The organism is Micromonospora sp. SD12, from assembly GCF_052068495.1.
Taxonomy (GTDB): Bacteria; Actinomycetota; Actinomycetes; order Mycobacteriales; family Micromonosporaceae; genus Micromonospora; species Micromonospora echinofusca.
Genome location: NZ_JBQHDF010000003.1, coordinates 453,741 through 649,160, shown reverse-complemented (window position 1 = coordinate 649,160; position 195,420 = coordinate 453,741). Strand labels below are relative to the sequence as shown.

Sequence of the window (195,420 nt, the reverse complement as noted above, 5' to 3'; positions counted from 1 at the left end):
ACGGGCTTGGTCTGGGTGGGGGCGGCGTAGGCGGTGGTGACGGGGCCGGCGATGGCGCCGCCGGTGAAGGCGAGCCCGGCGGCGGTCAGGGCGGTCTTACGCAGCATGTCGGTACGCATGGTGATAGCACCTTTCGATCGGGGGTGCGCGGACGCGCGGGGGAGCGGCGTGCCGCGAGGGGGAAGTCAGAACGGATCGCTCCGGCGGCGGGGGGCCTGCTCGGGCGTCCGGGATGTCTCAACGACCCGCGTCGGCCAGCCATTCCGCCGGCCGGTCGGGCCACCCGTGGCGCGGGGGGAGCGCCGTGGGTATGCCATGTTCAACGACCCGCGCGGGCCCACGATTCCGCCACCCGGGTGGCGCCGACCACGGGACGCAACCGGACATCAGGTGACGTCTGGAGATCGGTCGGACGCTAGAACCGGACAAATGGGTCCGCGCCTCGCAGGGTGCCGCAGTCGGTCGTCGGGTGAGCATGGTGCGGCGAGCGCCCTGTCGAGCTGATGTCGTAAACGACTCACCAGTCCTGCCTGCCCGAGCCGAGGCGCGCCGGGCCCACCGGTGGCCCCGATGGAGGCCCTCATCCCCGGCCCGCCGAAGTCGCTGGCGCAGCGGCCGGCGACCCCCCGCTTGGTCCGCCGCTACGTTCCGGCCAGGGCCGCCACAACGGGGCGTCGTTGCGCCCGCCGTTCCGTGCGCTGGGTCCGCCGCTCCCTTCGCTGGGCCGCCGTTCCGTTCGCTGGGTCGCCGAGCGGCTCGACGACCGATTCCGGCCGGCACGAACCGACCGGCGCTCGTACCCCCCGACTGCCGCGCACGGGCTCTGCCACGTCCGCGGCCCGCCGCTCCGCCCGCCCGCCACGCCCCCCGCTGGCCGCCCGATTCGGGACGGACGGGGCATCCCTGAATCGTCTACGACATCAGCTCGACAGGGCGCGACGAGGTGCGGGCGTAAGGCGCGCGGGGCGGGACGTCAGGCGGGCGGGGCGGGCGCGGAAGCCTCCTCAGGGCCGGGCTGGCGGGGGACTGCTGCGGGTGCCGGTGGTTCCGGCTGGGTGGGGATCGCCGCCTGTGGGGCGGCGGAAGCCGGTGGCTCCGTGGGCCACGGGATCTCCGGCGAGCGGTGGAAGGCCACGCCGGCGGCGGCCCAGCGCGGGCCGTGCCCGGCCAGCCGGCCGCGGAAGCCGGCCCAGTCGTGCGTCGCGCGGGGCGACCAGCCCAACTCGGCGATCGCGGGCAGGCGCGGGAAGAGCATGAACTCGACCTCCGCCCGCGAGGTGACCGACTCGGTCCACAGCGGCGCCTCCACGCCGAGCACCGCGTCGGCCGGTACGCCGGCCACGTGGGTGCCGGGATCCCAGTCGTACGCCCGCCGCACGTCGATGAGGCCCGCCCAGTCGTGCCCGATCGGGGTGTCCGGGGCGTACTTCATGTCGAGGTAGGCGTGGTTGGCGGGGGAGAGCACGAGCCGGGCGCCCCGGCGGACCGCGTCCGCGGTGACCCGGTCCTCGCCATCGGTGCCCCACCACTGGAGCACCCGCCCCCCGCTGTGCGCGGCGGGCGCGATCTGGTGCCAGCCCACCACGGTCCTGCCGGTTGCGGCGACGATGCGCTGGGCCCGCTCGACGAAGGCCGCGTACGCCTCGGGGCGCACCTTGAACGCCTCGTCGCCCCCGATGTGCAGCCACGGCCCGGGGGTGAGCGCGGCGATTTCGCCGAGCACGTCGGCGACGAACTCGTACGTCCGCTCGCTCGTGGGGTCGACGTAGCTGAAACCGACCTCGGTGCCGGTGTAGGGCGGTGGTGCGACGCCCTCCGGGGCCAGCTCGCCGTACGCGGTCAGCGCCGCGTGGGTGTGTCCCGGCAGGTCGATCTCCGGCACCACGGTGACGTGCCGCTCGGCGGCGTAGGCCACGATCCGCCGGTAGTCGTCGCGGCTGTAGTGCCCGCCCGGGCCGCCGCCCACCTCGCCCGCCCCGCCGACCTCGGCCAGCCGGGGCCAGGAGTCGACGGCGATCCGCCAGCCCTGGTCGTCGGTGAGGTGCAGGTGCAGGTGGTTGAGCTTGTAGCGGGCCAGGTGGTCGATCACCCGCAGCACGTCCGGTACGCCGAAGAAGTGCCGGGCCACGTCGAGCATCGCCCCCCGGTACGGGAACCGGGGCCGGTCGGTGATCGAACCCCCGGGCAGCACCCAGCGCTCGGCGGCCGGCGTCGGGCTCTCGACGGCGGCGGGCAGGAGTTGCCGCAGGGTCTGTACGCCGAAGAAGAGCCCGGCCCCGGTGGCGGCCTCGACGCGTACCCCGTCGGACGTCACGTCGAGCCGGTAGCCCTCCGGGCCGAGGTCGGCGGAGTCGACGAGCGCCAGCACGATGTCGCCGCCCGTCCCCGCCCGGGTGTCGTCGCCCACCGGGAGCGGATAGCCGGTGGCCGGCCGGAGCAGGTCGGCGAGCTGCCCGGCGGCGGCGCGGGCGTCGTCGTCGGGGCTCACCCGGATCACCGTGTCGGGGGTGAGCACGAAGTCGGCGCCCGCGACCGGCGCGACCCGCTCCGGGGCGGGCACGACGTCGCCCAGCCGTACGCGGGCGGCCGGAGCGGCCCCGCCGGCGGTTGTGGCCGGCGCGACGGGCAGGTCGCCGGGCGGCGGGGCGAGCGCGTCCTCGGCGGACCGGGTGGCCGTCCGGGCCAGCTCGGCCGCGGCCGGTTCGCGGACCGGCAGGTCAGGGTGCCCGGCCGGCCGCTCGCCCGCCGCAACGCTGGACGGGTCGAGCGGTTCCGGGGCGGTGGGAACGGGTGGCACGGCGGCGGCTCCCAGGGGTGTATTTGCGGCGGTTATGGCAAAGGTGAGGTTCACCGAAAGGGCTGCGGCCAAGACTACGAGGCGAAGCGGGAAATGCGTGATCGTGCGCGTGGAAGCGTTCCCAAAAACCGGTACGAACGCGGATAGTCGTGATGGCTGTGCCGATTGTCACCGAACGGTCCCGGGCCACCCGAAGTTCGCCTAGCCTTCGCCCCACCGGCCGGCTTGGCACCGGGATTGCCGGTGGTCCATCCCGGGGTAATGGGAGCAACTGAACCTTCGTTAAGTGTCGGACCGGCGTGCGTGGGAGGGCTCTGGTGGCAACGCAGGAGACGGTGGAACACAAGTACGTCTACGCCTTCGCCGAGGGCAACAAGGACCTCAAGGAACTGCTCGGCGGCAAGGGGGCCAACCTGGCCGAGATGACCAATCTCGGCCTGCCGGTCCCGCCGGGCTTCACGATCACCACGGAGGCCTGCAAGGCGTACCTCGCCACCGGGGAGGAGCCCGACGGCCTGGCCGACCAGATCGCCGCGCACCTCGCGTCGCTGGAGCGGGCGATGGGCAAGCGCCTCGGTGACCCGGAGGACCCGCTGCTGGTCTCCGTGCGCTCCGGCGCCAAGTTCTCCATGCCCGGCATGATGGAGACCGTCCTCAACGTCGGGCTCAACGACCGCAGCGTCCAGGGGCTCGCCCGGCAGGCCGGCGGCTCGGGCGGGCAGTCCACCCCCGGCGGCGCGGACCGGTTCGCCTGGGACTCCTACCGTCGCCTGATCCAGATGTTCGGCAAGACGGTGTGCGAGGTTCCGGGCGAGGAGTTCGAGCACGCGCTCGACGACGCCAAGCGGGCCAAGGGCACCCGCAACGACCTCGACCTCGACGCCGACGACCTGCGGGGGCTGGTCGACGCGTACAAGAAGATCTTCTTCAAGCACACCGGCCGGGAGTTCCCGCAGGAGCCGCGCGAGCAGCTCGACCTGGCCATCCGCGCGGTCTTCGAGTCGTGGAACGCCGAGCGCGCGGTGCTCTACCGCCGCCAGGAGCGCATCCCGGCCGACCTGGGCACGGCGGTCAACGTGGTGGCGATGGTCTTCGGCAACCTCGGCCCGGACTCCGGCACCGGTGTCGCGTTCACCCGCGACCCCGCCAGCGGCGCCCAGGGCATCTACGGCGACTACCTGGCCAACGCCCAGGGTGAGGACGTCGTCGCGGGCATCCGCAACACCGTGCCGTTGCAGGAGCTGGAGCTGCTGGACAAGAAGTCCTACGACGAACTGCTCGGCATCATGGCCCGGCTGGAGGGCCACTACCGCGACCTCTGCGACATCGAGTTCACCATCGAGCGCGGCAAGCTCTGGATGCTCCAGACGCGCGTCGGCAAGCGCACCGCCGCCGCGGCGTTCGTTATCGCCGGGCAGCTCGTCGACGAGGGCCTGATCGACCTCGACGAGGCGTTGCACCGCGTCAACGGCGCGCAGCTCGCCCAGCTGATGTTCCCGCGGTTCCGCCTCGACCACGAGTTCCAGCCGGTGGCGAAGGGGATCGGGGCGTCGCCGGGCGCGGCCTCGGGCAAGGTGGTCTTCACCTCCGCCCGCGCGGTCGAACTGGCCGCCGAGGGGGAGTCGGTGATCCTGGTCCGGCGCGAGACCAACCCGGACGACCTGAACGGCATGATCGCGGCCCAGGGCATCCTCACCTCGCGCGGCGGCAAGACCAGCCACGCCGCCGTGGTGGCGCGCGGCATGGGCAAGACCTGCGTCTCCGGCGCCGACGAGATCGAAGTGGACGTGCCGCAGCGCCGGTTCGTCGTCGGCGGGCAGACGGTCGTCGAGGGCGACGTCGTCTCCATCGACGGCACCACCGGCAAGGTCTACCTCGGCGAGGTGCCGGTCATGCCGTCGGAGGTGGTGCAGTACTTCGAGGGCAGCCTCGACCCGGAGCACGTCGACAACGCGCTGGTCCGGGCCGTACACCGGATCATGTCGCACGCCGACGCCAGGCGGCGGCTGGCCGTCCGCACGAACGCCGACACCGGCGCGGACGCCGCCCGGGCCCGGCGCTTCGGCGCGGAGGGCATCGGGCTGTGCCGCACCGAGCACATGTTCCTCGGCGACCGGCGCGAGCTGGTCGAGCGGCTGATCCTGGCCCGCGACAACGCCGAGCGGGAGGCCTCGCTGGCCGCGCTGCTGCCGTTGCAGCGCGCCGACTTCGAGGAGATCTTCCGGGAGATGGACGGGATGCCCGTCACCGTCCGGCTGATCGATCCGCCGCTGCACGAGTTCCTGCCCCCGCTGGAGCAGCTCGCGGTCAACGTGGCGGTCGCCCAGGAGCGCGGCGAGGACGTCGCCAAGGAGGAGGCGCTGCTCGCCGCCGTGCGGCGGATGCACGAGGAGAACCCGATGCTGGGTCTGCGCGGCGTCCGCCTCGGCCTGGTCATCCCCGGCCTGTTCGCCATGCAGGTCCGCGCCATCGCGGAGGCCGCGGTCACCGTCACGCGCGGCGGCGCGGTGGCCAAGCCGGAGATCATGGTCCCCCTGGTCGGCGCGGTGCAGGAGCTGGAGACGGTACGCGCCGAGGCCGAGAAGATCATTTCCGACGTGGTCGGGGACAGCGGCGTCGAGGTGCTGATCGGCACGATGATCGAGGTGCCCCGGGCGGCGCTGACCGCCGGCCAGATCGCCGAGGCGGCACAGTTCTTCTCCTTCGGCACCAACGACCTGACCCAGATGGGCTGGGGCTTCTCCCGCGACGACGTCGAGGGCGCCTTCTTCTGGCGCTACCTGGAGCTGGGCATCTTCGGCATCTCGCCGTTCGAGTCGATCGACCGCGACGGCGTGGGCCGGCTGGTGCGCATCGCCGCGGAGGAGGGCCGGGCCGCCCGTCCGGAGCTGAAGCTCGGCGTCTGCGGCGAGCACGGCGGTGACCCGGAGTCGGTGCACTTCTTCCACGAGGTCGGCCTGGACTACGTGTCCTGCTCGCCCTTCCGGGTGCCCGTCGCCCGGCTGGAGGCCGGCCGCGCGGCCGTGGAGACGGACGGCTCCGACAGCCGCTGACGCGGCGGAGGCGACAGGCCGGCGGCGGACCCGGGGGAGCGGGTCCGCCGCCGCTGCCGTGCGGGCGGCCCGTGCCGGCACGACCGCACCGTGGGTCGGGGGCCGGTCGCGACCGGCCCCCGGAGGGTTGCTCAGACCGGCGGGCGACGCCAGGCGTGCGGGCTGACGCGCCGGGGAAGCCTGCCGCCCGAGGTGCGGGCCGCCAGCGCGGCGTGCGCCTCGCGTACCGGCGCCGCACCCACCCGGCGGCTGGTGTCCAGCACCGAGCCGGTGCGCCGGGCCACCGCCCGCGCGTCGGCGTGCAGCTCCTCCAGGTCGGCGCTGGCGTCGGCCACCAGCGTCAGCAGGGCGTTACGCCCGGCGGGGTAGGTGACGACGGCGCCGGCGGAGGTGCGTACCACCGATTCCCGGAACTCGCCGTGCCGCACCGTGTCGGCCACCCGGTGGCCGAGGCCGAAGCTGGCCGCCGCGAGCGCCGCCAGGTGGGTGGCGTCCGTCGCCGGCAGGTCGCTGGAGATCAGCAGGCCGTCGGTGCCGGCCAGCACCGTGCCCGCCACCTCGGGGCGGCGCAGGCGCAGCCCCGACAGTTCCGTTCCCATCATCGTGTCCGCGTCCACGGGTTTCTCCCCCACCGTCGGGCCCTCAGTCTGGTCACGTTCCGCGCTGGGAACGCTACCGGCGGCCATGCCGGATCGCGATCCCGTAACCGTCGGCGATCGGTCGACAACTCTCGACTGTTCGGAGGTTGCGCAGCCGTCGCCCGCGCGCCGGCGGCGAGCCGTACGCGGCGCGCGGGCGTAACCTGATCGGCATGAGCAGCGCCTGGGAGAGCCTGACCGTCGACGCCCGGGACCCCGCCCGGCTCGCCCGCTGGTGGGCCGAGGCGCTGGGCTACCAGGTGGTCACCGAGCAGCCGGACGAGGTGGAGATCCGCCGATCCGCCGACCGGTTGCCGGGCATCGTCTTCGTGCCGGTCGCCGACGACAAGACCACCAAGAACCGGTTGCACATCGACCTGCGCCCCGACGACCTGGAGGCCGAGGTCGAGCGGCTGGTCGACATGGGTGCCCGGCACGTCGACGTGGGCCAGGGCGAGGTGGACTGGACCGTGCTGGCCGATCCGGAGGGCAACGAGTTCTGCGTGCTGCGGCAGCGTGCGTCCTGAGCGTGGCGGGCCGGACGATCCGGACGTCGCCCGTCGGGTCGACGAGCCGCCGAAGGACACCGGGTACGGGCGGTCGGCGTACGAGCGGGACCGTGCCCGGGTGCTGCACTCGGCGGCCTTCCGGCGGCTCGCCGCGAAGACCCAGGTGCACACGGCCGGCACCGACGACTTCCTGCGTACCCGGCTGACCCACTCGCTGGAGGTCGCGCAGATCGCCCGCGAGATGGGGGCGCGGCTGGGCTGCGACCCGGACGTGGTGGACACCGCCGGGCTCGCCCACGACCTCGGCCACCCGCCGTTCGGGCACAACGGCGAGGACGCGCTCGACGAGCTGGCGGCCGGGTGCGGCGGCTTCGAGGGCAACGCGCAGACGCTGCGGGTGCTGACCCGGCTGGAGGCCAAGGTCCTCGCCCCGGACGGCAGCTCCGCCGGCCTCAACCTGACCCGCGCCTCGCTCGACGCGGTCAGCAAGTACCCGTGGCCGCGCCGGCCCGGCGTACGCAAGTTCGGCGTGTACGACGACGACCTCCCGCTCTTCGCCTGGCTGCGGGCCGGCGGGCCGGGTGACGACCGGCGCTGCCTGGAGGCGCAGGTGATGGACTGGGCCGACGACGTCGCGTACTCGGTGCACGACGTCGAGGACGGCATCCACGGCGGGTACGTGGCGCTGCGCCCGCTGCTGCACGACCCGCAGGAACGGGCCGCGCTCTGCGCCGACGTCGCCGCCACCTACTCCGGCGAGTCCCCGGCCGACCTCGGCGACGTGCTGCTGGAACTGCTCGACGACCCGGTGCTCGCCCCGCTGGCCGGCTACGACGGCAGCCACCGGGCGCAGGCGGCGCTGAAGGCGACCACCAGCGTGCTGACCGGCCGCTTCGTCTCGGCCGCGGTGGCGGCCACGCAGGAGCGCTACGGTCCCGGCCCGCACCGCCGCTACGCCGCCGACCTGGTGGTGCCCCGGCGCGTCCGGGCGCGGTGCGCCCTGCTCAAGGGCATCGCCCTGCGGTACGTGATGCGCCGCCCCGGCTCGGGCGAGCGCTACCGGCGGCAGCGGGAGGTCCTGGCCGAGCTGGTGCACGCCCTGGTCGCCCGGGCGCCGGACGGGCTGGATCCGGTCTTCGCCCCGCTCTGGTCGGCGGCGCCGGACGACGCGGCCCGGCAGCGGGTGGTGATCGATCAGGTCGCCTCGTTGACCGACCCGGCGGCCGTCGCCTGGCACGCGCGGTTGGTGCGCGGCGCGGGGGCCGATCGCCCGCCGAGCGGATGACGGGGATGGGCGGGGGAGCAAACTTAGGCTAACCTAACCGGCATGACGGAGCGCCCCATCAAGGTCACGACCGCCCGGGTGCTGCGCACCGGGCGGCCCACCCCCCATCTGGTCCGGCTGGTGCTCGGGGGTGAGGAGCTGGCCGGCCTGCCGGTGGGCGAGTTCACCGACCACTACATCAAGATCGTCTTCCCGGTGCCGGGGGTGGAGTACCCGAGCCCGATGGAGCTGAACGCGATCCGTCGTGACCTGCCCCGGGAGCAGTGGCCCCGGCTGCGCGCGTACACAGTGCGGGTCTGGGACGCGGCGAGCGGCGAAATGACCGTCGACATCGTGCACCACGGCGACGTCGGGGTGGGCGGGCCCTGGGCTGCCGCGCTGCGCCCCGGCGACCCGGTGCACTTCGTCGGCCCCGGTGGGGCGTACGCCCCCAGCCCGGACGCCGACTGGCACCTGCTGGTGGGCGACGAGAGCGCCCTGCCGGCGATCGCCGCCGCCCTGGAGCGGCTGCCCGTAGGCGCCCCGGCCGCCGTCTTCGTCGAGGTCGCCGACCGGGCCGACGAGCAGCCGCTGGCCAGCCCCGGCGCCGTACGCCTGACCTGGCTGCACCGGGGCGACCGCCCGGTCGGGGAGGCCCTGGTCGCGGCCGTGCGCGCCCTGGAGTTCCCGCCCGGCGACGTGCACGCCTTCGTGCACGGCGAGGCCACCTTCGTCAAGGAGCTGCGCCGCCTGCTGCGCGTCGAGCGCGGTGTCTCCCGCGAGCGGCTCTCCATCTCCGGCTACTGGCGTCGGGGCCTGGACGACGAGGGCTGGCGTGCCAGCAAGTCCGACTGGAACCGTCAGGTGGAGGCCGAGGAGTCCGCCGCCGTACCGGCCTGAGCGACGCCGGAACCCTGCCCCGGCGCCGTCCCGGTCGCCCGGCAGCGGGGTGTTTCGCCCGATGTCGCCCGGTTGCCACCCCCTGCCCCGCACGATGGGCAGGGGGTGGCGCATGAGCGGGCAGGTACGGGACCCGGCGCGGGCCGTGGGCCGGATCGACCGGACGGTGCTGGCGCTCAGCGTCGGCGGCGTACTGGCCGTGGTGGCATGGGGTGTGCTGGCCCGGACCTCCCTGGCCGAGTTCGGCACGTCGGGCCTGGCCTGGGTGATCGACACCTTCGGCTGGTTCTTCGTGGTCGCCGCCGACGCCTTCCTGGTGCTCGCGGTGGTCATCGCGGCGACGAGGTTCGGGCGCGTCCGGCTCGGCGCCGACGACGACGAGCCGGAGTTCAACACACTGGCCTGGGTGGCCATGATGTTCAGCGCCGGGATGGGGATCGGCCTGGTCTTCTTCGCCGTCGCCGAACCCATCCAGCACTACGCGGCGCCCCCGCCGGCGACCGGTGTCGCACCGCAGACCGGCGCGGCCGGCGCCACGGCGATGCAGTACACCCTCTTCCACTGGACGCTGCACCCCTGGGGGATCTACGCGGTCGTGGCGCTCGCGCTGGCGTACTCGACCTTCCGCAAGGGCCGGGAGAACCGCATCTCGGCGGCCTTCCAACCCCTGCTCGGGCAGCGTGCCGACGGTGCGGCCGGCCGGGCGATCGACCTGCTGGCCGTGTTCGCCACCGTGTTCGGCTCGGCGACCAGCCTCGGCCTCGGCGCGCTCCAGGTCGCCGCCGGACTCGACCTGGTGGCGGGGATTCCGGACACGACCACGGTGGAGCTGGTGGTGATCGGCGCGCTCACCCTGGCCTTCGTGATCTCCGCCTTCTCGGGACTGCACCGGGGCATCAAGTGGCTCTCCACCACCAACGTGCTGCTGGCGGTGCTGCTGATGCTCTTCGTCTTCGTGGTCGGGCCGACCATCTACACGCTGGAGGTGCTGCCGGCCTCGGTGGGCGACTACCTGAGCAACCTGGTCTTCATGTCCACCCGCACCGGCGCCTTCTCCGACCCGTCGTGGCTCGGCTCCTGGACGATCTTCTACTGGGCGTGGTGGATCTCCTGGGCGCCCTTCGTGGGCACCTTCATCGCCCGGATCTCCCGGGGCCGCACCGTCCGCCAGTTCCTCGTCGGCGTGCTGCTGGTGCCGAGCGGGGCCAGCGCGCTCTGGTTCGCGGTGCTCGGCGGCAGCGGGCTGCGCGCGCAGGCCACCGGCGCCCGGGACCTGGTGGCCGACGTCGGGGCGGGCACCGAGCAGGCGCTGTTCGGCCTGCTGGACGCGCTGCCGCTGGCGACGCTGACCAGCGTGCTGGCCATGGTGCTGATCGCGCTCTACTTCGTCACCAGCGCCGATTCGGCGTCGCTGGTGCTCGGCTCGCTGACCTCCCGGGGCGCCCTGCGCCCGCACCGCGTGCTGGTGGTGCTCTGGGGGGTGCTGATCGGCGCGGTCGCCGCCGTACTGCTGCTGGTGGGCGGGCTGGACGCGCTGCAACAGGCGACCATCCTCGTGGCCCTGCCGTTCGTCGTGGTGATGCTCGGCCTGGCCGTCGCGCTGGTCCGGGACATGGCCCGGGACCCGGCGGTGCACCCGCCGCCGCGGGTCCGTCGCTCCGGCCTGGCCGCGGCCGTGCGGGCCGCCCGGTCGTACGACGAGGAGGACCCGCCGCCGGTGCGCCGCTACCTGCGTCGCCCCCGCTGATCCGGGCCGGAAGGGCGGGACCGGTCCGGACGCGGGCGCGACCGCCGAGGTGGCGGCGGTCGTCGCCACACGCGGCGTCCCCCGGCGGCGCGGCGTCGGTGCGGCAGGGCAGGATGTACGCCGAGGGGGTGGCGGACATGGCTGGGCGGATCCGGGACGAGGACATCGCGCTGGTCCGGGAGCGCAGCTCGATCGCCGACGTCATCTCCGAGACGGTGACGCTGAAGTCGGCCGGCGCCGGCAACCTCAAGGGGTTGTGCCCGTTCCACGACGAGAAGAGCCCGTCGTTCAACGTCTCGCCCGCCCGCAACGTCTGGTACTGCTTCGGCTGCGGCGCCGGCGGCGACGCGATCAAGTTCCTGATGGACGCCGAGCACCTCAGCTTCGTCGAGTCGGTCGAGCGGCTCGCCGACCGCGCCGGCATCCAGCTGCGTTACGTCGAGAACGACTCCGCCGCACCGCGTCCGCGCCCGCAGCAGGGGCAGCGGCAGCGCCTCGTCGCCGCGCACGCCGCCGCCGTCGAGTTCTACCGCGCGCAGCTCACCACCGCCGGCGCGCGCCCGGCCCGCGAGTTCCTGGCGCGGCGCGGCTTCGACCGGGCCGCCGCCGAGCGCTACGGCTGCGGCTTCGCGCCCGACGCCTGGGACCTGCTCACCAAGCACCTGCGTCAGCAGGGCTTCACCCACGACGAGCTGGTCACCGGCGGGCTGTCCCGGCCGTCGCGCTCCGGCACGCTGATCGACCGGTTCCGCCGCCGCCTGATGTGGCCGATCCGCGACCTGGCCGGCGACGTCATCGGCTTCGGGGCGCGCAAGCTCTTCGACGACGACGACGGCCCGAAGTACCTGAACACCCCCGAGACCCCGATCTACAAGAAGTCGCACGTCCTCTACGGCATCGACCAGGCCAAGCGGGAGATCGCCAAGCAGGGCAAGGTGGTCGTGGTCGAGGGCTACACCGACGTGATGGCCTGCCACCTGGCCGGGGTCCCGACGGCCGTGGCGACCTGCGGCACGGCGTTCGGCGGGGACCACATCGGGGTGCTGCGCCGGCTGCTGATGGACACCGACGACGTGGCCGGCGAGATCATCTTCACCTTCGACGGGGACGCCGCCGGCCAGAAGGCGGCCCTGCGCGCGTTCGAGGACGACCAGCGCTTCGTCGGGCGTACGTTCATCGCGGTCAGCCCCGACAACATGGACCCGTGCGACCTGCGCCTGGCCAAGGGCGACCTGGCCGTCCGCGACCTGGTCGCCCGCCGCGAGCCGCTGGTCGACTTCGCGCTGCGGCACGTGATCAACCGCTTCGACCTCGACACCGTCGACGGCCGGGTGGAGGCGATGCGCCGGGCCGCCCCGCTGGTCGCCAAGCTCAAGGACCGGGAGAAGCGTCCGGAGTACGTGCGCAAGCTCGCCGGCGACCTCGGCATGGAGATCGAGCCGGTGCAGCGGGCCGTGCTCGCCGCCGCCTCGGCCGCGCCGGGCCGGGACGCCCCGCCCGCGCCCCGGCCCGCCCCGGCGGAGCCGGTCGTCGACAACCCGCAGTCGATGGTCGAGCGGGAGGCGCTGAAGCTCGCCCTCCAGGAGCCGGTGCTGGCCGGGCCGATGTTCGACGCGGTCGAGGCGTCGGAGTACCGGCACCCCGTGCACGTGGCGGTGCGGGCCGCCGTCGCGGCCGTCGGCGGCGCCGCCGCGGCGACCGGCGGCGCGGTCTGGATCGAGTCGGTCCGCGACGCGTGCGAGGACCTGGCCGCCCGCGCGCTCGTCGGCGAGCTGGCCGTGGAGCCCCTGCGCATCGACGGCGAGCCCGACCCGCGCTACGTCTCGATCACCATGGCCCGGGTGCAGTGGGGCTCCGTCACGAGCCGGATCAGGGACCTCAAGTCCCGGATCCAGCGGATCAACCCGGTCAACAACAAGGACGAGTACTTCGCCGCCTTCGGCGAGCTGCTGTCGCTGGAGCAGCACGCCCGGGCGTTGCGCGAGCAGGCCGCGGGAGGACTGTAGATGGGACTGTTCCGCCGCAAGCCGAAGCTGCCCCCGGCCGACCGTCCGCCGCTGGCCGCCGACGAGCGGGTGCTCGCCTGGGCCGCCGCCGGCAACGGTGAGGGCGACGGGGTGGTGGTCGCCAGCAACCAGGGGCTCTGGCTGCCCGGCCGGGCGCACCGGCTGGGCTGGCACGACGTCCTCAAGGCGGTCTGGTCCGGCCGGGAACTCACGGTGACGCCGGCCGAGCGGCTCGCCGAGCACGACGGCTACCTGGTCGTGGCCGACTGCCCGGCCGAGCGCTACCTGCTGCTCGACCCGGGTGAGCTGCCGCACCAGGTACGGGAGCGGGTCACCCGGTCGGTGGCGTACACGCGGCACCACCCGGTGCCCGGCGGCGCCGCCCGGGTCGCGGCGCGCCGGGTGCCGGGGGTGGACGGCCTCACCTGGACGGTCCGCCTCGACCCCGGCACCCCGACGGACGCCCCCGAGGTGCTCGCCGAGCTCGACCGCCTCGTGGCCGACGCCCGCGCCGCCACCGCGCCGGCGGACGTCTGAGCGGCGCGGTCACCCCCGCTGGTAGAACCGGGCCGCCCCGGGGTGCAGCGGGATCGGGTCGGTGCCCGAGGCGCTCTGCTGGGTGAAGTTGCCGGCCTCCGGGTGCACCTTGACCAGGTCGGCCTGGTAGGCGAAGAGCAGCCGGGTCAGGTCGTACGCCAGTTGGTCGGGCATGTCGGCGCTGACCAGGATCACGTTCGCCACCGTGACCGTCGGCGTGGCGCTCCTCGTCCGGTAGACCTCCTTCGGCAGCTCCGCCGTCGTGTAGACCGACCCGTGGCGTGCGGTGAGCGGCTCCATCAGGTCGGCGATCGGCAGCAGCGCGTACTTGCCGGGCGCGCTGGCCAGCAGGTCGGCGATGCCCGGCGTGGGCAGGCCGCCGGAGAAGAACATCGCGTCGAGCGTGCCGGCCCGCATCCGCTTCACGGTCTCCGGCAGGGAGAGCGTGGCCCGGACGACGTCCCGGTCCGGATCGAGACCGGCGGCCGTCAGCAGCCGCCCGGCGATGATGTCCGTGCCGGACTTCGGCGAGCCGGTGGAGACCCGCTTCCCACGCAGCCCCGACAGCTTGGTGATCTTCGCGTTGGCGCGCACGATCACGTGGGTGTAGTTGCTGTAGACCCGGGCCAGCGCCCGGACCTGCTGCGGCTGGCCCTCGAAGGCCCCGCGCCCGGCCACGGCGTCCGCTGCCGTGTCGGCGAGGCTGAAGGCGAGCTCCATGTCGCCGCTGGCGAGCCGGTTGATGTTCTCCACCGACGCGCCGGTCGGCTCGGCCCGCGCCTCGTAGCCGGGCAGGTGGCGGCTGATCACGTCCGCGTAGCCGCCGCCGAGCTGGTAGTAGACGCCGGTGGTGTTGCCGGTGGCGAGGAAGATCCGGCCGCCGTGCCAGGGCTGCGGCCCCGCCTCGGCCGCGCCGCAACCGGCGGCGAGTACGGCCGTCAGCAGGGCCGCCAGCAGCCGGAACGAGCGTCCGATCACGCCCGGACCGCCGGCTCCAGGGCCTCCGCCACCCGCTGGACCAGCATGGCGGTCTCGTAGCCGATCTGACCGAGGTCGCAGCCGGGCGCGGCGAGCACCCCGACGAGCGCGCGCTCGCCGACCGCCATCACCAGCATCACCCCGCCGTCCATGTCGACGATCTGCTGGCGTACCCGGCCGGCCGACATCAGCCGGGCGGCGCCGACGGTCAGGCTGGCCAGGCCGCTGATCACGGCGGAGAGCTGGTCTACCTGGTCGGGCGCGAGGTGGGGCGAGGCCGCCAGCCGCAGCCCGTCGCCGGAGACCGCGAGGGCGTGCGACACGTCCGGCACCTGTTCGGCGAAGTTGGCCAGGAGCCAGTCCAGGCCGGCGCTCTCGGATGGGGTCATGGGTTTCTCCTGGGGGGTGTCGTCTGGGTACGTCGGGTCGCGGCGGCGACTCCCTCCGCGAGCGAGGACAGCCGGGACCGTACGACCTCGGGGTCGAGCAGGTCACCCGCCGGCCGCGCCGGCGGGGCCTCGTGCAGCGGGGCCGGAAGCTGCCCGCCCCGGGTACGGCGGGGCAGCCCGGCCCCGGTGAGCGGGGGCGACGCGGGCGGGGCCGACGCGGGACGGGGCGTGGTCGTCGCGCCACCCGGCCCGTCCGGGCGCGCACCCAGCACCGGGAGCGTGATCGTCGGCGCGTGGTGGACGCTGGCCAGGTCGGGCACGACGGCCGGACCGCCCGTACCGGTCCGTGGCCGGAACCAGGCGGTCTGCGCGGGCACGACCGGCGCTGGCGCGGGCGTACGCACCTCCCGGACGGGCGGCACCTGCGCGCGCACCTCCTGGGCGACCGGCGTACGGGCCTCGGGGGCGGAGCGCGGGGCGACGTCCTCGATCCGGGTCAGCGCCGACTCCGGGATGTCCACCTGCGCGACGGTGCCCGCGCCGCTGTTGTGCAGCTGCACCCGTACCCCGTGTCGGGCCGCCAGGTGGGCCACCACGTGCAGGCCCATGCTGCCGGCGGAGGCGCTGGACAGCATCGCGGGGGAGAGCAGGCGCTCGTTGATCGCGGCGAGCCGGCTGTCGCTGATGCCGATGCCCTGGTCGTGTACGCGTAGCGTGAGGCCGTCGATCGTGCGCCGGCCGTCGACGTGCACCGGGGAGTTCGGCGGGGAGTAGACGGTGGCGTTCTCCAGCAGCTCGGCGAGGAGGTGGACCAGGTTGCCCACGGCGGCGCCGTGCACCGCGGCGGTCGGCACGTCGACCTCCACCCGGGGGTAGTCCTCGATCTCGGAGGCCGCCGCCCGGACCACGTCGGCGAGCAGGTGCGCGCCGTCGTGCGTACGGCCGGGCTCCCCGCCCGCGAGGACCAGGAGGTTCTCCCCGTTGCGCCGCATGCGGGCGGCGAGGTGGTCCAGCGCGAAGAGCCGGGCCAACGCGTCCGGGTCGGTCTCCTCGCGTTCGAACTCGTCGAGCAGCCGCAGCTGTCGGGTGATCAGGGTACGGATGCGCCGGGCCAGGGCCTCGGCCATCCGGGTCACGTCCATCCGCACCTCGGCCTGTTCGCCGGCCAGGCGCAGGGCGGCCCGGTTCACCGTGTCGAAGGCCTGCGCGACCTGGGCGATCTCGTCGCGGCCCTGCCCGATGCCGGCGGTCAGCCGGGTGGCCGCGCCGTCGGTCGGCGCGCCGTCGCCGGCCGCGATGGCGGTGATCCGTTCGGGCAGTTCCCGGTTCGCCATGGTGAGCGCCGCGACCCGCAGCCGGCGCAGCCGGCGGCTGGTGCGGACGGCCAGCAGCACGGCCGCGGTCAACGACGCCAGCGCGACGGCGGTGGTCGCGCCGCCGGTGATCAGGGCCCGTAGCTGGGCTTCCCGGGCCAGCCCGGCGGCGTTGCGGTCGAGTTCCTCGGAGAGTTCCCGGCCGAGCAGGTTGTAGCGCCGGATGGCGCCGCTCTGGGCCACGTACCAGGCGTCGCCGTCGGTCTTCAGCCCGGCGGGCTCGGCCTCCACGTTGAGCGCGCTGTCGCGCATCCGGCGGGCGGTGGAGACGTCGGTGCCGGCGACCAGCCGGGTGTACGCGTCCGCCGCCGGCCGGCTGGCGATCCGGGAGAACTCGGCCTGCCGCTGCTCCTGCGCGCCCCGCAACTGGCCGAGGCGGACCAGTTCGCCGTCCACCAGCGCCCCCCGCACGAAGACGGTACGCAGCAGGTCGCGTTCCACGGCAGCGAGGTGCTCCTGGGCGGCGACGGCGGCGACCTCGCGCGCCCCGTTGGCCAACTCCCGGTCGCGCAGCTGGGCCGGCAGCGCGTCGGCGACGGCGAGCAGCGACTCGACCAGCGATAGGTAGGTCGGGTCGGCGGTGGTGCCGCCCAGGGCGGACCCGCGGGCCGTTTCGAGCTGGCCGAGCTGCGCGTCGGCGCCGTCGAGCACCTGGCGCAGGTCGGGGGCGGCACGGCGGGCGTCCCGGCTGGAGCCGCGGTACCGCTCGACGGACGCGTCGACCCGCCGGCGCTGCGCGTCGACGAGAGGGCGTCCGCTGCTGCCGCCCCGCTGGCGCAGGGCCGCCGTCTCGCCGAGTTCCCGTTCCAGCTCGTGCACCAGGCGCACGGTGGCCGTCGCGGTGCCGGCGAGCACCCGGGCGCGGTCCGCGTCGTCGGTGGCGGCCATGGCGATGGCGGTCTGGGTGGACCCCAGCACGACCAGACCGATCGTGGCCACCAGGATGGGCGCGAGCAGCTGGGTGCGTACCGACCACAGGCGGTCGGTGTGGTCGACGGGCCGGTGGTGCCGGCGCACCCGGCCGGGGGTGGGGAGCGACACTCGTGCCCTCCGGGGTGGGGGGTCGGGGGTGCCGGGCCCGGGCGCGAGGCCCGGACCCGGCACGGGGATCAGCGTGCGCCGAGGTCCTGCAACGCCTTGTCCGCGCCGCGGTGCAGCGGTACGGGGGCGGTCTTGCGGGCGTTGTCGAGGCTGATGCCCTTGGCGGCCGGGTTCGCCTGCGCCAGGGCGTCCTTCTTGTCGAACACCGTCCGGGTGATCGCGCAGGCCACGTTCGCGTTGAGGTCCTTGCGGACCAGCAGCACGTTCGGCACCACGATGGTCGGGGTGTCCGCGGCGGTCTTGTAGATGTCCGCGCCGATGGTCCCGGTCTGGTACGCCGGGTTGAGCTCGGCCATCTTGGGCAGCAGCGGGGTGATGTCGATGAACTTCACCTTGTCCCCGGCGGTGGTGAACAGGTCGGTCAGGCCGCCCGTGGGCACCCCGCCCGACCAGAAGAGCCCGTCGACGCTGCCGTCCTTGACCCCCTCGACGCTCTTGGTGAGGTCGAGCCGCTGCGCCTGGACGTCCTTGGCGGGGTCGAGGCCGGCGGCCTCCAGCAGCCGGTTGGCGATGACCTCGGTGCCGGACTTGGGCGAGCCGGTGGAGATCTTCTTGCCCTTCATGTCGGCGACCGAGTTGATCCCCGAGTCGGCCCGGACGACGACCTGCGTGTAGTTGTCGTAGATCCGGGCGAGCGCCTCGACCGGCTGCGGGGACGTGAAGCTGCCCTTGCCCTGCACCGCGTTGACCGCCGTGTCGAACAGCGAGAAGGCGACGTCGTACTGGCCGGCGACGAGCTGCTCGACGTTCTGCACCGAGGCGCCGGTCTCGGCGGCGGTGCCGGTCAGCTTGCCCTCGGTCGCCCCGGAGAGCTGACTGGCCAGCGCGTTGCCGACCACGTAGTAGACGCCCGTGGCGTTGCCGGTGGCGATGCCGACGCGGGTGCTGTCGGTGACCTTGCAGGTGACCTCGCTGGCGGCGTCGTCCTTGGTCGCGCCGTCCTGACGGCCTCCGCAACCGGCGGTGCCCGCCGCGACGAGGGCCAGCGCGCCAACCCCCGCGGCGAGCCGCACGTTGATCCGTCTCACTGTTTTTCCTCCCCATGGTTCACCGTTGGTACTGCTGACGGCCCGCCGTTCCGGCCGGCGGATCCGCGTCTGACGAGCACACCCGCCACCATGACGGCCGCCAGTACGGCGCCGATCGCGACGGGCACGGGTTCGAGCCAGAGCAGCGTCAGCCCGGCGAGCGCGCCGAGGATCCGCTCCGGCGTGCCGGCGGGGCCGACGCCGGGCAGCCAGCCGCCTGCCGCCACCGCCAGCACGGCGACGCTGAGGGCGGCGACCGTCGCGGCGACGGCGATCCGCTGCGCGCCCCCGATGCCGAGCAGCCCGAGGCCGGTCGGGGTGACCACGAAGGCGAGCGGGATGAGGTAGGCCGGCAGGGCGTACCGCAGGGTCTGCCACATGGTGGGCACCAGCCGGCCGCCGGTCACCGCGGCGGCGGCGACCGCGGCGAGTGCAGTCGGCGGGGACGCCTCGGACAGGACCGCGAAGTAGAAGACGAACATGGCGGCGGCGGGAGCGGTGACGCCCAGGTCCAGCAGGGCCGGGCCGATGATCACCCAGCCGATCACGAACGACGCGGTGACCGGCACGGCCAGCCCGAGCAGGGTGAGGGCGACGGCGGCGAACAGTGCGGTGAGCGCCAGCACCACGGCCGGCTCGGAGCTGACGGCCCGGGCGTTGTCGATGAGCAGCGCCGCCGCCTGGGGGCCGAGGCCGGTCTTGGTGGTGGTGGCGGTGATGATGCCCGCGGCGGCGCAGACCGCGCTCACCGCGAGCACCCCGCGCACCCCGGCGCTCAGCGCGGCGAGCAGGCGGGCCGGGGTGAGCCGGTGCCGACGGTCGAGGAAGGACAGCACGGCGGCCAGGATGGTGGCCAGCACCACGGCCTTCGTGGCGGAGAAGCCGACGGCGAGCAGCCCGACGATCGCGAAGAGCGAGAGGAAGTGGTAGCCGAAGCGGGCCAGCAGCCGGCCGGCGGAGGTCGTCTCGATCACCACCGGTCGCACGCCCGAACGCCGGGCGTCGATCTCGACCGAGAGGAGGATGCCGAGGTAGTAGAGCACGGTGGGGACGGTGGCCCAGCCGAGCACCTGGAGGTAGGACACGCCCAGGTACTCGGCGATGATGAAGGCCGCCGCGCCGAGGGTGGGCGGGGAGAGGATCGCCCCGACGCCGGCCGCGGCGAGCATGCCGCCCGCCCGCTCCGGCGGGTAGCCGGCCCGCCGCAGGACGGGCCAGGTGACCGCGCCGATGCTGACGGTGGTCGCCGCGCCGGAACCCGAGACGGTGCCGAGCAGGAAGCCGGAGGCGACGGCGGTGCGCCCGGCGGCCGTCCGCGAGCGCCGGAAGGCGGCGGCGGAGAGCTCCACGAAGAACCGGCCGGCCCCCGAGAGGTCCAGCACCGCGCCGTAGATGGTGAACAGCACGATGTACGTCGCCGCGACGTCGAGCGGGGTGCCGTAGAAGCCGCTGTCGGAGTTGTAGAGGCCGTCGACGATCTGCCCGAAGTCGAGGCCCGCGTGGGCCACCTGCCACGACTGGGGCAGCAGCCCGCCGTAGTAGCCGTAGGCGAGGAAGACCACGCAGACGGCCGGCAGGATCCAGCCGGTGGTGCGCCGGCACGCCTCCAGCAGCAGGAGCAGCACGACGGTGCCCATCGCCACGTCCAGACCGACCAGCAGGCCCTGCCGGTCGAGGAAGGCGTCGTACCCGCCGCCGCCGGAGCCCAGGCCGACGGGCAGCACCGGGTAGAGGCAGGCGACCAGCGCCGCGCCGGCCAGGACCCAGTCCGGCAGGGTGGGACCCCGGCGCTTGGGGCGCTCCGCCGGGGCCGCGTCGTCCGGGCCGGTCGCGCCGGTGCGGCGCAGCCGCCGGGGCAGGCGCAGATCCGCGGGGTACGCCAGGAAGACCATCGGCAGGACGCCGGCCAGGAAGATGATCAGATAGAACTTGCTCCCCTGCGGCAGCGGATTGAACACCTGCCAGAGGGCGAGCAGCGCGATCGCCAATGTCGTTCCGGTGACCAGTACGCCGATCGGTCCGGAGAGTTCCCGCCCGGGCTTTTCGTCCTCGAACTGCGCGGCGAGTTCCCGTGGATCGGGCGCCGGGCCGTGGGGGTCGATCCGATCGCCCGCCTCGGGCGGCAACGGGACCGGACCGTCGTCCGGGGTGGACCCGGTGCCCATGGTGGACGGCTGCGGGGCGGACTCGCCGGATGAACGCACTGGTGGCACGAGGGGGCACGATACGCGAATTACATACCGGGCGGAACATTGCTGATCGTGATTGCGGTCAGTAATAAATTCGGACCTCGATCACACAGAGAGACCACATTCGAGTACGGATTTGCGGCAGGCCGTACGCCATATTTAGTAACAATGCGGCAAGCCGGCGGCGGGTTTGTATCCGATCCGTCCACTCTGGTCCGGTAGCCGCACGTACCGGTCCCCACCTCGCCCCGCCGTCGCCGCACGTTTGGTGGCCGTACGGATCGATGACGCAGGGTAGTTTTCGTCGCTCTCCGTTGCCGGATGGGCCCTGACCAGGGCGCCTGTACCCCTACCGCCACGGCCCCACCCTTACCCCTACCGCCCGGCGACGGACCCGCCCGGAACCGGTGGGGTGCCGCAGCCGTCCGGTGGGAGGTGTCGGAGCCGGAGGTTATGGTCGGGCGATGACGACGGCTCCACCACTCATCCAGGCGCGGGCGCTGGTGAAGCGGTTCGGCGACTTCACCGCCGTCGACGGCATCGACGTCGAGGTGCGGGCCGGCGAGGCGTTCGGCTTTCTCGGGCCCAATGGCGCCGGCAAGTCCTCGACCATGCGGATGATCGGGTGCACGTCGCCACCCAGCGGCGGCGAGCTGCGCATCCTCGGCATGGATCCGGTGCGCGACGGGCCGGCGATCCGGGCCCGCCTCGGTGTCTGCCCCCAGCTCGACAACCTCGATCCCGAGCTGACCGTCCAGGAGAACCTCACCACCTACGCGCGCTACTTCGGCATCTCCCGCCGGGTGGCCCGGGCGCGGGCCGCCGAGCTGCTCGACTTCGTCCAGCTCACCGAGCGGGCCGACAGCAAGGTCGAGCCCCTCTCCGGCGGCATGAAGCGGCGGCTGACCATCGCCCGCGCGCTGGTCAACGAGCCCGAGATCGTCCTGCTCGACGAGCCGACGACGGGCCTCGACCCGCAGGCCCGGCACCTGGTCTGGGAGCGGCTGTTCCGGCTCAAGCAGCAGGGCGTCACGCTCGTCCTCACCACGCACTACATGGACGAGGCGGAGCAGCTCTGCGACCGGCTGGTCGTCATGGACGGCGGGCGGATCGTCGCCGAGGGCTCGCCCCGGGCGCTGATCGACCGGCACTCCACCCGGGAGGTGGTCGAGCTGCGGTTCGCCGCCGAGTCCCAGGAGGCGTTCGCCGGCAAGCTCGACGGGCTGGGCGAGCGTGTCGAGGTGCTGCCCGACCGGATCCTGCTCTACGTACCCGACGGAGACGCGGCTGTCGCCGAGGTCGGCGAGCGGGGGCTGCACCCGGCCAACGTACTGGTCCGGCGCAGCAGCCTGGAGGACGTCTTCCTCCACCTCACCGGCCGCACCCTGGTCGACTGACAGAGCCTTGGGCGGGTGCGGCGGCGCTGGCCGTTACGTAGCATCGGCGGGCCGGCGGCACGTCGCCCGCCCGGCGACGCACACGGGGGTGTCATGTCGAGGTTGGAGTTCCAGTCGCGCCGCCAGGCCGGGCTCGCCGCGCTCTACCTGGGCGTGTTCGCGACCATCTGGTTCAGCGTGCCGGCCGCCCAACAGCCGCTGCGCGCCCTGCTGGTGGTCGCGAGCGGGGCGGCGCTGGTCACGGCGGTGGTCGGGGCCGTCGTCGTGGCCCGCAGCCGGGCAACCGCCGTCGACGTCGCCCGCGACCGCGCCGCCGACCGTCGTTACCTGCTGATCGTCCTCGCCGAGTTCGCCGCCGCCGGGCTGGGTGCCGTCCTGCTCGCTCTCGTCGGGTGGTCGGAGTTCATCCCGGTGCTGGTCTGCGCCGTGGTGGGGCTGCACTTCTTCCCCCTCGTGCCGGTGCTGCGCGACCCGGTGCTGCGGCTGCTCGGCGCGGCGATGTGCGTCGTCGCGCTGGCCGGGCTGGTCACCGCGCTCGCCACGGCGGTGTCGGCGGGGCTCGTGGTGGGCACGGGCGCTGGCCTGCTGCTGCTCGCCTACGCGGTGCTGGTGCTGCTGCGCGCGGCCCGGCAGCCCTGACGGGGCGACGGAGTCGCCGGCCTGTCGTACCCGCGAGGCTGTCGTACCCGCGAGGTAGGAAGACCGTGGTGGACGCGGAGCGAGACGGGGTGGTCGCGTGAGCGTGGCGCAGTCGGCGCGGGAACGGGCGCGCCCGAGGTTGCCGCGGGTGCCGGCGCTGGCGGTGCTGGCGCACCATCTCGTCGGCTACCGGCGCACCTGGCGAGCGGGTCTGTTCTCGTCGTTCCTGCTACCGGTGCTGACCGTCCTCGGCTTCGGCGTCGGCGTCGGCGCCTACGTCGACCAGGGCATCGACGGGGTGAGCTACCTCGACTGGATCGTGCCCGGCCTGATCGCGTCGACGGCGTTGCAGACGGCCGTCAGCGAGTCGACGTGGCCCGTGTTCGGCAACTTCCAGTGGGTCAAGACCTACTTCGCGCAGGGCGCGGCGCCGCTGCGGGTGGGCGACATCCTCGGCGGGCACCTGGCCTTCGTGGTGTTCCGGGTGGTCACCACCGTCGCGGCGTTCCTGCTGGTGACGGCCCTGCTCGGGGCGCTGCGCTCGCCGTGGGCGCTCGTCGCGCTGCCGGTGACGGCGCTGCTCGGGCTGGCGGTCGCCGCGCCTACCTTCGCGTACGCGTCGGTGGTCTCCGTCGACAGTTGGCTCGCGATGCTGCTCCGCTTCGCGGTGATCCCGATGACGCTCTTCGCCGGCGTGTTCTTCCCTGTCGAGTCGCTGCCCCTGGCGCTGCGCTGGCTGGCGTACGCGACTCCCCTCTGGCACGGCGTCGACCTGTGCCGGGCGGCGGCGCTCGGCGTCGCCCCGCAGTGGTCGGTCGTCGGCCACCTGCTCTACCTCGCGGCCTGGGCGGTCGGCGGCTGGCTGCTGGCCCGGCACGCGTTCCGTCGCAGGCTGGTCGTCTAGGAGGGTGGCAGTGGTCGGTCTCGTCCTGCCCAGGCTGGTCGCCGTCTCCGCCGCGTCCCGCCGCTCGGTCTCCGTGGCCGAGCGCAACGTCGCGGCCCTGAAGGCCGTCTACTGGCTGCTGCTCGTCTCCGGGTTCGTGGAGCCGCTGCTCTACCTGCTCTCCATCGGTGTCGGGGTCGGCAGGCTGGTCGGCGACCTCACCCTGCCGGGCGGCGAGGTCGTCACCTACGCGGCGTTCGTCGCGCCGGCCATGCTCGCGTCGTCGGCCATGTCCGGCGCGCTGTCGGAGACGACCTTCAACTTCTTCGGCAAGATGAAGCAGATGAAGCTGTACGACGGGGTGATCGCCACCCCGGTGCAGCCGTTCGAGATCGCGCTGGGGGAGCTGCTCTGGGCGATGCTGCGCGGCAGCGCGTACTCGGCCGCCTTCCTGGTGGTGATGGTGGTGATGGACCTGACCACCGCCGCTCGGGCACTGGTCGCCTTCCCGGCGGCCGTGCTGGTCGGCTTCGCGTTCGGCGCGCTGGGCATGGCGATCACCACCTTCATGCGTAGCTGGCACGACTTCGACCTGATGTCGGCGGCCCAGTTCACCCTCTTCCTCTTCTCCGGCACGTTCGTCCCCGCCGAGTCCTACCCGGCCGCGCTGCGCTGGGCGGTCGAGGTGACGCCGCTCTACCGCGCGGTGCACCTGATCCGCGGCGTCTCGGTGGGCGCGGCCGGCTGGGAGTGGGTGCTCGACGTGCTCTACCTGCTCGTGGCGATGGTCCTCGGGCTGCTGATCGCCTCGCGGCGGATGGGCAGGTTGCTCTACGGCTAGGGGTTAACGGCGGCGGCTGCCTGGGCATGTCGAGGGGACTGACGCCGAGCACGAGGAGGGGCGATGGCCTCCGACGAGTCTTCCGCCCGCGGGCGCGACCGCGACGATCCCGGGGCGGTGGCCGCCGGCCGGATGGCCGACCGCCGGACGGGCCACCCCGACCGGGGGTCCGACGCGCGTACCGAGCGACACCGCCCGGGGCGCGGCCCGGTGGGGCCCGACGAGGGTCCCGACAGCCCGACCGAGCTGCCGGGCGCCGGGTGGAAGGCCGCGCTGCGCCGCACCGCACGGGAGTTCCAGGACGACAGCCTGACCGACTGGGCGGCGGCCCTGACGTACTACGGCGTGCTCTCCATCTTCCCCGGCCTGCTGGTGCTGGTGTCGATCCTCGGCCTGCTGGGTCCGGGCGCGACGCAGGGCGTCAAGGACACCGTCAACCAGGCGGTTCCGCAGGGCGAGATCCGGCAGATCGTCGAGGGGGCGATCGACCAGGCGCAGCAGAGCGGCGGTTTCGCCGGTTTCGCCGCGATCCTGGGTCTGCTGGCCGCCTTCTGGTCGGCGTCGGGTTACGTCGCCGCGTTCATGCGCGCCTCCAACACCATCTACGACGTGCCGGAGGGGCGCCCGATCTGGAAGACCCTGCCGATCCGCGTCGGGGTGACCGCGGTGATCGGCGTGATGCTGCTGGCCAGCGCCGTGATCGTGGTCTTCACCGGCGGCCTCGCCGAGCAGGTGGGGGAGGCGATCGGGCTGGGCTCGACGGCGGTGACCATGTGGAACATCGCCAAGTGGCCGGTGCTGCTGCTCCTGGTGAGCCTGATGTTCGCGATCCTCTACTGGGCGTCGCCGAACGCGCGACACGGTGGCTTCCGCTGGGTCAGCCCCGGTGGCGTACTGGCCGTGGTGATCTGGCTGGTGATCTCGGGCCTGTTCGCGCTCTACGTCAGCAACTTCGGCTCGTACAACAAGACGTACGGGGCGCTCGCCGGTGTGATCATCTTCCTGATCTGGCTGTGGCTGAGCAACATCGCGATCCTCCTCGGCGCGGAGTTCGACGCCGAGCTGGAGCGCAGCCGCGCCATCGAGGCGGGCCACTCCCCGGACAAGGAGCCGTACGTCGAGCTGCGCGACGACCGCAAGCTCAAGAAGAAGCGCAACGCGGCCAACCGCAGCTGACGCTCCGCCCGCAACCGCAACCGTCTCCCGCCGCCCCGCCACCAGTCCGGTGCCGGGGCGGCGGCACGTCCCGCGCCACTGGCACGGCGTGCTGGCCCACCCACCGCCCCACCCGCCCACCCGCCCGCCTCCTGTCGTGGGCGTGCCGCCCACCCGCCGCCTCCTCCGAGGTGATCCCCGGGTGATCAGGACGCGGTGGGCCTTACCCGCCGGCTTTTAGGTACATGGCGTCCTGATCACCGTCGGTAGGGGCCGCTTTTCTTGATCCACCCGAAGCTTTTGCTCGTATGGACAAAAGTTTGCGTCAGATCGGCCGAAGCTCTGGACACGTGACACGGAACACTCCTACTGTGTCGGGCACGACACCTCGGCAGTACGTCGATGTGCACGAGCCCGCGAAGAGGTGAGTCCGGTGCGGACGGTCGACCCCCTGCACGTACGGCTGCTGCGCCTGCTCCGTGACGAGGGTGCGGTGTCCCGGGCCGAGCTGGGCGACCGGCTCCAGATGCCCCGTCCCCGGTTGCTGGCGGAGCTGGAACGGCTCGTCGGCCTCGGCTACGTGGCCGAGGCGGGGCTGGCAGCCTCCCGGGGCGGCCGCCGCTCCACCCTCGTCGAGCTGAGCCCGCGCCTGCGCTTCGCCGCCGTCGACCTCGGCGCCAGCTCCATCGACGTCGAGGTGGTCAACGGTCGGCTGGAGCCGGTCGCCGCGTACGCCGAGGCGGCCGACATCCGCACCGGCCCGAAGGTGATCCTCCAGCGGGTCAACGAGCTGCTGCACAAGGCCCGGGTGGACGGCGCCTACGAGCGGCTCGACGCCGTCGGCATCGGCGTGCCCGGCCCGGTCAGCTTCCGTGACGGCGTGCCGGTCTCCCCGCCGATCATGCCGGGGTGGGACCGGTTCCCGGTGCGCGAGCTGCTCACCCGTGAGCACGGCTGCCCGGCGGTGGTCGACAACGACGTCAACATCATGGCGATCGGGGAGCGGCACGGCGGGGTCGCGCACTCCGTGGACGACTTCCTCTTCGTGAAGATCGGCACCGGAATAGGGTGCGGGATCTACCTCAGCGGCGAGGTCTACCGGGGCACCGACGGCTGCGCCGGCGACATCGGCCACATCCAGGTCGACGCGCACGGCCCGATGTGCTCCTGCGGCAACGTCGGCTGCCTCGAAGCGCTGTTCAGCGGGGCCGCGCTCGCCAAGGACGCGACCGCCGCCGCGCGCAGCGGGGCCTCGCCCGCGCTGGCCGAACGGCTGGCCGCACGCGGCGCGGTGACCGCCCTGGACGTCGCCGGGGGCGCGGTCGAGGGGGACGTGACCTGCATCCAGCTGATCCGCGACGGGGGTCGGCGGGTCGGTGGGGTCCTGGCCGGGCTGGTCAGCTTCACCAACCCGTCGATGATCGTGATCGGCGGCGGGCTCGCCCAGCTCGGGCACATCCTCCTCGCCGAGATCCGCAGCGTGGTCTACCGCCGGTCCCTGCCGCTGGCCACCGGCAACCTGCCCGTCGTCCTGTCCGAACTCGGCCCACGGGCCGGCGTGGCCGGCGCGGCCGTGCTCGCCAGCGACGTCGCCTTCGGGGAGGCGTCGTGAGCGTGAGGAGTGAGCCGGGCCTGCGAGCCCCGCAGTCGCGAACAGGGAAGGCGTCGTGAGCGTGAGGAGTGAGCCGGGCCTGCGAGCCCCGCAGTCGCGAACAGGGGAGGCGTCGTGAGCGAGCGCGAGGAGGAGACCGTGGCCCGAACCGAGGAGACGCCCGCCGCCGGGTCGGCGCCGCTGGCCCCCGCCGGCGCCCCGCTGGTCGAGGCGCCCGCCGGCACCGTCGCGGGCGAGGTGGTGCTGCGCCTCACCGACGTGGTCAAGACCTTCCCGGGCGTACGGGCCCTGGACGGGGTGCAGCTGGAGGTGCGCGCGGGCGAGGTGCACTGCCTGCTCGGGCAGAACGGCGCCGGCAAGTCCACCCTGATCAAGGTGCTGGCCGGGGTGCACCGGCCCGACTCGGGGCTCGTCGAGTGGCGGGGCAGCCCGGTCACCTTCGCCAACCCGCAGGCCGCCATGCGCGCCGGCATCGCCACGATCTACCAGGAACTCGACCTGGTCGAGGACCTCTCGGTGGCGGAGAACGCCTTCCTCGGCCACGAGCCGCGTCGGCTCGGCTTCGTCCGGCGGGGCGCCATGGCCGGGCGTACGCGGCAGATCCTCGGTCGGCTCGGCCACGCCGAGATCCCGCCCGGGCGGATGGTGCGCGCGCTGCCCGCCGCCGGCAAGCAGATCGTCAGCATGGCCCGCGCGCTCTCCCACGAGGCCCGGCTGATCATCATGGACGAGCCGAGCGCCGTGCTGGCCCACGACGAGGTGGGCAACCTGTTCCGGATCATCCGGGAGCTGACCGCGCAGGGCATCGCCGTCATCTACATCTCGCACCGGCTGGAGGAGATCCGCGAGATCGGCGACCGGGTCACCGTACTCAAGGACGGCCGGACCACCGCGGCGAACCTGCCGGCCCGCGACACCCCGACCCGCGACCTGGTCAGCCGGATGACGGGCCGCACCATCGAGTACGTCTTCCCGGACCGCCCGACCGGCGCGGCCGACGGCGCGCAGCTGCTCACGGTCGAGGGGCTGACCCGGGCCGGCGAGTTCGCCGACGTCTCGCTCGACGTCCGGGCCGGCGAGATCGTCGGGATCGCCGGGCTGGTCGGCTCGGGCCGTTCCGAGCTGCTGGAGACCATCTACGGCGCGCGCCGCGCCGAGGCCGGCTCGGTGCGGATGGCCGGCCGGGCACTGCGCCCCGGCAGCGTCGGTGCGGCGGTGCGCTCCGGCATGGGGATGGCCCCCGAGGAACGCAAGAGCCAGGCGCTGCTGCTGGGCGAGCCGATCTACCGCAACGTGACCCTGGCGACCTTCGCCCGCTACGCCCGCGCCGGGTTCACCGACGCGGGGCGGGAACGGGCGGAGGCGGACCGGATCGCCGAGAGCCTGGAGCTGCGCCCCCGCGACGTACGCCGGCCGGTGCGCACCCTCTCGGGCGGCAACCAGCAGAAGGTGGTGGTCGGCCGCTGGCTGCTCGGCGACACCCGGCTGCTGCTGCTCGACGAGCCGACCCGGGGCGTCGACGTCGGCGCGCGGGCGGAGCTCTACCAGGTGATCCGGGGGCTGGCCGCGCGCGGCGTCGGGGTGCTGCTGGTCTCCAGCGAGGTCCCCGAGGTGCTCGGCCTGGCCGACCGGGTGCTGGTGATGCGGGAGGGGCGGGTCGTCCACGAGGCCCCGGCCCGCGAACTCGATGAGAACACCGTGCTCGACCTCGTCATGGCGGGGTCCCTGATGGAAGGCGCGCCGGCATGACCGAGGGTCCTACTCCCACCGTGGCGCCGCAGCCCGCGGCGCACCTGCCGGCGCAGTCGCCGCCGGTGCATCCCGCGCAGACCGGGGCGGCCGTCGACAAGGTGGCGGCACCAGGCCGGATCTCCTGGTGGCGGGGCGACGGCGGCGAGGGCGCCCGCCGCAACCTCGGCCTGATCGGGGTGCTGGTCGTTCTCGTCGTGATCGGCGCCCTCACCCGCTCCGACCTGTACTCGAATCCGGACTGGGTGTGGGACAACGTCCTGAGCATCCTCAAGCTGGCGGCCGTGGTCGGCGTGGTCACCGTGGGCATGACCTTCGTGATCATTGGCGGGGGCATCGACCTCTCCGTCGGCGCGATCGTCGCGCTGGCCGGCGTCTGGTGCACCACGGTGGCCACCCAGAGCTACGGCGCCGGCGGCATGATCTTCAGCGCGCTCACCGTCGGGCTGGCGGTCGGCCTGGTCAACGGGCTGCTCATCTCGTACGGCCGGCTGGTGCCGTTCATCGCCACGCTCGCCATGCTGGTGGCCGCCCGGGGCCTGGCGGCCGAGATCTCCGACAAGCAGACCCAGGTGTCGGAGAACGGCTTCATCAACGGGCTCGCCAGCAACAGCCTGCTCGGCATCCCGCTGCTGGTCTACATCCTCGCCGCCGTGGTGGCCGCCGGCTGGGTGCTGCTCAACCGCACCACCTTCGGCCGGCGTACGGTCGCCGTCGGCGGCAACCCGGAGGCCGCCCGGCTCGCCGGCATCAACGTCCGGCGGCACACGGTGCTGCTCTACGCGCTCTCCGGCCTCTGCTGCGGGATCGCCGCCATCATGCTCACCGCCCAGGCCAACTCGGCGCAGGCGGCGATGGCGAACCTCTACGAGTTGGACGCGATCGCCGCCGCGATCATCGGCGGCACGCTGCTCAGCGGCGGGCGGGGCACCATCATCGGCTCCCTGCTCGGGGTGGTCATCTTCGCCACCATCACCAACCTCTTCGCCATCAACGGCCTCTCCACCGAGGCCCAGAACATGGTCAAGGGCGGCATCATCGTCGCCGCCGTCCTGGTCCAGCAGGTCCAGTTCCGCAGCCTCACCCAGTTCCTGGGCCGCAACCGGCTCACCACCACCTGACCCGTGCCGCAGCACACCGGGCCGCACCGACCCGCTCCGCACCCGACCCGCATCCGCACTCCCGCGACATCCGGGCCACCCGAACGACGGTGGCCGGGCCCCGTACGCCCTCTTCCGTCCCGCACCGCCAGTTTCCTCCACCACCGTCAACCCAGGAGGTCGTCATGACCCAGCACAGTCGCGACATGTCACGCCGCCGACTGCTCTTCGGCGGGGCCGCCGTCGGCGCCGGCGTGCTGCTCGCCGGCTGCACCAGCAACGAGACCAAGCCGACCGAGGCGCAGACCAAGGCGGCGGCCGCGCCGGGCGGCAACAACGAGCCCGGCAAGCGGGTCGTCATCGGCTTCTCCGCGCCGGCTGCGGACCACGGCTGGATCGCCGCCATCACCAACAACGCCAAGGCACAGGCCGGGACGTACTCCGACGTGGAGTTCAAGTCGGTCGAGGCCGGCGCGGACGCGGCGGCCCAGCGGGCGGCGCTGTCCACGCTGATCTCGCAGAAGCCGGACGTGATCGTGCTGCTGCCGCACGACGGTAAGGAGCTCAACGCGTTCGGCCTGGAGGCGATGAAGGCCGGCGTGCCGGTGGTCAACCTGGACCGGGCGTTCCCCGACGCGCGGGCCTACCGGCTGCAGATCAAGGGCGACAACTACGGCATGGGGGTGGCCGCCGCCACCTACATGATCGAGCAGTTCAAGGCCAAGGGCATCAGCAACCCCGTGATCGGCGAGATCGCCGGCATGGACGAGCTGGAGCTGACCCAGGAGCGGTCGAAGGGCTTCGTCGACACCCTGACGGCGAGCGGCTTCAAGGTCGCCAACCGCCGGGCCGCCCGGTTCACGGCCGACTCCGGGCAGCAGGAGGCGGCGCAGCTGCTCCAGGCGCTGCCGAAGATCGACGCGCTCTGGAACCACGACGACGACCAGGGCATCGGCGTGCTGGCGGCGGTCAACCAGAGCGGCCGCAAGGAGTTCTTCATGGTCGGTGGCGCCGGCTCGAAGAAGGCGATGGAGGACATCCAGGCCGACAACACGGTGCTCAAGGCGACCGTGACCTACAGCCCCTCGATGGCCTCCTCGGCCATCTCCCTGGCCCGCCTGATCGGCCAGGGCAGGGGCATGTCCGACCTGGTGGAACTCCAGGTGCCCAAGGAGATCATCCTCGCCTCGGAGACGATCACCAAGGAGAACGCGGGCGACTACCTCAAGCTCGGGTTCTGATACACGGGGGGAGACCCACCTTGTCCACGACAGACAGAGAACTGCGGGTCGGCATGGTCGGCTACGCGTTCATGGGCGCCGCGCACTCGCAGGCGTGGCGCACCGTGAACCGGGTGTTCGACCTGCCGGCGCGGGCCCGGATGGCGCTGATCTGCGGCCGGGACACCGCGAAGGTGGCCGACGCCGCCGGCCGGCTCGGCTGGGACGCGCACACCACCGACTGGCGCGAGCTGGTCGCCTCCGACGACATCGACGTGGTCGACGTCTGCACGCCGGGGGACAGCCACGCCGAGATCGCCCTCGCCGCGCTGGCCGCCGGCAAGCACGTGCTGTGCGAGAAGCCGCTGGCCAACACGATCTCCGAGGCCCGGGCGATGGCCGCCGCGGCGGTCACCGCGCAGGCCGCCGGGGTGCGGTCGATGTGTGGCTTCAACTACCGGCGGGTGCCGGCGGTCGCGATGATGCGCCAGCTCGTCGCCGACGGGCGGCTCGGGGTGATCCGGCACGTCCGGGCGACGTACCTGCAGGACTGGATCGTGGACCCGCAGTTCCCCCTGGTCTGGCGGTTGCAGCGGGACCGGGCCGGCTCCGGTGCGCTCGGCGACATCGGCGCGCACATCATCGACCTGACCCAGTACGTCACCGGCCGGCGGATCACCGGGGTCAGCGCGATTACCGAGACGTTCGTCAAGGAGCGGCCGCTACCGGCCGGGTCGAGCGGGCTGGCGGCGATGGTGGACGGGGCGGCGGTGGACGGGCTGACGGCGGCCGACGCGAACGGCGCCGACGGCCACCGCCCGGCCACCGGGATGGTCACCGTCGACGACGCGGCGGTCTTCGTGGCCCGGCTCGACGGCGGCGTGCTGGCCACGTACGAGGCGAGCCGCTTCGCCACGGGACGCAAGAACGCCCTCCGGGTGGAGATCAACGGCTCGCTGGGCACGGTGGCCTTCGACCTGGAACGCCTCAACGAGCTGGAGTTCTACGACGCGACGCGACCCGCCGCCGAGCAGGGCTTCAGCCGCATCCTGGTGACCGAGGGGGAGCACCCGTACATGTCCGCGTGGTGGCCGCCCGGGCACATCATCGGCTACGAGCACTCCTTCACCCACCAGGCGCGGGACTTCATCGAGGCGGTCGCCACCGGCGTCGACCCGGCCCCCTCCTTCGTGGACGGGTTGCAGGTCCAGCTCGTGCTGGACGCGGTGACCCGGTCGGCGGAGCTGGGCTCCTCGTGGACGGAGGTGGAGCCGGCCCTGGCCACGGTGGCCGCCTGAGCCGACTCCGGTGCCGACCGGCGAGGGACCGGCCGCGGTTGCGCCCCGCGGCCGGGACGAGGTCGGAGCCGGAGGGCGTGCGGCCGGGCCGGCGTGGCCCGGTGCCGCACGAGCAGAACGGTCGTCCGGTGCGGCCGGACCGGGATTCCCCGGTCGCACCGGAGGACCGTCACCACCCGGCGACGCCGCCGGGCCGTGTCACCCCACGACGTCCGGTCGGTGCGCGCCGTCGTCCCGGCCGGCGGACGCGGGGGAGGCAGGGACGGGACGCCGACCGGCCCTGCCTGCCAGCCCCGTCCGTCCGCGCCCGCACCGGGAGCCGGGCCGGGGTCGTCGCCGCCGACGTCGACACCGGACCGGCGGGCTCCACCCGGGGCGGCCGGCGGACGGGGCCCATCCGCATAGATGCGTATCTTTCTGAACAAACTTCTGATATCTATGTAACTCAATGCACGGCTGGTTCCTCCTGATCGGGAAGGAGCACCATGCGTACGGGTGTCTGGCTGGTGGGAGCGCGCGGCTCGGTCGCGACCACCAGCATCGTGGGGGCGCTCGCCCTGCGGTCCGGGCTCACCGGCCCGACCGGCTGCGTCACCGAGCTGCCCGACCTGCGTGGGCCCGCCCTGCCGGCCTTCACCGACCTGGTCTTCGGCGGGCACGACGTCGTCACCACCCCGCTGGCGAAGCGGGCCGAGGCCCTGGCCGCCGCCGGCGTGCTGCCCGGCCGGCTGGTCGCCGCCCTGCCCGACGAGCTGGCCGCCGTCGAACGCGCGCTGCGCCCGGCCCCCGCAGGCGGTACCCAGGCGGACCGGGCCGCCGCGACCGTACGCGACCTGACCGACTTCCGCCGCCGGCACCGGCTCGACCGGGTCGTGGTGGTCAACGTCTCGGCCACCGAACCGGCCGCCCTGCCGCACCCGGGCCACGCCGACCCGGACGCGCTGGCCGCCGCGCTCGCCGGTGGCGACGAGGTGCTGCCACCCAGCTCCCTCTACGCGTACGCGGCGGTGCGCGCCGGCTGCCCGTACGTCGACTTCACCCCGTCCACCGGGCTGCGGCTGCCGGCCCTGACGGCGCTCGCCGCCGAGTGCGGCCTCCCGTACGCCGGGCACGACGGCAAGACGGGGGAGACCCTGGTCAAGTCCGTGCTCGCGCCGATGTTCGCGATGCGGCACCTCGCGGTGCGCTCCTGGTCCGGGGTCAACCTGCTCGGCGGCGGCGACGGCGCCACCCTCGCCGACCCGGCGGCCAACGCGGCCAAGGTGGAGAGCAAGCAGCGGGTGCTCGGCGAGACCCTCGGCCACCTGCCTCAGGGCGGCACCCGGATCGAGTACGTCGAGGCGCTGGGCGACTTCAAGACCGCGTGGGACCTGGTCACCTTCGCCGGCTTCCTCGGCACCGGGATGCGGATGGAGTTCACCTGGCACGGCTGCGACTCCGCGCTGGCCGCGCCCCTCGTGCTCGATCTGGCCCGGCTCACCGCCGCCGCGCACGCCGCCGGCCACGCCGGCCCGCTGGTGGACCTCGCCTTCTTCTTCAAGGACCCGCTCGGCGCGCCCACGCACTCGCTGGCCGAGCAGTGGACCCGGCTGTGCGACTTCGCCCGCCGGCTGCACGCGGGGGACACCGATGCCACGCCTCGCTGACCTCGCCGAACTCGTCCGGGCACCGGCCGCGCTGTCGGTACCCGGGGACGTCGTCGCCGGCGCGGCGGCCGCCGGCACGCTCGGCCGGCGTACGCCCGCGCTGGCCGCCGCGTCCGTCCTGCTCTACTGGGCGGGGATGGCGGCCAACGACTGGGCCGACCGCCGACTCGACGCCGTCGAACGCCCCGAGCGGCCCATCCCCAGCGGCCGGGTGGCCCCCGCAGCCGCGCTCGGCCTCGCCGCCGGGCTCACCGCCGCCGGGGTCGCGCTCGCCACCGCCGCCGGGGGCAGGCGCGCCGCGGCGGTCGCCGTCCCGCTCGCCGCCACCGTCTGGGGGTACGACCTGGCGGCGAAGTCGACCCCCGCCGGCCCGGCCGTGATGGCCGCCTGCCGGGGGCTGGACGTGCTGCTGGGTGCCACCGGCGGACGGGTGCTGCGGGCGGTGCCGGCGGCGCTCACCGTGGCCGCGCACACCGTCACCGTCACCGCGCTCTCCCGCCGCGAGGTAACCGGCGCCGACGCCGCGCTGCCGCTGCGTACCCTCGCCGGCACCGCCCTGGTCGCCGCGAGCGCCGCCGTGCCGCGCGCCGTCCCGCCGGTGCGGGACCGCCGTCCCGGCGCAGGCACCGAACCGCCCGGCCGCGCCCTCCAGCGGGGCCCGGCCGCCGCGCTGTCCGCCCTGCTGGCCGGCTGGTACGCGGCCCGCTACGGCGCGGCCCAAGTTGCGGTGGCGGCCGACCCCACCGCCGGCCGGGTACGGGCGGCGGTGGGCGCCGGGATCACCGGACTGCCCGCGTTGCAGGGCGCGCTGACCGCCCGCGCCGGGGCGGGGCTGCTCGGGGCGGCGGTGGCGGTGGCCGCGCCGCTGGGCGGCCGGCTCGCCCGGAAGGTCTCGCCGACGTGACCGCCCCGACCCGTTCCGCGCCGACTCCCCGCAGCCCGGCGCCGGCCGGCGCGGCCGGCGGGCTCCGCTTCGGCTACGGGACCAACGGGTTCGCGAACCACCGGCTGGCCGACGCGCTCGCCGTCGTCGCCGACCTGGGCTACCGGGGCGTGGCGCTCACCCTGGACCACGACCACCTCGACCCGTTCGCGCCCGCGCTGGCCCGGCGGGTGTCGGCCGTCGCCCGTCGGCTCTCGGCGCTCGACCTCGCCGTGGTCGTCGAGACCGGCGCCCGCTACCTGCTCGACCCGTGGCACAAGCACGCCCCGACGCTGCTGCACGACGACCCGGCGCGGCGGATCGAGTTCCTGCGCCGGGCCGTACGGATCGGCGCCGACCTGGGCGCGGAGGCCGTCTCCCTCTGGGCCGGCGTCCGGCCGGAGAACGTCGAGCCGGCGACCGCCTGGGACCGGCTGGTCGCCGGCTGCGCGACGGTGGTGGACGCCGCCGAGGCGGCCGGTACGACCCTCGGCTTCGAGCCGGAGCCGGGCATGCTGGTCGAGGACATCGCCGGCTGGCGCCGGCTGCGCGGCGCGCTCGGCGACCCGGCCCGCTTCGGCATCACCCTCGACATCGGGCACTGCCGCTGCCTGGAGCCGCTACCGGTCCCCGAGTGCGTACGCGAGGTGGGCGCGCACCTGGTCAACGTGCAGATCGACGACATGCGCCGGGGCGTGCACGAGCACCTGGAGTTCGGCGCCGGCGAGATCGACTTCCCGCCGGTGCTGCGTGCCCTCGGCGACGTCGGCTACCGGGGCCTGGTCGCCGTGGAACTGCCCCGGCACTCGCACGCCGCCCCCGCCGTCGCGGCCCGCTCGCTCGACTTCCTGCGCGCCGCCGCGAGGGAAGCGGCGCGACCGCAACCGGATGCGGCCGTGAGGGAGGCGGCGCGACGGCGGCGGTGACCGGTCCACGGCGGAGGCACGAGAGAGGAGACGGTATGACACCGGATGCACTGCGGGCCGCGCTGCGGGGCGTACCCGATCCCGACTGGCTCGACGCGGCGCTGCGACGGGTGGCGGCCGAACCGGCGGCGATCGACCGGTTCTTCCCGGCCGCCGGGCGACGCTGCGGCCGGACGCCGCTGCCCGACGCGCCCGGCTGGAGCGCCGACGAGGCGGCCCGGGCCCTGCTGCTGGCCGCGCTGCCCGACGAGCACGCCGCGTACGCGCGGACCCGCTACCTGCACGGCGACGCCGCCGAGAAGCGGGCGGTGCTGAAGGCCCTGCCGCTGCTGCCGGTCGGCGCGGCGGGCGTGCCGCTGCTGCACGACGCGATCCGCACCAACGACACCCGGCTGCTGACCGCCGCCCTCGGCCCGTACGCCCGGCACCTCGACCCGGCCGCCTGGCGGCAGGCGGTGCTCAAGTGCGTCTTCACCGGCGTGCCGCTGGCGGTGGTGCACGACCTCGACGCCCGCGCGGACGGCGAACTCGCGGCGATGCTCGGGGCGCTGGACGCCGAGCGGCGGGCCGCCGGGCGCGGCCTGCCGGCGGACGCGACCGACCTGCTCACCCGGCTGCGCGCGAACCAGGAGGCGTGATGCGCATCTTCGACCCGCACGTCCACATGACCTCGCGGACGACCGACGACTACGAGCGGATGGCCGCCGCCGGCGTACGGGCGGTGGTGGAGCCGGCGTTCTGGCTCGGGCAGCCCCGCACCAGCCCCGCCTCCTTCGCCGACTACTTCGACTCGCTGATCGGCTGGGAGCCGTTCCGGGCCGGGCAGTTCGGGGTGCGCCACCACGCCACCGTTGCGCTGAACCCGAAGGAGGCCAACGACCCGCGCTGTCGCCCGGTGCTCGACCTGCTGCCGCGCTACCTGGAGAAGGACGCCGTGGTGGCGGTCGGCGAGATCGGCTACGACTCGATGACCCCGCAGGAGGACGAGGCGTTCGCCGCCCAGCTCGCCCTGGCCGTGGCGCACGACCTGCCGGCCCTGGTGCACACCCCGCACCGGGACAAGGCGCGTGGCGTCGAGCGCAGCCTCGCGGTGGTGGCCGAATCGGGGATCGAGCCGGGCCGGGTGGTGCTCGACCACCTCAACGAGGTGACGGTGGGCCTGGTCCGCGACACCGGCTGCTGGCTGGGCTTCTCCATCTATCCCGACACCAAGATGTCGCCGCCGCGCATGGTGGAGCTGCTGCGGGCGTACGGGACGGAGCGGATGCTGGTCAACTCGGCGGCCGACTGGGGGCGCTCCGACCCGCTGCTGACCCGGGCCACCGGGGAGGCGATGCTGCTGGCCGGTTTCACCGACGACGACGTGGACCGGGTGCTGTGGCGCAACCCGGTCGAGTTCTACGGCCAGTCGGGGCGGCTCGACCTGACGGACCTGGACGCCGCCGTCGACGCCGGCACGGGCACGGGCACGTGGGCCGGCAACTCGATCCTGCGCGGCGGCAGCTGATGCGGCTGCGGCACCCCGGCGGCGGCACCGTCCACCTCGGCTACTGCACCAACGTGCACCCCGCCGAGGACCTCGCCGGCATCCTGCGCCAGTTGGACACCCACGCCGTGCCCGTACGCGAGGCGCTCGGCGCCGACCTGCTCGGCCTCGGGCTGTGGCTGGCCGCCCCGGTCGCCGCCGAGTTGGCCGCCGACCCGGCCGCCCGTCGCCGGCTGCGCGCCGAGCTGACCGTCCGGGGGCTGGAGGTGGTCACCCTCAACGGCTTCCCGTACGCGGCCTTCCAGGCACCCGTCGTCAAGGGCGACGTCTACCACCCGGACTGGACCACCCCCGCGCGGCTCGCGTACACCCTGGACCTGGCCCGGGTGCTCGCCGACCTGCTGCCCGACGACGCGGCCCGGGGCTCGGTCTCCACCCTGCCGCTGGCCTGGCGGCAACCCTGGGACGCCGCCCGCGCGGACGCCGCCCGTCGACGGCTCGACGAGCTGGCGGCCGGTCTGGCGGCCGTCGAGCGGGAGACCGGCCGGCCGGTGCGGGTGGGCTTCGAGCCGGAGCCCGGCTGCGTGGTGGAGAGCACCGGCCAGGCCGTCGCGGCCCTGTCCGGGCTCGACACCGAGCGGCTCGGCGTCTGCCTGGACCTCGCCCACCTCGCCTGCGCGTGGGAGGAGCCCGCCGACGCGCTGCGCCGGCTGCGTACGGCTGGCCTGCCGGTGGTGAAGGTGCAGGTGTCGGCCGCCATCGAGGCGCCCGCCGGGGCGACGGCGGAGCTGCACCGCTGGGTGGAGCCGCGCTTCCTGCACCAGACCCGCGCCGCCGGCTGCGCGGGCGCGGCGGACCCGGCCCACCCGGCCCACGCCGCCGACGACCTGGACGCCGCCCTGGCCGCGCGGCTGCCCGGGCCGTGGCGGGTGCACTACCACGTGCCGCTGCACGCTCCGCCCGAGCCGCCGCTCGGCTCCACCCTGCCGGTGCTGCGCGCCGCGCTGGCCGCGCTCTACGCCGGGCCCGCGCCGGGCTGCGACCACCTCGACGTCGAGACGTACACCTGGGGGGTGCTGCCGGCCGCGCGGCGCCCGCGCACCGCCGCGGAGCTGGCCGTCGGCATCGCCGCGGAGCTGGCCTTCGCCCGCGCGGAGCTGGTCGCCCTCGGTCTCGCGCCGGCGGGCCGCGCGGTCCCGGCGACGGCGGAGGTACGGCGATGAGCGAGCGTCAGCGAGCGAGTCATCGACACTGGGCTGGGGTGGCTCATGGCGGCGCCGAGCGGAGCGAGGTGACGACATGAGCCGGCGGCTGGTGGTGCTGGACGTGGTGGGGCTGACCCCTCGGCTGCTGGCGCACATGCCCCGGTTGCGCGCGGTCGCCGACGCCGGCTTCCGCGCCGAACTGGGCACGGTGCTGCCCGCGCTGACCTGCCCGGTGCAGTCGACGTTCCTCACCGGGGCGCTCCCGGCCGGGCACGGCGTCGTCGGCAACGGGTGGTACTTCCGCGACCTCGGCGAGGTGCTGCTCTGGCGGCAGCACCACGCCCTGGTCGGCGGCGAGAAGCTGTGGCAGGCGGCCCGCCGGGTCGAGCCGGGCTTCACGGTCGCCAACGTCTGCTGGTGGTACGCGATGGGCGCCGACGTGGACTGGACGGTCACCCCCCGCCCCGTCTACCGCGCCGACGGGCGCAAGGAGCCGGACTGCTACACCGACCCGCCGGAGCTGCACGACGCCCTCACCGACCGGCTGGGCACCTTCCCGCTGTTCAGCTACTGGGGGCCGGGCGCCGGGCTGGCGTCGTCGGCGTGGATCTGCCGGGCCGCCGAGCTGATCCTCGCCGACCACGCGCCGGACCTGACCCTGGTCTACGTCCCGCACCTCGACTACGACCTGCAACGCTTCGGCCCCTCGTCGCCCCGGGCCGCCGCCGCGGCGGCCGAGCTGGACGGCGTGCTCGGGCCGCTGCTGGACGCCGCCCGCGCCCGCGACGCCACCGTGGTGGTGCTCTCCGAGTACGGCATCACCGACGTGTCCCGCCCGGTCGACGTCAACCGGGCGCTGCGCGCCGAGGGGCTGCTGCGGGTGCACACCCAGGCCGGCATGGAGTACCTCGACCCGTGGACCTCGCGGGCCTTCGCGGTGGCCGACCACCAGGTGGCGCACGTCTACGTCCGCGACCCGGCCGACGTGCCGGCGGTGGCGTCGCTCTGCGCCGCGCTGCCGGGGGTGGGCGAGGTGCTCGACGCCGGCGGCCGGGCCGCGTACGGGCTGGACCACCCGCGCGCCGGGGAACTGGTCCTCGTCGCCGAGCCGGACGCCTGGTTCACCTACTACTACTGGCTCGACGACGCCCGCGCGCCCGACTTCGCCCGGCTGGTGGAGATTCATCGCAAGCCGGGTTACGACCCCGCCGAACTCTTCTTCGACCCGGCCGCACCGTTGGCGGCGAAGCGGCGGGCCGCCGTGGCGCTGGCCCGCAGGAAGCTCGGGATGCGCTACCTGATGAGCGTGGTGGGGCTGGACGCCGGCGCCCGCGCCGTGCGGGGGTCGCACGGGCGGCTGCCCGCCGACCCGGCCGACGGGCCGGTGCTGCTCTGCTCCGATGCGTCCGCCGCCCGGGACCGGGTCGCCGCGACCGAGGTCAAGGCGCTGCTGCTGGAGCTGGCGGGGCTGGCGTCCCCGCCGGCCCCCGGCGCGGTCCCGCCGCCGCGCCGTGTCGCGCCCCCGCCGGCCACCCCGGTGGCGGGTCGGCGGCCCGGGGAGGGGCCGTGACCGCCGACGCCGCGACCGACACGAGCGGGCTGCGGGCGCGCTTCGACGCCGCGCTCGCCGCGTTCCTCGACCGGCAGGGCCGGGACTGGCCGGACGGCGCGCCCCGGGGCGTCTTCACCGCGCTGCACCGGTTCGTGCTGGCCGGCGGCAAGCGGCTGCGCCCGCTCTTCTGCTACTGGGGCTGGCGGGGCGCGCACGGCGTCGACGGCGCCCCGATCGTGGCGGCCGCCGCCGCGCTGGAGCTGTTCCACGCGTTCGCGCTGATCCACGACGACATCCTCGACGGCAGCGACCGCCGCCGGGGCGGGCCGTCGGTGCACCGGCTCTTCGCCGACCTGCACGCCCGCTCGTCCTGGCGCGGCGACCCCGAGGCGTACGGGCGCAACACCGCGCTGCTCTGCGGCGACCTCTGCGCCGCCTGGTCCGACCAGATGTTCCACGAGTGCGGCCTGGACGTGGGCCGGGTGCACCGGGGGTACGCGGTCTTCGCGCTGATGCGTACCGAGGTGATCGCGGGGGAGTACCTGGACCTGGTCTCGGGGGTGGGCGACGGGTCGGTGGCGAGCGCGCTGACCGTGGTCCGGATGAAGGCGGCCCGCTACACGGTCACCAGGCCGTTGCAGATCGGCGCGACGCTGGCCGGGGCCGGGCCGGAGCGGGTCGCCGCGCTGGCCGGGTTCGGCGACCCGTTGGGCGACGCGTTCCAGCTGCGCGACGACGTACTGGGGGTCTTCGGCGACCCGACGGTCACCGGCAAGTCGGTCCTGGACGACCTGCGGGAGGGCAAGCCGACGGTGATGATGGCGCTGGCCCGTGGTGCCGCGGACCGGGCGCAGGCCGCGCGGCTGCGGGAGCTGTTCGGCAACCCGGAGCTGGACGGCGACGGCGCCGCCGAGCTGCGGAAGATCATCGAAGCCACCGGGGCCCGTGAGCGGATCGAGGGGATGATCCGGGTACGCGCCGAGGCCGCGCTCGCGGCGCTGGCGTCCGCCCCGGTGACCGCCGAGGCCCGCGCCGCCCTGGCCGGGCTCGCCGCCCAGGCCGTCGACCGGCCCTGCTGAGTCGCCGCGCGCCGACGACTTTCCGTGAGATCGACGAAAGTTAGTGCCGAATCGGCGGAAGGTATGGACACATCGATGCGCGCCGCTTAATGTCGGGCCATCACGAATGTGTTTCGTCGAGGTGAACCGGCGGCGCGGGAACCCATCGACTGGTGACCTCCGATCGATGGGGTCCGCCCCCATCCCTCGCAGGTCACGGCCGGCCGGGCACGGCACCCGGCGGGCCGAGCGCATCCCCCGCTACGGCATCCGGCGCGACGGCGCGCGCCCGCCCTGGCAGTCACTCGTCAGGAAGGGACGGCACACCCATGTCCACCCAGGACGCCCCCATCCACCGGCTCCGCCGACGGCTCAGCGCCGCCTCGGCGCTGCTGCTGGCCGCCACCGCGGGCACGGTCGCCCTCGGCGCCGGCCCGGCCACGCTGGGCGGCCCCACCCCGGCCGAGGCCCACCCCGTCGTCGGCACCGACTTCCAGCAGGTCACGCTCGCCAAGGGCGTCGCCGAGGTCGGCGAGCCCATGACGATCGCGGTGCTGCCGGACCGGTCGGTCCTGCACACCGCCCGCAACGGCACGGTCCGGCGTACGGACTCCGCCGGCACCACCTCCGTGATCGGCACGGTGCCCGTCTACACCCACGACGAGGAGGGGTTGCAGGGCATCGGGGCCGACCCCAACTTCGCCACCAACCGGCACATCTACCTCTACTACGCCCCGCCGCTGGCCACCCCCGCCGGGGACGCGCCCGCGACCGGCAGCGACTTCTCGGCCTGGCAGGGCGTCAACCGGCTCTCCCGGTTCACCCTCAACGCCGACTTCACGATGAACACCGGCAGCAAGGTCGACATCCTCGACGTGCCCGCCGACCGGGGCATGTGCTGCCACGTCGGCGGCGACATCGACTTCGACGCCGCCGGCAACCTCTACCTCTCCACCGGCGACGACACCAACCCGTTCGACTCGGCCGGGTACGCGCCCATCGACGAGCGCACCAACCGCAACCCCGCGTACGACGCGCAGCGCAGCGCGGCCAACACCAACGACCTGCGCGGCAAGATCCTGCGGATCAAGGTGAACGCCAACGGCACGTACTCGATCCCGGCCGGCAACATGTTCGTCGACTCGGACGCGCGGACCCGACCCGAGATCTACGCGATGGGCTTCCGCAACCCGTTCCGGATGAGCGTCGACCGGGCCACCGGCATCGTCTACGTCGGCGACTACGGCCCGGACGCCGGCACCACCAGCGCCCGGGGCCCCAGCGGCCAGGTGGAGTTCAACCGGATCACCGGGCCCGGCAACTACGGCTGGCCGTACTGCACGGGCACCAACACGGCCACCGAGACGTACGCCGAGTGGGACTTCGCCGCCGGGACCGCCGGGGCGAAGTACAACTGCTCCGGCGGGCCGACCAACAACTCGTTCCGCAACACGGGCCTGCCCACCCTGCCCGGCGCGAAGCCGGCCTGGATCCGGTACGCCGGCGACGCCGGCACCCCGCCGGAGTTCGGCGGTGGCTCCGAGTCGCCGATGGGCGGCCCGGTCTACCGCTACGACGCCGCGCTCAACTCCACCACCAAGTTCCCGCAGTCCTTCGACGGGCAGTTCTTCGCCGGCGAACTCGGCCGGGGCTGGGTGAAGCCGATCCACCTCAACGCCGACGGCTCCCCGGGTGGCATCGACACGTTCCCGTGGAACGGCAAGCAGGTCATGGACATGGCGTTCGGGCCCGAGGGCGCGCTCTACGTCCTCGACTACGGCACCGGGTACTTCAACGGCGACGCCAACTCGGCGCTCTACCGCTACGACTACATCGCCGGCGGCAACCGGGCGCCGACCGCCGTCGCCGCGGCCGACAAGACCTCCGGCGCGGCCCCGCTGACCGTGAACTTCTCCTCGGCCGGGTCCAGCGACCCGGAGGGCGGGGCGCTCACGTACTCCTGGGCGTTCGGCGACGGCACCAGCTCGACGGCGGCCAACCCCAGCAAGACGTACACCGCCAACGGCACCTACCAGGTCACGCTGACCGTACGCGACCCCCAGGGCGCCACCGGCACGGCGAACGTGCAGATCGGCGTCGGCAACACCGCCCCCACGGTCACCATCAACAGCCCGGCCAACGGCAAGCTGTTCAGCTACGGCGACACCGTGCCGTTCAGCATCACCGTGACCGACCCCGAGGACGCCGCCATCGACTGCTCCAAGGTCAAGATGACGTACGTGCTGGGCCACGACAACCACGGCCACCAGATCACCTCGAAGAACGGCTGCTCGGGCTCGATCACCATCCCCGTGGACGGTGAGCACGACGACGCGGCGAACATCTTCGCCGTCTTCGACGCCGAGTACACCGACGCCGGCGGGCTGACCACGCACAAGCAGCACACCCTCCAGCCGCGCAAGCGCCAGGCGGAGCACTTCAAGACCTCCTCCGGCGTCGGGACCTTCGACAAGGCCACCGCCGAGGGCGGCAGGACCGTCGGCGACATCCACAACGGCGACTGGATCGCGTTCGAGCCGTACCGGATCGACAACGCGACCTCGTTCAGCGCCCGGGTCTCCTCGGCCGGCGCCGGCGGCACCCTCCAGGTGCGGGTCGGCTCGCCCACCGGCACCGTGCTCGGCTCCGCCACCGTCCCGGTCACCGGCGCCTGGGACACGTTCACCACCGTCAGCGGCAGCATCTCCGGTGCGCCGGCCAGCACCGGGACCCTCTACCTCACGTTCGCCGGCGCGGGCACCGGCGCGCTCTACGACGTGGACACGTTCGCCTTCACCACCGGCGCGGCGGGGGTCCGCACCGGCCCGGTCGTCGGGCTCGGCGGCAAGTGCCTGGACGTCCGCAACGCGGCCACGGCCGACGGCACCCAGATCCAGATCTACGGCTGCAACGGCACCGCCGCGCAGACGTGGACGGTGACGCCGAACTCGACGGTGAAGGCGCTGGGCAAGTGCCTGGACATCTCCGGCGGCGGGTCCGCCGACGGCACGAAGATCCAGCTGTACGGCTGCAACGGCACCGGCGCGCAGAACTGGTCGGCCCAGGCGGACGGGACGCTGAAGAACCCGCAGACCGGCAAGTGCCTGGACGTCTCCGGCAACAACCCGGCCGACGGGCAGGCCGTGCACCTGTGGACCTGCCACACCGGCGCCAACCAGAAGTGGACCCTGCCCTGACCTGAGGCGGGGAGGGGCCGCCGTGCCCCTCCCCGCTTCGGCGGGCCCTCGACAGCCCCGGCAATTGGAGAGCGACATGCGCAGACTCCTCCGACCCATCCTCGGCGCGGCCACCGCCGTCCTCGCCGTCCTCGCCTGCACCACCCCGGCCACCCCCGCCAGCGCCGCCGACGCCCCGTACGACGTGCTGGTCTTCTCCAAGACGGCCGGCTTCCGGCACGACTCCATCGCGGTCGGCACGCAGGCGATCCGCGACCTCGGCGCGGCCAACAACTTCACCGTCACCGCCACCGAGGACGCCGCCCAGTTCACGACCGCCAACCTGTCCCGCTTCGAGGCGGTGGTCTTCCTCAACACCACGGGCGACGTGCTCGACGCCACCCAGCAGAGCGCCTTCGAGTCGTACATCGGCGCCGGCGGTGGGTACGTCGGCGTGCACGCCGCCGCCGACACGGAGTACGGCTGGTCCTTCTACGGCAACCTGGTCGGGGCGTACTTCGCCTCGCACCCGCACATCCAACAGGCGAACGTCAAGGCGGAGAACCGGGCGCACGCGGCGACCGCGCACCTGCCGCAGACCTGGACCCGCACCGACGAGTGGTACAACTACCAGACCAACGCCCGCTCCACGGCCCGGGTGCTGGCCACCCTCGACGAGTCCTCCTACTCGGGCGGCTCGATGGGCGCCGACCACCCGCACTCCTGGTGCAAGACCTACAGCGGGGGCCGGTCCTTCTACACCGGCGGCGGGCACACCCAGGCGTCGTACGCCGAGCCGGCCTTCCGCGCCCACCTGCTCGGCGGCATCCGGTACGCGGCCGGCCGGGCCAAGGCCGACTGCCGGCCCGAGAGCGGGTACACGCCGCTCTACAACGGCTCCACCACCGGCTGGTCGCAGGCCGGGCCGGGCAGCTTCAGCAACGCCGACGCCACCCTCACCTCGGTCGGCGGGATGGGGCTGTACTGGTACAGCGCGAAGCAGTTCACCAACTACTCGCTGAAGCTGGACTGGCGCCTCGCCGGCGACGACAACTCCGGCGTCTTCATCGGCTTCCCGGCCTCCAGCGACCCCTGGTCGGCGGTGAACAACGGCTACGAGATCCAGATCGACGCCACCGACGCGGCCGACCGCACCACCGGCGCGGTCTACACCTTCAAGTCCGCCGACATCGCCGCCCGGGACGCGGCGCTCAACCCGCCGGGGGAGTGGAACACCTACGAGCTGCTCGTCGAGGGCGAACGCCTCCAGGTCTTCCTCAACGGGGTGAAGATCAACGACTTCACCAACACCGACCCGGTCCGCTCGCTCGCCGGCCACATCGGGCTCCAAAACCACGGCACCGGCGACGACGCGTCGTTCCGCAACATCCGGATCAAGGAACTCGGCGTCAACCCGCCGGGCGGGAACACCACCGTCCAGGCGGAGGCGTTCAGCTCGGCCGGCGGGGTCGCCCCGTTCGCCAAGGCCGGCGCCAACGGCGGCCAGACCCTCGGCCACATCGACCCGGGCGACTGGGCCGCGTACGCCGGGCTCGACCTGACCGGGGTGACGTCGCTGCGGGCACGGGTCGTCTCCGGCGGTCCGGGCGGCACCCTCCAGGTGCGTACCGGGTCCACGACCGGCACCGTGCTCGGCTCGGTCGCCGTGCCGAACACGGGCAGTTGGACAACCTTCGCCGACGTCACGACCGCCCTGTCCGGGGTGCCGTCCGGCACCCGGGACCTCTACCTGACCTTCACCGGCTCGGGCACGGGGCTCTTCGACGTGGACGACTTCACCCTGGTCAGGTCCGGCGGCAGCGGCGGCGTCGGGCCGATCCGGGGCCTGGGCGGCAAGTGCCTGGACGTGCGCAACGGCGCCACGGCCGACGGCACCCAGATCCAGATCCAGACCTGCAACGGCTCCGCCGCGCAGACGTGGACGGTGACGCCGAACTCGACGGTGAAGGCGCTGGGCAAGTGCCTGGACGTCTCGGGCGGCGCCTCGGCGGACGGGACGAAGATCCAGTTGTGGACGTGCAACGGTACGGGCGCGCAGAACTGGTCGGCCCAGGCGGACGGGACGCTGAAGAACCCGCAGTCGGGCAAGTGCCTGGACGTCTCGGGCAACAACCCGGCCGACGGGCAGGCCGTGCACCTGTGGACCTGCCACACCGGCGCCAACCAGAAGTGGACCCTGCCCTGATCCGCTGACCCTCCCGCCCCTCCCCGCGATCCCGCGGTCCGGCCCGGCACGGTGTGCGTACCGGGGACGGAGAGCCGCAGGACCGCGGGGAGGGGCGGGGGCTTTCGTGGGGGGCCCGGCGGTCCTAGAGTGGGGGCGGCGACCGTCGCGGTTGCCGGTGACCGGCGGGAGGCGCAACCCGCCCGGGTCCAGGTGCGCAGGCACCCACCGGCGATCCGCAGCGGCCCGTCGCGTACGGCCCGGCCGGTCACCCTCGCCCCGGTCCCGCACCCACGGAATCCCCCATCACCACAGGGGAGAAGCACCATGGCGCGACCCATCACGCTCTTCACCGGCCAGTGGGCCGACCTTCCGTTCGACGAGGTCTGCCGGCTCGCCGCCGAGTGGGGCTACGACGGGCTGGAGATCGCCTGCTGGGGCGACCACTTCGAGGTCGACAAGGCGCTCGCGGACGACTCGTACGTCGAGCGGAAGCGGGAGACCCTCGCGAAGCACAACCTGAAGGTCTTCGCGATCTCCAACCACCTGGTCGGCCAGGCCGTCTGCGACCACCCGATCGACGAGCGGCACCAGGGCATCCTGCCCGCCCGGATCTGGGGCGACGGCGAACCCGAGGGCGTACGCCGCCGCGCCGCCGAGGAGATCAAGGACACCGCGCGGGCGGCCGCGAAGCTGGGGGTGGACACCGTCGTCGGCTTCACCGGGTCGTCGATCTGGCACACGCTGGCGATGTTCCCGCCGGTGCCGCCGTCGATGATCGAGCGCGGCTACCAGGACTTCGCCGACCGGTGGAACCCGATCCTCGACGTCTTCGACGAGGTGGGCGTGCGCTTCGCCCACGAGGTGCACCCGAGCGAGATCGCGTACGACTACTGGACGACGAAGCGGGCGCTGGAGGCGGTCGGACACCGGCCCGCGTTCGGGCTGAACTGGGACCCGTCGCACTTCGTCTGGCAGGAACTGGACCCGGTGAACTTCATCTTCGACTTCGCCGACCGGATCTACCACGTCGACTGCAAGGACGCGAAGGTGCGTACGGGCGACGGGCGGCGGGGCCGGCTCGCCTCGCACCTGCCGTGGGCGGACATGCGGCGCGGCTGGGACTTCGTCTCCACCGGCCACGGCGACGTGCCCTGGGAGGACTGCTTCCGGGCGTTGAACGCGATCGGCTACGCCGGCCCGATCTCGATCGAGTGGGAGGACGCCGGGATGGACCGCCTCGTCGGTGCCCCGGAGGCGTTGCAGTTCGTCCGCCGGCTCGCCTTCGACGCCCCGGCCGCTGCCTTCGACGCCGCGTTCAGCAGCAAGGACTGACCGCTCCGGGCCTACCCGGGCGGGCCGACGTCGAGGGTCCCGCACCCGGGCGGGCTTCCGTCAGCGGGCGCGCACGGGGGCGGCCGGCGGCAGCGGGCAACACCCGAGCGGGCCGGTCGCCCGAAGGCGTCCGGCCCGCTCGAAGGTGCGATCAGAGGGTGCTGCCGTTGGTGCCCGAGCTGGACGGCTTGCTACGGGGCGTGGTGGTGGCCGAGGTCGACCCGGGGGTCGCGCTCGTGCTCGACGACCCGGAGGCGCTCTTCGCGCCGACCGTGGCCGGCGTGCCGGCGAACGCGTCGTCGGCGGCGGTCAGCTCCTGCTTCTGGCCGTTGCTGCTCAGCTTCTCGCCCAGCTTCGACTGGCCGAGCTTGTCCTTGCCCTCACTGTAGAGGCGGGTCGCCTGGGCCTGCGCGACACCGGCCGCCTCCTGGACGGTCGGGTGGTCGAGCACCTTGCGGCCCCGGATCACCAGCTCCTCGTACTTCTCCCGACCGGCACGGGCGCCCAGGACGAATCCCGCAGCCAGCCCGCCAAGGAACATCATCTTTCCGCGCATGGCGGCTCCTTCCGTACCTGACGCGCCGTCGTCCGGCGGGCTACCCCACCGGAGGCGACCAAATCGCGCCTGCCTTCTCTGTCCGCAGCTAACTACCCATCCTGCTCTCCGCTCATACCTCCTTGTGCCGGGATGACGATTTGTCTCGGTTTATTATCGTCTGGCCCGGGGGATGGTTCCGGGGGTAACCCCCTGGACCAACACCCCCCGGAATCCTGTACTCTTGTCCCCGTCGCACGGCGCAGCGAGATCGGTGCCGGAAGACGCAACGGTCCCCCGTAGCTCAATTGGCAGAGCAGCCGGCTGTTAACCGGCAGGTTTTTGGTTCGAGTCCAAACGGGGGAGCTTCCACACCTGACGCCCGTCGGCCACGCCGGCGGGCGTTCGCCGTTCCCGCCCCCGTGACCCGTTCCCGCCCCCGTGGCCCCGTTTCCGTCACCCCGGGCCCGCTCGCCCGGCAGGATGGTCGATGTCGACTTAGACTCCCGCTGCGTCGATTGATGCGTCGATTCATGGGGTGGGTAGGGATGCCCGGAAGAGGTGGCCACGGCAGGATCACGCTCGTCGCCGTGGTGGTCGTGCTGGCGTGGCTGGTCGTCGGGGCGGTCGCCGGTCCGTACGCCGGCAGGCTCAGCGAGGTCGCCACCAACGACAACGTCTCCTTCCTGCCCGCCGAGGCCGAGGCCACCCGGGCACAGGAGCTGTCCGCCCGGTTCGTCGAGCGACCGACCACCCCCGCCCTCGTGGTCTACGAACGTGCCGACGGCCTCACCGACGCCGACGCGCAGCGGGTGGCCGCCGACGCCGCCCGGTTCGCCCGGGTGCCCGGCGTCGTCGGCCCGCTGCCGCCGCCGATCCCCAGCGAGGACGGGCAGGCGCTCCAGGTGGTCGTACCCATCGACGACGCCGACGGCGAGCGGATCGGCACGGTCGTCGAGGAACTGCGCGCGATCGCCGGCGACGACCGCGACGGGCTCGGCGTGGACGTGGCCGGCCCCGCCGGCCTGCTCGCCGACCTGATCGAGGTCTTCTCCGCCATCGACGGCACCCTGCTGATCGTCACCCTCTGCGTGGTGCTGGTCATCCTGCTCGTCGTCTACCGCAGCCCCGTTCTGTGGATCTTCCCGCTGCTCTCCGCCGGGATGTCCTTCGCGCTGGCGGCGGTCTTCGTCCACCTGCTCGCCGACGCCGACGTGATCAAGCTCAACGGGCAGGCGCAGGGCATCCTCACCGTGCTCGTCTTCGGTGCCGGCACCGACTACGCGCTGCTGCTGGTCGCCCGCTACCGGGAGGAACTGCACCGGCACGAGCGCCCCTGGGACGCGATGCGGGCGGCCTGGCGAGGCGCCGTGCCGGCCATCGTCGCCTCCGGCGGCACGGTCATCGTGAGCCTGCTCTGCCTGCTGCTGTCCAGCCTGAACTCCAACCGGGCGCTCGGCCCCGTCGCGGCCATCGGCATCGGCGCCACCCTGCTGGTCATGCTGACCTTCCTGCCCGCCCTGCTGGTGCTGGGCAGGCGGTGGGCGTTCTGGCCGCGCCGCCCCCCGTACGACCGGGCCGACCCCCGGACCGAGCACGGCATCTGGAGCCGGATCGCCGGCTTCGTCGCCCGGCGGGCGCGACCCGTCTGGCTGCTCACCACCCTCGCCATGGCCGCGCTCGCGCTCGGCCTGACGCAGCTCGGCGCGACCACGCTCGGCCAGTCCGACCTCTTCACCGGGCGCACCGACTCGGTCGCCGGGCAGGAGGTGATCGCCCGGCACTACCCGGCCGGCACCGGCAGCCCCGCCACCATCTTCACCACCCGCGACACCGCCCGGGAGGTCGCCCGGGTGGCCCGGGGCGTGCCGGGGATCGCCGCCGTACGACCCGTCACCGCCGACCGGACCGGCCCGCCCGACCCGAACGCGCCACCCGCCGTCGTCGACGACACCGTGCAGTTGGAGGCGACGCTCGCCGACCCGCCCGACAGCGACGGCGCCGAGCGGGCCGTCCGCGCGCTGCGGGCGGCGGTGCACGGCGTACCCGGCTCCGACGCCGTCGTCGGCGGCTTCACCGCGATCAACGTGGACACCTCCGCCGCCTCGACGCGGGACCGCAACGTGATCATTCCCGTCGTGCTGGTGGTGATCGCGATCATCCTGGCCCTGCTGCTGCGGGCGCTCCTGGCGCCGCTCCTGCTGATCGCCACCGTCCTGCTGAGCTTCGCCGCCACGCTCGGCCTCTGCGCGCTGGTCTTCCGGTACGTCCTCGACTTTCCCGGCGTGGACGCCTCGTTCCCCCTCTTCGCCTTCGTCTTCCTGGTCGCCCTCGGCATCGACTACAACATCTTCCTGATGAGCCGCGTCCGCGAGGAGTCCGTCCGGCGGGGCACCCGGGCCGGCGTGCTCGCCGGGCTCGCCGTCACCGGCGGCGTGATCACCTCCGCGGGCATCGTGCTCGCCGCGACCTTCTCCGCGCTGGCCGTACTGCCGCTGGTGGTGCTGGTCGAGCTGGGCGTCGCGGTCGCGGTCGGGGTGCTGCTCGACACCATCGTCGTCCGCTCGCTGCTGGTGCCCGCGCTGGCGTACGACATCGGGCCGAAGATCTGGTGGCCGGGCCGGCTGTCCCGGACGAACGGAGAGCGGGAGGCGCGACATGCTCGCTGAGACCGACGTGATCGTGGTCGGCGGCGGCCTGGCCGGGCTCGCCGCGGCCCGGCGGCTGCACCGCGCCGGCGTGCCGTGGCGGCTGCTGGAGGCCGGCGACCGGCTCGGCGGCCGGGTCGCCACCGACGCGGTCGACGGCTACCTGCTCGACCGCGGCTTCCAGGTGCTCAACACGGCCTACCCCCGGCTCGGCGCCCTGCTCGACGTCGACCGGCTGCGCCTGGGCCTCTTCACCTCCGGCGTGCTGGTGCGCAAGGGCGACCGGCTGACCCGCCTCGTGAACCCGCTGCGCGAACCGACCGGCGCCCCCGGCACCGCGCTGGCCGGCGTGGGCTCGCTGCTCGACCGGCTGCGCTTCGCCGCGCTCGCCACGGGCTGCGCCACCCTGCCGAAGGGGCGGCTGCTCGCCGCCCCGGAGACCACCACCGAGACGGCGCTGCGCCGCGCCGGCCTCTCCGACGCGATCGTCGAGGAACTGCTGCGGCCGTTCCTCTCCGGCGTCCTCGTCGACCGGGAGCTGGAGACGTCCAGCCACGTGCTGGCGATGGTGCTGCGCTCCTTCGCCCGGGGCCGCATCGGCCTGCCGGCCGAGGGGATGGCCGCGCTGCCCCGCGCCGTCGCCGACCCGCTCCCGGCGGAACTGATCGACCTGGACACCCCGGTCGCCGAGGTGGCGCCCGGGCGGGTCCGCACCCAGGCCGGCGACATCCGCTGCCGCGCCGTCGTGGTCGCCGTGGACCCGCCGGCGGCGGCCACGCTGCTGCCGGACCTGCCGACCGTACGCATGCACAGCTACACGACCTACTACCACGGCACGCAGGAGCCACCGCTGGACGAGCCGATCCTGCTCGTCGACGGCGACCGGCGGGAGATCGTCGCCAACACGGTGGTCGTCAGCCGGGCCGCGCCCACGTACGCGCCCGCCGGGTGGCACCTGGTCGCCACGTCGGTCGTCGGTCCGTCGGCCCCGCCCGAGGCGACCGTACGGGTGGAACTCACCCGCCTCTACGGCCGCTCCACGGCGGACTGGACCCACCTCGGCACGGTGTCCATCCCCGACGCGCTGCCCGCCGCGCCGCCGCCGCAGGGCCGGCTGCGCAAGCCGGTGGCGCTGGGGGAGGGCCTGTTCGTGGCCGGGGACCACCGCGACAGCCCCTCCATCCAGGGCGCCCTGACCAGCGGCTGGCGCGCCGCCGGGGCCGTCCTGTCGGAGCTGCGTACCGGCTGAACGGTGGGTCACGACCCGTTGAAGATCACTTATGCTCCTCGCCATGCCCGCACCCCTTCCGCCGCCCGACCTCGACGCCGCGGCGGCGTACCCCCAGGTCGGTCAGGTGCGCGCCGCCCTCGCGGCGCGCGACTGGCCGGCCCTGAGCGCGCTCGTCGACGGGCAGGACCCGCACGGCCGGACCCTCCTCGTCGGCGAGGCCGGCGAGGCCGAGGACATCGAGGGATTCCTCCGGGACGTGCTGGCGCAGCGGCCCGACGACGCGCTCGCCGGCGCCCTGCTCGGGTCGCACCTGATCCGCGCCGGCTGGCGGATCCGCTCGTCCCACCGGGCCCAGCACGTCAGCCGGGAGCAGTTCGCCCAGTTCCACGCCCACCTGCGGCGCGCCGAGCAGGTGCTGATCGACGTCACCGCCCGGCACCCGGACGACGCGGCGGCGTGGACGCAGCGGATCACCAACGCGCGGGGACTGGAGCTCGGCCAGGCCGAGGCCCGCCGCCGCTACGACCAGCTCGCCAAGCACCACCCCCACCACCTGCCGGCCCAGGCGTCGCTGCTGCAACAGTTCTGTCCCAAGTGGAGCGGAACCTGGGAGCGGGCGCACGGCTTCGCCCGGGCGTGCGCCGACGCCGCCCCGCCCGGCGCCCCGAACGCGGTGCTGGTGGTCGAGGCCCACCTGGAGGAGGCGCTCGACCACGACAACCTCGGCAAGGCGAGCGCCCACCTGCGCGGCGCGCACGTGCGGCACGAGATCCACCAGGCGGCGCAGCGGTCGGTCTGGCACCCCGGGTTCCGCAACGGCTGGGGCTGGGTCTGGGTGCGCAGCGTCTTCGCGATGGCCTTCTGCCTCCTGGAGGAGTACCCGGCGGCGGCGCAGCAGTTCGCGGCCCTGGGGCCGCTCGGCGACGAGGCGATGTTCGGCTACATCGACGGCGACCCCGCCAAGCAGTTCCAGAAGTTCCGCGACAAGGCGTACGCGAAGGGCGGGCAGTCGTGATCCAGGAACTGGACGTGGACGGGGTGCCCACGCTGCTCGCCCCCACCGGCGGGCCGATGCGCGCCGGGCTGACCTTCCGGGTCGGCACCGCCGACGAGACGCTCGCCCGCAGCGGCATCACCCACCTGCTGGAACACCTCGCCCTGGCCCCCCTCGGGCTGGCCGACTACCACGTCAACGGTGCCACCGCGCCGGTGTTCACCACGTTCCACATGCAGGGCTCCGCACAGGACATCGCCACCTTCCTCACCTCGGTCTGCGCCAACCTGACCGAGCTGCCGACCGGCCGGCTGGAGGTGGAGAAGGAGATCCTGCGTACCGAGCACAGCAGCCGGGGCACGGCCGCCGTCGACGACATCCCGCTGTGGCGCCACGGCGCCCGCGACTTCGGCATCACCAGCTACCCCGAATGGGGGCTGGGCGCGCTCACCGCCGACGACCTGCGACAGTGGGCGGCCCGCTGGTTCACCCGGGAGAACGCGGTGCTCTGGATCGCCGGGAAGTCCGTGCCCGCCGGGCTGCGGCTGGCACTGCCGTCGGGCGTACGGCAGCCGGTGCCGGCGGCGTCGTCCGCGTTGCCGCACACCCCCGCGTACTTCGTCGGCGGCTCGCGGGCCGTGGTGCTGGACGCCGTCGTGCGGCGCCGGACCGCCGCGAGCGTCTTCGCCGGGGTGCTGGAGCGCGAGCTCTACCGGGCGCTGCGCCAGGACGGCGGCCTCTCCTACCAGACCACGGCGGGCTACGAGCCGCGCGGCGACGGCCACGCGACGCTGCGGGCGCTGGCCGACTCGCTGCCGGAGAAGCAGGACGCCGTGCTCGGCGGCTTCGTCGACACGCTCGCCAAGCTGCGCGTCGGCCGGATCGAGCAGGCCGACCTCGACGCCGTCGTGGCGAAGCGGGAGGACTTCCTCGGCACCGCCGAGGTGGACGCGGCACGGCTGCCGTCGTACGCCTTCAACGTGCTCACCGGCGAGCGCAACCTCACGGTCGACGAGCACCGCGCCGAGCTGAAGGCCGTCGACGTCGACGACGTGCACGAGGTGGCCCGCGAGGCGCTGGCCGGCGCACTCCTGATGGTGCCCGAGGGGCACCGGGCCGACTGGGCCGGCTTCGCCGCGGCGCCCACCCGCTCGGCCGACACGGTCCCCGGCACCCCCTACCAGGAGAAGGAGGGCGACGGCGAACTGCACGTCGGCGTCGACGGGGTGAGCTGGCTCGGCCACGGCGGCCCGCTCACCGTCCGGTACGCCGAGTGCGCCCTCATGCTCGCCTGGCCCGACGGTGCCCGGCAGCTCATCGGCGACGACGCCATCTCGATGCGGATCGAACCGACCATGTTCGACCTGCACCCCGGCGCGATCCGGGTGATCGACTCCCAGGTGCCGGCCGAACGGCAGGTGGCGATGCCGGCCCGCGACCCGGACCGCATCCCGCAGCCACGGGCCGCCGCCAGCGCCGAGCGGCGGGAGCCGGCGAAGCGCTCCTGGTGGGAGATCCCGCTGATGGTCGTCAGTGGCCTCGCCGCGCTGGCGATCGGCGGCGCGAACGCCCTGCTGACCCTCGGCATGTTCATCACCGAGACCGCCGAGAGCGACGAGGGCTGGCTGTGGGGCGTCATCACCGTGGGATGGCTGCTCACTGTTATCCTCGCGTTGCCCATCGTGCTGCTGCGCCGGCGACGCCGATGAGCGACGGCGTCGTTTCGTACTGGCCGGTGATCCACCGGGCGGGATAGGATCCGGCGCGGTAACGGGGCGGTAGCTCAGCCGGTTAGAGCAGGGGACTCATAATCCCTCGGTCGCGGGTTCGAGTCCCGCCCGCCCCACTCACTCTGCTGACCTGCGGTTTGCAGCCGCACCGCGATCTCACGCGCCCTATGGGTGAGAGACCGAGCCCTACCTGCGGGGCTGCTGCTTGCGTTGAACGCGGCGTTCCGCACCGTGGCGAGCAGGGTCTTGGCCAAGCCATCACCACAACCGATCGCGGCGCGATTGCCCTGTCGAGACGAAGCCGCTCCGGGAGCCGTCCCGGTCGCCGCTGCAGAAGGTATCCAGCTCCTCGCACTCGGCGGCCTGCACGGCGCAACGGAGATGAGGAGTTGGCCGAGTGGGACACCGGGTTCCGGGCATGGCTGCGGGGCATAGTTCAAGCACATGCGTGAGCTGTCCGGCGCGTACAGTCGAGTGGGTTGAGACGGACAGTGGCGTCTGGATGGGCGATGACCAACTCTGCTGCTGACGACCGGACGTTCGGCGCACTCCTGCGACGGCGGCGCGTTGACGCCGGCTTGTCCCTGGCCGACCTGGCTGCCCGTACCGGCTACAGCAAGAGCTACCTGAGCAAGGTGGAGTTAGGTACGAAGTCCCCACACTCGGTCCTGGCCCGGCGTTGCGACGCAGCCGTCGACGCGGGTGGAGAGCTGAGCCGGCTTGCTGACCAGCAGACGGTCCCTGACGACGATGGTGCCGGAACGTCGGGCGACCGTGACTGGCTTATCCGGCTCAACGCCGACGGCTCCCATCAGGTGCACGCACTTGGCACCGCGCTCGCGCCGCTCGACACGGAGGGATTAATCAGCACCTCCCTGCAGCGCTGGGGCGGCTCGGGCCGCCCTGCGGAGCAGCTCTCCGCCTACACTGCGGTCTTTGCCACCCTCCGTGAGCTCGCCCGGGCCGCCGATCCGCCGGACGTACTTCCAATGTTGATCAGCGGTGCCGGAACCCTGCGCGCCCTGAGTCGGCACTCGCCGTGCCGGGACAGCCAGCAAAGCCTGCGACTCGCGGCTCGCTTCGCCGAACTGGCGGGCTGGATGATGCAGGAGTCGGGTGACGACGAGGCTGCCCGGTGGTGGACCGAGTCGGCCACCACGATGGCGCAAGAAGCCGGTGACCGTGATCTTTCGGCATACACGGCTGTGCGGCTGGCCGAGCTGGCACTCTACCGAGGGGACGCGGCGTCAACCGTCGGGCTCGCCGATCGTGCGGCGCGCGAGGCGCCCAGCCGCCGCGTCCGCGGTCTCGCGATCCAGCGCAAGGCCCAGGGATACGCGTTGGCGGGCGACTACGGGGCATGCCGCTCTGCCCTCGACCTCGCCGCAGACACGTTACGGGACGACGACGGCGTCTCCGATCTGGGGAGCACCACCACGGTGGACCCGATGGCGCTCGCCACCGGCTGGTGTCTCTATGACCTGGGTCGGCCAGGCGAGGCTGCACCCGTCCTCCATTTGGAACTCGGCCGGCTCCCGGTAGCCGCCCACCGTTCCCGAGCCCGGCACGGCGCACGGCTGGCTCTGTCCTACTCAGCCGTCAAGGAGGTCGAGCAGGCCTGTGTGGTCGCCGAGCAGACGCTCACCGAGCTTGGCTTTGGGGGATCGGCCACGGTACGCAGTGATCTCGTGTTGCTCAACCGGGCCTTGGTCCGCTGGTCCGGGTTTGCCCCGGTGGCACGGGTGCGGGCCGCAATCGTGGAGGCTCAGGCGCGGAGAGGCTGACGGTTCCAAGCAGATCCGGCGTCCTTACGCAAGTGGCGGAAAGGTTTGCGCTGAGTCACTGATCCATGATGGTGTGTACGAACGGGCATGCCCGGCTCCCTCGTGTGGAAGCACGTCGGACCTCATCTCCATCCACACCGCAAATTGTGTCCCGTTGACCACCCGACTGGGCGAGGGAAACTCATTGCGATCCCACGCTTACCGCGTTCATGATGGATCAGTTCGTCGCGCTCAAGATTGAATTTCCCGCCGATCGTCATCGGGCAATGGGGCATGCGACTCATCGCACCTGCGCTCGTTTCTGTGGAAGGCTGCCGATGGCAGACGTATTCATCAATTACCGTACGGATGATGCCGGCTATGCCGCCGGGCTGGTCTACGAGCGGCTTCAGGCCGAGTTCGGTGCGGAGAACGTATTTCGCGACTGCCGGTCCATGCACGGCGGTGCCGACTTCCCTGACGAATTGTGGTCCGCCCTGCGCGGTAGCGCCGTCCTGCTCGTAATCATCGGCCCAGACTGGCTGACCCTGAAGGACGCGTCCGGCCGTCGGCGTATCGACAATCCAGACGACTTCGTACGTCGGGAGATCGAGGAAGCCTTCAGTCGATCGATCCGGGTGATGCCGGTGCTGCTTGACGGGGTGAAGCCGCTGGTGGGAAGTGATCTTCCGACCGATCTGGCCGCTCTGGCGGTCCGGCAGGTCGTCACGCTTCGCAGGCGCCACGACGGTGCCGACCTAGACCACCTGGTCAAGGAGCTGCAGCTGCTTGTCTCCAGGCGGCAGCCGGGCAAGCCGAAAGGCAACGACACGCCATCGAGGGGCGGCGTGCGGATCAAGGGGAATGCCAAGGTCATCGGTCCCGTGATCGGCGGCGATGTCAACGGCAACGTCGAAGGGCCGCAGGCCGGGTTTGGTGACGCCCGATGACCACACCCGAAGCGGGCGATCGGCCGGAACAGCCGAACGCCGCCCCTGCTGAGGAGGCCGACGCTCCGGCCAGGAAGATCAACGATGCCGGTGGTGAGCTGCGAGCCAACGCGGCGACCCCACGTCGGGCAGCCGAGACCAACGAGAACCTGAGAGCGGCGCGGGCGGTTTTCCGTCAAGACGGTGTCTCCGTCAGCGATGACGCTCGCATCGAGGGCACGGTAATTGGCGGCAACCAGAACATCTACCAGCAGTATGTCTCCGACGGCACCCGTTCGGTGGTCACCCTCGAGGTCAGCCGGCGTCTCGTCGAATTCGCCCGGGACGGGTATGCGGTGGGCGATGCCTATTCGAAGCTCGTCTCAGCCGCCCGATCGCGCAGGCTCGTCATCATCCAGGCGCCCCGTGGCCGGGGTAAATTCGCAGCCGCGATGCGACTGTGCGCGGAGGCGGGGATCCTTCAGTTCGTCGCCTACAGGCCGACGGTGCTGATCGAGGAGATCGCCCGGACCGTAAAGGCCGATACCGCGCACCTGATCGAGGGGATGACGCCGGCGGTGGCGCAAGCTCTCACCGCTGCCTCGCTCACCGACGTCGAGAGTAGGCTGGCCGCTCGCTCCCGGGTGGTTATCACGGTCAGCGACGAGATCACCTTCCTGGACCCGGGGGTGCACCAGTTCGTGGTGACGCTTGGCCCGCCGCCCGCGCATCGGGAGGTGCTCCGGGCCCGGCTGACCTACCTGGTCGGCGCCTCCCGCTGCGCGCAGGCACTCGACCGTCCCGACGTGATGAAACTCTTCGTCGAGGAGATCACCGGGGAGAGTTCGTGTGACCAGGTCGCTGCTTTTGCCTGGCACCTGTACGAATGTTGGGGCGAGGGCGGGCCGGACGTCGAAGCTGTGCGCGCCCGCACTCGGCACTCGAAGGAGCACGAGGTCGAGGGGTGGTTCCTCAGCTTACCGACTACTTCGCTCAAGGCTTTGGCGATCTCGCTGGCCCTGCTCGACGGTCTTCCCTACCAGACCGTGGCGGCCACCGCCGAGTCGTTGGCGAAGCTGCTGGAGCTGCCCTCAGCGACCACCACGACGAGACCCGACAAGTTCGCGGAGAGCCGGACCGCCCGGATTAACGCGATCCGTGCCGAGTTGACCTGGGAGGACGTGCCGAGTCGACTGGGTGCGGTACCGGCTCAGGTGATCCGATTCCTGAACAGTGCCTATCCGCCCATCGTGCTGCGGCTGGTGTCCGACGAGTACGACGACGTCCGCGACAACTTGCTGGAGTGGCTGCGCAACCTCGCCGGACATCCGGATGACGCGGTCCGGATTCGGGCTGCGGCGGGTGTAGGCGTGCTGGCCGACCGCTCCTTCGAGCGCATCCTACGCACGGTCATCCAGCCGTGGGCACGCAGCCGGTCGGAGCGCCGCCGAGAACTTGCGGCGTACGCGCTGCAGGATCCGGGTAACCGGCCGCATTTGCAGCGCCAGGTGCTTGCGTTGGTCGATGAGTGGGCAGCGCCGAGCGCGTCGTGGCAACTGCAGGCTGCGGCGGCCCGGGTCTACGGCGCCGCGCTGGGAGGCGACTTCCCCGACCGAGCGCTCGACCAGCTCAACCGCCTGGCAGTCACCGGAAGTGCCGAGGTGGGACTGGCGATCTCCTACAGCCTCGCCGAGCTCGTCGACGCCGATCACGGCAAGGCCGGTCGGGTTCTCGACCTTGTGGTCCGTTGGATGGGCAACGGCGTCGGCCCACGCACCCCCACCGGTGAGCTGGCATTCCTCACCCTAGCCACCGACCTGGTCCACCCAAGGGAAGGGCCGCTGTTGCTGGCCCTCTCCGCTACCGATCACCGGATCCAAAACGCGCTGGCGTCGGCGTGGTTCCATACCCTCAACGGTCGGCTCTTCGCGCAGGACGCCCGGGCGATCGCCGGCATCTGGGCCGGCATCGCGGAGGGCGAGGTATCGGTCCGGCTGACCATGGTCAGGCTCTTCGCAATTGCGGCGGCCGGCAGTACCCGCACCGCCAAGATCGTGGGCGTCACCGCCCGGTCGTGGCTGACGCGATCCGGCGCGACGTACGCACCACGCACCGCCACCGCGGTCCTCAGCGCCCTCGGGCAGCTGCCAGGTGGCGACCGCCCCGAACTTTCGTTCAACCTGTGAGGACTACCATGCCGCACTCCATAGTCCTGAGGGAGACCCCGGTCGCACGCTTTCACCTGTGGAAGCCGGTCCGGTCCTTTAGCGTGACTGTTGTCTACACCACCGTCGACGGCACTGTGGAGTGCCCTGGTCGACCGTTGTCGCGCTGGGAACTGCTCTCGGGCCGCTACCGGTCGATGTACGAAATTGATTCGGCTCACCAGACCGTCACCATCAACGAACACCTGCCGTCCCGCGACGACTCCTTCTTCTTTCTGGTGAACGCTGTGGTTGGCTGGCGGGTCATCGACGCTGCCAAGATTATTTCTGAGCGGGCCGACGGGAGGGTGGAGCCGTCGGTCGTGCGTCACGTCATGGCCCGGATGAGGGAAATCAGCCGACGCTACGACATCGACAACTTTGCCCCGGTGGAGGCCGGGTGCAATCAACTCACCGCAGGGCGACCGCTGGAGTTGCCGCACCTGGGCGTGGTGATCGAGAGCATCAGTGCGCACGTGACCCACGACGATGCGACCCGGCGGTTCCTCCAGCAGCACAAGGAGATCGACCGAAAGCTATCGCTTGGGAAGCGCGGCCATGCGCTCAACATTCAGGAACTGCACAATGAGCAGGAGCTGGAGCGCGAGCGACACACTGCGGTCGCCGCGATGGTGCAGGGCGAATTCGGACTGATCACCACGTTCCTGCGGCACCACCCAGACCAGTCGCTGACCGTGCTGCAGATGATGCGCGACCGGCAGTCCGAGTTGGAGCAGAGACAGCAGGCCCGGTTCGCCAACGACGCCTCGTTCGTCGACAAGATGATCGAGGCCGGCTTCTTCCAGGACATTGACGTCGAGCCCTTGCGGAACGCGGCCGTGAAGAACCTGCTGGCCTCGATGACCGGAAGCGACCCGTCCCACGGCGCCGGGTCGGGCGGCGCGGTGCCGCCCGCGACGACCTGGTACTCGTACGCCCTACCTGAGCAGGAGGCGCCAGGACCGGCTACTCAGCTGTCCCAAGCGCCGGAATCGACGACCGTCCGAGAGGAGCATGCGGTGCCCGGGGAGAGCGCCGACTCCACTGGTGTGATCGGATGGCAAGAGTTCAGGCCGTCGCGCGGCGCCGGTGAAGTGGACCACTGAGTTGAAAATCGGTGATGGTGTCGGCCAGGGGCGTCAGGCAGGCAGCGTACGCGGAGCCGCTGGACGCGTGATCTCCTGGTTCCGCCAGGCGTACGAGCCTCAGGCGGCGACGCTGCCCCTTCAGTCCGACGTCCCGTCCGGGACGGGAATCCCGGTTGACGCCCCGATTAGCGCCGATCCCCCGTGCGGGATACCACCGGCTCATCGGCCGCACCCGGTACCGCCGGTTGTGCCCACGTCGCAGAGCCCGTCCAACGCTTACCCGCCACGGTTCGGCAAGGGATCGCCGGCGGCTGCTCGGCAGTGGCGCCTGCCAGCCGGCTCTGCCGCGCCATCCGGCCTGGCGGCGGACCAGGCATTGGTCGGCGACCTGCGTGTGCGGGGCGCCTCCGTGGTGGGTGCCGGCCACCGGTGCGAGCATCCGGCACTACCCCGGCAGGATGCCTACCGTGTTGCCCAGGACCGCGACGGCCGGCACCTAATCATCGCGGTGGCCGATGGGATGGCCGACAGTTCCCGTGCCGAGCTCGGCGCTCAAGCCGCCACCGGCCAGGCCGTCGCGCTGATCCGCAGACATCTTGACTCCGGGCGGCGCCCGGACGAAATCCTCGCCACCGGTCTTTACGAACGCATCGCCAGCGCCATGATCCAGTCGGCCGAGGAACGCGGGCTGACCGCCGACGACGTGCGCACGACGTTGACCGTCGCGGTCGTCGATGCCCGTCCTCATCCAGGCCGAAGCCGCTCGCTCTGGACGTGTCGGCTCGGCGACACGGAGGTCTGGTATCGCACCAGCGACGAATGGGTGACCATGATTGGAGCGCCGAAGTCCGCTTTCGACGGTAATGCCCTGCACGAATTCTTGCCGCACTACCCGGACGCCGTGGTGCAGAGGACCTTCGCCATCCGACCAGGCGCGGTATTCGCAGTGATGACCGACGGGGTGAGTGACGCGTTGGCCGAGGTCGAAGGGTTCGCGCAATGGCTGCACGCCCGGTGGGCCGAGCCGCCGCCGCTGGCATCCTTCGCGCTCGACGTCGACTTCGACGCGCCGGGACAGCAGGATGACCGGACCAGCGTGGTGGTCTGGACCGGGCGGGGCGCTGATCGGTCGTGACCGTCACCCGTTTCCCCGCGATCGTCGAGATCGGTCGGCTTGGCCGGCTTCCGGACACGCCGCTGGCCACCGGAGGCCAGTGCGAAGGTGTCTGGGTGGTGCCGGCGGCACCGTCCCTGCTGTTCAAGAGGTATACGTCCGAGGTGCGCCGGCAGTTGGACAGCGTGGCGCTCGACCGACTGGTCGCCGAACCGGCCGCGATGGGCCGGGATCAGCGCCACCTGGTCGAGTCGTCCACCGCCTGGCCAAGCAGCCGGGTGACCGACGGCGGTACCACCGTGGGCGTACTACTGCCGCGTGCGCCGGACGCCTTTTCCGTCGCTTGGCGTTCCCCGACGGACGTCGAAAGCCCGGCGCGCCGGACCACGCTGGAGATCGACCTGCTGGCCAAACCAAACAAATTCCTCACCCAGCGCACCATCCCGGCTCAGTCGGCCGCCGCGCGGGCGACGATGTGTACGGCTCTTGCGCAGATCGCCGCGCTCTTCGAGGAACGCGGGCTGGTCTACGCCGACTGGTCCTATGCGAACGCCATCTGGCAGCCGGTCACCCACGGGGTGTTCCTGCTGGACGTCGACGGATGCTCGTTCGGGCCGCGGGACTACGTCATCACTCCGAACTTTGACGATCCGAGGACGCCACCCGGCACCAAGGTGGACAACTACACAGACCGATATCGGGCGGCGCTGCTGATCGCGCGGTGCCTCACCACGGTGCGCGACGTCGAGCCGCTGATCGCCGCGCTGTCGGCGATGTCCGGGGAGGCGCCTGCCACGCTGCTTCGCATCCTGGTCGCGGGCCGCCGCGAAGCCCGTCCTTCGCTCACCGAACTCGCTGCGGCCTTCACCGGAATCACATCGTCACCGTCATTGGCGAAGCCGGGGGACCCGACCGGCGTCGTGGATTGGGTCGAGTGGAAGCCACCGGCGAAGCGTGCGAAGCCCGTCCCTCAACAGGCTCAGCCCGCACGCGCAAACACGTCCACCTCGCAGCCGGCGACTCCGAAGCCCGTCACTCCGAACGGTTCGGCACCCAGACAGCCAGACGACACGGCCGGCACTGCGGCGTCCGGGTGTGGGGTGCTTCTTTTTCTGATCGCCGCTGTGGCGCTCGGCATCTTCGCCCTCATGCTATGGCTCATCTGACCTCAAGCGATGTGAAGGATAAGGCCCAAATCGTGAGTGATACCGCCTCAAAGAAGAAATGCCTTCCGGTCTATCTCGTGGTGGACACGTCCGGCTCAATGGAGAAGCACACCGACCTGCTCAACAAGACTGTGCAGCGCTTAGCCACCAACGTGGCCGACAGCCCTCGGGTCGCCGAGTTCGCGCACATCTCGATCATCACGTTCAACACCGGGCCGCACGTCGTCCTCGAGATGACGAGCCTCGATGACATGACCCGCCTGCCGCGGCTCGCCTGCACCGGTGTGACCAATTACGGTGCGATGTTCGCGCTGGTCCGCCAGCGCATCGAAAAGGACGTCGACAAGCTGATCGCGGCCGGGCGGAGTGTGTTGCGGCCTGCGGCGTTCATTCTCACGGACGGCGCGCCCAGCGACAAGGACTGGGCCACCCAGTTCGCCGCGCTCACCGATCTCGGCTGGAAGCGCCGGCCGCACACCATCTCGTTCGGCTTCGGCGATGCGGTGGAAGCGGTGCTCGCCCGCATCGGCACCAAGGGCGCCTTCAACGCCGCAGTCGAAGACACAGCCGCGATCACTAACATGCTCAACACCCTGCTGCACACGCTGGTCCAGTCGACGCAGGCGGAGGCGCTACGGATTCCGACGACGGTACCCGGCTATCGCAGCATCCCCATCGAGTACATGGAGGAGTGAGCCCCCGCGATCATCACCACCTTGGAGGAGAGGACCGCTCTCGCGTCGGTGGCGGGCGCTCGGGTTCCGTGGCCTTGCGCGACGATCGCGCCCACCAGCAGCAGCGCGAGCGACAGCGGTGCCAGCAGGAAGCGAGAGATCGCCAGACCGGCCACACCGGCTAGTACTCCAACAGCGCTGCCAGGTCAGGACGAGGCCCGGGATCAGGACGATGGTCACCAGCGTGCCGGCAGCCGGGGCAGGAGCGAACGTGACCGCCCAGCCCAACCCGCTCGGCCCGCCCGCGGTTCGGTGCAGCGTCGTCATTCGCCGGAGGGCGGTCTGCTGCGGGCGGCCTTCGGGCGGCCCGCGTTCCCAGTCGGCGATTCCGTCAGCGTCGACGCCCGCCGGCTCAACGCGTCGACCCGCTCGACGAGTCCGCGTACGGCGTCCTCGTCGTCCGCGTCCACGGCCGCGACGCGGTCGAGCAGCGCCGCGTAGTCCGACGTCAGCGCCAGGTATTTCCTGCCGAACGCCTCCTCGGCGCCGCTGACGTAGGCCTGGCGTTGCGCCCGGGCGTACCGCTGGTCGAGGTCGATGATCTGCTGGGCCAGCACGGCCGCGGCGGCGCCGAGCGCGCCGCGGGCGTCGGCGTTCTCGTCGCGGCGGCGGCGACGGGCGTCCGCGAGTCGGCCCGCGCGGCGGCCACCGACGTAGAGCACCGTCGCCCCGGCGACGACGGCCACGATCGCGGCGCCGGCGAGCAGGAAGCGGGGCAGCGACGGGCTGATCGTCCGCGCGCCGTCGGGGACGGTGCCGGCCTTCACCAGCAGGTCGTAGTTGACGGTGACGACCTTCAGCGCCTCCAGGGGGCGGTCGACGAAGGTGTCGACACCCCGGCTGATGGTCATCTCCGCCACGAAGGCCCGGCCGAAGTTCCCGTCGTCGCGCCCCGGCAGCAGCGCGCAGCCGTAGGTGTCGTACTCGTCGGAGTCGCGGCTCATCACCAGCACGACGGTCCCGTCGGCGGCGCGCTCGACCTGGCGGCAGCCCTGCCTGAGGTCGGCGCCCGGCTCCAGCATCAGCACGACCAGCCGGCGGTTGCCGATGATCCGTTCGGCCGCCGCGCGGTCCAGCTCGACGCCCGGTGCGACGTACACGGACGAGGCGCGCACGTGCCGGGCGACCGGACCGTCCAGCACCCCGCCGGTCCACAACGCCCAGCCGGCCAGCACCAGGCAGGCCAGGACTGCGATGCCGAAGGGCGTGCCGAACAGGTCACCGAGCCGACGTCGTACGGACGGGTTCATGACAGCCTGCCCCGGAGGTAGAGGTCCGGGCGGTAGCTGGTGATCCCCAGCGTCCGGGCGGCGTCGTCCAACTCCTCGGACGCCTCGTTGAGCAACGTACGCGCGTGGCGGTCCGGCAGCTCCTCGTCCAGCGCGGCGCGGGCCGCCTGGAGCTTGACGACGCCCCGGGTCAGCGCCGGGTTGCTATGCGCGTCGGTGAGCAGGGACATCTCGACGGCGAGCGCGGTGAGACCCGCCAACCGCGCGGGGGTGCCGCCCCGCCCCGGGTCGCCCCGCCGGACGCCGGCCCCGTCCGGCCGGCGCAGCGACCGGACCGAGAGGATCAGGAACGCCGCCACGCAGCCCGCGAAGATCCACGGCAGGGCCGGCAGCGCCACCCGCAGCGGATCGATCGGCCGGTACGGCAGCGGACGGTCGAACAGCCCCGAGTAGCGCAGGTCGGTGACCCGGTTCAGCCAGGCCGTCAGCACGTTGCCCTGCGGGTAGTCGTAGCGGCTCAGCCGGCCGGCGAACTGGCCGTAGAAACTCGCCCCGGCCAGCTCCGCGAAGTCGTCCGCCGCCGGCCCGTGGTATTCGATCCAGAGCCCGTACATCACGACGACCGGCGTGCCCGGGAACAGCTCGGCCAGCGCCGGCCCGTACCGGGGCACCGGCTCGCCGAACGGCTGCGCGGGCAGCGCCACGTACCGGGCGCCGTCCGGAAAGGCGTTGCGCGCGGCTTTGTCGGGGACACCGGTCAGCGTGGCCCCGGCCCCGAGGTGCAGGCCGGTGGCCCGCAGGTCGGCGGCGACGGCGGCCAGCTCCCGCTCGGTCGGGTCACGCCACCGCAGCTCGTCGTGCTCGGGCGGGTCGGGCGCGTCCCGCAGCGCGGCGATCAGCCCCACCAGCAGGTTCGTCACGTCGGCGGTGGCGAACTGCGCCCGCCAGTCGGGCAGCGTGTCGGCCACGGCCTGGTAGATGCCGCCGCTGACCTCGGTGCCGATCACCCGGATGGTCGCGTTCTCCACGTCCCGCACCCGGTCACGCTCGTCCTTGTCGAGCCCGGGCGGCGCGACCAGGATCCGGACGGGGCGGTCGCCGGCGGCCTCGCGGACCCGCTGCTCGTTCCAGCGTGCCGTCGAGCCGGGCAGCCGCACCACCGGCTCGGCGGCCACCAGCGCGGTCATCTCGTCCACGGAGGGCACGCTCGCGTCGCTCAGCTCACCCGCCGAGCCCTCGTCGATCTTCGCCGTGGCGGCCGGCGACCGGCCGTAGCTGACGTCGACGCTCTGCCGCTGGGCGAGCAGGAAGACCACCAGGACGACCACGGCGACGCCGAGCAGCGACCACCGCAGCAGCTCGTACTGGTAGTGCCTGCGGGGTGTCACTGGTGCGTGCGCCACAGCCGGTCGGCCTCCCTCGCGTGTTGCGCCGCCGCGCGGGCGGCGGAAGCCCCGCCGCGCCCGGCGGCCATCGACTCGGCGCGGGTCAGCAGCCGCTCGGCCTGCGGCACCCGGGTCGCCGCCGCGTCCCGGCTGACGGCCGCGCTGTCGATGGCCGCGCGCGCGGTGGACCAGGCCGTCCGGCGCTCCCGCTCCCGTGCCCGCCACCTCGGCAGCAGGGCCGTCGCGAAGCCCGCGCCCACCAGCAGGAGGCCGCCGACCAACCAGACGAGGAGGGTGTGGGACATGCGCTCCAACCATCGGACGAGGGGTACGGGGTGCGCGCGAGCTGTCGGGGCCGGCAGGGGTACGACCGAGTCTGGCTGATCGAGTCGAACCGGCGCGAACCGGCCCCGGCGGTCGAGGCGCGGCAGACGACCTGCGTCGTATGGTTTGCGCATGACGCACCCCGTCTGGGCGGATGGCCGGGTCTACGAGGCGTACGTGGGCCGGTGGAGCCGTCCCGTCGCGGGGGAGTTCCTGCGGTGGCTGGCCGTGCCACCGGGCCGCCGCTGGCTGGACGTGGGCTGCGGCACGGGCGCGCTCACCTCGACCGTGCTGGCGGTGGCCGACCCGGCGTACGTCTCGGGCGTCGACAGCTCGGCGGGCTTCGTCGCGTACGCCCGCGCGGCCGTCCGCGACGAACGGGCGGCCTTCCAGGTCGGCGACGCCCGGGCGTTGCCGCTGCCCGACCGCTGCGTCGACGTCGTGGTGAGCGGACTCGCGGTCAACTTCGTGCCCGAGCCGGCGCGCGCCGTCGCCGAGTTCGCCCGGGTCGTCCGGCCCGGCGGGGTGGCCGCCGCCTACGTGTGGGACTACGCCGGCGGCATGGAGTTGATGCGCCACTTCTGGGACGCCGCCGCCCTGCTCGACCCGGCCGTGGCCGAGCGGGACGAGGGACGCCGGTTCGCCGTGTGCGACCCGGATTCCCTGCGCGGGCTGTGGACCGACGCGGGCCTGACGGCGGTGGCGCTCCGGCCCGTCGACGTGCCCACGGTGTTCGCGGACGTCGACGACTACTGGACGCCGTTCCTGGGCGGGCAGGGCCCCGCCCCCACGTACGTCGCCTCCCTGACGGCGCCGGACCGCGCCCGCCTGCGCGACCTGCTGTCGGCCCGCCTGCCCGTGGCGCCGGACGGCTCGGTCCGGCTCACCGCCCGGGCCTGGGCGGTCCGGGGCACGGCGCCGGCCTGAACACCCGCAGGTGCGCGTAGCCCTCGCGGGCCGGAGCGCGCAACCGGATGATGCCGTCCGGCTGTCCGCTTCGAGACCCAGCGGTACTCGCCGCCGACGGCGTCGGTCAACCTGATCCGTGACGCCGGGTGTCGTGCCCGTCGTGGAGATCGGAGGACCGATGAAGGCCCGTTTCCGATGGCGGTCGACCCGCATGACGCTGTTCGCGGCCCTGGTCGCCGCGCTGGTCGCCGCACTGCTGCCCGCCTCGCCGGCGCTCGCGCTGCCCTCCGGTAGCGGCTGGTCGGCCTCGTGGAGCTACTACCATCCCACCGCCTACCAGTACGCCGGGACGCTGCCCGGTGTCCGGCTGACCGGTTATGCCACCGACAACTCAGGCACCAGCACCACGGTCGGTACGATCGAGGACACCGCCGACGACGGCCGCTGCGCCAGGGTGATGCTCTACGCCAACGGCGTCGGCTACGTCGCCGACCGGACCACCTGCGGCAGCGGCAGCTACCTGACCTACTCCACCGGCAGCTACAGCCAGGGGCTGCTGGTGATCGTCTATCGGATGGTGGCGGGCACCACCACCCACGACAAGGGCTTCGCGATGTTCGTTCCCGGTTCGTCCGCCGATCCGGAGATGCGCACCGTGGGCACCGGCGCCAGTTGGTCGTACTACACGTCGACGGCGTTCCAGTACACCGTCACCCGTCCCGGCGTGCGGCTGATCGGCTACGGCGTCCACCAGTACACGGACCAGCGCTCCTCGCTGAACACGGTGGAGAAGACCGCCGCCACGGTCGGCTGCGCCACGGCCAAGGTCACCGGCGGTGTGTCCACCAGCGGCGGCACCTGCGTCAACGGCGGCAGCACGTCCTTCTCCCGCTCCGACCTGACCAACAACCTGGAGGCGTCCGCCTGCTACCAGCCGGTCCCCGGCACCCGGCGCTGCCTCGCGGTGAGCATCCCCGAGCCCTGGTGACCCGACCGGCACCCGGTGGACGCACCCGGCCACCGACCCGGCAGTCCAGCCGTCCCCGGAGCGACCCGGGGACGGCTGCTGCTGTGACCCTGACGCGACGACGACGCCGACGCCCTGATCGCCGAGTACCGCGACGCGGGTCCGTCAGCGGCGGCGCTTCGGCAGGTCGAACTGGTCGGCGGCCCGGCAGTCGCGTGGACCGCCGACCGCGCCCGGCCCGGCCCGGTCGAGCGCCGCGCGTGCCCGGACCCGGCCCAGGTTCCAGGCGTACCAGGGGTCCGGCTCGTCGAGGTCCTTGGCGATCCAGCTCAGCGTGCAGCGGCGCACCGGATCGGGCAGGCCCGCCAGGGCCGGCGTCGCGTCCGCCGAGAGCGCCCGCAGGTACCAGGCGTCGATCTTCCCCGTCTGCTCGTACCGGGCGATGTTGCGGCGGGCGGCGTAGTCCTCCGGGTTGAGCACGGCCAGGCCCAGCAGCATCACCACGGCGAGCGCCACGGTGGTGCCGGGGATCCAGGCCCCGCGCCACCTCAGCCCAGCCACCAGGATCATCAGGAACACCGTGCCGAGCAGCAGCTCGAACGCCATCACGAAGAGCCGCTCGCCGGTGAAGCTGTAGACCTTCTGGTACGTGTACATCCGCGACAGCGCCGACACCACGATGACGAAGCTGAGGGCGCTGAGCAGGCCCAGCAGGACCCGCAGCAGGTGGCGCTCGACGGCCCGGTCCCGTCGCGCCCAGCGGGCCACCCCGCCGAGCACCGCCAGCGTCAGCAGGGTGACGACGACGAGCTGCCAGAACCCGCTGCGCGCGTACTCGGCGTAGCTGAGGCCGGCGGTGCGCAGGACGTGCCGCTGCCCGCCGAACAGGACGGTGAACTGCACCGCCACGAAGCCGCCGAAGAGCAGCGTCAGGGCGCTGATGACGGGAGCCCACTCCACGACGCCGAAGCGGCGCGTGCCGGGCCGGTCCACCGTCGACAGGTCGGGCGGCGCGGCCAACGTGTAGACGGCGGCGACGGCGCAGAGCCCACCCACGGCGGCGAGGAAGACCCAGCGGAACGCCGTGCCGACGTTGACCTCCGGGATCAGCTCGCCGAGCATCACGGAGAAGGCGCCGTCGGCCGAGGACAGCAGCGCGCCGAACACGATCAGGGCGACGATGGTGGCCGCGGCCGATCCGACGACACGGCGGACCAGGCCGGGATTCGCCGGGGCGTGCAGGTGACCACGCACCCACGGCAGCCCCCGGAACGCCGCGAACGGCGCCGCCACCAGGCTGAACAGGATCGAGCGGACGAGCCGGCCGCCGACGATCGCGAGGGTCGCGCACGCGAGGGCGCCGAGCACGCAGAACGTCACCAGCCACCACGCGTTACGGAAGGCCAGGACCGACAGCAGCGCCAGGGACGCCGCCGCCCAGCCGGCGCGGATCCGCCGGTCGGCGCGCGGCAGTTCCGCGCCCGTCCGCCGGACCGCGAGGACCACCGCGACGGTCAGGGCGAGCCAGCCGAGGAACCAGCCGATGCCGGTGCGGGTGAGCGGTACGAAGAACGCCAGCCCCAGCGCTCCGGCCAGGATCGCGGCCGGTACCGCCCGGTCCCGGGCCGGCGCCGGCCCCGGCCAGCGCGTGTCGAGGAACGACGGCGGGCGCGGGACCGGCTGGTAGCCGCGGTACGGCGCGGGCGCGCCGGACGGCACCCCGATCCGGTACGGCGCCGGCAGCGGCGCGGCGGCGGGCTGCTGGGCGATGGTCACGGGCGTACCGGCGGCGGATGCGCCGCTGCCCGCCCACGTGCCTGCCGGTGCTCCGGCGGCGGGCGCCGTCTCGGTGGTGGGCGCGGTCCCGGTGGGCGCCCCGGTGGTGGGCGCAGTCCCGGGTGAGGGCGCGGCCTGGTCGGCAGGCGCTGTCTCGGCGGGCGCTGCTCCGGTGGCGGGTGCCCTGGTGGTCGGCGCCGTCCCGGCGGCGGGCCCGTTCCCGGTCTGTCCGGCGGGGGCGGCGGCCGATGCCGCGTCGATGGTGGCTGACGGCGGGCTGACGGCGTCGGATGGCGGCTCGGTAGCCGGTGCCACGGCGTCCGCCGCCCTCACGGAGGCGGTCTGCGTGGGGATGCTCGCTCCCGGCTGGGCGGGGACTGTGGGGGCCGGCGCGGCCGACGCCTCGGCCGACCTGGCGGCGGGGACGGACGGTGCCGGGGCCGGCGGGTCCGCGGCGGCCGGCATCAGCGGGATGAACACGGCGTACCCGCGCGTCCCGGGCGGGATGCTGACGGGGATCGCCCAGGCGGGCGCGCCCTCCGCCCCGGGCCACACCATCGGAGGCGGCGCGCCCTCGGTGGGCGGCATGACGAGCAGGTACGGCGTCGCGTTCCCGGGATCGTCGCTGGTGTCGCCGTGCGTGTCGCCGGTTCCCGGAGGGCCCGGCACCGGTGGTGGCTGGGTCAAGAACCCCTCCTCGATCGAACGGTCGGCACACTGTACGGCCGACTCCGGCCCGCCGCCGCCCCGTACGCGCCCGACGCGAGCAACTCGCGTCCGTGCCTGGGCGCGGCTGAGGATCCTCCCCACAGACCATCGCCCGCCTGAAGCCCGGCGCGGCCGGACCAGTGGTGATCAGGACGCCACGGACCCTGAAACCGCCGGGTGACGTCCCTAGCGTCCTGATCACGAGCGGGAAAGCGGGGGAGAGGGTGGGGGGCGTAGACGAGCGCAGCGGCGCAGGCCCGGGTGACCGGATCGGGCGGGCGGCACGCCCGATCGATCCTCGGTAACGTGCTCGGCCATGGCCAGTGGCGTACCTCCCGGCAAGTGGTGGGAAGCCCTTCCACCACAGAAGGTCAGCCACCTGCCCGGCATCGACGCCGAGCTGCTACACGTGGGACTCGATCCGGCACCGGTCGCGGCTCCGGTCGTCGTTCGGTACCGCGTACCGGCCCGCGGCGGCTTCACCGACCTGCTCGCCGCCGTCCTGGACGAACTGGACCGGGCAGCGCTCACGCTGTTTCCCCGTTGGCTGCCCGGCGCCGAACGGCTCGACGGTTCCGGCACGCTGGGCGCCGCGGCGGTTCGGTCCCTGGCCTCGCGGGCCGCTGCACGCTCCGAGCACTTCGGCCCGTTCCTGGCCGACCTCGCCGAGCGCGCGCTGCGCGGGGAGAACCGGCAGCACCGGCCGCGCTTCCCGGCAGAGGTACGGGCTGCCGGCCTGGCCCGCGTCATCGCCTCCGCGTACGACCGTGACGGGTGCGTCCTGCTGGTCGGCCTGACCGACGAACTGACGACGGACACCGAACGCGCGTTGGTCGCCGCCGCCGAATGGCTGGTGCGGCACGGCCGCCTCACCGTCTGGCTGGCCGGGCGGGAACTGCGGACGGTCGACCGGGTCCGGTCGGTCCGGGTTGCACTGCCGTCGAGCCTGGCCGAGTTGGCGGTGCAGACGGGTCGGGTTCCCGACACCGTCCGCGAGCCTTTGCCGGCGCTGACGTTCCCGCCACTGTCCGGGGTGCCGCGCGGCGACAGCACTGCTGAGCAGGCCCTGGAGCTGGCGCTGGCACCGCACGAGTGGGCCCGGGGCCGGCGCTGGAACCACACGTACGACTGGCACCTGCTCGGCGAGACCTACCGCCTGGATCTCCTCTGGCCGGCCGAGGGACTTGCGGTCGAGGTGGACGGCCCGGAACATCGGGAACGAATCAGATTCGCCAACGACCGGCGACGTGACGTGCGGTTGCAACTCCTCGGGCTGGACGTGCTCCGGTTCACCAACGAGCAGGTGCTGTCCGACGTCCAGGCCGTGGTCGGCATGATCCGGCAACTGCTGACCCGTCGTCGCCGGACCGGCGCGCACCCCCACACAGAAGAGGCACCATGACGAGCACGGCGGACCTTCCCCAGCTGACGCCCAACCAGATCAACGCGCTCGTGGTGCTCATGGTCGAGGCCCGCGAACTGACCAACACCGAGCTGAAGGAGCTGGCCGGGTTCAGCCTCACCCGTGCCGACAACGCCAAGCTCGTCACGCTCGGCCTGGTCCAGACCGACCGGTCGCACCGACCCTTCTCCCACGAGCTGACCGACGAGGGGTGGCGGGTGGTGCGGCAGTTGCACGCCGGCGCCCCGCCCGCGCGCAGCGGCTCGGCCACCCGTTCGCTGTTCACCCTGCTGGCCGGCCTGCACCGCTCGCTCAGCCGGTTGGGGCTGAGCCACGCCGACTTCTTCACGCAGCAGTCGGTCGCCCCGGACCCGGCGGCCGGCTCGACGCCACCCGGCGCCGCGTCGGCACCGGTGGCCGCGGAGCCGGAGGCCGTGGAGGCCCTGATCCGCGCCGCCTATCGCGAACTCGCCCGGGAGCCGGGAGCCTGGGTGGGGCTCGCCGACCTGCGCGAGCACCTCGGTGGGCAGGACCGCGCGACCGTCGACGCGACGTTGCGCGCCATGGTCCACCGGGACGGCGTCCGGATCATCCCGGTCGCCAACACCAAGTCGTTGACCCCCCGGGACCGGGCCGCCGCGGTGCGCATCGGGGACGAGGAGAACCACACCCTGGCGATCGGCCCGGCATGATCGCTGAGGACGTACGGGCCGCGCTCGAGGCGGTCAGTCTCAACCCGGCGGTCACCCCCGACGACGTGTGGCGACCCAGCCCGCACGACGTGCCGGAGCTGCACGAGAAGGTGGTGGCGGAGATCCTGCGCGGGGTCGGCAGGGCCCGCACCGACGACACCACAGTGCCCCTCGGGGTGGCCATGCAGGGGCGCGCCGGTGCCGGCAAGACGCACCTGCTCGGAGCGGTGCGGGATCGGATCCAGCGCGAGGGCGGCTACTTCTTCCTGGTCGACATGGTCAGCGGGAAGACGTTCTGGGAGAGCGTGGCGCTGGCCCTGGTCGAAGGCATGGGGCGGGACGCGTTCGGCTGGGGCACCCAGCTGCGTACGTTCCTGCGTCGGCTCACCGCTCAGCTCGGCATCCCGGCGGAGGTACGCGACGCGGTCGCCGGCACGCAGCCGGTCACCCGGGAGCACCTGGACACCTTCGTGCGAGCCCTGCGGACGCGCCACCGCGAGATCGGCCGGGACTGCCAGGACACCGCCCGGGCGCTGGTCCTGCACGGCGCGCTCGACTTCGAGGCACAGGACGTCGGCTACGCCCACCTGATCTCCGAGCCGGGTGACCCGGCCGGCCGTACGACGTGGGGGCTGACCCCGGCGATCCGTACCCCGCAGCAGATCGTCCAGGATGTCTCGCGGCTGATGGCGCTGACGCTGGACCCCACGGTGATAGCCGTCGACCAGCTCGACACGCTCTTCGCCCAGACCAGCACCGCGATGTTCGACCAGTACGCCGGGCTGGAGGACGCCCAGGCGAAGGTCGTCGGGCCCATCGCCGACGGTCTGCTGAAGCTACGTGACGTCACCCGCCGGACGCTGATCGTGGTGTCGTGCCTGCCGGACACCTGGGAACTGCTGACCAGGAGCGCGCCCACCCCGGTCGGCGACCGGTTCCGGCAGGCGACCCTGCCCGACCGGATTCCCACCCCCGAGATCGGTCGGGCCATCGTCGCGAAGCGGTTCACCGCGGCATTCGCCGGGCCGCGTTTCGCACCGCCGCATCCGACCTGGCCGATCAGGCCCGAGGCGTTCGCTGACGCCCCGGCGTTGACGCCCCGGGCGCTGCTGCGCCGCGTTGACCGGCACGTCGCCTGGTGCCGGGACCGGGACGAGGTGACCGAACTCGACCGCCTCATCGAGGTGGGCGACCACGTCGCGGGCGTGCCCGAACCGTCAGGCGGAGGCACCACGGTCGGCCCGAGGGCGGCAGGCGAGACAGTCGCCGGCGACGATGCGTGCCTGCGGCGGCTCGACGACCGGTTCGCCGAGCTGGTGGCGGGGGCCGACGTGACGGCCGCGCTCGATCCGCGGACCGAGGACGCACAGATGCCGACGCTCCTCGCGGCCGGCCTGGCGGCCTGGATCGCCGAGCAGGCTCCAACCGGTGCCAGTTACAAGTACGACCCGCCGCCCGGCCGCAAGCCGGCGCTGCACGGGCGGCTGATCGAGGTGCTGGACGAGGCCACCGAGAACGAGGCGCACTGGTGTCTTCGCGGGATCTCGCATCCGAACGCGATCGCGGTGACCGCCAGGGTGAAGGCGGCCTGCACCATGGCGGGCCTCGACCGTGCGTTGCCGCAACGGCGGCTGGTGCTGCTGCGCAACGGCCCGTGGCCGACCGGCAAGCGTACGGCGGAGGTGTTGGCGGCCTTCGACGCGGCCGGCGGCATCCGCTGCGGCGTCGAAGAGGGGGACCTACGGGTTTTCGCCGCACTTCGTGAACTGAGCGGCGAACCGGCCTCCGTTCTGCGGGAGTGGCTGGTGGCGCGCCGCCCGGCCAGCTCCACGCAGCTGTTCGCAACGATCCTTGGCGAATCCGCCGGAGCGACCCGTGCGGAGACCGGGCCGGCCGCCCGCTCAGGCGGGCCGGCCGCCGGGGTGGGCGGCGAGGACGACGCGCGGGTCGACGGCGGAAGGGCCTCGGCCGACGGAACCTCGATCCTGTTGGGGCGGACCACCGACGGGGCGCGGCCCTTCGCGGTGGACCTGGAGTCGCTACGCCGGCACACAGTGATCTTCGCCGGCTCCGGCTCCGGCAAGACCGTGCTGATCCGGCGACTGGTCGAGGAATGCGCGCGGGAGGGCGTGTCCGCGATCGTGCTCGATCCCAACAACGACCTCGCCCGCCTGGGCGATCCCTGGCCGCAACCGCCAGCCGGATGGGGCCCCGGCGACGCCGAGCGGGCCCGCGACCACCTCGACCACACCGAGGTGGTGATCTGGACGCCCCGGGTCAACGCCGGTCGACCGCTCACCTTCCAGCCGTTGCCGGACTTCACTCCTGTCCGCGACTCACCGGACGAGTTCGACCAGGCGATCCGCTCGACGGTGGAGGCACTCGCCCCGCGCGCCGGGGTGGACCGGCCGACGAAGGTGGCCCAGCAGGGCAAGGCCGTGCTGACCGAGGCCCTCCAGGCGTACGCGAGGAGCGGAATGGTGGGCCTGCCCGGCTTCACCGACTTCCTCGCCGAGTTGCCCGACGGGGTGAGCCGGTTGAGCCGGGCGGAGAAGCTGGCCCAGGACCTGGCCGAGACCCTGAAGGCCGCCATGGTCACCGACCCGTTGTTCGGCGGCGTCGGCGCCCCGGCCGATCCGGGCCTGCTGCTGACTCCCTCGCCGGGCCGTCGGGCCCGCATCTCCGTGATCAGCTTTGTCGGGCTCACGTCGGACCAGGAACGGCAGGGCTTCGTCAACCAGCTCCAGATGGCCCTGTTCGCCTGGATCAAGCGGCACCCGGCGGGCGAGCGGCCCCTGGGTGGGCTCTTCGTGATGGACGAGGCGCAGACCCTGGCCCCGTCGACCGGGCAGACGGCCTGCACCGCCAGCACGATCGCCCTCGCCTCCCAGGCCCGCAAGTACGGGCTCGGGCTGGTCTTCGCCACCCAGGCGCCGAAGGGACTGCACAACCAGATCTCCGGCAACGCCACCACGCAGTTCTTCGGGCTGCTCAATGCTCCCGCGCAGATCGACGCGGCCCGTCAGTTGGCGGAGGCCAAGGGTGGCCGGCTGCCCGACATCGGCCTCATGCAGAGCGGCCAGTTCTACGTGGCCGGAGAGGGATTCGCGTTCGTCAAGGTGGACACGCCGATGTGCCTGTCCCACCACCCCAAGGCGCCGCTCAGCCCGGAGGAGGTCGTCGCCAGGGCCGCCTCGGCACACTTACGCCCGGAACGCAGTCATTTGCCGGACGCGACGGCCGTCCGATGACGGACAGGACGTAAGCCTCCTGTCCGACGCACTGTTGTAGCAGGTGAGAGGCGTGAGGATGGCGGGCCACATCCCATCCCTCGGGCCCGGCGGGGACAGCATCGTCCCGGCCGACACCGCCATCACCGAGCCCGGCCCCGCGACGGCCCCGGCGTAGTGCAGCGCCGGCCGCCCACGCACCGCGAGGCCGCGCTCCCGGCAGCCACCGTCCCGGGCGCCCCGGGCGGATGCCGCCTCACCGACACCGACACCGACGTCCCCGTTCCGGCAGCCACCTCAGCCGCGCGGCAGTCCCGAGACGAGCGCGGCCGGCGAGCCGTACCCAGGTGCCGCCCGGGCCCACGCCGTCGCGTGCCCGGCGGCTGAAGCGTCGCCCGACGCCATCCTCCCCAGCCGGAGCCGGCCGTGGTCACGAGCGGTCAGGTCCGGGGGGGGCCTAGCACGAGAGGAGCCGGCATGGCCGCTCCCACCGCCACCGCATCCCTGAACGCCACCACCTACTCGCCCGGCGACCAGATGATCCTGACGGTCACCTACGGCGACGCCGACACCAAGCCGGTGACCGTCACGATCGTGGTCACCGACGCGCAGGGCAACAGCAGCGCGCCGGTCAAGGTCACCGCCGTCATCGATCCGCTCACCCTCGCCGTCACCGACGACTCGGGCCGCACCTGGACCAGGGCGTCGGACAACGGTTCGGTCGCCGTCTACCGGGCGGTGGCGTGATGCCCCGGGTCACGGTCACGGTGCGCGACAACGGCGGCCGTACCGCCACCGCCAGCGCCGACTACACGATCGCGCCGCCGGTGCTGGGCGGCTACTACCTCTCCGGCGGCGCCGATCCGACGGCCGACATGGCCGGGGGGAACTTCCGCTCGCTGACCCAGTACCGCAGCTTCGCCGACGGCTACACCTTCCCCGGCTACCAACGGCCGTGGCTGATCACCCTCGGCCGGGCCGGGGTGCGGATGAACATGGTGCTGGAGCTGAAGCACTACGGCGCGCCCAACGCCGGGCCGCAAACCTTCACCGTGGACGGCGTCAGCTACACCGTCCCGGCGCCCGCGATGACCATCCAGCAGCGCCCCGGCACGACCTGGCCCCGGGCGTACGGCTACAGCCAGGTCCTGGCCGGGCACTGCGACGGTCTGTTCGCCCGCGCCCTGTCCCAGTACCGGACCCTGGGCTTCGGGGTGAACATCCAGCTCGCCTCCGAGTTGGACACCGACCACGAGTTCGGCACCACCGAGTCCGGCGTCACCTACCCGTGGGCGCAGTCGGATGCCCGCGCGGTGCAGGCGATGACGTACATCGTGAACTGGTTCAAGGCCCGCCAACTGCCCGCCGGCACGACGTTCTCGGTCGGGGTGGGCGGCTTCGACCGGGCGTGCTTCCAGCGCATCCACCCGGAGGCGCTGATGGCCAAGCTCGACTTCCTCCAGTGGAACGCGTACGCCACCAGCCCCACCCACACGGCGCTGGCCCGGTTCCGCCGGGCGAAGGACTGGGCGGTGGCCGATCTCGGCCCCGTCGCCCTCTCCCGACCGGTGATCATCGCCGAGTGGGGCGTACGCGTGGCGGAGGTGCCGGACCAGGCGGCCTGGATCGCCACCGTGCCGGCCGCCGTCGCCCAGCTCAACGCGGAGCGGGGCCCCCGGATCGCGCGGACCAACTACTTCAACTCCGGTTGGGGCACCCTGTCGCCGAAGTCGACGGGGCTGGCCGCGCTGCGGGCGGCGTACGCCACCCGCCCGTACGTCTGAACGGTCGGCCGGAGACCGGCGAGCCGGGCAGGCAGGCGGAACGACGTCGATCATGAAATCCATCGATGGTGGTATAAGATCCGCCGGATCGCGCGCAGGCACGCTCGTGCGCCACCCGGTGCGATGTCCGCCGAGTCCCGCTGCGCCAGGACAGCCATGGAGATCATGTGAAGTTCACTCGTCTCGCCCCTGCGGTGGCCGCTCTCGCGCTCGTGGTCGGCGCCGTGGTCGCCCCGGTGAGCGCCGCGCAGGCGCATCCGACAGCGGACACGGTCAACGTCTATCCGCCGATCCAGGGCGCGTCCACCTGGGACCGGTTCGGCCTCTCCGGGCCTACCTCACACCACATCGTCTTCGGCCACTGGGGATACCCCAACGACTGGGCCGTCGACATCTACCGCAGCCCGGGCGCCACGATCGTCTCGCCGTTCGGCACCAAGACCGCCTCGGGGCACCCGGTCGCCGTCAAGGTGGTCACCGTCCAGGCCGGCTGCGCGACCCGCAATCTCGCCGACGGCGGCTACCGCATCGGGCTCGAGGCCCGGGACACCACGACCGGGCAGATCCTCGGCCGGGCGGACGTGATGCACGTGAACAACAAGCCCGGTGGCATCGTCGTCGGCGCCTCGGTCGGTCCGTGGACCAAGCTCGGCGAGACGGGCCGCTTCCGCTGGTCCAGCTGCTACCAGGTCAACGGTGACAGCGGGGTGCACATCCACCTCGAAGTGATCAACCAGCACCGCTACTCGTGCTACGTGCACCGCGGTGCGAACACCGCCCTGACCGACCTGACCGTGGTGGGCAAGGTCGGCGTGCACTACACGGGGCAGCGGCAGCGCTGCTGACCCGTCGATCGACGGCGGACGGGTGCCCCGGCTCCGGTCGGAAACCGGGGACACCCGCCCGCGCCGAGGCGCCCACGCGCCGCTGAACCCCGGCGCCCCGCGCGCCGCTTGACCCCGGCGTCCGCGCGTCGGCTGCCCGGGCGCCCGCGCGCCGCCGACCGCGCGCCGCTTCACGCCGGCGTCAGTAGGCCAGCTCCACCGGCCGGCCGAGTACCCGCGCGCCGTTGTTGGCGAGCCAGCCCTCCGCCGCCGCCGCGTGCTGACTGAACGTGTGGATGTCGCGGAACCGGCGCTGCAACGGCGACGAGTCCCGGGCCGCCCCGCCGCCGGCCGCCCGGTAGCAGGTGTCGACCGCGGCGGCGGCCCGTTCCGTCACCCAGGGCAGCGCGGCGGAGATCCTCGGGTGCAGCGCGGGGATCGCCGCCGGGTCGGTGGCGCAGGCCGCCCACAGGTCGTCGGCCAGGTCGCGCAGCAGCGCCCGGGCCGCCCGTACGTCGAGGTCGGCGCGGCCGAGTTGGAGGCGGAAGGCGGGCGAGTCGGCGAGCGACTGCCGCGCGTAGAGCCGCTGCCGGCCGCCTTCGAGCAGCGCGACCATGTCGTCCAGCGCGCCCTGCGCGATACCGACGGCGACCGCGCCGAGGTGCAGGACGAAGTGGACCAGCGGCGCCACGAAGCCCGGCCCCGGTACGCAGGGCACCCCGGTGAACAGGTCGAAGCTCTCCTCCACGGGGCAGAACGCGTCCGCCACCTCGACGTCGTGGCTGCCGGTGCCGCGCAGGCCCAGCACGTGCCAGGTGTCGTGGACGGTGACGCGGGAGGCCGGGAAGAGCATGGAGCGCACCGCCGGCGGTGCCCCCGCCGGCCCGGGCAGCGGCGCGCCGCCCTCGGTGAGCACGCAGTTGCCGAAGATCCAGTCGGCGTGCCGGGCGCCGCTGGCGAACGCCCACCGGCCGGTGACCCGGAAGCCGCCGTCGACCTGCTCGGCGTGGCCCTGCGGGGCGAACCCGCCCCCGACCACCACGTCCGGCCCGTCGGCGTAGGCCTTGTCGAACCGGTCGCGGGACAGCATCGCCAGCAGGTGCGGCGTCTCGGCGCCGATCATCACGGTCCACCCGGTGGAGCCGTCGGCCCGGGCCAGCGCCTCCAGCACCCGCAACCCGGTGCGCAGGTCCGCGTCGTACCCGCCGTGGCTGCGGGGGACGAACATCCGGAAGCAGCCGGCGGCCCGCAGCGAGTCGAGCAGGTCGGCCGGGAGCCCACGGGCGGCCTCGATCTCGCCGGCCCGGCGCGACACCTCCGGCAGCAGCGCCTCCACCGCCCCGATCAGCCGGTCCCGGTGCTGGTCCTCCATGCGTCCTCCTCGACTCGTCGCCCGGCCTCCACTCTGGACCTGCTGACGACCCGGGGGCCAGGACCGCCGCTATCGGATCCCCGCCACTTCGCGCGGCGGCACCGCCGGAAGGGGCGGATCGGCGCGCGGGCCCGGCCGGCTCCCTATGCTCGAAGCATGGAACTGCGGATCTTCACCGAACCCCAGCAGGGCGCCACGTACGACGACCTGCTCGCCGTGGCCCGGTGCGCGGAGGAGACCGGCTACGGCGCCTTCTTCCGTTCCGACCACTACCTGAAGATGGGCGCGGTGAGCGGCGACCCCGGCCCGACGGACGCGTGGACGACCCTCGCCGGCCTGGCGCGGGACACCCGGCGGATCCGGCTGGGCACGCTGATGACCGCCGCCACGTTCCGGCTGCCGGGCCCGCTGGCCATCACCGTCGCCCAGGTCGACCAGATGAGCGGCGGCCGGGTGGAGCTGGGCATCGGCACCGGCTGGTACGCCGAGGAGCACACCGCGTACGGCATCCCGTTCCCGTCGCTGGGGGAGCGCTTCGACCGGTTGGCGGAGCAGCTCGCTGTCGTCACGGGGCTCTGGGCGACGCCGCCCGGCGAGACCTTCGACTTCGCCGGAAAGTACTACCCGGTCAGCGACTCGCCGGCGCTGCCGAAGCCGGTGCAGGATCCGCGCCCGCCGATCCTGCTCGGCGGCATGGGCCCGAAGCGTACGCCGCGCCTGGCCGCCCGGTACGCCGACGAGTTCAACCTGCCGTTCGCGTCGGTGGCGGACTCCGTCGCCCAGTTCGACCGGGTCCGGGCCGCCTGCGCGGAGGTCGGCCGGGACGCGGGCGAGCTGTGCTGGTCCAACGCCCTCGTGCTCTGCTGCGGGCGCGACGACGCCGAGGTGGCCCGGCGGGCCGCCGCGATCGGCCGGGAACCGGACGAACTGCGCGAGAACGGCCTCGCGGGGACCCCCGCCGAGGTCGTCGACAAGATCGGCCGGTACGCCGAGATCGGCAGTGAGCGGCTCTACCTCCAGGTGCTCGACCTGGCCGACCTCGACCACCTGGAGCTGGTCGCGGCCGAGGTGAAGCCCCAGCTCTGAGCCGGTGGCACGGTCCGCGCAGCTCCGAGCCGGCGGAAGGGGCTGCCCGGTGGCGCCCGCCCGTCAGGCGCCGCCCGCCGTCAGGCGCCTCCCGGCCGGGGCGCCGGCCCCGGGTGCGGTACCGGGCGCGGTGTGGGCGGAGGCGCCGGGACCGGCCGGGGGCCGGGCGTGGTGCCCGTCGGGTACGCCCCGGCCGGCGGGCCGACCGGAGACACCGGGCCGACGGGACCGCTCTGCGCCAGGCTCTCCGGGCCGTCGGGGCCGGTCTGCGCGCGGCGGCGGGCAACGTCTTCTCGGGCGGCGGGATCGCGGTACGTGTTCATCGTCGCGGCGTTCCCCGATCGCGGCGGGGTAACCGTGCCCGATCGACCGGTTCCGCCCCGCCGGTGCCCGCCGGATGATGCGTGCCGAAGACCGTGGTGTCGAACGGGGGTACGACGTGGAACTGCACCGCACCCGGGGGGCGCTGGTGCTGCCCCTGGTCTGTGTGCTCAGCGGCGGGGTGCTGCTGGCGCTGCCGGGGGAGCACGCGCTGCTGCGCCGGCTGGTCGCCGGTGGCGCCGTACTGCTGGGCGGGAGCGTACTGGCCGGCCTGCTGCGTCCGTTCCGGTTCGTCATCGGCGTCGACGGCCTGACCGTCCGCCGTCCGGGGCTGCGCCGCACGATCGCGTGGACGGAGGTCGAGGCGCTGGCGCTGGCCCGCCCGTCCGCCCGGGAGGGGCTGCCGGCCACGCCGAGACTGCTGCTGGTGCCCGTACCGGGCACGCTGGCCGGGCTCCCGGCCGACGCACGCCATCCGGTCGACGGCCGGGCCGCGGTGGAGCTGCTGGACCTGGCCCGGGTCCGGGAGGAGCCCGCCGAGGTGGCGGCGGCGCTCACCCGGCACGCCGGGGACCGCTTCGTCGACGCGCTCGGCGGCGCGCCGACCGACGAGCGGCCCGCCGAGCGCCGCCGCGTCCCGTGACCGCCGCCGATTCCGTGCCGCGGCGCAACTGGGCGGGCAACGTCCGCTACGCCGCCCGCCGCCACCACGCGCCCGCCTCCCTGGACGAGCTGCGCCGGCTGGTGGCGGGCAGCGAACGCCTCCGTGTCGTGGGCACGGGGCACTCGTTCAACCGCCTCGGCGACACCACCGGCGACCTCGTCTCGCTGGCCGGGCTGCCCGGGACCGTCGCGCTCGACCCGGACCGCCGGGCCGTCACGGTGCCGGCCGCCATGCGGTACGGGGACCTCGCGTCCTGGCTGCACGCGCGCGGGTACGCGCTGGCCAACCTGGCCTCGCTGCCGCACATCTCGGTAGCCGGCGCGATCGCCACCGGCACCCACGGATCGGGCGAGACGATCGGCAACCTGGCCAGCGCGGTCGCCGGGCTGGAACTGGTCACCGCCGGCGGCGACCTGCTGACCGTGGACCGGGCGGCCGACGGGGACACCTTCGCCGGGATGGTCGTCTCGCTGGGCGCGCTGGGCGTCGTCACCCGGGTCACCCTGGACGTGGTGCCGACCTTCGACATCCGCCAGTACGTCCGCCTCGGCCTGCCCCGCGCGGCGTTGGACGCGGCGCTCGCCTCGGCGTACAGCGTCAGCGTCTTCACCGACTGGCGCTCGTCGCGGCTGCGGGAGGTGTGGGTCAAGCAGCGCGCGGACGCGGACCCCCTCCCGGCGGACTGGCTCGACACGACGCCGGCCGACGGGCAACGGCACCCGGTGCCCGGCATGCCGGCGCGCAACTGCACGCCGCAGCTCGGCGAGCCGGGCCCGTGGCACGAACGCCTGCCGCACTTCCGGCTCGGGTTCACCCCCAGCAGCGGGGAGGAGTTGCAGTCGGAGTACCACGTGCCGCGGGCCTCGGCGGCGGCGGCGTTGGCCGCGCTGGACCCGGTGGCGCACCTGATCGCGCCGGTGCTCCAGGTCTGCGAGCTGCGGACGGTGGCCGGCGACGGGCTGTGGCTCAGCCCGAACCACGGGCGGGACAGCCTCGCCATCCACTTCACCTGGACCGCCGACGCGGCGGCGGTGCTGCCGGTGGCGGCGGCGGTGGAGGAGCGGCTCGCGCCGTTCGCGCCGCGCCCGCACTGGGGGAAGGTCTTCGGCCTCGCCCCGGCGGCGGTCGCCGCGGCCTGGCCCCGGTACGCCGACTTCCTCGACCTGGCGCGCCGGCTCGACCCGGCCGGCACGTTCCGCACGGACCTGCTCGACCACTACCTTCCCCGCGACTAGCGGCCGGGCCGGCTGCCCTGCATCTGCTCCCGGAGGCTGCCGCGCTGCACCGCCCGGCTGATGTCGCTCGGCGAGACGATCCCGACGAGCCGGCCGTCGGAGACCACCAGCGCCCGCCCGTCGGCGCACTCGCTGAGCCGGGGGAGCAGCTCGTTGAGCGGCTCGTCCGGCCGGGCGAGCACCAGCTCGTCGGCGCGGCAGGCGACCTCGGCCAGCGTGGTGGCGGCCCGGCGCTCCGCCGGGATGCCGCGTACCCGGTCGAGGGTGACCAGGCCGACGGGGTGGTCGTCCTCGGTCAGCGGCAGCGCCGTGTGCCGGTACGCGAAGAGGTAGTGGTCGACGAAGTCGCCCACCGTCATCTGCCCCGACGCGGTCTGCGGCTGCGGCGTCATCACGTCGGCCACCCGGACGCCCTCCAGCGCGCTGCCCATCCGGGCCTGCCGCTCCTCCATGCCTGCGGCGCCGATGAGGAACCAGCCGATCAGGGCGAGCCAGAGCCCGCCGAAGCCGACGCCGGCCAGGAACTGCCACAGCCCCAGGCCGATCAGCACCGCGCCGAGCACCCAGCCGGCCCGGGCGGCGACCACCGACGCCTTCGTCCGGTCGCCGGTCGCCTTCCAGACCGCCGCGCGCAGCAGCCGCCCGCCGTCGAGCGGGGCGGCCGGCAGCGCGTTGAAGACCGCCAGCAGCACGTTGATGCCGGCCAGCCAGGCCAGCGAGCCCAGCAGCAGCCCTTCCACCCCGGCCACGGCGAGCACCACCGCGATCGCGCCGAAGAAGAGCCCGATCAGCAGGCTCACCAGTGGGCCGACGCCGGCGATGCGCAGCTCAGCGCCCGGGTCGCGCGCCTCGCCGCGCAGCTCGGCCACCCCGCCGAAGAGCCAGAGGGTGATCCCGCCGACCTCCAGCCCGTTGCGCTTCGCGACGATCGCGTGCGAGATCTCGTGGGCGAGCAGGCCGAGGAAGAAGACCACCGCCGCCGCGAGCCCCGCCAGGACGTACGCGGCGACGGGCCGGTCCGGGTAGGCCCGGGGGAACTGGCTGCCGGCCAGCCCCCAGGCGATCAGCACGAAGATGACCAGGACGCTCCAGTTGACCCCGACCGGTACGCCCGCTATCCGGCCGAGCCGGAAACTCGCCCTCATGTTCGGGTACTACCCGCGACGGTCACGTGCATGCCAGGTCAGAAGGTCGTGCTGACCGATGCCGGTGGATACCGTCCTCTACTCGTGCGATTTGTGCGATGACTTCCGATACCGCTGCGCCACTGCGGCGAAGGCGGCCTTGGGTTCCCATTCCATGTCGGGGTAGGTCTGTCCCCGGCACCCTTCGAGGAGCTTGACGATGCCCAGGCTGGCCCGGTCCAGGTCGTCCCTGGGGTCGCCGTCCGGGCGGTGCGGGTAGCCAGGCAGGGCGAACAGGAACACGAACGCGCTGTCCACGCCCTCGGTCTCGAAGATCTCCAGCAGTTCGCTCAGATATGCGGCCTGGCCGGCCTCGTCACGCTCGTACGTGCCGTTGAGCCGCACGGGAGCCCTGGTCTCCGGGTCGTACTCGACCACTTCCAGCACCCGCCCGCCGCGGTCTCCCGCGCCTCGGTAGGCCGCGGTGCCGAACCCGGTGATGGCGAGCGGCTTCGGGCCTCGGGCCAGGGTGCGCACCGCGTCCCGGAACCGGTCGGCGACCTCGGCGGAGCGGATCAGCTCGAACGTCACGATGTCGAAGGGAGCCCAGTCGACCTGCTCGAACTGGATGGAGGCGTAGGTGAGTCCGCCCTGGAAGCGCTCGCGGACCGTGGCTGCGGCCTCGCGGAGGAATGCGTTGATGCGCACGCCGAGCTCGCGTATCGCTCCGGCCCGCCGCTCGGGTTGGCTCATCAGCTGCTCGACCCGCTCCTCGGGGCTCTCTCCGGACAGGAACCCGCGGTTCATCACGCTCAGCTCGACCCCTGCGACGAACACGACTGTGGCCCCCCGCTGCCGGAGCCGTTCCGCCCGCTCGGCGCAGTCGCGGAAGAGCGTCAGGATCTGCTCCGGGTCCAGCTCCAGCGGATAGGGCGAGAACCAGACCTCCAGGCCGAGTTCGGCGGCGGCACCGGCGGCCAGTTCCAGTCGATCCGGGTCGCCGCCGATGATCTGGACCGCGTTGCAGTGCAGGTCGTCGCGGATGATGGCGAGCTCGCGCCGGACCACCGCAAGGTCGAGGTGCTCGCGGGACAGTTGGCCGTGCACGACGAACCCGGTGTCGTAGGTCATCCCTCTTGCTCGCATGGTCACGTCCTCCCTGTTGGTCCCGGTCGGGTCGAGACTGGCAGGAAAAGTGCGTGCACGCAAGTTTGCGTGTACGCAACTTTGGCTCCCGCAGCCCTGCGTGGGACGCTGACGCCGTGACGAGACCACCAGGGCTGCGGGAGCGGAAGAAGCAGGCCACGCGCGAGGCGCTACGCGAGGCGGCCCTGCGCCTGGCCGAGGAGCGCGGACCGGACCAGGTGCGGGTCGAGGACATCGCCGAAGCGGCCGGGGTCTCGCCGCGCACCTACAACAACTACTTCGCCAGCCGGGAGCAGGCGATCGTCTCTGCCGTTACCGCGGACCGGGAGGCGCGCATCGCGGCGGCGGTCGCGGCCCGGCCCGCAGGAGTGCGCCTGGCTAACGCCGTCACCCAGGCAGTGGTCGAGCAGTACACGAACACCGGCGAGCGCGAACACAAGGCGCTGCTGCTGATCACCACCCAGACCGCGCTGCGCGACGCGTTCCTCGACACCACCGCCGGCATCGAGCGCCCTCTCACGGCGGTGATCGCCGAACGCCTGGACCACGCCGAAGCGCACACGGCCCGCGTCCTCGCGGCAAGCGTGGCCGCGGCGGTTCGCATCGCGCTGGAAGGCTGGCTCCGGCCGGCCGGGAACACGGACGCCGCCGAGAGTCTCGCCGCCGGAGGACTGGTCGTGCCCTCCGGCTCACTGGCCGACCAGCTCCGCGCGGCGCTGGCCCCGCTCGCGCCCGCGTTCGACGCCGCCGAGCGGCACACCCAGCCGTGAAGCCGACCCCACCGGTGCGCACGACGGTCAGGGTGGCGGTGAGCCGGGTGGTCGTCGCCATGCCGACAGGTGCCCCGACTCGGGCGTAGGCCTCCCGTCGGGGATAGTGGCGGGGTGGCGAGGCTGACCGTGGAGACCGACGACCCGTACCTCTGGCTGGAAGATCTTGATGGTGCGGACGCCGCGCGGTGGGTGCGGGACCGCAACGCGGAGACCGTGGCGGCCCTGACCGGCGGAGAGGGGTTCGCGGCCCTGCGGGCAGAGCTCCGGCAGGTGCTCGACGCGGACGACCGGATCCCCTATCCCGGTTGGCGCGGGGACCGCCTCTACTACAACTTCTGGACCGACGCGGCGCACCCGCGCGGCATCTGGCGGCGGACGACGCTCGAGCAGTACCGCCGGGCGGAGCCGGAGTGGGACGTGCTGCTCGACCTGGACGCGCTGGCCGCCGAGGAGGGCGAGAACTGGGTCTGGAGCGGGGCGACGGTGCTGCGGCCGGGCTACGGGCGCTGCCTGGTCAGCCTCTCCCGGGGCGGGGGCGACGCGGTCGTGGTGCGCGAGTTCGACCTCGACCGCCGCGTCTTCGTCGAGGACGGCTTCACGCTGCCCGAGGCGAAGAGCGACGTGGGCTGGATCGACGCCGACCACGTCTACGTCGCCACCGACTTCGGGCCCGGCTCGCTGACCTCCTCGGGCTATCCCCGGGTGGTCAAGCGGTGGCGGCGGGGCACGCCGCTGGCCGAGGCCGAGATCGTCCACGAGGGGCACGCCGACGACGTCGCCGTCTGGGCCTCGCACGACCCGACGCCCGGCTTCGAGCGCGACTTCGTGGGCCGCCGGCTGGACTTCTTCCGCTCCGAGCGACACCTGCTGACCGGGACGGGCGAGCGGATCCCGATCGCCGTGCCGGAGGACGCCGAGTGGGACGTGCACCGGGAGTGGCTGCTCGTCCGGCCGCGCTCGCCGTGGGCGGTCGGCGGGGTGACCCACCCCGCGGGCACCCTGCTGGCGACCCGGTTCGACGCGTTCCTCGCCGGCGGGCGGGAGATGACGGTGCTCTTCCGTCCCGACGACCGTACGGCGCTCAGCGGCCACTGCTGGACCCGTGGCCGGCTGATCCTGGCCACCCTCGTCGACGTGCGGAGCCGGCTGGAGGTGCTGACGCCCGACGGGGACGGCTGGCGGCGGGAGCCCCTGCACGGGGTGCCGGAGTTCGACCACAGCGAGGTCGTGGACACCGACCCGGACAACGACGACGCCTACCTGCTCGCCTCGGAGGGGTTCCTCCAGCCGGCCACGCTGCGGCTCGGGCGGGTCGGCGGCGCGGTCGAGACGCTCAGGCGGGCCCCGGCGACCTTCGACGCGGACGGCCTGGCGGTACGGCAGTTCTTCGCCGCCTCGGCCGACGGCACGCGGGTCCCGTACTTCGTGGTGGGGGACCCGGACGCGCCCGCCGCTCCGACGCTGCTCACCGGCTACGGCGGGTTCGAGATCCCCCTGACCCCGCACTACAGCGGGGTCGTCGGGCGGGGCTGGCTGGCCCGGGGCGGCACCTACGTGGTGGCGAACATCCGGGGCGGCGGGGAGTACGGCCCCGGGTGGCACCGGGCCGCGCTGCGGGAGAACCGGCCCCGGGCGTACGAGGACTTCGCGGCGGTGGCGGCCGACCTGGTGACCCGGGGCATCACCACGCCGGAACTGCTCGGCGTCGAGGGCGGCAGCAACGGCGGCCTCCTGATGGGGGTGATGCTGACTCGACAGCCGACGCTGTTCGGGGCGGTCGTCGCGCACGTGCCGGTGCTGGACATGCGGCGCTACCACCGGATGCTGGCGGGCGCGTCGTGGATGGCCGAGTACGGCGACCCGGACGTGCCGGCCGACTGGGAGTTCCTGCGCCGGTACTCCCCGTACCACAACGTCGACGGCGACCGGGCGTACCCGCCGGTCCTGCTCGTCACCTCGACCCGGGACGACCGGGTGCACCCGGGGCACGCCCGCAAGATGGCGGCCCGGCTGCGCGAGTACGGGCACGACGTGTCCTACTACGAGAACGTCGAGGGCGGGCACGGCGCGGCGGCGAACAGCGAGCAGCGCGCCTTCGTCTGGGCGCTGACGCTGGAGTTCCTGTGGCGCAAGCTGGCCGGACGGCCACACCAGCCCCTGCCGCGGCAGGTCGCACCGGCTGACGCGTTGTCCGGTCCGTGACGCTGAGGCTTCCGGTCGGCCCTCCACCCTGCGCGACTACGCCGCGAACCCCTCGGCCTCCGGCCGCGTCCGCAGTGATGTTGACGGCTCCCCGATGGACGTATACCTATGTAGTTATCGTCGTCAATCTCTTGGTCGCCGCCACGAGCCGATGGCCGGGAGACGCAGAGGAGTCCATGTGAACCGACGTACCTTCCGCCGCGCCGTCCTGTCCCTCGGCATCGCGACCACCACCCTGGTCGCGGCGGTCGCCACCCCGGCGTACGCCCGACCCGATGACCGCGCACCGGCACCGGCGGTCGCCGCCGGCCCGGTCTTCGCCATCACCGACGCCGTGGCGCGTCAGGTGGCGGTCACCGATCGGGCGGAGCTGACCCGGTTGGGCGTCGCCGCCGCGAGTGGCCCGGTCGACCTGCTCGCCGCCGGCGTCGACGCCCGGCTCGCCGGCGACCTGCGCGCCGCCAACCAGCGGTTGCTGGTCGCCAAGGGCCTGCCGGGCGGCACGGGTTCGCTGCTGCGGTTGCGGCTGGCCCACCCGGACATGCGCGCGGCACTGGCCCGAGGCGAGGCGCCGCTGGTGGCCGCCACCCCGACCGACGACTCGGCGCCGAGCGTGAGGGCGTACGACCGCTCCGGCGCCACGGTGGTGCTGGACGCCGCACGGGTGCCGCAGCGGCCGGTGCTCGTGGTCGACGTGGACACCGAGCGGGCGCTCACGGCGGGACTGGCGCTGATGCGTCAGGAGTTGGGCGCGCGGGGCATCGACCGGGCGGCTCCGGCGCGACCCGCGACCCGCACCTCCGGGGTGGGCGCCTCGGCCGGCTACTGGGCCACCAAGGTCAACGCCGTCCGGCTGAGCGACGACGAGGAGCCCTGGATCAAGGGGGACGCCGAGATCTACAACCTCGTGGCCGGGTTCGGGCTGGACGGCAAGGTCAAGGTCGACCTGGTGCAGATGCCGTACCTGGACCACGACGGCACCACCTACCACCCGAACCAGCTGCTGGTGCACTTCTCGTCGTACAAGTACAACCTGGCCGACGTGGTCATGATGGAGGACGACGGGGACACCAACTACTCGTCCCTGGTCAAGGCGATCGCGGGCGCCCTGCTGGTGATCGTGGACGGTGGCGCGTACACCCCGCTGGTCAACGCGATCCTGGACGCCATCCCCACCTCCTGGTACACCGACGACCCGGACTTCGTGGACGCCTGGTACACCCTGAGCACCAACAGCAGCGGCCGGAAGCACGGCGCTGGCGCCAACGGCTGGATGGACGTCGCCCCGTACTGGGTCGAGCAGTTCTGACCGGACGTCCGTGACGGGCAGCGGAAGGCCTGTGCGGGTGCACCGATCGGAACACCCACACAGGGCGGGACCCGCCGGCCGGTCAGACGCCCGGGGGCGTGGGGCCCGGGAAGTTGCGCTGCGGGCAGGTGTAGGGGCGGGCGGGGTCGTACCGGTGCAGGGCGACCGCCGTTCCGCCCGGCGGGGTGGTCGCCACCGGCGCGGCGTCCGCGACCATCAGCAGGCCGTGGACGCCGCTGTGGTTCGCGCGGTAGAGCGTGCAGCCCTGGGCGGTGCGCACCACCCCGGACGTGGCGTGCTGATGCCGGGTGCGCAGCCGGGTCGTGCTGTCGTACGGGCTGCTCTCCAGCAGGAAGAACAGCGTGTCGGGGGCGGTGTCGACCCAGAACGCCTCGCCGGCCTTGAGGTGGATGTCCGAGACACTGACCACCTGGGTGCTGCCCAGCGCGGCGAAGGCCAGATCCGGATCGGACGGACCGGTCACCCCGTCGTTGGCCGGGTAGGGCAACGTCGTCGTCGTGTGGGATTGCCGCCACTGCGTGTGGGCGATGGCGGGTCCGTAGCTCGTGCTGGTGCGGGCCTCGTACGACGCCAGGGGCGACAGGTGCGAGTTGACGGCGACGAATTCCGACCGGTTGAAGCCGTAGCCGTAACTGGAGGCGAGCCATCCACCCCACTGGTCGAAGAGGCTGATGTTGTAGTTCGAGGTCGAGTGGACGGCCGCTGCCGCCCAGGCGGGCCGGTCGGCGGTGACGAGATGGTCGGCGCCGGTGGTGGACTGGAGCACGACGCCGTCGTCGAGGACGACCGCGGCGACGGCCGCCTGCGGCATCAGCGTGATCATGGCCGTGGCGGCGGCTGCGGTCACGCCGAGGCGTCTGAGAAAGCGGGACGGGTGACGCACGGTGCCTCCTGGGTGACGGGCGCCCCAGTCTGGCCCGTCGGCGCAAGGCCGTCCCGTGTCCGTCCTCGGGTCCGCGCTTGTTCAGGCCGTCGGGGGCGGGGCGGGCAGCTCGTCGACCACGACGACCTCGGTGCCGGGGCGTACCTCGGCCAGCAGCTCCCGCTGCCCGCTCTTCGTGAGCCGGATGCAGCCGTTGGTGGTCTTCTTTCCCAGCTCGCCGTCGTGGTACCAGCTGTGGATGCCGATGTGCGCCCCGCGCAGGCCCGCCGGCACCGAGTCCGGGTCGTCGGGCACGGAGCCGAGGGCGAAGATGTCGACGCCCCCGTACACGCTCTGCGGCGGCGGCGTGCGGCCCAGGATGAAGGTCCGGCCCAGCGGCGTCTCCTGGCCGCGCTGGCCGAGGCTGACCTCCCAGCTGCGCACGGCCCGGCCGGCGCGGTACCAGGTGAGGCGGTGCGGCTCGCGCTCGATCACGATCTGGTCGCGCAGCGCCACGGTGGTGTGGCCGCCGGGCGGCAGCCAGGCGAGCGTGCGGTTGGCCGAGGGGAGCAGCACCGCCACCCAGCCGGCCCGCCGCTGGGCGATCGGCATGGTCAGTTCGACGCCGCTGATGGTGGGGTCGAGGAAGGCCAGCGGCCGGCCGCCGGGGGCGGTGTAGGCGGCGATGCGGCGGGTCGGGTGCAGGCCCTCGGTCAGGGGCGTGGTGGCCAGGGTGTCCGGGTCGGCCGGGAAGCCGGTGGGCGCGGGGCCGTAGTCGACCACCGGCAGATCGTCCGGCGCGGGCGCGGCGACGGGCACCCGCTCGGGCGTCGGCGCCGCGCCGGTCGGGGCCGCGCGGGTCGGGGACACGGATGGCCCGGCTACCGGCGGCGCGGTGGGCGCGGCCCCGGGGGTCAGCGCCCAGCCCGTGGCCCCGGCCGCCAGCAGGAGCAGGGGTACGCCGACGGCGGCCAGCGCCCGGACGTGTCGCCGGTTCATTCGGTCAAAACGCACAAACAAACTGTAAAGGATGCAGAACGGTGAAACCCCGTCCCGGCCGGAATGTCGGCCGGGACGGGGTCGTGACGGGCGGGACGCTCAGCTCAGCCGGGCGCCCGCGTGGATGGCGATCGCGTCGTGGGCCGGCACGTTCGCGGCGAACCAGCCGCCGCCGTCCACGGTGATCACCGGCCCGCTGCACGTGCCGTTGCTGAAGGTGCCGTGGATGACGTCGCAGTAGCGGCCGGCCGGCAGCCCGCTCTGGTACGACCGACCGTTCACCGCGTAGTCCTCGTCGTTGATCGTGACGAAGCCCTTGCCGGTCCGGCCGAAGGCGATGTGGTTGTTGCCGTTGTCGTACCAGTTGACGACGCCGGATCCCTCGGTGGCGTTGCGGAAGCCGACCATGTTGGCGATGACCGGCCAGCGGTGCTCGCACTCCCAGCCGGAGTAGCAGGTGGCGTTGAGGGTCCGCCCGGAGCTGTCCGAGGGCGGGCCCTGGTCGCGCTGGCTGTAGGTGTAGCTCGACATCACCGTCGGGGAGCCGTACGGCCAGGCGAGCATGAACGCGTTGGCCAGCGCGTAGATGCCCCGGTCGCGGTAGGTCAGCACCCCGCCGACGTCGCGCTGGGTGTCGTGGTTGTCCACGAAGACGGCCGCCGAGGCGCTGGGCAGGTGCCCCCAGCCCTCGCCGAAGTTGCGCAGGTAGGCCAGCTTCTCGGAGCGGAAGACCCGGGCCAGGTCCTTGCCGTAGCGGAACTCGTGCACGTCGCCGTTGCCGGTGTACTCGCCCGGCTGGATCGGCTCACCGGCGCCGTGGATCACCTCCTGCACCATGTACGCCGAGCGTGACAGCTTGCCCTTGATGGCGGCGATGTCGGCGGCCGGCATGTGCTTGCTGGCGTCCATCCGGAAACCGTCGACGCCGAGCGAGAGCAGGTCGTTGAGGTAGCCGGCGATCTTCGTACGGACGTAGTCCGACTCGGTCTTCAGGTCGGCGAGGTTGACCAGCTCGCAGTTCTGCACCTCCCACCGGTCGTTGTAGTTGGCGATGTCGTCGCCGCCGTTGCGACCGCAGTGGTGGAAGTCCTGCGTCTGGTAGATCCCGGGGTAGTCGTAGTGCCCGTACGACGAGCCGGCCCAGCCGGTGCCGCCGTTGTCCTGCCCCGACATGTGGTTGACGACCGCGTCGACGACCACCTTCACGCCGGCCGCGTGGCACGTGTCGACCATGGACTTGAACTGGGCGCGGGTGCCCTTGCGGGACTCGATGCGGTAGCTGACGGGCTGGTAGGCCAGCCACCACTGCGAGCCCCGGACGTGCTCCTGGGGCGGCGAGACCTGCACCCACCCGTAGCCCTTCGGGCCGAGGGTGGTGCGGCACTCGTTCGCCACCGAGGACCAGTTCCACTCGAAGAGGTTGGCGATGACCTTCTTGCCGCCTGCCGGGGCCGCTGCGGCCGGGGGCGCCGTCGCGGCGGTGGGGACGATCAGGCCGGCGATCACGCCGAGGGCGACGATCGCCGACAACCGTCGACGTCTCTGCATGGGAGGACTCCTGACGGGGGTGTGGGGGGACGGGCGGTGGCGAGGCCGGGGAAGGGCCCGGCCGTGCCGGGATCTTGCAGTGGAGCTTGAAAATTTCCGAAAGGTTACAAGCGCATTGCAAGCGCTGTCAATGCATGGGCATGTGTGGATGTTTTCGGGGCGGCCCGGTCCGTCGTCCTGATCCTGCGGGCGTTCCCATTCGCGTGACGGTCAGCCGTGCCCGCGCTCGTGTCGCCATGGCCCGGGTCTGCGGCGGCCGCCGACTACGATCAGCGGGTGCGGAGGACAGGCGTCGTGAGGCGGGTGAATGACGGCGCGTCGGACCTGGTGCTCGAGGTCGGTGGTGGCGTCCGACCCGAGCTTGCGGTCCATGTCGCTGGAGGCGGTCGCATTCTGCTACGGCAGAGCGACCAGGTGGTTCTCCTGGCGAAAGTGCACCAGGACCACGCGGGAGTCGAATACCTGACCACCGGCCGCTTCCGGCCGTTGATCGCACCGATGCGGTCGGTGCACGCCGAGGCGACAGCCGATGCTGGTGGCGGATGTCGGAGCCGAAGGTGGGCGCACTACTTCGCCTCCGCCTTGCAGGCCGCGGACCAGAGCCCGCTCTACGACGGTCGGTGGCTTCTCGGCGCAACCGCTACCCACCTGGAACACACTCCCTGGGCTCGGTCGTCCGCGCACCGGTGGGCGACCTTGTTGCTGACCGAGAATCCCGGTGAGATCGACTGGTTCTCCCGGCAGGGCGGGTGGCAGGTGCTGCCGCTGCGCCGGTTGAGTGGCGCGACCGACGCGCGGGTCAAGGCATATCGCAAGCAGGCGAGGGCCGGCATCCTGCCCCCTGTGCTGCTCTGGTGGATCAGCGGCCTGGACTGCTACGTCATCCTCGACGGTCATGACCGGATCCTGGCCGCCGTCGCCGAGGAACAAGAACCGCCCCTCATCGCGCTGGCCAGCGTCGACCGGCACCGCCAGGAGACCCACTCGCAGGTCGCCGTCGACCGATATCGCACCGAACAGCAGCTGATACCGCCGGGCAATGTCGAAGCCCTGGCGATGTCCAGCCGATGCCTCGCACGGACGCTGATCGAGATCCGCACGGACTATCACCCCACTCGCGCCTGGATGCTGCCTGGCGGCCGTGCTGCCTGGGATGCCACCTCGCGAGCGGTCGGCCCCGGCTGGTGCGAACACCTCAGACACTCGACCGGCTACGCACCTTGACAAGCCGCGGCGACAGCCCAACCAGCGGCCATGATCGAGTGCGCCTCAGGAGACCGGCGCGCGTGAGGTCGGCTCGACACGGGGACCTTCGCAGGACTGGGACGGGGGCAGGATATGGACCAGGGCACCCGCGACGAGATGCTCGGCCGCCTGGCTGAGGCAGTCGGGTCCGTCTCAGTCACACATCCGACGCGGGTTGCCGTCGACGGGCCGCCCGCGACGGGCAAGACCACGCTCGCCGACGAGCTGGCCGTCGTCCTGCGCAAACAGGGCCGCGACGTCATCCGCGCGACGATCGACGATTTCCTCTTCCCCCGGGCACAGCGCTACCCGCGCGGCGAGTACTCCGCCGAAGGCTGCTACTTCGACACCCACAACCACGACGCGCTGAACCGGGTCCTGCTCGATCCGCTCGGCCCGGGCGGAGACCGACGCTTCCAGAACGCGGTGTACGACCGCACCGCGGACACTGCGCTGTCCCCGCCGGTCACGACCGCCCCCGCCGACGCCGTGCTGCTCTTCGACGGCGTCTTCCTCATGCGCCCGGAACTGACAGATCGGTGGGACCTGCGCGTCTTCGTGTCGACCGCGCTCGAGAAGACCGTGGACCGCGCGGTGATCCGAGAACGCCGGGTGTCGTCCCGCGCCGACGTCGAACGGCGCTGGCGCGAGCGTTACATCCCCGCCCAGCAGCTCTACTTCGCTACGGTCCGCCCGACCGATCACGTCGACGTCATCGTGCACAACGACGACCCCCAGCGGCCGGCCTGGGAGAGCCGGCCACACTGACCGTGTTTGATGCAACGTGAGCGGCTGTCCGCGCCTGGCACAGACCGCGACGGGTCCGCCCTACGCTGTGATCCTGATCAACTCCGCGGCTTGGGCCGGGCTCATGCCCTCGGCCTCACCGGGCACGTCGACGACAACGGTGATCCCTTCATCGAGCAGCCGGGCGCGGTCCGTGTGCAGTGCCGCGACCGCTGCGTAGCGCAGAACATCGTCAAGGGGCACGCGTGCGTGGCCGGGGCGCTCCGCGTTGCGGTGGACCAGGATCTCGGCGGCCACCCGGAACCGCAACGCCGTGACCGGGCGGCCGTACCGCCTGGCCCAGAAGATCATCCTGATTCGCGCGTCGGGTATGACGTTGGTGGCATCGACCACCACGGGAAGGGCCGCCTCCAGCCGCGCCGCGACGCGTCGGTCCATCTCGTCGAAGACCACCGGATCGTCGCTGACGTCGACGCGGTTTCCGACCAACTCGCTGCGGATGGAGTCACAGGAGACGACCCCATCCCGGTCCAGCTGACCGCGCTCGATCCAGGCGCGGGCGAAGGAGGACTTGCCCGAGGCGGGCGGTCCCACCAACAGGATGAGCCCGTTCGGCACGCCGTCGTTGTCTCGGCCGACAGCATCAGTCATGATCGACATCTACCTCCCGCAGCATGATGTGGTCAATGGGCGGTGCCGATCCCGGCCATCCGACGGTGCACCAGTTGCCGACCGAGGTGCGGTGCCACAGACCTCTGAGGATCACGCGCGGGCCCGCCGGTTCGACGTCGGCGTGAGGAATTTCCGCGCGGCGGTGATCCGCCCGCCGCGCCGGTCCGTACTCGATGGGGAACAGGGTCGGCCGGTGGTGCGCCGCCGCGAGACGATCGAGGAGCAGATGGCCCGGGCACAACGGAACCAGAAGCCGCCCACCGTCCGGACCACCAGCACCAGCCGGGGGGCCCGCAGCGGGTCCCGGTCCGCGGTGGCCCTGCTGACCGCGTCCGCGCTCGCCGCGCTGTGGGCCGCCACCATGCTGACCGGCGCCGGCTCGACGGCGTACGCGTACGGCTTCTTCTTCACGGAGTTCTTCGCGGGCGTCGTCGCCCTGGTGGCGCTGAGCCTCACCGTGATGATGGGGCTGCTCGCCACCGACCGGCTGGTGCTGCTGATCCGCCACCGGGTGCTGCTCCAGTCCGCGCACCGGGCCACCGGCATCCTCGGCGTCGCCGGACTGGTCTGCCACGTACTCACGAAGATCGCCACCGGCCGCGCGGCGAGCACCGACGCGGTGGTCCCCTTCGTCGGCGGGCGGGGCCTCTACGTCGGTCTCGGCACGGTGGCCGCGCTGCTGATGGTGAGCGTGCTCTGGACCGGGATCGTCCGGGCCCGCTTCGCCGGGGTCGGTCCGAAGTGGCTCTGGCGAACGCTGCACTCCGCCGCGTACCTCTCCTGGCCGTTCGCCATCGTGCACGGCCTCAACGCCGGGCGGCCCGCGAAGCCCTGGGTGGTGCTGAGCTACCTCGCCTGCGTGCTGCTGGTCGTGCTGGCGCTGCTGGTGCGCCTCTCCGTCAGCCTCGGCCGGCGCCGCCGCGAGCAGCACCAGGCCGCCGCGATGAACCGGGCCCTCGCCGGCCGACCGGCGGAGGACGCCCCGGGCCGGTCGCTGCTGCGGGGCCTGACCCGACGCGCCGACCGGGCGGCGAAGCCGGACGGGCGCGCGGGCGCCTGGGCCGGCGCCACGGTCACCGGCTCCTGGCCCGCCCCCGTCGCGCGGCGCCGCGACCCCGACCGGCTCACCTTGCCGGTCGTGCCCGAGCCCGGCACGCTCCGCGACCCGGCCCGCCCCCGCCGTCGCGAGGACGCCCCCGTCCCAGCCGCCCGGCGCCGGGAGGAGACCGCCCCGGTCGGACGGCGCCGCGAGGAGACCGCCCCGGCCGGTCGCCGGTACGCCGAGGAACCCGCGCCCACCGGACGCCGCCGACGCGGGGAGGAGCCCGGCCCGGCCGGCCGCCGGTACGCCGAGGAGCCCGCCCGCCGCGACCGGGCCGAGCGGGACGCGGAGCGGCGCTACTCCGCACCGCCCCGCCGCCGGGAGGAGCCCGAGGAGCCCTGGGACAGCCCCCGGCGCTGGCAGTCCGGCGACCCGGTCTCGGCGGAGCCGGTCTCGGCCGGGCCGGTCTCCTCCGCCTCGGTCTCGGCGGCGCCGCGCAGCGGCGGCGGGCGGCACAGCGCCGAGGACGACCTGGACCTCGAACCGGACTACTGGCGGCCCCCGGTCCGGTACGTCCCCGAGGAGGTCCCGCTGCCGGCCGACGACACCCCCACCCTGGTCGACCTCGCCTCCCGGCGGGCGCGCCGGGCAGCCGGCGAGAGCCGGTCGGCGCGCCGCCGCCGCGTGAACGCCGACGCGGTCGACGGGGCGTACTGGGCGGGGCTGCGGGGCGAGGCGAAGTGACGCGGACGACCGTGCCCCCGGTGGCCTGCGTCGGCGAGCCCCGGCTCACCGCCGGCTTCGCCGAGTACGGCCGGCTCGACCTGCCCGCCCACGAGGAGGTGCACGGGCCGGTCGGGCCGATGGAACCGGCCACCCTGCTCCGGCTCGCCGAGGGAGTCCAGCTCAAGGGCAAGGGGGGCGCGGGCTTTCCGTTCGCGAGGAAGCTCCGCGCGGTGCTGGAGTCCTGCGAACGGCGGGACCTTCCGGCGGCGGTGGTGGTCAACGCCACCGAGGGCGAGCCGGCGAGCTGGAAGGACAAGGTGCTGCTCACCCGGGCCCCGCACCTGATCCTCGACGGCGCCGCGCTGGCCGCGTACGCGCTGGACGCCGACGAGATCGTCGTGGGGGTGGCCGACGACGGGGTGGGCCGCGCCTCCCTGACCGAGGCGCTGGAGGAACGCCGGATGCCGGTGCCCACCAGCATCGTCACCGTGCCGCACCGGTTCATCTCCGGCGAGGGCGGCGCCCTGGTCAACGGCATCAACGGCCTGCCGCACATCCCGCCGGGCACCAAGCGGCGCTCCAGCGACTCCGGCGTCGGCGGCCTGCCCACCCTGCTCTCCAACGCCGAGACGTACGCCCAGCTCGCGGTCGCCGCCCGCCTCGGCCCGTACGAGTACGCGGCGCTCGGCACCGACGACGAGCCCGGCACCGTGCTGCTCACCGTCACCGGCGCGGCGGGCCGACCGGCGGTGGTGGAGTGCGCGGCCGGCACCGCGCTGCGGGAGATCCTCGACCTGTGCGAGGTGCCCGACGGCCCGGGCGTCCTGACGGGCGGCTACCACGGCAGGTGGATCACCCGGGAGGCCGCCGACCGGGCGGAGATATCCCGTAAGGGGCTGGCGGCCGTGGGCGGCACCCTCGGCGCCGGCATCGTCGTCCCGCTCGGCGCGGACACCTGCCCGCTCGGCGAGGCCGCCCAGGTGGTGCGCTACCTGGCCGGCGAGTCCGCGGGGCAGTGCGGCCCGTGCCGGATGGGCCTGCCCGACCTGGCCCGCGCCGTCGACCTGGCGGTCGCCGGCAGCGCCCCGGTGGAGGTGGTCCGCGCCGCCGCCGGCGACGTGAAGGGCCGCGGGGCGTGCAGCCACCCCGACGGTACGGCCCGCTTCGCGCTCTCCGCGATGGAGGTGTTCGCCGAGGACCTGCGGCTACACACGACCGGCGAGGGCTGCGGCCGGCGGGTCAGGGCGGTGATGGGGCTGCCCGGCGCGCCCGACGCGGATCCGCAGCGGCTCACCCTCGACTGGTCCCGCTGCGACGGGCACGGGCTGTGCGCGCACGTCGTGCCGGACTTCATCCGGCTCGACGGCAACGGCTACCCCGCCTTCCCGCCCACTCCCGTGCCGACGTGGCTGCGCGACGGCGCCCGCAAGGCGGTCAAGGTCTGCCCCGAACTCGCGCTGCGCCTCACCCCCGCCCCCTGAGCGGGGGCGGGGGTGAGGCCGGCGGGTCAGCGGGGGGTCAGGCGGTCGGTGCCCAGGCGGGCCTGGAGGACCTCGGGCACCAGCACCGAGCCGTCGGGCTGCTGGAACTGCTCCAGGATGGCGGGGAAGAGGCGGCTGGTGGCCAGCGCCGACCCGTTGAGGGTGTGCACGAACCGGGTCTGCTTGCCGCCCGGCTCGCGGTAGCGGATGGCCGCCCGGCGCGCCTGGTAGTCGCCGGCCCAGGAGACCGACGACACCTCCTTGTACTTGCCGGTGCTCGGCATCCACACCTCGATGTCGAGGGTCTTCTTCATCGAGGCGCTGGCGTCGCCGGCCGACAGCAGGGTGCGCTGGTAGTGCAGGCCCAGCTTCTCGACCAGGCTCTCCGCGTGCAGCAGCATCTTCTCCAGCGCGGCGTCGGCCTGCTCCGGCAGGCAGAACTGGAAGATCTCCACCTTGTTGAACTGGTGGCCCCGGACGGTGCCCCGCTCGTCGGAGTGCGAGCCGGCCGCCTCACGCCGGTAGCACGGGGTGTACGCGAACGCCTTCAGCGGCAGCTTCGCCGTCTCCAGGATCTCGTCCTGGTAGGCCCCGAGGATCGCCGTCTCCGAGGTGGGCAGCAGGAACTGCCCGCGCGGGGCGGACTCCCGGTCCAGGTGGTAGACGTCGTCGTAGAACTTCGGGAACTGCCCGGCGGCGAACCCGGCGGTGTCCAGCAGCAGGTGCGGCGGGAGCAGGAACTCGTAGCCGGCCCGGATGTGCTCGTCGACGAAGAAGTTCAGCAGCGCCCACTCCAGCCGGGCGCCCATGCCGGTGTACATCCAGAAGCCGGAGCCGCCGAGCTTGACCCCGCGCTCGTGGTCGACCAGGCCCAGCATCCGGCTCAGCTCGACGTGGTCGCGGACCTTCTCGATCGCCGGCGGCTCGCCGAAGGTCCGGACGACCCGGTTGGCCTCCTTGCCGCCGGGCACCACGTCGTCGGCCGGCAGGTTGGGCAGCTCGCTCATCACGGTGCGCAGCCGAGCCTGCACCTCGTCCAGCTCGGACTCCAGCTCGGCGAGCTGCTTGCGGCCCGCCTCCGGCGCGGAGACCTCCGGCTCGGTGCCGGCGCGCTTCGCCGCCGCGTAGGCGCGCGCCTCGGCCTTGCGGCGCTGCCGTTCGCCGTCGATCCCACTGATCAGGGCGCGGCGTTCCTGGTCGAGCCGCTGGATCTCGTCCAGGGCGCGGTTGACCTCGGCGGGATCCAGTCGCTTCGCCAGCGCGGTCGCCACCGCCTCGCGATCCTTCCGGATCAACTCCATGTCGAGCATGCTGCTCCGTACGCTCCGTCCGGACGTCGGGTGGACCCACCGATGCTACCGTCGCGGCCCGGCCGCGCCCCGGCCCGGTCTCCACGACCCGCGCCGGACGCGGCGGTCAGAGCCGGATGGGCATCAGGACGGAGAACGCGTCGACGTCGTCCGGCCGGCGTACGGCCAGGGGGGCGATCGGGCCGTCCAACTCCAGCAGCAGCTGGCCCCGGCCGGCCGCGTCGAGCGCCTGGAGCAGGTAGCCGCCGTTGACCCCGACCCGCAACGCGTCCCCGGTCAGCTCGTCCGCGCCGAGCAGCCGCACCCCGCCCCGGCCGTCCGGGCCGAGCACGGTCACCGCGAGCGGGACGCCGTCGTGCCGGCGGGTGACGATGGGGGCGTCGGCGCTGGTCAGGGCCGCCCGCAGGGCGTCGGCGTCGACCGTCAGCCGGTGCGCCGGCCCGTCGTCGGCCGCCGGGCGGAGCAGGCGGCGGTGGTCCGGGAAGTCGTACGGCAGGGCGGCGGCGTCCACGGCGCGGCCGGCGACGGTGACCGAGATCGTGCCGTCGGCCACCGTCAGCACCGCCTCGGCGGTGCCTTCGGCGGCGGCGTCGAGCAGGGCCCGCGCCTCGTCGACGAAGACGACCGGGGCGAGCACCCGCACCGCCGGCCCGTCGACCCGGGCGCCCGCCCGCGCCACCGCCAGCCGGTGCCGGTCGGTCGCCACCAGCCGTACGCCGTCGGCGTCGGACTCGATCAGCACGCCGCAGAGCATCGGCAGCTCGGGATCGGCGCCGACGGCGAAGCGGACCGCGTCCACGGCGGCGGCCAGGTCGACGCGGGACAGCACGAGGCTGGTGACGGTCGGGTGCTCCCCGGCGTCGATCAGCGTACGGATGCGGGACAGCTCGCGGCGGGCGTCGGCGAGGCCGTCCTCCAGCCGGCGCAGGTGCGCGTCGAGCAGGCGGTGGACCTGCGCCGGTTCGCAGCGCAGCGCGACGGCGATCTCGGCGACCGGCATGCCGACCCGGCGCAGCCCGGCCACCAGGCGGGCCGGCGCCACCTGGTCGTCGGTGTACCAGCGGTAGCCGGTCACCGGGTCGACCAGGGCCGGGGCCAGCACCCCGGCCGAGTCGTAGAACCGCAGGGCGCTCACGGTCAGCCCGCTGGCGCGGGCCAGCTCGCCGATGCTGCGCAGGTCGCTCTCCACGCCGCTGATCCTGCCGCCTCGACCTGGTCGAGGGTCAACCCGCCGACCTCTGCTCCCGCCCGCTCCGAGGGCCCGGCTCCCGTCCGGTCCGGCTCCCGCACCCGTTCAGTCCGGGGCACCGCACCCGTCAGGCCGGGGTGTCCAGGACCCGGAAGGTCATGCCCGCGCGTACCAGCCGGTCCAGCAGCGCGTCGCCCATCGCCGTCACCGGGGTGACCTGGCCCGCCGTGGCGGGCAGATCGTCGCCGGCCAGGCAGAGCGCCGACTCGGCGAGCATCTTCGCCGTCTCGTCGTAGCCGGGGTCGCCGCCGGCCACCTCGGTGAGCACCCGCCGACCGCCGCCCGTGCCGACGAACCGCACCCGGAACCAGGACTTCGCCCGCTGCTGCGGCGTCGGCCCCTGCCCGGAGGCGAGCCGACCGAGCAGCCAGCGCCGGGTCGGCGGCAGCTTCACCAGGGCCACCAGACCGCCCAGCCCGACCCCGCCGGCCAGCACCGTGGGCAGCCGCTTCACCGCCGCGAAGTGCCGGTAGCGGAAGTCGGGCCCGTACTCCGGGCGGGCGGCGGCGGAGCGGCGGACCACCTGCGGGTCGATGGTCGGCAGCGGCACCGTCCACATGCCCAACTCCTTGGAGCGGGCGAGGCGGCCGGGCACCGCGCGGACCCGCCGCCCGGTCGGTCGCGGCTCGACCTGCCGCCGCTCGCGGGCCGCCCGGGACGCCTCGGCGGTACGGGAGAAGGCGGTGAGCGCCGAGTGGTACGTGCCGGCGGAGAACCGCCCGCCCGCCCGGACGAAGCCGTCGACGGTGACCGGCACGTCGTCCGGCAGGTGCTTGAGCGTGAACCAGACGCCCAGGTCGTGCGGGATCGAGTCGAACCCGCAGGCGTGCACCAGCCGCGCCCCGGTGCGCTCGGCCTCGGCGTGGTGGCGCACGTACATCAGGTCGACGAACTCGGGCTCGCCGGTGATGTCGAGGTAGTCGGTGCCGGCGCGGGCACAGGCGGCGACCAGCGGCTCCCCGTGGTGCACGTACGGGCCGACGGTGGTGGCCACCACCCGGGCGTTCTCGGCCACCGCCCGCAGCGACTCCGCGTCGGTGACGTCGGCGGTGAGCAGGGGCAGCCCGACCAGCTCCGGGTCGATCGCGACCAGCCGGTCCCGTACGGCGGCCAGCCTGTCCGGGTTGCGTCCGGCGAGCGCCCAGCGAAGCCCCGGCGGGGCGTTGCGGGCCAGGTACTCGGCGGTCAACCCGCCGGTGAAGCCGGTCGCCCCGAACAGGACGACGTCGTACGTCCGCTGCTCACCCATCCGCCGAGTCTGCCACCCGGGACGGCCGGTCGCAGCGGTCCGCTCAACCGGCCGACGGCGGGAGGTCGGGGTCGAACACGGTGCGTACGCAGCCGTCGGTCCGGTCCCGGAACAGCGCGTACCCCTGCGCGCCCCGCTCCAGGGGCAGCCGGTGGGTGGCCAGATGCTCGGTACGCAGCTCGTCGCGGGCCATCCGCTCCAGCAGCATCGGGATGTAGCGCTGCCCGTGCTGCCGCGCGCCCCGCACCGTCAGCCCCTTGCTCGTCACCGCACCCAGCGGGAAGGCGTCGACGAAGCCGGTGAACTCGCCCAGCAGGAAGACCGAGCCGCCCTTGCGGCAGGCGTGCACCGCCTCGCGGACCGCGGCCGGTCGCTCGGCGCCGCCGGTGAACCGGTCGGCCAGCGATCGGAGGCCGTGCCCGTTCCACGCCGCCCCGACCGCCTCGACGCACACGTCCGGGCCCCGCCCGCCGGTGCGTTCACGCAGCTCGGCGGTGACGTCGGCGCGGCGGGGGTCGATCGTCTCCGCGTCCGCGTGCCGCTCGGCCATGCGCAGCCGCCCCTCCTCGGGATCGACGACGACGACCCGTTCCGCGCCGAGCAGCCGTGCGGCCCGCGCCGCGAGCTGCCCGACGGCGCCCGCACCCCAGACCGCCACCACGTCGCCGGGGCGCACCTGACCCAGCTCCGCGCCCATCCAGCCGGCCGGCGCGGCGTCGGAGGCGAACAGGGCGCGGTCGTCGCCGACCGCCTCCGGCACGGTGAACGCGCCGACGTCCGCGTACGGCACCCGGACGTACTCGGCGTGGCTGCCGGCGAAGCCGCCCATCGCCCGGGGCTGACCGAACGCGCCCCCGGTGGGGTGGCCCCAGGCCGCCTCGGCGACGGCCGGGTCGGCGCTGCCGTTGTCGCAGCAGGAGGGCAGGTCGCGCCGGCAGTACCAGCAGCTGCCGCAGGCGACCGACGAGCAGACCACCACCCGGTCGCCGACCCGGTGCCGGCGTACCTGCGGGCCGACCTCGACCACCTCGCCGAGGAACTCGTGGCCGAGCACGTCGCCGACGGCGAGGAAGGGCACCCGCCCGGCCAGCAGCGGCAGGTCCCCGCCGCAGGTGGCGCTCCGCCGGACCCGCACGATGGCGTCGTGGCCGTTGCGCAGCTCCGGGTCGGGCACCTGCCGTACCGCCAGCTCGCCCGCGCCCACCCAGCACAGCGCCCTCATCGCGGCCCCGCCGGACGGTCGGCCGGCCGGCGGTCCGCGCGCAGCACCTCGCCGGTCTCCGCGAGCTGCTTGGCCTCCCACAACGCCCGGCGCACCAGCAGGCCGGGGTCGTCGCCCACCAGGTGGGCGGCGAGGCCGGCGGGGGCCGCGCCCGGCACCGGCCGGGCGGCCAACTCCGTGCCCCGGCAGCCGGGGGCCGGCCGCAGCTCGACCTGCACCGCGGCGCCGAGCCGGCGCAGCGGCTCCGGCCAGCGACTACCGGGCAGCACGTCGCCGGGCGCACGGTCGACCGTCACCACCTGCCAGCGCCCGGGCCGCGGATCGGCGCCGGCCGCGCGGGGCCACGCCGACCCCCGCCGTCGTACGGCCAGCGCCCGGCCCGCCGCCGCGAGGGCGAGCGCCGCCCCGGCCCCTCCCGCGAGGCGTCCCCTCCGTCCCCGCCCGTCCACCCCTGCCCGCCTCCCGTCGCTCCCCGCGCCGGACGCGCACCGGCGCGCGCGGCCTCGCCCGCGTACGCCCAGGATCGTCCGGGGCGGGGTGAAGCCGGGTCCCCCCGAAGGGGTGAACGGGCCCGCGCCGGGTAACCGCCGCCGGCGGGACCTGGGGGAGTCGGACGCATCGGTGGAGGGCGGGCCGGATGCCGGAGCACGTACGGGACACAGGGGTCGTCGCGGTCGCGGACGGGTCGGCCGGCGCGCCGCTGCTGGCGTCGCGGCTGTGCCCCGCCCCGCCGCCGGAGCCGCTGGTGCTGCGGCCCCGGCTGCTGCGGGCGCTGGACGAGGGGACCGCCGGCCCCGTCACCCTGGTCCGCGCCCCGGCGGGGTGGGGCAAGACGACGCTGCTCGCCTCCTGGTTCCGGGCGGCCGACGAGGCCGGCGCGCACCGGGGCCGGGTGGGGGAGGGGCCGGTGACCGCCGCCGCCGAGGGGGCCCGGGACGACGGGCCGGCCGGCGCCGCGCCCGGCGACTTCGGCGCGGCGGCGGGCGCACCGGCGCGACCCGACCGGCCCCGGGCGGCCTGGGTCTCCGTGGAGGCCGGCGACGACGGCAACCGGCTCTGGGCCTACCTCGCGGCGGCACTGCGCGCGGCCACCGCGCCCGCCGACGACGCGCCGTACCCGCCCGTGCCCGACCGGCCGCCGCGCCCCGACCAGCTGGAGGTGCTGGCCGCGGCCCTCGCCGCCCGGGAACGCCCGGTGCTGCTGGTCCTGGACGACCTGCACCGGATCACCGACCCGGCGGCGCTGACGGGCCTGGAGTTCCTGCTCCGCCACGCCGAGCAGCGGCTGCGGCTGGTGGTCGGCGCCCGCGCGGGGATGCCCCTGGCCGTGCACCGGCTGCGGCTGGCCGGGGAGCTGACCGAGATCGGCCCCGACGAGCTGGCCTTCACCGGCGACGAGGTCGCCGACCTGCTGACCGCGCACGCCGTGGCGCTGCCGGCGGCCGGGGTGCGCCGGCTGCGGGAGCGCACCGGCGGCTGGCCGGCGGCGCTCCGCTTCGCCGCGCTGGCGTTGCGCGACCAGCCGGACCCGGCCCGCTGGGCCGAGCAGTTCGGCGGCGACCAGCCTGACGTGGCCGGCTACCTGCGCGAGGAGGTGCTCGCCGGGCTCGACCCGGACGCGCGGGACGTGCTGCGCCGCTCCGCCGTCGTCGACGCCGTCTGCGCCGGCCTGGCCGACGCGCTGACCGGCCGCACCGACGCCGGGCAGACGCTGGCCGCCCTGGCCGGCGACGGCGGGCTGCTGCGCCGTGACGACAGCCGCCCGCCCTGGTACCGCTGCCCCCCGCTCCTGACCGATCTGCTGCACGCCGAGCTGGGTCGGCTGCCCGCCGACGAGCTGCGCGACCTGCACCTGCGCGCCGCCGACTGGTACGCCGACAACGGGCGGCCCGCCGACGGGCTGCGCCACGCGCTCGCCGGCGGCGACCACGGGCGGGCCGCCGCGCTCTTCGTGTCCCGCTGGCCGGAGCTGATCCCGTACGACCGGGACACGCCCGCCGGCCGGGCGCCCGCGCCCCCGCCGCCGGAGGCCGTACGCCGCGATCCGGAACTCGGGCTGGCCTGCGCCGCCGAGCGGGCCCGGGCCGGCGACGTCACCGCCGCGACCGGGCACCTGCGCGGCGCGGTCGAGGCCGCCCGGACGCTGCCCGCGCCGCGCCGGGACCGGTTCCGGCGGCTGGTCACCGCGCTGGAACTCATCCTGGCCCGGCTGGCCGGCGACCCCGAGGCGGTACGCGCCGCAGCCGCCCGGCTGCTCGCCACCCGTCCCGCCCCGTCGGCCTCCCCGGGCGCCCCGGGCGAGCCGCGCGGAGCCGCCGCCGAGGACGCCGACGTGCGGGCGGTGGCCGGCACCGCGCTGGGCCTCACCGACCTCGCGGACGGGGACCTGCCCGGGGCCGCCCTCGCCTTCGCCCGGTCGCTGTCGGCGGCCCGGGAGGCCGGACGGTCGCGTACGGAGCTGGTCTGCGCCAGCCGGGCGGCCGTGCTGCACGCCGTCCGGGGCGAGCTGCGGGCCGCCGAGACCCTCGCCCGCGACGCCCTCGCCATGCCGCCCTGCCACGGCTGGTCCTGCCGGGAGGACTGCGCCCACGCGTACCTGGCCCTGGCCCTGGTCGCGCTGCACCGGGACCAGCCCGAGGAGGCGGAGGCGAACCTGGCGGTGGCCGGGCCGGCCACCGGCGAACCCGTGGTGGGGGCGGTGGTTGCGCTGTGCCGGGCGTACCTGCTCCGCGACGCCGGTGACCTGCCCGAGGGGCACCGGGTGCTGGCCGAGGCGCGGGAACGGCTGACCGACCGGCCCCGGGCCGGCGAGCTGGCGCACTGGCTGCTGGCCGTGGAGGCGGACCTGCGCGCGGCACGGGGCGACCTGACCGCCGCCCGCGACCTGCTCGCCGACCCGGTAGGCGACACCGCCGCCCCGTCGCCGGCTGTCGCTCCGTCGCTGGCCGTCGCGCTCGCCCGGGTGGAGTTGCGGGCCGGCGACCCGCGCGCCGCCGGGTACGCGCTGCCCGACTGGGAGTCGCCGGAGGCGGCCGGCTGGCCGCTGCCCGTACGCCTGGACGCCGCCGTGCTGGACGCGGTGCTGGCCCGGCGCGCGGGCGACGACCGGCGGGCCGGCCGGCTGCTGGAGCGTGCCCTCGACCTGGCCGGGCCGGAGGGCTTCCGGCGGCCGTTCACCCGCGCCGAGCCCGGTGTCCGTGACCTGCTCGCCGCGCACCTGGACGCCGGTACGGCGCACTGGCCGACCGTCAGCGACCTGGTCCGGGGTGCCGACGCGCCGCCCGAGCGGGCCCCGGCGGAACAGGGCGCGGCGGCGCTCGACGAGCCGCTGACCGAGCGGGAGCTGACCATCCTGCGCTATCTGCAGAGCATCCTGTCGAACGTGGAGATCGCGGCCGAGCTGTCCCTGTCGGTCAACACGGTCAAGACCCACGTGCGCAACATCTACCGCAAGCTGGCCGCCACCCGCCGCCGCGAAGCCGTCCGCCGAGCCCGCGACCTCCACCTGATCTGACCCACCCCACCCCACCCCGCCCGTCCGCCCTCCGCCGCGGTGATCATGAGGTTTGCGTCCCGGGAAGGCGCTCCCAGTACGCAAACCTCGTGATCGACCAATCCGGAGGCGGCCCGGAGGCCGGCCTTCCGGAGGTGGTCCGGTGGGCTGGGGCGGTCAGGTGGGTGTCAGGGGGTGGCGGCGTCGACCGCCGCCAGGAGGTCCGCGACGTCGTAGTCCCCGTCGTGGCGGGTGCCGTTGACGAACAGCGTCGGGGTGGCGTGGACGCCGCTGCGGATGCCGCCCACGAAGTCGTGCCGCACCCGGTCGCCGTGCGCCTGCCGCTCCACTTCCGTGGCGACCTCGTCGGCGGGCAGGCCGAGCTGCTCCATGCCGAGCGACAGGTGCACGGGGTCGAGCTGGTCCTGGTGCTCGTAGAGCCAGTCGTGCATCGCCCAGAACTGCCCGCGCCGGCCGGCCGCCTCGGTCGCCTCGGCGGCCTGCTCGGCGTACGGGTGCACGTTGGTGATCGGGAAGTGCCGGTACACCAGCCGCACCGTCTCGGCCCGCTGCCGCAGCAGCTCCCGCAGGTTCGCGTACGCGGCCCCGCAGAACCGGCACTGGAAGTCGGCGTACTCGACGATCGTCACCGGCGCGTCGACCGGCCCGCGGACGTGGTCGTGGTCGGTCACCGGGGTCCGTAGGCGCGCGGTGACCTGGAGCGGGGTGGTCATCGGGTGCCCACCGCCGATCCGGCGTCGAGGCGCTGCGGCGCGGCCCCGGGCAGGGCGGCCGGCAGACAGGACCGGACCGTGGCGGGCCCGGGTCGGGTCGACCCCTTCGGATCAGTCATGCCTCCCACCCTTCCCGCCACGGGGTGAGGGCGGCTCACCCCGCCGGGGTGGTTCCCCTGTCCGCTCGATGGGCGCGCCCGTTCAGCCCAGCACCGGGGCGACCGCGATGTGGTTCTGCACCTCGCGGATGCCCGGCGCGCACCAGACGGTCCGCTCCACCTCGGCCCGCTCGGGCATCGAGTGGACCAGCCCGCCGAGCACCACCGTGTCGCCGTGCACCCGGACGGTGATCCGCTCCGCCGGGGTGGCCCGGTTGCGCGCCAGCGCGTCGACGATCCGGATCGCCAGGGCGTGCCCGTCCGGCCGGGTGTCGGGGCGGACGGTGATGCCGTTGCTGACCCCGCGTACGCCCGTCAGCCGGGCCACTGCGCGTTCGGCGGCGCGGCGCTGGTACTCCCACTCCACCTCGCCGTGCAGCGTGACCCAGCCCTGCGAGACGGTCACGTCGAGCTGCTCCAGGGGAACGAACGCGTCCCACTCCAGCGCGTGCCCGGCCGCGGCGGCGATGTCCGGGTCGGCGCGTTCCGCGCCGGTGCCGAGGCGTACGGCCAGGTCGTTGGCGACCGCCCGGACGCGCGTCACCCGGTGCGCCGCCCGTTCGGCGGCCCACTTCTTGGCGTAGCTGTCCACCCGGCCGGTCAACGTCACCACGCCCTCGGCGACCGTCACGCCGATCTCGTGCGGCCGTACCCGGGGTTCCCAGGCCAGCTCGTCGAGGACGGCCGACTGGATGTCCTGGTCGCTGCGGCTGATCGTCTCGATGGCCATCTGTCACTCCTCACGGGATAGCTGCCCGATGCGCATGCTTCCGCCGGAACCGATCCTGACGCGGGGGTGGGTGAGGCTTCCTCACCCGACCCGGGCGACTTCTGGGAGCGCTTCCATGCAGCCCGTGGAGTCGGTTAGGGTGAGCGCGTTCCTCGGGTGCGGGAGCCGTCGCGCCGATGACCGGAGCCAGGGCAGCTCCGGCGCGATTCCGCACGTCCCCGTCGCCGGGCGTGGCCGTCACCACGTCCGCCCCGGCTTTCCGTACCCGGAAGGAACCGCAGATGCGGAGAAGTTACGTCGGCGCGGTCGTGTCCGCGCTGGTCGTCGCCGCGGCCGTCGTGGCGACACCGTTCACCGCGGCCGGCGCGCCCGCCGCCACCGCAGCCGCCGAGGCGTACGCCTGGAAGAACGTCCGGATCGACGGCGGCGGCTTCGTCCCCGGCATCGTCTTCAACCCCACCGAGAAGAACCTGATCTACGCCCGCACCGACATCGGCGGCATGTACCGGTGGGAGCAGGGCAGCCAGTCCTGGACACCGCTGCTGGACTGGGTCGGCGCCGACAAGTGGGGCTGGAACGGTGTGGTCAGCGTCGCCACCGACCCCGTGCAGACCAACCGGGTGTACGCGGCCGTCGGCATGTACACCAACGACTGGGACCCGAACAACGGGGCCATCCTGCGCTCGGCCGACAAGGGCGCCACCTGGCAGGTCACCGAGCTGCCGTTCAAGAACGGCGGCAACATGCCCGGCCGGGGCATGGGCGAGCGGCTCGCTGTCGACCCCAACAGGAACAGCATCCTGTACTACGGCGCCGAGGGCGGCAACGGCCTGTGGCGCAGCACCGACTTCGGGGCGACCTGGGCCAAGGTGGCCAACTTCCCCAACGTCGGCAACTACCGGGCCGACCCGAGCGACCCGAACGGCTACAACGGCCAGAACCAGGGCCTGACCTGGGTCAGCTTCGACAAGAGCACGGGTACGACCGGCGCCGCCACGCAGACGATCTACGTCGGCGTGGCCGACAAGGAGAACCCCGTCTACCGCAGCACGAACGGCGGCGCCACTTGGGAGCGGATCGCCGGGCAGCCGACCGGCTACCTCGCGCACAAGGGCGTCGTCGACCCGGTGGGCGGCTTCCTCTACATCGCCACCAGCGACACCGGCGGCCCGTACGACGGCGGCAAGGGCGACGTGTGGAAGTTCAGCCGTGCCACCGGCGCGTGGACGCGGATCAGCCCCGTCCCGTCGACCAGCACCGACGCGTACTTCGGCTACAGCGGCCTGACCATCGACCGGCAGCAGCCGAACACCCTCATGGTCGCCACGCAGATCTCCTGGTGGCCGGACGCGATCTTCTGGCGCAGCACCGACGGCGGCGCCACCTGGACCCGGATCTGGGAGTTCACCAGCTACCCGAACCGGTCCAAGCGCTACACCATGGACGTCAGCTCCGTGCCGTGGCTGACCTTCGGCAGCAACCCGGCGCCGCCGGAGGAGACCCCGAAGCTCGGCTGGATGAACGAGTCGGTGGAGATCGACCCGCACGACAGCAACCGCTTCCTGTATGGCACGGGCGCCACCATCTACGGCAGCACCGACCTCACGAAGTGGGACACCGGCAGCCAGTTCACCATCAGGCCCATGGTCAAGGGCCTGGAGGAGACCGCCGTGCTGGACCTGGTCAGCCCACCCTCGGGGGCGCCGCTGGTCAGCGCGCTCGGCGACATCGGGGGCTTCCGGCACACCGACCTGGACGCCGTACCGCCGATGATGTTCACCCAGCCGAACTTCACCAGCACCACCAGCCTCGACTACGCCGAGACGAAGCCGGCCGTGATGGTGCGGGCCGGCAACTTCGCCGACGCGGACCGGCCGGGCGACAGCCACGTCGCCTTCTCCACCGACGGCGGGGCCAACTGGTTCCAGGGCACCGAACCGTCCGGCGTCAACAGCGGCGGCACGGTCGCCGCCTCGGCCGACGGCAGCCGGTTCGTCTGGGCCCCGGGTGACGCCGGCCAGCAGGTGGTGCACTCGGTCGGCTTCGGCACCTCCTGGACCGCGTCGACGGGCGTCCCGGCGAACGCGACGATCGAGTCCGACCGGGTGAACCCGAACAAGTTCTACGGCTTCGCGGGCGGCAGGTTCTACGTCAGCACCGACGGCGGGGCCAGTTTCACCGCCTCGGCCGCCGCCGGCCTCCCCGCCACCGGCACCGTCAAGTTCAAGGCGCTGCCCGGCAGGGAGGGCGAGTTGTGGCTGGCCGGCGAGGGCGGACTGTGGCGCTCGACCGACTCCGGGGCCACCTTCACCAAGCTGGCGGGGGTGGGCAGCGCCGGCAACGTCGGCTTCGGCAAGGCCGCGCCCGGCCGGACGTACCCCGCGCTGTACCTCTTCGGCACCGTCGACGGCCGACCCGGCGTACACCGCTCGGACGACACCGGCGCGAGCTGGGTCCGGATCAACGACGACCGGCACCAGTACGGCAACGCGGGCGAGGCCCTGACCGGCGATCCCCGGGTCTACGGCCGGGTCTACCTCGGCACCAACGGCCGGGGCATCCTCGTGGCGGACCGGCTCGGCGGCACGCCCGACCCGTCGCCGACCACCTCCACGCCACCACCGACCACGCCGCCGCCCACCACCCCGCCGCCCACGACGCCGCCACCGAGCACCCCGCCGCCCACGACGCCACCGCCCACGACGCCGCCGCCGACCAGCGGCTGCACCGCGACCTACCGGGTGACCGGCTCCTGGCAGGGCGGCTTCCAGGGCGAACTGGTGGTCCGCAATGCCGGCAGCGCGGCGATCGCCGGCTGGACGGTGGGCTGGACCTTCCCCGACGGCCAGAAGATCACCCAGCTCTGGGGCGGCACCCACACCCAGACCGGGGCGACCGTCTCCGTCCGCGACGCCGGCTGGAACGGCGCCCTCGGCGCGGGCGCCACCGCCACCGCCGGCTTCCTGGCCAGTACGACCGGGGCGAACACCGCGCCGAGCACCGTCACCTGCACCGCCCGCTGACCGCCCCAACGGCCGCGCACGCCGGAGCCCCGTCGACGGGACTCCGGCGTGCGCCGTTCGGCCGGGCGGCTGCCGGCTCCGCCCACCGCGCGGCTTGCCCCTCTACCCACCGCGCGGCTTGCCCCTCTACCCACCGCGCGGCTTGCCCCTCTACCCAGCGCGTGGCCTGCGGCTGGGCCGCCGCGTGCTGCCGGCCGATCGGGCACGTATCGAGGGGAGTCGGTGTCCCGGTCGGCCATAGGCTCGGGGGATCGCCCGTCGAAGGAGGGATCCTCCGTGAGTCCGATCAGGACGGCCTACCTCACCGCCGCGCGTTCGGCGGCGGACCTGCTCGCCGGCCCCGCCGTCGCGAACCGCTGGGACGAACCGAGCGCCCTGCCGGCGTTCGGAGTGGCCGGGCTGGCCGGTCACCTCGCCAACCAGGTGCTCGGCGTCCCCGCCGTGCTGGCCGCGCCCGTTCCCGCCGGCGACCCCGTGGGGCTGCTCGACCACTACGCGCGCGGCGGCTGGCTCGGCGCCCCGGTCGACGCCACGGTGAACGTCGTCATCCGCCGCGTCGGTGACGGCCTCGCCGCCGACGGCCCCGCCGCCCTGGCCGACCGGTACGCGGCCACGCTGCGCGAGCTGACCCGCGTACTGCCGGCGGAGCCGCCCGCGCGGGTGGTGCACGTGCGCCACGGTCCGTGGTCGCTCACCCTGGACGACTACCTGGTCACCCGGCTGATGGAACTCGTCGTGCACGCCGACGACCTCGCGGTCAGCGTCGGCGTGCCCACCCCGGAACTGCCGGCGGAGGTGGTCGACCCGGTGCTGACGCTGCTGGCCCGGCTCGCCGTACGCCGGCACGGGCAGCCGGCCGTGCTGCGCGCGCTGAGCCGGGCGGAGCGGGCGCCGACGAGCGTCGCGGCCCTCTGAGGCGCACCGTGCGGTGAGGTGCCGCCGGCTCTGGCCCGAGCCGGAGACGCCGGCGAAGACCGTCGGGCGTCACCCGCAACGGGCACGGGCCCGGGTCGGGCGGGTCAGCCGTCGAGGCCGACGGGGGAGTTGGGCCGGTCGACGTCGACGAACTCGATGTCGTCCATCGCCCGGTCGCCCCGGCTGCCGGCGGCCCGCGCGGCGGTGCCGGCGGCCCAGCCGATCGCCGCACCGACGAGCGCGGCGCCGACCAGCAGCGTCCAGGGCAGCGCGGGCCGGCGGCCGGCCAGCGCGTCGAAGGCCAGGGTGGCCCGTCGGCGTGCCTCGTCCGCCGCGGAGCCCACCAGGTCGCCGGCCTCGTCGGCGAGACCGGAGCCGCCCCGGCGGGCGGAACGCGCGGTGTCCCGGACGCTGTCACCGGCGGAGCTGACCGCCGAGACCAGGTGCTGCCACGCCTGGTCCGCGATCCGCTCGGGCTTGTTGCGGCGGTCCAGCAGGTTGCTTCCGAACATGGTGGGTTACCTCCTCGGGTGCCGAAGCCGCGCGGCCACTTCGGACTTCGGCGTCGGACCGGCGGGTGACGGTTCGCTCGTTCCCGCCTGTGCCCCGTCGGGCGGCCCGGCAAACCCCGGCGTGGCGGGTGCCGCGGCCCGTGCCGCCCGGCGGGGTGGTGCGCGGGCCCGGCGTCAGCGCAGCACGACCGCCGCCGTCACACCCCTGGCGAAGTCGTCGTCATCGTCGTCGTCATCGCCGCCTCCGCCGCCGAAGCCGCAGGCCAGTACGAGGGCCAGCAGCGCGCTGACGCCGGCGAGCGCGGCAAGTCTCCTGAGCATCGATCGTCCTCCCGGTCGCAGTCGTGTCTCCGAGCCGATGCTAGGCAGAACGGGCAAGGCCGGGGGCCGAAGCGGGACAGGCCACGCCCGGGGTACGGCTGCTGGGCGTTGCCGGACACAGCCGGCTACCCTGGGGGCGCGACGCGTCAGCGGAAGCTGATCGTCTGGTGGACAAAACGTCAATAGTGCGGATAAGGGCGACGTGCCGCGCCCTGGTCCGCGAATTGCTCATCCCGAGGGGTGGCGACCGAGGCCGTCGGAGGAATACTCTCGGTCGCGGCCCGCGTACTGATGAGGCGCCCGTCGGACGGGCGAGTGGAGGTGCTCGCGTGAGCCTGTCGATCGTGAAGTCGGTCCTGCCCGGTGGTGTCATCGAGATCGCCCCGCGGGGGGAGATCGACGTCGACACCGCGTACGAGGTGCGTGAGGCGATCGCCGAGGTCCTGACCAAGGGGCGTCCCGGCCGGATCGAGCTGAACATGCGGCTCGTCACCTTCATCGACTCGGTGGGCATCAGCGCGATGGTCGCCGGCTTCCAGACCGCCGAGGTGAGCGGCGTCAAGCTCGTCGTCACCGAGCCGAGCCGGTTCGTGCACCGGCAGCTCTGGGTGACCGGCCTGCTCGGCCTCTTCGGCGCCCCCGAGCCCTACTACGCCGGCGCGCCCACGCCCGAGGTCCTTCCCGGCGCCTGACGGCCGCCGGCACCACCCCGGCCGCGCCGCTGGGGTGTGCGTCGCTCAGGCGTCGCCGAGGCCCGACAGGTCGACGTCCGTCACCTCGGTGACCGCGCGGATCGCCGTCACCGAGGCGTACCCGTCGGCCAGCAGGGCCAGGTCGGTGCCGGGCTGCACGGCCTGCCCGGGCTCCTCCAGCGACGTGCGGACGAAGCCGTGCCCGGCCTCCGCCACCGTCATCTGCACCTGACCGAAGCTGGCCAGGGTGCCCCGGCGCACCCCGCGCAGCCGGTTGTGCGGCAGGTCCGGCGCGTTCACGTTGAGCACGCTCTCCACGGGCCCGGCCGTGAGCCGGGGCAGCAGGTCCAGGGCGACCCGGGCGGCCGTCTGCCAGTGCCGCTCGGCGTCGCGTACCCGGGCGGCGGCGGCCACCGCGGCGCCCCCGCTGGCGGCCGTGGCCTCCCCGGCCGAGAGCACGTCGAGCGAGACGGCCATCGCCCGGCAGCCGTTCGCGGCGGCGGTGAAGGCGGCCCCCACCGTGCCCGAGTGCAGCACCGCGCGGCCCGCGTTCGCGCCCCGGTTGATGCCGGAGAGCACCACCGTCGGCGAGGGCCCGAACGCGCCGTGCACCGCGATCAGCGCGATGAAGCCGGGGGAGCCGCCCACCGCGTACGCCGGCACCCCCGGCAGTTCCGGCAGCGGATGCTCGCGGACCACCACGTGCCCGTCCCGCTCCACCGCGGTCATCGCGGCGCTGGTGCCGCTCGCCTCCTCCAGCGGAGCGGCGACGACGACGTCCAGGCCCCGGTCCGCCGCCGCCCGCGCCAGCGCCTGGATGCCGGGCGCGGCGATCCCGTCGTCGTTGGTGACCAGCACCCGCAGCGTCATCGCCCGGCCGCCCGGTCGGCCAACTCGTCGGGGCTGGTCCGCTCCTGCGGCCGGTTGCCGGCCGGTACGAGGCGCACCCGGTCGACCAGGCCGGTGATCGAGTCGAGCCGGCCGGTGCCCAGGCCGTGCCGGGTCACGTTCAGCGCGCCGGCCGCCGCCCCGGTACGGATGGCGGTGCGGATGTCGCCGCCGCGCGCCACCACGGCCGCCACCCCGGCGGTCATCGAGTCGCCCGCCCCACGCGGGTCGGCCGCCTCCAGCCGGGGCATCTCCACCTCGAAGACCTCGCCGTCGACCAGGGCGAGGGCGGGCTTGTCGGCCCGGCTCACCACCACGTTCTCGGCGCCGCCGGCGTGCAGGTCGTACAGGGCCCGGGTGAGCTGCTCCTCCTCCTCGCCGTCGACGCGGCCGTCGGCGATCAGCTCCTCATGGCTGATCTTGAGGAAGAAGACGCCGCTGTCCAGCACGGCGTCGAGGTGCTCGCCGCAGAGGTCGACCACCACCCGGCTGCCGTTGGCCCCGAGGTCGGCGGCGAACCGCCGGTAGAGGTCGGCCGGGACCAGCGACGGCTCGTTCGGCCCGCTCAGCACGCTGACCGTGGCGCGCAGGCCCTCGCCGAGCGCCAGGTTGTAGAGCTCGTCCAACTCGTGCCGGCTGAGCGGCTGACCTGGCACGTCCACGATCTCCTGCCGGGAGCCCTCGCGGCGGTCGTGCACGTACCCGCCGCTGCCGGAGTCGCGTACCACGACCTTCAGGTTGACCCCCTCGCTGACGAGCAGGGGCTCCAGCACCTGGCCGATCTCGCCCCCGAGGGCGGTGCAGAGCACCACGTCGACGCCGAGCGACATCACCATCCGGGCCTGCCAGACGCCCTGCCCGCCGGGGTGCAGGTGCAGCTCCGCGGCGTCGCTGGGCTGGTCGACGGTCACCGTCAGCCGGGGCGTGGGCGCGAAGACCATCACGTGCCCGCTCATCCGTCGTACCCGTTCATGCGCCCACCCCTGACCAGTACGTGCCGTGACCATCCATCAGCTGACCGTAGTGGGCCCGCCAGCCGGACGTCCGCACTCCGGGCGGGATCGGCGCGGCGTTGCCAGGGCGCCCGGCATACGCGACGATCGGGCGACCATCGGCGGTGGGGAGACGGCGTGCTCAGGCGGAGTTCCTTCAGCTACACCGTCCAGGCGCGCTGCTCCATGGCGCGGGCCGCGGCGTTGCTCGTCGATCCGAGGAGGCAGGAGGGCCTGCATCCGCTGATCGTCCGGGTCCGGCGGGTGCCGCCCCGCCCCGGTGCCCGGGCCAGCTACGACATCACCGACCGGCTGGCCGCCGGGCCGCTACGGCTGCCGATCACCTACCGGGCCGACGTCCTGGTCGACGAGCCCGACGAGATCGTCACCGTGGCCCGGCAGTGGCCCGCCACCACGGTGCGCAACCACACCCGGCTGCGGGCGGAGCCCGACGGCGTGGTCCGCGTCGACGTGGACATCACCCTCGCCGCGCCCGCGCCGCTCTTCGGCTACGCGTTCCGCCAGGCGCGCGCCGCCCACCTCGGACTGGCCGCGCGCCTCGCTGCTGTCCTCGACGGTGCCGCACCGCAGCCGCCACCCGCCGACACGCCCCGGTGACCCGCGCCGGGCGGGGCACCGGGGCGTGGGCGTCAGTAGACCGACAGGTGCACGTGGTTGGTGTGGTCGCTGGACGGGTCGCCGTTGGCCCCGCTGTACGACTTCCACCCGCTGCTCGGCAGCCAGATCTGCCGGTACCAGATCACGTAGAGCACGGCGAGCCGGTCGGCGTTGCGCACGTAGAACGCCGCCAGGTTGTTGCCGTACGTCCGGTCACCGCCGGTGGCGTCGCCGCCGAAGCCGCCCTTCTGGGCCGCGAAGTCGCACGCCCGGCCCTTCGGGTGCTCGCCGGAGCCGCCGGGGCGGTAGCAGGAGACGTAGCGGGTGAAGCCCGCCGCCTTGGCCTGGTTGAGCGCGTGTAGCGTGCGCGGCGTGATGCAGCCGTTGGCGGGGGTGGGGTCGTTGACGCTGCACGACTCGCGCGGCCAGGAGCCGTCGGAGTTGCGTGGCGCCGCCTTCGCCGTCTTGCTGGAGGTGCCGCCCGGCGAGCCGCCCCCGCCCGCGGACTGTCGCTGTTGCTGCTTCTGGTTGGCGACCGTCAGCGCCCGTTCGGCCTGCTCCTTGCGCTTGGCCATCACGGTGACCTGCTTGCGCTGCTCCCGGATCTCGCCGTCCAGGGCGAGCTTCGTGCGCGCGGCCTCGTCCCGGGTCTGCTGGAGCTCGCGCAGGGCCCGGTCCTCCTTGGCGGCCACCGCGTCGAGGGCGGCGGCGCGGTCCATGAAGCCGTCCGGCGAGCCGCTGTTGAGCAGGGCGGACGCCACGCTGAGCCGGCCGGTGCGGTAGGCGGCCCCCGCGATCTCGCCGACCTTGGCGCTGCGCGCCGTCAGCTCGACCTCGGTGGTCTTGAGCTGGGCGGCGAGCTGCTGCTGCCGTTTGGCCGACGTGGCGAGGGCGCGCTTGGCGTCGAGGTAGCCCTTGCTGGCGGCCTCGAGTTGGGCCCGCAGGGCGGGCGTGCCGCCCTCCTCGTCCTGGCCGGGGGCGGCGGCGAGCAGGCCGGCGCGGGTGGCGGCCGCCGCCGGGGCGGCGGTGACCGGGGCCACCGCGGCGCCGAGGGCGAGCATCGTGGTGATCAGGGCCGCCGTCCGGGCGGCACGTCGTCGTACAGGTGCCATCACTGGCATACACGTGTCCTTCCGTCAGCCGCCGACCGGGTTAGCTGACGGGTTCGGGACGGAAGATCCCTACCGCTGACGCGGATGCACCCCACGAACATGGTTCCCCGGTTCGCCCCGCCGGGCGATTAGGCGGCGGCCACCGCCGGCACCGGTGGGTGCCGCCTGGCGGAGGCCGAAGCCGAGCCTACCGGTGCCGGTGTGACTGCTGCAGCGCAGGTGACGCACGGTGCATGTCCACTAACAGTCAAATCCGGCATAAGGCAACAATACTCTCCCAGATTTAAGGTTGTCCTCATTACCACTCGACCGCCCCGCAAGCCCCTGGCGACGCTCCCGGCTCGATCTGCAACGTGGCGTGCTCGATCTGGAAGTCGTCGTGCAGGGCGGCCCGGGCGGCGCCCAGCACCGCGCCGACCTCCGCGTCGGGTGTCATGGTCAGGTGCGCCGAGGCCACCTCCATCCCGGAGGTCAGCGTCCAGACGTGCAGGTCGTGCACCTCGGCGACGCCGGGCACGGCGGCCAGCCGGTCGTGCACGGCCGTGACCTGGAGGTGCTCCGGCGCGGCCTGGACCAGGATGCGCAGCGCCGCCCGCCCGAGCCGCCAGGTGCGCGGCAGGATGAACAGCCCGATCGCGACGGCCACCAGCGGGTCGGCCCACCACCAGCCGGTGGTGGTGATCAGCAGGGCCGCCGCGATCACGCCGAGTGACCCCAGCAGGTCGCCGAGGACCTCCAGGTACGCGCCGTGGACGTTGATGCTCTCCTTCGCCCCCGAGCGCAGCAGGGCGAAGGCGCCGATGTTGGCGAGCAGGCCGAGTACGGCGACCACCAGCATCGGGCCGGCCAGCACCTCCGGCGGGTCGCCGAAGCGGCGTACCGCCTCGATCACGACGTAGACCGCGACGCCGGAGAGCAGCACGGCGTTGGCCAGGGCGGCGAGCACCTCCAGCCGGTAGAGGCCGAACGTGCGCTGCGGATCGCCGCCCGCCCGCCGGGTCGCCGAGATCGCGGCGAGCGCCATGCCGATGCCGAGCACGTCGGTGAACATGTGCCCGGCGTCGCTGAGCAGGGCCAGCGAGCCTGTCCGGAAGGCGGCCACCGCCTCCACCACCATCAGGCCGGCGAGCAGACCGAACGCCGCCCAGAGGCGGCCCCGGTGGCGGTGTGCGGCGTTCGCCACCGACCCGTGGTGGTGGTCATGACCTGCGCCCACGCGCCCATCCTCCCTCTGGGGGTCCGGATTCGCGTTCAATTTATGCTCACATCGCTATGTATGCAAGTAACGGATCCTCAGCCGGTCGGGTCGACGGTGGTCAGCCGCTGGGTGGCCCGGGACAGCGCCACGTAGAGCGTCCGTACGCCCGACCCCGGGTCGGCCCGGATCTCGCTCGGGGCGACGAGGACGACCCCGTCGTACTCCATGCCCTTGGCCTCCAGGCTGGTCACCACCTGAAGGCGCGGCGCGGCCAGGCCGGCCAGCCAGCCGGCGACCTCGTCGCGGCGGGGCACGGGCGTGATCACGCCGACCGTGCCCTCGACCTCGGCGAGCAGCGCCGTGGTCGCCGCCGTGGCGGCTGTCTCCAGCTCCGCCGGCGGCACCACCAGCGCGACCGGGTCGACGCCGGTGGACCGCACCGCCCTGGGCAGCGGGAGGTCCGGATGCAGCCGGCGGATCTCGGCCGCCGCCACCGCGAAGATCTCCGCCGAGTTGCGGTAGTTGGTGGTGAGGGTGAAGTGGTGCCGCTTGCGCCGGCCCAACGCCTGGTCCCGGGCCCGGGTCAGCTCCTCCGCCTCGCCCGTCCACGCCGTCTGGGCCGGGTCGCCCACCACGGTCCAGGAGGCCAACCGGCCGCGCCGGCCGATCATGCGCCACTGCATCGGCGAGACGTCCTGCGACTCGTCGACCACCACGTGCGCGTACTCCCGGTAGTCCTCCGGGCGTTCCCGGGCCGCCTCGCGGGCGGCGCGCTGCCGGTCGGCGAAGGTGCTCAGCTCGCGGACGCCGCCGGCCAGCTGGAACGGGTCCCGCTTCGCCCGGGCGGGCTTCATCGGCTTGCCGAGCAGGGCGTCCAGCTCGTCGAGCAGCGCGATGTCGGCGATCGTCAGCCCGGCGGTGTCGAGGCTGCGGTACGCGTCGGCCAGCAGCCGGATCTCGGCGCGGGACAGGATGCCGGCGGCGTAGCGGTGCAACCGGTCCGGGCGGGCCAGCCAGCCCAGCACGTGCCGGGGGTGCAGCCGGGGCCACCACGCCTTGAGGAACTCCCGGAACTCCGGCCGCTCGGCGATCTCGTCCTCGAACGCGCGCTGCTCGGGCAGCCGGCCGACGCCCAACCTGCGGGCCTGCGCCCAGAGCGCCGCGAAGACCCCGTCGAAGCCGGCCCGGCGCACCTCGTTGCGCCGGGCGCCGCGAGGCATCGCCCGGTCCCGGATGCCGTCCAGCTCGCGGCGCTCCAGCCGGAGCAGCGCGCCCCGGTAGAGCAGGCGCAGCTCGGTCGGGCCGTCCGGCACCGCGTCCCGGACCGCCCGCTCCAGCACCCGTCGCATCCGCAGGGAGCCCTTGACCGCCGCCACGGCCGGTCCATCGGTACGGGTGGCCGTCATGCCCGCGAAGAGCGTGCCCAGCGAGTGCAGGGTGGCGGTGTCCTCGCCGAGCGAGGGCAGCACCGAGGCGATGTACTCGACGAAGACCGAGGACGGGCCCACCACCAGGATGCCGCCACCGGCGAACCGGCTGCGGTCGGAATAGAGCAGGTACGCGGCCCGGTGCAGGGCGACGGCCGTCTTCCCGGTGCCCGGGCCGCCGGACACGATCGTCACGCCCGAGCCGGGGGAGCGGATCGCCTCGTCCTGCTCCCGCTGGATGGTGGCCACGATGTCGCGCATGCCCCGGCCGGTGGCCTTCGACAGCGTGGCCAGCAGCGCGCCGTCGCCGACGACCGCCATGTCGGCGGGGGCCGCGACGGGGTCGAGCAGGTCGTCCTCGATGCGGGTGACCCGCTCGGCGGAGGACTGGATCGTGCGGCGCCGCACCACGCCCAGCGGCTGCGCGGGGGTGGCCTGGTAGAAGGCGGCGGCCGCCGGGGCGCGCCAGTCGACCACCAGCGTGGAGGCGTCGTCGTCGCGGATGCCGAGCCGCCCGACGTGCAGCACCTGCCGGTCCAGCAGGTCCAGCCGGCCGAAGACCAGGCCCTCGTGCTCGGCGTCGAGCATGTGCCGCCGCCGCGCGGCGTGGAACACCATCGCGTCCCGTTCGACCAGCGCCCCGAAGTTGCCCACCCGGGCGAGCCGGTAGCCCTCCTTCTCGGCGCTGACCGCCGACCGGCGCAGCTCGGCCAGTCGGGCGTACACCCGGTCGAGATGCCGCTGCTCGACGGCGATCTCCTGTTCCAGGGTGGTCTGGTCGGTCACCGCTCGCTCCTCCTGACGTCGGCGGCGGGCGGCGCGAACCGCGCCAACCGCGCCAGGCCAACCGCAAGAGGGTACGGCCCGCGCGCAACCAGCGGCGCGACCGGTGCGGGAAAGGAACCCGCGTCACGCCCCGCGGGGCCGCGCCCGGGTCAGTCCGCCCGGATGGCGGCGGTGGCGCCGGGGGTGGCGAGTACGCGCCGGAGCACCCCGCCCAGCGCCTCGTTGACCTCGTCGGGCCGCTCCATCATGAGCATGTGCCCGGCACCCGGGCAGACGGTCAGTTCGGTCGCCGGCAGCGCGGCGGCGATCGACTCGGCGCAGGGCGGCGGGGTGAGCCGGTCCCGGTCGCCGACCAGGGCCGCCGCCGGCAGGTGGGCCAGCGCGGTGAGGGTGTCCAACCGGTGCTGCGCGCCGATGGAGGCGCGGAACCCGCCGATCGAACGCAGGGAGGCCCGGGCCACCGCCGAGGTGACCAGCCGGATGTCGTGCGGGTCGCAGCGGTCGCCGAAGAGCATCCAGCGGATGCTGGGACGCAGCGCCCGCAGCAGCGCCCGGGGCGGCCGCCAGGACCCGCACCGGGCCAGTACGCCGGCCCCGGTGGTCTCGGCGAGCCGGATCAACCGGGCGATGCGCGGCGAGAGGCCGTAGACGGTGTGCGTGTGGCCCTCGGCGGTGGTGGAGACGAAGACCAGCCCGGCCGTCCGGGCGGCGAAGTGCCCGGGGTGGCGGTGCGCGTACTCCATGATCGTCATGCCGCCCATCGAGTGGCCGACCAGCACGACGCGGCCGGTCGGCGCCACCTCGTCCAGCACCGCGGCGAGGTCGTCGCCGAGCTGGGCCACGGTGGCGGTGGGCAGCGCCATGCAGCTCGACCGGCCGTGCCCGCGCGCGTCGTAGGTCACCACCCGCACCGCGTCGGCGAACCGTCGCCGCAGGTCGGCGAGCTGCCGGTGCCAGGCGCGCCCGTCGAGCGTCCAGCCGTGCAGCAGCACGACCGTGACCTCGGCGTCGGCCGGTCCGGCCGCCTCGACGTGCAGGCGTACGTCGTCGGGAAGACGCACCTCGACGTGCTCCGGCATCGTCACCTCCCCAGGGCCGCACGGAACCGCAACACCGGGGATACCCGGTGGTAACACCGGCTACCCGTCATGAGACCACGACAACCGGGTCGGTGAGAAGATTCGCAACCCGCTCCGGACCTCCCGGGGGCCCGCCAAGCTGAGGGCATGGGGTCGCCCCGCGCCGCGCTGGCCGAGCTGCTCGCCGGCAACCGCCGCTTCGTCAGCGGCCAGCCGATCCACGGCCACGACGTCACCGCGGCCGCCGCGGCGGCCTCCGGCGACCAGCAGCCGTACGCGGTGCTCCTCGGTTGCATCGACTCGCGGGTGCCGCTGGAGGCGATCTTCGACCAGACCTTCGGCTCGATCTGCGTGATCCGCACCGGCGGGCACGTGCTCGACCGGGCGGTGCTCGGCTCCATCGAGTACGTGGTGGGTGAGCTGGGCGTACGGCTGGTGGTGGTGCTCGGGCACGAGCGGTGCGGCGCGGTGGCCTCGACCGTGGACACGCTGCGCGGCGGGCGGTCGCCGGGCGGCTCGCTGGCCCACCTCGTCGAGCAGATCGCCCCGGCGGTGACCGAGGTGGGCGTCGACGACCCCCGGGTGCATCCGTTGGCGATCCGGCGGCACGTGCTGCGTACGGTGCGCGCCCTGCGCGCCGACGCCCTGCTCGCCGCCCCGGTCGCCGCCGGCCGGCTGGCGGTGGTCGGTGCCCTCTACGACCTGGCGACCGGCGAGGTGGCCCTGCTGGAGACGTGAGGGTCCGCAGACGCGCGACCGCCCGCCGGGATGGTCCCGACGGGCGGTCGCGGTGTCGCGTGGGGGAGGGGCTCAGCCCTCGAAGACGCCGGCCTCGACGAGGCGCTTCTCGGTGGCGTCCCAGCCGTCACCCGGGTGGGTGGCGTTGAGGTTGTTGAGCTCGGCCCGGATCTTCGCGGCGTGGCCGGCGGCGGCCAGCACCCGGATCTCCTCGACGAAGGCCTCGGAGTCGGTGCGCAGGTGCGCGGTCTTGCCGTTGGTCAGGTTCCGCACGTAGGCGTGCTTGCCGCCGTTGAGCGGGATGACGTACTTGAACTCGCCCAGCACGCTGAGGGCGCCACCCTGGCCAGCCTGGCCGGCCCGGACTGACGCGCGCGCGGTCTTAGAGGTGTTGCTCGCCACGGAGGTACTCCTTGCAAGACGTACGGGAGGACGGAACGTCCGGGGGCTGTGCGGGTGTCACCCTGCTGGGTGCGCCCGCGAAGATGTGCGCGGCACAGGCCGCCGATGGAACTGTACACGAACACGGTCCCTGGCTGGTCATCGCGTCGTGAGGGGTCAACCGGGGCACCCGTCCGACTATTCCGACCGCGAATTTTCCGATTCCCTGGCGCACCATCCGTCACACCAGTCATCATGTGTTCCAGCAACCACTCGGGTGGTCGAGGTCGTAGGGGAAGACGCACCTCGCTCTCCGGGAGGTCACCGTGCCAACGCGTGGCGTCGTATACGTCCACTCGACCCCGCTCGCCGTGTGCTCACACGTCGAGTGGGCGATCGCGCGCGTCCTCGCCGCGCCGGTCAACCTGCAGTGGACGGCTCAGCCCGTCGACCCCGGCGCCCGCCGGGCCGAGTGCGGGTGGACCGGTCGCCCGGGGACGGGCGCCGAGCTGGCTGCTGCCCTCCGGCAGTGGCCCATGATCCGTTTCGAGGTCACCGAGGAACCCAGCCCCGGCGCCGACGGCGAGCGCTTCATGTACGTGCCCGGACGGGGCCTGTTCCGGGCGACCGTCGGGGCGGCCGGCGACATCCAGCTCGGCGAGGACCGGCTGCGCAGCATCATGGCGGGCGCGCGGGCGCCGGAGGCCCTCGCGCACGCCCTCGACAAGGCGCTCGGCACGGCGTGGGACGCGGAACTGGAGCCCTACCGGTACGCCGGCGACGGCGCGCCGGTGACCCTGCTCACCCGCGTCGGCTGACACCACGGCCCGGACCGGGGCCGACTCATCCGATGGGGTGAAGGTCAAGTTGCCCCGATAACGGGCGAACTGGTGGGATGGGCCGCGTGTCGACTACCCCGCGACGTGCCGGCGTCGCGCTCGCCGTCCTGACCGCGCTGCTCGTCTCCGGATGCTCCCGGCCGGCGGAGCGCCGCCCCGACCCGACGCCCACGAGCGCCGCCGCCCCGACGGCCACCCCGGCACCCACCGCGAGCGTCCCCGGCGCCGACCCCGCCGCCCGCGCCGCCGCCCTCGTGGCCTCGCTGGCCGACGAGGACCTCGTGGGGCAGGTGCTGATGCCGTACGCCTACGGCGACGCGGCCACCCGGGTCTCGCCCGGCTCGGCGGCCGGCAACCAGGCGCTGGCCGGCGTGGACACCCCCGCCCAGATGGTCGAGAAGTACCGGCTCGGCGGGCTGATCCTGGTCGGCTTCAGCGCCGACGACCCCACCAAGGGCAACCAGGAGACGACCAACGTCGACAACCCGAAGCAGGTCCGCGCGCTGACCGACGGCCTGCGCGCTGCCGCCGGCCGGCTGCCCGCCGGGCCGGCGCCCTTCCTGGTCGGGACCGACCAGGAGCACGGCGTCGTCACCCGGATCACCGACGGCGTGACCCTGCTGCCCAGCGCCCTCGCCGCCGGTGCCGCCGGACGACCGGAGCTGACCGAGGCCGCCTGGCGGGCGGCCGGCGCCGAACTCGCCGCGATGGGCATCAACCTCGACTTCGCCCCCGTCGCCGACGTGCTCGTCACCCGCAGTACGGTGATCGGCTCCCGGTCGTACGGGGCGGACCCGAAGGTGGCGGCGGGGCAGGTCGCCGGCGCGGTACGGGGCCTGCAGGCCGCCGGCGTCGCGGCCACCGTCAAGCACTTCCCCGGGCACGGGCACAGCGCCGCCGACTCGCACGAGGGTCTGCCGGTGCTCGACCAGCCCAGGAAGACGCTGGAGACCGGGGCGTGGCCGCCCTTCTCCGCCGCCATCGACGCGGGCACGATGGCCGTGATGTCCGCCCACCTCGACGCGCGGTCGGTGGACCCGGGCACCGCGGCGACCTTCTCGCACAAGCTGCTCACCGGCGTGCTCCGCGGCCAGCTCGGCTTCCAGGGCGTGGTGATCACCGACGGGATGAACATGCCGCCGGCCAAGCGCTGGTCGCCGGGCGAGGCCGCCGTGCGGGCGCTGAAGGCGGGCAACGACCTGATCCTGATGCCGCCGAACGTCCGTCAGGCGTACGACGGGCTGCTCGCCGCGCTCCGCGACGGCTCGCTGCCCCGGACCCGCCTCGTCGAGGCCGCGACCCGGGTGCTGACGATGAAGTTCAAGCTGGCCGACCGGCCCACGCCCGAGCTGTCCACGCTGGCCGGCCCGGCGCACCGCAAGGCGGCGGAGGACCTGGCCGCGGCGGCGGTGACGGTGCTGCGCGGCGCCTGCGGCGGCGGCGTACGGGGCCCGGTGACCGTGACCGCCTCCGGCGGGCGCGAGCACACCCGGGCGGCGCTGACCGAGGCGCTCAGGGCGGCCGGGGTCGAGGTGGTGGCCCGTGGCGGCACGGTGGTGCACCTCGTCGGGTACGGCGACGGCGCCGGCGACCTGCGCGCCGACGCCGCCGTCACGGTCGCCATGGACACTCCGTACGTGCTGGCGAAGGCCAAGTCGCCGACCCTGCTGGCGACCTACTCGTCCAGCCGGGCGTCGATGACCGCCCTCGCCGGGGTGCTGGCCGGCAAGGCCCGCCCCGACGGCCGCTCCCCGGTGCCGGTGAGCGGCCTGCCCGCCACGACCTGCGGCGCCTGAGCGGCGTCAGTCGCGGTTGATCCGGGCCGACTGCTTCACCAACTGGTACGCGGGCAGCAGCTCCGTGGGTTCCGGAGTGTCCAGGCTCAGCACGATCGGCCCGTAGAGGGAGGAGACCGCGACGGCCCGGTCGTTGACCGCGCCGCCGTCCTTCCTGGGGTAGCTCGCCTCGACGGCGTCGAGGGTGCCGGCCTTGAGCCGCCGGTACTCCGCGTCCGCCGCCTTCGGCGAGTACGCGTCGAGGAAGTGCTTCAGGTGCGCCTCGGCGCCGCCGGCGACCCCGTCGACCCGCCACACGCGGAGGAACCCGATCGAGCCGGCCGGCCGGGCGTCGATCTCGCACAGCATGAGGGCCTTGCCGAGGCGGGCCTCGCCGAACTCCGCCGAGCCCTTCACCGCCTCGACCTTCCACCGCGCCGGCACGGAGAAGGTGACCGGCAGCTCGCAGGGCGTGCCCTTCCCGCCGATCGTGGTGCCGGCGGCGGCAGCCGCCACCTCGTCGTGCCAGGGCGGTCCGGGCGTCACCGGCGAGGCGGTGGCGCTCGGTGAGGCCGACGGGGAGGTGCCGGCCGAGGGCGGCTCCTCCTTGCCGTCGGCGCAGCCGCCGGTCAGTCCGATGGTGAGCGCCGCGAGCACGGCGACGCGGGTACGACGTTCCATGGTGTCCATTCCCCGTTGACGACGAGAGCCGGCTCATCAAAGCGGCGCGGACCGATGCCGTCAACCCGGTTGATCTACGGCGTCGCGCGCAGGGCGGCCACCAGCCACTCCACGGCGGGCACCGAGGGCGGGAACGGGGGCCGCCGGTTGAGCACCCCGATCAGCTGCCAGTACCGCTCCACCTGCCGGTCGGTGAAGGCCGCGATGCCGTCGGCGAGCGCGAGCCGTTCGGCGCGGGACAGCCCCGGGTCCACCATCTCGTGGAGCACCGCCCGCGCCCGCCCGGAGTCCGGGGCGATCCCGGCGGCGAGCGCGGCGCGCGCCGGCTCGATGGAGGGCATCGCCGGCGGCGGGGACGTCGCCGCCGCCCCGGCCACCGCCATCGCCCGTACCCGCAGCCGGAAGGCCGGGTCGGCGACCAGTTCGGCCAGCTCGACCCAGGCGTCCACCTCCTCGTCGGTGGGCTCGTCGGGCAGGTCGGTGGGGAGCGTCCGCATGGCGCGGGCCAGCCCGTCGCCGTCGGGGCCGGGCTCCACTCCGCCGAAGACCTCGGCGACGAACTCGTCGATGATCCGCTGCCGCTCCCGGGCGGAGAGGCGGGCCAGGTCGTTCATCAGTCTCAACTCCTCGGTCGTACTGCCACGTCGGGCGACCGACCGCAGCACCGCCCGGCGCAGCCGCAGCGTGCGGATCTCGGCGTCCAGGGCGCGGCTGTGCGCCCGCGCCACCTCCCGCACGCTCGTCCGCCGCTGGAGGATCCGGCGGACGTCGTCCAGGCCGATCCCCAGCTCCCGCAGGCTCCGAACGAGGTCCAGCCGGGCCACGGCCGCCGCGTCGTAGAGCCGGTAACCGCCGGTGGAGCGCGCGGTGGGCGGGAGCAGGTCGAGGTCGGACCAGAAACGGATCGTCCGGACGGAGAGGCCGGTCCGGCGGGCGAGCTGCCCGATGGTGAACAGGTCGGTGTGGTCGTCCACGTCCAAGAGCCTCCTGCCTCCAGCCGCTGGAGAGTCAAGCGGGAAACCGAGTCGCGTTCGGCCGCCCCACCTGGCACCCTCGCGCAGATGGGAACGGCTGAGGGTTTCGCGTACGTCGAGCGGTCGGACGGCACGGTGGTGATCACCCACCACGGCCGGGCGGCGGGCACCCTGCGGGGCGGCCGGGCGGCGGAGTTCCTCGCCGAGGTCGACGGCGATCCGCAGCTCGTCATGGCCCGGTGGACCGGCAACTACCGTCGGGGCAACGAGCGGACCGCCCGCCGACATCCCCGCAACCAGGGCTGAGCGACGCGGGAGGGCCGGCGCTCACCCGAGCGCGGGCCCTCCCGGCGGTACGTCGTGATGCGTTCTGTGCCTTGCACCGTGCCCGGCCGCGTGGCCGGTCGAGCCGGTGACCAGAGCCTGGACGACCGGCGTGTCGTCGCCGCGTTGCGATACCACGGCGGTATCTTCATGCCGCAGAGGTATCAGCACCGCGGCGCGGTGGTTCGTCGGCGCCACGCGCCTGCCAGGTCCTCCGACCCCGCACTTCGGAAAATCAACGGCCGGCCCCGCAGCCTCCGCGCGGCCCTACAGGGGGATGTTGCCGTGCGCGCCCCGGGCCGCCGGGGCGGCGGCGAGGGCCTCGGCGATGCGGCGGCGCGTCTCGGCGGGGGTGATGACGTCGTCCACCACGCCGATCTCCAGGGCCCGGTTGACGCCGCCCGCGATGCGGGTCTGCTCCTCGACGAGCTGTGCGCGCAGCGTCTCGCGTTCCTCGGCGGGCACGGCGGCCAGCTTCTTGCGGTGCAGGATGTTGACCGCGGCGCCGGCGCCCATGACGGCGACCTCGGCGTTGGGCCAGGCGAACACGGCGGTGGCGCCCAGGGAACGGGAGTTCATCGCGATGTACGCCCCGCCGTACGCCTTGCGGGTGACCAGGGTGACCCGGGGCACGACGGCCTCGGCGAACGCGTGCAGGAGCTTCGCGCCGCGGCGGACGACGCCGTCCCACTCCTGGCCCAGGCCGGGCAGGTAGCCGGGGACGTCGACCAGGACGATCAGCGGTACGCCGAGGGAGTCGCACATGCGCACGAACCGGGCGGCCTTCTCGGCGCTGGACGCGTCCAGGCAGCCGCCCAGGCGCAGCGGGTTGTTCGCGACGACGCCGACGGTGCGCCCGGCGAAGCGACCCAGGGTGGTCACGACGTTGGGGGCCCACTTGGCGTGCAGCTCCACGCCGGGGGCGTCCAGCAGCGCCTTGACCACCGGCTTGACGTCGTAGGCCCGGTTCGGCTCCGCCGGCATCCTCGCCGCCAGGTCGTGTCCCCCCTCGTCCTGGGCGGACACGTCGTCGGGCGACAGGCGCCCCTGCCGGCCCAGCAACGCGGCGAGCCGGCGCGACTCGGTGATCGCCGACTCGTCGTCGGCGCAGGTCACGTGGACCACCCCGGAGCGGCGGCCGTGCGGCTCGGGCCCACCGAGACGCGCCATGTCGACCTGCTCGCCGGTGACGCTGCGGACCACCTCCGGGCCGGTCACGAAGATCCGGCCCGCGCCGCTCATCACCACGATGTCGGTCAGTGCCGGCCCGTACGCGGCGCCACCGGCCGCCGGACCGAGCACCGTGGAGATCTGCGGCACCCGCCCCGAGGCACGCACCATCGCCGCGAAGACCTGGCCCACGGCGTCCAGGGCGACCACGCCCTCGGCCAACCGCGCCCCGCCCGAGTGCCACAGCCCCACCACCGGCACCCGTTCGCGTACGGCGGTGTCGATGGCGTCCACGACGTGCCGGCACCCCTCGGTGCCCATCGCCCCGCCCATCCGCGTCGCGTCCGTGGCGTACGCGACGACCGGCGAACCCTCGATCTCGCCGCGCGCCCACAGCACGCCCGAGGTGTCGCGGGGCACCGACAGCCGCAACGATCCCGCGTCGAACAGCGCCCGGAGCCGAACCTCCGGATCCCGGTGGTCGACGACGGAAGATGCGTCCACGCCGACGGCGGTGGTGCTCACGTGTGCCTCCATGGCAGTGGTCTCAGGCCCGCGTGAAGACGAGAGCCACGTTGTGGCCGCCGAAGCCGAACGAGTTGTTCAGCGCGGCGGGGATGTCCATGTGGCGCGCCTCGTTGGCGGCCACGTCCAGACTGAGCCCGTCGTCGGGGTCGTCCAGGTTGATCGTCGGCGGTACGACACCGTCGCGTATCGCCAGGATGGTGGCGATCGACTCCAGCGCGCCCGCCGCGCCCAGCAGGTGCCCGGACATCGACTTGGTCGAGGTCAGCACCGGGTGGTCGCCCAGCGCCGCCCGCAGCGCGGTGATCTCCGCGACGTCGCCGACCGGGGTCGACGTGGCGTGCGCGTTGACGTGCACGATGTCCGCCCGGGCGATGTCCGCGTCCGCGATCGCCTTCGCGATCGCCCGGATGGCGCCCTCGCCCTCCGGGTGCGGCTGGACGATGTCGTAGCCGTCGGAGGTGAGCCCGGCGCCGGCCAGCCGCGCGTAGACCCGGGCGCCCCGGGCGGCGGCGTGCTCCGCCCGCTCCAGCACCAGGATGCCCGCGCCCTCGCCGAGCACGAAGCCGTCGCGGGCCTTGTCCCACGGGCGGGAGGCCCGCTCCGGCTCGTCGTTGCGGGTCGACATCGCCCGCATCGAGCTGAAGCCGGCGATGGGCAGCTGGTGGATGACCGCCTCGGTGCCGCCGGCCACCACCACGTCGGCCCGGCCGGCGCGGATCATGTCCATGCCGAGGGCGATCGCCTCGGCGCCGGTCGCGCAGGCGCTGGCCACGGAGTGCACCCCGGCCTTCGCGCCCAGCTCCAGGCCCACCCAGGCGGCGGGTCCGTTCGGCATCAGCATCGGGATGGTGTGCGGGGAGACCCGCCGGGGGCCGGACGCCTCCAGGATGTCGTCCTGGGCGAGCAGCGTCAGCGCGCCGCCGATGCCGGAGCCGACGCTGACGCCCAGCCGCTCCGGGTCCAGCCCGGAGTCGGCCAGGCCGGCGTCCGCCCAGGCCTGCTGCGCCGCGATGATCGCGATCGCCTCGGAACGGTCGAGCCGGCGGAGCTTGACCCGGTCGATCAGGCCGGTCGGCTCGACCGCGAGCCGGGCGGCGATCCGGACCGGCAGTTGCTCGGCCCACTCCTGGGTGAGCGGACCCACCCCGGAGCGGCCGGCGAGCATGGCGTCCCAGGTCGACGCGACGTCCCCGCCCAGCGGGGTGGTCGCGCCGAGCCCGGTGACGACGACGTCGGTGTGAGCCATGATCAGGACTGCGCCTCGATGTAGCTGACGGCGTCCCCGACGGTCTTCAGGTTCTGCACCTCGTTGTCCGGGATCTTGACGCCGAACTTCTCCTCGGCCGCCACCACGACCTCCACCATGGAGAGCGAGTCGACGTCCAGGTCGTCGGTGAAGGACTTCCCCTCGGCCACGTCGTCCGGGTTCACCCCGGCAACCTCTTCGAGGATCTCGGCGAGGCCGGCGGTGATCTCGTCACGGGTCATTGCGGTTGGTTCCTCTCATCGTGGTTCATTCGACGGCCGACGACGCCGGCCGTCACTCCCCGGCACGCGGCCGGAGGGGCTTTCAGGGGCAGCGGACGACCTGACCGGCGTAGGTCAGGCCGCCGCCGAAGCCGAAGAGCAGCACCGGGGCGCCGGAGGGCACCTCCCGCCGCTCCACCAGCTTGGACAGGGCCAGCGGCACGCTCGCCGCCGACGTGTTGCCGGACTCGACGATGTCCTTGGCGACGATCGCGTTCGGGATGCCGAGCCGCTTGACGATGCCGTCGATGATCCGGGCGTTGGCCTGGTGCGGTACGAAGGCGGCCAGCTCCGACGGGTCCACCCCGGCGCGCTCGCACGCCTGCCGGGCCAGCGGCGCCAGCTCCGTGGTGGCCCAGCGGAAGACCGACTGGCCCTCCTGCTGGATGTACGGGCGCCAGCCCTCGATGCGTACCGCGTCGCCCCTCTCCGGCACCGAGCCCCAGACCACCGGGCCGACGCCGGCGGGCTCGCCGTCGGCGACGGCCGACACGACGGCCGCTCCGGCGCCGTCGGCGAAGATGATGCAGGTGGAGCGGTCGGTCCAGTCGACCATGTCGGACAGCTTCTCCGCGCCGATGACCAGGGCGTTGCGCGAGGCGCCGGCCCGGATGGCGTGGTCGACGGTGCCCAGCGCGTACGCGAAGCCGGAGCAGGCCGTGTTGAGGTCGAACGCACCGGGCGCGGTGATGCCGAGCTTGGCGGCGACCCGGCAGGCCACGTTGGGGCTGCGGTCGGCGGAGCTGCACGTCGCCACCACGACCAGGTCGATGTCGGCGGCGGTGAGCCCGGAGTTGGCGAGCGCCTTGCCGGCGGCGGCGCTGGCCATGTCGGCGACCGTCTCGCCGTCGGCGATCCGCCGGGTGGCGATGCCGACCCGGTCGCGGATCCACTCGTCGTTGGTCTCGACGAGTTGGGCGATGTCGTCGTTGGTGACCACCCGGGAGGGCTGGTAGTGCCCCAGCGCGACGATCCGGCTGCCGGTCATGCGTGTCCTCCGATGCGGACGAGCGGTTGGCCCGGGGCGACCGGGTCGTCGTGGTGGGCGAGCCACTCGGTGAGCACACCGTCGTCGTGCGCGGTCACCTCGACCGGGCCCTGGCGGGTGGCCACGTGGCCGACGACCTGGCCGGTGTGCAGCATGTCGCCCTCGGCGAGGTCCCGGGCCGGCTCGAAGGTGCCGGCCGCCGGTGCCACCACCACGCGGAAGTGCATGGTCGGCTCGTGGCTGGGCGCCATCCCGTGCCGGGCGATCAGGTCCCGGGCGGCGGGCAGGTCGTCCGGGGTGTTGAGGGTGACCACCTCGGGGGCGCCGGCCCCCTTGAGCTCCCGCTTGACCAGGCCCGCGAGGGTGCCGGCCGGGGGCAGTTCGATCACGCCGGTCACCCCGAGGTCGGCCAGGGTGCGCATGCAGAGGTCCCAGCGCACCGGCGCGGTGACCTGGCGGACCAGGCGCTGCACCATGTCGCGCCCGTGGTTGACCGCGGCGCCGTCGAGGTTCGACAGCAGGATCCGGGCCGGGTCGGTCGGGGTGATCCCGGCCGCCACGGCGGCCAGCGCCGTCTCGGCCGGGGCCATGTACGGGGTGTGGAAGGCGCCGGCCACCTTCAGGCGGATGACCCGGGCCTTCGTCGGCGGCTCGGCGGCGAGCTTGTCCAGCCCCTCGACGGCGCCGGCGGCGACGAACTGGCCGGCGCCGTTGCGGTTGGCCGGGTGCAGCCCGTGCGCGGCGATCGAGGCGAGCACCTCGTTCGGGTCTCCGCCCAGCACGGCGGCCATCCCGGTGGGCTCCAGCGCGCAGGCGGCGGCCATCTCCCGGCCGCGTACGCCGGCCAGCGTGATCGCCGCCTCCGCCGGGAGCACCCCGGCGAGCGCCGCCGCGCCCAGCTCGCCGACGCTGTGGCCGACGGTGAGCGTGACGTCGTACATCGGCAGGTGCTCGGCGGCCAGCAGCGCGGCGGCGACCAGCAGCGGCTGGGTCCGCGCGGTGTCCCTGATCTCGTCCGCGTCGGCCGTGGTGCCGAGGTGCACCAGGTCGACCCCGGCCAGCGCGGACCACCAGCGCAGGCGCGCCTCGGCGCCGGTGAGGTCAAGCCAGGGAGTCAGGAAGCCGGGTTTCTGGGAACCCTGGCCGGGCGAGAGTACGGCGAGCACGTCTATGACTCTCCCGGATACGGGCGGGTAGCGCTGTGCCGCCTCCGACCAAACCGCACTAGAACCTTTGGAGGAATCCTACAAAGATCGGCGGCGATCATCACCTGTGTGTGGCGTTTTGATGACACTTGGGGCCATTGTCTGGGTTGGTACCATCGGGACCACCGGGTCGAGCCGGCCGACGGTGAGGGCGACCTGGAGCGCGAACGCGTCGCGCGCCGCGAGCGGCGAGAAGCCGGTGACGTCGGAGATCCGCCGCAGCCGGTAGCGCACCGTGTTCGGATGCACGAAGAGGGACCGTGCGGCGCTCTCCAGCGTGCCGCCGGCCGCGAAGAAGGCGTCGAGGGTCTCCAGCAGCTCCCCGCCGGCGCGGACCAGGGCCGCGTAGACGTCGTGACGCAGCCGGCGGCGCGCCTCCGCGTCCCCGGCCAGCGCCCGCTCCGGCAGCAGGTCGTCCGCCGGCACCGGTCGGGGCGCGGTCGGCCAGGCCGGGGCGGCCCGGAAGCCGGCCAGCGCGGCGCGCGCCGACTCGGTCGCCTCGTCCAGGCTCGGCACGGCCGGACCGACCACCACCGGCCCGTCCCCGAACGTGCCGAGCAGCTTGCCGGTGGCCGCGACCGGGTCGGCGGCACCGCCGAGCACGATGACCAGCCGGTCGCCGTGCACCCCGCCGATCACCTCCGTGCCGATGCGCCGGGCCTGCCGGTGGACGGTGTGCAGCACGGCGGAAACCTCCCCGCCGGGGGAGCGGCCGACCGCCACCGCCACGGGCGGGGCGTCCGCCCAGCCGAGTGCCGCCGCGCGGCTCGCCAGCACGTCCGGCGAGTCGCCGCGCAGCAGGGCGTCCACCAGCAACGCCTGCAACCGGGCGTCCCACGATCCGCGCGACTCGGCGGCGCGGGCGTACACGCGGGCGGCGGCGAAGGCGATCTCCCGGGAGAACCGCAGCACCGCCTCGCGCAGCTGCTGCTCCTCGCCCTTCGCCGCCAGGTGCGAGACCTGCTCCTCGACCACGTCGATCATCACCTTCACCAGCGCGACGGTCTGCTGGAGGCTGATCGAGCGGGCCAGCGCCTGCGGCGCGGTGGCGAAGACCTCGTCCGAGACCTCCTGGGTGCTGTCCGCCGTGCCGCCGCCGTCGCGCAGCCACTGCACCAGCGACCGGGCGCCGGCCTGGGCCACCAGCATCACCCAGGAGCGGTGGTCGGGCGGCAGGTCGCGGAACCAGGGCAGCGTCTCGTCCATCCGGGCCACGCTGGCGCTGGCCAGCGCCCCCGCCGCCCGTTCGATCCGGCGCAGCGTGGCCGACAGTTCCGTCCCGCCCGGCTCGCTCACCGCCCCAGCGTGACACGCCCCGACCTGCACCTGGGCGCCGGGCGGCCCGCCCGCTGCGGGTGGCCGGCCTGCCGTGGCCCCGGGCGGCCCGGCCGCCGCGACGACGGGCGGCGGTGAGGTCAGGCCGGGGGCGGGGCGGGCAGCCCCAGTTCCTGGGCCAGGATGGCGGCCTGCACCCGACTGCGCAGGTCCAGCTTGGCGAGGATCCGGCTGACGTGGGTCTTGGTGGTGCTCTCGGCCAGCGCCAACCGGTCGGCGACCTGCTGGTTGGACAACCCGAGCCCCAGGCAGGCCAGCACGTCGCGCTCCCGGGGGGTGAGCGCGTCCACGGCCCCGCGCGTCGCGGCGGAGCTGGTCGGGGCGGTCGCCGCGAACGCGGTGATCAGACGGCGGGTGACCGCCGGGGCGATGAACCCCTCGCCCCGCGCGACCGTCCGTACCGCCGCCACCAGCCCCTCGGCGTCGGTGTCCTTGAGCACGAAACCCGCCGCCCCGGCCCGCAGCGCGCCGAAGACGTACTCGTCGAGGTCGAAGGTGGTGAGCACGAGCACGTCGGCGAGCCGGTCGGCGGCGATCTCCCGGGTGGCGGAGATGCCGTCCAGCCGGGGCATCCGCACGTCCAGCACGGCGACGTCCGGGCGCAGCTCGCGGCACAGCCGGACCGCCTCGGCGCCGTCCTCGGCCTCGCCCACCACCTCGACGCCGGCCGCCCCCGCCAGGACCAGCGCCAGCCCGGCCCGTACCGCCGCCTGGTCGTCGGCCAGCAGCACCCGGATCACCTCGGCCACGTCACGTCCCGCCCCTCACGGCGCCACCTCCGTCGGCAGCTCCACCCGTACCCGCCAGCGGCCGTCCGCCGGGCCGGCGGCGAACCGCCCGTTCAGCAGCACGGCCCGCTCCCGCATCCCGATCAGGCCGGCGCCCGCGCCGTTCAGCGTGCCACGGCCGGCGCCGACCGGGTTGCCCACGTCCACCACCAGCCCCGCCGGCTCGTACGCGACGAGCAGGTCGGCCTCGCCGGCGCCGTGCTTGAGCGCGTTGGTCAGCGACTCCTGCACGATCCGGTACGCGGCGAGGTCCACCCCGACCGGCAGCGCGCGCGGCTCGCCGCGCCGGGTCGCGCGTACGGTCAGCCCGGCCGCGCGGACCCGCTCGACCAGCACGTCCAGCTCGCTGAGCCGCGCCCGGGTCGCCTCCTCCGTGGCGTCGACAGCCGTTCCGCCCTCCGCCGGTTCCCGCAGCAGGCCGATCATCTGCCGCATCTCGCCCAGCCCCTGCACGCTGCTCTCCCGGATCACCCGCAGCGCCGACTCGACCTGCGACCGGTCGAGCCCGGGCGCGGAGAGCACGGCCGTGGCGTGGATGGCCACCGCGCTCAGGTGGTTGGCGATCACGTCGTGCAGCTCGCGGGCCATCCGGGCCCGCTCCGCGCCGACCGCCTGGCGGCGGTCCAGCTCCACCAGGCGGGCCGTCTGCTCCGCCCGCGCCCGCTCGGCGGCCGCCTGGTCCCGGTACTGCCGCACGCTGATCCCGGTGAGCACCGGCAGCACCCCGGCCAGGACCACGGGCGCCCCGAAGCCCACGCCCCGCCAGTCGCCCTTCAGCAGCACCCCCACCGCCGTGCCGAGGACGCTCAGCCCGACCGTCGCCTGGAGCAGCCGACGCCACGTGCGGGCCGAGCCGAACACGCACGCGTCGTAGAGCACCTGGGTGTAGACCAGGACGGTCGCCAGCGAGCCGCCCAGAGCGAGGTCGGCCAGCACCGCCACCGTGCCGAGCGCCAGGCTGGCCCGGCTGGCGACCCGGCGCAGGCCCACCGCCACGCAGACCACGGCCAGCGGCAGCAGGAACAGCGTTTCCGGCACATCGGGGCGCCAGGACAGCTGCGGCTGCGTGCCCAGGCCGTACATGACCAACCCGCCGGCCAGACCCGCACAAGCGAGCAGAACGTCCCGCCCACGCCCCCCACCCCATACCCCCACCCCCAGATCCCACCACACCCCCTACACCCCGGGTTTCCGCCGATCGTGCAGGTGTGGTGGGGGGACGAAAGCTGCACAGGTGTACGAAATTCCCACCACAACTCCATGATCGCGAGGGGAGGGGGATGGGTGGGGTGGGGGAGTCGGGTGGCTGATGGGAGGGTCGGTGGCGGCCAGTACGGTGGCAGGGCCCGTCGGAGCTATCCCGGCGGGCGGGGCGAACGTGAGGAGACTCCGATGGCGCACGGGGAGGCCGAGCACGGCTGCGCCCAGGGCGAGCCCTGCCGGCCGGGCCACCACGAGCAGCCGGCGGCGGCCAAGCACCGCCGGCTGCCCGGCGGGTTCCCGGCGCACGCGCCGGAGCACCCGGCCCGCGCCCCGGAGCGCCCCGATGACGAGGTCACCGTGCCCCGGCAGCGCGTCGCGGAGCCGGCTCCGGCCGGCGAGGTCGAGTCGGCGGTGGCGCGGGGCTGCCGCAGCGACCTGCCCGGCTGGGCGGGCGCGCACCGGCACGGCCCGGTCCGCCCCCAGCAGCGCGCGACCCGCCGCGAGCGCCCGCCGCGCCGCTGGTGCTGACCACGGCGACGCCGTCCGGCCGCTAGCGTGGTCGGTGTGAAGGCGATCGCGATCGACGCGTACGGCCCGGCCGACCTGCTGACCGTCCGGGACCTGTCCGACCCGCCGGTCGGCCCGGACACGGTGCTCGTGCGGGTGCGGGCGGCCGGGGTGAACCCGGTCGACTGGAAGGTGCGCGAGGGGCACCTGTCCGGCGCGATCCCCGGGCACTTTCCGCTCGTCCCGGGCTGGGACGCGGCCGGGGTGGTCGAGGCGGTCGGCCCGGCGGTCACCGGGTTCGCCGTGGGCGACGAGGTCGTCGGGTACGTCCGCCGCGACCACGTCCAGTACGGCACGTACGCCGAGCTGGTGCCGGCGCCCGAGCGGACGCTGGCGGGCAAGCCGGTCCAGGCGTCCTGGGCCGAGGCGGCCGGCCTGCCCCTGGCGGGTCTGACGGCGTACCAGGCGCTCCAGTCGGCCCGCACCGGCGCCGGCGACACGGTGCTGGTGCACGGGGCGTCCGGCGGGGTGGGCCACCTGGCGGTGCAGATCGCCCGGGCGCTCGGCGCCGATCGCGTGATCGGCACCGCCGGCGCGGGCAACCACGACTTCGTCCGGTCGCTGGGCGCCGAGCCGGTCACGTACGGCGCCGGGCTGGTCGACCGGGTCCGCGCGGTCGCGCCCGACGGGGTCGACGTGGTGCTCGACCTGTTCGGCGGCGACGCGCTCGACGCCTCCGCCGAGTTGATCACCCGCCCCGCTCGGCTGATCTCCACGGCCGACCCGGAGCACGTCACCCGGCTGGGCGGCAGCTACCTGTTCGTCAAGCCGTCGACCGTGGATCTGGGCGTGCTCGCCGGGCTGGTCGACGCCGGCCGGCTGACCGTCCACGTGCAACGGACGTTCCCGCTGGCGCAGGCGGCGGACGCACAGCGCCTGGTGGAGGCGGGGCACATCCGCGGCAAGGTGGTCCTGGAGGTCTGACCCGGCCCCGCGCACCCGGCCGTCGTTCGGGCGTGTGCCCCCGGCCGGGGCGGGTCAGCGGGTGCGGCGGCGGACCAGCAGCGCGATACCGGCGAGCCCCGAGGTGATGACCAGCACCACCGCGACGTTGAGCAGCAGCAGTCGCTGCAACTCGCCGAGCGCCTCGTCAATGTCCTTCGCCGGGTTGAGGGCGTCCTCCGGGATGACCCGTTCGCCACCGCCGACGCCGCCACTGACGGTGTCGAACTGCCGCTCCAGCGGGACCCCGGCCGTGCGGAGCGTCTCCGACATGCTGAGCCGGCCGAGGAACCAGCCCGCGGCGGTCTTGCGGGCGTCCGGCTGCTTGGCCGGGCGGAAGACGCGCGGCCCGCCGACCGCCTTCGGGTAGAGGTCGTACGTCTGCTTCGGGACGTCACCGGCGTAGACCACGACGGTGTACTTCGGACCGAGGTCGGCGGCCTTCGGGCCCTTGGCCTGCCCCGTACGGCCGAGGAAGTTGACCTGGTCGATGATCGCCACCACGTGCGCGGGCTGGGCCTCGGCGCGCAGCCGCAGCGGCTCCGCCAGCCCCTCGCCGGTGATCTGCACCCCGGCCGGCGGGGGCTTCGGTGCCGCCGTCGCCGTCTCGGCCGGGCCGAGCGACAGGACCGCCGCCGCGAGCCCGCCCGTCAACACCGCGACCAGCCGCCGCATCGTTCGGACCATCGCCGCCTCCTCGCCCCGTTCGATGGATGGCTTGCTGCAGGTCACGCGTTGGTTGGCTGACGGGGGTGACCGAACCCGTGCAGGGCGCCACCCTCAAGACTGCGCAGAACGTCGATCGGTTGCAGCTCGTGGAACAGTAATTGGAACTATCTGTGATCCCGGCCCGACCAATGAACGGCGGCCGTGGATCAGCGGGCGGATCGTACCTTTACGGAGGGGTTCATGGGGGGCAGATTCCCACGAGTGGCGCTCACCTGGCCAGTGGTGGTCGGCGTGGCGCTCGGTGTGTCGTTGTTGCTGCCGGCCGCGCCGGCGGCCGCCCACAACTCGCTGACCGGCAGCGATCCGCGCGACGGTGCCCGGGTGGCCGAGGCGCCGGCCCGCATCGAGCTGCGGTTCCTGGCCAAGGTGGACCCGAATACGACGAAGATCACAGTCACCGGTCCGGACAACGTGGCCGCGCTGGGCGGTGCCCCGACCTTCTCCGGGTCCCGGGTGAGCATGCCGTTCAAGCCGGGCCGGGCGGGGCTCTACGTCGTCGACTACCGGGTGGCCTCCAGCGACGGGCACCCGGTCACCGGCGAGGTGCGGTTCACCCTGACCACGGGCACCCCCGCCGAGTCGCCGACCGCTCCGGCGTCGGCCGTACCGCCGTCGCCCGGGACCGGGCCGACCTCGGCCGCGCCCGAGTCGGCGGGCACGGGCTCGCCGACGGCGGCGGTGCCGGCGGCGAAGGAGAGCGACGACTCGGGCGGGCGCGGCTGGCTGTGGGCGCTCGGCGGCGTGCTCCTGCTCGCCGCCCTCGCCGCCGGCCTGCTGCTGCGCCGCCGCTCGGCCGGCCGCTGAGCGGCACGAGCCCCCGACGCCTCAGCGCCCGGACCGACCGGTCCGGGCGCTGAGGGAGGTACGCCGTGCGCGGCGCGCCGGCGTGCGGGCCACCTGCCGGCGCGGACGCCTTCCCGACGGAGCGCTCGTGGCGGTCGGGAAGGCGACCGGGGCTCAGACCAGGCGGACCCGGGCGGCGCGCAGCCGGCTCAGGGTGCGCTCGCGGCCGAGCACCTCCAGCGACTCGAACAGCGGCAGCCCGACGGTGCGGCCGGTGACCGCGACGCGTACCGGGGCCTGGGCCTTGCCGAGCTTGAGCCCGCGCTCGGCGCCGACGGCCTCCAGCGTCGACTTGAGCGTCTCCGCGTCCCACGACTCCAGCGCCTCGAACGCCGCCGTGGCGGCGTCCAGCAGCTCCGCCGCGCCCTCCTTCATCGCCTTGGCCCAGGCGGCCTCGTCGATCAGCGGCGCGGCGAGGAAGAGGAAGTCGACGTTCGGCACGATCTCGCTGAGCAGCGCGATCCGGGTCTGCGCCAGCGGGGCCACGGCCGCGAAGGCGTCCGCGTCGAACTCCTCCGGCTGCCACGGCGGCGGGGCGATGGTGCCGGTGCCCGTCAGCCACGGCCGGCAGGCCTCGACGAACTCCTCGACTCCGAGCGCCCGGATGTACTCGCCGTTGAACGCCCGGAGCTTCTTCTCGTCGAAGAAGGCCGGCGAGGGGTTGACCTCCTCCAGCCGGTACTCCTGCTCGATCACCGACCACTCGACGATCTCCCGGTCGCCCGACGGCGCCCAGCCGAGCAGCATCAGGTAGTTGCGCATGGCCGAGGCGAGGTAGCCCTCGTCCCGGAACGCCTCCAGGGCCACCTTGTCGCGGCGCTTGGAGAGCTTCTGCCGCTTCTCGTTGACCACCACCGGCACGTGCGCCCAGATCGGCGGCTTGACCCCGAGGGCGTCCCACAGCAGCTGCTGCTTCGGGGTGTTGGGCAGGTGCTCCTCGGCCCGGATCACGTGGGTGATCCCCATGGTCATGTCGTCGACCACGTTGGCGAGCAGGAAGACCGGCGAGCCGTCGCCCCGGGCGATGACGAAGTCCTCGATCAGCTTGTTCTCGAAGGTCGGCTCGCCGCGGATCAGGTCGACCACCGCGGTCTCGCCCTCGTCGGGCGTACGGAAGCGCAGGGCGCGCCCCTCGCCGGCCGGCAGGCCCCGGTCCCGGCAGAAGCCGTCGTAGCCCTGGTACTGCGAGCCGGTGCGGGCCTGCACGGCCTCGCGGGTGCAGTCGCAGTAGTAGGCGCGGCCGGACGCGTGCAGCCGCGCGGCGGCGGCCCGGTGCTCGCCGGCGTACTCGGACTGGAAGTACGGGCCCTCGTAGCTGCCGCGCTCGATGCCGATCCAGTCCAGCGCGGAGAGGATGCCCTCGGTCCACTCCGGCTTGTTGCGGGCCGCGTCGGTGTCCTCGATGCGGAGCACGAACACCCCGCCCTGCTGCTTGGCGTAGATCCAGTTCTGCAGCGCCGAGCGGGCACCGCCGACGTGGAACATCCCGGTCGGGGAGGGGGCGAAGCGCACACGTACCGTCACGTCCCCCAGCCTACGGCGGCGCGCGACCCGATTAGGCCAAGGGGTACGCCTCAGGGCACCGAGCGGATCTTCAGCACCAGCACGCTGCCCAGGACGGTGACCGCCGCGGTGGCCGCGTAGAGCGCGGGATAGCCGCCGAGGTGCACCACGAGCGGGGCGGAGATCGCGGGACCGAGCACCTGCGGGGCGGAGTTGGCGATGTTGATGACACCCAGGTCCTTGGCCCGGTCGGTGGCGGCGGGCAGCACCTGGGTGATGAGCGCGGCGTCCACCGACAGGTAGACGCCGTAGCCGGCGCCGAGCAGCAGCGCGGCGGCCACGGCCACGGGCCAGACCGGCGCGACGGCCAGCAGCAGTGCGGCGACCGCCATGATCCCGCCGGCGGTGATGACGAAGACCTTGCGCCGGCCGGAGCGGTCCGACAGCCGGCCGGCCACCACGGCCGTGGCCGCGAGGCCGGCCGTGTAGAGCAGGATCAGCACCAGCAGGCCGCCCTCGGGGTCGGGGTGGCGCACCTCGTCGGTGAGGAAGTAGAGCAGGTAGAGGGTGCCGAGGGCGTTGCCGAGCTGGACCAGGAAGCGGGTGATCCAGGCCCAGCCGAAGTCGGGGTGCCGGCGCGGCGAGACCCACATCGAGGCGAGCAGGGCGCGCCAGCGCAGCGCCGGGCGGTGCGCCCGGGGCAGCGGGTCGTCGGCGGTGAGCAGCGCGAACGGCAGCGCCAGCAGCAGCACGGCGACCGCCATCGTGGCGTAGCCGGCGGCGGTGCCGCTCACCACGGCGGTCACCAGCACCACGCCGAGCACCAGGCCCAGCGCCTGGGGGATGCCGACCCAGCCGGAGACGCCGCCCCGCTGGGCGACCGGCACCCGGTCCGGCACGGCGGCGGTCAGGCTGGCCAGCATGGCGTTGAAGCAGACCTGCGCGGCGACCCAGCCGAGGGCGACCCCGGCGACGGTGCGCTGCTGCGACAACAGCACCAGGGCCGCCGCGCCGAGCAGCGCCCCGCCGGCGGTCCACACGTGCCGGCGGCCGAACTCCCGCCCGGCCAGTCGCAGGCAGGTGCGGTCCGACAGCGCCCCGGCGAGGGGGTTGGCGAGCACCGCGGCGAGCGCGCCGAGGCCGGTGACCACGGCGAGCGCGGTCTCCTTGTCGGCCGGCGCGATCCGCTCCAACTGCTGCGGCAGAAGCACCTGGATGGGCGTGAAGAACGCCATCCAGACCCCGAGGTTCGCGGCGAAGATCAGCGCGATCCAGCCCCGCCGGACCGGCGTGGTCGGCTCGGCGAGCGCCGCCGGCAGCGACGCCGGCGTCGGGTCGACGGTGGTCACGGCCGGGCGATCAGGTCGCGCAGCCAGGCGTACGAGGACTTGGGCGTACGGAGCTGGGTGTCGAAGTCGACGTGCACCAGGCCGAAGCGCTTGGTGAAGCCCTCCGCCCACTCCCAGTTGTCCAGCAGCGACCAGACGAAGTAGCCGGTGACGTCGACGCCCTCGGCCATCGCCGCCCGTACGGCGCGCAGGTGCCCGTCGAGGTACGCGATGCGCTGCGGGTCGTGCACCCGGCCGTCGGCGTCGGGCGCGTCGTCGTACGCGCAGCCGCTCTCGGTGATCTGGATCGGCGGCAGGTCGTCGGCGTACGTGCGGTGCAGCCAGCCGAGCAGCTCGTGCAGCCCGTCGGGGGCGACCGGCCAGTCGAAGGCGGTGCGCGGGTACCCGTCGAGCGGCACGAACTCGAACGGCAGGGGCGAGCCCTCCTGCGGGGCGCGTACGCCGGTCGGGTTGTAGTAGTTGACGCCCAGCACGTCGATCGGCGCGGCGATCACGTCGAGGTCGCCGGCGCGCACCACGGCGGTGTCGAAGCCCAGCTCGGCGGGGTAGCCCCGGCCGAACAGCGGGTCGGTGAAGAGGCGGTTGTGCAGCGCCTCGTACGCCGCCGCGGCCGCCCGGTCGGCGTCGGTGTCCCCGGCGATGCGCACGGGCGAGTAGTTGTTCGCGATGGCGACCGGGCTCGCGGTGCGCGCCCGCAGCGCGGAGACGGCGAGGCCGTGGGCGAGCAGCTGGTGGTGGGCCACCGGGAAGGCGTCGAAGAGCAGCGTCCGGCCGGGGGCGTGCTCGCCCGTGCCGTGGCCGAGGCTCATGTGGATGAACGGCTCGTTGAGGGTGATCCAGAGCTTCACCCGGTCGCCGAGGCGGGCGGCGGTCGCGTCGGCGTACTCGGCGAAGCGGTGGGCGGTGTCGCGGTTCAGCCAGCCGCCCGCGTCCTCGAGGGCCTGTGGCAGGTCCCAGTGGAAGAGCGTGGCGACGGGATCGACGCCGTGGGCGAGCAGGTCGTCGACGAGCCGGTCGTAGAAGTCCAGCCCGCGCGGGTCGACCGGGCCGTCGCCGGTGGGCCGCACCCGGGGCCAGGCGATCGAGAAGCGGTACGCCGAGACGCCCAGCCCGGCCAGCAGCGCGACGTCCTCGGCGTGCCGGTGGTAGTGGTCGCAGGCCACGTCGCCGGTGCTGCCGTCGGCGATCCGCCCGGGGGAGTGGGCGAACGTGTCCCAGATGGACGCTCCCCGCCCGTCCTCGTCGACGCCGCCCTCGATCTGGTAGGCGGAGGTGGACACTCCCCAGCGGAATCCGGCGGGGAACTCGGGCATCGCTGCGGTCGACATGCGCCCTCCCGGCGTACGTGAATCGTGCTCGCGACTCTAGAGCGCCGTCGATCGATGCGCCATAGGCCTTCCCGCGCCGCAGCGCAATGGATTTCGGCGTGTCTTTTCCGAACCCGTCCAGGTACGTCCGAATTTGCGCATAGAGTGCCGATATCGTGGGATGTCCTCACTGGAGGAAGACGGAAATGATCCTCGTGGAACGCAGTGCGCACGTGATGGCGCCGATGGAAGCGGTCTGGGACGTCGTGCAGCGGGCCGAGCAGTTGCCGGCCTGGCTGGCGGGGGTCCGCGCGGCCGAGGTGCTCTCGGGAGAGGGCTTCGGGCGCCGACAACTCGTCCAGGCCGGACGTGGCGCGGCGCATGAGGCCGAGGTGATCGCCTACCAGGAGCCGACCCTGATCGGCTGGCGCGAACGCGCCAAGGGCGCCGGTGCCCGGGCGGAGGCGCGCACCGAGATCTACGTCCAGCTCACCGCGGACGAGGAGGAGGGCGGGACGATCGTGCGACTCATCGTCGTACGCTGGCCGGCCGGTCCGGTCAAGGCCGCCCTGCTCCGCCTCGGCCTGCGCAGGGTCGGCGCCGACCTGGAGGACTCGCTCGCCCGGCTGACCGATCTGGCCGCCGTCGGCTGAGCCGGGCACGTCCTGGCGTCACCCGCGACGGCGGTGGCCCGGGGGTCCCCGCCAGGGACCCCCGGGACCACCGCCGTTCCGCTTCACGCGCCGCCACTGCCCGGGGCGCCTCACCGGCCCGACCGGCGACGACGAAGGGCCCGGCGCGGGTGCGCCGGGCCCTTCGTCGCGTACGTCCTAGCTGTCGCCGCCGGTCTCGCCGACCGGGGCCGCGTTCACGTCCTCGATGGCGTACTTCTTGGCCGCCTCGGCCGGCACGTTCGCCGGCACCGTGCCGCGCAGGGCGAGCTGCCGCAGCGTCGCCACCACCACCGACTCGGCGTCGACGTGGAAGTGCCGGCGCAGGGCGTGCCGGGTGTCCGACATGCCGAAGCCGTCCGTGCCGAGCGAGGTGTAGTCGCCGGGCACCCAGCGGGCGATCAGGTCCGGCACCGCGCGCATCCAGTCGCTGACCGCGACCTTCGGGCCCTCGGCGTCGGCCAGCTTCTGCTGGATGTACGGCACCCGCTGGTCACCGCCCGGGTTGAGCAGGTTGTGCTCCTCGCACTGCACCGCGTCGCGGCGCAGCTCCGTCCAGGAGGTCACCGACCAGACGTCGGCGGCCACGCCCCAGTCCTGGGCCAGCAGCTGCTGCGCCTTCAGCGCCCACTGCATGCCGGTGCCCGAGGCGAGCACGTTGGCCTTCGGCGCGTCGTCGCCCACCGACGGGGCGGGGGAGTAGCGGTAGATGCCCTTGAGCAGGCCCTCGACGTCCACCCCCTCCGGCTCCGCCGGCTGGAGGATCGGCTCGTTGTAGATCGTCAGGTAGTAGAAGACGTTCTCCTGCGCCTCGCCGTACATGCGGTGCAGGCCGTTCTCCACGATGTGCGCGATCTCGAACGCGAACGCCGGGTCGTACGCGACCACCGCCGGGTTGGTGGCGGCGATCAGCAGCGAGTGGCCGTCCTCGTGCTGGAGCCCTTCGCCGTTGAGCGTGGTCCGGCCGGCGGTGGCGCCGAGCAGGAAGCCCCGCGCCATCTGGTCGGCGGCGGCCCACAGCCCGTCGGCGGTGCGCTGGAACCCGAACATCGAGTAGAAGATGTACATCGGGATCATCGGCTCGTCGTGGGTGGCGTACGCCGAGCCCGCCGCCGTGAACGAGGCGACCGAGCCGGCCTCGTTGATCCCCTCGTGCAGGATCTGCCCGCCGGTGGACTCCTTGTACGACAGGAACAGCTCCCGGTCGACCGAGGTGTAGCGCTGGCCGTGCGGCGAGTAGATCTTCTGCGTCGGGAAGAGCGAGTCCATGCCGAAGGTGCGGGCCTCGTCCGGGATGATCGGCACCCAGCGCTTGCCGAACTCCTTGTCCTTCATCACGTCCTTGAGCAGACGGACGAAGGCCATCGTGGTGGCCACCTTCTGCTTGCCCGAGCCGCGCTTGACGTCGGCGAAGCGCTCCGGGCCGGGGATGGCCAGCCGCTTCTGCCCGGAGCGCCGCGACGGCAGGTAGCCGCCGAGCTGCTGGCGCCGCTCCTTGAGGTAGGCGATCTCGTCGGACTTCTCGCCCGGCGTGTAGTACGGCGGCAGGTAGGGGTTGTCCTCCAGCGCCTTGTCCGGAATGTCCAGGTAGAGGCGGTCGCGGAAGGTCTTCAGGTCCTCCAGCGTCAGCTTCTTCATCTGGTGCGTGGCGTTGCGGCCCTCGAAGTGCGAGCCCAGCGTCCAGCCCTTGATCGTCTTGGCCAGGATGACGGTCGGCTGACCGGTGTGCTCCATCGCCGCCTTGTAGGCCGCGTAGAGCTTGCGGTAGTCGTGCCCGCCCCGCTTGAGGTTCCAGATCTCGTCGTCGCTGAGGTCCTCGACCATCTTGCGGGTCCGCTGGTCGCGGCCGAAGAAGTGCTCCCGGACGTACGCCCCGGACTCCGCCTTGTAGGTCTGGTAGTCACCGTCGGGCGTGGTGTTCATCAGGTTGACCAGCGCGCCGTCGGTGTCCGCGGCGAGCAGCGGGTCCCACTCCCGGCCCCAGACCACCTTGATGACGTTCCAGCCGGCGCCCCTGAAGAACGCCTCCAGCTCCTGCATGACCTTGCCGTTGCCGCGCACCGGCCCGTCGAGGCGCTGGAGGTTGCAGTTGATCACGAAGGTGAGGTTGTCCAGCTCCTCGCGGGCGGCCACGCCGATCGCGCCGAGCGTCTCCGGCTCGTCCATCTCGCCGTCGCCCAGGTACGCCCACACGTGCTGGTCCGAGGTGTCCTTGATGCCCCGGTGGTGCAGGTAGCGGTTGAACCGCGCCTGGTAGATCGCGTTCAGCCCGCCCAGGCCCATCGAGACCGTGGGGAACTCCCAGAAGTCCGGCATGAGCCGCGGGTGCGGGTACGACGGCAGGCCGCCGCCCGGGTGTGACAGCTCCTGGCGGAACCCGTCGAGCTGGTGCTCGGTCAGCCGCCCCTCCAGGAACGCCCGCGCGTACATGCCGGGGGAGGCGTGGCCCTGGTAGAAGATGTGGTCGCCGCCGCCCGGGTGGTCCTTGCCGCGGAAGAAGTGGTTGAAGCCCACCTCGTAGAGCGAGGCCGAGCTGGCGAAGGTGGAGATGTGCCCGCCGACGCCGATCTCGGGGCGCTGCGCCCGGTGCACCAGCATGGCCGCGTTCCACCGCACGTACGCCCGGATCCGCCGTTCCACGTGCTCGTCACCCGGGAACCACGGTTCGCGCTCCGGCGGGATGGTGTTGATGTAGTCGGTGGTGGTCAGCGACGGCACCCCGACCTGGCGCTCGCGGGCCCGCTCCAGCAGGCGCAGCATGACGTAGCGGGCGCGCTTGGTCCCGCGCTCGTCGATGACACCGTCGAGCGACTCGACCCATTCGCCGGTCTCTTCAGGGTCGATGTCCGGAAGCTGGCTCGGCAGACCAGCGGTGATCACCGGGCGCTTGCGTTCCGTAGCCACAGGCGTTCCCTCGGTTCTGTGTGGGATAGGTCTCTAGCGCCATCCTGCCCCCTGGTGGCACCCGCCGTCACGCCCACCGCCCGGAGACGCGACGCGCGACACAGGTACCCGTCGGTAACTTTGCGCAACCGGCCAGGCCGGTGGGAGTTGGGCGGCCGGCTACCGCCTCGGGCAGAATGCGTCGTATGCGCAGTGAGGTGATCACCGTCCAGACCGGGGCCCGGCCCACCGTCCGGGACATCACGGCGGAGGCCGAGCGCTTCGTCGCCGGGCAGGGCGACGGCCTGCTGCACGTCTTCGTGCCGCACGCCACTGCCGGACTGGCGATCATCGAGACCGGCTCGGGTTCCGACGACGACCTGCTCGCCGCGCTCGACGACCTGCTGCCCACCGACGACCGCTGGCGGCACCGGCACGGCTCGCCCGGGCACGGGCGCGACCACGTGCTGCCGGCCTTCGTCCCCCCGTACGCGACGCTGCCGGTGGTCGACGGCCGGCTGGCGCTGGGCACCTGGCAGTCGGTCTGCCTGGTCGACCCCAACGGCGACAACCCCACCCGCAGCGTCCGCTTCTCGTTCCTGCCCGGCTGACGGCGCGCTCCGAGCCGCCCGGTCGGGCCGCGACGGCGCGTTCCGTGCTTCGGGTCAGACCGCGATGTCGCGTCGGGCGAAGGTGACCGCGCCGACGGCGGCCAGCGCCACGGTGGCGCCGGCGAGCAGCAGCGCCCCGACCGGCTGCACGCCGTCGAGCAGCGGCGAGCCGCCCAGGTACCAGTGGAACGGGGACAGCTCCCGCGCCCAGGCCAGCCCCCGCACCTGGGGCAGGACCGAGTTCGCCAGGTAGCCGAGCACGGCCACCGCGGCGCTGACCCCGAGCGCCACGGCCCGCCGCCCGGTGGCCGCGCCGACAGCGAAGGCGAGCGCGGCGAAGGCCAGCCCGAACAGGGCCAGGTGCAGGGTCATCGCCGCGAAGCCGCCGACGCCGATGCCGTCGAACTGCGACGGCCCGCTCAGCGCGACCATCGCCAGGCCGAGCAGGACGGCCACCGCCACGATGCCGACAGCCACCGCGGCGAGGCGGAGCAGGACCAGCCGGGTCCGGCCGACCGGGTGGGCGAGCACCAGGTCGAGCGTGCCGGCCTCCTCGTCGCCGGCCACCGCGCGGGCCCCGGCGGCGATGGCGAACACGGCGACCAGCAGCGGCACCAGCAGGCCGTACACGGCGCTGCCGAGGTAGCCGGCGGCGCTGGTGAGGTCGCTGTAGTTGAACGCCTCCAGCAGCCCCTCCGGGTACGCCTCCAACGCCTTCGTCATCTCCGGCGTCTGCATCGTCGGCCAGAACGAGGCGTACATCGCCCCGACGGCGACGATCGACACGGTCCAGCCGAACAGCGACCGGCGCGCGTCGTAGAGGGCCTTGGTGAACGGGTCACGCAGCAGCACGGACGGACTCCTCGCGCGAGTAGTAGCCGAAGAACAACTCCTCGAGATCGGGCTCCTCGGAGAGCAGCCCGATCACGGTGTGCCCGGCGGCCGCCTTGACCAGCGCGTCGGCCCGCCCGTCGAGGCGGCAGCGCAGGGTGGTTCCCGCGACCGTCACCTCGCTCACGCCCGGCAGGGCGGCGAACTCCGCCTCGGCGACCGGCTCGGCGAAGGTGACCTCCACCCGGCGTACGGCACGCTCGCGCAGCTCCTCGACCCGCGCCACGGTGACCAGCCGGCCCTCGCGGATGATGCCCACCCGGTCGGCGGCCTGCTGCACCTCGCTCATGACGTGCGAGGACATGAACACCGTCCGGCCGTCGGCGCGCGCCTCCCGCACCAACGACAGGAACTCCTGCTGGAGGAACGGGTCGAGCCCGCTGGTCGGCTCGTCGAGGATCAGCAGCTCCGGGTCGTGCATGAACGCCTGCACCACGCCGACCTTCTGCCGGTTGCCCTTGCTGAGCCCTCTGATCCGCCGGCCGAGGTCCAGGTCGAGCCGGGCGGCCAACTCGTCGATCCGGGCCCGGGGCACCCCGCCGCGCAGATTGCCCAGGTAGGTGAGCAGCTCCCGGGCGCTCTGCCGGCCGTCCACGACGAAGTCGCCGGCCAGGTAGCCGATCCGGCGGCGCAGGGCGACCCCGTCGCGGCGGGGATCCGCGCCGAGGACGCTGATCCGGCCGCTGGTCGGGCGGATCAGGTCGAGCAGCAGCCGGATCGTGGTGGACTTGCCGGCTCCGTTGGGACCGAGGAACCCGTACACCTCGCCGCGCTCGACCCGCAGGTCCAGCCCGGTCAGGCCCCGGTTGCGCCCGTAGGTCTTGACCAGTTCGCCGGTCTCGATGGCGGGGTCAGCCATCGTTGCCTCCCCTCTTGTCGTACTCGGCCTCGAAGCGTTCGACGAGCTTCGGCACCTCGCGCTCGACGAACGCGTAGAAGTCCCGCATCACCCGCAGCCGTTCGCTGCCGGGCGCGTCCTCGCCGCCGACGACGGTCAGCCCCTGCTCCATCAGCTGGCGGAACACCCGGAACTTGGCGGCGTCGGCGGCGATGCGGATGATCGCGTCCGGCCTGACCTCGTAGGCGTGCCCGCGGTGGCCCGGCACCGGCACCCGCCGGGCCAGCCCGCTGGTCTCCAGCATCCGCATGCCGGTGCTGACCGAGCCCTTGGAGAGCCCGAGCCCCTCGGCGAGCTGGGCGCTGGTCTGCCACGGCGGGTCGCAGACGAGCAGCCAGCCGAGCAGCTTGCCGTACGCCGGTGGCAGGCCGAGCCCGCTCAGCACGACGGCGGCCTCCTCGGCGTAGTGGCGCTGGGCGGACGCTTCCGTCATGACTCCTCGTTTCGAACGTTCAATAAGTTCTGAACAGACCATACGCGCGGGTCGGCGTCCCCGGCAAGGGGTGTCGTGCCGCCGGCAGACCCCGTGCGGTCCGGGTGCCGAACTGTCGGCCGAAAGTAGGATGTGCGGCATGGCGCAGCACACCGTCCCCTCCACCCCGGCGGATCCCGCTCGCGCGGCGCTGGCGGGCGACGTGGTGCGCCGTATCACGCACATCGCCGCCGCGCTGCGCCACCAGCAGGGCATGGAGATCGCCGAGCTGGGGCTGACCCCCGCGACCGCGCGGGCGCTCCACGAGCTGGACCCCGACCGGCCGCTGCCGGCCCGTGACCTCGCCGCCGGGCTGGGCTGCGACCGCTCCAACGTGACCGCCCTGGTGGACAAGCTGGAACGGGCCGGGCTGGTCGAGCGGCACGCCGACCCCGCCGACCGGCGGCAGAAGACGCTGGTGGTGACCGGGCCGGGACGGCAGGTGCGGGCCCGGGTGCAGCAGGTCATGTCGGATTCCCGGCTGCTCGCCGGGCTCAGCGGGCGGGAGCTGGCGACCCTGCGCGAGCTGGTCTGGAAGGTCTCCGACGGGGGCTGCCCCGAGCGGTGCGACGAGGACTGACCGACACCGCGTCGTTCGTGTCCGAGTGGGCGCGCGGGCCGCTCGTCGGTAATGCTGTCCGACGTGACCACCCCGCAAGATCTCGACGACCGGTTCCGGGAGACGCTGGCCGCGCTGGCCGCCCCGGCGCAGCGGCGTGACCCGGCACGGCCGGTCACCGACGACACGACTCTGACCGGCGCGCGGGCGCTGGAACTCTTCGACGCGCAGGCCACCAGCCGCCAGCTCGACCTCGCCGGCCGGTGGCTGCGCAGCTTCGGCGAGGGCTTCTACACGATCGGTTCCGCAGGCCACGAGGGCAACGCCGCGGTGGCCGCCGCGCTGCGCGCCACCGATCCGGCGTTGCTGCACTACCGCTCGGGTGCCTTCTACTGCGTCCGCGCGGCCCAGGCCGGCGGTTCGGTGCCGGCGGAGCGGCCGGAGGCCGAGCATCCCGAAGACGACCAGCCAGAGGCCGCGCGGCCCGAGGCCGAGCGGGTCGGGGCCGGGCACGGTGGTTCCGACCGGCCCGCCGAGGCTTCGCCGGGCGACGCGGTCGGCTCCGGCGACGCCCCCGCGCCCGACGCCCCCGCCCCGGACGAGCCGGCCGGCGGCGCCGGGTCCGTCGCGGACCAGCCGCTCTCCCCGGCGTACGCCGAAGCGGCCCGCGACGTCCTGCGCGGCATGGTCGCCTCCAGCCGCGAGCCGATCGCCGGCGGACGCCACAAGGTCTTCGGCCGGGCCGACCTGGCCGTCGTCCCGACCACCTCCACCATCGCCTCCCACCTGCCCCGCGCCGTCGGGATGGGACTGGCGGTGGAACGGCTCCGCCGGCTGGACACCTCCGGCCGGCGCGACGGGGCACAGGCCGGCGCCGAGCAGGCGCCCTGGCCGCCGGACGCCATCGTGGTCTGCTCGTTCGGCGACGCCTCGGTCAACCACGCGAGCGCCACCGCCGCGTTCAACACCGCCGGCTGGTACGACCACACCGGCCTGCGCATCCCGGTGCTCTTCGTCTGCGAGGACAACGGCCTCGGCATCAGCGTCCGCTCCCCGAAGGGGTGGGTGGAGACCACGCTGCGGTCCAAGCCGGGGATCCGCTACTTCGCCGCCGAGGGCGACGACCTGGTGCGGGCGTACGAGGCCGCGGCCGAGGCGGCGGCCTGGGTGCGGCGGCACCGGCGTCCCGCCGTGCTGCACCTGTCGACGGTGCGGCTGATGGGGCACGCCGGGGCGGACGCCGAGACCGCGTACCGCAGCGCCGGTGAGATCGCCGCGGACCTCGACCGCGACCCGCTGGCCGGCACGGCACGGCTGCTGGTCGACGCCGGGGTGGCCACGGGCGAGGAGCTGCTGGCCCGCTACGACGAGATCGGCTGGCAGGTGCGCCGGATCGCCGAGGAGGTGCTGGACGAGCCGAAGCTCACCGCGCCGGCGGACGTGGTGGCCCCGCTGGCCCCCCGCCGGCCGGCCCGCCTCGCCCGGGCGGTGGCCGAAGCGGCGGCCCGCGCCGCGGGCCCCGGTGCCGGCGCCCGGACGGAGGCGTTCGGTGGCAAGCCGCCCGAGCTGACCGGCCCGCTGACGCTGGCGCAGAGCATCAACGCCGCACTCGCCGACGGGATGCTCGACCACCCGCAGATGGCGGTGTTCGGCGAGGACGTCGGAGCCAAGGGCGGCGTCTACGGGGTGACGAAGGGGCTGCGGGACCGCTTCGGCGCGGCCCGGGTCTTCGACACGCTGCTCGACGAGACCTCGATCCTCGGGCTGGGGCTCGGCGCCGGGCTGGCCGGGATGCTGCCCGTGCCCGAGATCCAGTACCTGGCGTACCTGCACAACGCCGAGGACCAGCTGCGCGGCGAGGCCGCCACGATGCAGTTCTTCTCGCAGGGAGCCTTCCGCAATCCGATGGTGGTGCGGGTGGCCGGCCTGGCGTACCAGGAGGGCTTCGGGGGGCACTTCCACAACGACAACTCGGTGGCCGTACTCCGGGACGTGCCAGGTCTGGTGATCGCCGTGCCGGCGCGGCCCGACGACGCCGCGCCCATGCTGCGCACCTGCCTGGCCAGCGCCGCGGTGGACGGCACCGTCTGCGTCTTCCTGGAGCCGATCGCGCTCTACCACACCCGCGACCTGTACGCCGACGGTGACGGTGAGTGGCTGGCCCACTACGCCGAGCCCGGCGCGTGGACCGGCGGCCACGTGCCGATCGGGCGGGCCCGCGTCTACGGCGTCGGCTCCGCCGAGGACGTCACGATCATCACGTTCGGTAACGGAGTGCCGATGTCGCTGCGCGCGGCGGCCACCCTCGCCGACGAGGGCGTCGGCACCCGGGTCGTGGACCTACGCTGGCTGTCCCCGCTGCCGGTGGCCGACATCATCCGCGAGGCCGCGGCGACCGGCCGGGTGCTGGTCGTGGACGAGACCCGCCGCTCCGGCGGGGTGGGCGAGGGGGTCATCGCGGCCCTGGTGGATGCCGGATATGTCGGAGCGGCGCGGCGAGTGGCCGGAGTTGACTCGTTTGTACCATTAGGCCCGGCGGCGCGTCAGGTTCTGGTCTCCGAGGAAGCAATTACCCAGGGTGCCCGCACGCTCCTGGCACGGTAAATTCCGTTGCACCCGGTGCGCCACTTGCGCGGGGAGCCACAACTGTGTGGACTTTGCCTGACGGCGTCGACGTGACGCCGCAGGCAGGGATGAGATGAGGAGGCACGCGACAGTGAGCGCGACCGCTGGTCAGGCCGCCGACGGGGTACGCAGCCTGGCGGACCGGTTCGGGATCGAACCGGGGATGGTCGTCATGGAGATGGGGTACGACGAAGACGTCGACCAGGATCTCCGGGACGCCCTGACCGACCGCTGTGGAGAGCTGGTCGACGAGGACACCGACGAGGTGGTCGACGCGGTGCTGGTCTGGTACCGCGACGGCGACGGTGATCTCTTCGAGCTCCTCGTCGACGCCCTCGGCCCGCTGGCCGACAACGGCGTCGTGTGGCTGCTCACGCCCAAGGCGGGGCGTGAGGGGCACGTGGAGCCGAGCGAGGTCGCCGAGTCCGCGCCCACCGCCGGCCTCCAGCAGACCTCCACCGTCAACGCCGGCCGGGACTGGAGCGGCGCCCGCCTCGTCCTGCGCCGCGGGGCCAAGGGCAAGAAGTAGACCGAGGCCGGCGATCACCCGGCGGCGCCCGCTGCCGGGTGTGGCAGGCTGTTGCCCATCCGACCCCATCCTGAGGAGCTCGCATGCCGATCGAGGTTGGCGCCGAGGCGCCGGACTTCGTGCTCAAGGACCAGAACAACCAGGAGGTCCGGCTCTCGGACTTCCGTGGCAAGCGCACCGTGCTGCTGGTCTTCTACCCGCTCGCCTTCACCGGGATCTGCCAGGGCGAGCTGTGCGAGGTGCGGGACAACCTCAACGACTACGTCAACGACGACGTCCAGGTGCTGACGGTCAGCGTCGACTCCGTCTACGCCCACAAGATCTGGGCCGACAAGGAGGGCTACCAGTTCCCGCTGCTGGCCGACTTCTGGCCGCACGGCGCGGTGGCCCAGTCGTACGGCGTCTTCAACGACGTCGCCGGCATCGCCAACCGGGGCACCTTCGTGATCGACAAGGCCGGCGTGGTCCGCTTCGCCGAGATGAACATGCCGGGCGAGGCCCGCGACCAGCAGGGTTGGCGCAAGGCCCTCGCCGACGCCGTCGCGGCCTGACCAACCGGGCACGCCGTACGACCGGGCCGGTGGAGGGCAGGGTAAGCTAGCCAACCTCCGGCCCGCTCGTACGGGTTCCGGGCGCGTAGCTCAGTGGGAGAGCACTCGCCTTACAAGCGAGGGGTCGCAGGTTCGAAACCTGCCGCGCCCACCCTTCACCACCCGCACCAACACCGGCCCGAAGATCAGAAACCAGGCCGATGGCAGCAACGGTGACAAGCGATGTCCCGATGGGCGAACCGCGACGACTGGGCGCGCTCGACATCCACCCGTCGGCCCTGTTCCGTACGCTATCCGCCGCCGGACTGCCCTCCAGGACAGATACGCCCTGCTGGCGGCCGACCCGGCGGTCGACGAAGAAGTCGACCCCGACAAGATCGACGACGACGTCCTGGCGCTGCTGTTCGTCAGCTGCCACCCGGTGCTCTCCCTCGAGGCCCGGGTGGCGCTGACCCTGCGCGTGGTCGGCGGCCTGTCCAACGTTCGCCGGTCCTGCTGGAGGACCAGGACCGGCGGCGGTGGGACTTCTCGGCGATTCGCCGTGGGCTGGCCGCGCTGGTCAAGGCATCGACTCGCGGCCTCGGCCCCTACGGCCTGCAGGCCGCGATCGCCGCCGCCCACGCGTCGGCGCCCTCTGTGGAGGCGACCGACTGGGACCGGATCGTGGTGCTCTACGAGGCGCTCGGCCGGGTCGCGCCCTCGCCGGTGGTCGAGCTCAATCGGGCCGTCGCCGTGGCCATGGCCTCGGGTCCGGCGCAAGCCCTGGCCATCGTGGACGAGCTGATCGCCGTGGCCCGGCTCCCCGGTTCGCATTTGGTTCCGACCGTACGCGGGGAGCTGCTGGCCCGCATCGGCCGGCGGCCGGAAGCGCGCGCCGAGCTGGAGCTGGCGGCCCGGCTGTGCGCCAACCAGCGCGAACGCTCAGTGCTGCTGCGCAAGGCGGCCGCGCTGGGCTGACCTCTCCAGCCCGGCCAGCCGGGATTCGTGTACAGGCCCCACTCCACCACTCCACGATTCGACGTAGCCGTCACCGCGACTCCAACCGCATGGCCACGATCATCCCAGCCGTACAGGTGCCGCCCCCACCTGTCGCCGCCGGCCACCGCCGACATCCTGATCTGCCGCCGATAGCGCGCTTGTCGTCGCTGTTTGGAGCGCCGCTCATCGCCCACCTCAAGGCCACGCGTAGGGGGACCGCCATCCACGTGGTGTTGGCTACCCGTCCCCGCCAGCGTAGGCGCGCAGCGCCTCGTAGGTTGTCGGCAGGCCGTGTTGGCGGAGCGGGCCGTCCGGGCCCGACGGGCCGAATACGTGTGGATTCTGCGTGAGCCAGAGGACCACTGCCCGCTGTGCCGCCGTCAGTTCCTGGAAGGTGTGGCCGTGGTCCGATTCCATGTGCGGGAACGCGTAGTCCAGCACCACGTTGAAGTGGTTGTGCCAGTTCGACGTGGGTTGCTCGGCCAGTACCACGGCGACGAGGTCCGCACGCATCTGCTCGGCCATCGGCTCGGCGACGCGGTCGAGCACTTCGAGTGCGAGATCGGCGGGGTGTGCTTCCCAGATGGTCTGCTCGATGTTCCGCTTCCGGAGGATCGCCCATGAGCGGAGTTCGGCTACTGCAGAGCCCGGTGCCCCTTCCCCTGCCAGGAGCGCCCACGTCAGTGCAGCCGACCATCTCAGGTGGGAATCTGTGCTTCCAAGCTGTCTGTCGAGAAGGTCCGCCACATGCTGTGTACACGCGCCGCCGACCAGTCCCAGGGCGACGAGCGCCGCTCCCGCTATCCGCACTGGCTGCTGGTCGTCGGAGGCGACTTCGATGAGGCGGGGGCGGATGGAGGCCATTTCTTCCGGGAACCAGGCCAAAGCTTGGATCGCTTCGCCTGCGACCTCGGCGTCGGAGTCAGCCAGGCATTTCAGCAGCACCGGGACGCCGGACCGGACGGCGTCGTACGCGACGAGCTCGTGCCTGGTCTCCAACAGGCGCCGCTCGGCCTTGGCCAGCGGGATGGGCTGTCTCTGCCCTGTGCTGACGACGTCGTACCAGTGCTTCATCGTCCGCGACCAGCGCTGCCAGGTCTCCTCGGGGACTTGGGCCACGGCGTGCCGCATTTCGGCGACCGGGAAGCCGGTGGCCATGTGGTCGTGCCCGTAACCGACGGCAAGGCTGGAGAGCAGGCGAATGACTTCGTGCCTGGCCGGCGTGGTGGGGTCGGCCACCAATTCCAGCAGGAACCGGACTGCGTATGCGCTGGCCTCGTAGCGACTGCCCTGATGGAAGATGTTGCCGTACAACTCGTACATCGCTGCGCTGCGGACCTCGCCGTCGGGTGAGCGCAGGTCACGGATGAGGCCGGGTACGTCCTCGGCGCTTCCGTATGCGTGCGTCAACGAGGCCCAGTCGACGCTGTTCAGGTCGAGTTGCACCCCCCGCATTCTCCACGATGCGTGGCCAACATGGGGTACGCCGACTCCTCTGCCGATAAGCGGACGGTAGGCGGTGGCCGCGCGCATCGACGACTCGCTATATTTTGTCCACTGCATAGGCGATCTCCTGCCGCAACGGCGCCGCCTCCTCGTCGCGGTCGCACAGCAGCAGCACCCTGAACGGGATGCCCTTGCCGTCCGGCTGGCCGAGCGGGCTCGCCCAGTGACGAACGGCCTGATAAAGGATTTGGAATAGCGTGTGCTGATCCTCGGCACTGCTCGACAGCAACTGGGGCGCGTTCTCGACCACGATCAGGTACCCGTCCGCCGGCAGCCAGTTCAGATCACGAAGGCAGTCGGACAACGCGTTCCAGTTCCAGCCAAAGTAGCCGGGAAAGAGGAGCGCGTCGGAGAACTCGTAGAGGGCGTGGTCGGCATCCGTCATCCTCGTTCCGTCAAGCCGGGCGACGACGAACCTGCCCGTTGCCGGTAGCGCAGCGGCGAGCTCCACCAAGGCACTGCGCGAGCAAACCGCGAGCTGGTCAGTGGAGCCGCTCCACCAGTTGTTCATCATTCAGGCCCACCACGGTCTGCGTAGTTCCACGACCTCAGCGACCTCGCACGCCGTGTCTCCCGGGGTCTTCAGTGTGCCCGGGAAACAGCACAGCACGACGGGCAGGCCCTCGACCGAATGACCGGATCGGCTGACAAGCGGTCGCCAGTGCGGACGAGGCTCCGTCACGTCGGCCCCCGCAGCGTGCCGGTGGGGACCGATTGGAGCGAGGTTGAAGCCAGCGTCCTGTTCAGGCAGGGCGTCGATGGCCGTCAGATGTAGGCGCATCGAGATAGCCGACGTCCGTGGAACCCGACGCGATGCGGACGCGGTAGCCCCAGTTTCGGAGGACCTGTGCGATCTTCGCGGCGCCGCCCGGGTTGCAGGAATGGACGTTGACGACGCCGATGTAGAAGGGGCGCTTCTCGAAAGCGGCCCGTTCCAAGACCTCCACGACCGGCCAGATCGTGTCGTTGCCGCCCAGGTCGTGATCCAGCCATAGCTCATCCACGTGCCCGTCCCGGTACCGATGGAGGAGTTCGACTCCGGCAGCGCTCGTAGGGGCCACCTCCGCGCTGCGGCCATCGACGAACGAACGAAGGTCATCGACCAGAACGATCGTCCGGCGGGCATCCACGCGATGATGATGCCCGGCGCCGTCACAATTGCCAACCGGATCTGCCGCCGCCCGAGAGTCACGAGGCGTGACGAGGTGTCGTAGGATCCGTCGCGCTGAGACAGGGGACCCCCTGTGTTACCGAATCATCTGAGCGCCGCTGCTGCGGCACCGGCGTCTCGTCAGCGGGCCGTTTGCTTGCCAACTGTGTCGGCTCGGATCGCGATGGTGACCTGGTTCCCCGCGGCGGGGTCGATGACGCAGTGCAGTCCGAGGTCTGTGATGCGGCCGTCGCGTGGGTCCCACTCGCGGGCACCAGCGTCACTTCCCAAGATTGAGCCGAGCGAGTCGATCGTGGGCTTCCACAGGTTCGGCCAGGCGCGGCGGGGCCCGACCACGAACGCAAGCTGGAGGGCGATACCGCCATCGAGAAGTGGTTGAGCGGCGATGATCTGGTCGCGGATCTGCCGCTTGTATGCGGTGGTACTGGCTGACGCAGTCGTGCGCACCTGCAGCGAGCACACCCCGCCGGGATCCTGGACAGCGTGCGTCTGGCACACCGCGACCGAGGACCTCGTTGCATGCCGCTTGGTCGCCCACACCGAGGCGAACTGCCGCCCGATGCCCTTGGTCAACTGCGGGACGAGCGGAAACAGGTAGTTGTCGAGGTCGTTGAGCGCGAGCAGGGGCACCTTGTCCGGCAGCCCGATGTCCACGCGCAGCGCGAGCGGATCCGGTGTGACGCCCAACTGCATGGCGACGGCCGACTGGACGTCGGCGGCAAACGCGGCGAAGCGGACCTGGCCAGGTGACCCAGCCGTGTCCCAGCTGGCCAGGGCAGGCGGAACGCTCAGCGCGCTTCCCATGGACTCCGGGCGCGCATAGAAGACAGGCAAGGCCACAGGCGGAATCTATCGCCAGACCACAGCTCGACCACCCGTTGTGCCTGCGGGTTGCTCGGAGCAGCGTTCCTTGTTTGCCTTCTTGCTTGTGCCGCGATCCGCGCCGAGTGCGGAGGCGGAGACTTCCCAGGTGCGGTGGTGGCGGACCGCTCAAGCCGCACCGGGCTCCAGCGGCTCATAGCTGAATTCGGGGCTTGGCGCCAAGGCGATGAGTCGGTCGAGGACGGGCTTTGTATTGGCGCCCCACATCTTGGAGACGACCCAGGTGCGTCCTTGATCGTGCAGGGGTGCGTCGAGGAACCAACGGCCGAGGCGTTTGGTGGATCCCGGGTAGGTCGCTAGGAACGCCTTGGCGAGTTCTTCACCGCTCAGCAGGCCTTCGACTGGCAGGAATCTCGAGCGTGGGATGGCGGTGCTGAGCTGTTGGGCGGTAATTCCTGCCTTGTGTAGGGCTGTCGCCATGGTGAGCACGGCCCAGCGCTTACGCAGAGGACGACTGCGGCCTTCGGGAGTGACGATCTCGTACTGGGTCCAGTCGCGGCCATCGGCACTGACCGCCCGGGCCTGGCTCTGCTTACGACGGATCTGGACGGTCAGTTCGCCGGCCTCGGGCAGCGGGATGATCTGCTGCACGTCCAGCAGCAGCCTTTCGGCGACCTTGTACGGCGTGAGCTTCACGCAACGGATGTCAAGTCCGTACACGTCGGTCAGCCAGAGCACAGTCGTGGTGATCTCACGGTCGAACCCGGCAGCCACGAGTACCAGGCGTACTTCGCGGCTGAGCACCGTCTCCTCCCCGCCGGCGTCCTCGAGGAATTCCGCCAGTCTGGACCGGGCTTCGTCGACCGCTTCGGGTTCGACCTGGGCCAGATAGTGCTCGTGATGTTCGACGAGGTCGTCAAAGGTCATGACGGACACCATCGCGGCATACCGCAGCGCCTGAAGTTCCACGTGACCGCCGTCGTTGGTGCGCTTGAGCTCGATGACGACCAGTCGGCCACTGCGGTCGACTCCCAGCAGGTCGACACGGCGTCGAGCATCGGTGAAGGCTCCGAACTCCTCAGCCACGACCATCACGCCGTCGACGATCATGTCGATTCGCGCGCGAAGCAGCCGCTGCAGGTCAGCCCGCTCCAGCACTTGCTCCGCCGTGAAGGTGGTGGACGGCACCGGCTCCAACACGTTGGACGTCATCTCGTACAGCGGCATCCGGTCATCATTGCAGTGACGGCGGCTCTGCTGGGGAGGCCGCGCGTGAGCACGCAGGGCCCGGTGCTGCCGATCTGGAGCCGATCTCCGTGGCCTTCTGCCTGGGTGCCCAACTGGTGGGCGCCTCCGAGGATCTGACCTCGGTGCCGGCGGGGCGCTGCATCAACGCTTCCTCGGCTGGCTGCGGGGGAGAGGCCACCTGAGGAACGAGCGTCCCAGGGTGCGCATCCATCGCCTCGTACGGCGCCAGCAGTACGGCAGGAGGCTCACTCCGAACGGGTTTGATCCACTGTGGACATAAGCTACGCTCTCCGCCGGGCCTGCCGACTCGATCGGTACGTGCGGCAGAGGCAGCCACCGGCAACGGTGGCCGACGCCGTACGAAACCCCGGGTGACCTGCGTGATCCGCGGACCCCGGGGCCGCTCTTGGGTGGGTTTTCCGCCGCCGCTACCTGCGCCGCCACATCAACGAAGGACCGATTCTGTTGTACGACGCGATCGTCATCGGCGCCCGCTGTTCGGGTGCGTCCACCGCCCTGTTGCTCGCCCAGCGTGGACACCGGGTGCTCGTGGTGGACCGCTCCTCGTTTCCCAGCGACGTCATCTCGACGCACTTCCTCTGGCCGCACGGGATGTCCTACCTGAACCGGTGGGGACTGCTGGACGAGGTCCTGGCGGTCACTCCGGCGCACACCACGGTCGAGGTGGTCAACGACGGCATCTCGCTGACCGGCTCGGTGCCGACCGAGCTGCTGCGTGAGTACTTCCGGGACCTGCACGGCGACGACTCGGGCGTGGTGCAGAGCTATGCGTCCGTGCGGCGGCGGGTGCTCGACGAGATCCTGGTCGGCGCGGCCGCCAAGGCCGGTGCCGAGGTGCGAACCAACTTCACCGTTCGGGAGCTGATCGTCGAGAACGGGCAGGTCGTCGGTATCCGGGGGCGTGCGGTCGACGGAGAGCTGGTCGAGGAGCGGGCCCGGATCGTGGTCGGTGCCGACGGCCGGAACTCGTTCGTCGCCCGCACCCTCGCGTTGCCGAAGTACGACGAGCGGCCCCGCTGCACGTTCGCCTACTGGAGCTACTGGTCCGGCTTCGACCTTGGCCCGGCACAACTGCACCGGCGCGGCCGGTTGGCCTGCGCGGTGGCGCCGACCAACTTCAACCAGAACATGGTCCTGGTCTGGGGGCCGAGTGAGTGGTCGCGGGAGTTTCGCGGTGACGTGCCGGGCAACTACCAGAAGGCGTTGGACTTCGTCAGTCCGGAGCTGGGCGACGTGGTGCGCACCAAGGGGACCAGGGAGGAACGCATCTACGGCACCCTGGACCAGTCGGCCTTCCTCCGGCCACTGCACGGGCCCGGGTGGGTGCTCGTCGGTGACGCCGAGTCGGCCAAGGACCAGTGCACCGCGATCGGCATCACCCACGCCTTCCGCGACGCCGAGCTGGTCAGCGCCGCACTCGGCCGGTGGCTCCGCGGTGACGCGTCGATCGACGAGGCGATGACCGCCTACGGGGACCGCCGCCGGAGCCAGAACGCTGCCGCCTACCACGACTACGTCTGCACCCTTGCCGAGATGCGTCCGTACCGGCACGACGAGTTGCAACTGTTCGTCGCGTTGCGCGGCAACCAGCAGGAGACCGACCGGTTCATCGCCACACACGCCGACGTCGCGCCGGTGTCGGAGTTCTTCCAGGCCTCCAACCTCTTCCTGCTCAACGACGCCGCGAAGGAGTCCTCCGCAGACCACGCGGTCTTCGAGGACTTCGCGGAGACCTCCCGCAGCTACCAGCAGAACCTCTTCGCCTGATGATCCACCAGGGAGACGAAACCGTGACCACCGAGCTGGACCAGCGTGAAGACGGCGAACTGATCGGGATCATCCTCAAGGCGGCACACTGCCGGGACTTCGAGACCATGTCGCGTACCGCGACCGAGGTCTCCGAGATGACCCGTAACTGGGCCACCCACATCCCGTGGGACGACCTCGCGTCGCTCGAAGGCGCCGACGACGAGCTGGCCCAGGTGGTCGCCGACCTCACCGAGATGTGGGAGCCGGCCCACCTGCGCAACCCCGTCGACCCCGACGAGGAGTACGCCCTGGACAAGAACGCGTACGACTTCTACCGGCCCGCCGGCCGCAACCTGCTGACCCGGACCGAGGACTTCTACGGCTGGGTACAGGCCCGTCGCCGCACGGAGACGTGGCAGTACTCCCGGGTGCTGGAGGCGGCACCGGACAGCGTCGCCCAGATCACCAACGACCTGGGCCGGCGGGCCCGCGGCATCAACTTCAACTCGCAGGACTACCTGTCGTTCAACACCCACCCGGCGATCCGGGAGGCGGCGGCCAAGGCGATGCACGACTACGGGCCGCACAGCGCCGGCTCGCCGATGGTGCTCGGCAACACCCGCATCTCCGACGATCTGGAGGCTGCCCTCGGCGACCTGGTCGGGCTCGACCACGTGACGCTCTTTCCGACCGGCTGGGCGGCCGGCTTCGGCGCGGTCGTCGGTCTGGTCCGGCAGTCCGACCACATCCTGATCGACCGGCTGGCCCACTCCTGCCTCCAGCAGGGGGCACGGGCGGCCACCCGGAACGTGGTCCGCTACGAGCACCTCAACGTCGAGGCGGTACGCCGGCACCTGACCGAGATCCGGGCCACGGACACCCGCAACGGCATCCTGGTGGTCACCGATGGGCTCTTCTCGGTGGACGCGGACTGGCCGGACCTCGTCACCCTGCAACGCATCTGCCGGGAACACGATGCCACGCTGCTGGTCGACGTGGCGCACGACCTCGGCTCGATGGGGCCCGGCGGCACGGGCGTGCTGGGGATGCAGGACCTGCTCGGCAGCGTCGACATCGTGATGGGCGCCTTCTCCAAGACGTTCTGCTCCAACGGTGGCTTCGTGGCCTCCAACTCGCCGGCGTTGAAGCAGTACATCAAGATGTTCGGCGGCTCGCACTTCTTCTCCAACGCGCTGTCGCCGGTGCAGACCGCGGTGGTGCGGGAGGCCACCAGGATCATCCGGTCGGCCGAGGGGGACGTGCTGCGGGCCCGGCTCTTCACCGCGATCCACGCCCTGCGCGACGAGCTGACCGGCCGGGGTCTGACCTGCATGGGTGAGCCGTCACCGATCGTGCCGCTACTGATCGGCAACGAGAAGCTGGCGCGGACGGCGAACCGCCTGCTCTTCGACCGAGGGGTGCTGGCATTCATGGTCGAGTTCCCGGTGACCCCGACCGGCTCGTCCCGGTTCCGGCTTCAGGTGCAGGCCGGGCACCGGCCCGAGGAGGCCCGCGAGGCGGCCCGGATCATCGAGGGCGCCATCGCCGACTCCCGGGCGTACCTCTCCAGCGCCTTCGGCAGCGCTCCCCGCTGAGGGCCGTCTCGTAACTCGATGAAAGCGAGTGCCCGGCACCCGGACTGGACCGTCAGCCGGCCGATGCCCGTTCCGGTCTGTGAGCCGTTCGATGCGGACGATGCGGTGATTGGATCCCGGTACCGCCCACCATCGGAGTAACGCAGTGGAGGCACCCTCGGATGAGGGTGCCTCCTGCTGATCGCTTCGCCTTCCGCGGATGACGGCACTCACGAGATCTGGTTCGAAGCGGCCCAGGTGGATCAGCTCATGCGTTGTCGAGGACGACCGCTCGCATCAGCTCTGCGCACTCTGCTGCGGAGGGTGGAGGCGTGCGAAAGATCGCATGCAAGCGTCGGCGCTCGGACAGGGTTGTCGTTCACTGTCCGAGAGGGCGGTAGCGGAGGTGTACGACGCCGTTTCGGAATCGGCGCTCATCGAGGAGTTCGAGGTCGGTGCGCATGCCTGTCGGCAGCCCTGGCTTGCCCCCGCCGACGACAATGGGCAGGACGAGCAGCCGGCACTCGTCGACCAGCCCGGCCTTGAAAGCCTGCGTCGCGAGGTTCGCGCCTCCTACGGTGAGATCGCTGCTGGCCGTGGCCTTCAGTTCGCGTACTGCGGCGGGGTCGAAGCGGCGTTCGAGTCGGGTGTCGGCAGTCGACACCGCGGCGAGGGTCGTGGAATACACGACTTTGCTCGCCGCCTGCCAGGCGCTCGCGAAGTCGGCCATGAGGTCGGACTGCGCGGCCAGAGTGGCGTCGGTCTCCCAGACGGCCATCGCCTCGTACAGGCGTCGCCCGTAGAGACACGTGCCCACGGACCGCAGGAGGTCGGTGTGGAACGCGAACACCTCGTCGCCGATCGGGAACCAGTCGAACGCGCCCCGATCGTCCTCGATGTAGCCGTCAAGCGACACGTTCGTCACGTAGATGAGCTTGCCCATGCCGTTACCTCTCGATGGTCGATCAAACTAGATCCAGTCTCGGGCCGTCTCACCACTCCCTTGTCCCGGGTGGCCAAAACCGACTGCCCATACCTGTTCTACGAACGACCCGCGGCGGATCCGACACCGTGCCGGATACGTCCTCAGACTCCCGCCGCTCGGCGCCCGTGATCGTGAAGCACGGACGTCGATGGAGCCATCGTCGACTTGGACCTGCACAGGTCCCTCGGCTATGCGCACTGTCAGGAGCTCCTGATCCTGCAGCTCTACGGTTCCACGTAACCGGGAGCCATCCCGCAGGATCGCCTCAGCGCCGTCCACCGCGATCGCGTCGGCCCATCCGAGAATGGCGTCGCCGTCGAGTTCAACGTCGACGGACTCGCCGGCCCTGGGCGGCACACCCAACCCACTCTGCCCGCACCGGCACGCCCGCTACCACGGCGTCGACCATCATCCTGGATGCACCACGAGGACATTTGCTCGCATGCGCCAGATGATCGCAGCCGACATCCGCTTCTGCCGCTGCCAAGGCGCTCGTTGACCGGCGGAGACGTCACGCTCGGCACAAGTCACCAGCTCGCCAGACTCGAAGGGCTTGTCGGGACGGTAGGCCGTTGGCCCTTCTGCCGGTCAGCGGTGGCTGACGACGTTGACCACGTTGCCGTCCGGGTCGCGGACGAAGAAGCGCCGGACGCCCCACTGCTCGTCGGTAATCGGGTGCACAATCTCTGCGCCCGTCGCGCGTACCGCCTCGTAGACGGCGTCGACGTCAGCGACCTCCACGCTGAGGTCCGGGTTTACGGAGGCCGCTGCATCTTTGGTGATGAGGATGACCTGGGCGGTGGGGTCGAACGGTGAGACCAAGTTGACCACCCAGCCCAGGTTCATCTCCTCGCGGAAGCCCAGAAGTTGGTAGAAGCCGCTGCTCGCGACCGGATCGGCGGTTGTGATATCCGGCACGGCACGGCGAATCGTCATGCAGGATTCTGGCACGCGAGGTACCGGCTCGTGCGAGTAGTGGGCCCCGCTCACCAGGCGCCAGGCGGGATGCTGCGGAGCACTCGGACCATGACATGCCGCGGCATCCTGATCTGCCGCCGACCGAGCGTCACTGCCGAGGACAGTGAGCTCCTTGACCGGCAGTCACCGGGTGAGGCCGATGTGTGTGGCACGTTCCGAGGCCAGGATGGTGGCGCTGAGTTCGGTCACGAATGCCCGGACGTCATCGGCGCTGCCGGGGTCGGTGTCCGGGCCGGAGTCGTACCACCAGTCGCGTGCCCAGATGATCAGGTGCGCCCATCGGGGGCGGGCGGTGATGGTCTTGTCGGCGGCCTGCCGTTTGGACAGTTGCTGGCCGTTCTGGAGGCGCTGGAAGGCCCGGCAGAGGGTGAGCACCGCGTAGGACTGGGCCCCGGAGGTGTTCATCTGGGTCACCCAGGCCGGCCAGTCGCGGACGTGGTCCAGCAGAGCCGAGCGGACGCGGTCGGGGTCGACGGCGGGTAGCAGGATGTCGGCCGGCGGGCCCAGCAGGCTGCGGCCGTGATCGTGGACGGCAGACCAGGTCACGAGGCGGTGGGTGGTGGCAGGTAACAGGTGCAGCACTTCGCCGGGGCTGACCCGGGCAACAACATGGTCCCGACTGGTGCCACCGTGCGCCGCGTCGCGTGCGGCAGCCAGTGACACGTATTCCACCTCGATCCTGCCGGCCCATTGCGGGTGTCGCCGGTCAAGGTCTGTGTGCAGTCCGGCGAGCACGGCGAGGAGGTTCTCGTCCGGGTCGCTGTCGAGTACCGCGAGCAGGTCGAGATCACTGCGATCTTCGGCGAAGTCGCCGGCTACCAGCGAGCCGTGCACGTACAGGCCCAGAAGCTCACCAGCCAGCGCGGGACTCCATGCGTCACGAAGATCGGATAGAACCATCTCGGCTGGTGCCACCAGGTCATCCTGCGCTGCGGCCCGCCAGCCCGCCACCGAGTAAGTGTGGGCAGCCGTTGACACGACCCGCACCGACCAGCAACGCCGCCATCCGAATTTGCGGGGCGCGGCCACGCCGGAAGGCGTAGGCAAACGTACGTGCCGATGTGCGGGCGCCGTGCGGTCGAGCGCCGGGGGTCGCACCTTTGTGCCCCCCCGAGCTGGTATTCCCTCGTCCGACGGAGTGCATGCCCAACCCTCATGACTGCGCGGCCCGCGACCGGTCGTGCGGGTGCCCGGGCACATCCTTGCCATGTTGGTTAACTGGTGTTCTACTTTACCAGAACAATTCGCGATGCCCGGAACGGATAAGGAAGACGACTAAGTGATCAACTTTCATGTCGACCGGTCCAGCAGCGTCCCCGCCTATGCCCAGCTGGTGCGGCAGGTGCGCGAGGGGCTACGGATCGGGACGTTGCAGCCCGGGGACCAACTCCCCACCGTGCGCAGCGTGGTGACCTCGTGCACGGTCAACCCGACCACGGTACTCAAGGCCTACCGGGAACTGGAGCTGTCCGGCCTGGTGGAGGCGCGACAGGGTGCGGGCACCTTCGTCAGCGGAACGCTCGGTCACGCGGATCCCCATGCCATGGCCCGCTTACGCAGCAGCCTGGCCCGGTGGCTCGGCCAGGCCCGCGAGGCCGGTCTGGAGGACGAGGACGTCCAGGCGCTGCTCGCCTCGGTGATCGCGGAGAACTCGGCGCGCAGGACCCAGGGTGGCGGCGACCGGACGCAGGCAGCACCGGCACCGGGCGCTGGGTTCCAGAAGAAGGAAGGCGCCGCATGAGCGAGCAGTCCATCGCCGTGGAAGCCCGCGACGTGGGCAGGCGCTACGGCACCGTTTGGGCGCTACAGAAGTGCAGCTTCCAACTGCCCGCCAATCGGATCATCGCGCTGGTCGGCGCGAACGGCGCGGGCAAGTCGACGCTGATGAGCATCATCGCCGGCACGTTGGCGGCCACCTCCGGCTCGCTGCTGGTCCACGGCCGGCCGGTGGTGAAGGGCAGGTCCACCAACGGGGCTGGTTCTGCCGGGAGCCGGGTCGCGATCCTGGCCCAGGACAAGCCGCTGTACCGGGACTTCACTGTGTCGGACATGCTGCGCTTCGGAAGGTCCACCAACCGGGTGTGGGACCAGCGGCGGGCGCTGTCGTGGCTTCAGCGCTTCGACATCCCGCTGGACCGGCGCTGCGGCAAGCTGTCCGGCGGGCAGCGGGCGCAGGTCGCACTGGCGGTCGCCCTGGGTTCCCGCCCGGCGGTGCTGCTGTTGGACGAGCCTCTCGCGAACCTGGACCCGGTGGCCCGCACTGAGGTGACCGGTGAACTCATGGCGGAGGCCGCCGACGGCGACATGACGGTCATGCTGTCTACCCACATCGTCGCCGAGCTCAGTGGCGTCGGTGACCATCTGCTGCTGCTCGACGCGGGACGGCCCGTGCTCACCGGCGATGTCGAGGAGTTGCTCGACAGCCACGTGCGGCTGACCGGGCCCCGCGCGGACCATCCGCCTGGCCCGGGCGCGATCGTCCAGGCGCAGCACACTGACCGCCAGTCCACGTTCGTCCTCCGGCAGCCAGCGCCACCGATGGCGCACGCCGTCGTCGCCCCCGGCTGGACCGCCCAGCCCATCACCCTGGACGAGCTGATCCTGACCTACCTCAAGGCATCGTCCAAGGCACATCGTGATCTGGAGACAGCAGCATGAGCCCGGTCACCCACGCGCCCGCCGCCACGAACCGCCAGGACGATCTCGGGTCCGCCGAGGGCGTCCGCGGTCTGCTGTGGCTGACCTGGCGTCAGCACCGCTGGACCCTGATCGGCATGCTCGTCCTGGCCGCAGTCCTGGTGGGCTGGATGACCTACCTGTCCATGGAACTGACGGACCTGTGGCACCAGTGCGGCAACGCGTACTGCCCGGAGAACTCCCCGCAGGGCGAGCGGCTCGCCGGGTCCTCGAGCCTGGTCCTGACCTTGGGTGCCCTGTCGCGGGTGGTGCAGTACATGCCGCTGCTGATCGGCGTGTTCATCGGCGTCCCGGTGCTGACCAGGGAGCACGAGCAGCGAACCCTGCTGCTGGCCTGGAGCCAAGACGTCTCCCCGACGCGCTGGCTGTGGACCAGGCTCGGCCTACTCGGCCTGTTCGTGGCGGCTGTGACCGCGGCCGTCGCCGGCGTCAGCGACCACCTGGAGCGAATGAGGACTCTGGTCGCTCCGGGAACCCTGTTCGACTACGTGCCGTTCCTGAACACCGGGATGCTGCCGGTCGTGATCAGCATCTGCTGGTTCGCGGTCGGCGTCGCACTCGGCGCCGCGATCAGACGCACGCTCCCCGCCGTGTTCGGCGTGATCGCGGGTTTCATCGGCCTGACCTATTTCGTCCAGTGGCGCTACCCCACCCTCATGAAGCCGTTGTCCGCGCACCTGCAGGTGGGCGGGCCGGACGGCGGTCTGTTGCGCGACAACGCCCTGGTCGTCAAGGGCGGCATGATCGACTACGGCAGCGACGGTCCGTCCGGCGCGTTCGACGCCTCTGGACGCCAGCTCAGCGGCGTCGAGCTGCAACGCCTCTGCCCGCCCGACAACGATGCCGGCACGATGCTCTCCTGCTACTCCAACAACCATCTCCTGCAGCACCTGCAGTACCAGCCGGGCAGCCGGATTCCCGACTTCCATCTGATCGTCGCGACCGGCTACCTGGGCCTGACCGCGGTGGCCCTCGCCGCCGTCTGGATAATCGTCCGCCGCACCAACCTCAGCGCAGGCTGACCCTCAGCGCCGAGGTGTCGCATCCCTCGGCGATGACCGCGGCGTGCCGCAGGATGATTTCGATGCGGAAACCCGAACGAAGATGGTCGGCCGGTACGCCGGCCGACCATCTCGACGATGACGCGCTGTCCGCTCATGCCGCCGACCGCGCGTCACGGGGCAGAGCCGCTGTCCATGGCTGGCGGTGCGCGGTCGTGTCGAGAAAAGTGCACCGGCCCGGAGGTCGCTACGCTGCTGTGTGTGAGCTACGACCTGTACTTCTGGTCGTCCGGGCCCACGCTGGTAATCCGACTGGCACAGTCACCGGGTAGCGCAGTGGTCAGTGTCCGCGTCGATGGCGCACCATGGAACTGGTGCTGGCCACACGGATAGAGACGCTGCTCGACCTGCTGTAGCGACTCGCAGAGCAACAAGTGTCGGCGTACTGGTTGTCGTGCAGAGCCGCGTACGACCAAGCATTGGCCGGACCTTGAGGTTCCGCCTCCGCCGGTCGGGGCAGGGCGGGGCTCAGGAAGGAAACACCAGGGCCACGTCGTTGGACGTGATCGGTGAGCTCACATCGCACCTGACCGCATGCGGCCTGTCCGTGGCATCCGGCCACGGAGCCCGCCACAGAAAACACGTTGGCGGATCACGGGCCCGCTGCTAGTTTTCCCGAGGCCGTGCGAGAGACCGAGGAGGTGGTACCCGTGAACGTTTCGACATGGGTGCTCCCCTCTGGGGTCACGGTCGGGCGATAGGTCGTCCGGGAGCGCCGTTCACGAGCACTCCGAAAGGCACGACCATGCGCTTCACTACTGAGCAGCGCCTCGATGACGGCGTCCTCGAACGCGAATTCACCCTCGACGGGATCCCCGGCATCCTGTGGACGCCCGAAACCGCCTCGGCACCGGTCCCGCTGATCCTGCTCGGGCACCCCCCGCTCGGACTGCACAAGATGTACCCCCGCCTGGTGGCGCGGGCCCGGCACGCTGCGGCGGATGGCTTCGCCGCAGCCGCCATCGAGCTGCCCGGCAGCGGTGACCGGCCCCGTTGGGCCGCCGCCGAGCAGGCCCGCGCCGACCTGCGCCGGGCTATGGAGGCCGGCGAGCCGGTCAGCGACGAGATCATCGACGCCCTCGTCCTTCCGCTCGTCGACAAGGCGGTCCCGGAATCGCAGGCCGCCCTGGATGCCCTCCTGTCGCTGCCCGAGATCGGCGGCCCAGTCGGGTACTCGGGGGGAGTGATCTCCATCGGCATCCGGCTGGCGGTGGTCGAGCCGCGCATCGTGGCCGCCGGCCTCTTCGCAGGGAGCTTCGTGCCTCGCACCATGTTCGAGGAGGCCCGACAGGTCACCATTCCGCTGCATGTCCTGCTGCAGTGGGATGACGAAGGCAACGACCGGCAGGCGGCCCTGGACCTGTTCGACGCCTTCGGCTCCGTGGAGAAGACGCTGCACGCCAACATGGGCGGACACACCGGTGTCCCTCACTTCGCAGGGCAGGACGCGGCAAGGTTCTTCGCCCGGCATCTTCGCTAGCCGCAGACCCGGAGGCCCACCGCCAGGCCAGCAGCAGGCGGTAGGCGGCGCCGGCCGGCACGTCACTCATCGAGGACAGGCCCCGGCTCTCCTCGATGGCGGTGGCCAGCAGTCGTACGACCGCCGCGATCGCGCCGGTACCGGGCCATCGGCGGTACCGGCCGATCGGGGCGGAGTTCTGTTCCTGGTGACCGGCTTGATCTCTGCAAGATCAGCTGTACCTACTTCTGTACTTCAAGGGGGCCGTCGGCGCTGCCTCCACGCACGTGCAACATGATGGAATCAACGGGGTCGTCTGACCCGATGTTGAGTTCGATGCTCCAGGTGGGCCCGGTCAAGTGGCCCCACGCCGGATTGGAGAGGTCGACGTCCCGGAAGCTGTCGACTAGCCGCTGCCTGACGTCGCTCGCGGCAGCCAGGACCGGCGGTTCATGGTCCTCTGGCAACTCGTCGATCGAGTTGGCGTGCGGTGGCGCCTTGAAGATGAATACATCCCAGCTCAAGGTGTCTTCGCCCCTCGTCGTGCTGCCGCGTCAGTGTAGTGAAAGCAGGCAGGTCGCCAGGGTGCGACGGTCGGGAGGCAGCCGGGGCGGGTTGAGGTTCGTACTGCTCGGACGTCCTCAACTGCCGCCGACCGCGCGGTCGCGCCGAGAAAGTGCGTGTGACCATGGCGAGGTCGAGGTTGGGCCTCGTGCGCCGATGGCCTGGTACGGCAAGGGCAGTCGGACGGGTCAGGCGTAGCGGGGCTCGCTGATTCGGCGGCGGAACTCCGCGTGAGCGGTCTGGAAGACGTCGTTGAGCCGCTCGGTCTCAGTCTCGGTCGGTTCTCGCCGCAGTCCGACATCGATCTTGAAGTCGCCGTCGACGATTGCCACGTCGAGGCGGTCGAGCAGGTCCGCGGGAAGCCTGGTGATGACGAACTCGCGGAACGCGTCGGCGATCGTGCCCGCCATGTCGCCGCACCCGCAGGTGCGGCCATCCAGGACCGCACCGAGATGGCTGCGGCCGACGATCGCGTCCGGGTGTACGGGATCCATCACGGCCAGGCCCTCCTCCAGGACCGTGCGGGCCTCCGACAACCGTGCCTCATGCTGGAGGAACAGACCGAGAGCGATACAGGCCCGCCCGACCGTGTCATGGTCGCTGCCGCGGCGCGCCTGGTGCACTGCCTCGGTGAGCCGTTGCTCCGCCAGGCTCACCTGGCCGGCCTCCTTCAGCGCGAGACCCCAGTTGCGCAGCACCTGGCTGCGCAGCTCCGGACGACCGATGCGCTCCGCTCGCGCGTGCGCCGACGCGTACGTGCGCAGCCCCGCCTCGGCATCGCCGGCTTCGTCCTGGGCCATCGCCAAGCCGAGCGCTGCCATCAGCGCCTCCTCCTGCCGGCCCTGGCGGTCGTACGAAGCGAGCACGCGCTCGATCGCATCGATCCGCCCCGCCCGGTTACCGAGACCACGGCCGAGGTTCGCCAGCGAGGACAACGCGTTGAGCGTCGCCTGGTGGTCAATGCCGAGCCGCTCCTCCAACGCAGCGACCAGGGAGGTGAGCAGGGCCTCGGATGCCGGGTCGTCATGGTTGAGCATCTGGGTGACGACGTGCCCGACCTGCTCGACGACCTCGTCCGGCAGCTGGTGCAGGCCCACGAAGAGCGGCTCGCCGGTGCCACCGGCGTGCACAATCGCTGCTCGCAGCGCCAACGCGGAGGCCACCCGCTCGTGCCCGTTGCGCCACAGGTTGGCCACCGCCTCCTCGACGACCTGCCGGGCACCTGCCACGTCGCCACGCTGCCGCAGCAGGTCCGCCAGCGGCTCGAGGCCGAACGCGTACCCGGCATGCTCGCGACCGTAGAAGGCGAGCCGTTCCTGAACGCCCTGGCGTAACTCCGTCTCGGCCTCGTCGAGTCGTCCAGCCATGCGCAGCGCTGAGCCCAGATTGAGCCGGTAGGTCAACTGGTCCTTGCGGGACTCCTGATCGCGCGGCGTCGCGGAGACGGCACGGCGGTAACACTCGATCGCGCGGTCGCGTTGATCGGCGTTGAGCAGCACATTGCCGAGGTCACACTGGGCCGAGGCCCATTCCGGGCTGCCGTGACCGTGTTTGTCCGTGACGGCCTGCAACTCGCGCGTCATGACGTTCTCGGCGTCGCCCATACGGCCCTCCCGCAACAACGCGAAGGCCACCTCGACCGGAGTGAGGGATGTCGTCACGATCCGCAAGCCTAGGGCCCGCCCACTGCGGGTGCCGGCTCGGTAGGCCCTGGCGTGAAGAAGCGGACGATGTCGTCGGCCGCGGTGGGGGAGAGCATCATTGCCTGGACCCGTGCGGACATCTCGGAGATCGGGTGGATCCTGGTGAACATCGCCTCCTCGTACGTCCGGATCGCCGAGTCGGGGTCGGCGGGGTTGGTGGCGAGTTCGGCGGCGAGTTCGGCGGCGTCGAGCATGGCTTGGTTGGCGCCCTCGCCGACCGGCGGCATGAGGTGCGCGGCGTCACCGATGAGGGTGATGCCCGGCTGGTGGGCCCAGCGTGTAACGGTGGGCATCGTCTCGATCCTGCGTGGGTTCGGCGGGCCGTCGCCGGCTTCGATGAGTGCGGTGAGGCTGGGGTCCCAGCCATCGAACATGTCCAGCAGAGCGCGCTTGCTGCGGTAGGTGTACAGGGGGCGATCGTCCGCGCGTAGGGAGATGCCGACTCGGATGCTGCCGTCGCCGAGGCGTTGTGCTGCCAGGATCTGGTTCACGCCGATGCACCACAGGTTTCCGGGGCCGACCAGATCGGCGAGATCCGGGTGGCGCCGGTCGGCGTCGTGGACGCTCAGCTCCACCAAGGTGGCCACGGAGGACAGCCTCGCGTCGGTCAGCAGCGACCGGACGACCGAGCGTGCGCCGTCCGCGCCGATGAGCACGTCGCAGTCGGCGCGGTGGCCGCCATCGAACGTCAGCCCGAAGCCTCCGTCTGGTTGTGGCGTCGCCGCGACGAGCCGGCGCTGCCACACGACCGTGTCGGCGGGCAGCGAATCGAGCAGAAGATCACGCAGTGCGCCGCGGTCGATCTCGGGGCGTCCGGAGAACGAGCCGGGTTGTGGTTTGTGGTGCACGAGGGTGCGTCCGGCCGGGTCGAGGATGCGATGTTCCTCGCCCTCGGGCCGCGCCTCGGACCGGAACCGGTCGGCGAGGCCCGCATCGGCCAGGGCCTGTTGCCCGGACTCCGGGTGCAGGTCGAGCGATCCGCCCTGCGATCGCGCGGATCGGCTCGCCTCGCGTTCGTACACCACCGCGCCGATGCCATGCCGGTGCAGGATCCGGGCCAGCGTCAGGCCGCCGAGGCCACCGCCGGCGATCGCGATTCGCATCGTCATCTCCGTTACCGTACGGTGTATCTTATGGATACGCCGTACGGTAACGCATTCCTGCCCGTCTGGGAACGGCCCGAGCCCCAGCCCCGGGCGGCGCCGGTGCCGCTGAGCCGCGCGAAGATCGCCGCCACGGCAATCCGGCTCGCCGACGCACACGGTCTCGACGGGCTGTCGGTACGCAAGATCGCCAAAGAGCTCGGCGTCGGTCCGATGAGGCTCTACGACTACGTGATCAACAGATCCGAACTGCTCGATCTGATGGTCGACACCGTGTACGCCGAGATCGCCGAGGCCGACCAGCACTCCGAGTGGCGCGCCACGGTGCTGGCCCTCGCCCGGGCGACCCGCGAAGCCGCCCTTGACCATGAGTGGTTCGCCGACCTGCTCGGCGCAAGGCCGCACATAGGACCTCACGCGCTCGCCGTGGGCGAATCGACCGCGGCGGCGCTCAGCCAGGCCCCCGGCGTGCGCGGCGTCGACGATCTGCAGCGGGCGGTGGACGCCCTCAACGCGTTCGTCGTCGGAGCGGTCCGCAGGGAGATCACCGAGCGACGCACCGCCCGTTCCACCGGCACCGACGTGTCCGCTTGGCAGGCTGCCCTCGGGCCCTACCTGACACGCATGCTCGAAACAGGCCGCTATCCCACCGTCGCCCGGCTCGTCATCGACGGCGCCCACCTCGACGCCGAGGAAACCTTCCATCACACCCTGATCACGATCCTGGACGGCATCACCAGTTATCCCCGCACGTGACCCACCGCTCGTATGTCAGTGCCAACTCGAGCAGCCGCTCACGGCTCTGCCGAGATGAGTGCGTAGAGGACTCGCGTCGCTGGACGCATCGGGGGTAGTCCGGATCCATGCGCAACGCAGAACCGCGGATACTGCGACATGCACGGTGTTGCCAGAATCGGCGGTATGGGTTCACGGGCGCGATGGGCAGCCATCGTCGATCGCTTGTCGTCCTCCTACGCCGAAACGTTCGCCGCAGAGTTCGCGCGTGTGGCGTTCCGCAGAGCGAGGCGGCCACGGGCGATCGCTGCTCTGGTCCGGGCCGCGGAGGAGATGTCGGCCGAGGGCGAGCACGCTATCGCAGAGGCCCTATACCGCAAGGCGGCAGAAGCCGGAGACGACCGGGCCGTCGTGAAGCTGGTCAACTGGCCCGGTATCCGGGAGGACCCCGCTGCGATGGAGGCCGTATATCGGGCGGCGATCACGGCCGGTGACGTTCAGTCGATGGCGTCTCTGGCGGCGCTGCGCACCCGGCAGGGAGACACGGCCGAAGCTCGCGTTTTGTTCACGAAGGGCATCGAGTCCGGCGACGTCAACGCGTTGACGATGTATGCAGCCTTCCTGCGCAACCACGGCGAGCCCGGCGAGCTCAATGAGGCGATGGAGCATCGCCGTCGCCAGATGGAGGCCGGCGACACCGGTGCTCTGCCGATCCTCGGCGCGCTCTTGCTGACGGCGCCACAGCGACAGGTCGAAGCGGAGGCCGTGCTACGTCGAGGTGCCGCGCTGCTGGAGAACCGTTGCCGATGCCTGCTCGCTGCGCTGCTGTCGGACCGGGGTGCGACCGGTGAAGCAGCTGAGTTGGTCCGGCGGGTACGCGCCACCGGTGACGGCCTGGTACGTAGCTACGCCGAGCAACTTGCGGAGGAGTACGAGTTGTCCTCCTGATCTCTCGGACCAACAGCAGTACGCGTCGGGCGGCCCTCGCGACTGAACATCCGGATCTGCCGCGATCCGCTCGATGTGTTCGCGGCGCCAGTCCGCTGAAGTGACCTCGGACGCTACGGGAGGTTGGGAGGAGGCCGCGCGCCCGTCGGGAGCGATCGACAATGGCCGCGTGCTTTCCGACGTTCTTGCCTACTACAAAGACCTTGAGACCACTGGACTGCCGGTGGCGATGTGCTGGACGGTGACACAGCCGCTCGGCGCTGCCCTGACCCTCGAGGACGTCGCGTCCCGCCTTGGTGGCGACCCCGACGATCTCGAAGTGCTCGACCTGTCCGAAGCCTACGAGATCGGCCCGAACGACGGATGGGTCCTGCATCTCGATCAGGCAGGCCCTGCTGTCACCATCTTCGAGAACAACGGCTTCCAGGGCACCCGCCCGGAGGTGCTGCGGGCGCTCAGCATCGACGCGAAGGTTCACAGTGCCTGGTGGGATGTCGACGCGATGACACGGTTCAGCTTTGCCACACAGGGCGAGCTCATCACCACGACGGAAACTGGCTGGCCACGTGCAGGAGTCAGACCCGACGCGCTCGACGCCGAGCTTGCTGATCTCTACGACGCCATGCGGACTCCCGGTCTACGGGTGGCAGGAATGCTCGCTGCCGTCGAGCGCCGTACCGGTATCCGTCTTGATCGCGACTGGTTCGATCGCCCACACGAAGCCATCGTGATTGCTCGCCCGTGAACCAGCACGGCCGCGGCAGTGCCGAGCGCCCTTCCGCTGATCAGAGGGCGTCCTGACACGGACACCCGCCGGCTAGGCCCTCGAAGATCACAGATGACACATGCACATCTCGGCATAGCGCAGCGCCCACCGCTTCGCCGTCGGCCAGGACACGTCATAGCGTTCCGCGGCACGGGCGACCGGCCAGCCCTCATCCACGATCAAACGCGCCAGGCGAAGACGTGCACGAGGAGTCAAAGCGGCGTTAGCGTGGGACACGAAGGCCTCCTGGTTGGCGGAGCGGTTCCTAGACAGCTCCACTCCACAACCGGAGGCCTTCGTCATCACGTCTATCTACGTCGTGTCGTCACACAACCTCAACCAACCTGCCTGGGCAGTACAGCTAGATCTCTAGCCGCAGTCCGGCCCATCGGTCGAGCCATCCCTTGACCTCCACGCGGCGCTGTACCTTCGCGCGGCCCGCTGCGTTGTCGAAGGCTGGAGAGGGGCGGACGACCATTCCCACAAGGTCAGCCAGCCCGTGGCAGGACACCAGGCGAACGGAGTCACCCCGAAGAGTAACCGCGACGCACGTCGCCGTTTCGGGCCAGCGCGATATCGCGTCCAAGACGGACGTGTAGGGCTCATCGCCATTGCGCAGATGCATCCGTGCTTGATTACGAATCTCCCACGGCACCCCAGGCAGGGCCGCCATGGCTCGGGCTTCGACGCGTGCGTCCTCGCGCGGGTCCAGCTTTTCCGGGTCGAAGTAGGCGACATCCACGTCGCGCTCCGGCGAGACCGGGAGGTTGCTGATCGCGTCCCAGACGCGATTGCGTACGAAGCCGGCACCGATCCACCAGTCCGGTATTCCGAGGTCGGCCGTAGCCCGAAGGACTCTCATCGCTCCCGGGTCCGACTCGATCACGCCCACGACGTCCTGCGCGCTCATGACCACCCCAGGGACCCTAGGCCAGCGGACCGACGCACCGCTTGCGAGGCGGGGCAAAGGGGATCAGTTCGTCGTTGAGCGCGGAGCCACCCGGCTGGCGGTCGCGCTCACACCAGTTCGGCGATCACCGCGCGGACCATCCGGCGGCCGTGCTCGGCCATCCGGGGAAAGCTGTGCCGGTAGTAGTCGACGCCGGTCAACGACGGTGCGAGGGCCCAGCCGCAGGCGCGGCGCCAGGTGGCGTCGTCGTACCCGACTGCCTTCCGGTACGCGTCCCGCGCCGCGCCGGTGAAGGTCCAGAGGGCCGGTGCCACGTCCGGCGCCGGGTCGCCGACCCCGAGTGCGCCGAAGTCGACGACCGCGACCAGTCGGCCGGCGTCGGTGATCAGGTTGCCCGGCTGGAGGTCGCCGTGGATCCACACGGGGTCCCGGTCCCAGTCGGGAGCGGCGAGGCAGGCGTCCCACGCGGCCTCGGCCTCGGCCACGTCGAAGCCGTCGTCATGCTCGGCGAGGCGGGGCAGCACCCGGCGGACGCCCGCGTCGACGTGACGCAGTGCGGATCCGCGGGAACCCGGTGGCTTGACCAGGCCCCCGGCGGCCTCCACCCGGTGCAGGGCCCGGACGAAGGCCGCGACCTCGCGGGCCAGGGGTACGTCGTCGCAGCCGAGCCGGGGCGGCGTGTCTCCCGGGATCCACGGCACCACCGTCCACCGCCACGGGTACTCCGCGCCCGGCTCACCGAGGTGCATCGGAACGGGGATCCGTACGGGTAGGTGGGGCGCCAGCACGGGCAGCCATCGGGCGTCGGAATCGGCCTGGTCGACCGCCGTGGCAATCTTGGGCATCCGGGCGACGAGGTCGCCGCCGATCCGGAACAGGACGTGGTCGGTGCCCTCCAACTCCCCGGCCAGGGCCGTCACGGGAAGGTCGGCCCACTGCGGGCACTGGGCCGCCACCAGGCGGCGCACCTGACCGACGGTGGCGCGGACCTCGTCATCGTGGATGGGCACGACCGGCACGGTAGTGCGGCGGGGCCGCGCGGTGCCAACCGATTAGCCCGGCCACGCAGCCTGGCCGGGCTCGTACCCGTTGTAGCGAAGAGCCACCACAGGAGCGAGCCCGACCAGCAGGTCACCCAGGCCGTCGCAGTGCGAGCAGGCGAGCGCGACAGGGGGCCGCCGTAGTCATCGGCGGCCCCCTGTCGGGTCAGCTCGCGCAGACGGCGTACGCGCGCACCTTCCAGTTGCTGCTGAAGCCGTCCTCGTCCTCGGCGGCGGAGACGGTCACGGTGGTCGACGTGGTGGCCCGCATCTGGGTCAGGCGCACCTGCCCGTCGCCGCCGAGGATCTCGCCGCCCACCCCGTGGACCCGCTTGCCGGCGGGGCAGGTGGCCGTGATCGACCGGGTGGCGGCGGAGCTGTAGACGCTGTCGTCGATCACGCGCTGCTCGCCGGGCAGCGGGTCGGCGCAGATCGCGGTGGCGTCCAGCCACCACGTGTCGGCGAAGCCCGTGCCGTCCTCGGCGCCCGCCACGACGACGCTGTTCTGGTGGATGCGCAGGTCCTCCAGGACGACCTCGCTGTTCGCCGCCCCGACGACCGCGCCACCGACCCCGATGGCGTGCTTGCCGGCCGGGCAGGACTTCTCGAACCAGTTCGACGTGCCGAAGCTGGGCGCCGAACTGCCGGACACCATCACCAGACCGGCCGGCGGCGTGGCGCAGATCGCGTTCGCCGTGACCGCCCAGTTGCCGCCGACGCCGTTCTCGTCCTCCCGGCCGGTCACCGAGTACGCGTCCCCGCCGATCAGCGGCCGCATGATGTCCATGCCGACCTGCCCGAGGCCGGAACCGGTGATCGCGCCACCGCCGCCGATGACCTTGGTGCCGGCCGGGCAGGTCGTGTTCTGCGTCTTCGCGCTGCTGTTGCTGGGGCCGGTCGTCGTCTTGATGCTCAGGCCGGGCACCGCCGCCACCGGCCCGGCGAGGGCAAGCTGGCCGAGTACGAGCGCGCTCAGCGCGGCCCCGCCCACGGTGGCCGTCCGACGCGCCCAGCGGATGTTCTTCGATCCTTCTCGCATGGTGTCTTCCCTTCGGGTTGTTCGTCGCGATGACACCGGTAGGAGTCGGGGCGGGTCGGGATGCCAACAGAAACTCCGGAGAAAAAAGTTCCGCCGCTTTACTGGACCCTCGACGAGCAGCGAGGGACACGGATGGACACGGCGGCACAGGACGACTCCACACTGGTCGAGGCGCTGCGGCGCGGCGAGCGGGCCGGGCTGGAGGGCATGTACCGGCGCTACGCCGACCGGCTGTACACGTACGCCCGCACCATGCTGCGCGAACCGGAGGCCGCCGCGGACGCCGTCCACGACGCGTTCCTCGCGGCCAGCCAGCGCATCGGCCAGCTCCGGGAGCCCGACCGGTTGCGCTCCTGGTTGTACGCGATCGTGCGCAACGAGTGCCTCCGGCAGCTCCGGGACCGGTCCCGCTCCCTGCCGCTGGAGGAGGCCGACGAACCGGCGGCCGACATCGCCGATCCGGGCGCGGGCGTCAACGCCGAGCAGGTACGCGACCTGGTGCACACGGCGGTCGCCGCGCTGAACCCGGGCGACCGTGAGGTGGTCCACCTGGCGATCCGCCACGACCTGTCGTCCGCCGACATCGGCACGGCCCTCGGGGTGCCCGCGAACCACGCGCACGCCCGCCTGTCGCGCGCCCGCTCGCAGCTCGAACGGGCGTTGGGGGCGCTGCTGGTGGCCCGCACCGGGGCCCGGGACTGCCCGACCCTCGCCGGCCTGATCGACGGCTGGCAGGGCCGGCTCACCCCGACGCTGCGCAAGCGGGTCTCCCGGCACATCGAGAGCTGCGCGGTGTGCGGGCTGCTCCGGCGGGAACAGCTGAGCCCGGCCGCGCTGCTGTCGGCGTACACGGCACCGGCCTTCCTGGTCGCCGCCGACACGGTGTGGCCGCGACTGGCCGAGACCTGGGCGACCGGCGTCGGGGCCGATCCGGCGCCCGGCGCGGAGGCCGACCCGGCGGGTGCGGTCACGGCCGACCCCACGCCGGCCGCCCCGGCGCCGTCGGCCGCCCCGGCCGATCCGACGCTGTCCGCCGATCCGGCCGCTCCAACGCCGTCCGCCGATCCGGCCGATCCGGCGTCGTCGGTCGATCCGGGGTCCTCGGGTGGTGTGGCGGCGGATCCGGACGGTGTGGTGGCGGCACGCGGTGCGGCGCATCCGGTGCGGACGACCTCGCCTGCGAACCGTAAGCGGCACCGTCGGCGGATGGCCGCGACCGTGGCGCTGCTGGTCCTCCTCGCCGCGCTCGGGACCTGGGCGCTGGCACCCGGGCGTCCGACCGCCGCGCGGGACGCCTCCGGCCAGCCGGTGTCGGAGACGCGCGGACCGGCGGCCGGCGCTCCGGCTACGCCCGCCGCCGCGCCGCCGTCGGCCACGAGCACCGGCACGCGGGCCGCCGAACCGCCGCCGGCCGGCGCCGCCGGTCCGACGCCCGGGCCCGTGGTCGCGCCGGGGGACGGTGACGGGTCCGCCCGGACCGACGCGCCCGACGCCGTGCCGGGTGGCCCCGCGCCGTCGCCGACCGGGGCGCCGTCCAGGCCTCCGGCCGTGCCCCGGCCGACCGCCGCACCGCAGGTCGCCGCGGCGTTCACGGTCTCCGCCACCGCCCACGTGCGGTGCGGCTCCGACACGTACACCCTCGTGGTGCAGGCCACCGGCAGTGCCGCGCTCGGCGGCGCCGAGGTTCGCTGGACGCCCAGCGGGGGCAGGACGTCGGTCCGGGCGATGACGGTGGACGGTTCGGCCGCTCGGGTGAGCGTCGGGCGGCTGCGCGCGCCGACGTTGACCTGGTCGGTACGGGCGACCGCCGGGGACGGTCGCACGGCACAGAGTCCGACCTACACGGTCACCGACCCGTGCGTCCGGCCGGGCTGACCCGGCGCCGGCACGGACGTCGGCGGCGGATGAGCGCCGGTCGGAACCGGCAAGCAGAACGTGAGTCCTGTTTGTCCATGCCGGACGGTCCGGGCCGGACGGCTGAAATACGGTGTCAGGGTGACGCTGAGACTTGAGTCGATGACCGTCGAGCAGTACCTCCGGTACCGGCAGCAGGCGGAGGCGAGCTACGCGCGGAACATCGCCGACTCCGGCGCGATGCCGGCGCCGGAGGCCGAGGCGAAGGCGCAGGAGGACTACGCGAAGCTGCTGCCCGACGGTCTGGCGACGCCGGGGCACCACTTCTGGACGGCCTACGACGGCGACGACGAGGTCGGCATGCTGTGGCTGCACGTCGAACAGAAGTCAAACGGTCCACACGCCTTCGGCTACGACTTCAAGGTGCGGCCGGACCTGCGGCGCAGGGGCTACGGGCGGGCCATGCTCCAGGCCGTCGAACAGCGCTGCCGGGAGTGGGGGGTCCGCTCGATCGGCCTGAGCGTCTTCGGCTTCAACCTGCCGGCGCGCACGCTCTACGAGCAGATGGGCTTCGAGGCGACCGCGATCCAGATGCGCAAGCGGCTGTAGCCCGCCGGGGCCGTCACCACGGGGAGAAGCGCCGGACGGCCTGCGGACGTCGTACGGCCGGGGTTGGATGGTGCGGTGAGCTACGCGGAGGTCCACGGGCTGCGCCTGTGGCACGAGGAGCACGGCACCGGCCGCCCGCTGCTGTTGCTGCACGGCGGCTTCGGGTCGGTGGAGATGTTCGCGGCGGTCCTGCCGGCGCTGGCCGCGCGCCGACGGGTGATCGCGGTCGACCTCCAGGGCCACGGGCGCACCGCCGACGTGGACCGCCCGCTGCGCTACGAGTCGATGGCCGACGACGTCGCCGCGTTGATCGACCAGCTCGGCCTGGCCGAGGCCGACGTGATGGGCTATTCGCTCGGCGGCGGCGTGGCGTTGCGTACGGCGATCCAGCACCCGGCGCTGGTCCGCCGGCTGGTCGTCGTCTCCGCGCCGTGCAGGCGGCAGGGCTGGTATCCGGAGGTGCTGGCGGGCATGCCCGAGCCCGACGAGGCGGCGGGCGAACGGATGCGCGGCACCCCGCCGCACGAGCTCTACGCCCGCATCGCACCCCGGCCGGGGGACTGGGCGCGGCTCTGGGCGAGGACCGGCGAGCTGCTGCGGCGCGACTACGACTGGTCGGCCGAGGTGGCCGCCCTCACCGTGCCCACCCTGCTCGTCTTCGCCGACGGCGACTCGGTCAGCTGCGCGCACATGGTGGAGTTCTTCGGGCTGCTCGGCGGCGGCCACCGGGACGCCGGCTGGGACGGCACCGACCGGCCGGCGTCCCGGCTCGCCGTGCTGCCGGGGCTCACCCACTACGACATCGTCGCCTCGCCGGCGCTGCCCGCCGCCGTCCTGCCGTTCCTGACCCATCCGGTGTCGCCGCCCGGCTGACGCCGACGTCGAACGGCTACGCGGCCTCGGGGCGGGCGTAGTGGAGGATGACGACCCCGCTGGCGAACGGGCGGGTGTCGACCAGGTCGAACCGGCGCGGATCGAACCCCCGGGCGGTGAGCGGGATGCCGCTGCCGACCACGTACGGATTGAGCTTGATGATCAGCTCGTCGACCTCGGGCAGGAGCTGGCCGGCGAGCTGGGCGCCGCCGCAGAGCCAGATGTCGCGGCCGGGTCGGCTCTTCAGCTCCCGGACGAAGTCCACCGGGTCGGTGGAGACGATCTCCACCTCCGGCTCGGCGGCCGGCGGCAGGGTGCGGGAGAAGACGTACTGCTTCAGGTGCGCGTACGGGCTCGTGACGCCCATCTTCAGCGCCGGGTCGTAGGTGGCCCGGCCCATCACCACCGCGTCGAAGCGGCCCGTCGGCTCGTCGATGCCGAACTGCGGGTGGGCGAACGTCGGGAGCGTCTGGGACCAGTCGGCCGCCAGGTGGGCGGCCAGGTCGGGGTCCAGCGGGAAGAAGTCGTACGACCCGTCGGGGGCGGCGATGAAGCCGTCGAGGGTGCTGGCGACGTAGTACACGAGCTTGCGCAAACCGTTCCCCAATCACTACTGATGTCGTGGATGAAGTTACTACACACGTAGTGGTTGTTGCTACGGTGTTCTCATGGCGAGGAACGTGGAACGACGGGCGGCGCTGGCCGACGCGGGGTTGCGGGTGCTGGCGGCCACCGGGGCGCGGGGGCTCACCCACCGGGCGGTCGACGCCGAGGCGGGGGTGCCGACCGGCACCGCCTCCAACTACTTCCGCTCCCGCGACGCGCTGCTCGGCGCCCTCGGCGAGCGGATCATGGAGCGGTTCGCCCCCGACGAGCATGTCCTGGCCGAGCTGGGCGCCCGTGAGCCGTCGCTGGAGCTGTTCACCGACTACCTGCGCTACATCGTCGAGCGGACCACCCGGCAGCCCGACCTCACCCGGGCCCTGATCGAGCTGCGGCTGGAGGCGGCCCGCCGGCCCGACCTGGCCCGGATCCTCGGTGACACCCTGCGTCGGGGCTACCGCGACGACGTCGCGTTCCACCTCGCCTCCGGCTTACCGGGTGGCGCGTTCGAGGTCGCTCTGCTGCACTACGCCGTGGACGGGCTGCTGCTCGACCTGCTCGGCACGTCCATCGAGGCGGGATTCGACCCCGACGACGTGGTCGTGGCGTTCGTGTCCCGGCTGGTCGGCGGTGTCGACCGGTGATTCCGACACAGGGGAGGCGTGGTGGAACTGGTGCCGATGACGGCCGAGGAGTTCGCGCGGGTGCGGGAGCCGCTCGTGCGCTCGTACGCCGAGGCGATGACGGCCGACCGCGGCCTCCCCCCGGCCGCGGCCCTGGAGCGGGCCACCACCCAGCTGCGCGAACAGCTCCCCGACGGCGTCGACAGCGCCGGTGCCCTGCTCCGCACCGCCAGGGTCGGCGACGTCGAGGTGGGGTGGATCTGGGTCGGGCTCCCCGGCGGCCCCGCCGGGCCGCACACCGCGTGGGTCAACAACATAGAGGTGCATCCCGGACATCGCCGACGGGGGTACGGGCGGCGGATGATCCAGCTCATGGAGGCGGAACTCGCCACCCTCGGGGTGCCGGAGCTGGGCCTGAACGTCTTCGGGTCCAACACCGGGGCCATCCACCTCTACCACAGCCTCGGCTACCGGGTGGCCGCCCAGCAGATGACGAAGCGGCTGCCACCGGCCGGCTGAGCCGCGTCAGGAGTGTTCCTCCGCCCAACGGGAAACCCACCGCGTCACGCACCTGGGGAGGAGCGACGGATGACGCATGGCGGCGGACTGACCATCGGTGTGCTCGGCTCGTACGGCGGTCGCAACCTCGGTGACGAGGCGATCCTGAGCGGCCTCCTGACCGACCTGCGCGAGCAGGAGCCGAACGGACGGATCATCGTCTTCTCCCGCAACCCCGAGCACACCCGCATCGCCCACCCCGACGTGGAGGCGGTGCCCTGGGAGGGCGTCAGCCGGACCGACTCGGCGCTCGTGCTGGCTCAGCTCGACGTGCTGATCCTCGGCGGCGGCGGCATCCTCTACGACCGGGAGGCCCGCCGCTACCTGCGGGTGGTCCGGGTCGCCCAGGAGCGGGGCCTGCCGCTGCTGACGTACGCGGTGGGGGTCGGGCCGCTCAGCGAGGGCGTGGACACCGGCATGGTGCGGGAGACCCTGGCCAGCGCCACCCAGGTGACCGTACGCGACCAGGAGTCCCGGATGATGCTGGAGGAGGCCGGGCTGCTCAACCCGATCACCGTGACCGCCGATCCGGCGTTCCTGATCGAGCCCGAGGACTTCCCGGCGGCGCTGCTGCGCGAGGAGGGCGTGCCGGCCGGCAAGCGGCTGGTCGGGATGAGCGTACGGGAGCCGGGCCGGGCCGCCGAGCGGCTCGACGTCGACGGCTACCACCGCCTGCTCGCCCAGATCGGCGACTTCCTGGTGCACCGGATCGACGCCTACGTGCTCTTCGTCCCGATGGAGCGCGACGACATCCGGCACTCGCACGGCGTCCTGTCGCACATGGTCGCCGCCGAGCGGGGCCGGATCCTGCACGGCACCTACTCGCCCCAGCAGGTGCTCGGGCTGATGCGCCACTTCGACCTGGCCGTGGGCATGCGGCTGCACTTCCTGATCTTCGCCGCGATGGCCGGCACGCCGTTCCTGCCCCTGCCGTACGCCGGTAAGGTCTTCGACCTGGCCCAGCGGCTCGGGGTGCCGGCGCTGCGCGGCGTGGAGCGGGAGGTCGAGGGGCCGCTCCTGGCCGAGGTCGACCGGCTCTGGGACGAGCGGGACAAGCGGGCCGAGGCCACCGCCCGGCGGGTGGCCGAGGTGTGCGACGAGGCCCGGGGGACCTCGCAGGTCACCCGCTCCGTGCTGGACAGCCTGCGGGCGCGCAGGCTGACCCCGACGGGCTGACCCGCCGGCTCAGACCGCCGGTCCGCGCCAGCGGTAGCGCCACCGGTCGGGCTCGACGTCAACGGACTCCAGCTCGTAGATCTCCGCCTCGGCCAGCCCCTTCGCACCGAGGTGGTGATGCGTCAGCGGCGGGCGGCCGTTGGGGTCCAGTTCCACGGTGACGGTCTCGCCGTCGGCCACGCCACCCACCAGGGGGATCTCTGCCGTTGATGCCATGCGCCCATCCTGCCCCGCCCGGGGAGAGCCCGCAGCGGATAGCGGGGCAGCGGGCCGGGACGTCCCGGCACTAGGGTCTGTGGATGGCGGAGATGGCGATCGATCCCACCCTCGGCCCCGTGCTGGCCCGCACCGGCGACGAGCGGGCCGTGCTCGAGTCGTTCCTCGACTTCCACCGGGGGGTGCTGCTGCGCAAGCTGCGCGGGCTCTCCGACGCCGACGCGGCCCGCCGGCTGGTGCCCTCGGCCACCACCGTCGCCGGCCTCGTCAGACACCTGACGCTGGTCGAACGGAACTGGTTTCCGTGCCTGCTGGCCCCCGGCCCGGGCGACGTCTACCTCACCTCCGAGGAGGACGCGCTGGCCAGCTTCACGCTCACCGACGACGACACCGTCGAGCGGCTCGCCGCCGCGTACGAGCAGGCCTGCGCCCGGTCCCGGGAGGTCGCCGGCCGGTTCGGCCTCGACCACGTCGTGCCGCACCCGCAGCTCGGCGAGGTGTCGCTGCGCTGGATCCTGGTGCACATGATCGAGGAGACCGCCCGGCACGCCGGGCACGCCGACATCCTCCGCGAGCTGACCGACGGCGCCACCGGCGCGGTCTGACCGCCGTGCCGGTCCGATCCGGTCCCGCCGCCGGGCTGCGGCGTCAGCGACGCGGCAGCAGGCCGGGCGGATACTCCATGCCGTCGTGGGTGCAGGCCGCAGCGGCGACCCGGGCCGCGTACGACGCCGCGTCCGTCAACGCCGCGCCGCGCAGCCGCCCGGCGATCACGCCCGCCGCGAAGGCGTCCCCCGCCCCGTTCGTGTCGACGACCGGTGCTGGCGGCGCGGCGGCGGGCACCGGCGTCGGGTCGCCCGCACCGTGGTGCACCTCGGCGCCGTCCGCGCCCCGGGTCACCAGCACCGTACGCGGCGCCAGGGCGGTGGCGAGCGCGCCGGCCCCCGCGCCCAACCGAACACCACTGACGAAGACGACGTCGGCCACCTCGGCGAAGGGCCGATGGTAGGCGTTCGCCCCGTCCCAGTCGTGCAGGTCGGTGGAGAGGGCGACCCCGTCGGGCAGCGCGGCGCGCAGGGCGGGCAGCAGGGGCAGCGTCCAATCCATGATTGACAGGTGGACGTGGGCCGCCCGCCTGGCCAGCGCGGTCACCTCGCCCGCCGGGAACGGGGGCGGCCCCTGCCAGGGGCGCGGGTCGTAGAGCGACATGCGCCGTCCGGCCGGGTCGACCAGGTTCACCGACCGCCGGGTGCCGGCCGGGGCGTCGCCCAGCACGGCGTGCACGCCGGTGCGGGCCAGCGCGGCCCGGACCACGTCACCGGCCGGGTCGGCGCCGATGACGTCGATCACCGCCACGCGCAGCCCGAGCGCGTGCCCCGCGAGCGCCACCCCGGCGCCGGTGTTGCCGATCCGCAGGTCGATCGGGTCGACGGGGACGGAGTCGACGGCCGGCAGCGGGATCGCGGGCACCCGCACCCGCACGTCGACGCCGAGACCGCCGATCACGAGGAGGTCGTACACGCGCCGACCCTACCGTCGGCGCACCACGGGCCCGGCCTCCCGGCCGTCGCCAATCGGGGCGGCCCGTCGGTGCGCTGGTCGGGGCCGCCGGGACCGGACCGATATCCTCGCCGGGGTCGTCGCGAGGAGGGGAACGCGTGCTGGTCGTCCACGGGGTCTGGCGCTCCGGCGTCGGGCTCGTCGTCTGGGCCGAGGACAGCACGCTGCCGGTCCACGCGTCGCGCCGCCCGGGCCGGGCGCCCCGGGAACGGCCGCACCCGTTCGCCGCCGACCACGCCACGCTCGCCGCCGCGCTGGCCGCGACGGCCGAGCCGACCGACCTCGGCACGGCCCTGCTTACCCTGCCCACCCGGGCCGGCGCGCCGCTGGACTCGCCGGAACTCGTCCGTCCCGAGGTCGCCGGCGCGGCCCGCGGGGCGGTCACCCTCGCCGGGTGGCGGGTCCCCGTCCTCGGGTACGCCCCCGACGCCGCCCTGCCCCTGCTGCGCGGCCTCGACGCGTTGGCCGCCGTGCCGGGCGCGACCCTGCGCCACCTCGCCGAACTCGCCGACTTCGCGGTGGACCTGACGGCCCGGGGCCGGGTGCTGCCGGGCCTCACCGAGCCGTCGCAGGAGCGCGCGGACCGTGCGGTCACCGCCCGGGCGGTGTGGCGACCGCTGCTCACGGGCACGGACGCCGCGTGGGCCCGGGCGCTGGCGCTGGCCCTGCCCCCGGCCGCCCGCGCCGCCACCGGCCCCGACGCGCCGGGCCGTCCCGGTGCCGCCGCCGGCACGGGCACGCCGTCCGGACCGGACACCGCGCCGGGCGCGCTGGTCGCCGACGCGCTCGACGCGCTCGCCGACGCCGCCGTCCGGGCCGCCCTGGCGGAGACCGCGCTGGCCCGGGGCGTACGACCGAACGGCGCCGTGCCGGCCTGGCTGGCCGCGCTCACCGGGCCGGTGCGGGAGTTCGCCGCCGACCCGGCCGGGCTGGACACCCTGCGCGCCGAGCTGGACGCCTGGCAGCGCGACGCGGCCGGCGGCGCGGTGCGGGCGAGCTTCCGCCTGGTCGAGCCCCCGGCCGACGAGGTCACCGAGCCGGTCGTCGTGGTGCCCGCCGACCCGGCGGCGACGGTCGCGACGAGCGGCTCGTGGCGGGTCGAGTTCGGCCTCCAGGCCGCCGACGAGCCGAGCCTGCACGTGGACGCCGGGCAGGTGTGGCGGGCGCCGGGGACCGTCGCCGGACTGGCCGGTCGCGGCGACGACCCGCAGGAGACGCTGCTGGCCGAGCTGGGCCGCGCCAGCCGGCTCTGGCCGGAGCTGGACACCGCCCTGCGTACGGCCACCCCGGAGGCCCTGGAGTTGGACGTCGAGGGGGCGCACCGGTTCCTGCGCGAGGGCGCCCCGGTGCTGCACGCCGCCGGGTTCGCCGTGCTGCTGCCCTTCTGGTGGCGGCGCCCGTCGTCCCGGCTCGGCGCCCGGTTGCAGGCCCGCAGCCGGACCGCTCCGGGCACCGTCGCCACCACCTCCGGCGGCGTCGGGCTGGACGCCCTCGTCGACTACCGCTGGGAGGTGTCCCTCGGCGACCAGCCGCTCACCGCCGAGGAGCTGGCGTCGCTGGCCGCGCTGAAGACGCCGCTGGTGCGGCTGCGCGGGCGGTGGGTGGAACTGGACCCGAAGCGGCTCGCCGCCGGCCTGCGGCTGCTCCGCTCCTCCGGCGAGCTGACCGTCGCCGACCTGCTGCGGCTCGGCCTGACCGACGCCGGGCAGCCGGACGCGCTGCCCGTGCTGGAGGTCAGCGCCGACGGCGCGCTGGGCGACCTGCTCGCCGGGGCGGTGGAGCGGCGGCTCACCCCGCTGGACCCGCCGCCGGCGTTCCACGGCACGCTGCGGCCGTACCAGCGGCGGGGATTGGCCTGGCTGGCGTTCCTCCAGTCCCTGGGGCTCGGCGGGGTGCTCGCCGACGACATGGGGCTGGGCAAGACGGTGCAACTGCTCGCCCTGCTCGCCGCAGACCCGCCGGACGCCGGCCCGACCCTGCTGGTCTGCCCGATGTCGCTGGTCGGCAACTGGCAGCGCGAGGCGGCGCGGTTCACGCCGGGGCTGCGCGTACACGTGCACCACGGCGCGGAACGGGCGCGGGGCGAGGCGTTCGGCGCGGCCGTGCACGGCGCGGACCTGGTCCTCACCACCTATTCCGTCGCGGCCCGCGACGCGGTCGACCTGGCCGGCATCGACTGGCGGCGGGTGGTCGTCGACGAGGCCCAGGCGATCAAGAACGCCGCCACCCGGCAGGCCGAGGCGGTCCGCGCGCTGCCCGCCCGCCACCGGATCGCCGTCACCGGCACGCCGGTGGAGAACCGGCTGGCGGACCTGTGGTCGATCATGCAGTTCGCCAACCCGGGCCTGCTGGGACCGGCGGCGACCTTCCGCAAGACGTACGCCGAGCCGATCGAGCGGCACGGCGACGCCGAGGCGGCCGAGCGGCTGCGCCGGATCACCGGCCCGTTCGTGCTGCGCCGCCTCAAGACCGACTCCTCGATCATCTCGGACCTGCCGGAGAAGCTGGAGATGGAGGTGCTCTGCAACCTCACCGCCGAGCAGGCCTCGCTCTACCGGGCGATCGTCGACGACATGATGGCGCGGATCGAGTCCAGCGACGGCATCGAGCGCCGTGGGCTGGTGCTCGCCGCCATGACCCGGCTCAAGCAGGTCTGCAACCACCCCGCGCAACTGCTGCGCGACGGCTCGGCGCTGCCCGGCCGCTCCGGCAAGCTGGCCCGCCTGGAGGAGATCCTGGACGAGGTCCTCGCGGCGGGGGAGCGGGCCCTGCTCTTCACCCAGTACGCCGAGTTCGGCGGCATGCTGCGCGGGCACCTGTCGGCCCGGTTCGGCCGGGAGGTGCTCTTCCTGCACGGCGGGGTCGGCAAGGCCGACCGGGACGCCATGGTGACCCGGTTCCAGTCCCCCGGGGGACCGGCGATCTTCGTCCTGTCGCTCAAGGCCGGCGGCACCGGACTCACGCTCACCGAGGCCAACCACGTGGTGCACGTCGACCGGTGGTGGAACCCCGCCGTCGAGGATCAGGCCACCGACCGGGCGTTCCGGATCGGCCAGCGGCGCCGGGTGCAGGTCCGCAAGTTCGTCTGCGCCGGCACGGTGGAGGAGAAGGTGGCGGCGCTGATCGCCGACAAGCGGAGCCTCGCCGCCTCGGTCGTCGGCACCGGCGAACAGTGGGTCACCGAGCTGTCCACGACGCAGCTGCGCGAGCTGTTCACCCTGGAGGCCGGGGCGGTGGTGGAGTGAGCGGGCAGCCGGCGGATGGCAGCGGGGCGAGCGGCCGCTTCGCCGACTACGGCCGGCCGCGCCGGGTCGACGGCGGCCTGAGGGCGCGCAGCACCCGGGGCGCCATCGGCCGGTCCTGGTGGTCGCGGCGCTTCCTGGAGGTGCTGGAGTCCTTCGCCCTCGGCACCCGGCTGACCCGCGGCCGGTCGTACGCGCGGGCCGGCCAGGTGATCCGCCTGGACGTCGCCCCCGGCACCGTCCACGCCGAGGTGCAGGGCTCGCGCGCGCAGCCGTACGAGGTGAGCATCGCCCTGCCGCCGTTCCCGGAGGCGCTGTGGGCCCGCGTCGAGGCGGAACTGGCCGCCCAGGCGTTCTTCAGCGCCCGGCTGCTCGCCGGCGACCTGCCCCCGGAACTGGAGGAGCTGTTCGCGGGCGCCGGCGCCCCACTCTTCCCCGCCGGCGTCGCGGAACTGCGTCAGCGGTGCAGCTGCCCCGACTTCGCCGTTCCCTGCAAGCACCTCGCGGCCACGTTCTACCTGCTCGCCGAGGCGTTCGACGCCGACCCGTTCCAGTTGCTGCACTGGCGGGGCCGCAGCCGGACGCAGCTGCTCGACCGGCTGCGCGTCCTGCGCGCCGGCGCCGCACGCGTCGACGACCGGCCGGAGGCGAACGGTGCCCGGCCACCGGCCGTGCCGTCCGACGGTGTCGTGCCGCCGGCCCCACCGTCCACGACGGACGGTGCCGCACCGGAGGCGGTGCCGCCCATGGCGGACGGTGTCGTCTCCACGGCCATGCCGGCCACGACGGACGGTGCCGGGCACGGCGGTGCGGACCGGGCCGGACCGGACGCCGGCCAGGGCACCGTGGACGTCCCGCCGGTCGGCGCGGCCCGGGCGCTCGCCGGCCTGCCGGCGGCACCGCTGGCCGAGGCGGTCGACCGGTTCTGGCTGCCGCCGGTCCCGCTACCCGACCGGCCACCCAGCCTGTCGACCGGGCCGGACCTGCTGCTGCGGCAGCTCGGCGCGCCGGCCCCCGCCATCGGCGGGCCCGGCCTGGTCGAGCGGCTGCGGCGGGCGTACCGGCTCCTCGCCCGGTGAGGGCGTACGGGACCCCGGCTCACAGCCAGCGGCGGCGGAACCGCCACATGAGTGCCGCGTTGGCCACCAGGACCACCGCGCAGACGGCCCCGGCCAGCCGCCCGGCCAGCACGGTCATCGCCGGCAGCGACGCCCACAGCACGATCGTCAACAGCATCAGCCATCGGCCGCGACGGGCCCGCGCCCGGTTGTCGAGCCGGGCGAAGAACGCCGGATCACTCTCCCGGAGCTGACGGGTGATCTGCTCGAACCTGCGCTGATCCTCTTTGCTGAGCATGTGCCTTCCCCTCACGTGTTCAGCGGTTCGGCGGCATACCCGCTGCGGCGGCGGCTCACGCTCCCGTCCTGCTGCTACTTTGCGCGTCCGGCCGGCGCCGGCCCCGGCCACGCTGGGCCGTGCCGCCGGAGAGCGGGGAGCGCCTCAGGGCAGGCTTAGCCGAACCTTAAATTTGCCTGTGCCGATACAGGTGCCGTCCCGTGCCGGTCCGGCCGGAATCGTCGCGTCCGGGCCGTGCCGTGCCGCGTACGCCCTGCTCGCGAGGTCCGTGCCGGGCCGCGCGGAAATCCAGGGCCGCCGACCCGCGCTGAGCGGCGCCTTAAGTGCCCTCCCGGGGGCTTCCGGAGCTGCTTGAAGGCACCTGAACGCTTCATTACCTTCCGGTGACAACCCCCTCAGGCACCAGCCGCCGCACCTGCACCCCGTGCCCGGTGCCAGTCGTCGCGGCGCAGCAGAAACGGATTGGTACATGGCCGACCAGAATGTGCCACCACGTCGACCGCGGGACGACCGCGGATGGGACGGGCGTCAGTACCCCGCCGCCGACGCCCACCCCTCCACCCCGTACGGCCACGAGGCGCGCAGCCCGCACCCCGCCGACCCTCGGGGGCAGTACGCCCACGCCGGGCAGCCGGCCGCGCGCGGCCCGCAGTGGGTGGGCCCGGACGGCTTCGCCCGGCAGGCCGGCCCTCCGCCGGCCGGCCCGGGGCTGCCCAACCTGGACGACGGCGACGAGCCGGGCCGCAAGGTCGGCCGTCGCAAGGCCCTCGCGGCCCTCGGCGGCACCGCGGCGGTGGTGGCCGGCGGTGCCGCCCTCGCGATGACCCCGCAGATCCGCAGCCTCTTCGGCGACGAGGCGGTGGCCGCCGACGCCACCGGCACCACCGTCACCGACGGCACCCCCGCCCGCCCCAGCGGCCAGCAGCCGAGCACGGTGCGCACCTACACCGAGCAGAACGAGAGCTACATGGGCTCCCGGGCCGGCGAGGCGTTGAAGAAGAACGCCCCGGCCGGCGGCCGGACCTTCTCCGGGCCGGCGGCCGCCGCCGCGGAGACCAAGGTGACCGTCAAGACGGTGCTCGCCAAGGACCCGATGCTGCACCTGGCCCGGCGGGCCACCTTCGGCGCCACCCCGCAGGTCCTCGCCGAGATCAAGGATCGGGGCATCGACGGCTGGCTGCGCTGGCAGCTCGACCCCGACAAGATCGCCCCCACGAAGGCCGAGCTGAAGCTCGCCGAGCTGCCGACGCTGAAGCTGGGCACCGCGCAGCTGCGCGAGCAGCGCGACCAGCTCAACGAGCGCGGCGCGCAGCCGGAGAAGGAGATGGTGGACGCCACCGTCGCCCGGCAGATCTGGTCGAACCGGCAGCTGTTCGAGGTCATGGTCGACTTTTGGAACGACTTCCTGCACGTCGCCGCGGACTTCGACGGCGGCGAGGTCTACCGCGCGTCCTTCGACCGGGACGTCGTGCGGGCGCACGCCCTCGGCAGCTACCCCGAGATGCTGCTCGCCGCGAACCGGCACCCGGCGCTGCTGCTCTACCTCAACCAGAACGACTCCCGCGCCGACGCGGTCAACGAGAACCTGGCCCGGGAGAACCTGGAGCTGTACTCGGTGGGCGTCGACGGCGGCTACACCGAGAAGGACGTCCGGCAGGCGGCCCTGCTCCAGACCGGTCGCGGCGTCAGCGACGGCAAGTACGTGTTCCGTCCCGAGCGGCACTACGTCGGCAAGGTGAAGGTTCTCGGCTTCACCCACGCGAA

166 protein-coding genes, 3 tRNA genes, 1 pseudogene and 1 riboswitch (1 of these 171 cut by a window edge) are annotated in these 195,420 nt (G+C 73.1%); of the genes and pseudogenes, 98 read left to right on the top strand and 72 right to left on the bottom strand.

The features are described from left to right. Positions 1-973 precede the first annotated feature (973 nt). Positions 974-2,797: a beta-N-acetylhexosaminidase gene (locus tag ACTMS2_RS09900; protein ID WP_441175126.1), complete on the bottom strand. Its 1,824-nt coding sequence runs from the start codon at positions 2,795-2,797 to the stop codon at positions 974-976. A gap of 317 nt (positions 2,798-3,114) precedes the next feature. Here ACTMS2_RS09900 and ppdK point away from each other — a divergent pair, with 317 nt between their 5' ends. Then, positions 3,115-5,850, top strand: a complete 2,736-nt coding sequence (gene ppdK / locus ACTMS2_RS09895) for a pyruvate, phosphate dikinase (protein WP_441175125.1) — start codon at positions 3,115-3,117, stop codon at positions 5,848-5,850. Positions 5,851-5,981: 131 nt separating this feature from the next. Here ppdK and ACTMS2_RS09890 read toward each other — a convergent pair whose 3' ends face one another. Further along, positions 5,982-6,467, bottom strand: a complete 486-nt coding sequence (locus tag ACTMS2_RS09890; RefSeq protein WP_441175124.1) for a roadblock/LC7 domain-containing protein — start codon at positions 6,465-6,467, stop codon at positions 5,982-5,984. A gap of 194 nt (positions 6,468-6,661) precedes the next feature. Between ACTMS2_RS09890 and ACTMS2_RS09885 the strand changes: the two genes are divergently transcribed. From ACTMS2_RS09885 to ACTMS2_RS09860, 6 genes are all read left to right on the top strand, one after another. Next, positions 6,662-7,015 carry a VOC family protein gene (locus ACTMS2_RS09885; protein WP_441175123.1) on the top strand — a complete coding sequence of 118 codons (354 nt, stop codon included), beginning with the start codon at positions 6,662-6,664 and terminating at the stop codon, positions 7,013-7,015. Further along, positions 7,005-8,282, top strand: coding sequence for a deoxyguanosinetriphosphate triphosphohydrolase (locus ACTMS2_RS09880; RefSeq protein WP_441175122.1), 1,278 nt, complete (start codon positions 7,005-7,007; stop codon positions 8,280-8,282). Before ACTMS2_RS09885 ends, ACTMS2_RS09880 begins: the two co-directional genes overlap by 11 nt. A gap of 42 nt (positions 8,283-8,324) precedes the next feature. Next, entirely contained in the window at positions 8,325-9,161 is an 837-nt protein-coding gene (locus tag ACTMS2_RS09875; RefSeq protein WP_441175121.1) for a siderophore-interacting protein, read from the top strand. A 112-nt stretch (positions 9,162-9,273) separates the two neighbouring features. Beyond that, entirely contained in the window at positions 9,274-10,908 is a 1,635-nt protein-coding gene (locus ACTMS2_RS09870; protein WP_441175120.1) for a BCCT family transporter, read from the top strand. A 113-nt stretch (positions 10,909-11,021) separates the two neighbouring features. Beyond that, positions 11,022-12,914 carry a DNA primase gene (gene dnaG, locus ACTMS2_RS09865; protein WP_441175155.1) on the top strand — a complete coding sequence of 631 codons (1,893 nt, stop codon included), beginning with the start codon at positions 11,022-11,024 and terminating at the stop codon, positions 12,912-12,914. Beyond that, positions 12,915-13,451 (top strand): hypothetical protein, encoded by a 537-nt coding sequence (locus ACTMS2_RS09860; RefSeq protein WP_441175119.1) that lies wholly within the window; start codon positions 12,915-12,917, stop codon positions 13,449-13,451. Between the two features lie 9 nt (positions 13,452-13,460). Here the strand turns inward: ACTMS2_RS09860 and ACTMS2_RS09855 are convergent, their stop codons facing one another. The 5 genes from ACTMS2_RS09855 to ACTMS2_RS09835 form a co-directional block, all read right to left on the bottom strand. Next, entirely contained in the window at positions 13,461-14,429 is a 969-nt protein-coding gene (locus ACTMS2_RS09855; RefSeq protein WP_357722256.1) for a TAXI family TRAP transporter solute-binding subunit, read from the bottom strand. Continuing rightward, positions 14,426-14,818, bottom strand: a complete 393-nt coding sequence (locus ACTMS2_RS09850) for a roadblock/LC7 domain-containing protein (protein ID WP_088998933.1) — start codon at positions 14,816-14,818, stop codon at positions 14,426-14,428. The genes ACTMS2_RS09855 and ACTMS2_RS09850 overlap by 4 nt, the downstream gene beginning before the upstream one ends. Then, a complete protein-coding gene (locus ACTMS2_RS09845; protein WP_441175118.1) occupies positions 14,815-17,232 on the bottom strand; it encodes a sensor histidine kinase in 2,418 nt (805 codons plus the stop codon). The genes ACTMS2_RS09850 and ACTMS2_RS09845 overlap by 4 nt, the downstream gene beginning before the upstream one ends. A 68-nt stretch (positions 17,233-17,300) precedes the next feature. Beyond that, on the bottom strand, positions 17,301-18,320 hold the full coding sequence (locus tag ACTMS2_RS09840; RefSeq protein ID WP_441175117.1) for a TAXI family TRAP transporter solute-binding subunit: 1,020 nt from the start codon (positions 18,318-18,320) through the stop codon (positions 17,301-17,303). Beyond that, the gene (locus ACTMS2_RS09835; RefSeq protein WP_441175154.1) at positions 18,317-20,485 is read right to left on the bottom strand and encodes a TRAP transporter permease; all 2,169 of its coding nucleotides are present in this window, start codon (positions 20,483-20,485) and stop codon (positions 18,317-18,319) included. The genes ACTMS2_RS09840 and ACTMS2_RS09835 overlap by 4 nt, the downstream gene beginning before the upstream one ends. A 488-nt stretch (positions 20,486-20,973) precedes the next feature. Here ACTMS2_RS09835 and ACTMS2_RS09830 point away from each other — a divergent pair, with 488 nt between their 5' ends. The 21 genes from ACTMS2_RS09830 to ACTMS2_RS09730 all read left to right on the top strand — a co-directional run bounded on the left by ACTMS2_RS09830 (position 20,974) and on the right by ACTMS2_RS09730 (position 47,894). Further along, positions 20,974-21,906 (top strand): ABC transporter ATP-binding protein, encoded by a 933-nt coding sequence (locus ACTMS2_RS09830; RefSeq protein WP_363626684.1) that lies wholly within the window; start codon positions 20,974-20,976, stop codon positions 21,904-21,906. A gap of 93 nt (positions 21,907-21,999) precedes the next feature. Then, positions 22,000-22,545 (top strand): hypothetical protein, encoded by a 546-nt coding sequence (locus tag ACTMS2_RS09825; RefSeq protein WP_441175116.1) that lies wholly within the window; start codon positions 22,000-22,002, stop codon positions 22,543-22,545. A 103-nt stretch (positions 22,546-22,648) separates the two neighbouring features. Next, entirely contained in the window at positions 22,649-23,449 is an 801-nt protein-coding gene (locus ACTMS2_RS09820; RefSeq protein WP_441175153.1) for an ABC transporter permease, read from the top strand. A 10-nt stretch (positions 23,450-23,459) separates the two neighbouring features. Then, entirely contained in the window at positions 23,460-24,269 is an 810-nt protein-coding gene (locus ACTMS2_RS09815; protein ID WP_441175115.1) for an ABC transporter permease, read from the top strand. A gap of 132 nt (positions 24,270-24,401) precedes the next feature. After that, complete coding sequence (locus ACTMS2_RS09810) at positions 24,402-25,445, top strand: YihY/virulence factor BrkB family protein (protein ID WP_441175152.1); 1,044 nt, start codon at positions 24,402-24,404, stop codon at positions 25,443-25,445. A gap of 412 nt (positions 25,446-25,857) precedes the next feature. Then, positions 25,858-27,036 (top strand): ROK family protein, encoded by a 1,179-nt coding sequence (locus ACTMS2_RS09805; protein ID WP_363626681.1) that lies wholly within the window; start codon positions 25,858-25,860, stop codon positions 27,034-27,036. A gap of 237 nt (positions 27,037-27,273) precedes the next feature. After that, complete coding sequence (locus ACTMS2_RS09800) at positions 27,274-28,785, top strand: sugar ABC transporter ATP-binding protein (RefSeq protein ID WP_441175151.1); 1,512 nt, start codon at positions 27,274-27,276, stop codon at positions 28,783-28,785. Continuing rightward, entirely contained in the window at positions 28,782-29,906 is a 1,125-nt protein-coding gene (locus ACTMS2_RS09795; protein WP_363626680.1) for an ABC transporter permease, read from the top strand. Before ACTMS2_RS09800 ends, ACTMS2_RS09795 begins: the two co-directional genes overlap by 4 nt. 164 nt (positions 29,907-30,070) lie before the next feature. Next, positions 30,071-31,126 carry a substrate-binding domain-containing protein gene (locus tag ACTMS2_RS09790; protein ID WP_441175114.1) on the top strand — a complete coding sequence of 352 codons (1,056 nt, stop codon included), beginning with the start codon at positions 30,071-30,073 and terminating at the stop codon, positions 31,124-31,126. Positions 31,127-31,179: 53 nt separating this feature from the next. After that, positions 31,180-32,403: a Gfo/Idh/MocA family protein gene (locus tag ACTMS2_RS09785; RefSeq protein WP_441175150.1), complete on the top strand. Its 1,224-nt coding sequence runs from the start codon at positions 31,180-31,182 to the stop codon at positions 32,401-32,403. Positions 32,404-32,888: 485 nt separating this feature from the next. After that, on the top strand, positions 32,889-34,049 hold the full coding sequence (locus ACTMS2_RS09780; RefSeq protein WP_441175113.1) for an inositol-3-phosphate synthase: 1,161 nt from the start codon (positions 32,889-32,891) through the stop codon (positions 34,047-34,049). Continuing rightward, the gene (locus ACTMS2_RS09775) at positions 34,033-34,953 is read left to right on the top strand and encodes an SCO3242 family prenyltransferase (protein WP_441175112.1); all 921 of its coding nucleotides are present in this window, start codon (positions 34,033-34,035) and stop codon (positions 34,951-34,953) included. The genes ACTMS2_RS09780 and ACTMS2_RS09775 overlap by 17 nt, the downstream gene beginning before the upstream one ends. Further along, positions 34,950-35,897 carry a sugar phosphate isomerase/epimerase family protein gene (locus ACTMS2_RS09770; protein WP_441175111.1) on the top strand — a complete coding sequence of 316 codons (948 nt, stop codon included), beginning with the start codon at positions 34,950-34,952 and terminating at the stop codon, positions 35,895-35,897. Before ACTMS2_RS09775 ends, ACTMS2_RS09770 begins: the two co-directional genes overlap by 4 nt. Positions 35,898-35,932: 35 nt before the next feature. Beyond that, entirely contained in the window at positions 35,933-36,535 is a 603-nt protein-coding gene (locus ACTMS2_RS09765; protein ID WP_441175110.1) for an EboA domain-containing protein, read from the top strand. Beyond that, on the top strand, positions 36,535-37,404 hold the full coding sequence (locus ACTMS2_RS09760) for a TatD family hydrolase (RefSeq protein WP_441175109.1): 870 nt from the start codon (positions 36,535-36,537) through the stop codon (positions 37,402-37,404). Before ACTMS2_RS09765 ends, ACTMS2_RS09760 begins: the two co-directional genes overlap by 1 nt. Next, on the top strand, positions 37,404-38,606 hold the full coding sequence (gene eboE, locus ACTMS2_RS09755) for a metabolite traffic protein EboE (protein ID WP_441175108.1): 1,203 nt from the start codon (positions 37,404-37,406) through the stop codon (positions 38,604-38,606). The genes ACTMS2_RS09760 and eboE overlap by 1 nt, the downstream gene beginning before the upstream one ends. A gap of 76 nt (positions 38,607-38,682) precedes the next feature. Continuing rightward, entirely contained in the window at positions 38,683-40,158 is a 1,476-nt protein-coding gene (locus ACTMS2_RS09750; protein WP_441175107.1) for an alkaline phosphatase family protein, read from the top strand. Next, entirely contained in the window at positions 40,155-41,219 is a 1,065-nt protein-coding gene (locus ACTMS2_RS09745; protein ID WP_441175106.1) for a polyprenyl synthetase family protein, read from the top strand. The genes ACTMS2_RS09750 and ACTMS2_RS09745 overlap by 4 nt, the downstream gene beginning before the upstream one ends. Positions 41,220-41,527: 308 nt before the next feature. Then, entirely contained in the window at positions 41,528-44,395 is a 2,868-nt protein-coding gene (locus tag ACTMS2_RS09740; RefSeq protein ID WP_441175105.1) for a PQQ-dependent sugar dehydrogenase, read from the top strand. 76 nt (positions 44,396-44,471) lie between these two features. Continuing rightward, positions 44,472-46,580, top strand: a complete 2,109-nt coding sequence (locus ACTMS2_RS09735) for a ThuA domain-containing protein (RefSeq protein WP_441175104.1) — start codon at positions 44,472-44,474, stop codon at positions 46,578-46,580. Positions 46,581-46,886: 306 nt separating this feature from the next. Further along, the gene (locus tag ACTMS2_RS09730) at positions 46,887-47,894 is read left to right on the top strand and encodes a sugar phosphate isomerase/epimerase family protein (RefSeq protein WP_441175103.1); all 1,008 of its coding nucleotides are present in this window, start codon (positions 46,887-46,889) and stop codon (positions 47,892-47,894) included. 151 nt (positions 47,895-48,045) lie between these two features. Here ACTMS2_RS09730 and ACTMS2_RS09725 read toward each other — a convergent pair whose 3' ends face one another. Then, positions 48,046-48,450 carry a hypothetical protein gene (locus ACTMS2_RS09725; protein WP_101412308.1) on the bottom strand — a complete coding sequence of 135 codons (405 nt, stop codon included), beginning with the start codon at positions 48,448-48,450 and terminating at the stop codon, positions 48,046-48,048. 272 nt (positions 48,451-48,722) lie between these two features. Here ACTMS2_RS09725 and ACTMS2_RS09720 point away from each other — a divergent pair. From ACTMS2_RS09720 to ACTMS2_RS09660, 13 genes are all read left to right on the top strand, one after another. Continuing rightward, a tRNA-Asn gene (locus tag ACTMS2_RS09720) sits at positions 48,723-48,795 on the top strand. A gap of 182 nt (positions 48,796-48,977) precedes the next feature. Next, positions 48,978-51,098: an MMPL family transporter gene (locus ACTMS2_RS09715; RefSeq protein ID WP_441175102.1), complete on the top strand. Its 2,121-nt coding sequence runs from the start codon at positions 48,978-48,980 to the stop codon at positions 51,096-51,098. Then, positions 51,088-52,326, top strand: a complete 1,239-nt coding sequence (locus ACTMS2_RS09710) for an NAD(P)/FAD-dependent oxidoreductase (protein WP_441175101.1) — start codon at positions 51,088-51,090, stop codon at positions 52,324-52,326. Before ACTMS2_RS09715 ends, ACTMS2_RS09710 begins: the two co-directional genes overlap by 11 nt. 43 nt (positions 52,327-52,369) lie before the next feature. Next, complete coding sequence (locus ACTMS2_RS09705; RefSeq protein WP_441175100.1) at positions 52,370-53,323, top strand: hypothetical protein; 954 nt, start codon at positions 52,370-52,372, stop codon at positions 53,321-53,323. Continuing rightward, the gene (locus ACTMS2_RS09700) at positions 53,320-55,011 is read left to right on the top strand and encodes a M16 family metallopeptidase (protein ID WP_441175099.1); all 1,692 of its coding nucleotides are present in this window, start codon (positions 53,320-53,322) and stop codon (positions 55,009-55,011) included. The genes ACTMS2_RS09705 and ACTMS2_RS09700 overlap by 4 nt, the downstream gene beginning before the upstream one ends. 63 nt (positions 55,012-55,074) lie before the next feature. Then, positions 55,075-55,148, top strand: a tRNA-Ile gene (locus tag ACTMS2_RS09695). A gap of 393 nt (positions 55,149-55,541) precedes the next feature. Next, positions 55,542-56,816: a helix-turn-helix domain-containing protein gene (locus ACTMS2_RS09690; RefSeq protein ID WP_441175098.1), complete on the top strand. Its 1,275-nt coding sequence runs from the start codon at positions 55,542-55,544 to the stop codon at positions 56,814-56,816. A 212-nt stretch (positions 56,817-57,028) separates the two neighbouring features. Next, a complete protein-coding gene (locus ACTMS2_RS09685) occupies positions 57,029-57,745 on the top strand; it encodes a toll/interleukin-1 receptor domain-containing protein (protein WP_441175097.1) in 717 nt (238 codons plus the stop codon). Then, positions 57,742-59,910 (top strand): hypothetical protein, encoded by a 2,169-nt coding sequence (locus tag ACTMS2_RS09680; RefSeq protein ID WP_441175096.1) that lies wholly within the window; start codon positions 57,742-57,744, stop codon positions 59,908-59,910. Before ACTMS2_RS09685 ends, ACTMS2_RS09680 begins: the two co-directional genes overlap by 4 nt. 83 nt (positions 59,911-59,993) lie before the next feature. After that, positions 59,994-61,034, top strand: a complete 1,041-nt coding sequence (locus tag ACTMS2_RS09675; RefSeq protein ID WP_441175095.1) for a hypothetical protein — start codon at positions 59,994-59,996, stop codon at positions 61,032-61,034. 358 nt (positions 61,035-61,392) lie between these two features. Then, on the top strand, positions 61,393-62,151 hold the full coding sequence (locus ACTMS2_RS09670) for a protein phosphatase 2C domain-containing protein (protein ID WP_441175094.1): 759 nt from the start codon (positions 61,393-61,395) through the stop codon (positions 62,149-62,151). After that, on the top strand, positions 62,148-63,296 hold the full coding sequence (locus ACTMS2_RS09665) for a hypothetical protein (RefSeq protein ID WP_441175093.1): 1,149 nt from the start codon (positions 62,148-62,150) through the stop codon (positions 63,294-63,296). The genes ACTMS2_RS09670 and ACTMS2_RS09665 overlap by 4 nt, the downstream gene beginning before the upstream one ends. 32 nt (positions 63,297-63,328) lie before the next feature. Next, positions 63,329-63,991: a vWA domain-containing protein gene (locus tag ACTMS2_RS09660; protein WP_441175092.1), complete on the top strand. Its 663-nt coding sequence runs from the start codon at positions 63,329-63,331 to the stop codon at positions 63,989-63,991. A 302-nt stretch (positions 63,992-64,293) separates the two neighbouring features. On the opposite strand, the gene ACTMS2_RS09655 is transcribed toward ACTMS2_RS09660, so the two are convergent. From ACTMS2_RS09655 to ACTMS2_RS09645, 3 genes are read right to left on the bottom strand one after another with little or no spacing between them, the layout of a single operon-like run. Further along, on the bottom strand, positions 64,294-65,280 hold the full coding sequence (locus ACTMS2_RS09655) for a hypothetical protein (RefSeq protein ID WP_441175091.1): 987 nt from the start codon (positions 65,278-65,280) through the stop codon (positions 64,294-64,296). Further along, on the bottom strand, positions 65,277-66,662 hold the full coding sequence (locus tag ACTMS2_RS09650; protein ID WP_441175090.1) for a hypothetical protein: 1,386 nt from the start codon (positions 66,660-66,662) through the stop codon (positions 65,277-65,279). Before ACTMS2_RS09650 ends, ACTMS2_RS09655 begins: the two co-directional genes overlap by 4 nt. Then, complete coding sequence (locus tag ACTMS2_RS09645; protein ID WP_088998970.1) at positions 66,644-66,949, bottom strand: DUF6403 family protein; 306 nt, start codon at positions 66,947-66,949, stop codon at positions 66,644-66,646. The genes ACTMS2_RS09650 and ACTMS2_RS09645 overlap by 19 nt, the downstream gene beginning before the upstream one ends. Before the next feature lie 151 nt (positions 66,950-67,100). Here ACTMS2_RS09645 and ACTMS2_RS09640 point away from each other — a divergent pair, with 151 nt between their 5' ends. Continuing rightward, the gene (locus ACTMS2_RS09640; protein WP_441175089.1) at positions 67,101-67,895 is read left to right on the top strand and encodes a class I SAM-dependent methyltransferase; all 795 of its coding nucleotides are present in this window, start codon (positions 67,101-67,103) and stop codon (positions 67,893-67,895) included. A 193-nt stretch (positions 67,896-68,088) separates the two neighbouring features. Then, positions 68,089-68,865, top strand: coding sequence for a hypothetical protein (locus ACTMS2_RS09635; RefSeq protein WP_441175088.1), 777 nt, complete (start codon positions 68,089-68,091; stop codon positions 68,863-68,865). Positions 68,866-69,009: 144 nt separating this feature from the next. Here ACTMS2_RS09635 and ACTMS2_RS09630 read toward each other — a convergent pair whose 3' ends face one another. After that, positions 69,010-70,620, bottom strand: coding sequence for a DUF4153 domain-containing protein (locus tag ACTMS2_RS09630; protein ID WP_441175087.1), 1,611 nt, complete (start codon positions 70,618-70,620; stop codon positions 69,010-69,012). Positions 70,621-71,644: 1,024 nt separating this feature from the next. Between ACTMS2_RS09630 and ACTMS2_RS09625 the strand changes: the two genes are divergently transcribed. The 6 genes from ACTMS2_RS09625 to ACTMS2_RS09600 all read left to right on the top strand — a co-directional run bounded on the left by ACTMS2_RS09625 (position 71,645) and on the right by ACTMS2_RS09600 (position 79,281). Next, positions 71,645-72,730, top strand: coding sequence for an endonuclease domain-containing protein (locus ACTMS2_RS09625; RefSeq protein ID WP_441175086.1), 1,086 nt, complete (start codon positions 71,645-71,647; stop codon positions 72,728-72,730). After that, positions 72,727-73,422 (top strand): hypothetical protein, encoded by a 696-nt coding sequence (locus ACTMS2_RS09620; protein WP_441175085.1) that lies wholly within the window; start codon positions 72,727-72,729, stop codon positions 73,420-73,422. Before ACTMS2_RS09625 ends, ACTMS2_RS09620 begins: the two co-directional genes overlap by 4 nt. Beyond that, positions 73,419-76,673: a helicase HerA domain-containing protein gene (locus tag ACTMS2_RS09615; protein ID WP_441175084.1), complete on the top strand. Its 3,255-nt coding sequence runs from the start codon at positions 73,419-73,421 to the stop codon at positions 76,671-76,673. Before ACTMS2_RS09620 ends, ACTMS2_RS09615 begins: the two co-directional genes overlap by 4 nt. A 456-nt stretch (positions 76,674-77,129) precedes the next feature. Further along, complete coding sequence (locus tag ACTMS2_RS09610; protein WP_250101982.1) at positions 77,130-77,399, top strand: hypothetical protein; 270 nt, start codon at positions 77,130-77,132, stop codon at positions 77,397-77,399. Continuing rightward, positions 77,399-78,436, top strand: a complete 1,038-nt coding sequence (locus ACTMS2_RS09605; protein WP_441175083.1) for a hypothetical protein — start codon at positions 77,399-77,401, stop codon at positions 78,434-78,436. Before ACTMS2_RS09610 ends, ACTMS2_RS09605 begins: the two co-directional genes overlap by 1 nt. A gap of 167 nt (positions 78,437-78,603) precedes the next feature. Further along, positions 78,604-79,281 (top strand): hypothetical protein, encoded by a 678-nt coding sequence (locus ACTMS2_RS09600; protein WP_441175082.1) that lies wholly within the window; start codon positions 78,604-78,606, stop codon positions 79,279-79,281. 181 nt (positions 79,282-79,462) lie between these two features. Here the strand turns inward: ACTMS2_RS09600 and ACTMS2_RS09595 are convergent, their stop codons facing one another. Continuing rightward, entirely contained in the window at positions 79,463-80,632 is a 1,170-nt protein-coding gene (locus ACTMS2_RS09595; RefSeq protein WP_441175081.1) for an acyl-CoA dehydrogenase family protein, read from the bottom strand. Positions 80,633-80,788: 156 nt separating this feature from the next. Here ACTMS2_RS09595 and ACTMS2_RS09590 point away from each other — a divergent pair, with 156 nt between their 5' ends. The 3 genes from ACTMS2_RS09590 to ACTMS2_RS09580 all read left to right on the top strand — a co-directional run bounded on the left by ACTMS2_RS09590 (position 80,789) and on the right by ACTMS2_RS09580 (position 83,938). Then, positions 80,789-81,718, top strand: coding sequence for an LLM class F420-dependent oxidoreductase (locus ACTMS2_RS09590; protein WP_357659591.1), 930 nt, complete (start codon positions 80,789-80,791; stop codon positions 81,716-81,718). 439 nt (positions 81,719-82,157) lie between these two features. Continuing rightward, positions 82,158-82,682 carry a hypothetical protein gene (locus ACTMS2_RS09585; protein WP_441175080.1) on the top strand — a complete coding sequence of 175 codons (525 nt, stop codon included), beginning with the start codon at positions 82,158-82,160 and terminating at the stop codon, positions 82,680-82,682. 14 nt (positions 82,683-82,696) lie between these two features. Further along, positions 82,697-83,938, top strand: a complete 1,242-nt coding sequence (locus ACTMS2_RS09580; RefSeq protein WP_441175149.1) for an FAD-binding protein — start codon at positions 82,697-82,699, stop codon at positions 83,936-83,938. Here the strand turns inward: ACTMS2_RS09580 and ACTMS2_RS09575 are convergent. Continuing rightward, complete coding sequence (locus ACTMS2_RS09575; RefSeq protein ID WP_441175079.1) at positions 83,935-85,083, bottom strand: site-2 protease family protein; 1,149 nt, start codon at positions 85,081-85,083, stop codon at positions 83,935-83,937. The genes ACTMS2_RS09580 and ACTMS2_RS09575 overlap by 4 nt on opposite strands. Positions 85,084-85,161: 78 nt before the next feature. Next, positions 85,162-86,169 carry a hypothetical protein gene (locus ACTMS2_RS09570; RefSeq protein WP_441175078.1) on the bottom strand — a complete coding sequence of 336 codons (1,008 nt, stop codon included), beginning with the start codon at positions 86,167-86,169 and terminating at the stop codon, positions 85,162-85,164. A gap of 155 nt (positions 86,170-86,324) precedes the next feature. On the opposite strand from ACTMS2_RS09570, the gene ACTMS2_RS09565 reads away from it, so the two are divergent. The 3 genes from ACTMS2_RS09565 (at position 86,325) to ACTMS2_RS09555 (ending at position 90,492) form a co-directional block, all read left to right on the top strand. Next, positions 86,325-86,978, top strand: a complete 654-nt coding sequence (locus ACTMS2_RS09565) for a TetR/AcrR family transcriptional regulator (RefSeq protein ID WP_441175077.1) — start codon at positions 86,325-86,327, stop codon at positions 86,976-86,978. Positions 86,979-87,092: 114 nt separating this feature from the next. Further along, on the top strand, positions 87,093-89,183 hold the full coding sequence (locus ACTMS2_RS09560; protein ID WP_441175076.1) for a prolyl oligopeptidase family serine peptidase: 2,091 nt from the start codon (positions 87,093-87,095) through the stop codon (positions 89,181-89,183). A 178-nt stretch (positions 89,184-89,361) separates the two neighbouring features. After that, the gene (locus tag ACTMS2_RS09555; protein WP_441175075.1) at positions 89,362-90,492 is read left to right on the top strand and encodes a DUF3103 family protein; all 1,131 of its coding nucleotides are present in this window, start codon (positions 89,362-89,364) and stop codon (positions 90,490-90,492) included. A gap of 82 nt (positions 90,493-90,574) precedes the next feature. Here ACTMS2_RS09555 and ACTMS2_RS09550 read toward each other — a convergent pair whose 3' ends face one another. The 3 genes from ACTMS2_RS09550 to ACTMS2_RS09540 all read right to left on the bottom strand — a co-directional run bounded on the left by ACTMS2_RS09550 (position 90,575) and on the right by ACTMS2_RS09540 (position 93,922). Then, a complete protein-coding gene (locus ACTMS2_RS09550; protein ID WP_441175074.1) occupies positions 90,575-91,360 on the bottom strand; it encodes a hypothetical protein in 786 nt (261 codons plus the stop codon). Between the two features lie 117 nt (positions 91,361-91,477). Further along, the gene (locus ACTMS2_RS09545; protein ID WP_441175073.1) at positions 91,478-92,389 is read right to left on the bottom strand and encodes a L,D-transpeptidase family protein; all 912 of its coding nucleotides are present in this window, start codon (positions 92,387-92,389) and stop codon (positions 91,478-91,480) included. Between the two features lie 84 nt (positions 92,390-92,473). Next, positions 92,474-93,922 carry an alpha-amylase gene (locus ACTMS2_RS09540; protein ID WP_441175072.1) on the bottom strand — a complete coding sequence of 483 codons (1,449 nt, stop codon included), beginning with the start codon at positions 93,920-93,922 and terminating at the stop codon, positions 92,474-92,476. 216 nt (positions 93,923-94,138) lie between these two features. Between ACTMS2_RS09540 and ACTMS2_RS09535 the strand changes: the two genes are divergently transcribed. Beyond that, complete coding sequence (locus ACTMS2_RS09535; RefSeq protein WP_441175071.1) at positions 94,139-95,146, top strand: hypothetical protein; 1,008 nt, start codon at positions 94,139-94,141, stop codon at positions 95,144-95,146. A 114-nt stretch (positions 95,147-95,260) separates the two neighbouring features. After that, on the top strand, positions 95,261-95,935 hold the full coding sequence (locus tag ACTMS2_RS09530; protein WP_441175070.1) for a cytidylate kinase family protein: 675 nt from the start codon (positions 95,261-95,263) through the stop codon (positions 95,933-95,935). 60 nt (positions 95,936-95,995) lie between these two features. Here the strand turns inward: ACTMS2_RS09530 and ACTMS2_RS09525 are convergent, their stop codons facing one another. Beyond that, on the bottom strand, positions 95,996-96,574 hold the full coding sequence (locus ACTMS2_RS09525) for an AAA family ATPase (protein ID WP_441175069.1): 579 nt from the start codon (positions 96,572-96,574) through the stop codon (positions 95,996-95,998). Positions 96,575-96,779: 205 nt separating this feature from the next. Between ACTMS2_RS09525 and ACTMS2_RS09520 the strand changes: the two genes are divergently transcribed. Together ACTMS2_RS09520 and ACTMS2_RS09515 are read left to right on the top strand one after the other, a co-directional pair. Next, positions 96,780-98,372 (top strand): hypothetical protein, encoded by a 1,593-nt coding sequence (locus ACTMS2_RS09520; RefSeq protein ID WP_441175068.1) that lies wholly within the window; start codon positions 96,780-96,782, stop codon positions 98,370-98,372. After that, the gene (locus ACTMS2_RS09515) at positions 98,369-99,835 is read left to right on the top strand and encodes an NADH-ubiquinone oxidoreductase-F iron-sulfur binding region domain-containing protein (RefSeq protein WP_441175067.1); all 1,467 of its coding nucleotides are present in this window, start codon (positions 98,369-98,371) and stop codon (positions 99,833-99,835) included. The genes ACTMS2_RS09520 and ACTMS2_RS09515 overlap by 4 nt, the downstream gene beginning before the upstream one ends. Positions 99,836-99,861: 26 nt before the next feature. Here the strand turns inward: ACTMS2_RS09515 and serS are convergent, their stop codons facing one another. The 5 genes from serS to ACTMS2_RS09490 all read right to left on the bottom strand — a co-directional run bounded on the left by serS (position 99,862) and on the right by ACTMS2_RS09490 (position 105,314). Next, positions 99,862-101,145, bottom strand: a complete 1,284-nt coding sequence (gene serS, locus ACTMS2_RS09510; RefSeq protein WP_441175066.1) for a serine--tRNA ligase — start codon at positions 101,143-101,145, stop codon at positions 99,862-99,864. A gap of 106 nt (positions 101,146-101,251) precedes the next feature. After that, a complete protein-coding gene (locus tag ACTMS2_RS09505; RefSeq protein WP_441175148.1) occupies positions 101,252-102,322 on the bottom strand; it encodes a MerR family transcriptional regulator in 1,071 nt (356 codons plus the stop codon). Positions 102,323-102,461: 139 nt separating this feature from the next. Next, entirely contained in the window at positions 102,462-103,643 is a 1,182-nt protein-coding gene (locus tag ACTMS2_RS09500; protein ID WP_441175065.1) for a saccharopine dehydrogenase family protein, read from the bottom strand. Between the two features lie 43 nt (positions 103,644-103,686). Next, the gene (locus ACTMS2_RS09495; RefSeq protein WP_441175064.1) at positions 103,687-104,865 is read right to left on the bottom strand and encodes an alcohol dehydrogenase catalytic domain-containing protein; all 1,179 of its coding nucleotides are present in this window, start codon (positions 104,863-104,865) and stop codon (positions 103,687-103,689) included. Further along, complete coding sequence (locus ACTMS2_RS09490; RefSeq protein ID WP_441175063.1) at positions 104,862-105,314, bottom strand: hypothetical protein; 453 nt, start codon at positions 105,312-105,314, stop codon at positions 104,862-104,864. The genes ACTMS2_RS09495 and ACTMS2_RS09490 overlap by 4 nt, the downstream gene beginning before the upstream one ends. 188 nt (positions 105,315-105,502) lie before the next feature. Here ACTMS2_RS09490 and ACTMS2_RS09485 point away from each other — a divergent pair, with 188 nt between their 5' ends. Then, a complete protein-coding gene (locus tag ACTMS2_RS09485) occupies positions 105,503-108,379 on the top strand; it encodes a LuxR C-terminal-related transcriptional regulator (RefSeq protein WP_441175062.1) in 2,877 nt (958 codons plus the stop codon). Positions 108,380-108,546: 167 nt separating this feature from the next. Here ACTMS2_RS09485 and ACTMS2_RS09480 read toward each other — a convergent pair whose 3' ends face one another. The 3 genes from ACTMS2_RS09480 to ACTMS2_RS09470 form a co-directional block, all read right to left on the bottom strand. Next, entirely contained in the window at positions 108,547-109,092 is a 546-nt protein-coding gene (locus tag ACTMS2_RS09480; RefSeq protein ID WP_441175061.1) for a DsbA family protein, read from the bottom strand. Further along, a complete protein-coding gene (locus ACTMS2_RS09475; RefSeq protein WP_441175060.1) occupies positions 109,089-109,211 on the bottom strand; it encodes a hypothetical protein in 123 nt (40 codons plus the stop codon). The genes ACTMS2_RS09480 and ACTMS2_RS09475 overlap by 4 nt, the downstream gene beginning before the upstream one ends. Positions 109,212-109,293: 82 nt before the next feature. Next, entirely contained in the window at positions 109,294-109,980 is a 687-nt protein-coding gene (locus ACTMS2_RS09470) for a BON domain-containing protein (RefSeq protein WP_441175059.1), read from the bottom strand. A 281-nt stretch (positions 109,981-110,261) separates the two neighbouring features. Here ACTMS2_RS09470 and ACTMS2_RS09465 point away from each other — a divergent pair, with 281 nt between their 5' ends. Beyond that, entirely contained in the window at positions 110,262-113,003 is a 2,742-nt protein-coding gene (locus tag ACTMS2_RS09465) for a cellulose binding domain-containing protein (protein WP_441175058.1), read from the top strand. Positions 113,004-113,279: 276 nt separating this feature from the next. Continuing rightward, positions 113,280-113,918 carry a maleylpyruvate isomerase N-terminal domain-containing protein gene (locus tag ACTMS2_RS09460; protein WP_441175057.1) on the top strand — a complete coding sequence of 213 codons (639 nt, stop codon included), beginning with the start codon at positions 113,280-113,282 and terminating at the stop codon, positions 113,916-113,918. Between the two features lie 104 nt (positions 113,919-114,022). Here the strand turns inward: ACTMS2_RS09460 and ACTMS2_RS09455 are convergent, their stop codons facing one another. Both ACTMS2_RS09455 and ACTMS2_RS09450 read right to left on the bottom strand, forming a co-directional pair. Beyond that, entirely contained in the window at positions 114,023-114,430 is a 408-nt protein-coding gene (locus tag ACTMS2_RS09455) for a hypothetical protein (RefSeq protein ID WP_088998997.1), read from the bottom strand. A 174-nt stretch (positions 114,431-114,604) separates the two neighbouring features. After that, positions 114,605-114,751, bottom strand: coding sequence for a hypothetical protein (locus ACTMS2_RS09450; protein ID WP_157747040.1), 147 nt, complete (start codon positions 114,749-114,751; stop codon positions 114,605-114,607). Between the two features lie 329 nt (positions 114,752-115,080). Here ACTMS2_RS09450 and ACTMS2_RS09445 point away from each other — a divergent pair, with 329 nt between their 5' ends. Next, positions 115,081-115,443, top strand: a complete 363-nt coding sequence (locus ACTMS2_RS09445; protein WP_088998998.1) for an STAS domain-containing protein — start codon at positions 115,081-115,083, stop codon at positions 115,441-115,443. Between the two features lie 45 nt (positions 115,444-115,488). Here ACTMS2_RS09445 and surE read toward each other — a convergent pair whose 3' ends face one another. Together surE and ACTMS2_RS09435 are read right to left on the bottom strand one after the other, a co-directional pair. After that, on the bottom strand, positions 115,489-116,313 hold the full coding sequence (gene surE, locus ACTMS2_RS09440; RefSeq protein ID WP_441175056.1) for a 5'/3'-nucleotidase SurE: 825 nt from the start codon (positions 116,311-116,313) through the stop codon (positions 115,489-115,491). Further along, positions 116,310-117,287: a 1-phosphofructokinase family hexose kinase gene (locus ACTMS2_RS09435; RefSeq protein WP_441175055.1), complete on the bottom strand. Its 978-nt coding sequence runs from the start codon at positions 117,285-117,287 to the stop codon at positions 116,310-116,312. Before ACTMS2_RS09435 ends, surE begins: the two co-directional genes overlap by 4 nt. 174 nt (positions 117,288-117,461) lie before the next feature. Between ACTMS2_RS09435 and ACTMS2_RS09430 the strand changes: the two genes are divergently transcribed. Further along, positions 117,462-117,941 carry an SRPBCC family protein gene (locus tag ACTMS2_RS09430; RefSeq protein WP_441175054.1) on the top strand — a complete coding sequence of 160 codons (480 nt, stop codon included), beginning with the start codon at positions 117,462-117,464 and terminating at the stop codon, positions 117,939-117,941. A 32-nt stretch (positions 117,942-117,973) separates the two neighbouring features. Here ACTMS2_RS09430 and ACTMS2_RS09425 read toward each other — a convergent pair whose 3' ends face one another. The 4 genes from ACTMS2_RS09425 to ACTMS2_RS09410 all read right to left on the bottom strand — a co-directional run bounded on the left by ACTMS2_RS09425 (position 117,974) and on the right by ACTMS2_RS09410 (position 123,543). Beyond that, on the bottom strand, positions 117,974-119,053 hold the full coding sequence (locus tag ACTMS2_RS09425; protein WP_441175053.1) for a coiled-coil domain-containing protein: 1,080 nt from the start codon (positions 119,051-119,053) through the stop codon (positions 117,974-117,976). Positions 119,054-119,066: 13 nt separating this feature from the next. Beyond that, positions 119,067-119,198: riboswitch (cyclic di-AMP (ydaO/yuaA leader) on the bottom strand. A gap of 153 nt (positions 119,199-119,351) precedes the next feature. Then, positions 119,352-120,269, bottom strand: coding sequence for a cation diffusion facilitator family transporter (locus ACTMS2_RS09420; RefSeq protein ID WP_441175052.1), 918 nt, complete (start codon positions 120,267-120,269; stop codon positions 119,352-119,354). Positions 120,270-120,346: 77 nt separating this feature from the next. Beyond that, positions 120,347-122,464 (bottom strand): HelD family protein, encoded by a 2,118-nt coding sequence (locus ACTMS2_RS09415; protein ID WP_441175051.1) that lies wholly within the window; start codon positions 122,462-122,464, stop codon positions 120,347-120,349. Positions 122,465-122,613: 149 nt separating this feature from the next. Continuing rightward, complete coding sequence (locus tag ACTMS2_RS09410) at positions 122,614-123,543, bottom strand: alpha/beta fold hydrolase (protein WP_441175050.1); 930 nt, start codon at positions 123,541-123,543, stop codon at positions 122,614-122,616. A gap of 147 nt (positions 123,544-123,690) precedes the next feature. Here ACTMS2_RS09410 and ACTMS2_RS09405 point away from each other — a divergent pair, with 147 nt between their 5' ends. After that, on the top strand, positions 123,691-124,281 hold the full coding sequence (locus tag ACTMS2_RS09405) for a carbonic anhydrase (RefSeq protein WP_441175049.1): 591 nt from the start codon (positions 123,691-123,693) through the stop codon (positions 124,279-124,281). 72 nt (positions 124,282-124,353) lie between these two features. Here ACTMS2_RS09405 and ACTMS2_RS09400 read toward each other — a convergent pair whose 3' ends face one another. After that, positions 124,354-124,683, bottom strand: coding sequence for a hypothetical protein (locus ACTMS2_RS09400; protein ID WP_101412235.1), 330 nt, complete (start codon positions 124,681-124,683; stop codon positions 124,354-124,356). Between the two features lie 305 nt (positions 124,684-124,988). Between ACTMS2_RS09400 and ACTMS2_RS09395 the strand changes: the two genes are divergently transcribed. Together ACTMS2_RS09395 and ACTMS2_RS09390 are read left to right on the top strand one after the other, a co-directional pair. After that, complete coding sequence (locus tag ACTMS2_RS09395) at positions 124,989-125,480, top strand: DUF3145 domain-containing protein (protein WP_111133972.1); 492 nt, start codon at positions 124,989-124,991, stop codon at positions 125,478-125,480. A gap of 77 nt (positions 125,481-125,557) precedes the next feature. Beyond that, positions 125,558-127,297 carry a glycoside hydrolase family 3 protein gene (locus ACTMS2_RS09390; RefSeq protein WP_441175048.1) on the top strand — a complete coding sequence of 580 codons (1,740 nt, stop codon included), beginning with the start codon at positions 125,558-125,560 and terminating at the stop codon, positions 127,295-127,297. A 6-nt stretch (positions 127,298-127,303) separates the two neighbouring features. On the opposite strand, the gene ACTMS2_RS09385 is transcribed toward ACTMS2_RS09390, so the two are convergent. Both ACTMS2_RS09385 and ACTMS2_RS09380 read right to left on the bottom strand, forming a co-directional pair. After that, positions 127,304-127,957, bottom strand: a complete 654-nt coding sequence (locus tag ACTMS2_RS09385) for a lipoprotein (protein WP_441175047.1) — start codon at positions 127,955-127,957, stop codon at positions 127,304-127,306. A 74-nt stretch (positions 127,958-128,031) separates the two neighbouring features. Next, a complete protein-coding gene (locus tag ACTMS2_RS09380) occupies positions 128,032-128,931 on the bottom strand; it encodes a helix-turn-helix domain-containing protein (RefSeq protein ID WP_441175046.1) in 900 nt (299 codons plus the stop codon). An 87-nt stretch (positions 128,932-129,018) separates the two neighbouring features. Between ACTMS2_RS09380 and ACTMS2_RS09375 the strand changes: the two genes are divergently transcribed. Next, positions 129,019-129,237, top strand: a complete 219-nt coding sequence (locus ACTMS2_RS09375) for a hypothetical protein (RefSeq protein ID WP_250100938.1) — start codon at positions 129,019-129,021, stop codon at positions 129,235-129,237. A 285-nt stretch (positions 129,238-129,522) separates the two neighbouring features. Here ACTMS2_RS09375 and ACTMS2_RS09370 read toward each other — a convergent pair whose 3' ends face one another. The 8 genes from ACTMS2_RS09370 to ACTMS2_RS09335 all read right to left on the bottom strand — a co-directional run bounded on the left by ACTMS2_RS09370 (position 129,523) and on the right by ACTMS2_RS09335 (position 137,879). Next, the gene (locus tag ACTMS2_RS09370; protein WP_441175045.1) at positions 129,523-130,962 is read right to left on the bottom strand and encodes an acyl-CoA carboxylase subunit beta; all 1,440 of its coding nucleotides are present in this window, start codon (positions 130,960-130,962) and stop codon (positions 129,523-129,525) included. A 10-nt stretch (positions 130,963-130,972) separates the two neighbouring features. Further along, the gene (gene fabF / locus ACTMS2_RS09365; protein ID WP_441175044.1) at positions 130,973-132,199 is read right to left on the bottom strand and encodes a beta-ketoacyl-ACP synthase II; all 1,227 of its coding nucleotides are present in this window, start codon (positions 132,197-132,199) and stop codon (positions 130,973-130,975) included. Between the two features lie 2 nt (positions 132,200-132,201). Further along, positions 132,202-132,441, bottom strand: a complete 240-nt coding sequence (locus tag ACTMS2_RS09360) for an acyl carrier protein (RefSeq protein ID WP_007072348.1) — start codon at positions 132,439-132,441, stop codon at positions 132,202-132,204. An 82-nt stretch (positions 132,442-132,523) separates the two neighbouring features. Beyond that, on the bottom strand, positions 132,524-133,468 hold the full coding sequence (locus tag ACTMS2_RS09355; RefSeq protein ID WP_357722071.1) for a beta-ketoacyl-ACP synthase III: 945 nt from the start codon (positions 133,466-133,468) through the stop codon (positions 132,524-132,526). Then, a complete protein-coding gene (locus ACTMS2_RS09350) occupies positions 133,465-134,634 on the bottom strand; it encodes an acyltransferase domain-containing protein (RefSeq protein ID WP_441175043.1) in 1,170 nt (389 codons plus the stop codon). The genes ACTMS2_RS09355 and ACTMS2_RS09350 overlap by 4 nt, the downstream gene beginning before the upstream one ends. 78 nt (positions 134,635-134,712) lie before the next feature. Continuing rightward, entirely contained in the window at positions 134,713-135,999 is a 1,287-nt protein-coding gene (locus ACTMS2_RS09345; RefSeq protein WP_441175042.1) for a PucR family transcriptional regulator, read from the bottom strand. An 89-nt stretch (positions 136,000-136,088) separates the two neighbouring features. Next, on the bottom strand, positions 136,089-136,748 hold the full coding sequence (locus ACTMS2_RS09340; protein WP_441175147.1) for a response regulator: 660 nt from the start codon (positions 136,746-136,748) through the stop codon (positions 136,089-136,091). Positions 136,749-136,772: 24 nt separating this feature from the next. Further along, positions 136,773-137,879 carry a sensor histidine kinase gene (locus ACTMS2_RS09335; RefSeq protein WP_441175041.1) on the bottom strand — a complete coding sequence of 369 codons (1,107 nt, stop codon included), beginning with the start codon at positions 137,877-137,879 and terminating at the stop codon, positions 136,773-136,775. Positions 137,880-138,188: 309 nt separating this feature from the next. Here ACTMS2_RS09335 and ACTMS2_RS09330 point away from each other — a divergent pair, with 309 nt between their 5' ends. After that, positions 138,189-138,527 carry a hypothetical protein gene (locus ACTMS2_RS09330; RefSeq protein WP_441175040.1) on the top strand — a complete coding sequence of 113 codons (339 nt, stop codon included), beginning with the start codon at positions 138,189-138,191 and terminating at the stop codon, positions 138,525-138,527. Between the two features lie 36 nt (positions 138,528-138,563). Then, the gene (locus tag ACTMS2_RS09325) at positions 138,564-139,490 is read left to right on the top strand and encodes an NADP-dependent oxidoreductase (RefSeq protein ID WP_441175039.1); all 927 of its coding nucleotides are present in this window, start codon (positions 138,564-138,566) and stop codon (positions 139,488-139,490) included. A 54-nt stretch (positions 139,491-139,544) separates the two neighbouring features. Here ACTMS2_RS09325 and ACTMS2_RS09320 read toward each other — a convergent pair whose 3' ends face one another. Continuing rightward, positions 139,545-140,195 (bottom strand): hypothetical protein, encoded by a 651-nt coding sequence (locus ACTMS2_RS09320; RefSeq protein ID WP_441175038.1) that lies wholly within the window; start codon positions 140,193-140,195, stop codon positions 139,545-139,547. 243 nt (positions 140,196-140,438) lie between these two features. Between ACTMS2_RS09320 and ACTMS2_RS09315 the strand changes: the two genes are divergently transcribed. Continuing rightward, on the top strand, positions 140,439-141,041 hold the full coding sequence (locus ACTMS2_RS09315) for a copper resistance protein CopC (protein WP_441175037.1): 603 nt from the start codon (positions 140,439-140,441) through the stop codon (positions 141,039-141,041). A 153-nt stretch (positions 141,042-141,194) separates the two neighbouring features. On the opposite strand, the gene gltX is transcribed toward ACTMS2_RS09315, so the two are convergent. From gltX to ACTMS2_RS09300, 3 genes are read right to left on the bottom strand one after another with little or no spacing between them, the layout of a single operon-like run. Further along, positions 141,195-142,604, bottom strand: coding sequence for a glutamate--tRNA ligase (gene gltX, locus ACTMS2_RS09310; protein WP_441175036.1), 1,410 nt, complete (start codon positions 142,602-142,604; stop codon positions 141,195-141,197). 50 nt (positions 142,605-142,654) lie between these two features. Then, positions 142,655-143,932, bottom strand: a complete 1,278-nt coding sequence (locus tag ACTMS2_RS09305) for an MFS transporter (RefSeq protein ID WP_441175035.1) — start codon at positions 143,930-143,932, stop codon at positions 142,655-142,657. Continuing rightward, positions 143,929-145,260, bottom strand: coding sequence for a GH1 family beta-glucosidase (locus tag ACTMS2_RS09300; protein ID WP_441175034.1), 1,332 nt, complete (start codon positions 145,258-145,260; stop codon positions 143,929-143,931). Before ACTMS2_RS09300 ends, ACTMS2_RS09305 begins: the two co-directional genes overlap by 4 nt. Before the next feature lie 185 nt (positions 145,261-145,445). Between ACTMS2_RS09300 and ACTMS2_RS09295 the strand changes: the two genes are divergently transcribed. After that, the gene (locus tag ACTMS2_RS09295; RefSeq protein ID WP_088999023.1) at positions 145,446-145,892 is read left to right on the top strand and encodes an SRPBCC family protein; all 447 of its coding nucleotides are present in this window, start codon (positions 145,446-145,448) and stop codon (positions 145,890-145,892) included. A gap of 177 nt (positions 145,893-146,069) precedes the next feature. Here ACTMS2_RS09295 and aceE read toward each other — a convergent pair whose 3' ends face one another. After that, on the bottom strand, positions 146,070-148,814 hold the full coding sequence (aceE, locus tag ACTMS2_RS09290) for a pyruvate dehydrogenase (acetyl-transferring), homodimeric type (RefSeq protein WP_441175033.1): 2,745 nt from the start codon (positions 148,812-148,814) through the stop codon (positions 146,070-146,072). Positions 148,815-148,999: 185 nt separating this feature from the next. Here aceE and ACTMS2_RS09285 point away from each other — a divergent pair, with 185 nt between their 5' ends. Continuing rightward, positions 149,000-149,404 (top strand): YjbQ family protein, encoded by a 405-nt coding sequence (locus ACTMS2_RS09285; protein WP_363900337.1) that lies wholly within the window; start codon positions 149,000-149,002, stop codon positions 149,402-149,404. A gap of 54 nt (positions 149,405-149,458) precedes the next feature. On the opposite strand, the gene ACTMS2_RS09280 is transcribed toward ACTMS2_RS09285, so the two are convergent. From ACTMS2_RS09280 to ACTMS2_RS09270, 3 genes are read right to left on the bottom strand one after another with little or no spacing between them, the layout of a single operon-like run. Then, a complete protein-coding gene (locus ACTMS2_RS09280; RefSeq protein WP_250100945.1) occupies positions 149,459-150,256 on the bottom strand; it encodes an ABC transporter permease subunit in 798 nt (265 codons plus the stop codon). Continuing rightward, entirely contained in the window at positions 150,243-151,154 is a 912-nt protein-coding gene (locus ACTMS2_RS09275) for an ABC transporter ATP-binding protein (RefSeq protein WP_441175032.1), read from the bottom strand. The genes ACTMS2_RS09280 and ACTMS2_RS09275 overlap by 14 nt, the downstream gene beginning before the upstream one ends. After that, positions 151,147-151,626, bottom strand: coding sequence for a GbsR/MarR family transcriptional regulator (locus tag ACTMS2_RS09270; protein WP_441175031.1), 480 nt, complete (start codon positions 151,624-151,626; stop codon positions 151,147-151,149). The genes ACTMS2_RS09275 and ACTMS2_RS09270 overlap by 8 nt, the downstream gene beginning before the upstream one ends. Before the next feature lie 139 nt (positions 151,627-151,765). On the opposite strand from ACTMS2_RS09270, the gene ACTMS2_RS09265 reads away from it, so the two are divergent. The 6 genes from ACTMS2_RS09265 to ACTMS2_RS09240 all read left to right on the top strand — a co-directional run bounded on the left by ACTMS2_RS09265 (position 151,766) and on the right by ACTMS2_RS09240 (position 156,886). Next, positions 151,766-152,245, top strand: coding sequence for a MarR family winged helix-turn-helix transcriptional regulator (locus tag ACTMS2_RS09265; protein WP_441175030.1), 480 nt, complete (start codon positions 151,766-151,768; stop codon positions 152,243-152,245). A 51-nt stretch (positions 152,246-152,296) separates the two neighbouring features. Further along, positions 152,297-154,828, top strand: a complete 2,532-nt coding sequence (locus ACTMS2_RS09260) for a thiamine pyrophosphate-dependent enzyme (RefSeq protein WP_441175029.1) — start codon at positions 152,297-152,299, stop codon at positions 154,826-154,828. Positions 154,829-154,940: 112 nt separating this feature from the next. Continuing rightward, positions 154,941-155,378, top strand: a complete 438-nt coding sequence (locus ACTMS2_RS09255; protein ID WP_007072328.1) for a DUF3052 domain-containing protein — start codon at positions 154,941-154,943, stop codon at positions 155,376-155,378. 83 nt (positions 155,379-155,461) lie between these two features. Further along, positions 155,462-155,929, top strand: a complete 468-nt coding sequence (locus tag ACTMS2_RS09250; protein WP_088999030.1) for a peroxiredoxin — start codon at positions 155,462-155,464, stop codon at positions 155,927-155,929. Positions 155,930-156,008: 79 nt separating this feature from the next. Then, positions 156,009-156,080 (top strand) — tRNA-Val (locus ACTMS2_RS09245). A gap of 485 nt (positions 156,081-156,565) precedes the next feature. Next, positions 156,566-156,886 (top strand): hypothetical protein, encoded by a 321-nt coding sequence (locus tag ACTMS2_RS09240; protein ID WP_441175028.1) that lies wholly within the window; start codon positions 156,566-156,568, stop codon positions 156,884-156,886. A gap of 258 nt (positions 156,887-157,144) precedes the next feature. On the opposite strand, the gene ACTMS2_RS09235 is transcribed toward ACTMS2_RS09240, so the two are convergent. From ACTMS2_RS09235 to ACTMS2_RS09215, 5 genes are all read right to left on the bottom strand, one after another. Beyond that, the gene (locus ACTMS2_RS09235) at positions 157,145-158,353 is read right to left on the bottom strand and encodes a HEAT repeat domain-containing protein (RefSeq protein WP_441175027.1); all 1,209 of its coding nucleotides are present in this window, start codon (positions 158,351-158,353) and stop codon (positions 157,145-157,147) included. A gap of 97 nt (positions 158,354-158,450) precedes the next feature. Beyond that, entirely contained in the window at positions 158,451-158,927 is a 477-nt protein-coding gene (locus tag ACTMS2_RS09230; RefSeq protein WP_441175026.1) for a barstar family protein, read from the bottom strand. A gap of 229 nt (positions 158,928-159,156) precedes the next feature. Further along, positions 159,157-159,543: a cyclic-phosphate processing receiver domain-containing protein gene (locus ACTMS2_RS09225; RefSeq protein ID WP_441175025.1), complete on the bottom strand. Its 387-nt coding sequence runs from the start codon at positions 159,541-159,543 to the stop codon at positions 159,157-159,159. 161 nt (positions 159,544-159,704) lie between these two features. Then, the gene (locus tag ACTMS2_RS09220; protein ID WP_441175024.1) at positions 159,705-160,424 is read right to left on the bottom strand and encodes a hypothetical protein; all 720 of its coding nucleotides are present in this window, start codon (positions 160,422-160,424) and stop codon (positions 159,705-159,707) included. Between the two features lie 150 nt (positions 160,425-160,574). Next, positions 160,575-161,633, bottom strand: a complete 1,059-nt coding sequence (locus ACTMS2_RS09215) for a hypothetical protein (protein ID WP_441175023.1) — start codon at positions 161,631-161,633, stop codon at positions 160,575-160,577. 480 nt (positions 161,634-162,113) lie between these two features. Between ACTMS2_RS09215 and ACTMS2_RS09210 the strand changes: the two genes are divergently transcribed. Both ACTMS2_RS09210 and ACTMS2_RS09205 read left to right on the top strand, forming a co-directional pair. Beyond that, positions 162,114-163,442: an NAD(P)/FAD-dependent oxidoreductase gene (locus ACTMS2_RS09210; protein ID WP_441175146.1), complete on the top strand. Its 1,329-nt coding sequence runs from the start codon at positions 162,114-162,116 to the stop codon at positions 163,440-163,442. A 23-nt stretch (positions 163,443-163,465) separates the two neighbouring features. After that, complete coding sequence (locus tag ACTMS2_RS09205; protein WP_441175022.1) at positions 163,466-165,019, top strand: aminotransferase class I/II-fold pyridoxal phosphate-dependent enzyme; 1,554 nt, start codon at positions 163,466-163,468, stop codon at positions 165,017-165,019. Between the two features lie 358 nt (positions 165,020-165,377). Here ACTMS2_RS09205 and ACTMS2_RS09200 read toward each other — a convergent pair whose 3' ends face one another. From ACTMS2_RS09200 to ACTMS2_RS09190, 3 genes are all read right to left on the bottom strand, one after another. Next, complete coding sequence (locus ACTMS2_RS09200; RefSeq protein WP_441175021.1) at positions 165,378-165,941, bottom strand: dihydrofolate reductase family protein; 564 nt, start codon at positions 165,939-165,941, stop codon at positions 165,378-165,380. A gap of 630 nt (positions 165,942-166,571) precedes the next feature. Next, a complete protein-coding gene (locus ACTMS2_RS09195) occupies positions 166,572-166,919 on the bottom strand; it encodes a VOC family protein (protein ID WP_088999039.1) in 348 nt (115 codons plus the stop codon). Positions 166,920-167,084: 165 nt separating this feature from the next. After that, on the bottom strand, positions 167,085-167,912 hold the full coding sequence (locus ACTMS2_RS09190) for an aminoglycoside adenylyltransferase domain-containing protein (protein WP_441175020.1): 828 nt from the start codon (positions 167,910-167,912) through the stop codon (positions 167,085-167,087). A 328-nt stretch (positions 167,913-168,240) separates the two neighbouring features. Here ACTMS2_RS09190 and ACTMS2_RS09185 point away from each other — a divergent pair, with 328 nt between their 5' ends. The 4 genes from ACTMS2_RS09185 (at position 168,241) to ACTMS2_RS09170 (ending at position 172,199) form a co-directional block, all read left to right on the top strand. After that, positions 168,241-168,702 carry a GntR family transcriptional regulator gene (locus ACTMS2_RS09185; RefSeq protein WP_441175019.1) on the top strand — a complete coding sequence of 154 codons (462 nt, stop codon included), beginning with the start codon at positions 168,241-168,243 and terminating at the stop codon, positions 168,700-168,702. After that, positions 168,699-169,619 carry an ABC transporter ATP-binding protein gene (locus ACTMS2_RS09180; RefSeq protein WP_441175018.1) on the top strand — a complete coding sequence of 307 codons (921 nt, stop codon included), beginning with the start codon at positions 168,699-168,701 and terminating at the stop codon, positions 169,617-169,619. Before ACTMS2_RS09185 ends, ACTMS2_RS09180 begins: the two co-directional genes overlap by 4 nt. Continuing rightward, positions 169,616-170,680 carry an ABC transporter permease gene (locus ACTMS2_RS09175; protein ID WP_441175017.1) on the top strand — a complete coding sequence of 355 codons (1,065 nt, stop codon included), beginning with the start codon at positions 169,616-169,618 and terminating at the stop codon, positions 170,678-170,680. The genes ACTMS2_RS09180 and ACTMS2_RS09175 overlap by 4 nt, the downstream gene beginning before the upstream one ends. Before the next feature lie 784 nt (positions 170,681-171,464). Further along, entirely contained in the window at positions 171,465-172,199 is a 735-nt protein-coding gene (locus tag ACTMS2_RS09170; RefSeq protein WP_441175016.1) for an alpha/beta hydrolase, read from the top strand. 731 nt (positions 172,200-172,930) lie between these two features. Here the strand turns inward: ACTMS2_RS09170 and ACTMS2_RS09165 are convergent. Beyond that, the gene (locus ACTMS2_RS09165; RefSeq protein ID WP_441175015.1) at positions 172,931-174,403 is read right to left on the bottom strand and encodes a tetratricopeptide repeat protein; all 1,473 of its coding nucleotides are present in this window, start codon (positions 174,401-174,403) and stop codon (positions 172,931-172,933) included. A gap of 11 nt (positions 174,404-174,414) precedes the next feature. Beyond that, positions 174,415-175,554 carry an FAD-dependent oxidoreductase gene (locus ACTMS2_RS09160; protein WP_441175014.1) on the bottom strand — a complete coding sequence of 380 codons (1,140 nt, stop codon included), beginning with the start codon at positions 175,552-175,554 and terminating at the stop codon, positions 174,415-174,417. 24 nt (positions 175,555-175,578) lie between these two features. Here ACTMS2_RS09160 and ACTMS2_RS09155 point away from each other — a divergent pair, with 24 nt between their 5' ends. The 3 genes from ACTMS2_RS09155 to ACTMS2_RS09145 all read left to right on the top strand — a co-directional run bounded on the left by ACTMS2_RS09155 (position 175,579) and on the right by ACTMS2_RS09145 (position 177,976). After that, entirely contained in the window at positions 175,579-176,304 is a 726-nt protein-coding gene (locus tag ACTMS2_RS09155) for a TetR/AcrR family transcriptional regulator C-terminal domain-containing protein (protein WP_441175013.1), read from the top strand. Positions 176,305-176,469: 165 nt separating this feature from the next. Then, on the top strand, positions 176,470-177,231 hold the full coding sequence (locus ACTMS2_RS09150; protein WP_441175012.1) for a hypothetical protein: 762 nt from the start codon (positions 176,470-176,472) through the stop codon (positions 177,229-177,231). 169 nt (positions 177,232-177,400) lie between these two features. Then, positions 177,401-177,976 (top strand): DUF6461 domain-containing protein, encoded by a 576-nt coding sequence (locus ACTMS2_RS09145; RefSeq protein ID WP_441175011.1) that lies wholly within the window; start codon positions 177,401-177,403, stop codon positions 177,974-177,976. A gap of 114 nt (positions 177,977-178,090) precedes the next feature. Here ACTMS2_RS09145 and ACTMS2_RS09140 read toward each other — a convergent pair. The 4 genes and pseudogenes from ACTMS2_RS09140 to ACTMS2_RS09125 all read right to left on the bottom strand — a co-directional run. Further along, a pseudogene (locus tag ACTMS2_RS09140) lies at positions 178,091-178,234 on the bottom strand (helix-turn-helix domain-containing protein); the annotation flags it as partial. Positions 178,235-178,358: 124 nt separating this feature from the next. Next, positions 178,359-178,907 (bottom strand): nucleotidyltransferase family protein, encoded by a 549-nt coding sequence (locus ACTMS2_RS09135; RefSeq protein WP_363900379.1) that lies wholly within the window; start codon positions 178,905-178,907, stop codon positions 178,359-178,361. Between the two features lie 107 nt (positions 178,908-179,014). Continuing rightward, the gene (locus ACTMS2_RS09130; RefSeq protein ID WP_441175010.1) at positions 179,015-179,917 is read right to left on the bottom strand and encodes an aminoglycoside phosphotransferase family protein; all 903 of its coding nucleotides are present in this window, start codon (positions 179,915-179,917) and stop codon (positions 179,015-179,017) included. A gap of 196 nt (positions 179,918-180,113) precedes the next feature. Further along, positions 180,114-180,986: a hypothetical protein gene (locus ACTMS2_RS09125; protein ID WP_441175009.1), complete on the bottom strand. Its 873-nt coding sequence runs from the start codon at positions 180,984-180,986 to the stop codon at positions 180,114-180,116. 132 nt (positions 180,987-181,118) lie between these two features. Here ACTMS2_RS09125 and ACTMS2_RS09120 point away from each other — a divergent pair, with 132 nt between their 5' ends. The 3 genes from ACTMS2_RS09120 to ACTMS2_RS09110 all read left to right on the top strand — a co-directional run bounded on the left by ACTMS2_RS09120 (position 181,119) and on the right by ACTMS2_RS09110 (position 184,322). Next, entirely contained in the window at positions 181,119-182,861 is a 1,743-nt protein-coding gene (locus ACTMS2_RS09120) for a sigma-70 family RNA polymerase sigma factor (protein ID WP_441175008.1), read from the top strand. Between the two features lie 120 nt (positions 182,862-182,981). Beyond that, a complete protein-coding gene (locus tag ACTMS2_RS09115; RefSeq protein WP_441175007.1) occupies positions 182,982-183,449 on the top strand; it encodes a GNAT family N-acetyltransferase in 468 nt (155 codons plus the stop codon). A gap of 75 nt (positions 183,450-183,524) precedes the next feature. After that, positions 183,525-184,322, top strand: a complete 798-nt coding sequence (locus ACTMS2_RS09110) for an alpha/beta fold hydrolase (protein WP_357659506.1) — start codon at positions 183,525-183,527, stop codon at positions 184,320-184,322. A 16-nt stretch (positions 184,323-184,338) separates the two neighbouring features. Here ACTMS2_RS09110 and ACTMS2_RS09105 read toward each other — a convergent pair whose 3' ends face one another. Then, the gene (locus ACTMS2_RS09105) at positions 184,339-184,917 is read right to left on the bottom strand and encodes a dihydrofolate reductase family protein (protein ID WP_441175006.1); all 579 of its coding nucleotides are present in this window, start codon (positions 184,915-184,917) and stop codon (positions 184,339-184,341) included. Between the two features lie 73 nt (positions 184,918-184,990). Between ACTMS2_RS09105 and ACTMS2_RS09100 the strand changes: the two genes are divergently transcribed. From ACTMS2_RS09100 to ACTMS2_RS09090, 3 genes are all read left to right on the top strand, one after another. Next, positions 184,991-185,569 carry a TetR/AcrR family transcriptional regulator gene (locus ACTMS2_RS09100; RefSeq protein WP_250100953.1) on the top strand — a complete coding sequence of 193 codons (579 nt, stop codon included), beginning with the start codon at positions 184,991-184,993 and terminating at the stop codon, positions 185,567-185,569. Between the two features lie 21 nt (positions 185,570-185,590). Continuing rightward, positions 185,591-186,067: a GNAT family N-acetyltransferase gene (locus tag ACTMS2_RS09095; RefSeq protein ID WP_441175005.1), complete on the top strand. Its 477-nt coding sequence runs from the start codon at positions 185,591-185,593 to the stop codon at positions 186,065-186,067. 69 nt (positions 186,068-186,136) lie between these two features. Beyond that, positions 186,137-187,282 carry a polysaccharide pyruvyl transferase family protein gene (locus ACTMS2_RS09090; protein ID WP_441175004.1) on the top strand — a complete coding sequence of 382 codons (1,146 nt, stop codon included), beginning with the start codon at positions 186,137-186,139 and terminating at the stop codon, positions 187,280-187,282. A gap of 9 nt (positions 187,283-187,291) precedes the next feature. Here ACTMS2_RS09090 and ACTMS2_RS09085 read toward each other — a convergent pair whose 3' ends face one another. Further along, a complete protein-coding gene (locus tag ACTMS2_RS09085; protein WP_363900404.1) occupies positions 187,292-187,498 on the bottom strand; it encodes a hypothetical protein in 207 nt (68 codons plus the stop codon). Positions 187,499-187,581: 83 nt separating this feature from the next. Here ACTMS2_RS09085 and ACTMS2_RS09080 point away from each other — a divergent pair, with 83 nt between their 5' ends. Further along, positions 187,582-188,103 carry a DinB family protein gene (locus tag ACTMS2_RS09080; protein ID WP_441175003.1) on the top strand — a complete coding sequence of 174 codons (522 nt, stop codon included), beginning with the start codon at positions 187,582-187,584 and terminating at the stop codon, positions 188,101-188,103. Positions 188,104-188,146: 43 nt separating this feature from the next. On the opposite strand, the gene ACTMS2_RS09075 is transcribed toward ACTMS2_RS09080, so the two are convergent. Next, a complete protein-coding gene (locus ACTMS2_RS09075) occupies positions 188,147-189,019 on the bottom strand; it encodes a carbohydrate kinase family protein (RefSeq protein WP_441175002.1) in 873 nt (290 codons plus the stop codon). A 137-nt stretch (positions 189,020-189,156) separates the two neighbouring features. On the opposite strand from ACTMS2_RS09075, the gene ACTMS2_RS09070 reads away from it, so the two are divergent. Beyond that, complete coding sequence (locus ACTMS2_RS09070) at positions 189,157-192,303, top strand: DEAD/DEAH box helicase (RefSeq protein WP_441175001.1); 3,147 nt, start codon at positions 189,157-189,159, stop codon at positions 192,301-192,303. After that, complete coding sequence (locus ACTMS2_RS09065) at positions 192,300-193,379, top strand: SWIM zinc finger family protein (protein ID WP_441175000.1); 1,080 nt, start codon at positions 192,300-192,302, stop codon at positions 193,377-193,379. The genes ACTMS2_RS09070 and ACTMS2_RS09065 overlap by 4 nt, the downstream gene beginning before the upstream one ends. Before the next feature lie 19 nt (positions 193,380-193,398). Here the strand turns inward: ACTMS2_RS09065 and ACTMS2_RS09060 are convergent, their stop codons facing one another. After that, positions 193,399-193,656: a DUF3040 domain-containing protein gene (locus tag ACTMS2_RS09060; RefSeq protein WP_121400370.1), complete on the bottom strand. Its 258-nt coding sequence runs from the start codon at positions 193,654-193,656 to the stop codon at positions 193,399-193,401. Between the two features lie 469 nt (positions 193,657-194,125). On the opposite strand from ACTMS2_RS09060, the gene ACTMS2_RS09055 reads away from it, so the two are divergent. Beyond that, positions 194,126-195,420: the 5' portion of a DUF1800 domain-containing protein gene (locus ACTMS2_RS09055; RefSeq protein WP_441174999.1), read on the top strand. The gene runs 754 nt beyond the window's last position; the window shows 1,295 of its 2,049 coding nt (coding positions 1-1,295); the start codon lies at positions 194,126-194,128; its stop codon lies beyond the right edge, outside the window.

Coding starts and splice junctions, on each gene's coding strand:
- ACTMS2_RS09730 (WP_441175103.1), top strand. CDS start 46,887: ATGGCGCGACCCATCACGCTCTTCACCGGCCAGTGGGCCGACCTTCCG.
- ACTMS2_RS09275 (WP_441175032.1), bottom strand. CDS start 151,154: ATGGCTGACCCCGCCATCGAGACCGGCGAACTGGTCAAGACCTACGGG.
- ACTMS2_RS09480 (WP_441175061.1), bottom strand. CDS start 109,092: ATGACCACCCCGCTCCAGGTCACCGCGCGCCTACGGACCCCGGTGACC.
- eboE (WP_441175108.1), top strand. CDS start 37,404: ATGCGGCTGCGGCACCCCGGCGGCGGCACCGTCCACCTCGGCTACTGC.
- ACTMS2_RS09465 (WP_441175058.1), top strand. CDS start 110,262: ATGCGGAGAAGTTACGTCGGCGCGGTCGTGTCCGCGCTGGTCGTCGCC.
- ACTMS2_RS09335 (WP_441175041.1), bottom strand. CDS start 137,879: ATGTACGGCCTGGGCACGCAGCCGCAGCTGTCCTGGCGCCCCGATGTG.
- ACTMS2_RS09495 (WP_441175064.1), bottom strand. CDS start 104,865: ATGAGGGCGCTGTGCTGGGTGGGCGCGGGCGAGCTGGCGGTACGGCAG.
- ACTMS2_RS09530 (WP_441175070.1), top strand. CDS start 95,261: ATGGACCAGGGCACCCGCGACGAGATGCTCGGCCGCCTGGCTGAGGCA.
- ACTMS2_RS09355 (WP_357722071.1), bottom strand. CDS start 133,468: ATGACCGGCAGCCGGATCGTCGCGCTGGGGCACTACCAGCCCTCCCGG.
- ACTMS2_RS09200 (WP_441175021.1), bottom strand. CDS start 165,941: ATGGGCAAGCTCATCTACGTGACGAACGTGTCGCTTGACGGCTACATC.
- ACTMS2_RS09485 (WP_441175062.1), top strand. CDS start 105,503: ATGCCGGAGCACGTACGGGACACAGGGGTCGTCGCGGTCGCGGACGGG.
- ACTMS2_RS09295 (WP_088999023.1), top strand. CDS start 145,446: ATGATCCTCGTGGAACGCAGTGCGCACGTGATGGCGCCGATGGAAGCG.
- dnaG (WP_441175155.1), top strand. CDS start 11,022: ATGTACGCCGAGGGGGTGGCGGACATGGCTGGGCGGATCCGGGACGAG.
- ACTMS2_RS09635 (WP_441175088.1), top strand. CDS start 68,089: ATGACGCTGTTCGCGGCCCTGGTCGCCGCGCTGGTCGCCGCACTGCTG.
- ACTMS2_RS09715 (WP_441175102.1), top strand. CDS start 48,978: ATGCCCGGAAGAGGTGGCCACGGCAGGATCACGCTCGTCGCCGTGGTG.
- ACTMS2_RS09330 (WP_441175040.1), top strand. CDS start 138,189: ATGGCGCACGGGGAGGCCGAGCACGGCTGCGCCCAGGGCGAGCCCTGC.
- ACTMS2_RS09155 (WP_441175013.1), top strand. CDS start 175,579: ATGGATACGCCGTACGGTAACGCATTCCTGCCCGTCTGGGAACGGCCC.
- ACTMS2_RS09090 (WP_441175004.1), top strand. CDS start 186,137: ATGACGCATGGCGGCGGACTGACCATCGGTGTGCTCGGCTCGTACGGC.
- ACTMS2_RS09785 (WP_441175150.1), top strand. CDS start 31,180: ATGGTCGGCTACGCGTTCATGGGCGCCGCGCACTCGCAGGCGTGGCGC.
- ACTMS2_RS09780 (WP_441175113.1), top strand. CDS start 32,889: ATGCGTACGGGTGTCTGGCTGGTGGGAGCGCGCGGCTCGGTCGCGACC.
- ACTMS2_RS09375 (WP_250100938.1), top strand. CDS start 129,019: ATGGGAACGGCTGAGGGTTTCGCGTACGTCGAGCGGTCGGACGGCACG.
- ACTMS2_RS09605 (WP_441175083.1), top strand. CDS start 77,399: ATGCCCCGGGTCACGGTCACGGTGCGCGACAACGGCGGCCGTACCGCC.
- ACTMS2_RS09685 (WP_441175097.1), top strand. CDS start 57,029: ATGGATCAGTTCGTCGCGCTCAAGATTGAATTTCCCGCCGATCGTCAT.
- ACTMS2_RS09475 (WP_441175060.1), bottom strand. CDS start 109,211: ATGACTGATCCGAAGGGGTCGACCCGACCCGGGCCCGCCACGGTCCGG.
- ACTMS2_RS09085 (WP_363900404.1), bottom strand. CDS start 187,498: ATGGCATCAACGGCAGAGATCCCCCTGGTGGGTGGCGTGGCCGACGGC.
- ACTMS2_RS09765 (WP_441175110.1), top strand. CDS start 35,933: ATGACACCGGATGCACTGCGGGCCGCGCTGCGGGGCGTACCCGATCCC.
- ACTMS2_RS09265 (WP_441175030.1), top strand. CDS start 151,766: ATGGCGCAGCACACCGTCCCCTCCACCCCGGCGGATCCCGCTCGCGCG.
- ACTMS2_RS09470 (WP_441175059.1), bottom strand. CDS start 109,980: ATGGCCATCGAGACGATCAGCCGCAGCGACCAGGACATCCAGTCGGCC.
- ACTMS2_RS09100 (WP_250100953.1), top strand. CDS start 184,991: ATGGCGAGGAACGTGGAACGACGGGCGGCGCTGGCCGACGCGGGGTTG.
- ACTMS2_RS09645 (WP_088998970.1), bottom strand. CDS start 66,949: ATGTCCCACACCCTCCTCGTCTGGTTGGTCGGCGGCCTCCTGCTGGTG.
- ACTMS2_RS09680 (WP_441175096.1), top strand. CDS start 57,742: ATGACCACACCCGAAGCGGGCGATCGGCCGGAACAGCCGAACGCCGCC.
- ACTMS2_RS09125 (WP_441175009.1), bottom strand. CDS start 180,986: ATGCGAGAAGGATCGAAGAACATCCGCTGGGCGCGTCGGACGGCCACC.
- ACTMS2_RS09120 (WP_441175008.1), top strand. CDS start 181,119: ATGGACACGGCGGCACAGGACGACTCCACACTGGTCGAGGCGCTGCGG.
- ACTMS2_RS09725 (WP_101412308.1), bottom strand. CDS start 48,450: ATGCGCGGAAAGATGATGTTCCTTGGCGGGCTGGCTGCGGGATTCGTC.
- ACTMS2_RS09750 (WP_441175107.1), top strand. CDS start 38,683: ATGAGCCGGCGGCTGGTGGTGCTGGACGTGGTGGGGCTGACCCCTCGG.
- ACTMS2_RS09450 (WP_157747040.1), bottom strand. CDS start 114,751: ATGCTCAGGAGACTTGCCGCGCTCGCCGGCGTCAGCGCGCTGCTGGCC.
- ACTMS2_RS09500 (WP_441175065.1), bottom strand. CDS start 103,643: ATGGGTGAGCAGCGGACGTACGACGTCGTCCTGTTCGGGGCGACCGGC.
- ACTMS2_RS09875 (WP_441175121.1), top strand. CDS start 8,325: ATGACGGAGCGCCCCATCAAGGTCACGACCGCCCGGGTGCTGCGCACC.
- ACTMS2_RS09640 (WP_441175089.1), top strand. CDS start 67,101: ATGACGCACCCCGTCTGGGCGGATGGCCGGGTCTACGAGGCGTACGTG.
- ACTMS2_RS09740 (WP_441175105.1), top strand. CDS start 41,528: ATGTCCACCCAGGACGCCCCCATCCACCGGCTCCGCCGACGGCTCAGC.
- ACTMS2_RS09575 (WP_441175079.1), bottom strand. CDS start 85,083: ATGAGGGCGAGTTTCCGGCTCGGCCGGATAGCGGGCGTACCGGTCGGG.
- ACTMS2_RS09410 (WP_441175050.1), bottom strand. CDS start 123,543: ATGCCGGAGCACGTCGAGGTGCGTCTTCCCGACGACGTACGCCTGCAC.
- ACTMS2_RS09150 (WP_441175012.1), top strand. CDS start 176,470: ATGGGTTCACGGGCGCGATGGGCAGCCATCGTCGATCGCTTGTCGTCC.
- ACTMS2_RS09390 (WP_441175048.1), top strand. CDS start 125,558: ATGGGCCGCGTGTCGACTACCCCGCGACGTGCCGGCGTCGCGCTCGCC.
- ACTMS2_RS09830 (WP_363626684.1), top strand. CDS start 20,974: ATGACGACGGCTCCACCACTCATCCAGGCGCGGGCGCTGGTGAAGCGG.
- ACTMS2_RS09425 (WP_441175053.1), bottom strand. CDS start 119,053: ATGGCACCTGTACGACGACGTGCCGCCCGGACGGCGGCCCTGATCACC.
- ACTMS2_RS09710 (WP_441175101.1), top strand. CDS start 51,088: ATGCTCGCTGAGACCGACGTGATCGTGGTCGGCGGCGGCCTGGCCGGG.
- ACTMS2_RS09850 (WP_088998933.1), bottom strand. CDS start 14,818: ATGACCCCATCCGAGAGCGCCGGCCTGGACTGGCTCCTGGCCAACTTC.
- ACTMS2_RS09455 (WP_088998997.1), bottom strand. CDS start 114,430: ATGTTCGGAAGCAACCTGCTGGACCGCCGCAACAAGCCCGAGCGGATC.
- ACTMS2_RS09230 (WP_441175026.1), bottom strand. CDS start 158,927: ATGATGAACAACTGGTGGAGCGGCTCCACTGACCAGCTCGCGGTTTGC.
- ACTMS2_RS09705 (WP_441175100.1), top strand. CDS start 52,370: ATGCCCGCACCCCTTCCGCCGCCCGACCTCGACGCCGCGGCGGCGTAC.
- ACTMS2_RS09885 (WP_441175123.1), top strand. CDS start 6,662: ATGAGCAGCGCCTGGGAGAGCCTGACCGTCGACGCCCGGGACCCCGCC.
- ACTMS2_RS09160 (WP_441175014.1), bottom strand. CDS start 175,554: ATGACGATGCGAATCGCGATCGCCGGCGGTGGCCTCGGCGGCCTGACG.
- surE (WP_441175056.1), bottom strand. CDS start 116,313: ATGACGCTGCGGGTGCTGGTCACCAACGACGACGGGATCGCCGCGCCC.
- ACTMS2_RS09825 (WP_441175116.1), top strand. CDS start 22,000: ATGTCGAGGTTGGAGTTCCAGTCGCGCCGCCAGGCCGGGCTCGCCGCG.
- ACTMS2_RS09385 (WP_441175047.1), bottom strand. CDS start 127,957: ATGGAACGTCGTACCCGCGTCGCCGTGCTCGCGGCGCTCACCATCGGA.
- ACTMS2_RS09270 (WP_441175031.1), bottom strand. CDS start 151,626: ATGACGGAAGCGTCCGCCCAGCGCCACTACGCCGAGGAGGCCGCCGTC.
- ACTMS2_RS09735 (WP_441175104.1), top strand. CDS start 44,472: ATGCGCAGACTCCTCCGACCCATCCTCGGCGCGGCCACCGCCGTCCTC.
- ACTMS2_RS09195 (WP_088999039.1), bottom strand. CDS start 166,919: ATGACGATTCGCCGTGCCGTGCCGGATATCACAACCGCCGATCCGGTC.
- ACTMS2_RS09170 (WP_441175016.1), top strand. CDS start 171,465: ATGCGCTTCACTACTGAGCAGCGCCTCGATGACGGCGTCCTCGAACGC.
- ACTMS2_RS09080 (WP_441175003.1), top strand. CDS start 187,582: ATGGCGGAGATGGCGATCGATCCCACCCTCGGCCCCGTGCTGGCCCGC.
- ACTMS2_RS09525 (WP_441175069.1), bottom strand. CDS start 96,574: ATGTCGATCATGACTGATGCTGTCGGCCGAGACAACGACGGCGTGCCG.
- ACTMS2_RS09610 (WP_250101982.1), top strand. CDS start 77,130: ATGGCCGCTCCCACCGCCACCGCATCCCTGAACGCCACCACCTACTCG.
- ACTMS2_RS09180 (WP_441175018.1), top strand. CDS start 168,699: ATGAGCGAGCAGTCCATCGCCGTGGAAGCCCGCGACGTGGGCAGGCGC.
- ACTMS2_RS09810 (WP_441175152.1), top strand. CDS start 24,402: ATGGCCGACCGCCGGACGGGCCACCCCGACCGGGGGTCCGACGCGCGT.
- ACTMS2_RS09260 (WP_441175029.1), top strand. CDS start 152,297: ATGCTGTCCGACGTGACCACCCCGCAAGATCTCGACGACCGGTTCCGG.
- ACTMS2_RS09870 (WP_441175120.1), top strand. CDS start 9,274: ATGAGCGGGCAGGTACGGGACCCGGCGCGGGCCGTGGGCCGGATCGAC.
- ACTMS2_RS09790 (WP_441175114.1), top strand. CDS start 30,071: ATGACCCAGCACAGTCGCGACATGTCACGCCGCCGACTGCTCTTCGGC.
- ACTMS2_RS09595 (WP_441175081.1), bottom strand. CDS start 80,632: ATGGAGGACCAGCACCGGGACCGGCTGATCGGGGCGGTGGAGGCGCTG.
- ACTMS2_RS09060 (WP_121400370.1), bottom strand. CDS start 193,656: ATGCTCAGCAAAGAGGATCAGCGCAGGTTCGAGCAGATCACCCGTCAG.
- ACTMS2_RS09300 (WP_441175034.1), bottom strand. CDS start 145,260: ATGTCGACCGCAGCGATGCCCGAGTTCCCCGCCGGATTCCGCTGGGGA.
- serS (WP_441175066.1), bottom strand. CDS start 101,145: ATGCTCGACATGGAGTTGATCCGGAAGGATCGCGAGGCGGTGGCGACC.
- ACTMS2_RS09285 (WP_363900337.1), top strand. CDS start 149,000: ATGCGCAGTGAGGTGATCACCGTCCAGACCGGGGCCCGGCCCACCGTC.
- ACTMS2_RS09320 (WP_441175038.1), bottom strand. CDS start 140,195: ATGGTCCGAACGATGCGGCGGCTGGTCGCGGTGTTGACGGGCGGGCTC.
- ACTMS2_RS09690 (WP_441175098.1), top strand. CDS start 55,542: ATGACCAACTCTGCTGCTGACGACCGGACGTTCGGCGCACTCCTGCGA.
- ACTMS2_RS09860 (WP_441175119.1), top strand. CDS start 12,915: ATGGGACTGTTCCGCCGCAAGCCGAAGCTGCCCCCGGCCGACCGTCCG.
- ACTMS2_RS09405 (WP_441175049.1), top strand. CDS start 123,691: ATGGGGTCGCCCCGCGCCGCGCTGGCCGAGCTGCTCGCCGGCAACCGC.
- ACTMS2_RS09655 (WP_441175091.1), bottom strand. CDS start 65,280: ATGAACCCGTCCGTACGACGTCGGCTCGGTGACCTGTTCGGCACGCCC.
- ACTMS2_RS09370 (WP_441175045.1), bottom strand. CDS start 130,962: ATGGAGGCACACGTGAGCACCACCGCCGTCGGCGTGGACGCATCTTCC.
- ACTMS2_RS09590 (WP_357659591.1), top strand. CDS start 80,789: ATGGAACTGCGGATCTTCACCGAACCCCAGCAGGGCGCCACGTACGAC.
- fabF (WP_441175044.1), bottom strand. CDS start 132,199: ATGGCTCACACCGACGTCGTCGTCACCGGGCTCGGCGCGACCACCCCG.
- ACTMS2_RS09215 (WP_441175023.1), bottom strand. CDS start 161,633: ATGCCGCTGTACGAGATGACGTCCAACGTGTTGGAGCCGGTGCCGTCC.
- ACTMS2_RS09540 (WP_441175072.1), bottom strand. CDS start 93,922: ATGCAGAGACGTCGACGGTTGTCGGCGATCGTCGCCCTCGGCGTGATC.
- ACTMS2_RS09760 (WP_441175109.1), top strand. CDS start 36,535: ATGCGCATCTTCGACCCGCACGTCCACATGACCTCGCGGACGACCGAC.
- ACTMS2_RS09360 (WP_007072348.1), bottom strand. CDS start 132,441: ATGACCCGTGACGAGATCACCGCCGGCCTCGCCGAGATCCTCGAAGAG.
- ACTMS2_RS09625 (WP_441175086.1), top strand. CDS start 71,645: ATGGCCAGTGGCGTACCTCCCGGCAAGTGGTGGGAAGCCCTTCCACCA.
- ACTMS2_RS09620 (WP_441175085.1), top strand. CDS start 72,727: ATGACGAGCACGGCGGACCTTCCCCAGCTGACGCCCAACCAGATCAAC.
- ACTMS2_RS09615 (WP_441175084.1), top strand. CDS start 73,419: ATGATCGCTGAGGACGTACGGGCCGCGCTCGAGGCGGTCAGTCTCAAC.
- ACTMS2_RS09795 (WP_363626680.1), top strand. CDS start 28,782: ATGACCGAGGGTCCTACTCCCACCGTGGCGCCGCAGCCCGCGGCGCAC.
- ACTMS2_RS09435 (WP_441175055.1), bottom strand. CDS start 117,287: ATGAGCGGGCACGTGATGGTCTTCGCGCCCACGCCCCGGCTGACGGTG.
- ACTMS2_RS09175 (WP_441175017.1), top strand. CDS start 169,616: ATGAGCCCGGTCACCCACGCGCCCGCCGCCACGAACCGCCAGGACGAT.
- ACTMS2_RS09835 (WP_441175154.1), bottom strand. CDS start 20,485: ATGGGCACCGGGTCCACCCCGGACGACGGTCCGGTCCCGTTGCCGCCC.
- ACTMS2_RS09250 (WP_088999030.1), top strand. CDS start 155,462: ATGCCGATCGAGGTTGGCGCCGAGGCGCCGGACTTCGTGCTCAAGGAC.
- ACTMS2_RS09775 (WP_441175112.1), top strand. CDS start 34,033: ATGCCACGCCTCGCTGACCTCGCCGAACTCGTCCGGGCACCGGCCGCG.
- ACTMS2_RS09135 (WP_363900379.1), bottom strand. CDS start 178,907: ATGAGCGCGCAGGACGTCGTGGGCGTGATCGAGTCGGACCCGGGAGCG.